Below are 228574 nucleotides of genomic sequence, written 5' to 3'. Positions count from 1 at the left end.
CCGACTGACCGCTTTGGCGCGCTGGTTGACCGGCACCAGCGAGGCGGCCACCAGCGCGGCGACCCCGAAATAGGCCCCGTGGGGCAGGCCGGCAATAAAGCGGAAAACCATCAGTGAGTCATAACCTGGCGCCAGGGCGCTGGCGACGTTCCCCAGCGCGTAAAACGCCATCAGCAGGATCAGCAGATGCCGCCGGAACAGCCGCGCGCCCAGGATGGCGAGCAGCGGTGCGCCCACCACAACGCCCAGTGCATAGGCGCTGATCAGGTGGCCGACTTCCGGTTCGCTGACGCCCAGGTCACTGGACAGGTTGGGCATCAGCCCCATGATGGCGAATTCACCGGTACCGATCCCGAAACCGCCCATGGCGAGTGCCAGTTCGATCAGCAATACCTTGAATTTTGAAAATTCATGCAATGGCGCCTGGGCCGACATGGTATCCCTATTGTGTCTGGAGACCCCGCAGTGATCGCGCGAGTGGGATCGGGGGCAAACATGGAAGTGAGTAGCTTACGTATTATCCGCATTGGGTGACCAAAGCGGTATAAGCGATTCCGCGAATGTAGGATGATCCGGTGCTCGCCGGTTTTTATAGCCATTTGGTCGTTGGTGGGCTCCGGCGCTGGGCTATAGTCAAAAGACACCCGGTTTTTTGCCGTCGGGCGATCCTTTCGGATGCGACAGGGGAGGCGACGGCCATGCGCTGGCGGGGTCGACAGCAGAGCAGTCATGTGGAGGACCGGCGTGGCGAAACCGCCGGGTACTCGGCGGCCGGCGCGGGCGGCATGATGCTATTGCGTTTCCTGCCGGCCCTGTTGCGCAGCAAGGTCGGGCGTACTGTCTTGATTGTTGGCGTCATCGTGTTTGTCGGTGCCCGTTTCATGGGCATCGATCTTCTGCCCATGCTGCTTGGCACCAGTGTGCCCACCACCCAGTCGCCCCGGGAACTGAGTGCCGCCGATCAGGAACTGGTGGAGTTTGTGTCCGTCGTCCTGGCGGATACCGAGCAAACCTGGAACGAGCAATTCGCGGCTCTGGGTGGGCGCTATCCCGAACCGACCCTGGTGCTGTTCTCGGGCCGGGTCAATTCCGCCTGTGGTCTGGCCAGTGCGGCGGTCGGACCGTTCTACTGCCCTGCCGATCAGCAGGTGTATCTGGACCTCTCCTTTTTCCACGATCTGAAAACGCGCTTTGCCGCGCCGGGTGATTTTGCCCAGGCCTACGTGATTGCCCACGAAGTCGGCCATCACGTGCAGACGCTGATGGGCATCAGCGACAAGGTGCGCCAGGCGGGGCAGGGACGCAGTCAGGCGACCGTGAACGCCTTGTCGGTTCGCCAGGAATTACAGGCCGACTGCTTTGCAGGCGTGTGGGGGCATGCCGCTCATACCGAGCGGCAGATGCTGGAAGCGGGCGACCTGGACGAGGCGCTGAACGCGGCCAGCGCCATTGGTGACGACCGCCTGCAGCGCCAGGCCGGCGGGTCAGTCGTGCCGGACAGCTTCACTCACGGCACGTCCGAGCAGCGGGTGCGCTGGTTCCGGCAAGGCTTCGACAGCGGCGAGATCCGCGCCTGCAATACCTTTGACGCGAATCCCCTTTAAAAGCCAGAACTAGGAGGCTGAGGTCTATTGAGCGGCGCTGTTCATGGGCGGTACCGGCGCGGCCGTCCGAATATGGATATCCCGCTGCGGGAAGGGGATTTCCACGCCGGCTTCGCGCAAGGCGCGGGTAATCGAGGAGTGCAGCTCGTGGGACAGGGGCATGAAGTCCATCAGGTCCCGGACAAACGCCCGAATCTCGAAATCGATACTGCTGTCGCCCAGACCCACGCAGAACACCGCCGGCGCCGGATCCTCCACCACCCGCTCGTTATCGAGGGTCACGTGATAGAGCTCGTCACGGACCTTGTCGACGTCCGAACCGTAGGCCACGCGCACCCGGATGATGACCCGGGTAATCGGGTCGGACAGGGTCCAGTTGGTCAGATCCTGGGTGACGAAGGTCTTGTTGGGGATGATCTGCTCTTTGCGGTCCCAGTCCATCAGCGTCGTTGCGCGGATGCGGATACGGGTCACGGTACCGGTGATGCCGTCGATCGTGACCGTATCGCCGACCCGGATGGGGCGCTCGAACAACAGGATAATGCCGGAGACGAAGTTGGCGACGATTTCCTGAAGACCGAAACCGAGCCCCACACCCAGTGCGGCCACCAGCCATTGCAGTTTGGACCATTGCAGCCCCAGCACGGCCAGGGAAATGCTCGCCCCCAGGAAAACGATGACGTACTTGGCGAGCGTCGTGATGGCATAGCCGGAACCCGGTTCCAGGTTCAGCCGGCTGAGGATCATGACTTCCAGGGTACCGGGCAGATTCCTGGCCGCGACCACGGTGCCGGCCACAAACAACAGGGCCACCAGCAGATCCCCGAGGGTGATCGGCATCAGATCCTCTTTCCCACTGCCCGTGCTGATGTTCCAGAGCGTGACGCTGTCGAACAGCTGCAGGGCCGGGATCACGTCTTTCCACATGAACCACAGGCCGGTCACCGCAATGGCCAGTGCCAGAATTCTCAGCAGCGACGTACTCTGTTGGCTGATGTCCTTGAGGTCCATCTCCGGCATGTCCAGGGCCGGTGGAACCCCTTCGCCGGTGGACTCGGCCGCCTCGCGTGCCTCGGCCATCTTGCGCTCGTTGGCCCGCTGTTCGAGCAGGCGCTCCAGGGTCAGACGCCGTTCCCGCACCGACAGGGCACGCAGACCGAGGTAGTAAAAGAGCATGACAAAGGCCAGCCAGCAGATGGAAATAAACAGGCTGCCCTCCAACTGGACGGCCGTATAGTGATAGCCCATCAGGGAGGCCAGGGCCAGGAGCATGGGTGTGGAGACGGCCAACCAATGCAGGAGGCGCAGCGTGCGGTTGTTTAAGCGGCGGTGGCGAACGGCCATCATGGTGCGATGCGCAAACGTCGCCAGGGCCGCCGACGCCACCAGGAACAGGATGCGCCCCAGGCTGTCCCGGTAGACCGATCCGTCAGGGGTCTCCAGCGTCGGCATGACGATGGTGATGGGAATCAGCACGGCCATCAGGATGGGGATTTCCCGGCGGATGCCCTGGAGGGTCTTCGGATTCCACTTGAAGTGGCGTTCCCCGAGGCCGGCTTGACGGGCCACCTTATGCACAAGATTCAGTAGCAACATGATGAAGGCGGCCGCGCCGAACCCTTTGGAAATGGCGCCGAAGAATTCGTTGCCCTCCTTGACCAGCAGCGTGCCCAGTGACAACAGCAGCACGCCGGGAAGGCACAGCAGCAGGCTGTAGAGCAGGGCCATCAGCGTCATGGGGAAGGCATCGTGTCCCACGTTGCCGACATATTCGCCGCTGTCGATCAACGCCTTACGGATCGCCCGACGCTTGACCAGCAGAGCCGCCAGCGCCAGCAACAGCAACGCCATGCGGAACCCCCGCTCGCCGATGGAGGCGCTGATCGCTGATTTGACCGAGGACCATTTGAAGGAAGACGCGAACCAGGCCAGCCCCTGGTAAAGCTGGTTAAAGGTGTCCTTGCTGACCACTTCGGCGCTGGGCAGCCAGAACAAACGCTGTTGCAGCAGCTCCTGGTAGGCATCGACCCGATCCCGCAGCTGGGTCACCGTGCCGTAGTACTCGTTGAGCACTTCGATGTGATCGGTCACGGCCTTGTGGAGCTGGCGCAGCAGGTCGGCCCGTTTCTGCCGCATTTGCCCCTGGGCGTTGTTGTCCGGGTTCATGACGGCTTCGTATTCTTCCAGCCGCAGCTGCTCTTCCCGGGCAGCGGAAAGCTGATCGCGAATGCCTTCGGTAAGCCCTTCGGCAATGGTCTGGCGGCGCAGGCGGTCAAGCCGCTGGCGCAGCAGGCGGGCATAGTCGTCCGTCAGGTTCAGGCCCGCTTTTTCCAGTCGCAGCTCGAAGCTCTTGTATTCGTCATCCAGGCGCTTGAGCAGGCTGTCGGCATAGGCCAGTCGCTCGCGGCTGTTCTCCAGCGCCACCAGGCGTTCATCCAGGGAGTTGCGCAGGGACTGGATCTGCTGGCGGATATCCGCCGTCCGTGCAGAAGGCAACTGGCTTTGCAGCGGTTTGCCGACGTTGTCGTCGATCGCCGGCTGTACCGGGTTGGGCGACGGCTTCGGCGGTGGCTGCTTGTCTTTGTCCTGTTTCTCTCCGGCCTTGTTCTCATTGTCGCTGGCTTGGCCTGATTCCCGGGACGACTCGGACTGGTCTTTCTGTTTGTCAGCGGACTGTTCGTCGGTACCGCCGTCCTGCTGATTCTGGTTTTCTGCGGCTGCTTTTTTTTCCTGCCCGGGGTGGGGCAGCAGGTCCATCAGCGACGATTGTGCGTGGGCGTTGGTGCCCCACAGGCACGTCATCAGGAGCAGGCAAAGCAGTACCCATATGGCTGGCGAAATCTGTCGGCGAGAGAGTCGGGGGTGTCTTAACGTCATGAATTGGAAGCGTCCTGTGCCCGGTTAGCCCCCATTAGTGTAACCACAAAGGCCGTCAGATGAGAGCCAGTACCGATGAACAGGTTGTCACGGACGACGTTTTTCAGTGTGACGTTAGCCAACCGATGCAATTTCATGACGGCTCAGTTGGCGGCATTCACCGGGAGCCAGAGACGGGTCCAGCTGTATTTCACCCATGCTTTCCCGGTGCAGGGCAACCACCCGGTTGCCGACCGCCGTAAACATCCGCTTCACCTGATGGTAGCGCCCTTCGTAGATCGTCAGGCGTGCTTCACAACGGCCCAGCTGTTCGAGCTGGGCGGGCGAGGTGGTCAGGCCTTCGTAGGGGAAGTAGATGCCTTCGGCAAAACGGACCGCCGTTTCCGGCGTGATCGGCTGCAGCGTGCGCACGTGATAGACCTTGGGATGCTTTTCCCGGGGCTCTGTGAGCCGTCGTGACCAGTGGCCGTCGTTGGTCAGGATCAGCAGGCCGGACGTGGCTCGGTCGAGCCGACCGCCAATGTGGAGTTGTGGCCGCAGAACCGGATCCACCAGGTCGAGCACCGTCGGGTGCGTTGGATCGCGGGTGGCGCTGAGGTAGCCGGCGGGCTTGTGCAGCATCAGGTAATGCGCCTCACGGGACTGCAGTACTGATTCATCCAGCGTGACCGTATGGAAACGGCCGACGGTGACGGTCGGGTTGCGTTCCGTGACGCCGTCCATCTCGACGCGACCGCCGGCAATGGCCTGGCGTGCGGCTTTCTGGCTGCTGCGGGTGTGTTTGCTGATGAACCGGTCGAGTCTCATGGCGGCCATTATGCCACGGGCAGGTGTCGGGGCCGCTGTCATTGTGTGAACGATACATCTTTTCACAAAAACAAGGGCTGTATTGGACTAGTATTCAACGCGATGCGCCGGCCGGAGTCGGTGCTGTGCTGGATTTAAAAAAGAAAACAAAGCATTCGAGGGATCGTTCAATGGATTTGGTTTACAAGCATGAGAAGCCGCTGTTCGTGATGGCGGCCGTCCTGTCCGGCCTGTTCTGGCTGGCGTTGGTGGTGGGCACGCTTGGCATCGCGCTGCTTTACCTGTTGCTGGGTTACCTGGTGTTCCTGTTCGCCCATTCGGCGTTTATTTCCCATCTCAAGGGTTCGGGCGTTCGCATCAGCGAGGAACAATACCCGGACCTGCACCGCAAGTTGGTGGCCAGCTGCGAGAAAGTCGGGCTCAAGAAGGTGCCCGAGGCCTATCTGCTGCGTGCTGATTTCTTCAACGCGCTGGCAACGAAGTTCCTGGGACGGCACTTCGTGGTGCTGTTCACCGACGTGGTGGACGCGCTGGACAGTCAGCCCGGTGCCATCGACTTCTACATCGGCCACGAGCTGGGTCACATTCATCGCAAGCACCTGTCCTGGCGTTCCTTCGTCATGCCGGCGTCGATCCTGCCGGTGCTGGGGCCAGCCCTGCGGCGTGCCGAGGAATACACCTGTGATCGCTACGGCGTGGCCTGCTGCGAATCTGAGGACGACATCAAGGCGGCGATTGCGGCCATAGCCGCCGGCGATACCCGCTGGAAAACCCTGAACGTGGACGCCTACCTGAACCAGGTGCAGGCCACCAACGGCTTCTGGATGTCCTTCAACGAGCTGACTGGCGACTACCCCTGGCTGAGCAAGCGCATGGCGGCCGCCATTGCCCTGCATCGTGGTGAAACCGTGCGCCAGCCGCGCCGTCATGGGTTTGCCTGGTTCCTGTCGCTGTTCGTACCACGGGTGGGCGGCGGTGCTGGTGGCTTTGCTTCACTACTCATCACCGTGGCGATCGTCGGTGTATTGGCCGCCGTGGCCATTCCCGCCTACCAGGACTACGTGGAACGGGCGCGGTACCAGGACGCCTACAGCCAGATGCAGCAGATCCAGGGTGACGTGAATCGCTACGTCCAGGCCAACAACCAGTGGCCGGCATCGCTGCAGGCGGTGGGCTACCCCAGCGAGATGGTCACCGGCAACCACTACGAAGTCGGTATCTACGACGACGGCATTCTCGCAGCCAACATGGGCACCGACAGCTTCGGCGAGCCCCAGTACCTGGTGCTGGAACCGGCCGCCACCGACAGAGGCCTGCAATGGAGCTGCTACGGGCAGAACGCCGAGGGCAAGTTCCTGCCACCGGCCTGCCGATAAGCCGCGACCAGTCGGGGTGTCTGGACGCCCCGGCTGGCTCTTACGACGGGTACGCTTCGACCGGCAACACCGCCGTGGCTTCCACCTCGAACAACATAGCGTCCAGGGCCAGGCGAGGGACTGGAATCAGGGTTTGTACCGGGGTCGGGTCAGATCCCCAGGCCTGCCGGATTTCCTCGGCCAATACGGCAAGTTTGTCTTCGTCATGATCGACCACCAGTGTCGTCAGCTTGGCGATGTCCGACAGTTCCCCGCCGGCGGCATTGATCGCCACTTTAAGATTGGCCAGCGCCCAGCGCACCTGCAGGTGAAAATCGCCCGGGAGTTCGCCGCTGGCGTTCTCACCACCCTGGCCGGCAACCAGGACCAGCCGGTTGCCCGGAGAAATCACGGCGAGATGTGAGTACCCGTTTTCCGTTGGATCGTAGAGTCCTTCCGGGTTGGACAGTTGCATCGGTACATCATTCTGGTGACTCATGCGGGAACCTCCCGTTATCGCTTTTCGAAGCGTTCATCAACGATTCTGGTACGAGATGCGCCAGGTGATCCAGCTTATTTGGATTGCGGATCACATAAATGTTGGTAATCCGACCGTCATGCAGGGCCACAGAGGTGGCCTGAAGCATTCCATCGGCCTCCAGCGTCAGGAACCCAGGCAGGCCGTTGATGGTGACCGGGCGGGACCAGCGGGGTGGTTGGCCTTTCTTGCGTGCCAGGCCTGCAAAGAAGCGGCTGATCCGGTCCGCTCCATAAATCAGTCTCAGGGCGGCCGAGCGGATACCGCCGCCATCGGTGTGCAGCACCACATGCTCGGCTAACACCGCTAACAGGGTTTGGGTGTCACCGGAGCGGGACGCGTTGAAAAAGGCCTCTGCCAGGCGCGCCCCCTGGTCCGGGTCGGCCGCGAAACGTGGACGGGCGGCTTGAACGTGGTGGCGTGCCCGTTTGGCCAGTTGGCGGCAGGCCGATTCGCTGCGATCCAGTGTCAGGGCCACTTCCCGAAAGTCCATGTCAAAGACGTCGTGCAGCAGGAACGCCGCCCGCTCCAATGGCGAGAGGCGTTCCAGGGCCAGCATCAGGGCGAAGGACACGTCATGAGCCAGATCGCTGATCGCATCCGGTCCATTGTTGTCTTGCACAACCGGCTCCGGCAACCACGGACCGACGTAGGTCTCCCGCTGGTGCCGGGCCTCTTTCCAGCGGTCCAGGCAGAGGCGGCTGACAACCGTCGAGAGGTAGGCCCGCGGGTTGTCGATATCGTCGGTGTCCATGCCGTGCCAGCGCAGGTAGGCCTCCTGCACCACATCCTCGGCGTCCGAAACGGTGCCGAGCATGCGGTAGGCCAGGCCTCGCAGGGCCGGACGATGGGGTTCGAAGTCAGCCGCAGATCCCTGGCTCATGAGATGATCCCTTGCTTACGCCGTTGCCTGGGACCGAACCGGCCCCTTGGGTGTGCGGGCGCCGCCGGTGGCGTGGACCCGACGGAAGCCGACGGCGATCCGGTTCCAGGTATTGATGGCGCCGATCAGTACCGTCAGCTTGACCAGCTCCGCTTCGCTGAACTGGGCGTTGGCCTGCTCAAAGTCTGCGTCCGGGGCGCCGGTGTCGGCGATTCGGGTCAGCGATTCCGTCCAGGCCAGGGCCGCCCGCTCGCGATCGCTGAACAGGGGCGATTCACGCCAGGCGGTCAGCAGGTGGAGGCGTTCTTCGGTTTCGCCGGCGTCCCGCGCATCCCGGGTATGCATGTGTAGGCAATAGCCGCAGCCATTGATCTGGGAGGCGCGAATCCGCACCAGTTCCACCAGAGAGTACTCCAGTCCGCAATCGTGGAGGTAGCTTTCCAGGTGAACCATCGCCTGTATGGCTTCCGGTGAAGCGGTAAAGGGGTTGAGTCGGGATTGCATAAGTGTGGCTCCTGTATGGTTGGATTCACCCATAAGACGAAACAGCCGGACTGAATGTGACATCGATAGACAAAAAACTTGATCGGGATGCCTTTTCTCCGGATGGCGGGCGCGTTAGCGTTAAGGCTGCTGTTCAATTTCTGCCAACCGGGAGAGGCCCATGAAACTCGATGGATCCTGTCATTGTGTTGCCGTTCGCTTTGCCGTGGAATCCGCGCATCCGTACCCGTTCAATCTCTGTTACTGCACAATTTGTCGCAAGACCGGCGGGGGCGGTGGCTATGCCATCAACCTGGGGGCCGACTACAACACACTGCGGGTCTGGGGCGAGGACAACATTACGGTTTACCACGCCCGGATGGCGGACGCCGAGACGGGCACCATCAAGGAAAGCTCCGGCCAGCGCCATTTCTGTAAAGTCTGTGGCAGTGCCCTGTGGCTATACGATCCGACCTGGCCGGACCTGGTGCACCCCCTGGCATCCGCGATCGATACCGAGTTGCCGGAGGCGCCGGAGCGCACCCATCTGATGGTGGCTTTCAAGCCCGAGTGGGTGCCGCTTAACCCCGGTCCGCGGGACAAGGTCTATGATGAATATCCGGAGGAATCCCTGGCCGAGTGGCACCAGCGACTCGGGCTGGAGGATCGCTGAACACCGGCAGCGCCGGCGTGAGGATGACGGGAGCATTACCGCTGTGTTGGATCTCTTGTCCCGCCGGTTGAAATGGGAAACGATCTACGGAGCCTCGGAAGCGAATCACAGGCTTTCCGAAGACCCATGGACACAAGGAGGGTTTCACCATGTCGAGTAGCGCTGAGCTGCAAAAAACCATTGAAGACATGATCGACGCCGAGCGCGGTATTCTCGCCGCCGATGAAAGCACCGGCACCATGAGCAAGCGGCTGGCCGCGGTCGGTGTTGAATCCACCGAAGAGAACCGGCGCTGGTACCGCACCATGTTGCTGTCCACGCCCGATGTCGGAAAGTACATCAGCGGCGTCATTTTCTATGAGGAAACCCTGGGCCAGAAGGACGACAACGGCACGCCGCTGGCGGAGCTGGCCGCCTCCCAGGGTATCGTGCCGGGTATCAAGGTCGATCAGGGCAAGGGCGATCTGCCCGGCGCCCCCGGTGACATGATCACCTACGGCCTGGACGGTCTTGCCGAGCGCCTGGACGGCTATAAGGCCCAGGGCGCGCGCTTCGCCAAGTGGCGCGAGGTGTATCCCATCACCGATCACAATCCCACGGCACTGGGGCTGACTGCCAACGCGGAAATGCTGGCGCGCTACGCCGCGGTCTGCCAGGCCGCCGGCATTGTGCCGATCGTCGAGCCGGAGGTGCTGATCGACGGCAATCACAGCATGGCGCGGGCTGCCGAGGTGAACGAGCAGGTCTGGCACGCGGTGTTCCATGCGCTGCACCAGCATGGTGTGGTCCTGGAACACATGATTCTCAAGCCCAGTATGGTGACGCCGGGCAAGGAACAGGGGCCGGCTGCGCCGGAAGACGTAGCGGAGATGACGCTGCGTATCCTGCGGCGCACCGTGCCGGCGGCGGTGCCCAGCATCAACTTCCTGTCCGGTGGGCAGACCTCGGAACAGGCCACCGCCAACCTGAATGCGCTCAATCAGTTGCGCGACCAGGCGCCCTGGCAGTTGAGCATGTCTTACGGCCGGGCGTTACAGGAGCATGCGATGAAGGCGTGGGGCGGCGATCCGGCCAACCGCGAGAAAGCGCAGCAGGCGTTCTTCAAGCGAGCCCGCCTGAACAGTCTGGCGCGTCAGGGGCAGTATCAGGCCCAGCAGGAACAGGCGGCCTGAGCCTACCGGTCAGACCGGTTTGGTCAGCAAAAACACCTTGCCCGTGTAGGGATAGCACGGGTGAGGCACCACGTCCCGCGACTCCACAATCTGGTAGCCCAGACGCTGATACAGGCGCAGGGCGCCAGGGTTCTGTTCGAACACTTCCACGCTGGCCAGTTCACAGCCGGCATCACGGGCCCATTCCGGCACCCGGTCCATCAGCGCCGTGCCAATGCCCTGACCCCGAAACGCGGGATAGGTGGCCAGCATGTTGATGTAGTAGGACGCCGGCACCTGCTGCTCCAGCGCCACCAGAGGGCGGATGAAATCCGGCAGGGTATCCAGGTCGTCGGCCTCTTCGGCTTCGGGGAGGCGATAGCCCAGCAGCATGCCGGTTACACGGTCCTGGTCGACAGCCAGATGGGCGTTTTTGAACGAGAAGTTCTGGTCTGCACTGGCCGCCCTCTCAGCCCCATACTCAAGGCTGCTCTGGTCAGGGCGCCGCGCCATCTCCCAGAAATAATCGGGAATGCCTTCACCGGCCATCAGGGCCAGTTCGGCAATGGCGAAACCGTGGTCGGGGGTTGCGTTGATAATGTCCATATCGGCCGATCCTGCGCCGTGCACTTTCTTCTGTTATAGCTCGGCCCACGCCAGCAGGCCAATCGAACGTGCTGGTGCTCGTGCCGGTATCAGCGAACGTTGTCCAGTGCGGCGTTTGGGGAGGTCTCGGGCGCATTTCGCCACAACGGATAGGGCAGACCGGCCAGCCGGTTGAGGGTAAAGGCTTGCAGCAGGAGCATGGTGACGCCCGCCATTAGCACCGGCAGCTGATCCAGGCCCGGCATCAGCCCTAGCGACACAATCAGGGCCGTGGCACCGGCCGGCGGATGCGGCACCCGCAGCCACACCATGGCAGAACCGGTTGCGCCCAGCGACACCGCGGCCGCGCCCACGCGCGCCGGATCCACGCCGGTCGCCATGGCCGATGGCGCGTCGGCGATTCCGAACAGGTGCAAGCTGGCGTAGCCCATCAGCGCGCCGATCAGGTGACCGCACAGGGTGTTGCGGGGGGAGGCCGGGGCGGCCATTGGCACGTGGAAGAGAATAAAGGCGGTGGCTCCGAGCGATGGGAAAATGAACGCCTGTTGGGTCAGTAGCGCGACAAACGCGATCAGGGCGATGCTGACGGTGCCGTTCAGAAAACTGAACGCCGTCATCACCGAGCGGTGACTGTAGCGCGCGGTCAGGCGCTCCAGGTGCAGGGCGCGGAGCACGCCTGACACCAGTTGCCAGCGCAGTCGTTCGTTTTTGATCCCCATTGATCAAGACCGGTTGGAAAAAGGTCGGCAACCATATGGCCTGATTTGGTGCAAAATCAAGAGGGCATTCGTGTGTCAGATGACAGACGTCATGTTAGAGCCCCTGATTGACTCCCGAGCACGCAGAGACGATTCAGGCGTTAATCAGAGGGGGCTTGGGCGTCGGGCCGATCCGGGATCAGGGCCAGCGGACCTGCTCCGTCAGGGGCGGCTCGTCTGCTGCTTCCGGGTGGGTATGGGGGAAGAGCAGTTCCCGGAAGCGGCAGGGCCGGTGCAGACCAAAACCCTGCAGGAAGTCGACACCCACGTCTTTCAGCAGGTCAGCGGCTGCGCCGTCCTCGACGCACTCGGCCACTGTCACCTTGTCCAGAGTACGGCTGATGTCGTGGATCGCCTGGACCATGGCCAGGTCGTTTCGATCCCGCGTGATGTTGCGGACAAAGGAACCGTCGATCTTGAGGCAGTCCACGGGCAGTTGGCGCAGATAGCCGAAGGAAGACAGGCCGGTTCCGAAATCGTCCAGCGCAAAGGTGCAGCCCAGTTTCTGCAGGCGTGTCATAAAGGATTTCACGTCCAACAGGTTATGCACCGCCGCGGTTTCCGTGATTTCGAAACAGAGCTTGCTGCCCGGAATGTTATGGGCGTTGAGTTCGCCGACAATGAAGTCCGCCAGATCCGGCTGGTCGAACGATCGCCCCGACAGGTTGATGTGGCAGGCATCGAGGGTTTCCAGGTGCTGGCGGGCCCGGGCCAGTTGACTGACCACCTCGCTGATGACCCAGCGATCGATTTTGTGGACGATGCCAAACCGTTCGGCGGCCGGCAGGAATTCGGCGGGTGACACCCGCTCGCCCTGTTCGTTGGTCAGGCGGACCAGGACTTCGTAGCGCAGGCCTTTCTTGTCATCCCGGGCCGGCAGGATGCGCTGGGCGTCCAGGTAGAAGCGGTTTTCCGTGAGCGCGGCCTGAATCCGGTTGAGCCAAGCCATCTCGCCGCGTTGCAGGTGCAGCTGGCGGTCGTCCGGGGTCGACACGTAAACCCGGTTGCGTCCGCCGTCCTTGGCCATGTAGCAGGCGATATCCACCGACCGCAGCAGGTCGCTGATATCCGGAGCCTCAGCGTATATCGGCACGACGCCGATACTGGCGCCGATGCTGTGGGATTGTTCCTCCCAGGTGAAGACTATGGATTCCAGCGCCTGCCGGAGCTTTTCTGTCACGTTGGCCGCCGTATCCAGGTTGCAGTTCTGCAGGATCAGGCCGAATTCGTCCCCGCCCAGCCGGGCCAGCACATCGCCTTCGCGCAGACGCGATTCCGCCAGCCGCGCGATTTCCCGCAACAGCTGGTCGCCGGCGGCATGGCCGGACGTGTCGTTGACGATCTTGAACTGGTCCAGATCGATAAAGCACAGGGCGTGTTCGGAGTGCTCGGATCGGGCCCGACCCAGCATCATCGCCAGGCGATGTTCAAACTCGCGTCGGTTGAGCAGACCGGTGAGGGCATCGTGAGTGGCCTGGTAACTCAGCTCTGAAGCCAATCGACGGGACTCGGAGATGTCTTCGAGCATGACGACGAAATAGGCGGCCTGCCCGGAGCGCCGATTGACCATGGAGACGGTCAGTCGGGCCCACAGGTGGTCTCCGCTGCCTTTTTGCAGGCGCTGTTCCAGCGTATAGCTGTCCATTCGGCCCCTCAGAAGGGCTTTATGAGGGCCGCTGCCCAGAGGCAGATCGTCCGGATGGATGCGCTCCATGACCGGCGAGTTGAGCAGTTGATCGTCCGGGGTGTCGAGGATCTGGCAAGCAGCCTGGTTGGCATCGATCACAATGCCCCGAGTGTCCACCTGGATAATGCCCACGGCACTCTGCTCGAAAATGGAGCGGAATTTCTGTTCACTGCTGCGCTGGATCTGCACCAGTCGGTTACCCAGCCGCCAGGCCACCAGGGCCAGCAGGATCAAAAACACCGCACTCACTACGGACAGGGCCGTCGAGGTCCAGCGCGCGGCTTCGCCCATGGCGGTGCGGAATCGCCGAGCATACACCTGCAACTGCTGATTGACCGCGTCCAGTCGCGCCCGGACCGCCTCGATCTGGGCCGGGTCTGGTCGGGATGTGGGCCAGGCTTCGGTAAGTGACTGGGTGATGCGGTTCAGTTCAAGCAGGTAGGGATCGGTGTCCCGCCAGGCCTCTACGGCTTTGCGGAACACGCCCACGTTGGAAAAGTAACGGTACAGCCAGATCATCCCGGCCAGGTCGTCGGGATGGTTGTCACCTCGCAGCATCCCCTGGCGAGCGGCCTCGTAGTCCATAGGACGTTGTTCCATCGCCAGCCGGGCGTCCATATCGCCGAGGGGGATGTCCAGCCACTGGCGGGCCAGGCGCAGATCCTCTGGATGCCCCTGGGCAGCGTAGTCGTCCAGGTGGGAAACAGCCGTCAGTTGCGCACGCGACCAGATGCCATTACCGCCGACGTAGCCTGTGATGGCCGACTGGATCTGGACCACGGATACGGTAAACGCCACCGCTGCAATTAACAGAATTATCAGGCTAATCACCAGTCCCGCGGTTTTCAGCCGATGGGGCCGTCTGCCGGGGACAGTCGTCGATGCCATTCAGGCCTCCTTGCATCAAGCGAGTGCTGCCACGTGTTGACCTGTCCAGCCAGCGCAGCACACCTATCAGTAAAACTGTAGTCGCTGATGGCAAGGTTTGCGGCGTTGTTGACACAAATTGACAGTTGGCCGAATGCGTTATGATAAAACGTCAGTCAGTTAACCGGGAGGTATATCATGGCCGGAGGATGGAGTCGGGATGGTGCCGTTCAGGACCAGATCGACAGCACGGTGGAAGATGCGCTGGAGCGGGCGCGCAGCCGGCTGCCCGCGGGTGAGAGCCTGACCCACTGCGAAGAGTGTGACGCGGAGATACCGAAGGCGCGACGAGAGGCACTGCCGGGTGTGCGGCTTTGCGTGAAGTGTCAGGAAGAACGGGACCGTGAAGAAGGCCCCGTTGCCGGCTACAACCGGCGTGGGAGCAAGGACAGTCAGCTGCGCTAACAGGCCTGGGGCAGCGGCTTCTCAAGGCCGGCCGCCGCCAGGTAGTCGCTGCCGGTTTGCATGCCCTGGCGATAGCCCTTATCCAGTTTGTCCGCGTCCGTAGTCAGCCGTCCGACCGGGAAATCCTCGGGCGGTGCTATCACCCGGACCCGACAGTCCTCGGGCGGATTATCGATAAAATCCAACGTGTCGTTGTACCGGTCGGGCCGGGTCCTGACGGCCTCGTAAAGCGCGGGATGCTTGCCGATCAAGGGGCGGATCAGTCCGGGAAAACGGCCGGGCTTCTTGCGGAAACCCTGGGGCTTGGACAGAACCACCGTGATATCCCGGGCTCCCTGTTCATAGGCCCAGCGGACGGGGATGGAGTCGGCAATACCTCCGTCGGTCATTGGCTCGCCTTCGATCTGAGGAAAGTCGCGGAAGGCGATCGGGATCGAACAGGACGCGGTAAACACATCGTGCAGGTTATTCCGGTCGATCTGGTAGTAGCGGGGCTCGCCGCTGTTGATGGCGGTGGTCGCGACCCACAACGGGATCGCCTGCTGGTGAAAACGCTCGAGATTGAGCCAGACGTCGGCGAAGGACTGCTGCCACAGCCAGCGCACATCACAGAGATGGCCACCGCGGAGGAACCGTCGCCAGTTGATGAATTCCGGCCGGCAGGCGTGATCGGTGATGACCCGGTAATTGCGACCAAAGTCCCCGGCCAGATAGCCAATCAGGTTGGTTGAGCCCGCCGAAACGCCGACAGTGAAATCCCAGGGCAGGTAATCGTTGGCCAGGAAGGCATCGAGCACGCCCGCCGCAAAAATGCCGCGCATGGCACCCCCTTCGACCACCAACGCCTGTTTCGACGTCGTTTCTCCAGATACCGCGTTGTCAGCCATGAGCATCTCCTTGCCTGGGTCTCGATAGCTATCATGCTAACGATTCGAGGCGGCCCGTGAAAATCGGCATTCGCTATGGCTGTGATGGATTTTTCCCCCGACAGATGACCGAGATCAACGGTCCCGGTCGTCAGAGAATGTCACTCGGGCGGGCGTCGATTCAGCAGAAGACGGCGGTGATTGGGCGGCGCTTTCAATTGATAAAACCTCGGGAGAGGCGCAATCTTTAATGGTGAAGACCGTCAGGCGAAAGCGCCCGGTCAGTGACGAACCTCCGAGGAGGTGAGCATCATGAACCGATCCAAACAACCCACCATAAAGACGACCAAGTCGACGACACGACAGGTGCCGGAATTTTACATGCCGGCCATGCCACCGGTGGCTTTGACCGAAGGTATGGATCACTGGTATCGCCTGTGGCGTAAGCGGCGCCAGTTACGGCACCTGCTGGTGCTGGACGATGCGGCTCTGGAAGCACTGGGACTCAAGCGGGATGACCTTGAGTGGGCGACGCACCGCCCCTGGCGGGAAGATGCATTTGCGGCTCTGCGTGAGCGCCGGGAGCACGCCTGACAGCGCGCCCCGGCATGAAGCGACCGGCCTCAGGGGCCGGGAAAGACCGCTGACGACTTACTCGAAGTGACCGTGAACGGCGTTCACGATGTCCGAGAAGGACCGTGCCCGGGCGCTGCTATCAAGGGCGATATGCAGCCGGCGGGCGACCAGGCTGGCGGAGATCAGGCCGCACAGGCAGGTGTTGCCAGGGTTTTCGGCGTCGTCCTCGAACACCAGGAAGTGGTCGGATTTGGTCCGGTTGAAGGTCTCCACCACATCGCCGATCCGCATGTCGTGCAGGTTGCGGATATGGATGCTCGGGAATTCGTTGGCCGGATGCATGATGTCACGCACCTGGACTTCTTCCACACCGACACCCATGCCGTGGGCCTTGGACATCGCCTTCTTGCCCAGGATGTCTTTCAGGGAAATGATCCCGATAAACTCGCCCACACGATTAACAACCAGCTTCAGGGGGACATCCGCCGTTTTCATCAGCACACGCGCTTCAGGAATATGAAGATCGGCGCTGATGGTGGCTGGACGCTTCTTGCGGAAATCCCGCATCACGGACGTGGCCGGGTCATCCGGCGTCAGTTCCGGGGACAGGTTGGGCTCTACAATACGCTGGCTGCCAATGACTTCACTGGTGGGTAATGCACGGTAATTCATCATAAAAACAATCACTCTCAATTCGATGTCGTTGGAGTCCGGCAGACGCCATCGGGACGTCACAGAACCGGAACGGGCATTCACGGAATCAGAATTGAGAGGGTGGGCCCTGGGGCTGGACCGGGTAATAGACTTCTTTGGAGCGTTTGGCGGGCTGTGGCGTACTGCCTGCCAGTTGCTGCAAGCCGACCAGTGCGATGACACCGGTGGTCAGGAAGAAAATGAAAAAATCGCCCGGAGACGGGCCATCGTCAGCAAGATCACCGCTCATGTCCATGCTGTACCCGCTCACGACAGCCTGATCCACCGCCAGATTGGACGGATGGGACAGCGTACTGCCGACGACGAAAAGCGAAATCGCCAGTACGATCAGTATGCGGCTGAGCGCGGTGTTCTGCATGGCGTCTCCCTGGATGGGTTGACTGCAACGGTGACCTGAGAAAAGGAAAACTTTCTTCAGGGTCTACTTCAAGTATAGGGGCGAACCCCCGGTTTTAAACAACGTAGATTCACTTATCTTTTGATAGCTCATGCCTATGAAAGCAATCCAACGACCCCTGCGGGTGCAGGATTGCCAAAATGGCACTATGGATGTGCGTCCGGATGGGCCATTCTTGCGATTTTCCGTTTTTATTGTGCAGGTTGCACAATAAATGCCGGTTCCGTAAAGCGGGATACCGACAACAGGGTGGGTCTGGCACAGCCATTGCCGACGACAGACATGACGGGACTCTCCATTGAGCGTCGAACGCTTGGCGATCCTAAAAATTAAGGAGACATAACATGGCCCCACAAACAACGGCCATCACCAACGCCCGGTTGCAAGGGCAGACCGGTCTGTTCCGATTGCCGATCCGCGATGGCCGGTTTGCTTCGCCGCAGGCACTGGAGGATCTCGCCCCGGTGGCCGACGGGGAGCTGGATGCCGGTGGTAATCTGGTAACGCCGCCGTTTGTCGAGCCCCACATCCACCTGGACGCCGCCCTCACGGCCGGGGAGCCCCGCTGGAATCGCAGCGGCACGTTGTTCGAAGGCATCGAGTGCTGGGCCGAGCGCAAGCCGATGCTGTCGCGGGATGACGTGATCCAGCGTGCCGAAGACACCCTGCGCCTGTTCGCTGCCCACGGCATCCAGTATGTGCGCACCCATGTGGATGTCACCGATCCGTCACTGGTCGCGCTGGAGGCCATGGTGGAGGTGCGCGAGCGGGTCAGCGACTTCGTCGACCTGCAGATTGTGGCGTTTCCCCAGGAGGGCATCCTGTCGTTTCCCGGTGGGCGCGACCTGATGGGCAAAGCCCTGGAGATCGGTGCGGACGTGGTGGGCGGTATTCCGCACTTTGAGCATACCCGGGACTATGGCGCCGAGTCGGTGCGTTTCCTGATGGACCTGGCGGAGCGCCACGACCGATTGGTGGACGTCCACTGCGACGAAATTGACGATCCGGCCTCGCGCTTCCTGGAGGTCCTTGCCGCTGAGGCCCTGGCCCGGGATTACGGACGTCGGGTGAGTGCCAGCCACACCTGCGCCATGCACTCCTATGACGATGCTTATTGCAGCCGTCTGTTCCGCCTGCTGACCAAGGCTGACCTCCGCTTTGTCGCCCTGCCGACCGAAAACCTCCACCTGCAGGGACGTTTTGACGGCTATCCCAAGCGCCGAGGCATTACCCGCGTGCCGGAACTGCTGGATGCCGGACTCAAGGTGGCGATGGGGCAGGACTCGATCCGCGACCCCTGGTACCCGATGGGCAATGGCAACCTGCTGCGCACGCTGGATGTCGGGCTGCACGCTTGCCACATGTTGGGCATGGAACGTATTGAAACCGCGCTGGAGCTGATCACCGACAACGGCGCTGCCGTTCTCAACCTGTCGGAATACGGCATCGGGACCGGCCTCCCGGCGCGTTGTGTCGTGCTGAACGGCGCCACCCCCTACGATGTCCTGCGCAACCAGTCGCCAGTGCTGGCTTCGGTCCGGGATGGTCGCGTCCTGGTGGAGCGAGTCCCGACACCGCTGGCGGTCAACGGCTGGACTGCCTGACCCCCTTTGCAAAGTGACCCGGTCGGGTTGTCATATCCGGCCATTGTGAACAAAGCGTGACCGGTTGGCAGAAAACCACCGCGTCACGCTTCCTATACTCCGCTCATCTCCTCGCGGTCTGTGCCGGTCGAAAGAAGGCCTGTGCAGTGGAGATGTACTTCTGGGCGACACGGACATCGCCGGCAGTCAGAGGCTCAATAACAACAATCCTCTACATTACTGACTCATGGATGACACGCGATGCAATCGTCCAACCGCATGGCTTACAACGTGCCTATCGTTTCGGTGCGCTATGCGCGCCGTTTCGTTCGCTTTATGGAAGGCAAGGGCATCGGGCGCCGGGCGCTCCTGAAGGAATCCGGTGTCGATGTGGATCAGTTGGCCAACCCCGAGGCTTTCCTGTCGATGAATCAGGTCATCGGCATCATCCACCAGGCCGAGTGGCTGATGCAGGACGAGCGAACGCCCTTCGAATTCGGTCAGCAACTGGATTTTCCGGCCCACGGACTGCTCGGATACGCACTGCTGGGTCAGCAGGAGCAGGATCGGCGCAAGCTGGTCAGCATGATCGTCCAGTATCTGCGGGTGTGTCTGCCGGTCATGGACATGGAATTGAGTTCGACCGGCTCCAGCGTCAGCATCCGCTTGCGGGACAACTGGGATCTGGGCGAGCTGCGCGCCTTCATGGCCAAAATCTACATGGGGAGCATTCACGCGCTGGCGTCGCAGGTCTGCAGTCATTTTCGCTTCGAGTTCGACTTCCAGAGCAGCGTGGACCCCCGGCACTGGGAGAAGTTGGCCCGGGGTTCGGAAATGCACTTTGGCTGTCCTTTCAATCAGGTCACCATGCCGCTGACCGGCGGGCCGACGAAGGATTCCGAGCAGGATCTGGCCTATTCCCTGGCGCGCGCCCGCTCTCGGGAGGAAATGGAGCCGGAATCCGTCCGCGAGATCGTTACCCGGGTGCGTGAACGTTTGATGAATCACCCGGGGCGGGGCGGGGACCTGGACACCGTCGCCGCCGGCCTGGACATGAGCCCCCGCTCGCTGCGTCATCACCTGGCGCAAGCGGACACCTCGTTCCGCGACATCCGCAACGACATTCGGCGCACCTTCGCCACGCGCTACCTGACCGAGACGGACCTGCCGCTGGATGTGATTGCCGACAGGATGGGATTCAGTGACCAGGCCAGCTTCACCCGGGCTTTCCGCAGCTGGACCGGTCAAACACCGGGTGAAGTGCGTCGTCAGGGCCGCTGATCCTTGATGGCTGATCGGGCCAGACTGCGAGACATTCCAGAAATTTGACCCGTTTCACGATTCCCGTGAATAGCCGCTCCGCTTTCCGTTTTTGTCAAAACCCTTGCCGTTTCTGGCAATGACCGTCTTGCCTCCCAACCCGCTTAATAACAGTGACGCACTGTGCCCGAGTCGGCCGGTGCGAGCGGCCCTGCCTGCTTTCAGAGGGCCCTGGCAGTTATCTGTCATGACGAATGCAGATGACAAGGAGACGCCGCAAGATCGGACCTCATCGATGCAGTCTGCGAGCCCTACAAAAACAGTAAATACGCTCACTTAGAGGACGAATCATGAATTCGACGACTGTACGCAGGAAAACGCGCCTGTTGCCGTCCGCCATTGGCGCCGCGGCCCTGATGGCGGCCAGTGGCGCTGCGACCGCCGAACCTGTATCCCTGACCCTTCAATACACCTGTCCGTTCCCGCTGATCGGGGAACAGCCCATCGTGGCCGAGATCTCATCGGACATCCCGTCCGAGGCGACGGTGGGTGAAGCCGTTGGTCCGTTCCAGATCGAAGCAATCACCACCGTCAACGAGACCTCGCGCACCGGCCTGAAGCTGGTGGGCTCGGCGACGATCGAGGGCACCGCCACATCCACCAACATCATCAGTACGGTCACCGGTGACCAGGAAATCGTGGTACCGCTGACGATTCCGCAATCGGACATCCCCGATACCAGCGGGTCGTTCACCATTCCGGCCTCCGGCGAAGCGGCCGCCCAGACCTTTACCGCCGACCAGGTGGGCGAGGGCACCATCAACGTGGGCGGCCTGGTGCTGGAAATGACTGCGCGCACCGCCGACGGCAGCATCGCGCCGGATCCCATCGGTCAGTTCACCGCGGACTGTACCCAGCTCGCGGATCAGGACACGGTCCTGCAGACCTTCCAGATCGTGAGCGGCGAGCCGGACCCCGAGCCGTCCATCGCCGTGGCGCCTGAGGAAGTGGACTTCGGTGATGTGCAGTCCGGCTTGACCGGCGAACAGTCGGTCACGGTCTCCAACGAAGGCGGTGCGGCCCTGGGCGTCAACGGCATTACCCTGGGTGGTGCCAACGCCGATGCCTTCATGCAGACCAACAACTGTACGACGGTGGCGCCGGGTGAAAGCTGCAGCGTCGACCTGACCTACTACGCCACCGGCGAGGGCGACCAGACCGCCACGCTGACCATCCAGTCCGGCGATCCGGAGAACCCGACCGTTGAGATACCGCTGACCGGCACCAGCTACATGCAGGCGTTGCCGGAAATCAGTGTCGACCCGGCCAGTGTCGACTTCGGCACCATCCAGGTGGGCACCAGCAGCGAGAAGACGGTGACCGTCAACAACACCGGTTCGGCGGCCCTGAACGTCACGGCGATCTCCCTGAGTGGCGCTAATGCCGGAGACTTCATGCAGACCAGCGACTGCGCCACCGTGGCGGCGGACGAAAGCTGCACGGTCACCGTGACCTACACCGCCAACACGGCGGCTGCGAGTGCCGCCACCCTGACCATCGAGTCGGACGACGCCGAGAACCCGGCGGTGGATGTGACCCTGACTGGCGAAGGCGACGATGGCAGTTCCGGCACCGTCGACTTCCTGCTGGACCTGGAAGGCAATACCCACATCAAGGCCTCCGATTCCAGCCTGCCACTCAACGGGACCATCGATGCCGTATTGAACCTGGCGACTGGCATGTACACCGCTGACCTCAACATCGAACCGACCAGCGGCTCTTTCCAGGTGCTGAAGCTGTTCAAGCGCCTGAAAGCCACCGCGAACGTCGAGTTTGAACCGGTTGATGAAACCACCGGCACCCTGATCGACGGCACCCTGACGGCCAAGTCCGTGCTGTATGTGAACGTGCCCAAGGTCACGGTCAACCTGTTCGGCTTCAAGTTGCCGATCGGTGGCGGTGACGAGTGCCGCACCGTCGAGCCGGTCACCATCAACATGCAGACGCCGGACGGCGAAACCTTCGCACCGCTGGAAGGTGGCAACCTGACTGGCACCTATGCGCTGCCGCCTCTGGAACATTGTGGGGGGCTGACCGACATCCTGAACCTGTTCCTGGCCGGTGACGGCAACACCATTGATCTGGCACTGACGCCCAACCTGTAAGGCATGGCCGGGCGCCCCCTGGGGGCGTCCGGATGCTCGCAGTAGGGGGCCAAGGCGGCCCCGATAACAACAAGCAACAAAGGGAACATCACTATGAAAAGCCTGAGACTCACAGCCCTGGCGCTGGCTGTATCCGGACTGCCCCTGGCGGCGCAGGCCGAACTGAAGGCGCTCGACGACTCCGCAATGGGCGGCATTACCGGCCAGGCCGGTGTCACCATTGAACTGGAAACCCAGGTCAACATCGGCGAGGTCCGTTACACCGACGAGGGCACGCTGGCGGTCAGCGACGTCTTTATCGGCGGTGCCAACCGGGACGACATGTTCTCGGAGCTGGGCTTTGCCATCCCCAATGAGGCCACCGATCTGATCGATAACATCAAGATCAACATCGACGTGTTGGAGGACGGCGATGCGGCGATTGACGTCTTCCCGCTCTACGGCTCGCCGATCGACTTCGCGGTGCGCACCGGCGCCTGGGAACTGCGTGGCGATACCGACAGCACGGTGATTATGGACAACCTGTCGATCGAAGGCCTCGCCACCGAGCTGAAAATCCGCGTGGACACGGCCACCGACAAGCTGAACCTGAAAACCCGCTTCGCCATCGACGACATGGATGTGGACGTGCCCTTCATGGCCGTGGGCATTCGCGACCTGGAGCTGACCGGTGCCGGCTACGACGACTCGCCGAACATCGTGACCCTGGGTGCGATTGCCGATATCGACGTTTACAAGGCACCCAACGGCGCGGGGAACGACAGCCTGGCGGTGGACCTCAACACGTTCGATGCGGATATGAACATCGGCGGCGTCCTGGTGGGGGGCACCTCCATCGGGTCGGTGGCGTTTGACGATCTGTCCATACAGAACACGCAGATGCGCATCTACGGCCACTGAGCCGCTGCAGGCCTTATACCCCCGACGCCTGTCGTCGGGGGTGCTTTTCTCCTGGTCGGACATCACCGGCTTTGCCGACGGCCACCGTCGATCTTGCCCCTTACGTGAACTTCCAACAGCGCAACCCCGGCGATGTGATTGGGCACGCACGCATGAGCAAATGTCGCTGGCATATTACTGCCGGGTTCGAAATAATGAACTATCGTTAATATAAAGGCGGATGCAGGGACGTCTTAACTATTTTCGGCAAGTGGTTCGACGGGAGGTCCGGCCGCTGTCCCAGGCAAGAGCACACGGGTTTGACGGCGATTCCATTTCGCATTCTGCTGTGGGTGTTGTTATTGCAGTCCGGTTGGTGCTGGTCAGACGAGGCCGCGTCGACCGACACTGACGAGCCGGGTCGGGTACTGGTTGCCGCCCTGGCCGAAGTGGATTATCCCCCCTTTTACTACACCGAGGCGGGGCATCTGACCGGCATTTCCGTCGATGTCCTCAACTACCTGGCTGATCAGCTCAAACTCCGTATCACTTATAAACGCTTATCCTGGCCGCGGGTCCTGCAATCGCTGGAGCGTGGCCGCGTGGATATCGTTACGACCTATTCCTACACGCCGGAGCGGGCCCGGGATGTGATCTATGTCCAGGAGCCGCACGCCACGGAAATCAATGTGTTCTTCACCCGAGCCGACTCGGATGTGTCATTTGATGGCGATCTCCATGCGCTGTCGGGCCAGATGATCGGCATGATCCGCGGGTACAACTACGGGCTGGCGTTCGACGACGCGGATTTTATACGCAAGGACAGCGTGCTGGATGAGAGAACCCTGGTGCGGATGGTGGCTGGCGAGCGCTTTAATGTCGCGATCGGCAATCCTTTCGCGATTCGGCTGGAGGCCAAGCGGCAAGGGGTGGAGGACGAGATCCGGTTGCTCAGTCCACCGGTGGACATGAGCCCGATCTACATGGCAATCAGTCGTCAGTATCCGGATGCGGAAGGGTTGGCCGATGCTTTTGGTGACGCCATACGTCATCTGAAAGCATCGCCACTCTACGAAGACTGGCTCGAGCGCTATGGCATGAACGACTTCTCGGATGAATGATCCTGACGCCGGCACCCATCGGGAGCCGGCGCCACAATGCATTAATCGACGCGGGTCAGTGTGACGTCGATGTTGTTGCGGGTGGCGTTGGAGTAAGGGCAGACCTGGTGGGCCCGGTCGATCAGGGTCTGGGCCTGTTCATCGTCCATACCCGGCAGGCTGATGCGCAGTTCTACCTCAATGCCGAATCCGTTGTTGAGCGGTCCAATCCCGACCACACCTTCAATCGATGCATCCTTGGGCATGGACAGCTTGTCCCGACCAGCGACGAACTGCATCGCACCGATGAAACAGGCGGAATAGCCCGCGGCAAACAGCTGTTCCGGGTTGGTGCCTTCGCCGCCGGCGCCACCCATTTCCTTGGGCACCGTCAGGGAGACATCCAGCACGCCGTCGGATGAAACCGCACGACCGTCACGGCCCCCAGTGGCTTCTGCATAGGCGCGATAGGCAACACTTTCAAGAGACATAGATTTACTCCTCAATTGTTCAGGCCCTGATGGGCTTTAGCGGGTTGCCGGAATTAACCTCGTCCCGGCGGTTGCAGAGGCGCGCTGTCACGTCATGGCCTCGCTGTGATTATTAAATTAGCGCACAAATATATTGTGCGCAAGTTAAATGGGTGAATAAATCGTCATGCGCCCGGGCCAGGCGCCGTCAGAGCGCGTCCTGCAGGCTCTTGCGCAGTTTCAGAAGGTCCTCTTTCAGGGCCACGAGGCTATCGACGTCCCGGTCACTGGCTTTGACGATGCAGGCGGGAATGTCCCGGGCGCGGTCGCGCATGGCTCGGCCGGCCTCGGTCAGGTGCAGTTCTACCACCCGTTCGTCGGCCTGGCGGCGTACGCGCTTGAGCAGGCCGTCGGCTTCCAGTCGCTTGAGCAGCGGGGTGAGTGATCCGGAATCGGTCAACAGGCGTTTGCTCATCTCGCCGACGGTGATGCCATTCGACTCCCACAGCACCAGCATTGCCAGGTATTGCGGGTACGTCAGGCCCAATTCTTTAAGGAAGGGTTTGTAAACCTTGGTCATCAGCAGCGATGTGGAATGCAGGGCAAAACACAGCTGGTTTTCCAGCAGCAGTTCGCGACAGTGGTCCTGTTCGGCCATGGGGGACTCCTTGGGTATCTGCGGGTAATTTAACGCGCCAGATAATGGTCTGCCAAATAGTGGTACCGCGAAACGCTCAACCCTTGGCGACGGCAGCCCGTGTCTCTAAAGTAGAAGCATCGAAAGAGAGTGCTGTAAACGTTTCAGGAGTGTAGGTTGGGCTGACGCAGGAAGCCCAACAATAAGGGGGCACCGGACGTCTCCGTTATCGCGTACAGGATTGGACCATGAATTTTCAAGAACCGGCTGGTTAGAGAAGATTGGCCGCACACTCTGTGTGTTGGGCTTCCTGCGTCAGCCCAACCTACGCGTCGCTCGCAACGTTCTCGACTGTATTGGAGCTCATCTATGACCACCGACCCTGCCCCCGAAGTCAATGAACACTCCCGGCAGGCGGGCGAGCAGCTGTCTGCTTTTATCCAGCATCATCCCAATCTGTTGATCCTGACCGGTGCCGGCGTCAGCACCGATTCGGGCATTCCCGATTATCGCGACGGAAAGGGCGCCTGGAAACGCAAGCAGCCGGTGCAGCATCAATCCTTCATGGCCGAGGACAAGGTGCGTCGGCGCTATTGGGGGCGCAGCCTGATCGGCTGGCCGGTCATCCGCAACGCCCAGCCCAACCCGGCCCATTTCCTGGTGGCTGAACTGGAACGGCGGGCCCATACCCGGCTGGTGGTCACCCAGAACGTGGATCGTTTGCACCAGCGGGCCGGCAGCCAGTCGGTGCTCGACCTGCACGGTCGGGCCGACGAGGTGATCTGCATGGATTGCGGGTATCGCTGCAACCGCGACGAGGTTCACGAACGCTGCAGCGACATGAACCCGGATTTTCGGCACTTCAGCGCCGCTACGGCCCCGGACGGGGACGCGGACCTGGACGTGGACTTCAGCGATTTCCAGGTCGCCGACTGCCCCCATTGTGGCGGCATCCTGAAGCCGGATGTGGTGTTTTTCGGGGATTTCGTGCCCAAGCCGCGTGTGACGCGAGCTTTGGATGTCCTGCGGGAAAGTGACGGCCTGCTGGTGATCGGCTCGTCATTGATGGTGTATTCAGGATTTCGTTTCTGCCGTTATGCCCGGGAGTGGGGCAAACCCATGGCGACGCTGAACCTGGGACACACCCGGGCGGATGATATGTCCACCCTCAAGCTCGACGCTCGCATCGGCGAGACGCTGCAGGCCGCGCTGGACAGCCTGCCCGCCTGATGCCGTGACTCTGCCTTACTGGGCCACACTCTTTTGGGTGGCCGCCAGGTAATCGTCCATTTCCTGTTCGCTGGCGAATATGTTGAGGGCGGCGTCGAGTTCCGGTGCGGTCTGGCTGTCGAGCGAACCGGCCAGGGACACCTTCAGCGCAGTGGTGCCGGACGATCGGATATCGATTGACAGAGTTACGGCGTTATCCCTTTCTGGGACGGGGTTTGAAGTAACGGGTCAGTTCAAGAACGTTGTGTTGATCGGCGCGCCGGTAGTGTTGCTCGTCCGTCAGTTCGCGCATCAGCAAGAGCCCCGGACCACCGACCGGACGTTCCTCAAAGGGGCCAAAGCCCGTATCCAGAGGTGAGTACAGGGGGTCGAACGGTTCGCCGTTATCAATGAAACGCAGTACCACGTGGCCCGGCTCAATTTCCAGTTCCACGGACAGCTTGACGCGCTGGTTATCCGCGTTGCCATGGTCGAGGACATTCGCCACCTGTTCGTCCAACACCACCTTCAGTTCAGCGCTGACCGTCTCGTCGGCGCCGGCTTCGGCAAAGTGGCCGTCCAGCCAGGCCAGGGCATTGGGCAGCTCAAGGCTGTTGGTCAGTTGCAGGCTCAGGGTTGTGGTCGTCATGTGCGCTTGAGGGTCAGTACGGTCATGTCATCGGACTGCGGAGCATCGCCGGCGAATTCGGCGACCGCCTCAAGGCGTGTTGCCATGAGTGCCATACCCGCATGTGGGGCGGAATCGGCGACAGTGAGCAGGCGGTCCTCGCCGAATTCATCATGATTCCCTTTGAAAGCTTCCGTCACCCATCAGTGTAGTGGATCAATGCCGATCCGGCATCCAGATGTAATGGCGTAGCGGGGCGTTATGGCCGGCCGACGCCATTTCGATTTCGCCGGATCGGGTGTCGATCACCAGGCGCAGCAGGGTCACGAACATGCAGCTGTCGTTGTCCTGGTTCTGCCCGCCCATCAGGCGGGGCACCGGTCCGCCTCAGTCGAGGGCGAGGCGGACGATGTAGATGCTGCGCGGCTGTTTGAGGTGGGTGGTGAAAATGACCAGTCGGCGGATTTCGTCCATGTCCATGGTGCGTGTCTTGGGCGCATTCCGGATGTCCGACATGGGAATGTGGAAGCGATTGAGGCCGGGTTTGACGTGCAGGCGCTTGTTGAAACGGTCGCTGTAGACCCCGTGGCCACGGTCGTGGACGATGTCGTTGACGCGAATGGTCATGTCCAGCGGCGTGCTGTCCGGGTTATACAGCACCACATCCAGCGCCTCATAACCGCGCCAGTCCTCCGGCAGGTTGTCCAGCGAGGCGCCGGAGTAGAGATTGATGCCCAGCAGATCCATGCGCAGGCTGTGATGGAAGCCATCGGCATCGCTGGCGTTGTCCTTCGTTCGATGAACGCGACCGCGCCAGTAGTGCAGGGGATGGGGATCATCGAAGTTGTACAGGGTCGGGAGCTGGTTGGCGATCCGGTACTGTTGCTCCGCCACCGCCGCCACGGTCTGGAGCTCCATCATCAGCAGCACGACGGCCGTGAGACGCAGCACCCAGTTGAGAGCCCGGCGCCAGGTAATGGCCGGTGGGCGATAGCCCCAGGCCAGCACCAGCCAGGTGCCGATCAGGTTGCGGAAGATGTCGTGCCAGTCGCTGTCCCGCCCGACATTGCCCTGGATCAGTTCAATGATGACGCCGACGCCGGTCACGAACGCCGTACAGGCCAGCCACAGCCAGACGCCGCTGAGCCAGCGGCGTGGGCGAACGGCCAGCGTGAACAGGGTGAAGAAGATGATATGGCCGAGGTTCCAGGCCGCCTTGAACAGCGGGCCGGATGACCAGTCGGGGCCTCCCACGAAAAAGAACGGCAGGAGGACGATTGCGGCGACGGACGCCAGCCAGTGGTAGTTGGTGCGGGCTAACATGGAATGCGATCGTACTGTAAAGCAGGGCCCGCTGTCCCGTACCTGTCTAAACTTTAAATTGCCCGAAAAGCGGGCGCAGGGTGTTGTCCGACCGCGCCAGCGCCTGGCTGGTTTCGTTCGCCTGGGTTGCGCCGTGAATGACGCCGACAGGGCTTGATCCGGATCAACTAACAGCCTTTTACAGGGCCATTTCATCACGCCCGAGGCCACTCAAGGGCCCGATGAACATGATATGTTGATCCATATAGCCACAAACTGGCTGAGTGATAAAAACGATCTAATTCTAAATCCCGATAGCGGGACGTTACTTTCAAGGGGGTATTTCGACGAGTCGTCCGACACCAGCCGGACATCGGCAGCAGGAGTGACGCGTTATGGATATGGCTACCCAGCCAAAGTCGCCGTACCTGTCCGAGAACAAGTCCGTTCATCGCCTGATGGTGGATCTGATGGCGCAGGCGGGCATCGAGATTGGCGGCGAGCAGCCCTGGGACATGCAGCTCAATGCAGAAGGTGTCCCTGAGCGGGTAATTGCCCGAGGCAGCCTCGGTCTCGGCGAAAGCTACATGGATGGCGAGTGGGACGTCGAGCAACTCGACGAATTCTTCCACCGGGTGGTGCGGGCCCACCTTGAAGAGAAAGTCCGTCCTTCCACTGCCATCTGGCAGGCCCTCAAAAGCCGGCTGGTCAATCGCCAGACGCGGCGCCGGGCGCGCCAGGTGGGCGAACAGCATTACGACCTGGGTAACGACTTCTACGAGGCGATGCTGGATCGTCGTATGACGTATACCTGTGGCTACTGGAAAGACGCCACCACCCTGGATGACGCGCAGGAAGCCAAGCTCGACCTGATCTGCCGCAAACTCCAGCTGGAGCCCGGCATGCGCGTGCTGGACATCGGCTGCGGTTGGGGAAGCTTCATGGCCTATGCCGCTGAACACTACGGGGTGGAATGCGTTGGCCTTACCATCTCCGAGGAGCAGGTGCACTGGGCCAGGCAGCACTACCCCGACTTGCCGCTGGAATTCCGGTTGCAGGATTACCGCGAGGTCGACGAAACGTTTGACCGCGTAGTGAGTGTCGGCATGTTCGAGCACGTCGGCGACAAGAACTACCGCACCTTTATGGAAGTGGCGCACCGCTGCCTGAAAGAGGGCGGTCTGTTCCTGCTGCACACCATCGGCAAAAACGAACGCAAACCCTACTCGGACCCCTGGATCGACCGCTATATTTTCCCCAATGGCGAGCTGCCGTCCGTTGGCCAGATCGGCGATGCAGCGGACAACCTGTTCGTGGTGGAGGACCTGCACAACTTCGGGCCCGACTACGACCGCACCCTGATGGCCTGGTACGCCAATTTCGAGGCCGCCTGGCCACGGTTCGCCGACAAGCTGGGAGAGCGGTTCTACCGAATGTGGCGCTATTACCTGATGTCCTGCGCCGGCATTTTCCGGGCCCGGGATATCCAGCTCTGGCAGTGGGTGTTGTCCAAAGGCGGCACCGCCGACGTTTATCCTCGCTACAGCTGACGTCGCTCCGTGCCCATCAGTGCCAACAGAGGGCGGTCACTGCCGTACACATCCGGTCGGTAGGTGATCTGCCCGTTGGCGTCGGCCTCGGCTGTCCAGTAGGCCATCAGGATATACACGCCGTGGGGCAGGTGGACGTTGTGGGATTCGCCGGAGGCCAGAGCGGCGTTGAATTCATCCTTGAGCATGGGGCTGGCATCCCGGAACAGCAGGTGAGTCAGCGTCATCGCGCCCTGGACCCGTACGCAGCCGGAACTGTAGAAACGGTTCGGTGAGTTGAACAGGCCGGCGGCGGGCGTATCGTGCAGGTACACCGCATACGGGTTGGAGAAGCGAATCACCACCCGGCCCAGCGCGTTGCCCGGCCCCGGATCCTGGCGGAACGTCAGGTATCGCGGGTCGCTCCAGTCCACCTCATCCTGCTGCCATTCCTGACCCGAGCGGTCGAAAATGCGGATGTGGCGATCGCTGAGATAGGATGGATCGCGCCGGATGGCGGGCAGGGCATCCTTCAGGAAAATGCTGCGGGGCATGGTCCAGTGGGGATTGACGGTGACATGGGTGATCACGGATTTCAGCTCCGGCGTGGCCCGCTTCGGGCGCCCGACCTGGGCCTTGCCGGACCAGACCCGCTCGCCGTCCTGGTAGAAATCGATCCGGGCGGCGGCGATGTCCACCAGCAGCAGGGTCTTTTCCATATCCCGGGCCAGCCAGCGCAAACGCTCCAGGTTGGCCCGGATCTGCTCCAGCCGCTCCTGCGGGCTGACGTTCAGCTGCTGCAGCGTCCGCGGACCGATTTTGCCATCCACGGCCAGGCTGTGACGGGCCTGGAAGTGTTCCACCGCCAGCGCCAGTTCGTCGTCGAAGACCCGGCTCATGACATCCGGTCGCGGTGGTAAAGGCAGGTAGCCCTGGGTCAGCAGCCGTCGACGCACCAGCGCAACGCGCTCGTCGTAGTCGCCGTGCTCCAGGGTTGGCCCTTCCGGAAGCTGGACCCAGTGATCCGGCAGGGTTTTGCGGGCCTGGGCATAGCCCTTGCGCAGGTTGCGATAACGTTCGGTATGGGGGCGGGCGTTGGCAAAGGCGCCGCCCATATCGTGCAGGCCTGATACCGCCTGATCCACCAGGACAGCCGGGTCGTCATTCCGGGCGACGTTGGGGGAATACCAGATCGGCGGCGGTTGCTTCTGGAAAGCCCTGCCGTAGCGCAGATCCGACAGGGCGCGCAGGTAGGCATCCGTCGCCAGGCGCTTGTCGCAGTCCGGCAACTCGCCCCAGGTGGTCAGGTGATCCAGCGCCTTCTGCAGCTCCGGCGCCCAATAGTCCGCCGGCACCAGACCGTCGTCCGAGAGCGTGTTCAGTTGAGCCAGGAGGCTGCGCAGTTGGGCCGGATCGGTCCAGAGCGTGTGGTGATCGGTTTGTGCCGCGAAGCGGGCCATGGCTTCCAGATGGAAGTCCGACGTGTCCGGAAGGGGCTCGCACTGGTCGGGATTAAGGCGATGTAATGCCAGGGCCTGGGTGGCAAAAAGGCAGAGGCAAAAGGCAGTTACAACGTATCGCGTCTGCATCCGTACGTTCCGAAGTGTATGATTTTTGTACAGCTGGATTTGCATCGCAGAAAACCTTGATAGAATGCCTCATCCTTTCGGGGCATCGCATGATTTCGGCTCCGGAAGCCGCCATTGGCGCAGCCCATGCGGATTCGAATGCACCCGAGGGGGAAACTATGATCGACAGACGCTTACAACGCGTTCTGGCAGTCGTTCTGGGCGTACTGTTTTCAAACTGTCTGGCCTTACAAAGCCACGCAGCGGCCTTTGACAAGGCCCTGTACAACAAACTCAGCAAGGCCGCTCCCAACCTGAGTCACAAGGTCCTGCAACGGGCGCTTCAGGCTTCCGAATGCGCGGTTAGCCACGGCATTCACGCGCCCAGGCGACTGGCTGTGATCGACTTCTCCCTGCCGTCCTCCACCAAGCGCCTCTGGTTGTTGGACCTGGAAACCGGGTCGCTGGTTCTCCGCGGACTGGTTGCCCACGGCAAGAATTCCGGAATGACCGACGCCACCACCTTCTCCAACGTCGAGGGCAGCTACCAGTCCAGCATCGGTCTGTTTCAGGCCGGTGAAACCTACCGCGGCCGCCACGGCTACGCACTACGCCTGGACGGTCTGGAAAAAGGCGTCAACGACCTGGCGCGGCAACGGGCCATCGTGATTCACGGCGCAGACTACGTGGCCCAGTCCTGGGTCCAGCGCTATGGCCGAATCGGCCGCAGCCATGGCTGCCCCGCGGTGAGCAACAAGGTGATCCGCGAGGTGGTGGACAATCTCAAGGGCGGTCAGTTGGTATTCACCTACTATCCCGACCAGCAATGGCTGCAATCGTCCAGTTACCTGCACTGTGGTGCCACCCGAATGGCCGGTGCCGACAGCCAGGGTGACGACGGCAACATCTGACGCGTGACAGCGGGTTGCTCCGGCGACCCGCGCGAGTCTGCGACCGTCTGCCTATTCCCTTCGCCGTGAATTCCTGAAATCCTCCTGTCTGAACGCCCGGACGGCCGATTGCGGCCTCTCCCTCAACCATAGTCAATACGGCCGGCCATTGGCCACGGTTGCAGTGTGCAATGCACATTAAATCTGCCTCCGAGTGGATTGGCCGACCCGATGAACAGGATGACCATGAACCCATCGACAACCGCTTTTCAGGACCAGATCCCGGACAACCACTGCTATGGCTGCGGCCCCCTCAATGACCACGGCCTGCAGATCAAGAGCTACTGGACCGGCCCGGATACCGCCGAATGCCGCTATACGCCCGCACCGCATCATTGTGCCGGTCCGACGCACTTCCTGAACGGCGGCATCATTTCCACCCTTATCGATTGCCACTGTATTTGCACCGCGATGGCCAAGGCGTATCAGATGGCTGGCCGACCGATCGGGGAAGGCGAGCGCCTGTGGTTTGCCACCGGCGACTTGCAGGTGCGCTTCAAGCGCCCGGTGCCGATGGGGGAGGAGATCCTGTTGGAAGCGACGGTGGAAGACGTCAGCGAGAAAAAGATTCGGGTCAGTTGCACGCTGACGGCCGGCGGCAAGGTGTGCGTCGAGAGCGATGTATTGGCCGTGCGGGTGCCTGCGGGCTGGTTCGAGTAAAGCGATCCCGGCGGGAAGGGGCTTCCCGCCGGGATGAATCCGGGCCGGTCAGGTTTTCAGGTAGCGTGACAGGTCCAGGTTGAAGTAGCGGTAGAGAATGCTCTTCTGCTCTTTCTCGGACTGGCGCCAGCCGTAGATCTCCGGCCGCTGGGTCTCGATGGCCAGGGTATCGAACACCAACCAGTCATACAGGGCCAGCGAGCCGCAGACGTTCCTGGCGGAATTGCGGCCGCGCGCATGGTGGTGATGGTGTTGGGTGGGGAAGGTGATCACATGGGCCAGCGCCCACATGGTTTTCCGTACCCAGGCCCACTTGTGGTTGTGGAAATACAGGTCGTAGTTCCACGCGGTGTGGGTGTGCGCGGCCCAAAGCCCCTTGATCGCGGTGCCCCAGAGGAAAACTTCCGTCAGCCCCAGGTACAGGCACAGCAGGCTGAACCAGTAGTTGGGCATGATCAGCCACCAGAGGAAGCCGTTGGTGAACGTCTGGGTGGCGGTCAGTTTCCCGCGATCGTCGTCCCCGCTGAAATGGTGGGGGCGATGGGAGTGCTTGTACACCGCTTGCACCTTCTGGGCCCAGCGCCAGCGCGGTCGACGGCAATGAGCAAAGTAGTGACCGGCGCCGTGGATAAACTCTTCCAGACAGAAATACACCACCAGGGTGATCCAGAAATGCTCGTGCTCCAGCCAGGCCAGTGAGCCCGCGCTGCCGGGCAGGGCCAGGGTCATCAGGTAGCCGATCAGGAACAGCACCAGCGGACGCTGGATACCCACCATCATCGCGGTCGTCAGACCGGCAATCTTCCAGTCCCGGGCGGTGCGGGCGCCGTTGGCACTGCGTCCACTGAGCCGCTCGAACAGGGCAGCCATCAGGACCAGGAAGAGGACGGACAGTCCGATGAGATTATTTTCGTTCATTGTTGTTCTCCGATAATTCACCTCAGGCTTTATCGTCGCCCGTTCCACTCTTTTTTGGCTAATCAATATCCTGTATATGTAATATCCATGAAGCTGAATTTTAGGTCTGTCGATCTGAACCTTTTGCCGGTCTTTGCCGCGGTGGTGGAGGAAGGGCAGTTGTCGCGCGCTGCTGGTCGTCTGGGTATGAGCCAGCCGGCGGTGAGCGCGGCCCTCCAGCGCCTTCGACTGACGGTGGGGGATCCGCTGTTTACCCGCAGTCGCAGCGGCCTGAACCCGACGCCGCGGGCGCGGGAGCTTTACGAGCAGGTCAGCAACGGGCTGGCGGCGCTGGCGGATGCGCTGGAACCCGGGCAGGCGTTCGATCCTTCCCAGTCGGCCCGGACGTTCCGGATTGTTGCCATCGACTACTTCGAGTCCCTGATGCTGGGACCGTTGATCAGCGCATTGCGCGAACACAGTGCCGGCATGGGCATCCAGATTCTGCCGCAACTGGAGAACTGGTCGGCGCTACTGACCAGTGCCGAAGCGGATCTGGCATTCGACACCCGGCGCCCCACCGACGAGCGCTTGACTGCCGACCAGGTGGCGGAGGAGTCACTGGTGGTGGTGGCCCGGCAGGATCATCCGCACATCCGGGGCGAATTGTCGCTGGACGACTATCTGTCCGCAGAGCACGTGGTGCTGCCCGAACGTGAACAGCGGACCCTGCCGCTGGACCTGATCCTGGGGCGCCCCGGATGGCAGCGGCGCATCGGGGCACGGGTGGTCCAATACAGCAATCCGCTCTGGGTGGCCGCGTCCAGTGATCTGATTGCAACGGTGCCGTTGCGCCTGGCCGAGCGTCTGGCAGACACCCTGCAATTACAGATCCTGCCGTTCCCCACGGAAACGCCGACGGTTCCCATCTTTCTCATCTGGCCTGTGGCGTTGGACAAGGACCGGGCGCACCAGTGGTTTCGCTGGTTTCTCAGGGACAATCTGCCGTTCTGAAGAATGACAGCGACCGCGGGTCTGCGTCGCAGTTGCTATCCCGTTCCGTTAAACTCGGGCCTGATCCCAATGACATTTGCCAGCCAGGAACCTCTACACATGGCTTCGAACTCTTCACTGCTTCCCGAAGTGGTCCGCATTGCCGAAGCGGCCAGCGCCAAGGTGCTCGACATCTACGAGACGGACTTTTCCGTCGATCACAAGGCGGACAAATCGCCGATCACCGAAGCGGACATCGCTTCCCACCACGTGATTGTCGAGGGGCTGCAGTCGCTGACCCCGGAGATTCCTATCCTGTCGGAAGAGTCTGCCAACGCGCCCTGGGACGAGCGCAAACACTGGACGCGTTTCTGGCTGGTCGACCCGATCGACGGCACCAAGGATTTCGTCAATCGCAGCGGCGAGTTCACCGTCAATATTGCGCTGATCGAGAATGGTGAGCCGGTGATGGGCGTGGTGACCGCACCCGCATTGGACGAGGTTTATTGGGGGCTGAAAGGCGAGGGCGCCTGGAAGCGCAATGGCGCCGGTGAGACGCGCCAGCTCAGCGTGGTCGAGCCGCCGCAAAGCAAACGGGTCGTCGCCAGCAAGAACCACCTGAACGACGACACCCGGGCCTTCATCGAGGCGCTGGGGGAGCACTGCCTGGTCCAGGCTGGCAGCTCGCTGAAATTCTGCCGGATCGCCGAGGGCGAAGCGGACATCTACCCACGTCTGGGGCCGACCTGCGAATGGGACACCGGCGCGGCTCAGGCGGTGCTCGAAGCCGCCGGCGGCAAGGTGCGCAAGCTGGACGGCTCGCCCATCGAGTATGGCAAGGAAGACGTGCTCAATCCGTTCTTTGTGGCGTCCGGCAGTTGGTACAGTCACGACTGATTGATCGAAAAGCCGGAGCCCGGTCCGGGCTCCGTCGTTCATTCGATCAGCCGTTAAAAAGTCGCCGCGCAGCCTCCCGGTGCCGGGCCATCAGTGCCTGGGTGTCGCCACCGAGCCACTGTCGATCCCGCACCTTCCATTCCCCGCCAATCATGACCGCATCGGCCTGACTGGCGCCGCAAAGCACCAGGGCGGCCAGCGGATCATGGGCGCCGCTGAAGCGTGGTTCGTCCAGTTTGAACAGGGCCAGATCGGCCCGTTTGCCCACCGCCAGTTCGCCGATATCATCCCGCCGCAAAACGTCAGCCGACCCCTTCGTGGCCAGTGACAGGGCATCGGTGTGCGTAAACTCGTCCGCCTCATAACGCAGCCGCTGGATCAGCAGCGCCTGCCGAATTTCCTGCATCAGGTTGCTGTGGTCGTTGGAGGCGCTGCCGTCCACGCCCAGCCCGACCGGCGCGCCAGCCGCCTTGAGCTCGTTGATGCGGCAGATGCCCGAAGCCAGCACCATGTTGGAGGACGGGCAGTGGCAGATGCCGGTACCTGCCTCGCCGAGCCGGGCAATCTCCTCGTCGTTGAAGTGAATGCCGTGGGCCAGCCAGGTCCGGTTGTGCAGCCAGCCGACGCTGTCCAGGTAGTCCAGCGGCCGCTGGCCAAAGGTTTTCAGGCAGAAGTCGTTTTCGTCCCGGGTCTCCGCCAGGTGCGTGTGCAGGCTGACGCTATATTGGGCAGCCAGCTCGGCACTCGCCCGCATGAGGTCCGGCGTCACGGAAAAGGGTGAGCAGGGCGCCAGGGCCACTTCCAACAGGCCACCCGCGTCCTGCTTGTGGTACTGGCGGATCAGGCGTTCGCTGTCTTCGAGAATGGTCGCCTCATCCTGCACCACACGGGGTGGTGGCAGGCCACCGTCATCGGTGCTCAGGCTCATGGAGCCGCGCGTCAGCGTGGCTCGCATGCCCAGCCGGGTCGCGGTTTCCGCCTGGATGTCGATGGCGTTCTCGAGTCCGTCCGGGAACAGGTAGTGGTGATCGGCCACGGTGGTGCAGCCGGACAACAGCAACTCGACCATCGCCAGTTCGGTGGCTGCAGCCAGGGCATCGGGCGTCAGGCCGGCCCAGATCGGGTAGAGGGTTTGCAGCCAGGGAAACAGTTTCTTGTTGAGCGCCGGCGGACAGGCCCTAGTCAGCGTCTGGTAGAAATGATGGTGGGTATTGACCAGGCCGGGCAGGAGGACGTGTTCGCTGGCGTCCCAGTTGAGATCGACCGGTTGGCTCGGATAGGTCCCGGACGCGACAAGCTCGGTGATCACGCCGTTCTCGACGACGATGCCGTTACCGGCGTCCTGGTCGTTGGCCGTCCAGGCGGCCATCGGGTGGCGTATCCAAAGTGCACTCATTGCAATGCTCCGTATGCCGTGAGCATGGCTTCACGCAGACACCATGCACACTGAGGGTCAGGTACATGGCAGTGACTTGGGGAGCTTCTGGTGAACTCCGGCGTGTTAATCTGCCAACCGCGTCGATGGTACCACGTTCCCTCCTGCTGGAAAGGCCCATCCAGACCGCTGGGGGGCGAATGTGCATAAACGGTGCGATGTGCTACCCAAAGGCACTGTTCTGGTACGTATTTTCACGTACCGGCACAATTTTTGTTCATTTGTTGTCCAGTCGATTATTTTTAATTTGCTGAAATTTAAGGATTAATAATAAAAGCTAACCGGTTGGTCAGGTTGTTGCTTGCAGTTTGCACGACAAATGCAGACGACTTTTGCTGAACCATCAACCGGAGACCCGCTCATGGCCTCAAACGCCGACACACCCCCGGAACTACTCTACGGACTGAACGACCGTCCGCCGCTGCCTGCCACCCTGCTGGCCGCGGTCCAGCACATGCTGGCGAGTTTTATCGGCATCATCACGCCGACGTTAATCATTGGGGGGGTGCTCGGGCTGGGCAGTGAGGTGCCCTATCTGATCAGCATGGCGTTGATCGTCTCCGGTGTGGGGACCTTTATCCAGGCGCGTCGCATCGGGCCGATCGGTTCAGGGTTGGTGGCGTTGCAGGGCACCAGCTTTGCGTTCCTGAGCTCGATTCTGGCGGCCGGCTTTATTGCCAAGGCGAAGGGCGGCGGACCGGATGAGATTCTCAGCCTGATCTTTGGGGTGTGTTTCTTTGGCGCCTTTATCGAGATCGTACTGAGCCAGTTCCTGCACAAGCTGAAGACGTTCATCAACCCGCTGGTGACCGGCATTGTCATCACCACCATCGGGCTGTCGCTGATCAAGGTGGGCATCACCGACCTGGCCGGCGGCTTCAAGGCCCCGGATTTCGGCAGTCTGACCAATCTGGCACTGGGTGGCGGCGTGTTGCTGCTGATCATCATCATGAACCAGAGTCGCAATCTTTATCTGCGTTCCGGCGCGATTTTCTTTGGTCTGGTGATTGGCTTTGTCGTGGCCATGGGGCTCGGCAAGGTGGATTTCTCCGGGCTGTCCAAGCTGGATTGGTTCGTCCTGCCGGTGCCGTTCAAGTACGGTATTTCCTTCGACTTCGGGGCGTTTCTGCCGGTCGCCCTGATCTATCTGATTACCGCTATCGAGTCTTCCGGCGACCTCACCGCCACGTCGATGATCTCCAAGGAACCCATCCGTGGCGATGTCTATCGCAAGCGCATCCGGGCCGGGGTTCTGGGTGACGGTGTCAATTCGATGCTGGCGGCCATCTTCAACACGTTTCCCAACACCACGTTCAGCCAGAACAACGGTGTGATCCAGCTGACCGGCATTGCCAGTCGCTACGTGGCGTATTGGGTGGCGGGCATCCTGGTGTTGCTGGGTCTGTTCCCGATGATCGGCGGGGTATTCCAGCAACTGCCCAAGCCGGTTCTGGGCGGCGCCACGCTGGTGATGTTCGGCACGGTGGCTGCGGCGGGTATCCGCATCCTCGCGACCGTGAATCTCGATCGGCGCAGCATGCTGATCATGGCCGTCTCGTTCGGTCTTGGTCTGGGTGTGGCGGCCGTGCCGGACCTGTTCCAGCACTTTCCCAAGATGGCCCAGAATGTTCTGGGATCAGCCGTGACCATGGGTGGCCTGACGGCGATCACCCTGAACACCGTACTGCCAGGCCGGGCTGTGGAGGATGCCGAGCCGGAAGCCGACAGGGCCTCGCTTGCGACATCGGTCTGATGCCGGAACCAGGCGGACCGCCGGGGCCGCCATCGTCACTCCTTTCGCAGTTGGCGCTCCCTCCTGCCGATGATGTAGAACATCAGGGCGCCAACCCCGATCAGGATCAGGAGCCAGCCGACGTCTTCGGCCATATCGGTGTGTCCCGAACCTGGCGACAGCAGCGCCACGATGCCAATCACGATGCTGAACACCGCCCCGAGAAAGAGAACAATCAGACTCTTCCTGGGTTCCCCGGTCACGACTTTCCTGGGACTGTCCATATTGACCTCCATCCGCTGTTGGCCGAATTGCGGCCTCCAGCGATACTGAGAGCGACAGATGGCAATCGACTGCCGGATCGATCCCTGACCCCTCTGCCATCGGCGGCTCCTGCTAGTCATTGTTGTATCGACGGCGCGTTATTCAAGGGTTCCTGCGGCACCGCCTGGAGCTACCATACCGCGGTGCCGGGCCCTTGAGGGCAGGGATGACGTAACCGAAATGTTGTTACCGGTCGTTAAGCAGTACCGTGTGTCGTTATATCTGACGGAAAGATAAGCAGTTAGCCGGAAGCCCAAGCCGGTCGCTGCCAATCGAGGGTGGATAAATGGACACGAAGGCCGAAACACGCCGTGCGGAGGAGGCTGGGGCGGAGGGTAAAGAAGCGCCAGCCCTGATGGATGCGATCAACATCCGCAGCACGGCTTTACTGATCCTGACCAGTATTGCTGCCCTGTACTTCATTGACTGGGCCCAGCCCATTCTACTGCCGCTGGTGGTCAGTGTACTGATCAGCTATGCGCTGGATCCACTGGTGTCCCTGCTGGACGCGATTCGCATCCCGCGGCCGGTCGGTGCCGCAGTGGTGCTGGTGGCGATGATCGGGGTACTTGCCGGCGCCAGCGTGCCGTTGCAGCAGGAAGCCACCGCCATCCTCGACAAGGTGCCTGCGGCGGTCCAGAAGCTGCGCCACGATGGCGATGCCCGCGACAGCGAAGAGGGCATGATGGAAAAGGCCCAGAAGGCCGCCAAGCAAATTGAGGAAACCGCCAGCCAACAGTCTGCCCGGACGGCCAACGTGCCCGCTGGCGTGACGCCGGTGCAGATCATCAACAAACCCCTGGATATACAGGCCTACCTGCTGCAGGGCTCGCCGGCTGCGCTGGTCCTGATTACCCAGTGTTTCTCGGTACTGTTGCTGGTGTATTTCCTGCTGGCGGTGGGCTCGCTCTACAAACGCAAGGTGGTGCGGATTTCCGGGCCGTCCTTCGGCCGGATGCGCAAGGCGACTCGCATCATGAACGAGTTTCATCACCAGGTGCGCCGGTTCCTGTTCGTGATGCTGCTGGGGGCTATCTTTGTCGGCGTGTTGACGTGGTTGGCGTTCCTGATGATCGGCATGGAACAGGCGGCTTTCTGGGGCGTGTTGGCGGGGGTTGCCAGTGCGATTCCCTACCTGGGGCCGTTCCTGGTTCTGATTGGTTGCAGCATCGCGGCGTTCATCCAGTTCGGCGGCATGGACATGGCGGTCATTGTCGGCGGCACATCGCTGATCATCACCAGCATCCAGGGTTATCTGCTGACGCCCTGGCTCACCAGTCAGGTGTCCAGCCTGAATGCGGTGGCGATCTTCATCGGGCTGTTGGTGTGGGGCTGGCTGTGGGGGCCGGTGGGGCTGATTATCGCCACGCCGCTGCTGATGATCGTGAAGACGCTGTGCGACCACGTGATCAATCTCAGGCCCTTTGGCGAACTGCTGGGGAAATAGGGAAGGGGAAAGACCGGGACCCGGACGGGTCCCGGTGAAACCGGCTTACACCAGGTTGTAGATAAAGACGATGGCAACGGCCACCGGCGTCAGGAACCGGATGGTGTTGTACCACAGGTTGAAGCCGGAAGTCGGCAGGTTCAGCTCATTCTCCAGCGCCTGGCGGGACATGAACCAGCCGGTGAAGACCGCCACCAGCAGGCCACCCAGAGGCAGCAGGATGTTGGCTGTCAGGAAGTCCAGCAGATCGAAGATGGTCTTGCCTTCGAACATGGTGAACATGCCCAGCGGATGCACGTCGGACCACAGGTTCAGGGACAGGATGGAGGCAATGCCCAGCGCCCAGCAGGCGATGCCGGCACCCAGGGTGCTGACGGTGCGGTTCATGCCTTTCTGCTCTTCCAACCACTCCACCAGCGGCTCCAGCAGGGAGATGCCCGAGGTCCAGGCGGCGAAGATCAGCAGGATGAAGAACAGCGTGCCGAAGAAGCTGCCCATCGGCATCTGGCCGAAGGCGAACGGCAGGGTCTGGAAAATCAGGCCTGGACCGGCGCCCGGTTCGAGGCCGTTGGCGAAGACCACCGGGAAGATGGCCAGACCGGCCAGCAGCGCCACAACGGCATCAATGATGGACACCGTAATGGACGTCTTGGCAATGGAAATGCCCTTCGGCAGATAGGAGCCGTAGGCCATCATGACCGCCATGCCCAGGCTCAGGGTGAAGAACGCGTGGCCGAGGGCAATCAGGACGCCCTTGGTGGTCAGCTTGGAAAAGTCAGGCTCGAACAGGAACGCCACGGCATCGCCGAAATGACCGGACGTCATCGCGTAGCCAACGGTGATCAGCAGGAGCACGAACAGGGCCGGCATCAGGATGCTGACGGCTTTCTCCAGGCCGGCGCTGACGCCGCGGGCCACAACCACCATGACCAGCGCCATGAACACCGTGTGCCACAGCAACAGGGTGCCGGGATCGCTCACCAGGCCTGAGAAGATGGCGCCGATGGCGTCCGCGTCCTTGCCCGCCAGTTGGCCCGTGGCCGCGGTGCCCACGTAGGACACGGCCCAGCCGCCGATGACGGAGTAGAACGAGAGGATCAGGAAGGCGGCCAGCACGCCGACGGCGCCGACAAGCGGCCAGGCTTTGGACAGGCTGTCACGCTCGGCAATCGCGCGCAGGCTGTTGACCGGGCTGTGCCCACCGCGGCGACCGATCATGACTTCCGCCATCATGATGGGAATGCCGATAGCGGCGATACAGACCAGATACACCATAACGAAGGCGCCGCCCCCGTTCTCACCGGTGATGTAGGGGAACTTCCAGATGTTCCCGAGACCGACCGCGGACCCCGTAGCGGCCAGGATAAAGGCAAGACGTGACGACCAGTGGCCGCGTTTCTCTGCGTTGGCTTCCATGACGCCCTCTGCGTTGCCGGAAGAAGTGGTAGACATAAGCATAGTCTCCTGCGAATGCATTGTTGTTGTAGGTCATCCCCGGAAGTTGCGGGCAAACGGTGGGCAAAACCGCCCGGTCAGTGGCACGACAACTTCCTGCTCTGTGCGCTCCTGCTGCGAGGGAAGCACCCTAGAGGGCTTCCGGGTCCAGTGTCTGTCAGGGATTCCCAGGGGACTCAGCGTTCCGTCCGGTTAACCCGTCGCCCGACGGCGCGGCGAACGCCCAGTCGGGCGACGGGTTGGTCTTGAGGAACACCAAGCCGGGTGTAGCCCCGGCCTCATCAACGGCTAACTCAATGATTTCAGCTCACTTTGGACAAGGTCTCCTTGGTGTGCCGAGGTTGAGCGGGGGTGTGGCGGAAGCGCTCCTCCGCCAGAAGGTTCGCGATGGTACCCGTTGGCAGGCCCTCGCGGCTAGAGCGTCGGAAAATTTCGTCCAGGGTGTCGCCAATGGATTCCACGTGGGCACGGACCTGGTTGTGGTCATGGTCGGTGCGTTCGTGGAAAACATCGATGATACCGCCGGCGTTGATGACGAAATCCGGCGCGTACAGGATGCCACGCTTGAGCAGCGCCGCATCGTGTTCCGGGTGTTCGAGCTGGTTGTTGGCGGCACCGGCGACCACCTTGGCCTGCAGCTTCGGAATACTGCGGTCGTTCAGGACGGCGCCCATCGCGCAGGGCGCCACCACATCCACCGGCAGGGTCAGGATTTCTTCAGCGGACACCGGCGTCGCGCCCAGTTCATCGACCGCGCGCTGCATCTGGTCCTGGTGAATGTCATAGACCCACAGTTTGGCGCCGGCGTCCTTGAGATGGCGCGCCAGACGGAAGCCCACGTTGCCGATGCCCTGGACCGCAACCTTCAGGCCTTCCAGGTCGCTGCGGCCCAAGCCGTGCTGCACGGCCATGCGCAGCCCCACGTAGGTGCCGTAGGCGGTAGCCGGTGAGGGATCGCCGTTACTGGGCAGACCGTCAAAGCCAATGTGTTCCTTGATGCCGGCTACATGGCTCGTGTGGCGGCCCATAACCTTCAGGTCGGGCACGCTGGTGCCGGAGTCCTCGGCGGCGATGTATTGGCCGCCCAGTTGTTCGAGAAACTTACCCATGGACTCGAGCAGGGCTTCGCTCTTGTGCTTGCGCGGATCGCCGATGATGACGGACTTACCGCCGCCCAGGTCCAGGTTGGCCAGCGCGGACTTGTAGGTCATGCCGCGGGACAGGCGCAGCACGTCACGCAGCGCCTCTTCGTCGCTGGCGTAGGGGAACATCCGGCAACCGCCCAGGGCCGGACCGCGGGAGGTGTTGTGGATGGCGACGATGGCTTTGAGGCCGGTTTCCGGATCGCAGAAAAAGGACAGGTGTTCGTGGTTGTCGAACTCGGGATGGCTGAATACGTTCATGGCGTTTCACCTTACTTCCGGGGCCCTCTGTACCCTTGTGGGGCTGACAGGAGGCTGGTGGTTTAACGAGCGGCAGTGGGATTGCCATCTGCCGCCTGCTTTTAAGTTTAGTCCGCGTGAGCTGCTCAGGGTTCAGGCGGCCGCGCTGGCTTTGTGGCGATGTCGCTGGCTATTCGGGCCGGGCAATGCAGAACATCGGTAGCGACGGGCGCGGAGACACGACCGGTCGTTGCCGGGTGTGTCGATACAAAAATCGGGCGCATCAACTGCTGGAGGTGATGTCCGCGCGTTGATCCGGTGTCATTCGCGATGAGGCGATAAGCGGTAGAGCATCGTTCAGGGGTAATCGGCGAGCGATCAGGGGCATACGGGGTGCGGTAGAGAGTGCGGTAGAGCGTGCTGTGGAAAGCGCCCTGGCCAGGCACAGTCCCATCAGGGGTGCGGTCAATTGACTCATTGTTGAAATCCTTTCCACGTCGCCGGATCTCGGCTGCCGTGGTCGTGTTGTTTTTGTAGACCCGCTCGTGGCCGGGTGTTCGATTTCAGGGGCCGGCTTGATGCCCTTGTGGGGCGCCGGCCAGCCAACAACCTAGAGGGTTCGGCAGTCGGCGTCAATGCCCAAAAACTGACCAGTCTGTAACGCATCGTGACGGTGTCGCCGGGTTCATGGGAATAGTTTCAGTGAATACAGATGGTTAGAAAAATGAACGACTCGTCGGCGCTTTTCCGGGCCGCACCAGATTGGACCAAAGGCGAATAGGGCCGCGGCAGGTCGGCAGGCATCGGGCAAGTGGTTTCGGGATAGTTGCCGATGTGAATATCAATCACCGGCAACCGCCGATACACTGCATTGTTTTCATTGGGGTTGTCGGCGCCGGGGTGTTATGTCTGATCTTACCGCAGTCCAGTATGTCCTGATTGGTCTGATCTTTGTCTGGAGTGGGTTCGTGCGCTCCGGGCTGGGGTTCGGCGGGGCGGTCCTGTCGTTGCCGTTCCTGCTGCTGGTCCACGACAACCCGCTGGCTTTCCTGCCGATCATCGCTATTCAGCTGTTGGTGTTTTCCGGCCTGACCATCGTCATGAACAACCGCAAGAGCCAGGCGGCCAGGCAGCCGGACGGTGGAACCGTGGACTGGCGCTATCTGGGCCGCATCCTGGCCATCATGATCGTCCCCAAGCTGATCGGCGTGTTCGGGCTGGTGACGCTTCCGCCGACCGTCATGAGCACGATCATCTTCGGCATCGTGACCGTGTATTCGATTTCCTACCTGCTGGACCGCCCCTTCCGCAGCAAGAACAAGGTGGTGGATGTCGTCTTCCTGATGCTCGGCGGCTACGTCAGCGGCACGTCGCTGATCGGCGCGCCCCTGGTGATTGCCGTGGTGGCCCAGCACCTGCCCAAGGAAAAGCTGCGGGATACACTGTTTGCCCTCTGGTTCATCCTGGTCACCATCAAGATGGCGGCGTTTATCGCGGTTGGGGTCGATCTTGAATTGGAACAACAACTCTGGCTCTTGCCCTGTGCCGCGGTCGGCCATGTGATCGGCCTGCGGTTCCACGACTACATGCTCAAAGCTGAGACGCCGGTCTTCTTCCGGGTGCTGGGCGGTGTTTTACTGGTGGTCAGCTGCATTGGTCTGTGGAAAGGGCTGGGCTGACCCGTCCAGTGTGCGAATGCCGTTTTCGGGTCATCCGGATCCGTCGGCGATTCGGGATCCATTTTCAGGACCCTGAAGCGGGTCTTCCTGTCTAAAATTCAGTCAGGCGCTCCACCACTCCTGATCGGATAGCGTGGTTTCAGGGTGCCCTATTATTGATCGTTAAATCAATGTGTTGTGATGTTTTTGGGCGGCTTCATTTGGATGAAATCTGTCCCTGAATCTTTATATTCATTTTGGGAATATAGTAATTCTAAAAAATGATTTGACACATTGAAAAATGCAATTTTACGTGTTATTCATAATTCATCTAAGCTTATAACATCGAAGCAAGCGTTGGCCCCCGGCCAGCAAGGTGAATAGCCATGACGACACAGAAACCTCAAGTACAGATGTTTTTCGACGAGCCAACCAACACGTTCAGCTACGTCGTACGCGATCCCGACAGCCGCGCCTGCGCCATTGTCGATTCGGTCCTGGATTTCGATTACGCCGCAGGCCGGACGGACGTGCAGTCGGCGGATGCGATCATCGACTACATTCGCACCAATGACCTCTCCGTTGAATGGATCCTCGAGACTCACGTGCATGCGGATCACCTGTCCGCCTCGCCCTACCTGCATGAAAAGCTGGGTGGGCAGACCGGCATTGGGGCGCACATCATCGAGGTCCAGGACATTTTCGGGAAAGCCTTCAACGCCGGCACCGAGTTCGCCCGGGACGGCAGTCAGTTCGACCACCTGTTCCGCGAGGGCGATACGTTCCGGATCGGCGGTCTGGAAGGTCGGGTCCTGCACACGCCCGGTCACACACCGGCCTGCCTGACCTACGTGATCGGTGACGCGGCTTTCGTGGGCGACACGCTGTTCATGCCCGATTACGGTACTGCGCGCTGCGATTTCCCGGGCGGCGATGCGCGCACGCTGTACCACTCGATCCAGAAAGTGCTGTCCCTGCCACCGGAAACCCGCCTGTTCCTCTGTCACGACTACAAGGCGCCCGGGCGGGAAGAGTATGTCTGCGAGACCACCGTCGCTGAGCAGAAAGCCAGCAACGTCCATGTGCACGATGGCATTTCCGAAGACGATTTTGTGAGCATGCGTCGGGAGCGCGACGCCACCCTGGGCATGCCGCGCCTGATCCTGCCGTCAGTCCAGGTCAACATGCGGGCCGGTCACATGCCCCCCGCCGAAGACAATGGGCAGGTGTACCTGAAGGTGCCGCTCAACCTGTTCTGAACCAGCCTTGTCCCCATCGACCTGAAGCGGGCCCGGTCAGCGATCGGGCCCGACCTCACAACAACAAGGAACCCTCATCATGAACACAGCACAGCGGCGACACGATGTTGTCATCATCGGCGGTGGATCGGCGGGCATCTCCATGGCCGCGAGCCTTCATCGACGGCGTCACAGTCTCGATATCGCCATCATCGAGCCCTCCGAGCGCCACTGCTATCAACCGGGTTGGACGATGGTCGGCGGCGGGGTATTCAGCCTCGCTGAAACCATCAAACCGATGACGTCAGTGATGCCGGAGCACGTCACCTGGTACCGCGCCGAGGCCCGGGCCTTCCGGCCGGACGAGGACCAGGTGGAGCTGTCGGATGGCACGATACTGGGATACCAGAGGCTGGTTGTGGCCCCGGGCCTGGAGCTCAACTGGGACGCCGTTGAAGGGCTGTCAGAAACCCTGGGAACCAACGGGGTGACTTCCAACTACCACCCGGATACCGCGCCCTACACCTGGCAACTGATCCAGAACCTGAAGTCCGGGACAGCGCTGTTCAGCCAGCCGCCGATGCCCATCAAATGCGCCGGAGCGCCGCAAAAAGCCATGTACCTGGCCTGTGATCACTGGATGCGTCAGGGAGTGCTGGGCAGTATGGACGTGCATTTCAAGAACGCCGGCGGCGTGATGTTCGGGGTGCCGGACTATGTTCCCGCCCTGGAGCGTTATGTCGAGCGCTACCACATTCACAAGGACTTCCAGCAAAACCTGATAGCGGTCAACGGGCCGGCGAAAAAGGCGACCTTCCGTGACCTGTCGGTTGAGGGCGAGGAGCGTTTCATAGAGTGCCGCTTCGACATGCTGCACGCGGTACCGCCCCAACGGGCGCCGGCGTTTGTCAGGGAATCCGTTCTGGCCAATGAGGCCGGCTGGCTCGATCTCGACAGCGAAACGCTCCAGCATCCCCGCTACCCGAGGATCTTTGGGCTGGGGGATGTGAGCGGCACCGCCAACGCAAAAACCGCGGCCGCCGTGCGCAAGCAGGTGCCGGTGGTGGCGGACAATCTGTTGGCCAGCCTGGATAACCAGCCCCTGACGGCAGCGTACTACGGTTACGGATCCTGTCCGCTGACCGTCGAGCGTGGGCGCATCGTGCTGGCCGAATTCGGCTACGGTGGTCAGCTCCAGCCGACGTTCCCGAAGTGGATTAATGACGGCACTCAGCCCACCAGGCTGGCCTGGATGCTGAAGGCGAGATATTTGCCCTACATATACTGGCACGGCATGCTCAAGGGCCACGAATGGCTGGTGAAGCCCGGCCGGCGCAACGCCGCGTAATGCCATGAAAGTGGCGCGCTATCTTCCGTTCCTGCAGTGGCTGCCTGAATACAACCGCTCGGTGTGCGTCAGCGATGCGCTGGCGGCGGTGATCGTCACCATTATGCTGATTCCGCAGTCGCTGGCGTACGCGCTGCTGGCCGGCCTGCCACCGCAGGTCGGGCTGTATGCCTCGATCCTGCCGCTGATCCTGTACGCCCTCTTCGGTACCAGCCGCACGCTGTCGGTGGGGCCGGTGGCCGTGATTGCGCTGATGACGGCGGCGGCCCTGGACGGTATCGCCGTACCGGGGAGTCCGGAGTACCTGGTCGGCGCGATTCTGCTGGCGGTGATGTCGGGACTGATTCTGGTGGTGATGGGATTGCTGCGCTTGGGCTTCCTGGCCAATTTCCTCAGCCACCCGGTGATCTCCGGGTTCATCACGGCGTCGGGTATTGTCATCGCGGCCAGCCAGCTCAAGCACATCCTCGGGGTCGACGCGGACGGTCATAACCTGATCGAGCTTGGTCGCGGCCTGTTTGGACAACGCCATGCCATCCACTGGCCCACCGTGCTGATGGGTGTGGGCACCCTGGCGTTCCTGATGCTGTGCCGCAAGCGGCTGAAGCCCTTGCTCAAGCGTTTTGGAGCCGGAGAACGGCTGGCCGATATCGTGTCCAAGTCGGCGCCGATCCTGGCGGTGATGGTAACGACGCTGGTTACCTGGGGGTTGGGATTGGCTCAGCAGGGGGTGAAAGTGGTCGGGCATGTGCCGGCGGGATTGCCGGATCTGAGCCTGCCCTCAATGGATCCGGGGTTGTGGCGGGAGCTGTTCGTCGGTGCGCTGCTGATCAGTATCGTTGGCTTTGTGGAATCCGTTTCCGTGGGCCAGACCCTGGCTGCAAAGCGTCGGCAGCATATCGACCCGGACCAGGAGTTGATTGGTCTGGGTATGGCCAACCTGGGGGCGGGGACCTCCGGCGGCATGCCGGTAACCGGTGGTTTCTCGCGTTCCGTGGTCAACTTCGATGCCGGTGCCGAAACGCCGGCTGCCGGCGCGTTCACAGCCGTCGGCATTGCCCTGGCGACCGTCACCCTGACGCCGGCCATCGCCTTCCTGCCCAAAGCCACGCTGGCCGCCGCGATCATCGTCGCGGTGTCGACCCTGATCGACCTGAAAGCCCTGGTGCGCACCTGGCGGTACTCGGCGGTGGATTTTGTGGCCATGCTGGCGACCATCGTGCTGACACTGACCTACAGTGTTGAGGCGGGCATCCTGGCGGGTGTGGGGTTGTCCGTCGGGTTGTTCATGTACCGCACCTCCCGCCCGCACAGCGCGGTGGTCGGCCGTGTGCCCGGCACGGAGCACTTCCGGAATGTGCAGCGCCATCAGGTTGAGACCCACCCCCGCGTGGCCATGCTGCGGGTGGATGAGAGCCTGTATTTTGCCAATGCGCGATTCCTGGAGGAGTGCGTGATGGATCTGGTGAGCCGGCAGCCGGCATTGCAGGACGTGGTGCTGGTGTGCGCGGCGGTTAACCTGATCGATGCGTCGGCTCTGGAAAGTCTGGAAGCGATCAACGAACGCTTGCGGGACAGCGGCGTGCGCTTGCACCTGACAGAAGTGAAGGGACCGGTTATGGATCGGCTTGGGAAAACCGACCTTCTCAAGGACCTCAGTGGCCGGGTGTTCCTGAGTGCCTATGAGGCGTGGGAGGCGTTGACGCATGAGACGCTGGTTAAGGCTGAATCCAAGAGTGTGCCGTTAGCGGTGGGCCCATAAGGCGCTGGAGATTCGTAGGTTGGGCTGACGCAGGAAGCCCAACATCGAGTGGCCCAATCCCAGGCTGGACGGCTCTCGACGCGACTTGTGTGGCTAAATCCAGGATGGAATCAGGTAGCCCGTTATTGTTGGGCTTCCTGCGTCAGCCCAACCTACGCGCTACATGTTGAGGAGACCTCGAGGCCGGTTTTCGGCAGCCTTGCAGGCTGCTCCGAAGCTAAAGCGTCGGCTACATTTTGAGAAAACCTCGAGCGCGTAGCAGACGCTTTAGCTTCTGAGGCGCCGAAGGTGCCCCTTAAAGACACGCCGTGGATAACATCGATACCAAAAGAAAAGCGGGTGCCCATCCTAAATGGTGCACCCGCTTTCTGTTTGCGAGGACGGGGTCGGCTTATTCCGCCGGTTCGTCGTCCGCTTTCTTGGCCATTGATGAGGCCGTTGCCGTATCGGCGGCCGGTTTATCATCTTTGGCGGCCACCAACAGCGTGTCCGGTAACGCCGCTTTCACCAGCGTTTGCCCCAGAGCGGCCGTGATCCGGAATGTCCGGTCCTGATCGGACACGGACAGGAACCAAGGCTCAGGCTTCGGCGCCTTGCCGGGCTTGGCCTTTGCCTTGGCGTCGTCCGCGGAGTCTGGCTTCGACTCTGCCTTGGCAAACGTGTAGGTCACCGTTTTACCGTCTGACTTGTCGAGCTGGATCGTCAGCGTCGGGTCGGCCAGGGCCTGTTTGGCCGCATCGGCATCCGCCAGGGACTGGATTCGCAGACCGGACAGCTGCCCCGCGAGGGTCGCCGCTGCCTTGGTGTCCAGCGCCTTGCCGGCGGGCAGGTTATCCACGTGCCATGGCGCCGGTGCTTTGCCTTTATCGGTGCTGTCGCTGTCTGACTTGTCCGCCGGCTTCTTGGTGGTTTGCGTCAGCTTCAGGTCATCGACTTCCACCGCGGCGATCTTGTCGATCGGCGTGGTCAGGATCTCCTTGTCCAGCCAGCTGTCGCTGTCCACCGGCGCCTGGTAGGCGGCCAGCTTTACCCGGTAGATGTTGCTGTCACCCTTGAGGCGGGCATAGGACTGGTCGGTTCCCGGCGAACTACCCAGGTAGACCGTGGCCACATCCTTGCCGTCGCGCCGCAGCACCAGACGACGCTTGAAGTCGTCCTTGGCCACCTTGAACCGGCTTTGGGCGCTGGGCGAGGTGGCCACCGGGATGCCCTGTTTGGCAGCGACCAGTGCATCCACCAGTTGGTGAGCCTGGTTATTGCTGGCCGGGAAACCATCCAGGGAGGGCAGTTGCCATTGGTCGCCCTCACGCTTGAGGATCAGGGAGGACGTTGGCCCGTCGGCGATGACCATCTCGTCCAGGTTATCCAGCGACGCGTTCAGCAGGGGCTGATCCGGTGTGACGTCGCTGATGTCTTTATGGGACATGTTCAGGCCGAAGGCCAGCAAGACCTGGACCCCCAGCAGAACGGCGAGTATTCGAACTGTTTTCGCCATCACTTAAACCTCCGCAAGAATCCGTTGATAGCGACGACGGTCGCCGGCACGCACGCTACGACGCCACAGCCAGACCAGCAGCAGGGCGAGGGCCGCCAGGCCGTAGTTCAGGTACTCCCAGAAACGCTGGGTGTTGTTGTCCATCGGCACCAGGGTGCGGGCAAACTGGGTCTGGCCACGCAGGGCGAGCAGGCCCGGGTCTTCCAGCGACCAGTCAATGGCGTTCTGCACCATGTCGATGGGCTTGGTGTAGACCGTGCCGAGTTCCTGCGACACCAGGTTCACCATGGTGTCGGACGCAAAGGCGTTGCTGGCGATCAGCACCAGCCGCGACGAATCCGGCGACTGCTTGATCACGCTGGTGAAGGTCGGCTTGTCGGCCTGCTTCTTGCCCTGGGCGTTTTTCGCGTTCTTGTTGCCTTTGTCATCCGCAGACTGGGCCAGCGGCGACTGGCGGTCGGCGTAGTAGGACTGGAATTGCCCCTTGATCGCCACGGCCAGCGTCTGCGCTTTGGGCTCGCCGTGGGTGGCGAAGCCAAGCTGCGGGTACTGGTTCATGTTGGGGATGGCCTGGGTGCTGTCGGTGGTCCAGGTCTGTGGCGAGCTTTCCAGCAGCCGGGTGACGTTGCGATCGCCCATCGCTTTCTGGTCGATGGTGATCGGTGACGCCCAGCCGAGGGTCATCTGGTCCAGCGAACGGGTCACCGGATGCTTCGGATTCAGCTCGTCGCCGCGCAGATCCGGGAAGGGCGCGTAGGGCACCATCTGGATCTCGCGAAAATTCATGCCGCCCACATTGCGGGTGACGGGTACCGGCAGCGAGGAACTTTGGGCATCCAGCACCATCTTCGGCTGGATGGTCACGCCCATCCTGGCGAGCCAGTCTTCCAGGCCGGACTTGGTTTTCTCCATGCTCAGGGAGCGGCCCGCGCTCACCTTGAACGGGGAGGTGGCCATCACGATCCGACCGCCGCGCATCAGGAACTGGTCGATGGCAAAGCGCTGCTTGTCGTCCAGGTTCTGCGGGGCGAGTACCAGCAGCAGGTCGGTTTCCGCCGGGACCTTGCCGTCAGCCAGTTGGCTCTGCTTGACGCGGACATTGTCCTTCAGTGCCGTCATCAGCTTCTGGTACTGGGACTGCGGCGGCATACCCCGCATCTGGCGCATGCGGGCCATCGGGTCCTGCGGTGCCACCACGGTCACCGTTTTCAGCACGCCCGGTGTGAGACGCTGCAACGCGGACTTGATAGACCGCTTCATGGCGGCCTTGTCCAGCGTGTCGGGCAGGGGCACCGGCACCACGTTGTCACCGCTCTGCAGGGTCATGTTGAACCAGAACGGCTGCGGGTCGGTGAGGCTGGCGATGCGCGGCTGGTAACCGTACTGCTCGGTGAGCTGATCGCCGAGCTTGCCGCCGTTGGCGTCCGGATCCTCAATCTGGACCGAGAGCTTGTCCTCGTGGCCCTTGGCCATGTCCTTAAGGATGTCGGTCACGTTGCCTTTCAGCTGAACCAGTTCCTTCGGCAGTTTCTGCTCCGACGAGAAATAGCCGTGGAAGGTGACCGGCTGGTCGATCGACGCGAAGGCGTTATCGCCGGCCCGGTAGGTACTGACCAGTTTGTGGATGGTGCGGGTCAGTTCGTATTCCGGGCTCTTCAGGGCGACGTCGAGCTTGTTATCGCTCTGGGATTTCACGTCGATCAGGTCGCGGAAACCGAGCACCTGGTACTGGTCGCCGTAGGACACCACCACGTTGAAGTAGGCGTTGACCACCGACGACTGGTAGCGGCTGGCGGTCTGGAACGGCACCGGCTTGATGCCGTACTGGGACGCGGCCTGCTCTTCGACGTCGTGATCCTTGGTGGGATCGAGGAACTGCACCTGGACGTTCTTGCCGCCGGCAATGGCGTATTCCTGCAGCAGGTCGCGGATGCGCGGCACCAGCGGCGCCAACAAGGGATGCGTCTTGTCCGAGAAGTAACCGCGAATCACCAGCGGTTCGTGCAGCTGGTTCAGCTCATGGTAAGTGGCGTCGGACAGGGAATACATCTGGCTCTGAGTGATGTCGGCGCGGGCGCTGCTGACCGGCGTCAGCCAGGCGTTGGCGACGACGAAGTTGGCGATGGCCAACGCACAGACCCAGGTCCAGCCCCGGTGACGGCGATTCGGCGGGTTGCCGGCCCAGCGCATGCGCTCCAGGCTCAGGCGGTTCAGCACCAGGAACACGCCGGTGATGGAAACGTAGTAGTACAGGTCACGCAGATCGATCACGCCGCGGGTGATGGAATCGAAGCGGCTGCCGGTGCCGATTTCCTCCAGGAAATGCGCGACCTGGTGACCGAACAGGTTGGTCAGCAGGCTGGAGCCCAGCAGGTAGAAAATGCCGCAGACCAGCGTGGTCAGGATCAGCGACACGATCGGGTTGTCGGTGCGGCTGCTCATGAACAGGCCGATCGACAGGTAGGCCGCGCCCAGGAACAGGGTGGCCACGTAGCCGCCGATGACCGGGCCCCAGTCCAGCGGGCCGATGAAGGACACGGTGATGGGCAGCGGCAGCGTCATGGCCAGCGCCAGGGCCAGCAGGCCCATACCGGCCAGGAATTTGCCGCCAATCAGGGGCAGGGGGCCGACCGGCGAAGTCAGCAGACTTTCCACGGTGCCGGATCGGCGCTCCTCGGACCAGCTGCGCATGGTCAGCGCGCCAATCAGGAAGATCAGCAGGACGGGCATCCACTCGAAGAGGGGACGTACATCGGCGATGTTGCGGGCAAAGAAAGCCTCGCCCCAGAACACCACGAACAGGGTGACCGCCAGGAAAACGCCCAGGAACAGGAAGGCGGCCGGCGAGGCAAAGAAGCCCCGGAATTCCTTGCGGGCGATCGTCATCAGATCATGCATGAGCGGTCTCCTCGTTCACCTCGGCAAAGACTTTCTCCAGGTCGCGGCGCTGGGGCTCCAGCGCGTGCAGCGGAATGCCGGCACGGGTCAGGATTTCGACCACTTTGGGGGCGCAGTCCAGCGGGGCATCCAGATGGTAACGGCCGGGCTGGTCGTCCACCGCTGTCAGCGCCCGGATCTCGTCCAGGGACTTCAGGTGCGGGCGGGGATCGCCTTCGACACTGAGCAGCAAACCGCCGGATTGCTGCAACTCTTCGAGCTTGGCATCGACCACCAGTTCGCCAGCGCGCATGATCAGCACCCGCTCACAGACCGCCTGGACTTCCTGCAGGATGTGGGTGGAGACGATGACCGTGGCGTGCCTGGCCAGATCCCGGATCAGGTCCCGCATCTGGCGGATCTGGGTGGGGTCGAGGCCATTGGTGGGTTCGTCGAGGATCAGGATGTCCGGCGAATGCAGCAGCGCCTGGGCCACGCCGACACGCTGGCGGTACCCGCGCGACAGGGTCTGGATGCTGGCGGTGGCCTTGGCCTTGAGATCGGCCCGGCGGATGGCGTTGGCAATGGCCTTGTCGCGCTTGTCTTCCGGCACGTCGTGCAGGGCGGCCTGGAAGGCCAGATAGTCGATGACCGTCATCTCCGGCCAGACCGGGCAGTTCTCCGGCAGGTAGCCGATGCGCTTCTGCATCATGCGGGTGTCGGGGCCGAGCACGAGATCGTCGATCTTCACGGTGCCGGCCGTGGGTTCGAGATAGCCGGTCAGCATCTTCATGATCGTGGTCTTGCCGGCGCCGTTGTGGCCCAGCAGGCCGACCACCTCACCGTGACCGATCCGGAAGCTGACATCCCTGACCGCGGTCAGGTCGCCGTAGCGGCGTGTCAGGTTTTCCACCTGAATCATGTTGGTTTCTCCGTTGATTCCTGGAATGGGGTTGCGTTTCGCCCTGCCAGCGCAGGGTGGCGGTCAGATGGGCGGTGGAGGATGGTGGTTGAGGAAGCAACGGTTTACCGGATGAACGGTCGATCTCGCATCAGTCATTGCAGATTCCGTATGTCCTGTTGTTTGAATGGGATGGCTCGAAAAAGTCCCGACGCGGTTCCGGGAACGGTCCGGTTTGGAAGGACTGACGCGTGTCACTGAAGTTCCGACCGGCAATTGAGCAAGATCAACTGTCGTCGGATGCGGGCCACATCGGTCGAACCCACTTAAAAATGAGAATTATTTGCGGTAAATTGTGACGCTCGGATCAGAGGCTGATAGGGCCGTTGTGACTGGCGAGGCATCTCTCATGAATTCTGCGAACAGTGCGATTGCAGCGCGTTCTTTCCGGGTTCGGGATTTTCTCGATTTCGGGAAGCAGTACGGTATGGATTATTGCTTCGATGGCCTGCCTTCAGGTGGGGACCATGTCGATACCGGGGCGGGAGAGACTGTCGTGGCCCGGGGGCGGATTCGGGAGCTGGCCCTGCCATCGGGGTTCCGGTTTACCGGATCGGAGCTGGAGGTGTTCCACCGCTACCGTTCGATCTCGTTGGGGCATGCGCCTCTGCTGATCGTCGTCGTCCTGGAAGGACGCATCGATCTGTCCGTAGGTGCTGTGCGTCGTTCGCTGCACGCTGGCGAGGCCGTCAGTCTGCAACTGCGTCCGGAGCACGCGCTGGAAGCCTCCCAACCAGCGGGGCAGACATTGAAGACGCTGACCCTGGCTTTCGATCCGGCGTGCCTGCATCGGGCCAGTCCCGAAAGCAGCACTCTCACGTCCTTGCTGCAGGGCATCCGGCGTCCGGTGTTGGGCTGGCGGGTTTCGTCAGCCTTGCTCTCCCAGTTGGAGCATGGTCTGGATATGGCCGTACCGGCGCTTCAGAAAAACCTGATCCTCGAGGGACTTGCGCTGCAGTTGGTCGGCCACGGTTTGCCGGAAGAGGGCGAATTTCCGGACCGCGACCAAAACGGAAGCGCCCGCGAACGCCAGCGACTGGAAGCCGTCCGGCAATTGCTGGAGTTTGCGCCGACGGAGGAATATACCCTGGAGGGGCTGGCCCAGCACGCCGCCATGAGTGCCAGCAGTCTGCGCAGCAAGTTCCGGGCGACTTACGGTGTCTCGGTGTTCGACTACCTTCGCCAATGCCGCCTGGAACTGGGTAAACGCTATCTGGAGCAGGGCTACAGCGTCCAGCAAGCCGCCCATCGCGCCGGCTACCGGCACGCCACCAACTTTGCCACGGCCTTCCGCCGTGTATTCGGTGTGTCTCCCCGCGCACTGCACTGACCAGGGGCTTCTCGAGCCCATTTTGTCATCACGCATACAAACCCTGTCATTCCGCATACCTATCTCAGATAAAAAAGAGAATAATTCGCATTAACGTTTTTTCATTGAAAATGAGGTATGCATGTTCCGACCTTCCAGTTTGTCCCTTGCCGTCGCAGTTGCTCTATCCGGTATGACCGGTGCGACTGCTGTTCTTGCCGCCGGGAATCAGGACGATTCCGTTGCGTTGGATGCATTGGAAGTGACCGCCACCCGCGGGGCGACCAAAACGGAAACCCCGTTTGTTGAAACCCCGCAATCCATCTCCGTCATCACCGACGACCAGATCAAAGAGCAGGGCTCCAAGAGTGTCCAGGAAGCCACCCGTTACACCGCCGGTGTCTTTACCGAACAGTATGGCGCGACCGCCAGCCGTTACGACGCCATCAAGCTGCGGGGTTTCGGCAGCGACAGCATCGACAACCAGTACCTGGATGGCCTGAAGCTGCTGAACGACAAGGGCACCTACAGCATCATGCAGATCGATCCGTACTTCCTGGAGCGGATCGAGGTGGTGAAGGGGCCGTCGTCCGTCCTGTACGGTCGTGCGGCGCCGGGCGGCATCGTGGCCCTGACCAGCAAGAAGCCCCTGTTCGAATCTCACTATCAGGTCCAGGCGGGCGTGGGGACGCAGGGGGAGGCCAGTCTCGGCTTCGATATTGGCAGTGAAGTCGGGGACTCGGGCAATGCGGCCTATCGACTGGTGGGGCGCGTCTATCACTCGGACACCCAGTGGGACAAGGTCCAGGAAGAGCACTACACGCTGGCGCCGTCACTGACGCTGGATCTCAGTGATGCCACCACCCTGACGCTGATGGCCTACCTGCAGAAAGACCCGGAAGGCGGCTTTTATGGCGGCTTCCCGGCGGATGGCACCCTCTACAGTCATAACGGCCAGAAGATCCCGACCGATTTCTACGACGGCGAACCGGCCTACGAAGAGTTTGATCGCGAACAGGCGATGATCGGCTATCAGCTCGAACACCGTTTCAACGACGTCTGGTCCGCTCGTCAGAATTTTCGCTATCTGAACAGCAAGGTGGATTATGGACAGGTCTACAACTCAGGCGTCTGGTCCGGCGATGAGCTGCCCCGGACCTATTTTGGCGCCGACGAAGAGCTCAATGCCCTGGCCATCGATAACCAGTTGATCGCGGAGTTCGGGTGGGGCGCAACCGATCATACCGTCCTCACCGGGCTGGACTACCAGAAGCGCGACACCGATGCCGACTGGTCCTACGGTTCCGGATTCGCCGCCATCAATCCATTTGACCCGGTCTATGGCAGTTCCGGCACCGTCGTACCCTATCAGGACAACGATCGGGAGCTGGAGCAGACCGGCGTCTACCTGCAGGATCAGGTTGCCCTGGATCATTGGCGTGTGACACTGGGCGGTCGCTACGACTGGGTGGACATCGACAACACGAGTGACTACCTCCTGACCGGTTCATCCACGCGCCAGAGCAAGGACGACGAGCAATTCAGTGGCCGTGCGGCCCTGATGTACCTGTTCGATAACGGTGTTGCCCCGTACGTCAGCTACTCCGAATCGTTCAGCCCGAGCGCGAATCTGGATGAGAACGGTGACCTGCTCGACGCGACCGAAGCGGAGCAGTATGAGCTTGGCCTCAAGTACCAACCGGTCGGTACGGCGGATCGTTACAGCGTTGCCGTGTTCCAGATTGACCAGGACAATGTGGCCAACCTGATCCAGACCGAAGGCAACAACCCCAGCTATTACCGTCCGATCGGCAAGGTTCGGTCACAAGGACTGGAGCTGGAGGCCGCGACACGGGTTACCCAAAACGTCACGCTTCAGGCCAGCTACACCTACACCGACGTGGAAGTGCAGAAATCCACGACGGGCACGGAAGGCAAGACCCCGGTGGCTACGCCGGAACACATGGCCTCAGCCTGGGGTTCCTATGAATTCCTGGATGGCGTGCTGAACAGTCTCAGGACCGGACTGGGTGTCCGTTACATCGGCACCAGCTGGGCCAACGAGTCCAACACCCTGAAAGTGCCGCAATACACGGTGGTGGATGCCAGCATCAAGTATGATCTGGCGAACGTTGGACTCAAGGGCGTAACGGCGCAACTGAACGCCAATAACCTGTTCGACAAGGACTATGTGGGGGCCTGCTACAGCGAGTATCGCTGCTATTACGGCGCCGAGCGCAGCGTCAAAGCCACCGTAACCTACGATTTCTAATTCCTTCCAACTCAGGGCTGGGCAACGGACTGTCCGGCCAGCCGATCCCGCTGCCAACCGGCTTGCAATTTCCCCGCAAAAACCCAACGCTGTACTCAGGGACAAACGATATCCACTTATAAACCTGTCGAGCCCTCCCCGCTTGGGAGCAAGGAGTTCAGCATGGTTGGTTCCAGCGATTCGGCATTGCTTCTGGTCGATATCCAGAACGATTTCTGCTCCGGCGGCAGTCTGGCGGTTCCCGGTAGCCAGGAGATCTTTCCCGTCGTCAACGCGGCCATTACCGACGCCCAGGATAAGCACTGGTCCATCATCGCCTCCCGCGACTGGCATCCGGTGGACCATTGCAGCTTCAATCACCGCGGCGGCCCCTGGCCGGTGCACTGCGTGCAGGACACTCACGGTGCGGCCTTCCACCACGAGCTGGATTTGCCGGCCACGGCCATTCGCGTCAGCAAGGGCACGGCTTTCGAGACCGACGCCTACTCCGCCTTCGATGGCACCCAGCTTGAGCAGTTTCTGGCACGGCGTGGCATCAAGCACCTGCAGGTGATGGGTCTGGCATTGGACGTTTGTGTACGGGCGACCGTGCAGGATGCGCTGCGGCTGGGGTTTGGCGTGGAGTTGCTGGCGGCAGGCACCCGCGCGGTGGAATCCGGCCAGACCGACGATGTCCTGGATCAGTTGGCGGAGGCCGGAGCCAGCGTGCGCCGCTGATTCGCTTCCGACACCCCATCCAATCGACAAAGCGACTGACAGACACACCCGATACCGGACCCGGAGGAACACGTTTATGGTCGAAGAGAAAGACCTGGCATTGCTGGTTGACCTGTACGAGTTGACCATGGCCCAGGCCTACTGGGCGGAATCCATGAACGACACCGCCGTTTTCAGCCTCTTCTTCCGTAAGCTGCCGCCGCATCGCAATTTCATGCTGGCCTGTGGGCAGCAGCACATCGCCCACGTCATCGAGTCCCTGCGTTTCTCACAGGAACACATCGACCGCCTGCGCCGTCTGGATCGTTTCGACAACGACTTCCTGGACTGGCTGCGCCGGTTCCGTTTCACCGGTTCGATCCATGCCTTGCCGGAGGGAACGCCGGTGTTTCCACAGGAGCCGCTGCTGGAAATCGAGGCGCCCATTGCCGAGGCCCAGTTACTGGAAACCCTGATAATGAACTACGTGCATCTGGAAACGGTGCTCGCCTCCAAGGCCGCTCGCCTGACCCTCGCCGCCAATGGCAAGCCGGTGATCGATTTCGGCACCCGCCGTATGCACGGCACAGATGCCGCTTACCGGGGCATCCGCGCGTTCCGGATGGGAGGCCTGTCCGGCACCAGCAACGTGCTGGCCGGCCTGGATTTCGACCTGCCCATCCGCGGCACCATGGCGCACAGTTTCGTGCAGGCCTGTGGTGACGAGATGGCGGCCTTTCGCACCTACGCCCGCTTGTATCCGGGGACCACGCTGCTGGTGGACACCTACGACACAGAAAGGGCCGTCGCCGACATTATCGACTGGCTGAAAGCCGAGCCGGATGTGGACATCGGCGCCATCCGGCTGGATTCCGGCGACATGGCGGAGATGGCCATTCGCTGTCGCCGGATGCTGGACGACGCCGGGCTGACGCCGATCCGCATCCTGGCCAGCGGCGGGCTGGATGAGTACAAGATCGATGACTATCGCCGCCACGATGTGCCCCTGGATGGCTTCGGGGTTGGCACCGCCGTAGGCGTGTCCAACGACGCCCCGACGCTGGAGCTGGCCTACAAACTGACCGAATACGCCGGCAAGCCGCGCATGAAGAACTCGCCGGGCAAGCAATCCTACCCCGGGCGCAAGCAGGTCTATCGTCGCCAGGACGCTGACGGCCGGTATCTCGGAGACCACATTACCCACCGTGAGGAAGCGTCTGACGGCACACCGTTGCTCGTTCCCACCATGCGAGCCGGCCGCGCCATCGTGGACGCGATCCGGCCGCTGGCAGAGGCCGCCGAATACTGTCGCGATGCGGTTGCGGCCCTGCCGCCGGCCCAGCATGCGCTGGAGGACGCCGAGCCCTATCCGGTGGTCATCAGCGACCGCCTCAGGGATCTTCAGGCCCATACCCTGCAACAGGTGCGGCCGCACCCGCCGGCCTCCGATCAGTGACCCGGAATTGATGGGGCGTCAGGCGCTCTGGCGGATGCCCGTCAGGGCCTGCTCCGGGCTTCGCAGGGAACACACCGTGTGCAGCTTCTCGATCTGGCGCCGGAGCATGTCGATGGAGCGCTGACCGCTGAGCACCATGTCGATGGCCAGACCTTCGGCGTCGGTGCGTACCTGCATTTCCTCGATCCGGAAGCCGCGAATGCGGGCCACCTGGCACAGTCGCTCCAGCGCCGCCGGTTCCGGCTGCATACGGCAGGAGAGGGTATGGGTCGTGTGATTGGTTGAAGCGGTCATGCTGCACTTTCCTTGTTCTTCGCGGTGGTTGAGGTTGGGCGCTGGCTCTCGTCCAGCATGTCCCGGTTGGAGGCGCCGGGTTTGACGATGGGCCAGACGTTTTCCGAGCGATCGATGCTGACATGCAGGAGCATCGGCCCGTCGTAGGCCAGGATGGTCTGGATGCCCCGGCGAACTTGATCGGTGCGCTGGATGGCCAGGGTCGGGATATCGAAGGCCCGGGCCAGGGCCAGGAAGTCCGGGTTGTCGTCCAGGTTGATCTGGCTTTCCCGGTTCTCGTAGAACAGTTCCTGCTGTTGGCGGACCATGCCCAGGCACTGGTTGTCCATGATGATCAGCTTGATGGGCAGGCGATGGCGGCGGATGGTGGCCAGTTCCTGGGCGTTCATCATGAAGGACCCGTCGCCGGTGACGTTGATGACCGGCCGGTCCGGGAACGCAAACTGGGCGCCGATGGCGGCCGGCAGCCCGAAACCCATGGTGCCGAGACCGCCACTGCTCAAGTGGTTGCGGGGGTGATCGAAACGACAGTACTGCGCCACCCACATCTGGTGCTGGCCCACATCGCAGGCGACGATCGCATCCCGCGGGGCAATATCGGTCAACTGGCGCATGAATTCGGGACCGGAAATCGGCGCATGCGGGTCTTCGTTGATGGCCGCCTGGAAGCCCTGGGTCTTGCGCCAGGTGGCGCACTGCTGGCGCCAGTTCTCGATGGTCAGAGGCTGGCGGACCAACGCGTCGGCCATGCCGTTCAGGATGGCGCCCAGCTTGCCGCGAATGGCCAGGTCCGCGGCCCGGAGCTTGCCGAATTCGGCCGCGTCCGTATCGATGTGGATGACCTTGGCGTTGGGCGCGAAGGTCGATACCGCACCCGTGGCCCGGTCATCCAGCCGGGCCCCGACGACCATCAGCAGGTCGCAGGTGTCGACGGCCATGTTGGCCGCCTTCGAACCGTGCAGGCCGAGCATGCCCATCTGGTCCGCGTTGTCGTAGCCCGGGTTGCCGATACCCTTGAGTGTGACGACGTTGGGCAGGCGCGACGCTTTCGCAAACCGTCGAAAGGCCGATTCGGCATGGGCCAGGCTGACGCCGCCACCGCTGTAGAGCAGCGGCATGTTAGCCTCGCGCAGCATGGCGAGTGCTTCGTCGATCTCCGCCGTCGGGTCCGGCAGTGGGGTGACGTTGGTCGGCGCCGGGGCTGTCGGCTCGCCGATATCGGTCAGCAGGATGTCCTTGGGAATATCGATCCAGACCGGACCCGGCCGACCGGACTCGGCCAGTTGCAGGGCTTCTTCCATGATCGCCGGCAGGTCGGACGCCTCGGTCACCAGGTAGCTGTGCTTGACGATGCCCAGCGTCATGCCGAGCACGTCCGTCTCCTGGAACGCATCGGTGCCGATCAGGCCGGAGGGCACCTGGCCGGTGATGACCAGCATCGGGATCGAATCCCGATGGGCGTTGGCCACACCGGTGATCAGGTTGGTGGCGCCGGGGCCGGAGGTGGCAATGCACACGCCGGTGCGGCCGCTGGCCCGGGCGTAGCCGTCGGCGGCCAGGGCACAGGCCTGTTCATGCCGGCAGAGCACATGCTCGACACCCACATCCTCGGCGACCAGTGCGTCGTACAGCGGCATGATGCAGCCGCCGGGATAGCCGAATACGGTGTCGATCTGGTGACGCTGGAGCGCGTCGAGTATGTGCTGTGCGGCGTTCACGTTCGTCTTCCTTCTTTCAGTTTTTCGAAGCCAAAAAAAAGCCCCCGGGACCTTTTGGTGCCGGGGGCTTTCGGTGTTCTGACTGGTTGTGGTTTAGCTCATCCTGTCATCCACGCAAAAGCCCCCGGTTGGCACCACGACCACCAGGACTAGCTTTACGATGACGACGACAGCGTTGAAATTCATGGAATCAGTCTTTTGACCACAACAGTTTTGATGGTCGAAACATAACCTGATGTTCTTGGTGGGGGCAACCCTTTTTTCCATGGAATGGGAAATTTGCGATGCAATGCCGGTCACATCAGGCTTTTTCAGCCCTTGGATTCTTAGGGTAGTAACGGTCCGGCAGGCGCTCGATGTGGGGGAAGAAGCGCGTGTCCTTGTAGGGCATCTTCATGAAGCCGGACACGCCCAGCCCGGTGATCTGGTCGACGGCGGACAGAATATCGTCCAGATACCGGCGGAATTCCGCCTCCCGGTCGGGATCCAGCAGCCGGTAGTGGCTGTGGATCTTCAGGTGGCGAGGCAGGGCCTCGAAGATGATCATGCCGGTGTGGTGGATCGTGTTCAGGGCTTCCAGGGCCTGGATGATGGTGTCCGGCAGGACCAGGAACTCCTCCGGGTCCGGGCCGTCCTCGAAGTAGGAATGCACTCTCGAGTCGTCCTCGATCTCCGGGGCGGCGCTGACCTCGTAGGGCAACTGCATCTCCGGTGCGATCCGGAAGGGCTGCTCGGGATTGTCCCGGTCGACGTGCAGGGTGTCCCGGGCGTTGAACAGGCAGCTCTTGAAGATCCCCTGCCGGTAGATGGCCTGGGCCAGACTGACCATGTTGTTCACCGCCGTGACGAACGCGTCCCGCAGCGACGGATCGTGCAGGTTCAGGGACGTATCGACGTAGATACCCTCGGTTTCCCAGCGAATCGCCAGGCCGCCTTCCACCGGGTACTGACCCAGCCGGCTCACCGCGGCGAGGAACGCCTTTTCGGTTTCCCCCATGCCCTGCATGAAGTTCTTGTAGTAGCGGTCCAGCTGCACATCGTTGACGTCGCTCAGGGTTTCCGGCGCACCTTCCTCACGCAGGAAGGCCTTGCGCGAACTGTAGACGACCGTGTCGATTTCCCGGTCTGAGTGGCGGGTCCAGACGGGCACCATCGGGTTGGGCGGCGAATCTGGCAGGTCGATCATGACGGTGCGCGCCATCCGCGGCATTTCCCGCAGGTAGTAGTCGCCGGCTTTGCGGCGTATGTCCGGATCCGGGTCGAGCAGGCCGTCGAGCATGCGCGCAAACTCCATCGGCAACCCCAGTGACGTAGCCGGGATCGCCCGGTGGCCGAAGCGGCAGGACTGCCCGGAGGCCAGGGCGTAGAGCGTCCCGGCGGCGCCCTGTTCGTCGAAGCGTGGGGACGACAGCCCGCCGTAGAGCTGTTCCTCGCCGATGAAGTAGACGTCTCCCAGGCGCGCGTTGGTCTGCTGCAGGTTGTCGGACATCAGCTCCATCACGTTGGCGGTGACGAACTGCTGGTTGGCGTCCAGCTGTGCGTACACGGCAGACCCCCAGTCGATCAGGGCGATGTTCTCGGTCTCGGCGTCGAAGACGAGATTGGAAGGCTTGATGTCGCCATGGACGATGGGGCGGCCGGCGGGGCCGGACTCCAGGCGCAGGTTGCGCAGGATATCGGCCAGTTGGTCGGCGATGCGCATCACCAGGCGGGGGCGAAGACGGCCCTCGCGCAGGGATACCTCCTCCAGGTTGATGCCGGGCGCCCGCTCCATCACCAGGATGGGCTGGTTACGGGCCCGCTGGAAGGCAATCAGGCGCGGCACGCGGGGGTGCTCGACCTGTTCGAGGATATAGGCTTCATCCTCGAGCCGGTCCTGCAGGTGCCGGGGCAGGTTGACGCGCGTGAACTTGAAGACGTGCTCCAGGTCACGCGCGCCTTCCAGGGCGAGTCGTCCGGAGAAGACAAACCCGTAGGCGCCCTTGCCGATCATTTCGATGTCGCGATAGCCCAACTGGCGGAGCTGGTCGGTACACAGCTCGACCCAGTCCTTCAGCTTTTTGGCATCGTCCTGGCTGAGCAGGTAGATCGACTGCTCTTCCGGGATGTAGAACTGTTGCAGTTGGGCCTGTTGCGACATTCGGGGCTTCTCCAGCGCCCCGGCTCAGTGGCCGGGGCAACACACCATCAGCGGTTATCAGGCCTCATCAGCCGAGATGAAGCAACATGGTTTGCGGTGACTCCAGGTAGCTCTTCCAGAGGTTGCTGAAGCGGGCCATGGTGCCGCCGTCGATGATGCGGTGATCACCGCCCCAACTGGTGGTCATGATCGCCCGTTCCACCACCTGGCCATGGGCGTCGAATCGCGGCAGCTTCTGCGTCCGGCCCAGGGCGACAATGGCCACTTCCGGCGCGTTGATGATGGGTGCGGCGTAGGTGCCGCCCAGCGCACCGATGTTGGAGATGGTGATGGTGCCTCCCTTCATGTCCTCCTGGCTGACGCGCCCGGATCGGGCGGCCTCGGTCAGGCGCGCGACTTCATCCGCAATCTCCAGTAGGGTCAGCTGCTCGCAGCCTTTGACGTTGGGGACGATCAGGCCGACTTTGCTGTCCACGGCCATGCCGATGTTGCACTGCGGCTGGTAGTGGATTTCGGTGACCTCCTCGTTGATGCGGCTGTTGAGGATCGGGTAATCCTGCAGCGCCAGCGCCATGGCTTTCATGATGAATGGCATCAGCGTCAGGCGGCTGCCGCGGGCCTCGGCCTCCGGCTTGAGCTGTTGGCGCAGGGCTAGCAGATCGGTGACGTCGATGTCCTCGCTGAAGTTGAAGTGGGGAATGGTCGACGCCGATTCCACCATGCGCTTGGCCATGACCGCTTGCATGCCCCGGATCGGTTCGACGCGCACCTCTTTTGAAGCGGTGCCGGCGCGACGGGCCTGGGACTTGTCTTCCGTGGCTGCTGCAGTGGCGGCCTCGCGAGCAGAAGGCTGGGGATTTTCCAGGTGGTTCAGCACGTCGGCCTTGAGCACGCGGCCGTCCTTGCCGGTTCCCGGAATGTCGGCCAGCGTCAGCTCGTGTTCCCGGACCAGGCGGCGGACGGCCGGACTGGCCGGGGTGCGCTGGCGTTCGCCGGATTTTGCGGGAGCGGGCGTCTTGCTCTCTTGTGTTGGTTCAGTGGCCTGGGGTCGCGACTCGGCTTGAGGCGTCTCGCCATCGTCGTCGCGGTCGCGGGGTACGAACGCGAACAGCGGGGAGTGGACCCGGGCCAGCTCGCCCGCCTGGTAATACAGCTGGGTGACGCGGCCGGCCTTGGGAGCGGTGATTTCCACCATGGCCTTGTCGGTGGTGACGTCCACCACCGGTTGGTCCTCTTCGATGTCGTCACCCTCGGCGACGCGCCATTCCACCACCTCGCACTCGACGATGCCTTCGCCGATGTCCGGCAGGATAAAGTCTTCGGTGTCGCCATCGGCGGAGGGTGCTGTTTCGCCCTGGTGGTCGGCGTCGGCGGCTGGTTCGGTCGTTTCTTTCGCCGAAGCCTTTTCCGGCTCAGCGGCGCTGTCGCCGTCCACTTCCACCAGCTCAAACAGTGGCGCGTGGACCTTGGCGATGTCGCCTTCCTGATGATACAGGCGCGTCACGCGCCCCTTGTATGGGGCGGGGATTTCCACCAGCGCCTTGTCGGTCATGACCTCGGCGACCGGCTGGTCCTCTTCGATGATATCGCCTTCGCTGACCAGCCATTTGACCAGCTCGCACTCCACGATACCTTCGCCGATATCGGGCAGTATAAAATCACTCATGGTTGCTCTCCTGTGCTGGCAACGATCTAGAATTCAACGCTTTCCCGGATGGCCTCGTAGACCTTCAGGTGATTGGGCAGGTGCTCTTTTTCCAGCACCAGCGGGAAGGGGGTGTCCATCCCGGTGACCCGTGCGATGGGTGATTCCAGATACAGGAAGCAGCGTTCCTGGATGGTTGCGGCGATTTCGCCGGCAAAGCCGCCGGTCAGCGGCGCTTCATGAGTGACCACCAGGCGACCGGTCTTCAGGACCGATTGCGCGACGGTTTCCACGTCCCAGGGGAGAATGGTGCGCAGGTCGATGACTTCGCAGGAGATGCCTTCTTTCTCGGCCTGTTCGACCGCCTGCTCGATCACTTCCATTTGCGCGCCCCAGCCCAGGACCGTGATGTCGGTGCCTTCCTTGACGATCTCGGCCTCGCTCAGCGGAAGCTCGTATTCCCCTTCCGGAACCTCGCCGACCGACGCCCGGTACAGGCGTTTGGGCTCGAAAAAGAGGGTCGGGTTGGGATCGTGGATCGACGCCAGCAACAGCCCCTTGGCCTGGTGCGGGTTACGGGGCACGACAATCTTCAGGCCGGGGGTGTGGGCAAAGTAGGCTTCCGGCGACTGGGAGTGATACAGACCGCCGGCGATGCCGCCGCCATAGGGCGCCCGAATCGTCAAACCGCCCACGTTGAACAGGTTGCCGGAGCGGTAGCGGTACTTGGCCGACTCGTTCACGATCTGGTCGAAAGCCGGGAAGATGTAGTCCGCAAACTGGATTTCGGCCACCGGCGTGGCGCCCTGGGCCGCCAGGCCGTTGGCGAACCCGATGATGCCCTGTTCCACCAGCGGCGTGTTGAAACAGCGGTCCTTGCCGTACTTCTGTTGCAGGTGGCTGGTGGCCCGGAAGACACCGCCGAAAACACCGACGTCCTCACCAAAACACAGCACCCGGTCATTGGCCGCCATCGCGATGTCGAGGGCATCGTTGATGGCCTGCAGCATGTTCATCTTGGCCATGTTATGCCCCTCCTTTTTTGGTCTCTGATACCGCGCCGGCGCTCTTCGGATAGGCGTCCGGATACTTGCGGATATGCGCCTTCAGCTTCTCGAACTGACGGTTCAGGGACGGAGGGACCTCGTCATACACGTCGGTGACGAGGGATTCGAGCGGGGGTGGCGGGCGCTTCTGGGCGCGCTTCATGGTTTCCAGGACTTCCTTGCGGAGGCTTTCCTGAAGCTGCTTTTCTTCGTCCTCGCTCCACCACTTGTGCTTCATCAGCCAGCGTTGCATGCGCAGGATCGGATCTTTCTCGCGCCAGACGGCTTCCTCATCCTTGCTGCGGTAGCCGGACGGGTCGTCCGAGGAGGAGTGAGCGGCCAGGCGATAGGTCATGGTCTCGACCAACACCGGCCGATTTTCCTCAACGGCCAGCTTGCGGGCGGCCTTGGTGGCCTCATGGACGGCCAGGATGTCGTTACCGTCGACCCGGATCACGTCCATTTTGTAGCCGTAGGCACGCGGGGCCACCCCGTCAGCGGCGAACTGCTCGGTGGCCGGTGTGGAGATCGCGTAGCCGTTGTTCCGGCACAGGAAAATGACCGGCACCCGATGGACGGCGGCCATGTTCAGCGCGGCGTGGAAGTCGCCTTCGGAGGCGGCGCCTTCGCCGAAGTAGGTGATGGTGCAATGGCCGTCGCCGGCCAGCTTCTGCCCGTAGGCATAGCCGGTGGCCTGGGGAATCTGGGTGGCCAGCGGGGAGGAGATGGTCATGTAGTTGAGCTTGCTCGACCCGTAGTGAACCGGCATCTGACGGCCCTTGCCGTAGTCCAGTTCATTGCCGAACAGCTGGTTCATGAACTCATCGATGGTAAAGCCACGATAGGCCAGGGCGCCCTGTTCCCGGTACTGCGCCATGATCATGTCGGCGTCGTCCAGGGCGGCAGCACTGCCGATCACGGCCGCTTCCTCACCCGTACACTGCATGTAAAAGCTCAGGCGGCCCTGGCGCTGGGCGGCGAGCATGCGCTCGTCCAGTACGCGGGTCATCACCATCGCCTTGTAGATGCGAAGGGCTTTGTCCTTGTCGAGGTCCGGCTTCTTGCCGCCCTTGTAGAGCGTGCCGTCCTGTTTCAGGAGCTTGAAGGTGGGAATCCGGAATTCCGCACCGTCGGTAAACACCGGAGAGTAAACAACCTTGGATTTTGTTGTTGTCATAGTCCTCTTCCTGGGGTAATGGCTTGAGGAACAAAATGCCCCTTGTGAGGGCATCGTTGTCAGTCGAGCGTTCACTGAACGATCAGCGCGTCCGGGCCATACAACACCCTCACACCCTGACCATCAGGATAGCTCTTTTACGTCCACTCATCGGGTTTGGGTAAAACCGTCAGGTCGAGCGCAGAGTTGACCTTAACGTAAACTGCGAGATTTGCACAGACTTTGATCGTGACAAAATTCAGGGTGCTTCTGATGGGCGCTCCAGGGGGGCGGACTAACCTTCCTGCCGGTAAGGCAGCGCTTCCAGCGCCGCATCCCGATACCGTTCGATGTCCTCAGCTTCCTCGGCACAAAAATCCGCAATCGCGTCGGCAAAGCCGGGGTGGGCGACCCAGTGCCAGGAATGGGTCAGCTGCGGTTCGAAGCCGCGAACCAGTTTGTGTTCGCCCTGGGCGCCGGCATCGAAACAGCGCAGGCCGCGATCGATGGCCAGTTCGATGCCCTGGTAGTAGCAGGTCTCGAAGTGCAGGTGCTGGTATTCCTCCAGGCAGCCCCAGTAACGACCATAGAGTGTGTCTTCTCCGATCAGGAACAGGGCACCGGCAATCATTTCGCCGTCTTTCAACGCCATGATCACGTGCATCTGCCCGGGCTGCTGCTCGCGCAGCATCCGGAAGAAATCGCGGTTGAGGTAGGGCCGCTGCCCACGCTTGAGGTACGTGGCCTGATAAAACACAAAGAAGGCATCCAGCACATGATCGGGCAGGTCGCTGCCGGGGAACTGCGCGAACTCAATGCCTTGTTCCGACACCTGCCGGCGTTCCTTGCGGATGGACTTGCGCTTGCGGGACGTCAGCTGGCCGAGGAAATCGTCGAAGTCGGCGTAGTCGCGATTGAACCAGTGGAACTGGCAGCCCTGGCGATGAAGGCGGTCCGGCGCACCCAGCAGGGCCTGGTCACTGGCATTGGGAAACAGCAGGTGCCAGGAATGGCAGCCCAGTCCAGCAGCGGCCTGATCCAGCAGTTTGTGCAGAGCATCGGGTGTCAGACTTTCGCGCAGTTCGGCATCGAACAACAGGCGGCGCCCCTGGGATGGGGTGAACGGCACCGCCATCAGAAGCTTCGGGTAGTAATCCAGGCCGTAGCGGGCATAGGCATCGGCCCAGCCCCAGTCAAACACGTACTCGCCCATGGAATGGGATTTGCGGAAGGCCGGAATGATGCCGGCCAGCCGGTCGCCCTGGAAGAACATCAGGTGGGCCGGTGCCCAACCGGTGTCGGCCGTCGTGCAGCCGCTGTGTTCCAGGGCGGCAAAGAACGCATGGCGCAGGAAGGGGTTGCCTGTGCCGCTCAGTCGATCCCAGTCTTCTGCCTGGATGTCATCGATGGAACCGGCTGACTCCAGGCGAAAGGCAGGGACGTCACTGACAGAGGTTGAAGAGTCGGTCATGCGTGGTCAGGGAGCTCATTTTAGTGAGAAACGCTCCCCAACCATACGCTATTTCCTGACGTCCGATCACGCTCCGTCGCGATCATCCGGACCGTGGGGGCCTTTCGGGCCCGGGCCGTGATGCTCCGGGCCGCCGAAGAGCTCGCGTTCTTCCTGCATGTTGGCCCAGGCCTGGCGTTGTTCATCGTTCAGGACTTTGTAAATGGCCTGATATTGCTCGGCGCGGGCTTCGACACGCTGACGGGCCACGTCAGCGGCCTGTTTGGCGGCGGCTTCCACGCGATCCTTGTACTCATCGCTGGTGGGATCGCCGCTGTTCAGCATCGGGCGATCCTGGTCACGCATGGCTTCGAACTGCGCCTTGCGCTCCTCCCTGGACTTCTTGAAGATGTCGAGGACCTGGCCGCGCTGTGCCTCGGTGAGCTTCAGGCGCTCCGCCATCTCGTCGAAGCGGTGCTTCATCATCTCACCGCGATCGCCGCGATGGTCCCGGTCGCCATGGTGCTGTGGAGGCATGTCGCCGGGGCCGCAGTCCCGGTGTTCACCGGACCAGACCAGCGGACTGGCGACGAGGGCGGCGGCGAGGGCGGCCGGAACGAGCAAACGATGTTTTATGGCTCTCATGGATGTGCTCCTTGATTGCTGGGTGGGCAAGCGGGTGCTGCCCGGTGACCCATTCCATGCTACGCCGCGCTGTGTCAGTTTCTGTCAGGCCCGTGTAAAGGTTGGGTAAAGCTGCCGGGGCGCTCTGCCTGCGTGCTAGACTGCGTGGCGAGTATGGTCCGGGACGGCCGGCCACGCTGGATTTCCGCTTCCTGAGGAGATGGTTGGGCGATGCAGAACCGGATTCTGCTGGTTGAAGACGATGAAGAGTTGCGCACCCTGCTGTCGCGCTACCTGAGTGGACAGGGCTTTACCGTTCGCGAAGCGGCCAACGGCAACGACGGCCTGGCACTGGCCCAGGAGGAGATGGCCGAACTGGTGGTTCTCGATATTATGCTGCCGGACATCAACGGTCTCGACGTGCTGCGCAAACTTCGGGCCCGCACCCGACTGCCGGTGATCCTTCTCACCGCCCGCGGCGAAGAAACCGATCGCATCGTGGGTTTCGAGGTCGGCGCCGACGATTACATCCCCAAACCCTGCAACCCCCGGGAGCTGGTGGCCCGTATCCAGGCGACACTGCGCCGCGTGGCCTGGGATCAAGAGGGCCAACTGGACCAGAAGCGCCGTATTGGCGATCTGCGCATTGAGCCGGACCAGCGCCGGGTGTACCAGAACGACAAGCCGGTGGAACTCACCGCCACCGAATACGAGATCCTCCAGGTCCTGCTCAGCCGCGCCGGCTCGGTGGTGCGCAAGACCGATCTGATGCAGTGGGCGCTGGGCCGTCGCCTGACGCCCCACGACCGCACCCTCGACATGCACGTCAGTAACCTGCGCCGCAAACTCGATCCCGAGGGCGAAACCCGCATCGAGACCATTCGCGGGCTCGGTTACAGCTATCGGAGCCCGCAATGAAGTGGCGTTTCTACTGGCCGCTGTCCTGGCGGATTTTTTTCCTGGTGTGGTTCGCCATGGCCATGGCGGTGGTGTTGAGCAATGTGGCGATTCAGGAGCTGGCTCGCCAGGAACGCCAGCAGTTGGAGCAGCGTGCGGATCTGGTGAAGTTGGCCGAGCGAGCCGTCATGATCCGGGAGTCCGGCCATCCCCGCGAAGCCTTCCGACTGTTGCGCGAACAGGGCGAACGTCATCATCTGAGGTTATTGCTGGTGGAAGGCGATAACCTGCGCCGGGAGCCGGATCGGGGCCGAGACCGGGAAATGCCACCGCCGCACCGACACGGTGATTTCCTCGACCGTCAGCCTTTCCAGCCCGCCGTGATTGAGGCGCCCGATGGCTATCGCCTGATCGTCTGGCCCCAGGCCGGCGGCGATGGCTGGCTGGATCCACGCCTGTTCCGCTCGTTCGAGTTGGCTCTGACGTTCCTGCTGATTACCCTGGCCTGCTGGTGGATTGCCCGTCGGATCAGTCGACCGCTGCGGGATGTGGAGGCGACGGCGCGGTCGATTGCCGCCGGTGACGGCTCGCTGAGGGTCAAGGATAAAATCGCGAATCGCCGGGACGAGATCGGCGCGCTGGCCCGGGCCTTTAACGCCATGACGGACCGGCTCTGCGCGCTGCTTGATCGTCAGCAGCAGCTCCTGCGGGATATCTCCCACGACTTGCGCACGCCTCTGGCGCGCCAGAGGGTGGCCATCGAGCTGGCGCGGGACAACAGCGTGGGCGACCCGGAGATCCTCGATTCCATCCAGCGCCAGAATGAGCGCCTGGAAGCGATGACCGCCCAGATCCTGACGCTGCACCGGGTAGGGCAGCAGGGGCAGTCCATGGCCCAGGAGCCGGTCAACATGACCCGGGTGCTCAACGAGGTGTTGCAGGGCGCCACGGATTACGCCGAACAGCAGCGTGTCGACTGTCACCTGGAAATTGCCGACGAGGCCCGCAATGCCACCGTGTTAGGGGATGAGGCCCTGATTCACCGGGCGCTGGATAACGTGCTGCAGAATGCGCTGGATCACACGCCACCGGATCGCGCCGTGAACATTCACCTGATGCTGACGGATCGCTGGCTGACCTGCGAGATCGCCGACCAGGGCCCCGGCGTTTCGGAAAAGGACCTGCCCAATCTCTTCGAACCCTTCTTCCGCTCCGACCAGGCCCGCGGCGGTCAGGGCTGGGGTCTGGGGCTGGCGGTCAGCCACGACATCATGCAGGCCCACGATGGCCGGATTTCGGCCAGCAATGGCCTGTCAGGTGGTTTGGTCGTCCGGCTCGACTGGCCGGTCTTCACCTGAGTCGTCGGCCGAGGGACGCAGGCGCTCAACGCCTTCGAAAGCGATTCCCTCGGCCAACTCCTCCTCATCGAAACGAATGCCGCAACCGGCCTTGACGGTCCGCGCCGCCGGTGCCGTGCCGGGCGCGGTACTCTCAAAATCGTCACTTTTTTCATCGTTTTGGCGCATGTCGATTCCCCGGTCACACTGTTACTATCCGGTGATACGGTCTGTTCCGGTTGAACGGACCTGCTGAACAAACACAACAGGTCGCATGTCCAAAGATTATCCCATTCCCGCCGAATCGATCGAGCGGGAAATCGACATCAAGAAAAGCCGCTTCATCGCCCGGGTGGCGCCGGTCAACAGCCGGGAAGAGGCCATGGCGTTCCTGGAACGGGCGCGGGCGGATTTTCCCGATGCCCGCCACCATTGCTGGGCTTACCAGATCGGTCGACCCGGCGCCGCGACGCAGGCGGCTATGAACGACGACGGCGAACCTTCGGGCACGGCCGGCAAGCCCATCCTGAATGTGATCCAACACAAGGATATGGGCGATATCATGGTGGTGGTGATCCGCTATTTCGGCGGCATCAAACTGGGAGCCGGCGGTCTGGTCCGGGCCTATGCCGGCGCGACCGAGGCGGTACTGTCGGAGGTGACGCGGCGCACCCAGGTTCCGGTGCGCCGGCTGGCGATCACACTGGATTTTGCATTGGAACAGCCGGTCCGACACTGGTGCGACCAGCATGAGGCGCACGTCGAGGACGTAGACTATGGTGAAGGTGTATCCATGCAGGTTGCGGTCCCGGAGGCTTCTGTTCAGGCGTTTGTCGCCTTCTGTCGGGCCGAGGGGGTGACGCTGCCGGTGACCGAAGAAGATGACTCCGAATAGCGAAGAGTCACGTATGCGCTTGGTCACGTATGCGCTTGAGAGTGACGTGCTGAGAGGGACTGCGTTTCCAGACTGATACGACGGAGGAAACTATGCGCTACCTGGTCTTGGTGATGTGTCTGGGCTTGCTGTCGGGCTGTGCCAGCATCGTGTCGACCGACTACGATGCCGGGGCCACGTTCAGCCAGTACCAGACCTGGGCGTTCGCCCCGGATAAAGGGCAAGGCAACTACCTGAGCCTGGACGGTGCTCGGGTGGAAACCGCGCTGGAGCGCGAACTGCAGGGCGAATCCCTGAAAAAGGCGGACCTGGCCACGGCCGACCTGCTGGTCACGTACCGCGTGGAAGAAGCCGAGAAACTGGAAAGCAGCGGCTTCACCTACGGCCTGGGCTTCGGTCGCAGCAACTGGGGCTGGGGTGTGGCCACCGCGCCGGATGTGCGCCAGGTAAAGCAGGGCAAGCTGGTGGTGGAACTGGTGGATCGCTCCACCCAGAAAGTGGTGTGGCGAGGCGTCAGCCGCCGTTACCTGGACGAGCGCCAGTCACCGGAAGACCGGGTCGAACTGATCGACGAGGTGGTGACGGCCATGTTTGAACGCTACCCGCCGGCCTGACCGGCAGGTGACCATGAGCTGGGTCACAGTCGCCCGTTATTCGCTGCCTTTCGAGGCCCATATGGCGCGGGCGCGCCTGGACTCCGAGGGCATCGAGTCGATGGTGGTGGACGAGCACACCATCGGCATGCAGTGGCTATTCTCCGACGCCATGGGTGGTGTTCGCCTGCAGGTGGACGAGGCGTTGGAGGATCGGGCTCGGGCCATTCTGGACGAAGACCGTTCCGACCTGGTTGACGAGTCCCTTGCTCCAGGCCAGGCCTCGCGGGATTGCGGGGACATTCCACCCCTGTCGAGACTGGCCGACACCCGCCGCCGCAAAGGCTTTTTTCTGGCGTTCCTGTTCTGGTTTATCGGCTCGTGAGGTAGGGTTTGCCCGGTCATACTCTATTTGCTGTTGGAGATCGTATTTTGAAGAAGAACGCATCAGGGGGGCTGGTCTTTTCAACGGATCAGGGCCGAATGTGCCCGGATTGCCGGCAGCCGCTGTCGGACTGTACCTGCGGAGAACCCCAGGCACCGGCCGGTGACGGCGTTGTCCGTGTCAGTCGCGAGACCAAGGGCCGCAAGGGCAAGGGCGTGACGCTGATCACCGGTATCCCGCTGACGGGCAAGGCACTGAAAGATTACGCCAAGGTTCTCAAGGCGCGCTGCGGCACCGGCGGAACGGTCAAGGACGGCGTGGTGGAAATCCAGGGGGATCATCGCGACCTGCTGGTGCCCCTGTTGAAGGAAAAAGGCTGGACCGTCAAAAAGGCTGGCGGCTGAGTTCGCCCAACAGGAACGGAACGCTTATGGCCAAACCCGTGCTTTATCAGTTCCCGGTCTCCCACTATTGCGAGAAAGTCCGCTGGGCCCTGGATCACAAGAAAGTGGATTACGAGGCGCGCAACCTGCTGCCGCTGTTCCACATGCCCGTCATCTTCCGTCGCACCCGTCAGAACAAGGTGCCGGTGCTCAAGCTGGATGGACGCTACATCGCCGATTCAGCCACCATCATCCAGACGTTGGAGGAGCGTTTCCCCTCGGCACCGGCCCTGTTTCCGAAAGACGAGGCCGAACGGGAAGAGGCGCTGGAATGGGCGGCGTTTGCCGATCGTGAGATTGGCCCGCACATGCGCCGGACCGCCTATTATTTCCTGCTCGATCATCCGCACCTGATGTTCGAGATCCTGACAGAAGGGCAGAATACGGTGGGCCGCATGGCCTTTCGCACCAGTCAGCGGATGGTGATTCGTGCGATGAAAGAAGGCATGGGGATCACCGAGCGCGGCTACACGCGCAGTCGGGACCGCCTGATAGCGGCGCTGGATCGTCTGGACAATGCCCTGGCGGACCGGACGTATCTGGTGGGCGAGCGCTTCAGCGTGGCGGACCTGACGGTGGCAGCGTTGCTCTCGCCCCTGGCCTTGCCGCCGGAGGCACCGTTCCAGTTTCCCGGAGAGATCCCGCCGGAGTTGCGGCAGTTCCTGGACGAGTTTGCCGAGCGTCCCACCGTGGACTGGATCCGGCGGATGTACCGGGAGCACCGCGGACGACCGGCCAAAAGCTGACCCGACACTATCAATACGGTTATCCTGAGTGCCCCTGCCGGAAGCGGGGGCATTGTTGTTTGTTCAAGGAATCATTCATGCACATGATTGTTCTCGGCGCGGGTGTGGTCGGCACGACCACCGCTTGGTACCTGCGCCAGGCCGGGCACGATGTGACGGTCGTGGACCGTCAGCCCCGGGCCGGACTGGAAACCAGCTACGCCAACGGCGGCCAGATTTCCGTCTGTCATGCCGAACCCTGGGCCAACCCCGCCACACCGGCAAAAATCCTGCGCTGGTTGAATCGCCCGGATGCCCCCTTGCGGTTCAAGCCCCGTCTCGACCCGCACCAGTGGCGGTGGGCCCTGTCGTTCCTGCGTGAGTGTCTGCCGTCCCGGACCGAGTACAACCTGCGTCAGATCGTCAATCTGGGCCTGTACAGCCGGGCTCAGTTGCAGACGTTGCGGGCCTCCCTGAACCTGGATTACGACCATCTCACCCGCGGCATCCTGCATCTCTACACCGATCAGGCCGAGTTGGAGCAGGCGCGGGAACCCGCCTGTCGAATGCGGGAGCTGGGTTGCCAGCGGGAGGTGATCGACCTGGAGCGGGTGCTGGAACTCGAACCGGCCCTGGCGTCGGCGCGTGACCAACTGGTGGGAGCCACCTACACGGCGGAAGACGAATCCGGTGACGCCCATCGCTTTACCCGGGCCCTGGCGGAGCGGGCCGAGGCGGCCGGCGTGCGCTTCCTGTACAGCACGGAAATTGTCGGGATCGATGCGGAACACGGCGATATCCAGGGTGTGCGCGTTATCCAGGACGGCCACCACGACCGGCTGGCGGCAGACGGTTACGTGCTGAGTCTGGGCAGCTTCAGCGCCTGGCTGGGGCGGTCTGTCGGCCTGCGGCTTCCGATCTATCCTGCCAAGGGGTACTCGATCACCGTGCCGGTCCGCTCCCGTGAGGCGGCCTATTCGGTGAGCCTGATCGACGATGAATACAAGCTGGTGTACTCACGCCTGGGGGACCGACTGCGGATCGCCGGGACGGCGGAGTTGAACGGGTATGAACGGCATCTCGATACGATGCGCTGTCAGGCCATCGTGAAACGGGCGGCGTCGTTGATGCCGGACGCCGGCTATTGGGACAAGGCGGAATTCTGGAGCGGACTGCGACCGCTGACACCGTCCAACGTCCCGTATATTGGCCGCACGCGCTACCGTAATCTCTACCTGAACACCGGACATGGCTCCCTGGGATGGACCCATGCCTGTGGCTCGGCCTCGGCATTGGCGGATATCGTCGGCGGACGCAAACCAGAAGTGGATTTTGCCTTTGCCGCCGAATAGGGCCCTAAAGTTCAATACCAAAAGCGGCCCGGGCTGATAGCGTCACAGTGTGTTTCGGACTAAAAATAAAAAGCAACCAAAAGGAGAGGGTATGGCGTCCCCGGGTTCATTGCGAATTGTCGTGCTGACGGTCCTGGCCATGCTGGCGTTCGCCGCCAACTCGGTACTCGGCCGTCTGGCGCTGGATTCCGGAACCATTGATGCCGCCTCCTTCACCTTCATCCGATTGCTGTCCGGTACCTTGATGCTGGCCCTGCTGGTGCGTCTGCGCAAAGCATCCGGCAACGACAACAGCCGCGGCAGCTGGCTGTCCGGCGCCATGCTCTTCCTCTATGCCATCTGCTTTTCCTACGCCTACCTGTCGCTGAATACCGGGATTGGTGCGTTGATCCTGTTCGGCATGGTACAGCTCACCATGATCGGCTGGGGGCTGGTGCGTGGGGAGCGCCCATCGATGATGCAATGGACCGGCTCGGTGATGGCCGTCGCCGGACTGGTCTATCTGCTGTCGCCCGGCGTCACCGCGCCGTCGCTGGTCGGGGCCCTGCTGATGGCGCTGGCCGGAGTGGGGTGGGGCGTGTATTCGCTGCGCGGCCGCGGGGTAAGTCAGCCCCTGCGGGTGTCCGCCGACAATTTCCTGCGCGCGGCGCCCATGGCGCTGGTCGCCCTGTTGTTTGCCATGCCGTCCTGGGAGGTGGATCTGCACGGCGCCGTGCTGGCGATCCTGTCCGGAGCCGGCGCTTCCGCCATTGGCTACGCCATCTGGTATACCGTGCTGCCCTCGTTGAGCGCCACCCTGGCCGCCAGTGTCCAGCTTTCGGTACCGGTGATTGCTGCGGCGTTCGGGGTCATCCTGATGGCCGAGCCGGTCACACTGCGTCTGGTCGTATCCACGGTGGTGATCCTTGGTGGCATCGGTCTGGTGATCCTGTCGAAGCGTCCGTCGACGCCCCGGTGATCCACAACCGGTCACGGATCGAATAACGGACGGTCGAAACGCGGCTCCAGATTCCGTAAATTGTCTCAGCGAGTTGCTTACTTACCCTGCAGGGAGGCTGAATGCTCACCGTCCACCACCTGAACAACTCCCGTTCCCAACGGGTTCTCTGGATGCTCGAGGAAATCGGGCAGCCCTACGAGATCAAGCGTTACCAACGCGATCCCAAGACCATGCTGGCTCCGGCCAGCCTCAAGGAGGTCCACCCGCTGGGCAAGTCGCCGGTGATCACCGACGGTGACCTGACCATTGCTGAATCCGGCGCCATTATCGATTACCTGGCCCATCGCTATGATACGTCGCTGTTGCCGGAGCCGGGCACGCAACAATGGATCGACTACACCTACTGGCTGCATTACGCCGAAGGTTCGCTGATGCCGCCGCTGCTGTTGCGGCTGGTGTTCGAGAAAGTGAAGACCAATCCCATGCCGTTCTTCGTGCGACCGGTGGCCAAGGGCATTGCAGACAAGACCAACGAGATCTTCATCTCGCCGCAGATTCGCAACCACATGGACTTCGTCGAGAACCATCTTTCCAGGAACGAGTGGTTCCTCGGTGATACGCTGAGTGCAGCCGATATCCAGATGAGCTTCCCGCTGGAAGCATCCCTGGCGCGCGGTATTGTCGGTCGCAACCGGCCGGCGATCCGCAACTACGTAAAACGGTTCCAGGCCCGGCCGGCCTACCAGCGGGCCCTGGAGAAAGGAGGCACTTATGATTTTGCGTGAATCCGGTGTACGAACTGCGGCGCTGATATCGTCCGTCCTGCTGCTCGGGGGTTGCGCCGCCATGCAGCCGGACCTGACCGACAAACAGCGCGCCAAACTGCAGGGCAGCCTGCAGAGTCAGTTTGGGGCATACCAGGACTGCATGGTGGCCCAGGCCGATCCCTATGTGACGGTGACATCGGCGCCGCCTTCGGATATTGCCGAGGCGGCCCAGGGGGCTTGTGATGGCGCCTATCAGGCTTATGAAAAGGCGGTCGTCCGTTACTTTACATCGGTCGTGTCCGGATCCGGGCAGGATGCGGCTCGTCAGCGGGCGCATGAGCATGCCGCCGAAGCCGGCTTGCAGACCCGGCGCCAGATCATCAAGCGGGTTCTGGATCAGCGTCCCGAGTAGTGGGGCGTTGTCTGTTGACAGGGGCCGCCAACGGCAGCCCCGGTCGTCAGGCCGATGACGACGGCATCCACAGGGAGCTGAGGTTGCCCAGCATCTCTGTGCCTACGCCCTGACCTTTGAGGAAATCGAGCACCAACGGTGCGAACTGGTCAATGGCGCTGGATTGCAGCCCCAGCGCGCTGAAGGCCTTCTCCACGCCGTCCATCGACGAGATGTTCGACAAGGCGGAACTCAGCAGATTGTTGGACTGATCTCCGGAACCGCCCAGCAGGCTACCCAAGCCCGATACCCTGTCATTGATATTGTCGAACGAGGATGCGCCGAGCTGGCTCTTGGCCAGTTGCAGCAGGGCGCCCGCACCGCCGGCTGCCTGGGTCTCTGTAACGCCCAGTTGATCCTGGATGTTGTTGACCAGCGTACTGGCCTCACCGGTGACTTTGACCGCATCTTCGGGCATCAGCCCGCCAGCCGACTCCAGTTTGTTACCCAGGTCCAGAGCACCGACGGATGGCGCCAGCAGGTAAAGGCTCGAGACAATCAGAAAGCGTTTGAGAATGGTGTTCATGGTGGCTCCGGCATGTCCATTGTGGGAGAGGAGGGGAAGACGCGGGACACACTGCAGGCTCCGTCTTCGCAACGCATAGTCAGTCTTATATATAAGGACTGTGTCGCTGGAATGAAAGTTCCTGCAGGTTACGGAAACGCAAGAATAGGACGGAGTTGCCGACACCCGCAGCGGGGTGCCGGCGGCGGGTCAGGCCAGCTCGTCGCGGATCAGTTTCTTGTTGATCTTGCCAACGCTGGTCTTGGGGATGTCGTCCACAAAATCGATCTGCCGCGGGATGGCCCACTTGTTGATCTCGCCGCTGTCGACGAACTGCTGCAGGTGCTGCTGGATGTCTTCCAGGCTTGCCTGCTGGCCCGGGATCAGCACGATCAGTGCGTGTGGGCGCTCGCCCCACTTGTCGTCCGGCACGCCGACCACGGCCGCAGCCGCGACAGCCGGATGTTGGCTGATCAGGTTTTCCAGGTCGAGTGACGACAGCCACTCGCCGCCGGTCTTGATCACGTCCTTGATGCGGTCACGAATCATCAGTGTGCCGTCCGGATCGATGGTGCCAACGTCACCGGTATGGAGCCAGCCGCCTTCCCACAGGGCCTCGCCTTTCTCCGGCTCCTTGAAGTAGCCCTGGGTCAGCCAGGGCGTGCGGGCCACGACTTCACCTTTGGACACCCCGTCATGAGGCTGTGGCTGGCCGTTGGCATCGATGACTTCCAGATCCACCATCGGGTTGGCGATGCCGGTTTTCACCCGTTTACTGATCTGCTCGTCCAGCGGCAGCCTGGCGTCTTCCTCGGTGAGGTAGGTCGTGCTCAGCAGCGGGCAGGTTTCCGACATGCCGTAGCCGGTATACAGGTGGATGCCCAGTTTCGAACCGGCCCGGCACAGGCCCTCGGTCATGGCACTGCCGCCAATCAGCACATGCCAGTTGCTCAGGTCGGCGGTCTTGATGGACTCGGTGTCCAGCATCATCTGCAGGATGGTGGGCACGCAGTGGGAGAAGGTGACCTTGTGCTTCTTGAGCAGGTCCACCAACAGTTCCGGCTCATAACGGCCCGGATACACCTGCTTCACGCCCATCATGGTGGCGGCGTAGGGGACGCCCCAGGCGTGCACGTGGAACATCGGCGTGACCGGCATGTAGACGCTGTTGGAACGCAGCAGCGGCATCTGCTCATTGAAGCCCAGGGTGCCGGTCTGGGTCAGGGTGTGCAGGACCAGTTGGCGGTGGGTGAAGTAGACGCCCTTGGGGTTGCCGGTGGTGCCGGTGGTGTAGAAGGTTGTGGCGACGCTGTTCTCGTCGAAATCCGGGAAGTCGAAGTGGTCGTCGGCCTGCGCCAGCAGGGCTTCGTATTCCCCCTTCACGTTGTCGAGGGCCGTGCTTTTCGCTGAATCGTTGTCGGTGAGCTGGATATAGCCCTTCACGGTTTCCAGGTTGTCGCTGACCTGTTCCAGCAGCGGCACGAAATCGTCATGGACCAGCACCAGGTCGTCCTCGGCGTGGTTCATGGTGTAGACCACCTGGTCCGGCGACAGGCGGATGTTCACCGTGTGCAGGATGGCGCCGATCATCGGAATGGCGAAGAAGCACTCCAGGTACCGGGGCGTGTCCCAGTCGAGCACCGCGACGGTGTCGCCTGCCTGGACGCCAGCGGCGGTCAGTGCGTTGGCCAGCTTGTGGATGCGGGTCACCAGGTCGCTGTACGTGTATTCGCTGCGGTCTGCGTAGACAATCTTCTGGTCGGGGGCGTAGCGTGGTCCGGAAAGCAGTAACCGTTTGATCAAAAGCGGGTAGTTATAGGCATTGCTGACCGGTGGAATTATTTTTGTCTGCGCCATCGTGAAACAACCTCTTCATTATTCGGAAGTGAGTTTTATTTTGGTTGTAGAGGTAATCTGACACAGTTCACGAAAAAGGCAAGGCTGGAAAAGAGAGGGCGAGGCAGGATCGGGAGGGGAGTCGGCGGCACCCAGGGCGCCGCCGCAGAAAACCGTTACTCGTAGGTGCAGAGATACGCCGTGTCGACGTCAGCCTTGGCCTTGAAGCTGGCCTGGCCGGCCACTTCAAAGGTTTCGCCCGCACCGTAGGTCATCCACTTGTCCATTCCGGGAAGGAGGACCTCCAGGGCACCACTGATCACCGTCATGACTTCTTTCTTGGTGGTGCCGAACTCATACTCACCCGGGCTGATCACGCCCACGGTGGCCGGCAGGTCCGCCGTCTGGAAGGCAATGGACTTCGCGTTGCCATCGAAGTATTCGTTCACTTTCAACATAGAGATGTCTCCTGAAAATCGGATCGCCTACTATACGGGAAATTTATGGCTCTTGGATGAAAAAATATGGTTGATCACAGGCCGCCGAATACCCCGCCAGACCCCCAGGAACGGGAGAAGCTGGAGAGCGCGCTGACCCGCCTGGAAAGCTCGGCCCGGCTTCTGGACAGCCAGTTCCGGATTCCGTTCACCCGCATCCGTTTCGGACTGGATCCGTTGATGGGGTTGCTGCCCGGCATCGGCGATGCCGCGGGGCTGGTCCTCTCGTTGTACCTGATGGTCGAGGCCGTTCGCCTGGGCGCCGGCACCCGCCAGGTGATGCGGATGGCGGGCAATGTCCTGCTGGAGTTTGTCATCGGCATCGTGCCGATCGTCGGGGATCTGTTCGATTTCGCCTGGAAGGCCAACGACCGCAATGCCGCCCTGTTGCGCCGTCACATTGAAAAGCGGCTGGATCCCGGTCCCCGGCGTCGACCCTGGATCCAGTACACGCTCATCGCCGTTTTCGGGGCGTTGTTGCTGTTCCTGCTGGTGATGATCTGGCGGGCATTGTTTGTCGCCAGCGGGGCATAGCCGACCGGCGTTCGCTTACTGGTCCCAGGGGTGTCCCTTGGTGCCTTCCATACGACCCACCTTCAGGTGCATCGCTGCCTTGGCCAGCATGTTGGCGCTGATCGGTGCCGTCAGGAACAGGAACATCATGATCAGGATTTCCTCCACCTCCAGCGATTTGTCACCGAACGAGAAAAAGATCATGGAACTGAACACGATGCCGCCGACGCCGAGCGTGGTGGCCTTGGTCGGGGCGTGCAGCCGGGTATAGAAGTCCGGCAGAGACAGCAGGCCGATGGCTCCGGCCAGAGCAAACAGGCCGCCGGTGATCAGCAGCACGACAATCAGTATTTCCAGGGCAATGTGCATGGGGCCTCCGTCGTTGCCTATTCGATCACGCTGCCGCGCTTGAGGTGTTTGGCCAGCGCGATGGTGCCGACAAACCCCATCACCGCGATCAACAAGGCCGACTGAATATACAGCCGGGAGTGGATCAGCATGCTGAGCAGCACGATCAGCGCGATGGCGTTAATGTAGAGACTGTCCAGGGCGAGAATGCGATCCGGGGCATCCGGCCCCTTGAACAGCCGGATCACGTTCAGGATCACCGCCAGGGTGACCATCGCCAGGGTGATTTCCAGTGCGATCGTAATCATTTGAATATCTCCCGCAGCGGGCGTTCGTAGTGTTTCTTGATGGTTTCCACCAGATCGGCTTCGTCTTCCATATCCAGCACGTGGATCAGCAGCAGCGTGTTGTCGTCGCTGATGTCGGCGCTGACGGTGCCCGGGGTGAGCGAGATGGTGCCGGCGAGGGTGGAAATCGCCAGCGGATGCTCCAGCTCCAGCGGGAAGGCCACAAACGCCGGCCGTGGTTTGCGCGTCGGATTAAGGACCAGCAGCGCCACACTGATGCTGGCCACGACAATGTCCCACAGGACCCGCACGATGTAGGTCAGGAAGCGGAATGGCCGTCGGATCGCCGGGTTGTTGGGCCAGAAGTTCCGCGTGAACAGGGGCAGCAGCCAGGCCAGGATCAGTCCCAGTACGATGCTGCCACCGCTGATGCCGTTGCTGAGCGCCTGCCAGATCAGGAACAGGGTGACGCTCAGCATCGGGTGCGGCAGGCCGAAGCGTCCATTCAGTGCCTTCATAGTGAATCCCCCCGACTGACCACCGGCGTCTGTAAAATCTCGATGTAGGCTGACGGCGTGTGCAGCTGCTCGGCGGTGGCATCGGCATACCGGCTGATGGGGCCGGCGAGGGCGACAATGACCAGGCTCAGGCTGATCAGCGCACCCGCCGACACGGTCACCGGCAGCGTCAGGTGCCCCGGATCCTTGACGTGGCCTTCCACGTTGCGCCAGAACACGATGCTGCCCGCCCGGCTATAGGCCACCACGCTCAGGAAGCCGCCAACCAGGATGACACTCCACAGCCAACCCATTTCAGCGCTGGGTTTGACCGACTCCAGGATCAGCACCTTGGCGAAGAAACCGCTCAGTGGCGGCAGTCCGGCAGCGGCGGTCGCGCCGATCAGGAACAGCACGCTGAGCAGGGTCCGGCTGCGCATGCGCGGCGCGGTAACAATCCGGTCTGAGGCGCTGCCCCGCTGACGGGCGATCAGGTCGGTCACCAGGAACAGGCCACCCACCACCCAGGTGGTGTTCAGCAGGTAGAACAGCGCGGCGGAGGTGCTGGCCTCCGAGTGCAGGCTGATGGCGGCAAGCAGCGTGCCGACGGAAATGATCACCTGCCAGGCCACCAGCTTGCGCAGACCGTCAGCACCCAGCGCGCCGATAACGCCGAACGCGAGGGTGATCAGCGCCAGCGGGAACAGCCAGTCCATGCCCAGGTTGGCCAGCGGACCGGCCTGGTCGCCGAAGATCAGCGAGTAAACCCGCAGGATGGCGTAAATGCCCACCTTGGTCATCACCGCAAACAGGGCGGCCACCGGCGCCGTGGCATTGGCGTAGGCCTTGGGCAGCCAGAAGCACAGCGGCAGCAGGGCGGCCTTGAGTGCGAACACCACCAGCAACATCATCCCGGCAGCCTGCACCAACGGCAGGTCTTCCGGCGCCACCTGGGGCACTTTGACCGCCAGGTCCGCCATGTTGAGCGTGCCCACCACGCTGTAGAGCAGCCCCACGCTGATCAGGAACAGGGACGAGCCGATCAGGTTGAGCACCACGTAATGCAGCCCGGGGACCGTGCGGGCCGTTCCACCGCCATGCATCAGCAGACCATAGGAGGCGATCAACAGGACCTCGAAGGCAACGAACAGGTTGAACAGGTCGCCGGTCAGGAAGGCGATGTTCAGACCCATGAGCTGGAACAGGAACAGCGCGTGGAAGTGCCGGCCCTGGGCATCGGTGCCGCGGGTCGAGTAGATGTGGCAGAACAGGGCCAGCAGCGCCGTCATGAACAGCATCAGCGCGGACAGGCGGTCCAGCACCAGCACGATGCCGAACGGCGGCGCCCAGTTACCCAGCGCATAAACCCGGTAGGTGCCGTCATCCGCCAGCAACAGCAGGCTGATGGACACCACCAGGATCAGGGTGGTCGTGGCCAGGCCCAGTGTCCGGCGCAGGCCCAGCGGGGCGAAACTCAGGAAGATCTGGAGGATCCCTCCCAGCAACGGCAACAGGATGGGGGCGGTCAACCAGTGATTCATCGAGTCTCCTCCGGAGCTTTGTCGGCGCCGGGTTCGGGCCAGAGGGCTTCTTTCTGACCGTCCACATGGTCGTCACCGGTGTCGGCGCGACTGCGCAGAGCCAGAACCACGACGAAAGCGGTCATGGCAAAGCCGATGACGATCGCCGTCAGGACCAGGGCCTGGGGCAGGGGATCGGTGTAGTTTTCGGTGCTGCCAATAATGGGCTGGCCGGCGGTGACCAGTCGCCCGGTGGAGAACAGGAACAGGTTCACGGCGTAGGACAGCATGGTCAGCCCCACCACGACCGGAAAGGTCCGGGCGCGCAGGATCAGGTAAACACCGGAAGCGGTCAGCGTGCCGATGATGAGGGCAAACAGAATTTCCATTACGAGTCCTCCGGCATGGCATCGGATTTGATGGACAGGCGTCCCAGGCTCGCCAGGATGGTGAGCGTGGCGCCGACAACGGCCAGGTACACACCAATATCGAAGGCCATGGCCGAGGCCAGCTCGAAGTCGCCGACCACCGGCCAGTGAATGTGGCTGAACGTGGACGTCAGGAACGGGAAGCCGAAGGCGAAACTCGCCATACCGGTCACCGTGGCGGCCAGCAGCCCCAGTCCGATGGGCGTACGCAGGCTGAATGGCATGCGCCGGTGGCTCCAGCGCATGCCGCTGGCAATGTACTGGACGATCAGCGCCACCGAAGTGACCAGGCCGGCAATAAAGCCGCCGCCGGGCAGGTTGTGCCCGCGCAGGAAGATGTAGACCGACACCATCAGGGCGAGTGGCAGCAGCGGCCGGGAAATCTGCTGCAGCATGGTCGGGTGGGCGTCCGTGGACCAGGGGTGCCCCTGGCCGTCCGTCGGCGGCGCCGTCAATTTGGTGTCACGCAGCATGGCGAAGATCCCCAGCGCGGCAATGCCCAGCACGGTGATCTCGCCCAGGGTATCGAAGCCCCGGAAATCCACCAGGATCACGTTGACCACGTTGGAGCCGCCCCCACCGGACACGCTGTTCTCCAGGAAGTAGCTGGAGATGGAGTCGAACGGTCGGGTCAGCATGGCCAGGGTGACCAGGAACATGCCTGCGCCGGCCAGCAGCGCGATCACGATATCCCGCCAGCGCCGGAAGCGGCTGGCTTCCATTGGCGTCCAGGAGGGCAGGTAATACAGCGCCAGCATCAGCAACACAATGGTGACCACCTCGACGGACAGCTGGGTCATGGCCAGGTCCGGTGCCGAGAAGCGGGCAAAGCCGAGCGCCACCATCAGCCCCACGACGCTCAGCAGAATCAATGCATACAATCGTTCCCGATGCATGGCGGCTGTTCCGAGCGCGCAGACGATCAGGATCACACCGCCCACGGCGGTGGGGGCATCGACGGGTGAAACGCCCATCGAACCGATCGACACGCCCAGGTCGACCACCGGGTAGAGCGCGACCGCGATGGCCGCCCCGATCAGCAGCAGGGCATAGCGTTGCAGTGAGCCGTTTTCGATCCGGGCCGTCAACGCCCGGGCCTTTTCGGAAATTCGGGCAACAATCGCCTCGAACACGGCTTTCTCGTCGATCTCCCTGAAACGAGCGTGAAAGTCGAAGAATTTCTGGCGCTGGGTGTACATCAGCAGCCCGCCGAAAAAGGCGATGAAGCTCATCATCAGCGGCAGGTTGAACCCGTGGATCACCGCCAACTGGTAGTCGGGTACGTCGCCGGCGAGAGTGGCGGCCGACGCGGCATTGAGCAGCGGCCCCACAGAAATGGCCGGGAACACCCCGACCATCACACACGCGAATACCAGGATCTCCACCGGAATCTTCATGTAGCGCGGCGGCTCGTGAGGCGGGTAGATCGGCAGGTCCACCGGTTTGCCGTTGAAGAACACGTCGTGGATAAAACGGGCTGAGTAAGCCACCGCAAAAATCCCCGCCAGGGTGGCGATCACCGGCGGCAGGTAGGCCCACAGTCCCGGCAGGTTCAGTTCCAGCGACTCGGCAAAGAACATCTCCTTGGAGAGGAAGCCGTTCAGCAGCGGTACCCCGGCCATGGAGGCCGCGGCCACCATCGACAGCGTGGCGGTGTAGGGCATGAACTGCCACAGCCCATTGATACGACGCATGTCCCGGGTGCCGGTCTCGTGGTCGATAATGCCGGTGGCCATGAACAGCGACGCCTTGAAGGTGGCGTGGTTGATGACGTGGAATACGGCGGCCACGGCAGCCAGCTTGGTCCCCATGCCGAACAGCAGGGTAATCAGGCCCAGGTGGCTGACGGTGGAGTGGGCCAGCAGGCCTTTCATGTCGTGTTTGAACAGGGCCACGTAGGCGCCCAACAGCAACGTCACCATGCCGGTGAAGCTCACCAGGTAGAACCACTCCGGTGTGCCGGCCAATACGGGATAGAGCCGCGCCATCAGGAAAATGCCGGCCTTGACCATGGTGGCCGAGTGTAGATAGGCGGACACCGGCGTGGGGGCCTGCATGGCGTGAGGCAGCCAGAAGTGGAAGGGGAACTGGGCGGATTTGGTGAAGGCCCCCAGTAGCACCAGTACCAGGATCACCGGATAGAGCGCGTGGGCCTTGATCAGGTCCGCCGCGGCCAGGACGTTGTCCAGCTCGTAACTGCCGACCACCTGACCAATCAACAGCACGCCGGCCAGCAGGGCCAATCCGCCGCCGCCGGTGACCGCCAACGCCATGCGGGCGCCGCGCCGGGCATCCTGTTTATCGTTCCAGAAACTGATCAACAGGAAAGACACCAGGCTGGTCAGCTCCCAGAAAATCAGCATCAAGATCAGGTTGCTGGACAGCACGATACCCAGCATCGACCCCATAAAGGTCAGCAGCAGGGAATAGAACTTGCCGACATTTTCGTGCTTTTTCAGGTAATAGCGCGAATACAGGATGATCAGCAGGCCGATGATCAGGATCAGCAACGCAAACAGCAGGGACAGGCCATCCAGCCGGAAACTGAGGGACAGGCCGATGTCCGGCAGCCAGCTGTGGGTCTGCACCAGAACGTGACCGGCTTCCAGCGCCGGCCAGAGCGGATAGAGGGCCGCCAGGGCGATGACCGGCGGCACCGACGAGGCAATGGCAATCGTTGTGCGCCCGGCCTGGGCAAATAACGGCGCCACAATAGCGCCCAGAAAAGGCAGTAAAACGACCAGCGCGAGGGTCATTGAAACCTCATTCTTCTTGATTCGTGGATGCTGACGCTCATCGACAGGAGCAGCCTGAGTTTAGCCCTCAGACAAACGCCCTGCACACCATCAGCGCAAACGACTTGAGATCAGCGGGCGCTGGGCGGATCGGGGAAATAGGGAAGGCGGCCGGGACGCAGGGGGATAAAAGCATCCGGCTCGGCATGGGTCATGATCGATGTACGGGGCGGTTCGGACATGAATGCTCCGTTAGGTGAGTCCGGGGATTCGGGCTCATCCTCGTTAATCCTGAGCGATGATGATACGTGGCGTGGCCGGCAGGTCAAGCAATTGCGGCGATTGCGGACGGCTTACAGAGGTTTCATTGGCCAGTGGCGCCGTTGGCGTCTTCAATAGATGCAGGGCTTACGGTGAATCCAGATGACGTGAAAAACCGTAGTCCCCAATAAGCCCGCCGTGGTGTTTCGCGGTCGCGGTGGGGCTGTCGAGGTCGGCTTACACCGGCCAAAAGCGACGAATCATAAAGTGCCACCAAGAGAAGGAGGCGTTATGAAGATCAGGACGATAACGTTCGCTGTCACGGCATCAATGATGATGGCTGCACCGGCCGTCTGGGCGAGCAGCATGAGCAAGGAAGGCTCCAGTCATGCGGATCGCCAGGAGTCGGCGATGAGTCATGGCGAAGGGAAAGCGATGCAAACCATGCACGAAGATTTTGATACCCTGGATGCCAACAACGATGGCGCGATCACCGAAGATGAACTGAACGTCTACGGCAGCACCGCCGCCGGCATGGGCGACACCGAGGCCGAGCGCAACCGCATGATGCTCAAGGCCCGTGATCGGAACCAGGATGGCAAGATCACCCGGGGTGAGTTCCAGAAGGGGGCTGACGCCGAAAAACCCGCGGATATGAAACAGTAAATAGTTCATTCCCTATCGGATTCCGACGATTGAGCCCGGCTTTTGTCCGGGCTTTTTTGATTCGGATATCCGAGCAGCGTCAAGAATCGTGCGAATGATCGTGCTTTGGTGGTTGCCGATTGCACCGGCTTAAACTTCAATAGGAATGACAGCCGCTATAATCCGGTTGGGTTTCAACGACCGCACAAGCGCGCTGTCGAAGACCAGGCCCGGTGGCAGTCGAACCTGGGTGTCTTAAACCCCGATCAAATGCAGTCCAGCCGTTTTGATCTCTGTTGCATGACGTGGAGTCGGTTCACCTCGCTGTGAGGCGGCTTCAGGCAGGAGAATCATTATGAAAATCTGGATGTTCCCCCTTGTCGTTCTGTCGTTCGCTTTTTCTACTCTGACCTACGCCGGGGATGCCGGCGACAAATCGGGCGGCGAAGCCGACCGGATGAGTGAAAAGATGGGGCACGCGCCGACCTTTGAGGAAATGGATAAAAACGGTGATGGCATGATCAGCGAGGATGAGCTGAACGTTTATGGCAGTTCCGCCGCAGGCAAGGCCCATTCCGAAGAAGAAAGCCGGATGATGAAAATGCATGAAATGGATACGGACGGGGATGGCAATATCAGTAATGAAGAATTCGAGAAAGGCATGATGTCCAAGTAATCGCTTACTGGAATGCAGGCACCCGGGCGCCGAGTCCGGGTGCTTCTGCCCGATCCTTCTTAACCACTCTTTGACATCACGGATCAGAAACTTCGCCGATCCGCGTATTCCTTGTCGGGTTGCCCGCTGTTGCGCGCGATCGCAGTGCGTTGGTTGGCGCGGGCAATGATCTTCTTCTGCAGTCGGGTTTCCCAATCCAGGCTGGTCTTGTCATCGGCCTGCCAGGCGCGATTGAACAGCAGCTTGGCCGCGGCGACGGCATCCGGCGATTGCTGCGCCAGGGTGTCGGCGAAAGCATAGGCTTCGGCCACCGGATCGTCGCAGACGCGGGTCACCAGCCCCATCGCCTTGGCTTCTTCACCGTTGAACCGGCGTGCCGTCATGGTCAGTTCCTTGGCCAGATCGATGGGGATCAGCTCGGGCAGGGTGACGGTCAGGCTCATGTCCGGAATCAGTCCCCACTTGGCTTCCATGATGGAGAATTCGCAGTCCGGCGTGGTGTAGCGGAAGTCGGCGCCAAGGGCGATCTGGAAGCCGCCGCCAAAACAGTAGCCGTGGGTCGCCGCAATCACCGGAGCCGGCACCTCACGCCAGAGGTAGCCCACGTCCTGGGCCAGATTGCTGATCCGGCGACCGGGTTTGACCAGCAGTTTGAGAAAGTTGACCGGTTTCTTGCTAACGCCTTTCACATCCAGACCGGAGCAGAACGCCTCGCCGTTGCCCTTGAGCACGATCGCGCGCACCTGCCGTTCCTTGCGAAGTGTGCGGGCAGTGGCTGCAACGGCTTCAAACATGGGCATATCCAGCCCGTTGTACTTGTCCGGCCGATTGAGTGTCACGGTGGCGATACCGCCCTCGATGTCGAGCAGGACCCGATCTGATTGATTGTTGGCCATAAATACCACGCTTCTTATCCATTAGTCGTAGATGGGCATGCTACCATGTCGGCTCCTGATGAGAACGCGATAAAAGGGCACCGAGACATGACAACCGCGTATCCCAATCTTCTCAAGCCCCTCGACCTGGGCTATACCGAACTGAAGAACCGGGTGCTGATGGGCTCCATGCACACCGGCCTGGAAGACCGATTCTGGAACACCCACAAACTGGCCCGCTATTTTGCGGAACGGGCCGAAGGCGGCGTCGGGCTGATGGTGACCGGTGGCTTTTCGCCGAACCTGGTCGGGCAGTTGGCCCCGCTGTCGTCCACCATGAACAACCGGGCCACGGCCTTCCTGCACCGCCAGGTCACCGGCGCGGTCCACGAAGCCGGCGGCAAGATCTGCCTGCAACTGCTGCATGCTGGCCGCTATGGCTACCAGCCGTTGATCGTCTCGGCTTCGGCCACCAAAGCGCCGATCAGTCCGTTCAAGGCGCGGGCACTGTCCACCAAGGGCGTCGAGCGTCAGATCGACGATTTCGTCAACGCCGCCAAACTGGCCAAATTTGCCGGCTACGACGGCGTCGAGGTGATGGGCTCGGAAGGCTACTTCATCAACCAGTTCCTGTGCGAGCGCACCAACAAGCGCACCGACAAGTGGGGTGGCCCCTACGAAAACCGGATGCGCCTGCCGGTGGAGATCGTGCGCCGTATGCGTGAAGCGGTAGGGCCGGAGTTCATCATCATCTACCGGCTCTCCATGCTGGATCTGGTGGAAGGCGGCCAGACCTGGGATCAGATCGTGACCCTGGGTAAAGCCATCGAGCAGGCCGGTGCCACCATCATCAACACCGGCATCGGCTGGCACGAAGCCCGGGTGCCGACCATCGTCACCTCGGTTCCCCGCGGCGGCTTTGCCGATGTAACCGCCAAGTTCTATGGCGAAGTGGACATCCCGGTCTGCACCACGAACCGCATCAACACACCGGAAAAAGGCGAAGAGATCCTGGCGGGCGGCAAGGCGGACATGGTGTCCATGGCCCGGCCGCTGCTGGCGGACAGTGAGTTCGTGCGCAAGGCCGAGCAGGGCCGGTCCGACGAGATCAACACCTGCATCGCCTGCAACCAGGCGTGCCTCGACCACGTATTCCAGGCGAAGAAAGCGTCGTGCCTGGTCAATCCCCGAGCCTGTCATGAAACCGAATTGACGCTGACGGTCGCTCCGGTCCGCAAGCGCGTGGCCGTGGTGGGTGCCGGCCCGGCCGGATTGGCAGCAGCGACTACCGCAGCCAAGCGTGGCCACTGGGTCACCCTGTTCGAAGCAGACGGCGACATCGGCGGGCAGTTCAACTACGCCAAGCGCATTCCCGGCAAGGAAGAGTTCTACGAGACCCTGCGCTACTACCGACGCCAGATCGAGTTGCTGGGCGTCGACCTGCAGCTGAATACCCGGGTGGATGTCGAGGCCCTGAAAGCCCAGGGCTTTGACGAGGTGATCGTCGCCACCGGCGTGCGGCCCCGCACCCCGAAAATCGACGGCATCGACCACCCCAAGGTGCTGGGCTATCTCGACGTGCTGCGCCGCAACAAGCCGGTGGGCAAGACTGTCGCGGTGATCGGGGCCGGCGGTATTGGCTTCGACGTCAGTGAATTCCTGACCCACGATTTCAATCACCAGCCGGAAGGCGAACAGGTCAGCGTGCTGGCGTGGCAAAAGGAGTGGGGGGTAAACCCCGAGTTTGAAGGCCCTGGCGGTCTGGCAGAACGGGAACCCACCTCGTCACCTCGCAAGATCTACCTGATGCAGCGCAAGACCACCAAGGTCGGCAAGGGCCTGGGCAAGACTTCCGGCTGGGTCCACCGCAACAGCCTCAAACACCGTGACGTGGAAATGCTGCGGGGCTGCTCCTACGACCGGATTGACGACGAGGGGCTGCACATCACCGTCACCGAAAAGGACGGCGGACCGGGCGAGAAGCGGGTGCTGGCGGTGGATAACGTGGTGATCTGCGCGGGTCAGGAGTCGTTTCGAGAGCTCTTCGACCAGCTTGCCGGCGTCGGCATCCAGGCCCATCTGATCGGCGGTGCCGATCTGGCGGAAGAACTGGACGCCAAGCGTGCCATCCGTCAGGGCACGGAGGTGGCGGCGGGAATCTAGGCCGTCAATGCCAGTACTGCCAACCGTTCATGTAGTAATCGTGAACGGTTGGATTGTCCAGGGAGCTGACCTGCACATCAGCCTGGGGTTTCAGGTCACGGGCGAACGTCAGGGCTTCCCGGAAGCTGGTCTTGTCCAGGTAACGGGTGTCGACCAACGGCGCCTTTGGCGTCAGCGGTTGAGCGCTGGTCCCGGCAAAGACAAACCCCCATTCCCCGAAGGACGGAACCTGCACATGGTAGGGCGTCACCGTCGTGAAACCCGCCGCCTTCACCGAGTGGTCCACGGACCAGAACGCGTTGGTGGCGAAGTAAGGGCTGGTGGCCTGTGTTGTAAATATCCCGCCGGCGTTGAGGTGCTGACGGACCAGCCTGTAGAACTCCCGGCTATACAGCCGCGCCAGCGAGACGTTGTTGGGGTCGGGCAGGTCCGCAAGGATGACGTCGTATTTGCTGTCAGTATCCCTGAGGTAGACCATCGCGTCGCTCGAGATCGTCTTGACGCGAGGATCGTTAAGGCTGTTCCGGTTTAGCTCGGTCAGGCGCGAGTCATGGCGGGCCAGGTTCACCACGGCCGGATCCAGGTCCACCAGGGTGATGTGCCTGATGCTGTCGTACTTGAGCAGCTCACGCGCGGCCATGCCGTCGCCGGCGCCCAGCAGCAGGACGTTCTCCGGATCCGGATGCTGTGACAGCGGAATATGGACCAGGGCGTCGTGGTAGCGGTATTCGTCCACCGACGAGAACTGGAGATTGCCGTTGAGAAACAGCCGCAGGTCGTCCTTGTACTGAGTGAGCACAATGGTCTGGTAGGGCGTCTGCTTGCGATAGACGACTCGGTCGCTGTACAGGCTGTTGCTCCAGTCTGCCACCAGCCATTGGGAAATGCTGAGCAGGACCACCAGAAATCCGGTGACCATCGTGCCTGAAAGTGTGAGCAATCGCTTTCGGCTGAGATCGAGTTGGGGCGCGAAGTACCACAGGTTCAGCAGACCCAGGGCGATGTTGATCAGGCCAAACACCAGGGACGACTGGAACACGCCCAGCCAGGGCAACACCGCAAACGGGAAGGCGATGGTTGCCACCAGCGCGCCCAGGTAATCCAGCGACAGGACGTTCGACAGGTTTTTGGCCAGGATGTCCTGGTTTTCCAGCAACCGGGTGAGCAGCGGCACCTCGAGCCCCGTCAGTACCCCCACGCCCAGGATCAGCAGGATCATGATCGGCTGGACCAGGTCCGTATAGGCGTAGGCGAGATACAGCAGCGGCACGCAGAGCCCGCCCAGGAGCCCCAGTACCAGCTCCACGGCGATGAACGCGAACAGCAGGTTGCCATTGATCCACCGGGACAGCCAGGACCCCAGCCCCATCGCCGCCATATAGACGCCGATGGTGATGGAGAACTGGCGAATGCTGTCGCCCAGGAAGTAGGACGCGGTGGTGCTGATCAGCAGTTCGTAGATGATCGAGCACAGTCCGGCGATCAGAATCGAGCCAATCAGCACCCGCTTCTGACGGTTTGCTCTGTTGTCGGATACGTCGGTTGTCATGACTTATTTACCGTAATGGATGCCTGCGCCACGATCCCCCGGGCCGCCGAGACTGCCGTTACGCAGGCTGCGGTTGGGATAGTAGCTCGGGCCGCCGAAGTACCAGAAGGACGGGCCGTGGCTGTACCCGTTGTAGCCGGTGTAGCCGTACCCATCGTTACTGAATGAGAAGAGCGCAAGATAGATCACGCCAAGCAGGGCCAGCGTGACGCCTGTTCCGAGTCGCATGTGGGAATTCCTTTCCAATCAGTGTTCGCGAAGCGCCGCCAGGGGACTGGTTCCGCCGCCGATGAAGCCAAGGACGAACCAGGCGATGATGGCGATGATGCCGGCGGCCAGGTGCGGGATGGGGCTGAAGGACGCCGTCTTCACGCTGACGGCAATGTTGCCGGTGCGCTTTTGCCCGCTGCTCAGATTGCTTTCCGGCTTGACCTTCAGGTAGTAGTCGCCGGCCTTGGGGACCGTGACGCGGGCCTTGTAGGTGCCTTCGGATTCCCGCCAGTAGTAGCCGTCGGAGTCGTAGCCGTCCTCAGACCAGAACTCGTCGCCGAAACCGGTGAGGTAGCGTTTCTGATCGTCCAGCAACTCCAGGGTAACGTAGCTCCAGTGGTTGAGCGGCAGGTTCTGCCGGACGCGGACACGCAGGATGGTATTGGGCTCATCGATGTGGATGGGGCCAAGGGTGCCGCCCGCTGCAAGGACGGTGTCGCTGACTTTCGGCTGTCCGCCGGCGAGGTTGATCACCAGGGATGTGAAGAGCGACAGCGCCGCGAACAGGAAAAGCAGTCGACGAATGATGGCTTTCTGGGATTTGGTCTCGGTCATGGTTCACCCGATCATGAAATACAGGACGGCGGCAAAACTGATGGCAATGGCGAACTCCAGGAGTCCCGCGCCGGTATTGCGGTCTTGCGCGATTTCGCGATTGAGGTCATCCCGGCTGATCAGGACCTTGTCAAAGAACAGCCGGGCGCCGATCAGGTAGATGAACACGCCCAGGATGTTGATGCCGAGCCAGGACAGGTTGGCCGTCCAGCTGACGAAGTCGTCGTTCGTGGCGGCCATGATGACCAGGCTGATGGCGACCATGCTGCCGCCAAAACCCAGGCCCGCGGCGAGATTCGCGCCCGCGATCTCATCCTGGATACGGTAGGGGGTCAGCCACTCGTAAAGACGACTGAACAGCAGCAGCGCTACCTGGCCGATGGCGTAGAAGACCAGGGCCGTGATAACGCCGCCGCCTTCTCCGTGAATCGCCCCGGCGACGACAAACGCCGACGCCAGATAGTTGGCCCCCTGGACGACGCCGGCCGCCTTGTTGTGATCGTCGCGGATGGCCGCCGCGATGGAGAATTCGTGCAGGATGAAGCGGTCATTAAGGTAACGGGAGACCGTGAGCAGGACCAGGCCAAGGCCGGTATAGCCGGCCACCACCGCCAGGTCCATCAGCCAGCCCTGGCTAGGCCCCAGATAGGCGCCGCAGAACAGCACGGTGAAGCCCGCGTAGTAGCCGGCGAGGCCGCACGCCTGGGCGACGTTGTCGTTGCCGGTCAATTCACGGTCGATGTCGTAGGGCGTCAGCCAGCGCTTCAGGCCCTTGGCGACAACAAACAGGACAAGGAAAAGGGCCAGCATGCTGGCCCCCCGTCCCAGGTGTTGAAAGTCCATCTCCAACAGATTCACGTTGTTCCTCCGAGACTGTAAATTCTGATCCGTTCAGGGTTGATGCGTTCGGTGAGGTAGGCGCGGCAATCGTCGCCCCAGCGCTCGATACCCAGGTCGTGGCGATCGTCGTCGCCTTCGTAATCCCAGAACGTGACGTCCTCGGCCTGGTCCGGATCGCTCTCACGCAGGAAGCGGGCACGACCCTGTTCCGAGAAACGGAAGGTGATGCCATCAACCACCAGGGTTTTCGCCGGCGCCTGATGGCCCGACAGCGAAGACGGCGTGAGGCCGAGCTCTTCCAGCGACAGGCGTTTCAGTGTGACGCTCGCTTCCAGTTCATCGTCGCGCTCGACATCCACCCAAACGGTGCCATGGCCCGCCTCACATTCCAGCTCGAACCAGGCGTAGTCATCCTGACGGTAGGTGTGCCGGGCCCTCACCCGGACATCCTGTTCTTCGCGGTTCGGACCATGGGGTGGCAACTGCAGGACGCCGCCCGGGCCGGCCTGTTCAATCGTTCCCGACCCCGGAGAGACCGGGGCTTCCGGGCCGGTCCGGGGTGTCCGGTCCGCTTGCCAGGTCCGGTAGCCAATCACGCCGAGGGCAATGAACCCGATCACCAGTAGCAGGTTAACCACGACGACTCCTTAGGCTTTATCCGACCGGTTGCCGTCGCCGTTCAGACCCATTTCCTGTTTCAGCGCGTCCAGCGAGGCGGAACCGCCGGACGAACCCAGCGCCTGATCGATCTCGTCATCCAGGCTGTGGGTGGGTTTGGCCATGTCGCCGTAGGACTCGGCCAGCGCTTCCTCTTCCTCAACGCGGGTCCGCATTTTCTCAAGCGTGGCAATGGTCGAGGACGAGTCGATCTGTGCCATCTGCCGGTTGATCTTCTTGGTGGCGCTGCTGACCTTGGCGCGGGCCTTGAGCGTCTTCAGCTCGTTCTCCCATTGGGTGATCTGGCTGCGCAGGTCCTGGATCCGGTACTCCAGGTCGGCCGCCATGCGATCGTACTTGTCGCGTTCGCCCCTGGCGCGCTCTGCATTCGACTGGGCCTGTGTCTGCTGTTCCAGTGCGCGGCTGGCCAGTCGGTCGGCTTCTTCCTGTTCCAGCTCTCCCGAAGAGGCGCGCTGCAACAGACGCATGGCCTTGTGTTTGTAGTCGTCGGCCTCGGCGCCGGCCTGTTCGGTTTCGCGCCGGCTGCGGATGGCGATGACTTTGACCTCGGCCAGACTTTGCAGGCTGTTGTCCAGGTCCCCCTTGAGATCCCGGATGGCCTGCTCACTCATCTTGATGGGGTCTTCCATCTTGTCGATGGCGGCGTGCGCCTCGGCAGAGCCGAACTTGAAAAGACGTTTGAACAGGTTCATGCGACGTCACCTCCTTGGCGGGCGTAAGTAATCAACTGGTCAGCGTGTTCGGCCAGCATCAGGCTCAGGGCATTGATGGAGCCTTCCAGTTCGTTGAGGTCAATGTTTTCCAGCTGCAGCGTGTCCCGGAAAATCAGAGTGCGACCGGTTTCATCCAGGCACAGGGCGCCGTGGACGGTTTCCCGGTTGATCTGCAGCAGGGTCCGCAGACAGTCGGCGTCCGGCTGCGCAAGCTTTGCGATGACCTGCTCGATGACGAGGATGTCGTCCTCGCAGTCGAGCACCAGGTTATGGATGCCGCTTGTCGGCGCCTCGACGATCAGCATCTGCTCGTCGGCGTGTTCTTCCAGCACGGTCAGCGGCAACTGCTGGACCAGCGATTTAAGGGTGTCGAATGAATGGCTCATATCGGGGCTCCTGATGATTGGATCCTGTGGCAGCGTATTGGCTCAGTCGGTCGCGCCGAGTGCTTCGCGAACCTCGTACTCGGTGGGAATGCGATCCTCATGCACCATCATGATGAGGGCGCAGGCATCAAACCGGTGATCGGCGGCCGGGTGGCATTGCACGTGTCCGAGATCGTCCACGTACGCCAGCAGCGTTCCGAGTCCTTTTTCCATCAGCCGGCAGACGCTCGTTGACCAGGTCGCGTCGCTCAGGGGGATGTCAAAGCGGAGCGTGTGGTCGTCCTGGTGGGTAAACAGGTTCTCCAGGATTTTCTCGGCGCCGGGGGCGACGATGGAACGGACCAGAATTTCGGGATAGGCCCGCACCGGACGGATGGTGGTGTTGGCGCCGGCCCGTTCGAGGCGGGGCCGATTCCGCTCCTGGACACACTCGGCCACAGTGTAGGGCGGGTGGCCCTCGCACATTTCGGATAGCTGCAACAGGACGTCCAGCGTGATGCTATCCGACGCGCGCTTGTATTCATCGCCCGCCAGCACGATGATCGCTTTGGCGGCAGCGGGCGTCGTTGCGGCCAGCGCCTGTTGTTCGGAAGGGCTGCCGTGGTAATGGACAACGCCCATCTCCCTCAGTTGCGTGGGCAGTCCGTTCGGGAAAGCATCGGTCAGTAGCTGCACCGGCGCTTCCGAAAAGCCGTCCGCGGCCCGGATCTGGCCCACCAGCCGTTCAAAGTACAGTGCCGCGTTGGCCTTTGGACTGTTGATGATAAGAATGTGATCGGACATGTCCCACCTCCACAAGCCTTTGATCATGTGATCTTTTCGTTTGATTCGAAAATCGATGTAGTCGCTCGCCAGCTCCGCCAGCAGTGTAATGCCAGCGATGTACAGCAGGAGTGTGGTGCAAAGGCGCCCCATGGCAGTAGACGCCGAAAGGTCGCCATAGCCGACGGTCGTCAGTGTGGTAACGGTCAGCCAGAGGGCATCGCCGATAGTGAGTTGCTCGAAATAGAGCATCGCCAGGACATGCAGGCTGGACAGCAGCGCCAGCCAACCGGCTGCACGTAATAAACGTGTCCGCATGTCATTCTGGAGGCGGCGGGTGAAGCGGGTGTAAACGCGTCTTCGCTGGAGCAGACGTAAAAACATAAGCGGTGCTGGCCCTTCCTGAGCCGGGAACTCCTGTCACTGCACGCAAGAAAGTCCGGATGTGGGGCCGGCGTGGCTGGCCGACGACACCCTGACTGGATTAAGGCGATCGCGACGCATACTACCCATTCTTGCGGGCGGGCGCCATACAAACCGGATGGTTCCGGGCTTGTGTGGCCCTTATGACAGGGCGGAAATGGCCAGGTTTATGCCGTACCCTGCGACCACCAGAAAGCCAAACAGCAGACCGCCCAATAACAGCGGCCGTACCCCCGCCTGACGCACCGCCCCGATGTGGGTGCGCAGTCCCAGAGCGGTCATGGCCATGGTCAGCAGTACCGTATCCAGCGCAACCAAACCATTGACGAGCTCTGCCGGCACCACGTGGATTGAGTTGAGAGCGCTGACGGCCAGGAAAATGACCGCAAACCAGGGAATGCCCAGACCGGCTCTGGTTTGATCGCCGTGTTGCTGGTGCCGCCGCAACCACTGGCCCAGCAACATCAGGAACGGCGCCAGCATCATCACCCGCAACATCTTTTCGATCACCGCGGTATTGCCGGCGGCCGGGCTGATGGCGTTGCCTGCCGCGACCACCTGCGCCACTTCATGGACGGTGGAACCCACATAAAGGCCGTACGCGTGCTCGGACAGGCCCAGCCACGGGTAGATCGCCGGGTAGAGGAACATTCCCAGGGTTCCGAAGACGACGACCGTTGCCACGGCCATCGAGACCTTGTGCGATTGGGCGCGGACCACCGGCTCGGCCGCCATAATGGCCGCGGCCCCGCAGATCGAGCTGCCGGCACCGATCAGGACAGCGGTTTCCCGATCCAGCCCCAGCAGGTGGCGTCCCAGGAACAGGGCGAGCATGAACGTGAGCGTCAGCGTTGCTACATCGGTCAGAATCCCACTCCAGCCCACCGCGACAATCGCCTGAAACGTGATGCGGAAGCCGTAGAGAATAATCCCGAGTCGAAGCAGGCTATTCTTGGAAAAGTCCACGCCGGCTGCGGTTTCGTGGGCGATGCGGGGAAAGACGGTGTTGCCCAGGACAATCCCGAGGACGACCCCGATCGTCAGCGGGCTGAGACCATGGGCCGCCACCCAGGGCTTATGAGCCAGCCACAGGCTGATCACAGCCACCGCCAGAACCAGGGTCACGCCCAGCCGGAACTCGCGATGGCGAAGTCGGGGCAGGGGGTTGTGGGGTGTCGTCAGCAGGGCGTGCGTCAATCGACCCATCATGGCCGTGTCCTCCGAAGTGGTTTTGATGCTAAGGACACGGTAGGGTTTGCTTATAAGTAAAACGAATATATTGTTTTCATTTTGGAATAACCTTAGGTTATGGCCATGAATCTGCACCTGTTACGCATCTTCTTCAATGTGGCCCGTGAAGGCAGTTTTTCACGAGCCGCGGAAGCGCTGCACATCAGCCAGCCGGCCGTCTCCAAGGGCGTACGGGAGTTGGAACATCAGCTGGATGTGGCCCTGGTTGAGCGCGCACAGCGCCAGAGTGGCGCAAAATCCCGGGTAATGCTGACGCCGATCGGCGAGGTATTGTTCGAACATGCCCGGGGCATTTTTGCCCTGGAGAAAGCGGCCATTGATGACATCCACGCCCGGGTTGGCCTGCGCAAGGGCGCGCTGGTGGTAGGGGCCAGCACGACGATTGCCGGTTACTGGCTGGGCCCTTATCTGGCGCTGTTTGCAGATGCCTGGCCGGACATCGCCATCGAAGTGCGAGCGGGCAATACCGAGTCGGTCAGTCGCTGGCTGATTGACTGCGAAGTGGATGTGGCCCTGGTGGAGGGCGCGGTCGCCGACGAACGCCTGGAGAGCCGTCACTGGGAGGACGATGCCCTGGTCATTATCGGGCCGCCGGACTGGGAGCAGAGCCTGCCCGGATCGTCGTTGGACGCGTTGAACGGCGAACGCTGGGTCCTGCGCGAACCCGGATCCGGAACCCGGGAAGTGACCCGGCAGATGATGGCAGATCTGAAGATCGCACCGGCGTCCCTGATGGAAGCCGGCAGCAACGAAGCGATTGCCCGGTCGGTCGCCTGTGGCGCTGGGTTGGCGATTGTGCCACGGGTCGTGGCCGCCGACCTTCTGGAGCTCGGTCGCGTCACGTTGATCGAGCCGCCGGCGATGCCGGCCCTGTCCCGGCCCCTGTATCAACTGTTCCACCGGGACCGTCGCCTATCGCCCGCTGCGGGACGTTTCGTGGATTTCCTGGAAGGCTCAACGGCCGAGTCGTGACCGGTACGCATTGGGGGACAGCCCGGTGCTGTCCTTGAACAGCCGGGAAAAAGAACTGACGTCCTCATAGCCCACCGCCTGGGTAATTTGCTCCACCGAACGGGCGGTGGTTTCCAGAAGATGGCGGGCGGATTCGACTCGTAACAGCTGCAAATAGCGATGGGGTGTTTCGCCGGTCGCCGCCTTGAACCGGCGCAGCAGCGAGCGGCTGCTCAGTCCCGACTGATGCGCCATATCCTCCATGCTCAGCGGATGGGTGAAGCGGCCATCGAGCCAGTCCTGCAGCGCCAGGATGGTGTCGTCCTGGTGATAACGCCGGGTCTGCAGAGCCGCATACGGCGCCTGGCTGCGTCGGCCCGCATCCACCACAAACGCCTTGGCCAGTTCGCGGGCAACCTGTGCGCCGGCATAACGCTCGATCAGCAGGATACCCAGATCCCACCAGGCGGTTCCGCCCCCGGCGCAGGCAATCGGGCCATCCACTGTGACCAGCTGTTCCGGCACGCAATCCACGTTGGGGTAGCGTTGCCGGAACAGCGGGCTGAATCCCCAGTGAGTGGTGGCTTTGCGCCCATCCAGCAGACCCGCTTCGGCCAGCAGGAAGGCGCCGGTACAGTTGCTGGCGATCGATTTGCCCTGATCGGCCTGCTGTCGCAGCCAGTCGAGCAGGGGGGCAGCCTGTTCCAGCGTCTCCTCGATCGGGCCGCCGATGGTCGGCACCAGGATCAGATCCCCCGGGTCGGCATCGGCCAGGCTGCCGTGGGCCAGTAGCGCGATACCGTTCAGGCACTGGCAGGGGCCGCCGTCACTGGTCAGCAGGCGGACTTCAAAACGGCGTTCCGGACGTTCGCCCTGAATCCGCGCCCAGGTGACGCCGGCCAACTGGAACAGGTCGATCATGCCGGTGATGGTGCTGGCAAGGGCGCCGGGAAAACCGACGATGGAGACACGCTGCATGTGGCTTGAGTCGCTCTCGGATAGGATTGGCGATTTTCGCCAAGATTGTGTCAGAAATGACGGTTTTCACCAATGCCGGGGTGTGACACCCTTTGCGCTATTTCCCAACAAAGGCAACAACCACCATGACCGATACGCTGATTAACCGACGCGATCTGGACTTCCTGCTGTACGACGTGATGGATACGGCGTCCCTGAGTGAGCGGGAACGGTTCAATGAGCATTCCCGCGAGACCTTTGACGCGGTCATCGAAACCGCCGATCGCATGGCCCGGGAAAAATTCGCGCCGCACAACAGCCAGGCGGACAAGGACGAGCCCCGGTTCGTGAACGGGCAGGTGGAGATGTTGCCGGAAGTGAAAGAGGCGTTTAAGGCCTACGCCGAAGCCGGCTTCATTGCCGGACGTTTCGACTACGACCTGGGCGGGATGCAGCTGCCGGAGTCGGTGATGGCCGCTTGCAACGGCTTCTTTACGGCCGCCAATCCGGGCACCGCGGGTTACCCCTTCTTGACCACCGCCGCCGCCAACCTGATCAAGGTGTTTGGCTCGGAGGAACAGAGGGCGAAATACCTGCCGCCGATGCTGGACGGCCGCTACACCGGCACCATGGCGCTGACCGAGCCTCACGCGGGCTCGTCCCTGAGCGATATCCGCACCACCGCATCACCGACCGACGACGGCCACTACCTGATCAAGGGCGCCAAGATCTACATCTCCGGCGGTGAGCAGTCCATCAGCGACAACATCGTTCACCTGGTGCTCGCCAAGATCAAGGGCGCGCCTCCGGGCGTCAAGGGCATCTCGCTGTTCATCGTGCCCAAATTCCTGACCGACGATCAGGGTGACGTGACCGGTCGCAACGGCGTGGCGCTGGCGGGTCTGATTCACAAGCTGGGTTATCGCGGGACCACGTCTACCGCGCTGAGCTTTGGCGACGATGCGCCCTGTCACGGCTATCTGGTGGGCGAGGCGCACCAGGGCCTGAAGTACATGTTCCAGATGATGAACGAAGCCCGGCTGGGTGTGGGCTTTGGGGCGGCGGTGATCGGCTATCGTGGCTACCTGCACAGCCTGGAGTACGCGAAGGATCGGCTGCAGGGCCGCAAACCGTCCGATCCCGATCCCACCAAACCGCCGGTGCCGATCATCGAACACGCCGACGTGCGCCGCATGCTGCTGGCCCAGAAAGCCTATGTCGAGGGCGGGCTGGCACTGTGCCTGTATGGCGCGCGCCTGGTGGATGACCAGAACTCCCACCCGGATGCCACGGCTCGCGAGGAAGCCGGCAAGTTGCTCGACCTGCTGACCCCGGTGATGAAGGCCTGGCCGTCGGAATACGGGCCCAAGGCCAATGACCTGGCGATCCAGGTCTACGGCGGCGCCGGCTACACCCGGGAGTACCCGGTCGAGCAGTGCTGGCGGGATAACCGTCTCAACCCGATCCATGAGGGCACCAACGGCATCCAGGCGCTGGATCTGCTTGGCCGCAAGATCTGGCAGGATCGCAGCCACGGACTGCAGCTGATGATGCAGCGCCTCCAGGTGGACCTGGAAGCGGCCACCACCTCGCGCTGCCAGCAGTGGGCGCTGTCGCTGAGCGAGACCCTGCAGCGGGCGGTGAAAGTGACCCAGGATCTGGGCGCGGCCCTGCAAAAGGAAAGTCCGGATCGCGTGCTGGCCAACGCGTCCTGTTACCTGCACCTGTTCGGCCATATCTCCGTGGCCTGGATGTGGCTGCGTCAGGCCAATGTGGCGGAAGCCCGTCTGTCAGACACTGGCATCGCCGAAGCGGACCGCAACTTCCTGGAAGGGAAGCTGCAGGCGGCCCAGTACTTCTTCCACTGGGAGTTGCCAACCGTCGCCCAGGACATCGTGTTGCTGCAGAATCGCGACGATACCTGCCTGGAAATGCGCGGGGAATGGTTCTGAGCATCGGGTGATCCCGCGCCGCCGACCGCCCGGTTGGCTAAAAGTGCCATCCTGAACCAGACTGAAAGGTGTCCATTTGGACATCTTTCAGCACGTTCCCCGAGTCCTGGTCTGGATGAGAATGCTCCATGAGCCATGCCTACAAACCGATCGATTGTGCCTTCCACGATGCCTTGCTTGAGGCGGCCACCCTGCGCCGTCTGGTCGAGATTGTGTTCCGGGATGAAGCCGGGCAGATACAAACCTTCCATGACCGTATCCGGGATGTCTTTACCCGGGCGGGAGAAGAGTTCCTGGTGCTTGAGCGCGGTCAGATGATCCGGCTTGATCACTTGCTCCTTGTGGATGGACGCCCCGCCAACGGCGTCTGAAACCGCGACGTTTCCCCCTTGAATTTTCGGGCGCCGTTCGGCGTTCTCGGAGGGTCTCCGTAACGGCCGATCGGGGCGTCATATCTTTCCTAACGTTTTGTCATAGTTAAAAAAAGCGTAATCGTCCGTTTATTGTGCTGACGTGCCGCTGGCCCCTACACTGCACGGGCAGTCAAACGATCGTTTGGAATCCAAATTTTTGCTGAGGGAAAGCAATATGAAGAAGCTGATCGCAGGTACGTTTGCCGTCATCATGGGCCTGACACTGGCCGGTTGCAGTGATGATGATTCGGCCGCTGAGAACATGCAGGAATCCGCAGAACAGGCTGCCGATAACGCTGGCGATATGATGGACGATGCCGGCGATTCCATGGAAGAAACCTATGAAGACGCGACTGGACAGAGCGACAGTGCGTGGGAAAACACCAAGGAAGGTGCTGAGGAAGCCGGTGAAGCCGTTGAAAACGCAGCTGAAGACACCGCGGACGCTGCTGAAGAAGGCTACGACGACACCAAGGATGCCATGAGCAACTGATCCGGTCGTGTCGCTTGCGGGATGGTCTCCCCGGTGCTTTGATGGCAGCAATGCCAAAAGGAGATGCACCATGGCGACCATCCCGGTTGTTTTGCGCAGACGATCAGTCACAACCGATCGTCTGCCAGGAATCCTGCTGGCGCTCGTCCTGACTGCGCTGGCGGGCTGTTCCCTCCAACCTTTACCCCCCATGGCTCTGGATAAGGGCGCCCAACCGGTCCCAGAAACGGCACGGACGTTTGCAACCGAAACCCGACCGGCTCCCGGCCGCAGTCGTCTGCTGGATCGTGTCGAAAGTGAGGTCCTGCGACAAATGCAGGCACTGGGATACCGACCGGCCGACAAAGTGCCGGACTTGCGGGTGGGGATTCGCATCGATCGCACCGATGTCATCATACCGGTCATGGACACCGTCGAATCCGGGCGCCTGACCCTGGTGCTTTACAGCGGAGACGAGGTGCTTCGCACCGGCCGCTCCCCCAATCTCAACAGCATTGACCTGGACTTCATGAGCGACGACGAGATCGCCGCGCGCGTCAGCCTTTTCCTGGCCGGGATACAATCTGTTGCACCGGTCCCTGCAAAAAACAACTAAAGTACAAGTGACCTCCTGTGCCGTGTTGGTAGGCTTGGGGCAACGTCAAGAACAATAAACTGGATCGCAATCTGAGAGCGATTCGCTGTATTCAGAGGCTGGGGTTCCATGAAACTGATTGGTCGTCCGGCGGTGGTTCTCGCACTGCTCGCTGTTGTCTTGCTGGCGCTTGCCGGCTATTTCACAGGGCTGGATCTGACGGCGTTGCTGATCGGCCTGATCCTGGGATTGTCGGTCGCTACGCTGATCATCGTGGTGCGGGTGCTGGACCCGCTGGAACAGGGCCTCGCTCGCCTGGAAGCCGGCGAAACACCGGCGCCGCAGAACCCGGTTGCGCGGCTTTGCCCCTCGCTGATGGGGCGCGGGAGTGGCGGTGAGCTGATTCGTTCGTTGACCGCCGGTGCCGATGCCAATGCCATCTCCGCGGCGGAAGTGTCCTTTGCCGCCGACCATCTGAAGGCCCGCCTCGACCGTCAGGTGGAGGAAACCGGCCAGATGGCGGATTACGCCGGCCAGATCACCGCCACCGTCAAGCAATCTGCCGAGCAGGCCTCCCAGGCCGCGAGCATGTCCCGCCAGGTCAGTGACCTGAGCGCTCGTGGGCGTGAGGCGTTGTCCGGCGCCATCGACGAGGTGCGTCGGGTGCACGAACAGTCCGCCGAAACCCTGCGCCAGATCCAGGAACTGAATGACAAATCGGAAAAGATCCAGGGTGTGACCAGCGTGATTCAGGGGATCGCCGAGCAGACCAACCTCCTCGCCCTGAACGCGGCCATAGAAGCGGCCCGGGCCGGCGATCAGGGCCGCGGCTTCGCTGTGGTGGCGGACGAAGTCCGTCAGCTGGCTGGCCGCACGTCACAGGCCACGGATGAGGTGGCCGAAACTCTGCAGGCCATCCGTGTCGACACCGGGTTGATCGTGCAACAGATCGAGAACCTGGCACAAAGTATCGAGAACGGACTGGAATCGGTCGAGAACGTTGGTGAACGTCTCAATGAAATCCGCGCCCAGACCGAGCAGGTGGAACAGCAGGTAGCCAGCATTGCCGAAGGCGATCAGCACAACGAAGAAAGCCTGCAGCAGATGTTCCAGGCCATCGAAACGCTACGGGACGAGATGACCGAAAGCGATACAGCGGTACAGGGGCTGGCGCAGCAGGCGTCACGGCTGATGGACATCGCTGAGAACGCCAACGCTGCGTTTGCCCTGAACAGCGATGAGAGTTATCACCGCCCATTCTACGAAAAGGCCCGTGAAGGTGCCGATCGAATCGGCGCGTTGTTCGAGCAGGCCCTGAAAGACGGTTCGCTGACCGAATCCCAGTTATTCGACAGCCGGCGGGAGCCCATCCCCAACACCGATCCCCAGAAATACCACAGCGGGTTCGATCGCTTTACCGATCGTCACCTTCACGCCATTCAGGAGCCGGTCAAACAGGCCCATGAGGCGCTGGTGTTTGCCATCGCTACGGCTCCGGATGGTTACGTGCCCACGCATAACCGCGATTTCGCCCACGAACCGACCGGAAAACCCAGCGTCGACCTGGTGAAGAGTCGCAGCAAACGCCTGTTCAACGACCGGACCGGCGCCCGTTGCGGCAGCCACACCCAGGACATGCTGTTGCAGACTTACCGGCGCGATACCGGAGAGATCATGCACGATCTCTCCGTTCCTGTTTACGTGAAGGGTCGCCACTGGGGCGGTTTCCGGTTGGGCTACCGGCCTCGCGAACAACACTAACGATGATGGCCTGGTTGCAACAGGCGCTGTGCGGCCATCTCGATGCGACGGGTCAGACGTCCCATGAAATCTCCGCCGTGGCGCCAGTAGTGCCAATAAAGGGGCACCGTCACGGTCGTGCCGGGTGAGAGGTCCACCAGCGCGCCTTCCGGGACTTTCAGCGTCGTGTCGTGGTTGCTCATCATGTTGTCGGGGATCATCCCGTAGCCCATGCCGGCCATGGCGAGACGAATAAAGCCTTCCGAAGACGGGCACAGGTGATAGGGGAAGCGGCCGTGGTAGCCGCACTCGGCCAGGAAACGGTGCTGCAGTTGATCGTGGGGCCCGAAGACGATGGCCGGCGCTTCCTTGAAGGCGGCGGCAGTGAGGCCGTCCGGGAAGTAGCGGCGCACATAGTCTTCCCGCGCCCAGGCCCGATAGGGCACGTCGCCCAGGGCAATGCAGCGCCCGCCGGCCACCGGCTGGTCGCTGCTGCACAAACAGGCGGCCACATCCCCCTCGCGCATTCGGCGCAAACCTACATCCTGGTCTTCCACCACCATGTCGAGCAGCAGCCCCTCCTCCTGACAGAAGGCGCCGACGGCCTCTCCCCACCAGGTGGCCAGGCTGTCGGCGTTCAGGGCAATGCGCAGGCGGGTGCGATCCTCCGACAGTTCCGGAATCTGGCGACGCAGGTCGCGTTCGAGTAACTGCACCTGCTGGGCATGGTTGAGCAGGCGCCGGCCGGCGGGCGTGGCCTGCAGGTGAGGGTGGCGGGTCAGTACCGGCTGGCCCAGACGGGATTCGAGCAGCTTGATGCGCTGGGACACCGCCGACTGGGAGAGTCCCAGGGCAATGCCGGCCCGTTCAAAACCGCCGGTTTCAACCACGGTAATCAGTGCTTCCAGGAGTTTGTAGTCGAGCATAAGAAAAAATGATGCAGTATTAGCAATATGATTTTTTAGTATAGCGGCATTCGATTAGCCTTGCTCTGCAACTCAAGGAGAATGTCCCATGTTACAGAGCTACCTCACCGGCCTCGTCGTCTGCGGCGGCATCATCATCGCCATCGGTGCCCAGAATGCCTATTTGTTGGGGCAGGCGTTCCGACGTGAGCATCACTGGTCGGCGGCAGCCCTTTGCATGGGGTCGGATGTGGCCTTGTTCACCCTCGGCATGTTGGGCGTCAGTGCGGCGCTGATCGCCTTTCCGTCGGCGCTGGATATCATGCGCTGGGCGGGCGTGGCCTTCCTGCTGTGGCTGTCGTTCACCGCATTTGTCCGGGCGGTGCAGGGACGTGGCGGACTGACCGCCGAGGAAACCCGGCGCCGCAGTCTCGGCGCGGTGTTGATGACCACGCTGGCGGTGACCCTGCTGAACCCGCAGGTCTATCTGGATACGCTGCTGCTGATTCCTTCAGTGGGCGCCCAGCAACCGGAACCGGTAGGCTTTGTGGCGGGCGCCTCCAGTGCCTCGATTCTGTGGTTTGCACTGCTGGCGTGGGGTGGTTCGGCGCTGGCGCCGGTGCTGGCCCGGCCGATGGCCTGGCGGGTGATCGACAGTGTGATTTCGCTGATGATGCTCGCCATTGCGCTGCACCTGATTTTCAACGGCATCGAACTGCCGGCGACGGGGTCAACTGTCTGACGGATTCCTCTATACTGCGTGGAAAACGGAACCACCTGAGGTAGCGAACTTGACCGACTCCGATTTCCGACCCGCCGACTCAGATCCCATTGTCCGCCGTGGCGACTCCGGCCGGAATCTGGCGGTGACTGTCTACATCCTCCAGGCCCTGTCGTTCTTCGTGGGCGGCATCAGCGGCCTGGTGGGCGTCATCATCAACTACGTAAAGATGGACGATGTCGCCCAGACCTGGGTGGAGCCGCACTTCCGCTGGCAGATCAAAACGTTCTGGATCGGGCTGGCCGGGAGCGTCATTGGGCTGATTACCCTGCCAATCATCATCGGCTGGTTCATCCTGTTGGGGATTTCCATCTGGGTCATCTACCGGATCGTCAAAGGGGCCCTGGCCTTGAACGACGGCAAGGCACCGTGACGCATCTTACCGATGGTTGCCCAGCGCGCGATCGGAGCACCTAGGCTCCGATCTGCAGGGTCTGGGACAGGATGTGAGCCTCCATGCAAATCGCACAGTTCTGCTTGTCGCAGCTTTCGGGGTCATGGATGTCCATGCCGTGACTCTGGGTGCCGTGATCGCGTCGCAGGACGCCCTGGAACTGTCGGATATGGCGGTTTAAAGCCGCGGATGCATCGTCCCGGTTGGTGAACGGGCCCAGATCGATATTCTCCCGGGTGCGGACATACCAGCCGAGGAGCGTGTGCAGGAAACGTTCGCTGCGCAGGGGGGTAATAACCTGTTCGTTAACCGACATGCCGACCTCGCTTTGCTGATCCATTTGTTATCGTCTTATTCCCGGGCACCTGATGTCGGAGGGGCCGTCTGGCTACATTACCGATCCTTCCTGTCAGGAACGTCGCTGATTCGCTGATCGCTTCCCTGAAATGGCAGGCGCCTTACCTATCATCAACAACGCCGTGTTTTATGAATTGGCAGGTGTGACAAACGTCACATTTTTCTCGGTCAATTTACAATTCGACGTTGCTGGTTACGTTCCTTCAGATCCCCCAGTTACATTTCTCCCGGCTTTTTTCTCCCTGAATCTGCATCCAAAGCGACGGCCTAGCCGCAATGTTAGCGAATAAAGCGATTTATTTACCGGGTTTAGGGCCGCGACTTCAGGTTAAGTCCGGCAATCCTGAAAATTTAACAATATTTTGCGCTTTAAGTTTTTGGTAATTTTGTACCAAAAAGTTACATTTTGTCAGGCAATTAGACATTCCTGCACGGGGAGCCTGACTTTGATGCCGGCGCAGGTGGTCACATTTGTCATGGCGAATCCGTGCAGACGTTCACTATTTTGCACAACAAGTGCTCACGGATAACCGCTCTCACCGGGGCAGAACCCGTGAACACGAAGAGGCCAGCAGTTGCCTCTTTCACAAGAAGACAGGCGATGGCTTTCGGCCACCGCCACAAGCGGTCGGCAGAACGGACTCTCAGAAACGTGCTCCCACGACGGGGTTTGGTCAGTGAGGGGCACCCGACAACAAAAGGGATGAGCCGATGAGACGTCGAATAACTGAAGTACTTGCATGTAGCGCATTGTGTTCTCTGTTGCCCGGTGGCGCCTTATTGGCTGCGCCGGCGTCCTCTGACGATGGCCATCGTCAGGAATTTTCCATCCAGGGTGTCTATGTCATCGCCGATGACGACCGGACCGACGAGTACGGCTCGGGCGTGCGTGCGACCTACGGTTTCCAGTTGGACAAACAGCTCTGGCTCGAGCCGCATCTGTTCGCCAACGTGATCGAGACCGGCGATGAGGTGGGGGTCGATGCCTATCAGCAGGGTTTGGGAGCGGACGTGTCCTACCGCTTCCTGACCGACAGCGATCTGGATCCGTTTGTTTTTGCCGGCGGTGGTCTTTCCCGTAACGACGTGGATGGCAACTCCGCCAGTGAGTTTGGTGGCTTCGCCAACGTCGGGGTGGGGGTGCTCAGCCCGGCCTTCACCGATAGCGGACTGCGGGTAAGGGCAGACGCCCGCTATCTGTACGACACCTACGATGACGGTTTCCAGGATATTCACCTGTCGCTGGGGATCACCATTCCCATTGGCGCCGTCCGCGAGCGCGTTGTCGAGAAAACCGTGGTGGTGGAAAAGACCCGTGTGAAAGAACTGGCCGATTCCGACGGTGACGGCGTTGTCGATGGCGTCGACCAGTGCCCGAACACCCTGAGCGGTCTCGATGTGAATGCCGTGGGGTGTGTGGACTCGGGTCAGACCCAGACCGTCGTGCTCAAGGGCGTGACCTTCGAATTCAATTCTGACCGTTTGACCGCCAATGCCCGGGACATCCTCCAGCGCGCTGCCAGCGCCCTCAAAGGACAGCCGGACCTGCGCGTCGAGCTGGCGGGGCACACCGATAACGTGGGCGCTGCTGCCTACAATCAATCGCTTTCCCAGAACCGCGCCGAGGCCGTCCGGGACTACCTGATCGATCAGGGTGTCCAGGCCGACCAGGTGAGGGCGAAGGGCTATGGCGAATCACGACCGTTGATGTCGAACGACACCGAAGAAGGCCGGGAGCGTAACCGCCGGGTCGAGTTCAACGTGATTTCCGGAACTCAGCAGGGCGACGGGGAGATGTCATCATGAAATACGGAAAAATGGGATTATTCATTACATGTTTGTTCAGTCTGCTGATGCTGGTCGGGTGTAACTCCGACAGCAGCAGCGGTGATTCCAACTCCGCCGTGGGCGGCGTTGTCGAGCAGAACCCGGGCGACGGGGACGGTGTTGCCGATGACGACGACAACTGCCCGACGATCTTCAACCCGTTGCAGTCCGACGCCGACGGCGATGGCATCGGCGACGCCTGCGATGTGGATTCCGACAACGACGGGCTGAATGATGCCGCCGACAACTGCCCGCTGGTTTCCAATGCCGGACAGACGGACGCAGACAACGACGGCATCGGCGATGCCTGCGATAACAACGACGACGGCGACGGTGATGGCATCGAGGACGTGCTGGATAACTGTCCGGCGATTGCCAATCCGGATCAGGAAAATGCAGACCGGGACTCAAAGGGCGATGCCTGTGACGAGGACCAGGACGGCGATGGCGTCAAGAACGGTCCGGACAACTGTCCGCTGATCGCCAATGCCAGCCAGGCCGACTTTGATGACGACGGCATCGGCAACGCCTGTGACACCGACGACGACGGTGACGGCTTCAACGACGAATCCGACAACTGCCCCCTGGTGCGCAACGCGGACCAGACGGATAGCGACGGCGACGGCTTCGGCGATGCCTGTCAGGACGACACCGACGAGGACGGCTTGCCGGACGATGCCGACAACTGCCCGGCCATCGCCAATCCCGACCAGGCGGACCTCGACGGCGACGGCATTGGCGACGCCTGCGATGACGATACCGACGGTGACGGCATCAACGACGAGAACGCGCTGGGTCAGCCCAACGACAACTGCCCGCTGGTACCGAACGCGGACCAGGCCGATACGGATGGTGACGGGATCGGCGACGCCTGCGACCTGATCGACAACGCCGATTACGCCTGCGCCATTTCCGGCGAACAGTTCTCGCCGCTGTTGGCGGAAAACGACGTCACCGCTTCCGCGGACGATTCGGGGTGCCTGCTGGGCGGCCTGTTGGGCGGTTCGACCTGTGGCGTCAACAATGCGGATTACGTGATCGACAGTGATCTGGGTAATTCGGCCACGGTCTACAACACCAACCTGTTGGGCCTGTCGGAAGCCGTGCTGCGGGTATCGGATAATTCCGGCTTCGTCTACCCGGGACAGAACGTGCTGGGTGTTTCCATTGCCGAGAGCGCGCAGCTGGTGCAGCTGGACCTGCTGGCGAACAGCTCACTGATCGTTCGCACATTGCTGGACGGTCAGGTGCAGGAGAGCTCCAACGGCGACCTGGGGGTTGACCTGGATCTGCTGGGTGTTTCCGGCACGCTGGGCGGCAACGAACAGGGCTTCCTGATCTTCCAGACCTCAAAGCCTTTCAACGAGGTGGAAGTGATTAACGGCGGCTTTGGCCTGTTGTCCGCGCTGGACGAATTCAATGTCTTCAGCGTCTGTGCCAGTCGCACGGAGGTTTCTAAGTAGTCAGGCGATCACGCCGCGAGTCGTGTTATCCATGATGTGACGCGCCATTGGGCCGGCCCTGCGCCGGCCCTTTTTTGTGGGGGCTGATTCTACTCCACTTCCCGTAGCCGTACGGCGCTGACAGTGCCGGCCAAACCCATCAGCCCCAGCAGCACAATCACCGCGGTGGGTGAAATCAGCGACGCCAGCGCGCTGATCCCGCCGGTGACCAGCAGCAGGAGTCCGATCACGGTATTGCTCACCGAGGTATAGTCGGTGCGCTTGTTGCCGCCGGCCATGTCCACCAGGTAGGTCTTGCGGCCCAGTCGCACGCCGGCATGGGCGATGCTGAGAATAAAGAAGGCGAGGGGATAGAACCAGGCGCTGCGCAGGTCGCCATCGGACAGCAGGTTCCAGAACCCGATCACCAGACAGACTGCGCTGGCCAGGGCGGCACCGCGGATCATCACTTGGCGGCTGGACTTGTCGGCCATCCAGCCCCAGACCGTGGCGCTCACTGAGCTGGCCAGGCTGCTGGCCAGCAGGAACCCGCCCAGCAGCCAGCCGTTGTTGCCCTGCTTCTGGGCCAGCAGCACAAAGTAGGGCGATGCCAGGGCCGAACACAGCAGCAGGGCGCGGGTGATGACGAAATGCCGGAATGGCGCATCGTCACGCAACAGCGACAAATTCCGGAACGCTTCCTTCAGCGCATGGCCACCGCCACTGGTTTCGCCCGGTTCCTCGTCCACGCCTGCAAACAGCACGCTGGCAACGACCCAGAGCACCGCAGCCAGCACCAACAGGGTGACATAGAAGGTGATGCTCGGATCCGACTGGTTCCAGAACAGCGCGACGGTCAGGGCAACCGTGGCCGAACCGCCGATGGTCGTGGCCAGACCGCCCAGTCGGCCGCGGCGGGTTTTTGGGATGCATTTGCCCTGGACATCCTTCATGGCGACGGAGCAGAATCCCCGGGCCAGGGAAAACAGAATCAGGCAACCCACCACGCCCAGTCCGGCCAGGGTGTCGTCCAGAAAGGCAACGCTGGCGGCCATGCCCGCGACGCTGAGGGCCTGGCCCAGACTGCCGCCGACCCAGAACCACTTGCGCACCGGCCGGCGCCGTACCCAGGCGCCAATCACCATCTGCGGGATCAGCGAGCCGGATTCCCGGATCGGCACCAGCCAGGCCACCAGTCCCGATGCGCCGACGGCCCCCAGGAGCCAGGCCAGGACCGTCTTGGGGCTGATCAGCAGATCCCCCAGTTTGGTCAGCACCAGGCTGCCCAAGATCAGGAAGAAATTGCGGGGCACCTCACGGCAGGCATCGTCCGAGATGTCCTTGCAGACGCGGGCATCCTCTTCGTTGGCAATCAGGCTGTAGAGCTTTTCGGTGGTATCTCGCTGCAATTCGGCCAAGATCGACTCCGTTCCCGGTTCAAAGGAACGGAATCATAGCAGCCACCCGGCTCACCCGACAGGTCGGCGTCCTTCCGTCGGGGGTTCAGCCGAAGAAGGTGAGGTGGTTGTCCCAGTGGATGTCGAGAGCCGCGAAGGATCGGGCGGACTGGCCGTCTGCCGCGATGCGGTGAAGTGAGCCGTTACCGGAGGACACGACGAATCCGCCGTCTGGTAGCGCCAGCGCACCGGCCACATCCGGCACTTCGTGATCACCGACCCGCTCGCTGGTTCGATGGTTGATGACCACGACCCGGTCCCCCCGGGGCGCCGTCACCAGGCTGAGCGGACTGACCGGGCTGACCGCCACGCTCGCCACATAGTTGTGGAGGCTGCGTTGCAGTGACTTGGGCAGCGCGATTTCGCTGTAGGTGTCGGTGTTGGAATCGTAGCGGGCAATCAGCGGCCGGGATTCCCAGGTGGGGCCCTGGTATTGATAGCCGGCGATCACAATCCCCTCGGGGCTGATGCCCAGGTGCCGGCAGCTCAGTTGATGATGCGATGGCTTGAACCGTTGGCGGACGTCTCCGGAGTGGCGATCCATCAGCAGCAGGGCCGGTTCCATGGTGTCCGGGTTGAGCTTGATGCGGTCGTAGTCCGGGTGCGTCTTGATGCCGCCCAGGGCCACGACCAGGGTGTTGCCATCCGGGTGGAGCAGCAGTTCATGGGGGCCGATGCCGCCCACCGGCATGTCCCGGACGGCAGCGTAATTTCGCTCGGCATCGTACACCCGGACGATGCCTTCCCCGGTGTCGTACTGATTCACGGTGACGTACAGGTAGCGGCTGTCGTGACTGAAGGTGCCGTGCCCATAGAAGTGATAGCCGTCGCCCGCCGCGATGGTGTGGGCGATCTCGCCCCGCCGGGTATCCACCACGTAGAAGTGGCGACCGGGACGGCGGGCAAAGAGGATGGCCTGCAATGTGCCGGGGCGTTCACAACCGCCGTGACAGCGATCCCCGACGGGCAGCTGGAAATGCGTCTGGCCCTGCAGGTCGACCCCTGCAATTCGATGATGGCCCGCTTCGTCGTCCACCGCGCTGAGAAGGAGCGGCCCCTGATCCTGGCCGGCAACGGCGAGTCGGCTGCTCAGGCTCCCTGCGACCAGGGTGGCCAAGCTGGCCTGGAGGAACTGGCGTCGGTTCAGCATGACTCAGTCGCCGTCGCTGGAGTTGAAACCGCGAGTGATGCCCAGCGCCGGGGCGATCCGATCCTCGACCACCTGTTCCAGCTGGATCACGTCGATAAACAGCGATTGCAGCTTGCGATACCCCTCATCGGTTTTCAGGAACGGGGCCATGGCATCCGGCAGGTCGTTGGCCTTCGCCAGGGTGCTGTCGGTCTGTTCCACCAGCTTGTCCGCCAGTTCCGGATGGCCCGCGTCGTTCAGGAGCTGGGTCAGCCCGGGCACCATATATTGCTTGAAACCGGCAATGGAAGCGCGCATGGCGGCGACGGAATTTTCGCTGCGCCAGGCGTCTCCCAGGTATTTATTGCGCTTGTGCGGCGGGCGTACGCCCATGGGCGCGGCGAGGCGCTTGTCCTGCAGGATCTCCAGGCCGTTGATGGCGGCGGCGACGGTTTTCTCGGTGTATTCGTCCATCGACACGTAGTAGTCGCCGAAGGCCTGCCAGTCGCTGGCGAGTGCATCCGCCGTTCCCGCCAGATGGGTGCTGATGGTGTCGAGCAGATGGCAGGTGTCGGCGGCCGGCAGGGCCCGCTCTCCCTGTTGCATGTCGGCGTCGTACAGCAGGTATTCGATCGCCGGGAAGCCCTGCAGCGCAACGCCGGCCTGGTCGACGAACGCGGCATCCACCGGTTTGTCCTGCTTCAGGGCATAGCTCACCTTGCGGGCGACGAGATTTTTATGGTCGGGCCAGAACTGCAGTTGCCAGGCACGGCTGTTTTGCTCGATGGGGCCGAAATCAACAAAGCGGACCGCCTGCCAGTCGAGGAAAGCGGTTTTCCAGGCGGCTTCGAGCTGCTGCCGGGTATCCGCCGACGGGCTGTCACAGTAATGGCTAGCGGTCTGTTCCAGAACGTGAGCCGAGCTGGCCAGTTGCTGGTAACCCTGGCCGATATCCGTTTTCCATTGCTGGCGGGGCGTGGTGGCCGCCGAGGCCGTCGCGGTAGCCAGGCCCAGGGCGAATGGAATCAGATAGCGTACGGAACGGGTCAGGGAAAGCATGAACCAGCGTCTCCTGTCAGAGCGAATGAAGGAACTGGAGCAGGGCATCGCGCCTGTCTGCGTCCAGTGAACGGTATTGGTCGGTCGCTGCCTCGGCCTCGCCACCGTGCCAGAGTATGGCTTCCTGGATGGTACGGGCGCGCCCGTCGTGCAGGAAGCCGGCCAGAGGGTTGACGGTCTGGGTCAGACCAATACCCCACAGCGGCTGGGTACGCCACTCGGTGCCACTGGCCAGGAATTCCCCGCGATGGTCGGCCAGCGCCGGGCCCATATCGTGCAGCAACAGATCGGTGTAGGGCCAGATGGTCTGCTGGCTCAGATCGGGCCGGTCAGCCACCGTCCCGGTGGTGTGTTTGGGAGTATGGCAGCCGGCGCAGCCGATGTCGTTGAACACCCGGGCGCCTTGCTGCACCGCCGGTTTGTCCATGTCCCGCCGTTCCGGTACCGCCAGACTGGCCGCGTAGAAACCGATGAAACGGGCAATCTTGTCGCTCACTTCCGGCTCGCCACCGTTGGCAAAGCGGTCGCATTGCTGCGCCGGTGAGCAGTCGGTGGCGGGCATAAGGGTGGAGGTCAGCCCCATATCACCCGCAAAGGCGCCCATGGCCTGTTGCACCAGCGTCGGTTCGCCGGCTTTCCAGCCGAAGCGGCCCATGACGGTCTCTTCTTTCTCTATATCCCAGACCCGGTTGGGGCGACCGGAAATGCCGTCACCGTCCGCGTCCTCCGGATCGGCGTAGGCCATTAGCTGCGCTTCCGGCACCGCCGACAGCAAGCCCAGGCCGATCATGGGCGGAGCGACTCGGGGCGAGGTCAGCAGATCCTTCGGCAGCGGGCCATAGTTCGGGTTCTTGATGTGATACACCGGGCGCTGCAGGGTGACCGTCGAGCCGTCGGCCAGCGTCTGGGTGATGGGCTCCCAGGTGATGTCGAGATCCGCTTCCGGCTTCTGGCCGGAGATGGCCGCGGTCTGCAGTTGGCCGCCGTAGACCGGGGCCGGCTTCAAACCGATCTTTTTGATGATCTCCGCATCCTTTTTCGGATCCGTTGGCACGGACAATCGCAGGAAGAGCGACACGGGAGTCTCACCCTCGGCCGGCGGATTGCCTCGCCCGTCCTTTAGGTGGCAGCCCTGGCAGGAGTTCGTGTTGAACAACGGCCCCAGTCCATCGCGGGCCGCGGTGCTCGAGGGCGCCTCGACCCAGGGGTTACGGAAGAAACTGTTGCCGACGCTGAAGTCCAGGCGCTTGGTCATGGACAGGTTGCCCTGGGGCATTGAATAGGCGTTGTGGTCGAACTGCTTGACCGAACCGGCGCCACCGCTCAGCGGCGTGTCCTGGATGGGCGGTTCGTCGACAGCGAGGGCGGTGCCCGACAGGAACAGACTGGTCAATAAGGCAAAACGGCGCGGGGTTGTCATGAAGCGGATACTGTTGTCGTTAAAACGGCAAAAGCCCGGTGTTCGGCCGCCGGGCTTTTCGGTGCAGGGAGTCTACCAGAGCCAATGCGAAAGTCATCTATTTGGCAATGATTCGCATCAGCTTTGGCTGCCCCGTAATGAAGCTGGTGCCCGTCAGAAGGTATGGCCTGCATCGTCCGGCTTCATCGACTGAATGCCCAGCGTTTCGGAGACCTTCTCGATCTCGCCGGTTTGGGTGACCAGTGCGGCGATGGCGTTGTTGATGATCTCCGCACCTTGGGTGTTGCCCGGGGCAATCATCATGTCAAAGGGCATCGGGTGGGTTTTGTCCTCGGCGGCATCCTTCATGGCCTGCACGGCATCCATGGTGGCGGCCAGTTCGTTGGTCAGCTTGTCATCCAGCGCCGGATCCCGTTGGGCGACCAGGTCAGACAGGGACGGACCGGCCACAACGCTGCCGTCGATCCGCGTGTAGCGACCCAGGTAGACGTTCTGGATGCCCTTGGCGTCGTAATAGTGCGAGTTGTGGGTGTTGTCGCTGAAGCAGTCGTGCTCGTCTTCGAAGGAGTTGGCTTCCAGGGCCACTTTCATGCGCTCGCCGGCGAGCTCGCCCAGGGACAGGGAGCCCATGCCGAACAGCATTTTCTGGATCACGGCCTGCGGTTCCATGGCCAGCAGTTCGGCGCGGTAATTGTCGCTCTTGCCCGGTGCCCACTGGGCGGTCATCCACTCCAGGTCGGACACCAGCAGATCGGTGACGGCATCCAGATACGCGGCACGGCGGTCGCAATGGCCGTGGCTGCAGCCATCACCCTGGATATAGTCGGAGTAGGGGCGATCACCGTTGCCGGCGTCGAAGCCGTGCAGGTCCTGCCCCCACAGCAGGAATTCAATGGCGTGGTAGCCCGTGGCGACGTTGGCTTCGGAGCCGCCGATCTCATTCAGGTCGGCCAGCAGTCCCGGTGTCAGGGTGGAGACGTCGATGGTCTCGCCACCGATGGTGATGTTCTGGCTGGCGATGATGTTGACGGTGGCGCCGGCATTGCCCAGCTCGTGCTGGTAGTCGCTGGTGTCGACGTAGTCGATCAGGCCTTCATCCAGCGGCCAGGCGTTGAGTTGGCCTTCCCAGTCGTCGACGATGGCATTGCCGAAGCGGAAGACTTCGGATTGCTGGTAAGGTACGCGGGAGGCGAGCCAGGCCTGTTTGGCGGCGGCCAGGGTGTCTTCGCTGGGGTTGGCAATGAGGGCATCGGTGGCCTCATCCAGTGCCCGGGCGCTGATCAGCGCGTCTTCATAGGTGGCGTGGGCGATGTCGGCGTAGTTGGCGACGACATTGGCCGGTGTGGCCGGTTCCGAAGCCTCGGACGGGCCTTGCAGCGCACTGCAGGCGGCGAGTGCAGCGGGTGCCGTAATGGCAACGGTCAGCGCCTTGAAAGGAAAGCGAGCCCCCATGAAATTCTCCCTGTCAACGATTCAAAGGTAAATGTTATTAATGAGATTAATTTGTATTTGCGATTATAGGGGGCTGGATGCGAAATGCAATCGTTTACGTCAGGTTGTTGCCCCGTTCCGGGCGTTGCGGCTTAATGGCCCTTTCTGACCCGGAGCACAGCGATTTATGCTGAGTTACCTTCACGCCTTCCACGCCGGCAATTTTGCCGACGTGCAGAAGCACCTGGGGCTCTTCCTCGCCCTGAAAATGATGCAGGCCAAGCCGTCCGGCATTGCCTGTTTCGATACCCATGCGGGCAGCGCCCGTTACGATCTGGCCAGCGAGCGACCCCGCAAGACCGGCGAGGCCGATTCCGGCATCCAGAGTCTGTGGCAGCATCGCAACCGTCTGCAGGATGCCGAATGGTCGGCTTTCTGGGACACTCTGGGGCTCGCAGGTGACGAGAAGCGCGTTCGTTTCTATCCCGGTTCGCCGGCGTGGCTCGACGCGCTGGCCCGGGAACAGGACTCGGTGACGGCCTTTGAACTGCACAGCGGTGAGAGCAGTCTGTTGCAGGACTGGGCCCGGGAGCATCAGGCCCGGGTGATCGCCGGTGACGGTTTCCGGGGGCTGTTGGCCGCCCTGCCACCGCAGGCGCCCCGCCTGTTCACCCTGATCGACCCGCCCTACGAAGTGAAGGACGACTACATGACCACCGCGGAGACGGTCATCAAGGCCTGGAAGCGGTGTCGTCACGGCGTCTATCTTGTATGGTATCCCCTGTTACCCGAAGCGCGGCACGAGGCGATGATCCGCCGTTTGCAGGACAGCCCTGTACAGAAAGTGCTGCAGTGCCACTATGAACTGGATGAACGGCCGGCGCGGGGCATGTACGGCTCCGGACTGCTGATGGTGAATCCACCGTGGGGGTGGGGTGACCGCCTGCAATCCATGTTGGAGGAGGTGGCGGCCTCAGGTGCCATTGCCGCAAGACAACGGGTGACCTGGGCCGTCCCTGAAAAGGCCTGATAGTTTCCGTTTCAAGTGACCTTCGAAAAGGAGTGTTTGATGTCATCAATTAACCCATCCCGATCGCGACTTGAATCACTGGTCAAACAGTTTGCGCCGGATGAGCCGGTCGTGATGCTGAACCTGCTTCGATTCCGTGAGGACGCGGAGTATGCCGATGAGGATAACGAGTCGCCCTGCAGCGGTCGCGAAGCCTACGCCCGTTACAGCAAGCTGGCTCTGAACCAGTTGGCCAAGGTGGAAGCCAGGCCGGAGTGGGTAGGCGAGGCCACGGTGCCGGTGATCGCCCCGGACGATGAGGACTGGGATGAGGTCCTGCTGGTGCGCTATCCCTCGGCGCAGGCGTTCCTGTCGATGGTGTCCGACCCGGAATATCAGGCGATCGTCCATCACCGCACGGCGGCCCTGGCGGATTCCCGGCTGATTGCCATGCGCCCGAAGAAGACCTGATATGACAGCGGCCGAGGCCACATCCTCACCGCTGCGGGAACTGGTCAGCAAGGACCAGTGGGCGCTGCCTTCGGCGACGGTGAACCGCACCTTGCAGGACGGTCTCAAGGCGTTTGTCGAGCGCGTACGCCAGCCCAACTGGTTGCAGGATCAGCCGGCTGGCGGGCAAGACGAGCTGCAGCCGTTGTCCCGCAGGCAGCTCGAGCGCTGGGCACCGGAACCGCAATGGCGTTCGAATCTGTCCGGTTTTGTCGATGCGCTGGACCACTGGTGCACGCGCTGGTCGGCCATCCAGCCTGTCGGATTCGTGGTGGCCCCGCCGTTTACCGGGCTGGCCGAATCGTTGGAGCAGGTGGCCGCTGATCGCGACTGGCGGCTGATAGCGCCGCCGGATCTGGATCGCATTCACCGCGGGCAGGCCTTGCAGGACTGGTGGTCCCAATTCGAGGGTGACACGCCCTGGGTGCTGCCGGAGCTGGGTCATTGCTGGTTGCGCACACCCGCCGGCCTGACACTGGTGCGTCACCTGTTGGGTGCTATCGCGGCCGGTGAATTGGGGCGGGGACTGGTTGGTTGCAACAGCTGGAGCTGGACCTTCTGGACCCACCTGTTGCCGGAATTGCGATTCTCCACGTTGACCCTGCAGGCGCTCGATCATCAGCGTCTGGGGCAGTGGCTGCAGGGCCTGGCGGGCACCGGACAGTTCCGGTTGACGACCAACGGCAGCTGGGTGGTCCCGCCGAAAGACGAGCCGGCCCGCAACGGCGCCAGGACCAGCGCCTTCCTGCGCGACCTGGCGGCCTGGTCGCGGGGTATCCCGGAAGTGGCCTGGGCCATCTGGCGCGATTCGCTGCGAGCCCGGCCCGAAGCCGAGGTTGAAGAGCCGCCGGATGCCGAACCGACACAGTCAACCTGTTGGGTGATTCCCTGGTCCCAGGTGAGCGTGCCAACCATGCCGCCTGGCGAGTCGCGGCCGCTGGCGTTTGTCCTGCATGCGCTGCTGTTGCACCAGGGGCTGGATGAGACGTCTCTGCAGCAGACCACCGGACTGGCGCCGGACGACGTCCATATCGCCCTGCATTCGTTACATCGGGCTGAGCTGATCGGCCCGCATCCACGGGGCTGGTTCGTAACGCCGCGAGGTTATCCCGCCGTCCGCCGCTACCTGCATGCGGAAGGTTTTGCCGTGGATGGATTCTGAATCGTTAACGGGGAACATGGCATGGATGAATCGGGCCTGAAATCCGCCCTGGAGGCCATCACATCAACCGCGGTGCTGGATGCCGTGCTGCTGATCGTGGTGGCCTGGGTCATCATCGTTCTGGTGCAAACCCTGGTGCCGCGGATTGCCGGTCGATTCTCGGGCAAAACCCGTCTGTATATCCTGGCCTCTGCGCCCCTGCTGCGGCTGTTGGTGATCCTGGCGACCATCCTGCTGATTGTCCCCATCCTGATCGAGCCGACCTTTGAGAACCTGATCGCGATTTTTGGCGCCCTGGCGCTGGCCTTGGGGTTTGCCTTCAAGGACTACGCCACCAGCCTGATCGCCGGCATCGTCACGCTCTACGAAATGCCGTACCGGCCGGGCGACTGGATCGAAGTGGACGGTTATTACGGCGAGGTCCGTTCCATCGGCACCCGTGCGGTGACCATCGTCACACCCGACGACACAGCCGTCGTCATCCCGCATGGCAAGCTGTGGGACTCGCTGATCGCCAATGGCAACGCCGGCAGCAGCAACCTGATGTGCGTAGCGGAGTTCTATCTGGCGCCGGACCACGATGCCGGAGAAGTCCGAGCCCGACTGCGGGAAATGGCGTTCACCAGTCCCTGGATCAAGGCCTATCAGCCGGTGCTGGTGGTGTTGTCGGAAAAGCCCTGGGGGACCTGCTATCGGGTGAAAGCCTACCCGGTGGATCCCCGCGACCAGTTCCAATTTATTTCCGATCTCACGGTTCGTGGCAAGGCGGTCCTGCGCCAGATGAATGTCCGCCAGGTCACCGCGCCCGTGGTAGCCGACTGAGATCGTCGATCGACCAAAGGATAGTGTCCATGAAACAACGTCCCCTGATGACCGCGGTGGTCGCGGCCACCCTGCTGGCCGGCTGCGCCAGCACTCCCGAGCCCGAGGCATCCGAATCGAAGGGCCCGCCGGCGTTGACGCCCGGTCGCTACGTCAGCGCCGATGACAGCCAGACCTGGGTGTTCTGGGGCAACGGCATGTACGAACGTCGCGTGGCCAGCGAGGATGCGCCGCCGCGTTACGATCACGGTCAGTGGTGGCGGGTAACGGGCAGTGGAGCGGTCGTGGCGCATGGCGGAGGCGACGCGCCCACCATGTTGCAGATTGCCGATGACGACACGCTGCGTCTGCAGGGCATCGGTCAGGGCGCGGCGACAGAGCTGACCCTGGATGATGACGAGCCCGAGCCATTGGCCGATGATCGTCCGATGGCGCTCTGCTTCATGACCCAGGCCGACGCGCCGCTGGCCTACGACCCGCGGACCATGCGCAACTGGCCGGTGACCATGACTCAGGCGTTTCCCCAACTGGAATCGGCCTATCGGCAGTCTGGCTTTCAGCCTCCCAGGCGCTTGCCAATGATCGTGCAGGGCCATTGGGTCGAAGGCGAGGCGCCGGATGGGGGGGGTGCCCAGCTTTTCCTGGAAGCCAGCGGCCTGCAGCGGGTGATGGATCTGGGCGAGAACCGCTGCCCGTCAGCATCACTGCAGGATAACAACTGGTACCTGACCCACCTGAACGGGCACCCGGTCCAGGTAGAACCCGGTCAACAGCCGATTTTCATTCGCTTTGACGGTGAGCGGCGGGTGGCTGGTCTGGCCGGCTGCAATCGGTTTTCCGGGCCCTTCGAGCGCCGTCGTGACGATCTGACGCTGGGGCCACTGGCCACAACGCGCATGATGTGCCCGCGCCGGGCCGAGACCGAACAGGCCTTCCTGAAGGTCTTGGATGAAACCGAGCGCTTTGCGATTGAGGGCGAGACCCTGTTCCTGATGAAGCAGGCCGGGCAGGTGTTGGCTGTTTTGCAGATGCGCCCGGCCAAAGTGGAACCGTAAACATCCCATGGGGGCTCCGGTGAGCGCCCACAAAAAAGGCGTGGCCGGAGCCACGCCTTTCGAACAGGAAACCGGAGTGGGGATTACTCTCCCTGCTCCATTTGTCCTTCTTTCTCTTTCACCATGGACGTGATGGTGTCGAGAATCTTCTTGCCGCGGTCGCCCGCTTCTTTAATGTAGATATCACGGACCGGCATGCTTGCCTTGCGGAAGGCTTCACGCTCTTCGTCGGTCAGCGTCACGATCTTGATATCGCTGCTTTCCTTGATCTTGTCCAGACGCTTCTGGTTGAACTCTTCCTGCTTCTTGTAGATGTAGTCCACCAGGTTGTCGCGCGCGTCGTCCAGGATCTTGCGCTGGTCGTCCGGCAGGCCGTCATACCAGTCCTTGCCGGCAATCACAGTGGCGATGAACTGGGCGTGGTGCGCGATGGTCATCACGTCCTGTACTTCGTAGAAGCTCATTTCCTCGATGGCGAAGATCGGGTTGACCTGACCGTCGATCTGCTTCAGCTGCAGGCCGCTGTAGACTTCGGAGTAGGGCATTGGCGTCGGGTTGGCACCGTAGGCCTTGTAGGACTCGGTCAGGATCGGCGACGTCATGGTCCGCATCTTGAAGTCTTCGAAGTCCGCCGGGGTCTTCAGCGCCTTGGTACCGGTCCAGGTCATCCAGCCTTCCGGCACGATGCTCAGCAGCTCCAGGCCCTGGGCGTTGTAGCGGTCGGCGAACAGGTCATGCACCTTGTCGCTGGACAGCACTTCCTTGTTGACGTCGTTGTCGTCAGACAGGACGAAGTGCAGGGTGAACACGCCCACTTCCGGGATGACGGAAGCCAGGTGGCCCGGCGAAGCAAACGCCAGCTCGACGGCGCCCTGCTGGACCAGCTCGGTCAGCTGGGATGAGGTGCCCAGGGAACCGTAAGGGTAGATATCGATCTTGATACTACCGTCGGAGGCCTTCTCAACCTCTTTCTTGAATTCTTTCGCGTAGGCGTCCTGGACACTGCCTTCGATTTCTTCCAGGGCAAAACGCCATGTCACGGTGTCGCTGCTCTTGGCAGCCGAGTCGGAGGATGAGCTTGAGGACTCCTGTTGTGTGTTGGCTTCCTTGTTCGCGCTGTCGTCACCTGAATCTGAACATCCGACCAGGATGAATGACATCAGAATGGTCAGGCTTCCAAGCCAGCGAATGAGTGTTCTCATGTTCTTATCTCCTTTGAGTTCTAACCAATGTGCCCACGATAACACACTATCAAATAGACATATTTCTTGAAGTCTGCCATCTATTACAACGTATACTGTATTTACCGGAAAAGAAAATGGAGCGAAACCATGGCAGAACCCAGGGGCGCGTCCGATGGCCCAAAGCAGGGAAAGGGAAAAAAGAAAGGGCCCTTTCATATGATCGATACCGGTCTCAATGTGATTGAGCAGGGTATCCTCATCGTCGGTATTCTCTTGATGGCCCTCGCGGCCATTGTCGGTGTGTTTGCCCGCAATATGGGGCACAGCCTGTCTTTCGTTGACGAACTGGCGCAATTGCTGGTCGTTATCGTCACGTTTGTTGGTGTCGGACACGGGGTGCGCAATGCGCGCCATATCCGGGTGTCGGCCGTCCACGACCTTCTGCCGCCGTTGGGGCAGAAAATCCTGCTGACGTTTGTCAGTTTTTTTTCGTGTGCACTGCTCGCCCTGCTGGCGGTCTACTCCATCGACTACATCCAGAGCCTGTATAAATCGGGGCGGGTGATGCCGTCGATGCAGTTTCCCCTCTGGATTCCCTACCTGATCGTTCCCATCGGTTTGTTCGTCGGTTCAGTCCAGTTCTTCCTGGCGGGCGTGCGCAACCTGATCAGCGATGGCGCGTGGTTGTCGTGGCATCACCGGGACGAGTACGAAGAGGAACTGGCCGTCGAAGGAGGCCTGTCGACAGAGGAGCAGGACTACTACGAAGAACAGGTGACGGCCGCCGAGAAGAAACACGCCGGCGAAGGAGGTCAATCCAATGGATAACGTGATGGCTGCATTGGGTTTGGCCGGCATGTCGACCGCTTCCATGGCGATTGTCGTGGCTGTGGTCATGATTGTGCTGCTGCTGATGGGGTTCCCCATGATGGTGCCACTGCTGGTGGGCGCCATGGTGTTGTTGTTTTCCCAGTTCCCGTTCCTTGAAGGGTCGGTCATTATCCAGCAGATGATTGGGGGCATCTCCCAGTCGGTGCTGGTCGCGGTGCCCATGTTCATATTGGCCGCCGATATCATGATCAAGGGGCACACCGCGGATCGCCTGCTGGATCTGGTGCAGAAATTCGTCGGGCACCTGCGCGGCGGTCTGCCGATGACCACCGCGATGTCCTGCACGCTGTTCGGGGCGGTGTCCGGTTCCACCCAGGCGACGGTTGTCGCGATGGGTCAGCCGCTGCGCCCCAAGCTGATTGAGGCGGGCTACTCGGACAAGTTCGCCATCGCGTTGATCATCAATGCCAGTGACATTGCGCTGCTAATCCCGCCGTCCATCGGCATGATCATTTACGGCGTGGTTTCGGGCACGTCGGTGGGTGACCTGTTCATCGCCGGTATCGGACCGGGGCTGATGATCCTGGCGCTGTTCTCCATCTATTGCTACTACCGGTCAGTGCGGCTCAAGATTCCCGTGATGCCGAAGGCCAGTTGGTCCGAGCGCGTGACCGCCTTGAAGAAAGCCGCGCTGCCCATGGGCTTTCCGGTCATCATCATCGGCGGCATCTATTCCGGGATGTTCAGTCCCACCGAAGCGGCTGCCATGTCTGTGGCCTATGCCCTGTTGCTGGAGATGGTCATCTTCCGTCAGGTGAAAATCAGCGACCTGCCGTCGGTGGCGCTCTCCACGGGTCTGATCACGGCGGTGGTGTTTATCCTGGTGGCCGCCGGTACGGCGTTCTCCTGGGTGATTTCCTTCGCCAAGATCCCGGACCTGCTGCTGGGCGATGTGGTCGCCAACGCCGCTGACAGTCCCTATTTCATCCTTGCGCTGATCTCGATCTCGTACTTCGTCGGCTGCATGTTCGTGGACCCCATCGTGGTGATCCTGATCCTGACGCCGATCTTCTCGCCGGCTGTGGCGGCCGCGGGGATCGACCCGGTGCTGGTGGGGACACTGGTGACACTGCAGGCTGCAATCGGTTCAGCCACGCCGCCGTTCGGCTGCGACATCTTCACCGCCGTGGCGATCTTCAGGCGACCCTACCTGGATGTGATCCGGGGCACGCCGCCGTTTATCGTGCTGCTGTTGCTGTCCACGGTGTTGCTGATCGTGTTCCCGCAGATCGCACTGTTCCTGCCCGGTTTAATGAAATAGGGAAGAACAGACGCCCACAAAAAACCCCGCTCGATGGCGGGGTTTTTTGTGCCTGAAGCAAAAAGCCGGGATTACATCAGCGCTTCGACGCGATGACGGACTTTCGGCTGGCTCTGGTAGGCCTTGGCGATGGCATTATAGGTCGGGATGTCCATGCCTTTGTCCTGGATGGCCGCGACCATCTTGTCGTTCGCTTCGATCTGGAGTTTGCGAACCTTGGACTTGTCGCCTTCCTTCTTGATCTGCGGAATGTATTCCTCGCGGATCGAAGAAATGTCTTTCTGAACCTTGATGAACTGTTTCAGCTCCTTATCGGAGTAATCGGTTTTCTGAGTGCCGGTTGCAGCCGGGTTCTGGTATTCCTGGGATTGTGACTGGGTGTCTGCAGCCAGCGCCGGGCCGGATGCCAGAAGTGCCATGGATACAGCAACGGAAGTCATCAGGGTTTTCATCGGAGTCTCCTTCTGGAGGGTGAAGGACAGCCGCCGGCCCACGCCTTTGACCGGTCAGCAAGCCCGGTTCCCGGACGGAGCGCAAAAACAGGAAGGCCATCCATCCGGATCGGATTGGGCTCACATTGCCACGACCGGAAACCCGTTCAAATTAAGATTTCCACATACTCCGTCCATAAAATCGACAGGCATCCCGCGCGGTGGCGTCATACCGGGGTCTCCGCTATCCTGCGGCGTCTGGACCGTCCTCTGAAACCGAATCCGGAGTTCCATGAAAAACCAAAAACACGCCCTGATGTTTGGCGGTGCGACCGTATTGCTGTGGTCCACGGTGGCGACGGCCTTCAAGTTGTCACTGCGGGAGATGACGCCGGTTCAGTTGATGCTGATCGCCTGCAGTGTGTCCGTGGTCGTGCTGGCCGTGATTCTGGTGACGCAGAAGAAGGTGGGGGAGCTGTTCCGCCTGAACCGGAAGCAGTACCTGGCTTCGCTGGTGTTCGGGCTGATGAATCCGGTGCTCTACTATCTGGTGCTGTTCGGCGCCTTTGCCCGGTTGCCGGCGCAGGAAGCTCAGCCGCTCAACTACACCTGGGCGTTGACGCTGACCTACCTGTCGGTCCCGCTGCTGGGGCAGCGACTGGGGCGCTCGGATTTCCTGGCCGGGTTGCTGTGCTATGGCGGCGTGGTGGTGATTGCCACCCGGGGCGATATCCTGGGCCTGCATTTCTCCGACCCGCTGGGCGTGATCCTCGCCTTGGCCAGCACCGTGATCTGGGCGTTCTACTGGATCGCCAACACCCGGGACACCCGCGATCCGCTGGTGGGCCTGTTCCTCAACTTCCTGTTCGGGCTGCCGTTCATCATTGGCATCTGCCTGGCGACCGACGGGGTGCCCGAAGCGTCCTCCACGGCCATGCTGGCGTCGTTCTACATCGGGGTGTTCGAGATGGGGATTTCGTTCGTATTGTGGATGTTTGCCATGAAGCGGGCGGAGAACACGTCGCAGGTCAGTAACCTGATTTTTATCTCCCCCTTCCTGTCGCTGGTGTTTATTCACTTCATTCTTGGCGAAACCATCTTCAACTCCACCTATGTGGGGCTGGTGCTGATTGTGGCCGGTCTCTGGTACCAGCAGCGTGGCCGCAAAGTCTCTCCGGAGACAACCGCCGCGTGAGCACCTGGCACCTTTACCTGGTAAGGACCCGGAGCGGGGCACTGTATACCGGGATCACCACGGATGTGGAACGGCGCTTTTCCGAACACCAGTCCGGCGGCCCGCGCGCTGCCAGGAGTCTGCGCGGCAAGGGGCCGCTGACCTTGGCGTTCGCCGAAGCCATCGGCGAGCGCACCCGGGCGGCGCAGCTTGAGTATGCGCTCAAGCAGTGGTCGCGCAAGCGCAAGGAGGATCTGGTCGCTGGCCGCCTGCGCTTGCAGGATGTGGACGTGTGATCAGCGCTTGCTGAGCAGACCGATCAGCTGCCGTGTAAAGGCATTGGGCAACCACTTGCTGCCGAACACCAGGGATTTGAACTGCAGGCTCACCGGGTTATGGATCTCATCGCCCTGGTGCGCTTTCCAGACCGCCTCGGCAATGTCCTCGGCCTGCAGGTTCACACCCAGTCGCTCGATGATCGGGGCCTGGAAGGTCTGATCGGTCACCATCTTCGTTTTCACGAAAGGCGGCATCATGTCTTGCACGGTGATGTCGTGTTCCTTCCACTCGATATTGAGCGCTTCCGTCAGCCCGCGAACCGCAAACTTGGACGCCGAGTAGCTGGCGAAGTAGGGCGTGCCGTACAGGGCCGAGGCCGAACTCATGTTGATCACCCGGGATCCCGGCGTTGCTTTCAGCAGTGGGAAAGCCTGTTGGGTGACGTCCATCAGGGCGATGACGTTGATCTCCATAATGCGGCGGTGATCGTCGCCCGGGATGGTCTCGAATTCCCCGATCCGCAGGATGCCGGCGCAGTTGAACAGCAGGTGGAGCTGGCCATGGGCAAATTCACCAAAGGCCGTGAGCGCATCGCCGATGGCCGCGCTGTCGGTGACGTCCACGCCCCGGTGCCAGTGCTGGCCACCGAGTTCCTCGTTCAGGGCTGAAACGGCCGCTTCTTGGATATCCAACAGCCCCAGGCGCCAGCCTTCCCGGGAAAACCGTCGAGCCGTGGCGGCTCCGATGCCGGCGCCCGCGCCGGTAATCAGCATCGTTTTCTGCATCGTCATTCCTTATTGTTTTGACTGAGGAATCGGGCGATCTGCTCGATGGCCCGATTGGCCGCATCCAGTGGGCCCGCGTGGATCTGGAAAACGTGCCAGAGCTTGTCGAATTCCTGCAGGGTGACCGCCGCGCCCGCTTCCCGGGCCTTCTTGGCCAGACGCCGGGCATCGTTCAGCAGGATTTCCTGGCTACCGACCTGGATCAGCATCGGGGGCAGGCCTGACAGGTCGGCGTTGATCGGCGAGATGCGGGGATCGTCCAGGGGCAGATCGCCCCGGTAGTCGTCCGCCGCTGCTTTGATCCAGCCCAGTTGCAGGACCGGTTCCACTTGCGGGGTATGCATCTGGCGATGGGTCAGGTCGAGCCAGGGAGAGAGCATGACGAGCGCGCCCGGCAGGGGCAGCTTGTCCTGTTTCAGGCGCACGGCCAGCGCCAGAGCCAGGCCGCCACCCGCAGAGTCGCCGGCAATGCTGATCCGGTCCGTCAGGTAGCCCTGGCTCAGCAGGTGGCGATACAGGGTCAGGGCATCTTCCAGCGCGGCCGGGTACACGTGCTCCGGCGCCAGCCGGTAATCCGGTGCATAGACCGCTGCACCCGTGGCCTGGGCCAGGTGCCCGGTCAGGCCCCGATGGGTGTCCGCTGAGCCGATGGTGAAAGCGCCGCCGTGCAGGTAGAGCATGGCACTCTCAGTCTCACTGGGGCCGCAGGTGACCCGGTTGTAGGGGACGCCGTCGATCACCGACGCCTCGAATCGGGCCTCTTTCGGTGGCGGCGACAGTCGATAGGCCTGCCGGATCAGGGCCCGCAGCACCGAGACCGGCATCCGGGGCGTCAAAAAGGGTTTGACCAGGGTCTGCAGACTAAGCCGCAGACTGGCCTGCAACGCCGTTTGCAGCATCGCGATCTCCGATTGTTGTTAAGCGCTTCCCGGGAACAGGGTCAGGGAAGCGAGCACGTGTCAGACAGGATGTTGTATATGATTATGCATCCACTCACCAGATCAGTTGGCTGGTTTCTGTTGCAAAGACACCATTTCAGTCAATCCGGCCTTCACGGGTCACTGAACGGAGGCTGTGATGTGCTAATGTAGACGTTTCCGCCTCCGGCGACTGGCCCGACGAGACCGCGCCCGAGATGACAGAGACGTAATACCGGGTTTTCAGCCCTCTACGTAGAATACGCAACCGACGGCGAACCACTGTGTATTGGAAGACAGACAACCTGGATATGCCCGACTGGGAACGGGCGAGCCTGATCGCTCAGCTGCCGGCCTTTGAGGTCAGCAAGCAGAAGGGAGCCTGTCAGGACGGGCTCAGCCAGGAAGTGGCCGCTTACTGCCGCTTCTATGGTCTGGATCTGTGGGTTGAGCATCCGGCCGTGGAATACACCCTGGGTAACCTGGAAGCGGGTAAGCACCGGGTTGCGATCCACTATTATAGGATCCCCAAAGCCCGCGGCACCGTCTTCATCCTGCACGGTTATTTTGACCACGTCGGTCTATACAGCCAGTTGATTGACCGCTGCCTGAGCGCCGGTTTCAACGTGCTGGCGTACGACCAGCCCGGACACGGTCTGTCCAGTGGCACGCCCGCATCCATTGGCAGCTTTGCCGAGTACCAGCAGGTATTGCTGGATATCCTGGAGGCCGTGCGCCACCGGGTGGATGGACCCTGGTTTGCGGTGGGGCAGAGTACCGGTGGCGGTGTGCTGATCGACTACCTGCTTCAAAACGTACCCAGGGGCACGGCCGAGTTCCGGCACGTGGTGCTGTTGGCGCCCCTGGTGCGACCCAACGGCTGGATTGGAGCCAAGATCCTGCACAGCCTGGTGCGACCATTCATGACCAGCTGGCGGCGGATGTTTTCGGAGAACAGCGGGAATTCCCGGTTTCTCCGGTTCCTGCGGGAACACGATCCGCTACAGGCCCGGGCGGTCCATGTGAACTGGGTGACGGCACTGCGCAAGTGGGTGCCGGGGATCGAAGCCGCCAAGCCGGTGCATTATGCCGTGACGGTCATCCAGGGGGAGAAGGACATGACGGTCGACTGGCAACACAACCTGAGAATTATCAGGAACAAATTTTCATCGGTCTCTGAGCGCCGCCTGCCGAACGGGCGCCATCACCTCGTTAACGAGGCGACGGATCTGCAGGCAACGGTGTTCAGCGTGACCATTAACGCCTTCATTGAAGGATGTAGCGGCCTGGCCGAGCCCCAGCGGGCAGCCGGCGCCTGATAGATGTAGAGGAAGGAGCAGTAGGATGAAAAAAACAATCATGGCCCTGTCCGTAGCGGTCGTTACGCTGAACGGGTGTATGACGTACGATCCCTACACGGGCGAAGAGAAAGTCTCCAACGCGACCAAGGGTAGCGTGATCGGTGCGGTCACCGGCGCGGCTATCGGTGCCGCAACGTCCAGCAAGAGCGACCGCGGCAAGGGCGCCCTGATCGGCGCGGCGGCCGGTGGTGCCGCAGGCGGTGGTATCGGCTACTACATGGACCGTCAGGAAGCCGACCTGCGCCACAAGCTGGAAGGCACCGGCGTGCGCGTCCAGCGCAACGGCAACCAGATCCAGCTGATCATGCCGGGCAACATCACGTTTGACGTGGATCAGTCGTCCATCCGGTCATCCTTCACGGACGTGCTGGAATCCGTCTCACTGGTGCTGGAAGAGTACGACGAGACCATCATCCAGATCGACGGTTACACCGACAGCACCGGCTCGGCGTCCTACAACCAGCTGCTGAGCGAACGCCGCGCCTCATCCGTGCGCGACTTCCTGCTCAACCAGGGCATCGCCTCCAACCGTACCCGGGCCACGGGTCACGGCGAGAATAACCCGATTGCCTCCAACAGCACCGAATCCGGCCGGGCCCAGAACCGCCGGGTCGAGCTGACCCTGGTGCCGATGCAGGGTTAATCACCCCGCCGGCCACAAAAAAGCGGAGCCCTCCGGGAGGTCTCCGCTTTTTTTATGCCGAAAGATCCGTGATAGTTTTCGGTTTCCTCGAGCATGTAGCAGATGCTTCAGCTTCTGAGGCGCCGAAGGGGCCTTCTTTACCCTTCGAGGAAACCCGGCAGCCCGATGGGCTGCTCCGAAGCTAAAGCGTCGGCTACATGAGCGGGCGCTGCCTTCGGGTTAGTTCGTATTACTCGGCAACCACTCCTCAACCCGCTTCTTCAGGTCGCTGAGACGATCCTCACCGGCCTCGCGCAGCTCGCCCATTTTCTGACGGGCGCTTTCCACGTTGTCTTCCAGTTCCTGGATGCGCTTGGCGAAGTCTTCCTGAATCTCCGCCTCCGCTTGCTCATCCTTGGCCTTGGCCATCTTCTCTTCCGACTGGGCGCGTAGGCTGTCGATCTGCTTGCTCCAGTACTCGGTCTGGGTTTCCAGTTTCGTCATGAGCGTGTCTTTCAAAGACATGGTCTTCTCCTTGTGACTGCAGAATTTGAGGCGATTTTCCCCAATACAGTGAAAGACTTTAGGCTGATGGTGTGACGAAACAAGGTCAGAACAGGCCTGACGAGATTAAGAAAAGGTAAAGGAGGTAGGTTCAGGGAGGCGACAGGTTGGCGTGCAGGCACAAAAAAGCCGGGCTGGGCCCGGCTTTTCAATCAGCGAAACGCCGACACTCAGAACAGGACGCGGCAGCGGATGGTGCCACGGACCGACTTGAGCTTCTCCAGCGCCAGTTCGCCGTATTCCTTGTCGACATCGATGACCACGTAGCCAATGTCTTCCTGCGTTTGCAGGTACTGGCCACAGATGTTGATGCCGTTGTCCGAGAACACGTGGTTGATTTCGGACATCACGCCCGGGATGTTCTCGTGGATGTGCAGCAGGCGATGCTGGTTCGGGTGTGACGGCAGAGCCACTTCCGGGAAGTTCACGGAGGAGACGGTGGTGCCGTTGTCGCTGTACATGGCCAGCTTCTCGGCCACTTCGCGACCGATGTTTTCCTGCGCTTCGATGGTGGAACCACCGATGTGCGGAGTCAGGATCACGTTGTCGAATTCGCGCAGTGGAGACACGAACTCTTCCTCGTTGGACTTCGGCTCAACCGGGAACACGTCAATGGCCGCGCCCAGCAGCTTGCCGCTCTTCATGGTCTCGGTCAGCGCTTCGATGTCCACCACGGTGCCGCGTGAGGCGTTCATCAGGATGCTGCCCGGCTTCATCTGGGCCAGTTGCTCGGCGCCGAACATGTAGCGAGTGGCCGGCGTTTCCGGAACGTGCAGGCTCACCACGTCGGCAATGTTCAGCAGCTCCTTGAGGGAGTTGACCTGCTTGGCGTTACCGATCGACAGCTTGGAGACCACGTCGTAGAAGTAGACGTCCATGCCCAGCGCCTCGGCCAGCACGCTGAACTGGGTGCCGATGTTGCCGTAGCCGATGATGCCCAGCTTCTTGCCACGGATCTCGTAGCTGTTCTTGGCGGACTTGATCCAGTCGCCACGGTGCGCCTTGGCGTTCTTCTCCGGGATACCGCGCAGCAGCAGGATGGCCTGGGCCAGAACCAGCTCGGCGACGGAACGGGTGTTGGAGAAGGGCGCGTTGAAAACGGCCACGCCACGCTGGGTAGCGGCCTTCAGGTTGACCTGGTTGGTACCGATACAGAAACAGCCCACGGCCACCAGCTTGTTGGCGGCCTCGAAGACCTCCTCGGTGAGCTGGGTGCGGGAACGGATGCCAATAAAGTGCGCATCAGCGATCTTTTCCTTCAGCTCCTCGTCTCCGAGGGAGTGCGTCAGGTACTCGATGTTGGTGTAACCCGCTTCATGCAGTGTATCCAGTGCAGACTGATGAACGCCTTCAAGCAGCAGGATCTTGATCTTGCTTTTGTCGAGGGACGTGTTTGCCATGGGCTTTCCAGACCTTTCGTCGCGTAATGTAAACCGTGCGCCTGCCGGGCTTTTTGACGGCAGGGTCGCAGAACAGGGCGGGTATGATACCATAATCGCCCGTTTGTACATTGTGTTCGGTGACGTCAGTCATCAGGCTGTGAAGCCGCTCGCGCAAGCGCTTTCACCCTGGGCCGCCACCGTCCATTGCCCCCTGTAATCCGACAGTGCGACCGAGAGTGCCATGACGCCCGACCAGATTGTTGACGCCCTCAAATCCCTCGTTGACGACGGTAAGGTCCTGACCGATCCCGCCGATCTCGATACCTACGGCAAGGACTGGACCAAGATCTACGCGCCCAAGCCGGTGGCGATCGTTTTCCCCAAGACCACCGAGCAGGTGCAGGCCATCGTCCGCTTCGCCAACGAGAACCAGGTCGCACTGGTGCCTTCCGGCGGCCGGACCGGCCTGAGTGCCGGTGCCGTGGCCGCCAACGGTGAAGTGGTAGTGGCGTTCGATTACATGAACCAGATCCTCGATTTCAACGCCAGCGACCGGACGGTTCACTGCCAGGCGGGCGTCATCACCGAACAGCTGCAGAATTTCGCCGAAGAGAACGACCTGTATTACCCGGTGGACTTCGCCTCCGCCGGCTCCAGCCAGCTGGGCGGTAACCTCTCCACCAACGCCGGTGGCATCAAGGTCATCCGTTATGGCATGAGCCGCGATTGGGTCGCCGGCCTGACCGTCGTGACCGGCAAGGGCGACATCCTGGAACTGAACAAGGACCTGGAAAAGAACAACACCGGCTACGACCTGCGCCACCTGTTCATCGGCGCCGAGGGCACGCTGGGCTTCATCACCGAAGCCACCATGAAGCTGACCCGCAAGCCGGACAACCTGACCGTACTGGTCCTCGGCCTGAACGACCTGACCAACACCATGGACGTCCTGCAGACGTTCCAGAAGCAGATCGACCTGACCGCCTACGAATTCTTCTCGCACCAGGCCATGCAGCACGTGCTAGCCCATGGCCAGGTGCAGGCCCCGTTCGAGACCGAAGCCCCGTACTACGCGTTGCTCGAGTTTGAAGCCATTTCCGACCAGGTGATGGACGAGGCCATGGGCCTGTTCGAACAGTGTGTCGAGAACGGCTGGGTGCTGGATGGCGCCATCAGCCAGAGCGAGACCCAGGCCAAGAACCTGTGGATGCTGCGTGAAGGCATCTCCGAGTCCATTGCCCCGCGCACGCCCTACAAGAACGACATCTCCGTGATCGTTTCCAAGGTGCCCGGCTTCCTGCAGGAAATCGACGCCGTGGTCACCGAGCACTACCCGGATTTCGAGATCATCTGGTTCGGCCACATCGGCGACGGCAACCTGCACCTGAACATCCTCAAACCCGAGGACATGGCCAAGGAAGACTTCTTCGAGAAGTGCCAGCAGGTCAACAAGTGGGTGTTCGAGATCGTCGAACGCTACAACGGCAGCGTCTCCGCCGAGCACGGCGTGGGCATGACCAAGAAGCCCTACCTGCAATACACCCGCAGTGAAGCGGAGATCGCCTACCTCAAGGGCATCAAGCAGGTGTTCGATCCCAAGGGGATCATCAACCCGGGCAAGATTTTCGACCTGTGACACCGTGGCGGTGGATGGCCAAACCCCACCCGCCGCCTAATTCCTGCAGGATGTCGGTGAGCCTCGCGAACTGCATCACAGTGGCTGCCCACGACTCCACGCCCAGGCCCTCAAGTGCTAAAGTCCCCGGAAAGCCAAGCATTCCGGAGACCTCCATGAAACAACACATCGTCGTCCTCACCGGCGCCGGCATGAGTGCCGAAAGCGGCATCGCCACCTTCCGCGACAACGACGGCCTCTGGGAAAAACACAACGTCCAGGACGTTGCCACGCCCGAGGCGTTTCAGCGCGATCCTGAGCTGGTTCTGCGCTTCTACAACGACCGCCGCCGACAACTCAAAGACGCCCAGCCCAACCCGGCCCATCACGCGCTGGCGGAACTGGAGAAAGACTACCGCGTCACCATCGTCACCCAGAACATCGACGACTTGCACGAACGCGCCGGCTCCACGAGTGTGGTCCACCTCCACGGCCAGCTCACCCAGGCCCGCAGCGTCCACGATGAGAATCGCCTCTACGACATCGGCTACAACGACATCCATATTGGCGACACCTGCGAACGCGGCGGCCAACTCCGCCCCCACGTTGTCTGGTTCGGCGAAGCTGTCCCTATGATCGAAACCGCCGCCGAAGTCGTCAGCACCGCCGACCAGCTTCTGATCGTCGGCACCTCGCTGCAGGTCTACCCGGCTGCCGGGTTGGTCAACTGCGTGGACTTTGATGTGCCCATCACCGTGATCGATCCGGGGGAAGCGAGCGTGTCCCGGGCGAGGGTGATTCGCAAGACGGCGAGTGAAGGGGTGTTGGAGTGGATGGCATCGTTACGGCGTCAGTAGATGGGATATTGGATGCACGAAAATAAGAAGTCACGATATGGCATGGCGGTGAGGCTGGAGACTGGCTAAGCTGTTGTTCAGGTTGGATAAAGAGGAAAGGCTGGGGCCGTCGATCCGGGATGTTATACCGAACGCTCGTCTATTCAATATCAGGGAACGCGGTCTAATCACGGTTATGTACAACCCACACTAGAGGTAACATGAAGAAAGAATTAACTATTGAGCAGCTTGGAAAAGAGGCTGCAAAATTTGCGGAAATTGAGACGAAATATGACGAGCCTACGTTATACGGAGTTACTGACGGAAAGGCGGTTGGAACTTACCTAGAGCACAAATTCACCGCCTACCTTGCTGAGAGCTACTCTTATCAAGAAGGCAACTCTGCATCGGGCATTGATTTGCCTGGGTTGGGCGTGGATATAAAGGTTACAAGCATAAAACAGCCTCAATCGTCGTGCCCTTTCAAGTCGGCTACTCAAAAAGTTTATGGGCTTGGTTATAGTCTACTTGTATTTGTTTACGAGAAGTATGACGATCACGAAAATCGGACTGGCAGGCTAGATATGAAGCACACAATTTTCGTTGAAAAAGAAGCAACCGCTGATTTCCAGACTACCAAAGGACTTGTAGAAATACTGGATAGAGACGGGAATCTTGATGATATCAGCGCATTTTTGGTTGAAAGAAATCTTCCGCTTGACGAGATTAGTGCAAATGAACTGGCAGAGAGAATCCTTAAACACCCGCCTAAGGTTGGGTATTTGACTATATCTAATGCTTTGCAATGGAGGCTTCAATATCGAAGGGTGATCGATAAGGCTGGTGACGTCGATGGCGTTCTAAGGATTAGGTGATATGGCAAAGACGTTAGACAAATGGCAGTTTGGTGATTTTCAAACTCCGAACGAATTAGCCACACAAGTCGTTGAGGTTCTAAAAAGGAATCATCAAATTTCGCCCGACTTGATAATTGAGCCAACTTGCGGAAAAGGCGCATTCGTGCGAGCTGCTTTGAGTGGTTTCACTGAATCTAAAGTCGTAGGGTATGAAGTAAATCCAGAGTACGTATCGGATGCCAGAGCATCCGTTGAGCCAAGTCACGCCGAGCGGGTTTCTATTAACCAAGGTGATTTCTTTTTATTGGACTGGGAAGAGATGCTAAATCGGAATACAGGAAGCCTTCTAGTTCTCGGCAATCCTCCATGGGTAACTAGTAGTGAATTAGGCATTCTCAATAGCGAGAATCTTCCCGAAAAAACTAACTTTCAAGGGCGGCGTGGGATCGAAGCTATAACAGGGTCAGGTAACTTTGATATATCTGAGTGGATGCTACTTCGTCATGTTGAATGGCTTGAAAAACATGATGGCGCGTTGGCGATGCTATGCAAGTATTCAGTCGCGCGTAAGATTATGCGCAAGCTGCGGCAGAGCAAGGAGCACCGTCTATTTGGGCATATCTATTCAATTGATGCGATGAAGCATTTCTCCGCTGCCGTTGACGCATGTTTGTTTGTCCTTACAACCGACATCGGCAATGCGGATTGTGAGGTTTTTGACAGTCTCGAGGCTACTAACCCAGCTTATGTCATTGGCGAAAGGGACGGGTTTGTTGTCAGGGATATTGATACCTATGAAAAATACAGAGGTCTCCGAGGGCAAGATTCAGTCTATGTTTGGCGCTCAGGACTAAAGCATGATTGTTCGAAAGTAATGGAGCTAACCAAGCAGAATGGTGCTTATGAAAATGGTTTCAAAAATAAAGTCGACGTGGAGCCAACATTCGTTTATCCGCTTCTGAAAAGTTCAGATATTGGTAATTCAAGAACAGATATTTGCAGACGTTGGGTAGTGGCGACCCAAAAATTTGTAGGTGAAAACACAGATAGAATAAGGTCTGAAGCTCCTAAAACATACAAATATCTCGAGGATCATGCTGAGCTATTGGATTCTAGAAAGAGTTCGATATACCGTGGAAAGCCAAGGTTTTCCATTTTTGGCGTTGGTGAATACACCTTCCTTCCTTGGAAGGTGGCTATATCAGGACTATACAAAAAGCTAAATTTCTGTCTGGTTGGTCCAATCGATGGAAAGCCTGTCATCTTCGATGATACCGTCAATTTCCTTTCATTTAACACAGAGAGCGAGGCGAAGTTTGTACACTCTCTTCTTGTCTCTGAGCCGGCTAGAAAGTTTTACAACGCGAGTATTTTTTGGGAGGAGAAAAGACCAATTACCGCTGAAATACTAAGGCGCCTTTCCTTGAAAGAAGTAGCCAAATATTTAGGTGTGCTAGATGAATATGTAGCGCATGTAGAAAATAGGGAAACAAAAAACGCTAATGGTCAACTTAGCCTAGGAATTGCTGAAAAGGCCACGAAATACAAGCGTGCAAGCAGTACATAACAAAGCGCTGCACTCGGACAATTTTTCCGCTACGCACCAAAATTTCCGGTGAGCGCGCCGTTATGCGCTCTAGGAGTAGAAAGTACCATGGAACCAGTTAAAAAGGATGAATTGGTAGTTGCACTAGTAAGTGCTGCAATCCCAAGCATTGAAGACTTTTTCAATAAGCATGCTGACGAGAAATTCTTTGGTTTCGCGGTAGAGATACTTGCAGAGGAAGGCTATTTCCACGTAGGGGCAGGCTCTGAAGAATCCTTTCAATCAACCGTAGATTCATATTCTAAGTCCGGAGAATCTATGGAAGAGATAATGGGGGAAGGTATCCGCTGGAATAACCAAGACTGGGAATACTTTGATCTAAATTACAATAGCAAGATTTGGCAAGAGAAATGGCAATCTACGCTAGAGAAGATCAATAAATACAAAAACTACATGCGTAACTTAACTGATTCGGAATGTGGTTCAGCGCAGGAGGAGTTTAGCGCACTATTTCAAAGCGCTGGAGAGGAAGCTTATCGCCAGATTATCGATTCAGGTGTACTAAATGGAGCAAGAAAAACTCAGGATTTTAGAGCTTGGGTTTTCGAACATCACGATGTTTTTTAAAAAAACGCGTAACAAGGTGCTGCAGCTGACGTTGGGCTTCCCTGTCGGGCTGCTTATTTCAGCCATAGAAATCAGGGAGAGATTGAAGTGATTGCTCGAATTTGGAAAGGATGGACCACTCACGAAAATGCCTCGGTCTACGAAGAGCTTTTCAAGAATACTGTTCTCCCAAAAGTTACGCAGGGGGTTGAGGGGTACGTCAGTACCAATCTGCTACGGCGTGAAACAGAGCAAAATGTGGAATTCACAACTGTATTCTGGTTTGAGTCGCTCGAGGCCGTAAAGAACTTTGCTGGCGCAAATTTCGAGCAGGCCGTCGTCCCGGAACAAGTAAAGGCGCTCATGTCGCACTACGAGGAAACAGTCCATCACCATGACGTTGCTTTGTAGGTTTCTAACAATGCCATTAAATACGTTCCGGCCTTCGACCTCCACCGGATGCCCTTGTCAGGGCGCGGTTTGTGGCTGGCGTTAAATACCAGTGACAGCCAAGTCCAGGGCTCCAACAATCTGATCTCTGAAATGCGATAAAGTGCCAACGGGGTTCTTGAGATGCTTTTCTGAGACCGAGGAAATTTGCGGGGTTAACAGTAGAAGTTCCTGGTCGGCAAAGCTGACTTCCGGCGTGAGTCCTTGCATGGCTTCGCCACCAAAGGCAGACCGCTTCCCCAAAGGGATGACGATGCGAGTTGTCAGTTCACTCAACAGGCTGCTTTGAATATCGACAAGATACGGGTAGTGCGTTTTGCTTGTTTTGCTTGGGTTGGGATACACATCGAACTGTGCCATCAAAAGTCCCTGAATTCGTCGCCGAAGCATCCGTGTTGTTCGACGAAATCATTGTAGCTTTTTATCGCCGCGCGATTTGCTTCGACCCACTGGGCTGCCTCGCGTTTGGCAAGCTCTTCCTTCAGGGCTCGCTCCAGGGTAGCGGACAAGTTAACCTTCAGGTCCCGGGCCTTACGCAGCAAATCGCTATTAATTGACAGGTTAGCTGCTTTCTTGGGTGCGGCTGCGTTATAAAGTTCGGCCATCGGAGCCTCCGTGTGGCTGTTTAATGCACCACTTCAGTTTATGCGCACGCAAATGCGCATTCAAGCATTTGACCAGCGGCTGTTGGCGGACGTGGACTCCCCCGCGTCAAGAGGCACACGCCGAGCCAGGCCCGTTTTTCAGAGCGGTGGTTTCGCCGTTAAAGGGCGGTTCAGGGCAGGCACTAGCTCCCCTCGACAGTTTTCATGAGATACGCGAGAACATGATAATTCATTGGAATTTCGATCCTGTTTTGATTGCCGTTGGACCGTTGGTTATCCGGTGGTATGGCCTCCTGTTCGTTGGAGCCTTTCTGGCCGGCCAAGCGCTGCTCACTCGGATGTTCAAGGCCGAAGGGATTCCCCAGGAAAACGCCGAGCGCCTGTTGCTGTATGCACTGCTGGGAACCATTGTGGGCGCGAGATTGGCTCATTGCTTGTTCTACGATCCGCAGTACTACCTTTCACACCCGTTGGCGATTCTTCGTCTATGGGAAGGCGGTCTTGCGAGCCATGGTGGCGCTGCGGGGATGCTGCTCAGCCTTTGGCTTGGTACCCGGGTACTAAGGCCCAGAATGCCATTTCTCTGGCTCGTTGACCGGGTGAGTGTTCCGGCCGCATTAGGGGCTGTGTTTGTACGGGTTGCCAATTTCCTCAACTCGGAAATTGTCGGTATTCCCACCTCCGGGGGATGGGGCGTGGTGTTCGAAGCGGTCGATAAGTTGCCTCGCCATCCCGTACAGCTCTATGAAGCGGTCGCGTATCTGGTCGTATTCTTGATATTGGCCGTCCTATACCGGCGGTTAGGGCAGCGCACACCACACGGTCTCCTGTTTGGTGTATTCCTGATGCTCGTATTCTCTGCGCGCTTCGCACTTGAATTCTATAAGGTTCACCAGGCTGCCTATCCGTCAGGGCAGTTATTGAGTGTCGGCCAATATCTGAGCTTGCCGTTTGTGGTTTTGGGGGCTGTCATGGTGTTGTGGTCAACCGGGTATCTAAAAGGTCGTTCCGTCGGACGCGAAAAAGCAGCGCGCCTGTAGGTTAGACGTCGAGGCCGCAGGAAATCTTTTGGCAAAAGGCTTGACGGTTTTACGGCTGCTTCGTTATCTGTCTGAAGCGGCCGCGGCAATGAATCAGGGAGGTGTTATGAGTGGGTATCTGATTGACCACGACAATTGGCGTACGACCTTTTCGCCGCTTCGCAGATCCAGAATGGCCTAAAATCTTTGCCGGATAAAAGCATGAGATTCCCATGAAAGAGAGTGATTGGAAGAAATTCAAAGTGATCAAGGAGAAAGCCATCGAACGCTTCTGTAGCCAAGCGCTTGAAGAGTTCGAAGAGGTCATATCGAACACGGAAGAGCATGTCCACAATCGCTATCTTCTTCTGTACAAGCTCGTTCGAAATCGAGACAAAGAGATGGCGCTCATATTCGATTATCACAGTCGATCAAAGGCTGCGATGCAATTGACGGCCATGAGGGCTAGAGGGCTCGCCGATGAATCCTTATTGGCTGGGCTGTCAGAGGAATTCCTTGAGCAAACAGACCCTAAACCGTTTGGTTGGAATTAGCGTTGTAGGTTGGCCCGTGTGGGCGAGACTGGAAGCAGGTCAGGATCGTCCGGGAGGCGGCTTGCTTCATCGAACAACAGGCAAACACCATGGACAAATACCACCTCACCAAAGCCGATATCGACCAGTTCGAAGGTATCGAGAAAACCCATTTCCTCAATGACAACGCAAGGCGGACCAACAAGTCCCTCGGCGATCTGACCGGCATTACAGGCTTCGGTTTTCACATCATCGAAGTGCAGCCGGGTCGGGAGTCCACGGAATTTCACCGGCACTATGATGAGGATGAGTGCGTCTACATCCTGGAAGGCACGGCGGAGGCGCGGATTGGCGATGAGACCGTGCAGGTGAGCGCCGGGGATTTTATCGGCTATCGGGCCGGCGGCGAGGCCCATGCGCTGCGGAATAACGGCGACGCGGTGCTAAAGTGCATTGTTGTCGGCGAACGCCGGGACCACGATATGGCCGACTACCCCGACCTCAAGAAGCGTATCTATCGCAGCAAGGCACGGCCCTGGAATCTGGTCGACTTTGATGCGATCGCTGAGCCGAGTGGTGGCAGGAAGGTTTAGGATCTTATTCCACCCGAGTTTTGCACCGATTTACAACCCAAGAGAGCCAATACCATGTTCTACCTGGTCACCACCTTTCGGACTCCGGAATTCGATCCGGGCGTCATCGATGCCCACTATGCTTTCCTCGACGACCTTCGCCAACAGGGCAAACTGGAACTCGCCGGCCCGTTTACCGACAAATCCGGCGGTGCCTACCTGATCCGGGCGGCCAGCAAGGATGAGGCCGAGGCTCTGGCGTTCCGCGATCCGGTGCACACCTCCGGGTCGTCGGTCGTGACCGTCTATGAGTGGAACGCAAAGTAGGACAAGCCACGCGCGTTTTGAACGGGCCATCGTCTGGTTTGAATCCATCGCAGCGGTGAAACAACTTGCCGGCGACCCCGTTGATCAGGCGGCCGTGCCCGAGGACGTCCGGGATATCCTGACTCGGTTTGAGAGCAGCGTTCATCACGACGAGACTGTTCTCTAACCTTCTTTTAACTCGTCATTGCCCGCCGTCGCCGCCAGGATAGGTCCCACCTGACCATCGTCAAAGACTCACATCATGGCATTCACTCCAAGAACGATATGGGCTATTGCGGTCCTCACTCTGATGGCAGGGTGTTCGACCGTCCAATCCGGTGCTGGCGGCAATCGCGTGGGCTATACGGAAACAGGGCAAGCCTCGTATTACGCGGACAGCCTGCAAAACCGAAAGACGGCCAGTGGGGACATCTACAAGCACGAGCGCCTTACCGCAGCCCATAAAACATTGCCGTTCGGCTCGACCGTCAAAGTCACCAACGTCCAAAACGGTAAAAGCGTCGTCGTCGAAATCAACGATCGTGGGCCGTTCGTATCGGGTCGCATCATTGATCTCTCCAAATCCGCGTTCCGTCGCATTGCGAACACGTCGTTGGGGCTGATCAACGTCAAGATTGAGGTGCTTTCGATGTGATCGGGTATCTCGCCAACTTGGCGTTGTCAGGGCACACTGCTCTGGTGGCGTAATACCCGACTGCGCCACTCATCCTTTTGCGTGGAACCAGGAGACACGAGCATGGAACGCCTGATCACGAGCGACAACGCGGAGGCCATCGGCCGACCGATCATTGAACAGATTATCACCGCCCACCTGAATTCAGACTACGACCACCTGCTGGCCCAGGTGCCGACCATCCGGGGCAAGGTGCCGCAGGAAGAGTTCGAAGAGGCCGCGGCCAATCTCGAGCCGTTCGGTAATGTACGCTCGATTGAATACCTCGGCCACTTCGCGAAGGTCAAGGAACATCTTGTGCTGTGGCGCGTGCGTTACGAACGAGCGGATGAGGATATTCTCTGGCACCTCTACTTGTCGGATCTGGAAAGCGAGGTGCAGACCGTCGGGTTGTTTTTCGATCTGTAGTGTTGGGTAGGGCTTCATCGGGAGCGTCGGGAACCGTTACGCTGACGGCAGGGAGCCAATTCATCCGAACACGGAGGGCGGTGAGATGTCGGAGTCTCAGAAACAGGGCCATCAGGCGGCCACCGAGGGCTGGTCCCAGCGGGTCACCGAATCCAGTGATGCCCTGGATCTGGAAGAGGGCGTGTTCACGCTTGAGGACCCGAAGGCCATCGCACAATCCCTGAAACGGTCCGCTGAAAACAGTCAGAAGCGCAAATCGGATCCCTATCGTTCCGCCATGTCGATGCTGACGTTCTATCTGAACCGGGCCGGGAAGAACATGCCCGAGTCGCAGCGTGAGGTTCTTGAAGCGGCGAAGGACGAACTGAGGGCGCTATACGGCCGCCCGCGCAAGGGCACCGTTCGCAAGTAGTCGGGTTGGTATCCGGTTAGCAGAATGACCAGGTTGTGGATTCCGTATTAGAAAGACGGGCGGGTGTGGCCTACGTTTTACGTCAAAGTCACCCATCGATGCTGGAACCGAAACGGGTCGCTGCCATTTTTCCGGAGCCTGTCGAAAAGGCGCGGGGTCATCCGACCAGTGGAGAACAGCATGAGGCTGTTGTCTGATGGATAACCTGGAGAAATTATTATGTCCCGTATGATCTTTGTGAACCTGCCAGTTGCCGACTTGCCCGCGTCCATGGCGTTTTATAGCGCCCTGGGTTTCGAGAATAACCCGCAGTTTACCGACGAGACGGCCGCCTGCATGGTGTGGAGCGAGTCGATTTTTGTCATGCTGCTGACTCACGATAAGTGGCGCACCTTCACCGATCGTCCGATTCCGCCGGCCACGTCCAGCGAAGTGATGCTGGCCCTCGCCTGTGACGGCCGGAAGGAGGTCGATGCGCTGAGCCAGTCGGCCGCGAAAAGCGGTGGCACGGCCGATATCAACCCGAAACAGGATCTGGGATTCATGTACGGCCGCAGCCTGGCCGATCCGGACGGCCACGTCTGGGAGGCCTTCTGGATGGATCCGGCGGCGATGGAAGGCCAGACCCAGGCCGGCTAACCACAATCAGGACACGCGATGGAAGGGTACCGTTTACTGGCGTTGTCAGGCAGTTTGCGTCAGCGCTCCTACAACACGGCAGCGATCAAGGCGCTGCGGGCGCTGGCGCCGGACAATGTGGACATTGTGATTGGCGAAATCGGCCACTTGCCCCTGTTCAATCCGGATCTGGAAGACGACTGGATCCCGGCACTGGACGACCTGAAGGCGCAACTGGCCGAGGCTTCGGGCCTGATCATCGCCAGTCCGGAATACGCCCACGGCATCAGCGCCCCGATGAAAAACGCGCTGGACTGGCTAGTGAGCGGTACCGAGTTTCCCTTCAAGCCGGTGATGCTGATCAACACGTCGCCCCGGGCCGGCCACGCCCAGGCCGCTCTGAAAGAGGTGATTACGACCATGTCAGGAAACCTGGTCGAAGAGGCGCACGTGGCATTGCCGCTGCTGGGCAGCGAGCTGGACCGCCGTGGCATCCAGGCGGATGCCGCGTTGTCGGGGGCGTTGCTGGCAGGGCTGAAGGCCTTCTGTGCGGCCATGGACGCGCAACCTCGTGACGCCTGAAAGGGCGACATCGTCATCGGAAGGAGGACGGTATGCAGGCTGTTTGTCACGTGAGTACCTACATTGCACGGTCTCCGGAGGCTGTCTATGCCTTTGCCTCGGATCCCCGGAATCTGCCGCAATGGGCCGCGGGGCTGGCCCGCTCTGACGTGCGCCCGTCTGGCGAAGATTGGCTGGTCGACGCGCCGTTTGGCCGGGTGACCATCCGCTTTGCCAGAACCAACGAATTCGGCGTGATGGACCACGACGTCACCCTGGATTCCGGCGTGACGGTCCATAACCCGATGCGCGTTGTGCCCAATGGCGAAGGGAGCGAGTTTATCTTCACCCTGTTCCGTCGGGACGACATGACTGAGGATCAGTTTGATGCAGATCGACAGGCCGTGGAGGCGGATCTGGCCTCGTTGAAGGCGCTGTTGGAATCGAAGCCGGAAAGCGGTGCATGAATCCCCACAGCGACGCCAAGATCATCGATTCCTGGCGTAAGAACGCCGAGCCCTGGACGGAGGCCGTTCGGGGCGGGCAGATTGCCAGCCGGGAGCGCGTGACCAACCAGGCCATCGTGGCCGCCGTGTTGCAGCGTTCTCCGCGGTCCGTGTTGGACGTAGGCTGCGGTGAGGGCTGGTTATGCCGGGCGTTGTCGGCCGACGTTGAGCGCGTGGTGGGTGTCGATGCCATACCGGCGCTGGTGGGGCAGGCCCAGGCGGCGGGCGGCGGCGATTTTCGCGTGAAGACCTACGAAGCCCTGGGCGATGGCTCGTTGTCGGAGGCCTTCGACGCCGTCGTTTGCAACTTCTCCCTGCTGGGAGACACGTCGGTCGAAACCGTATTTGCCAGCGTCCCTCAGCTGCTGAGCAATGCAGGGGCATTCATCGTCCAGACCCTGCACCCGGTCGCCGCGTGCGGCGATCAACCCTATGAGGACGGTTGGAGGGACGGCTCCTGGGAGGGCTTCGATCCCTCGTTTGTGGACCCGGCGCCCTGGTATTTCCGGACCCTGGCAAGCTGGGTGGATCTGTTTCTCGACCGTGGTTTGCGTCTGGTCGACATCCGGGAGCCATTGGATCCGGCCACGCACCAACCGGCGTCGATTATCTTTGTCGGTGCCGTCTCGCCATAGTCCATCCACCCAGTGTCAAAGGACTGATCTCATGAAAGTAAAACGCATTGTGCCCAACATCGCGACGGATGATCCCGCCAAGGCGGCGGCCTTCTACGAAACCATTTTTGGGCTGGACATCATCATGGACCACGGCTGGTTACGGACCTACAGCTCTGGCGAGTCCATGACGGTACAACTCGGCGTGGCGTCGGAAGGCGGTTCCGGGACACTGGTGCCGGATCTGTCGATCGAAGTGGATGATCTGGACGAGGTGCTGGAGCGGGTTCATACAGCGAACGTCCCGATCGACTATGGGCCGGTCGAGGAACCCTGGGGTGTCCGGCGCTTTTTCGTGCGCGATCCGTTCGGCAAGATCGTGAACGTGCTGCAGCATCTATAGCGCCGGAAAGCGGCCTTCGCCACGAACGGGAGAAGGCCGTTTCAGTCGGTTCACACCAGCGGCAGGCACACGTCGGTCACCAGTTCGTGCTCCGGCGTATCCTGGAGCAGGTTGTGGTAGTGGAAGAAGAGGGGGAAGTCCCGCAACTCCTCACCACTTTCCGGCAACCATTCCCGGTACAGGTAATAGGCCGGTTCGGTCATCCGGTCGTGGGAACCGAAATGGCGAACCACCGCGCAGCGCCCGGCCGGGATTACCTTGTTGACGATGCCAAATTCGTTCTCCGGTACGGGCTCGGTGACCGATCCGCAGATGTCGAACCGGAACTGGTCCGGCGGCGTGGCGTTGGGATCGTCCCAGGCCAGGCCGATCGACTCGCTGGTGGCCACCGGCGACAGGCCCGTCTGCTTGCGCCATTCGATGAATTGGGCGGCGGACTCGTTGACCAGGGCCGGCGAGCCCCGGTGTTCAAGCACTGCCACACGGGTTTCGGGAAATTCAATAATCTTGACGTCCATAGGTTGTCTCCGCTCTCTTTGGGGCAATTGAAACCGCTCGTTCCACGGCTGCCAGGCCGGGACTTTGCGGAATTGGGAGGGTGTCTGACCAAAGGTGGTCTTGAAGGCCCGGGAAAACGATTCCGGATTCTCGAACCCCGCTTCCAGCGCAATCTCGATGATCGACATGTCCCCCATAAACGCCAGGCGATAGGACGCCCGCCGCAGTCGCATCAGCTGGATGTAACGGGCGACACTCGTACCGGCGTACAGCGAGAACTGCCGGTGGAAATGGTACTTCGAGAAATGCGCGACCCGGCTCAGGCGTTCCAGGGACAGGTCCTCGGACAGGTGTTCGTCGATAAACCGAAACACCGTATTGAAGCGCGCGGCGTAGGCCGATGCCTTTGATCCATTCACTGCCAAATCTCCTCAATCGGGCGCCACTATGCCCGAGCGGTGCCGGCCAATCCTGACTCAGATTGCTCAATCGCGATGCCAGCCTGACGAGCATAGCGAACAGGGCCGCTAAGGGGGCGAATGATTTGGCCTGTATCGAGAGGTTCCATATTTGAGTGAAGGGTCGTAAGGTGAGGCCAGTCTCAAGCCTATGACGGTATTGTAGGAGCGTAGTGAGCGCCGTAGGTTGGGCTGACGCAGGAAGCCCAACAAGCCGGGTTTGCGGCCGATCTCATCCAATTCAAGGGTCGCCAAGCGGGTTGTAAATAGCCGTATTCCAAGCATGTCCGGGATAAGGGGAACGTCTGTTGCCCGCTTATTGTTGGGCTTCCTGCGTCAGCCCAACCTACGCCCCCTGAGCCTTTGCAACAGGTTCTCAAGAGTGCGTCGAAACGGCGCTTAACCGAGAAAGGAGCAACCGATGAAACAGACTCCCACAGATTTTCAGGCGATGAAGGGCGTTGAGCCGATCACCATGCTGACCGCCTACACCTGCCCGGTGGCCCGCGGGATCGAGCAGGCGGGCGTGCCTGTGATCCTGGTCGGCGATACCGTCGGAATGGTGGAGATGGGCTTCGACAGCACCCGGGATGTGACCATCGAGCATATGGAGTATCACATCGGAGCGGTGCGCCGTGGCGCGAAAGACACGCATATTATCGGTGATCTGCCGTACCTGACGGACAAAGACCCGGCCACGGCCCTGATCCACGCCCGGCGGCTGATTGCAGCCGGCGCCGACAGCATCAAGCTGGAGGGGCCGAAACTGGATGTGATTGCCCACCTTGTGGCCCATGACATTGCCGTGGTCGGTCACACCGGCCTGACGCCGCAAACGGCTACCAGCTTCAAGAAGGTCGGCAGCACCAGCGAAGACGCCCAACGCATTGCCGACGAAGCCCGGGATATCCAGGATGCCGGCGCGTTCATGGTGGTGATCGAGCACGTGCCCTACGACCTGAGCACCCGCATTACCGCCGAACTGCGGATCCCCACAATCGGTATCGGCGCCGGCCCGGACTGCGACGGCCAGGTGCTGGTCATCAACGATGCGCTGGGGCTGGGGGATTACTGGCCGCCGTTCTCCAAGCAGTACGCGCACGTCAGCGACACCATCCTGCAGGTGGCGAAAGACTTCCGGGATGAAGTCGCCTCGCGGGAATTTCCCAATAACATCATCCGGTTCACCGGCACCGGTAGCCGCTAGTGGATTAATCCGGGGCCGGTTCCCAGCCCGCCCACACATCGGCTTCACACAAGGAGCAGCGATCACCATGCGCTGGAACCGGGTGGTTGTGGTCTGGTTACTGATTATCGCCGCCGAATCCGTCAGCGGCGCGCTGCGGGAAGTGTTTCTGACGCCCCGTATTGGCCCCGTCATGGCCCATCAGATCGGCGTGGTGGTGGGCTGCGTCGTTATCTTTGCCATCACCTGGTTCCTGCTGCGCTGGATGCAGGTGATCACGATGTCCCGGCAGCTCCTCGCCGGGCTGGTTTGGGTGCTGCTGACGCTTGTTTTTGAATGGGCGCTGGGCCTGGCGCTCGACGTGCCGCCGGAAGCGATCAAGGCCGACTACGATCTGGCCCAGGGCGGACTGATGGGATTGGGGCTGCTGTTTATGCTGTGCGCGCCGGTTCTGGTGGGGCGTCTGCAGGGAATCGGGCGCGACCGTTAGCGTCAGCTCACCGTTTCGGTCGCCGTCGTTTGCGGGACGCTGGCCTCCTGCCATAGCTGCTTGACCAGGGCGATGACAGCCGCAATCGCCGGCTCATCCACCCGATCCCGACGCACCAGCAAGCTCAGGTTGATGCTCAGGCGGGGTTCGGAATAGACCCGCACGCTGCCTCGATCGGCCCAGTGACTGGCCAGTTCATGCTCCACCAGCCCATACCCCAGACCCGCCCGGATCATCGACAGGGTGCTGAGTTCATCAATCGACGAGGAAATGTTGTTGGCCTGCTCCCGGCCGCCGCCGAGGATGTCAGGCAGCATGGTGGCCAACGGGCAGTGGCCGGCGGGCCAGATCCAGGGCAGGGCCCTGCGTTCAGCGAACTCGGTGGGGAAGCGTTCGCGGCTGCCTTCCAGTGGGCCCACCACACTGACGCGAATGGGTGCCAGACGCAGGCCAAGCACCTGGTCGTCGGCGTAATCGCCGTAGGCATAGCCCATGTCGAGCTCACCGGCTTTCACCTGATCACGAATCACGAATGATGAACTGGTGGCCAGTTCCAGTGCGATTTCCGGCAGGTCCCGCGCGACCGAGCGCAGCAGTTGATCCACCTTCAGATATTCCGGCGGTGCGTTGAGGGCGAACGACAGCGGCTCGGGCTGTTCGCAGCGCAGCGCCCGGGCAATCTCGTCCAGTTCCGCCACCTGCATCAGCGCCTGGCGCGCCGGTGCCAGCAGTTTGCGACCGGCGGTCGTCAGGGCCATCCCGCGTGTGTTGCGTTCGAACAGGGCCAGCCCGAAGTGATCCTCCAACTGACGCAGGTGTTCACTGACCGCCGATGGCGTCGTGTGGCGCCGGTTGGCAGCGCGGGTCAGGTTACCTTCGTCGGCCACCAGCACGAATGAACGTAGCTTATCGAGTTTTATGTTCATATTTTACGAACGCCGCTTTTCAGAAAGACTGATAGATACCCCATCTTTATCGCAGTTTAATGGCATTTACCGGCCGGCCTCAATTCATATTTCCTGGAGGTATTTATCATGCAAACTGCGACATCCAGACGCACTGAAACTGTTTTTATTCCTCCTATGGAGGTCGGGAGTTCTGACGTACTCCGCCGGCCGCTGCCGAGGTCTGTTCGAGTGGGGCGTGTGCTGCGGGAATGGTTCCGGCGTTACCGGACGCGTGCCCGGCTGCGCGGGCAGTTGAGGGAGATCGATACCACACGGGCCGAACTGGACGTAGGATTGCCCATCGGGTCGTTGGTCGAGGAAGCCTACAAGCCGTTCTGGAAAGCCTGATGCGTTATGCCGTAAAGGTCGGGTGTTGACCGCCGGACGCCCCTGACCGGGACGCCTGGCGGTGGTTCAGTCAAACGATCAGTTTTCCTTCACGCCCTGTTCAATCCGGGCGCCAACTTCGGCGTCGATCTTCTTCCAGTAGTCCAGAGCGCGGGACAGCACGGGCTCTTTTACTCCGCCCTTGATGTGCCCGACCACGTTGGACACCAAACGGTCCCGGGCCGCCTGGTCCATCACCTGGTTGATCAGGGCATTGGCCTGTCCGAAATCGTCATCGTCTTTGCGCAGCGTGTACGCGGCGCGGACCATATCGCCGCTGGTCTCCCAGGTGGAGTCCGTGGGGTAGCGCTCTCCGTCGGCCACTGGGCCGCCCTTGCTGTTCGGGGCGTAGACCGGATCAGTGGCGTTCTGCATCCGCATCGCGCCGTCCTTGGTGTAGGCATGTACCGGCGCTTTGGGCGAGTTCACCGGTATCTGCTTGTAGTTGACGCCCAAGCGCGCGCGATGGGCGTCGGCATAGGAAAACACCCGGCCCAGCAGCATCTTGTCCGGACTGATGCCGATCCCCGGGACCAGGTTGTTCGGCTCGAACGCGGCCTGCTCGATCTCGGTATGGTAATCCGTCGGATTACGGTTGAGGACCAGCCGGCCCACCTTGGTCAGCGGGTAGTCGTCGTGGGGCCACACCTTGGTCAGGTCGAACGGGTTGAAGCGGTATGTCTCTGCATCCTTGAACGGCATGATCTGCATGTAGAGCGTCCAGCTGGGATGGTCACCGCGCTCGATCGCCTCGTAGAGATCCCGGGTATGGTAGTCCCCGTCTTCACCGGCCAGGCGGTCGGCGTCTTCCTGGGTCAGGCATTGGATGCCCTGGTCGGTCTTGAAGTGGTATTTCACCCAGAATTTCTCGCCCTGGGCGTTGACCCACATGTAGGTGTGGCTGGAGTAGCCGTTCATATGGCGCCAGGTTTTGGGAATGCCCCGGTCGCCCATCAGCCAGGTCACCTGGTGGGCAGACTCCGGTGACAGGCTCCAGAAATCCCACTGCATGTCGTGGTCGCGCAGGTTGGTGTCGGCCCGGCGTTTCTGTGAGCGGATGAAGTGCTGGAATTTCATCGGATCGCGCACGAAGAACACCGGCGTGTTGTTCCCCACCATGTCGTAGTTGCCCTCGCTGGTGTAGAACTTCACCGCAAAACCGCGGGGATCGCGCCAGGTGTCCGGGCTGCCGCGCTCACCGGCCACGCTGGAGAATCGAATCACCAGATCGGTCTTGGTGCCTTTCTGGAACACCGTCGCTTTGGTGTACTGGCTGACATCTTCCGTGGTCTCGAAATAGCCGAAGGCACCGCCACCCTTGGCGTGGGGCTGGCGCTCCGGGATGCGCTCGCGGTTAAAGTTGGCCATCTGCTCGATCAGGTAGTGGTCGTGCAGCACGATCGGGCCGTCCGGGCCAATCGTCAGGGAATGTTCGTCACTGGCGACAGGAATACCGGCATCGGTCGTTGTCGGTTTCTGGTCCTTACTCGTCATCGTGAGGTCTCCTTTTCATCGTGTTGAAGCGGCTTCCGTCACGCAAAGACAGGCCCGGCAAAATAACGCGTCCGCCGGGCGACGGATTGGCGGATCGACCGCTCCTGACCGGGAGGTGTGGCTGGCCATGGTGAAATGGCTCGGTCAGTGTGGACCACACCCCTTACAGCTCGGGCCCATGCTTGCTGGTGCCGCAGGCACGCGTCAAGGTGCATACTTGGGGTGTCATCCTCGCTCTCTCCTTGGACTTTCCCCAACTCGAAAGAGGTCTGCGTGGCAGGCCTTCCGCGACAGTCGATCCGACGTTGTGTCGCCGGGCACGGTAGGCGTTGGATGACAGGAACTTCGGTGATATTTAATAGGATGGATATAAAAATCTCATCATGAAGTCGGACTGGCCGGGTTCGTTCGGCAGCGGACGTGACGAGCGTGGGGCCAGATCCGGTGGTTGGTACAGGAGGAGGTGTCGGTGAGGCATCGTGAAAAGCATCGCAGTGGTCGGATTGGTTGGCTTAGGGCCGCCGTTTTGGGTGCCAATGACGGGATCGTCTCCACTGCGAGCCTGATTCTTGGGTTCGTGGCCGCCGGGGCATCGTCACAACAGATCATGATTGCCGGCGTGGCGGGGCTGGTGGCGGGGGCCATGTCGATGGCGGCGGGCGAGTATGTGTCGGTCAGCTCCCAGGCGGATACTGAACGGGCCGACCTGCGTCGGGAGCGGTATGAGCTGGCCCACCAACCCCAGGAGGAAATCCGCGAGCTGGCGGAGATCTATGAAGGCCGGGGGCTGGCCCCGGAGCTGGCCCGTCAGGTGGCTGTTGAATTGATGCAGCACGATGCCCTTGCGGCCCACGCGCGGGATGAGTTGGGTATTGAGGGCGCCGCCTATACGACCCGCCCGGTGCAGGCGGCGCTGGCTTCAGCCGCGACGTTTGCGGCGGGGGCTTTCCTGCCGCTTTTGGTGGTCTGGCTGATGCCGGTGGCGGGACTCGGCTGGGGGGTGCCGTTGGCGTCGCTGATTTTCCTGGCGCTGCTGGGGTCCTTGTCGGCCCGGGCCGGCGGCGCGTCAATTCGCAAGGCGGCTGCCCGGGTGACCTTCTGGGGTGCGCTGGCTATGGCGGCGACGGCTGCGGTGGGGCTGCTGTTTGGCGTGTCGGCGTAGTCTGAAAGCTCCCGGCCTGCCCGAGAAAGTTTCGCAGGCAGGCCGGTGAGACGGCCTGGATCAGGCAGTGACGGGCGCCTGTTGCCGGCGCTGAAGACGGAACAGGCCGAAAATGCCGGCCCAGAACGCCAGCCACACGACGACGTCGGTCAGTGCCGGATAGGCCCGGTAGCCGGTCAATGCGGATACGACACCGCCAAAGCGGCTGGTATCGTCGAGCACGGCAGAGGTGTCCCACAGCGGGTCGATACCGGTGGGCACCCAACCCAGGCCAATCATGCGATCCACGGCCGACAGCAACAGCGAGCTGGCCAGCAACAGCAGCATGATTTCGGTGAAGCGGAAGAAGTGCTTCCAGGACATCCAGCGACGGCCGGCCTGAAGCAGGTAATAGGTGAAACCGGCCAAAACCAGGGCCACCGCCACGGCACCGGCGAAACCGAGCCAGTCCTGGGCGGTCTGCTGGGCATAGCTCATGCCGTAGAGGAAAATCACCGTTTCCGAGCCTTCACGGCCAATGGCAATGGCCACCAGGATGCTGATGGACCAGAAGGTCCGGTCTTCCAGCGCCCGCTGGGTTTCGTTCTTGAGATGGCTGTGCAGGTGCCGGCCATGCTCCCGCATCCACAGCACCATCTGTACGATCAGCACGGTGGCGACCAGCATCATCAGCAGCATAAAGATTTCCTGGCCGACATCCCCCAGGAATTGCTGGATCCCCAGCAGGGCCGCGGCCAGTGCGATGGCGAACAGGATACCGCCGCCCACGCCGAACCACAGGTAGCGCATCGCCCCGGCCACTTCGGCCTGGCGCAGCCACGCGTAGAGGATACCGACGACCAGCAGGGCCTCGATGCTCTCTCTCCAGACGACAAAGATAATTTGTTCCATGTCGGTTCCTTACTCTGCGATCAGCGTGCCCTGGGCTTCCGGCAGGTTGAACTCGTCAAAGTAGTCGTATTCACCGGCTTTCAGGGGCTTGATCACCACTGCCCAGTTGGCGCCGGGAACCAGGATCTTCTCCTGGCGCAGGCGCTTGCTTTCGAACTCGGCGGGTGCCTGGCCGTTGTTTTGAACCTGCAGCTTGAAGCGCTCGCCCGCCGCTACGTTCAGCGTTTTGGGCGTCAGCTGACCATCCTTGAGCTCGATGTTATAGGTCTTGATGTCCGCAGCAGCAGGCAGGGCAACCAGTGTTGCGAGCAGGATGGCGGCGGCTGAGAGGGTACGGTTCAGCATTCAGTGGTCTCCCGGAAATAACGATAGCGGTTGGTCGGCCCATGACGATGGCTGCTGACTTCCGCGCTCATGTGGCGCGAAGGGCGGCTGCCGGGCCGGCGGCCCCGAATTGTTGCAGAAATGATCATCAATGATAAAGAGAATTGTGCACCATTTCTAAACGAAATTATTCGCATTAAGGTTTTTTGAGGATGATCTGGATCAACTTCTTGTGGGTTGTTGCAGTCGGGGATCGCTTAACGAAGAGGGGGGCAGGCGCTGTCTGGCGGGAAACGTCCGGAATGTCCGTCGGTTGGCGTAAATGCTGCTACGCTTTTTAGGGGGCCTACAAGAGGCTCCGTAAGAACGGCCAGGGGGGGTTGTGGCCGTCGGTCAACCAAGGAAGTTGATTATGCTCGACTATATTGCCCTGTTCCTTCTGTTCTTCGTCGTGATTGTCCTGTTCTACGGCATCATCGCAATTCACGATATCCCCTACGACATTGCCAAGCACCGCAACCACCCGCATCAGGACGCCATACACATTGCGGGCTGGGTCAGCCTGCTGACGCTTCACGTGATCTGGCCGTTCCTCTGGATATGGGCGTCGCTGTACCGGCCCGACCGGGGGTGGGGGTTCAGCGATGGGCGTTCCGATCACAGTCACCTGGCTGATCTTGAGGCCCGTGTGGCCGAGCTCAGCGAGCGTCTGGAACGATTTGAGTCGCAGTCCGGCGACCGGCAGCGGGAGGACTGATCATGGACTTGCTGCTGATTCTGACTTACACCGCCATTTGCGTCTTCATATTCAAGGTTTTCCGGGTGCCGCTGAACAAGTGGACGGTGCCGACCGCGGTGCTGGGTGGCGTCTTGTTGATTGGCGCGATGATCATGTTAATGAACTACAACCATCCCTATTCGGAGCGGGCGCGCAAATATGAACTGACAACGCCGATGATTCCCTCGGTAAGGGGCCGGGTGGTCAGTGTGGACGCCTCCCCGAATGTTCTGCTTGAGAAAGGGGATGTGCTGTTCCGTATCGATCCCACGCCGTTTGAAGCCAAAGTGGCTTCGCTGGAAGCCCAGCTCAAGTCGGCGAAGATGGATCTGGATCGGGCGACCCAGTTGGCGAGGACCGGTGCCGGTCCGAAACGTAACCAGGATCTGGCCAGGGCGCAGGTCGATGACCTGTCCAGTCAACTGGTTGCGGCCCGTTACGATCTCGACGAGACCGTCGTGCGGGCACCCACTCGTGGTTATGTGTCCCAGTTGTTCCTGCGGCCGGGCATGATGGCAGTCAACCTGCCACTGCGGCCCTCGCTGATCTTTGTCCACCAGGAAGCCGACATCTTCACCGGCTGGTTCCGCCAGAACAGTCTGCTTCGGCTGGAAGTCGGGGATGAGGCGGAAGTGGCGTTCGACGGGATTCCCGGCCAGGTGTTTTCTGGCGAGGTGGATACCGTGCTGCCCATACTGGCCGAAGGTCAGCTACAACCTTCCGGAAACCTGCAGACCGACCCGGCCGGCCCGGGCCGGGTCCCGGTTCGCGTGCGTATCACCGACCCGGCCTTCGACAAGTATCGCCAGCACTTGCCCGGCGGCGCCTACGGCCAGATGGCGGTCTACAGCGATCATTTCCATCATGTGGCGATCATGCGCAAGATCCTGTTGCGGATGTCGGCGTGGATGAATTACCTGTTCCCGTTCCACTAGTGCCCCGTCAGGTGAGCAGGGGGCGGTAGACGAAGTCATAGCCAATCGCCCCCGCCACGTAGAGCAACAGCAGGGCCATCACCCGGTTAAACCAGCGAAACACGGCCGGTCGGGTGATGCGCCGTCCAAGAACGCTGCCGGCCAGGGCGTAGCTGCCGGGGGCGCCGATAGCGAGCAGGGCCAGAACGCCCGACCAGATCACCACGCCAACGCCATGGATGCCGGCGCCGGGAAACTGGATGGTGGCGATGGGCAGTGTCGCGACGACGCCCTTGGGGTTGAGCAGCTGGATCACCAGTCCGTCCCGGAAGCCCAGGGCCCGTGCTTCGCCAGCGTTCTCTTCCACGTGCACGCTGGCCCGCAATAGGCGTATGGCCAGGTAGATGATGTACGTGCAACCTGCCAGGCTGATGACCAGCAAGACGTTGCCGCCCACAAACGCCGAGCCGATCCAGCCAAACGTGAGGAACAGGATCAGCATGGCGCTGCCAACCCCCACATAAAAACCGGTGGCCGCGCGGAACTGACCGTTCAGGCCGGCATTGAGGCCCAGCAGATTGACAGGCCCAGGCGTGTACATCACGCCTATGGCATAGGCGAAGATTTCAATCATCAGTGTCCCCTGGATCGAGCTTTTGAGTCTGGGTGGAGGCCCGGGTTTAGCGGCGGATGCTGCTCTGGTACTGCTTCGGCGTCATACCGTAGATCCGCTTGAAGCGGCGGTTGAAATGACTCAGGTCCGAAAATCCGTAGCGGTAGACCACGTCGTTGAGTGGCTCGCCGGTTTCCAGCGCGGTCCGGGCGGCGTTGATGCGGCAGTTGATCACGTACTGGTGAGGCGTGATCCCGAACTGGCGCCGGAACAGCCGCAGGAAGTGGTATTTCGACAGGTTGGCGGCGTCGCTGATGTCCTCCAGGGACAGGTCGGCATCCACGTGGTGGTGGATGAAATCTTTGGCCCGTTGCAGCAAGGCGTCGGCCCGGCGTGTCAGCTCGTCCGGTTCGTAGTGGCCGACCCGCTGCACCACGCGGGAGGCAATGCGCAACAGGGCGTGTTCCTGCTCGATGCGGCTGCCGACGTTATCTGTAATCAGCCGTACCAGCTCCATGATGTGTTGACGCAGGACTGGATCCTGCACCAGGGTTTCGCTCATACGAACGTCGTCGATGCGCTGCACGCCGGCGGCATCGGCAAACAGCGGCTCGATCTGGCGTGGGTGGACGTACAGCATCACGTAGCTCAGCGGTTCTTCGACTCCAGAGTGCCCATCGTGCACCTCTTCCGGCTTGAGGTGGATGATGTTGCCCGGCGGACTTTTGTGGAACTGCCCGTTGCTGAAGAAGTCCTGGCGACCGCTCAGGGTGACGCCGAAGGCATATTCCTCGTGGGCGTGCTTGTCGTAGGTGAACCCGTCCATTTCGGCCTGGAGGGCGGTGACCTCCGGCAAATGGCGGCTCTTGATAAACTGGAATTGGCTGTCCTGTTCCACGGCTGTCTCTCCGGCGTGTGAATCGCCTATGCAGACCACTATATCGTCGCCGGAAAAGCCGTGCTTGGACAATATTGCGCAATGCTGACCAGGAGAGGATCAAGCGTGCTCTGCTTTGCCTATGGTTCCAACATGTCCCGGGCCCGGCTGCTCGAACGCATTCCCGCGGCCCGTTTTGTTACCGTTGCCGCCATCGAGGGCTATCGACTCTGTTTCCACAAGCGCAGTCGCCGCGACGGCTCGGCCAAGTGCGATGCGCTCTGGACCGGCGACCCTGCGGACCGGCTGCATGGCGTGGTCTATGACATTCCCGAGCGTGACAAGCGCCGTCTGGACCGCATCGAAGGCGTCGGCGGAGGTTATGAGGAGGCCGTTGCCACAGCCAGGACGAACGAGGGGCGTGAGCTGGAGGTACGGCTCTACGTGGCCACGGACATCGACCCGTCGCTGCGTCCTTTAGACTGGTATCGCCACCATGTACTCGTGGGCGCTCAGGAGCATGCGCTGCCGGAGTCGTACATTGCGCGGATCGAGGCGATAGCGGTCGACAAGGATGCCGACGACAAACGGCGAGAGCGTGAACTGGCCATCTACTCCGTCAGATAGCGAGGCAGGGCTCCGTTCAGAGGGCTGGTGGCCGGCAAAAACCGCCGGGGATGACGCCAGCGATTGAATCGCAGCAGCTTGCCGCGCATCCGGCGGACGTGGCTGCCTTCCCAATAAACATGCTTGCAGCCCGGGCAGTGACAAAAGACCCGCTTGTCGTCGATCTCCGGCGTATCGTCGGGCAATGGGCCGGGGCGCAGTGGGGTGTTGCAGCGTTTGCAGCGGGAGAAGGGCGCGTGTAACCAGTCCAGGTTCAGCAGCCGGGTCAGTTCCCGGAAGTTGGATTCCATGCCGTTGCTTTCCAGCAACAGCACGTACTGCGGAGCGTTGCGATGCAGCAGCAGCTCCCGGTCCCGCGTGATCAGCCAGCGGTTTTCGTCGACGGCGGTTTCCAGCACGTCGCGATCGCGGGTGCCGCTGGTGGGTGAGGTGGTGTCGTAGCCGGCCACCCGCAGCCATTCGCCAAAGCCCCGCAGCATCTCATCGCACAGGAAACGCGGTGTCTCCAGCGGGCAGAAGGCGCCTTCTATCCACGGTGTTTTCGCAGTTTTCATAATGGACCGTCGATTTCTTTGTCGGTTGTTCCATCCGGTTAACAGCCTGCTGACCCAACCCGATGGCGATTTTTACGGGCGATGGCCCTTAAAACCGAACTCCCCACAACCCAGTATTGCTTCCCGTCTCTCGTTTCGCCAAGCATTTATCGGCAATAGCGGAGGTTATCTCTGTCCTGTCGCGGCGTCGTCGGCGCTGCTTTATGTTGCCAAAAGCGACGTCGAGATTGTTTACATGGTAACCCGTCATGAAGCATTAACTCCTTTCATATCAAGCGGCTGGGGTGTTGGCACCGGATTCGCATACTGGAAGTGCGAATCCCATGTTTCCAGGAAGGAGTGTTTCTATGAAACTGCGTGCACCTCTTGCCGCAGCAGTCGTCTGTTCTGGCCTTCTGGCTGGTCCGGCTTCAGCGGCATACATCAGCGCATCAGATATCGTATCAGGGTCATCTGGTGGTCTGACGTTCTCTTCAAGCGGCGGCTCACTGGGCCTCAAAACGGTTGCTGGCGTTGAAGGTGCTGGTGTCACCTCCGGTGCCGGTGGGAACGAAATTGATATCGGCCAGAGCATTACGGCTGATTCCAGTTCCGGATTTGTTTTGTCGGGCACGACATTGGCGTTTCTATACGACGGCCCGGAGTTCGGGGACTACCAGGAAGTGGCGACCATCACGGCGAACTTCTTCGGTTCTTCAGACACCAGCACAGCGGTGCTCACCAACACCTATACCAGTGCCAATGACACCATCCTGTCGCTGCTGATCGATGGCGTCGATATGACGTCACTCATCCTGGGTGCAAGTGAAGCAACGTCTGCGACAGCCGGTACCGTGGATCTGGGCGCCCTGTTTGGCAATACGCTCTTGTCGTCACTCACCTATACAGCGACCGCAGGCACTTGCGGTACTGGCAGCTGTAACAACCAGAGCGATTATGGCATTGCCAGCATTTCCACAGCTTCCGTACCGGAGCCTGCCACCGTTGCGTTGCTGGGCCTTGGCCTGGCAGGCATTGGCATGTCCCGGCGTCGCAAGGCGTGATGTCCTGACTGGAAATGAAAAGGGGGCCCTCGGGCCCCCTTTTTCGTTGGCGGGATGCTTTTACATGCCGGCGTCGGTGCTTTCGAAAATCTTGTCCGCCGACGCGGCGACAAAGCCGCTGTAGAGCTGACCGTCCGGCCTGGGATAGCGGCGGGCAAACTCGTAGAAGCAACTGGGGATGACCTCGGTGCGATCGCTGAACTGCACCTCAACCCGGTCCGCCATGGTCGAGGACTGTTCCAGCAGCGCTTCCGGAGAGCCTTTTACTTCCCCGCCCGAACTGTTGACGGTGTAGCCCGCGTCCTTCAGCGCCTGGTTGATTTCCTCAACCGTGCGGAACTTCTCCAGCTGGTTCACGTTGACCGTGAAGTGGTTGGCGCGATAACCCCAGGCGGCTACCCATGCCGCGTACTCGCTCTCGGCCAGCAGCTGCTTGTAGGTGGCGTAATCCACCTGCCAGTGGGTACCGGAGTAGAGGAAGTTGTCCGCGGTGACCGCTTCGGGATCCACTTTCTCCACCAGATCCTTCACGACAGCCTGCAGCTCGGGCGAAAATTTCTCCACCAGCAGCTCGGAGATGAACACCTTGGGCGCGGTCGGATCGTCATGCTCGTAGTGTTTGGCGTAAAGCTTCTTGGCTTCGAAGTGGTATTCCTGACCTTCCCGGTAGCCCAGCTTCAGGAAGTGGGCGGCCAGCTTGTCCAGGTTCACTTTTCCCAGGTTGAAGGTCCGCAGCGCGATGTGATCGTTGATGATCTCGCTGCCCTGGGTGCCACCGAGCAGGCGATGGATTTCCTCGGCTGACGGCGTCACCTCGCGGTAGTTGTCCCAGAGATTCTGGAAAAGGGTGTCGCGATCAGAGTGCATATCGAAGCTCCTGTTGAAGTTGGGCCTGCGACGCATTGTCGGTGTCTGTCGCACGTCCGGTTGTCTTGTTGTGGGCACGGCTGGCCAGCGTCACGCAGCGGGCCTTGGCGCCGTCTTCCAGATCAAGGGCGCGGGCCAGGTCGGCCGGCACCTGAAGTAATCCGTGCTGGGGGTGATGGATCGCCCGTTCTGTCAGTGTGGCGCGGAATCCCGCCACTTGCGTATTGGCAATCGACAATAGATCACCGCCGTGCTGCAGGACGGGGGTATCAGACTGAACCACCTGCACCGTGCACTCACTGGACTGGGCGACGCTGCGGATCTGGTCCAGCTCGGCCTCGACTGTGGGGCCGGCGTCGAACAGGTCCACATAGCCCTTGTGGCGGAAGCCTTCCGCTTCCAGCATCTTCAGTGCTGGCCGCGTCTTGTCATGCACCTCGCCGATCACCGCCTGGGCCTCGGGGCTCAGCAGGTGCGTGTAAAGCGGGTACTTGGGCATCAGCTCGGCAATGAATCCGTTGTTGCCGGCGCCCACCAGTTCGGTGACCTGGGCGAATTCTAGATCCACGAAGTGATGGCGCAGCCAGTTCCAGAACGGTGATTCGCCGCTGTCGCTGGAGATGCCGCGCATCTCGGCAATGACGGTCTGGGAAAAACGGGCTGAATGCTGGGCCATGAACAGGAAACGAACCTTGGACAACAACTTGCCAGCATTGGGACGGCGGAACTGCGGGCGCAGGTACAGCGTGCAGATTTCCGAACAGCCGGTGTAGTGGTTGCACATGTTCAGCACGTCGACGCGCTTGAACAGCCCCAGCTCCCGGGAGTGATGGACCACCTGACTCTTGTGGTAGTGATAGAGTGGGCTGTCCAGTCCGACGGACGCTTCAATCCCGGTGGTACCCAGGATATCGCCGGTGTCCGGATCCTCCAGCACGAACAGATAGCCTTCGTCACCGGGTTCAACAACGTCGCGGCTGAAGCTGTCGATCGAATGCTGGATCTTGGCCGTCAGGAAATCGCGGTCGTCCACCAGTGAGGTGAAGCCGGGCCCGGACTCCCGGGCAATCTCAGCCAGGGCGTCCAGATCCGTATGAGCGATTGGGCGAATGATCATGGCGCGTCCTCCGCGTCGGGTCAGCCGGCCTTGGCGACAGAACCAAACAGCGAGTCGATGGCCGCTTCGAAGCGGGCCAGACCTTCCTCGATATCCGCCTCCGGAATCACCAGAGACGGCGTAAAGCGAACCACGTTAGCGCCGGCGACCAGCGACAGCAGACCTTCCTTGAGGCCGGCCTGGAGGATTTCCTTGGCGCGCCCGGCATGCTCGTCGATCAGCTCGGCGCCTATCAGCAGGCCCTTGCCGCGGATGTCCTTGAAGATGCCATAGCGGGCGTTGATGGCTTCCAGACCTTTCTTGAACTGTTCGCTGCGGACACGCACGCCGGCCAGCAGGGTATCGTCGTTGACCGTGTCGAAAGTGGCTTCGGCCACGGCGCAGCCCAGCGGGTTACCGCCGTAGGTGGAGCCGTGGGTGCCCGGCTTCAGGTGGCTGGCGATCTCGGCCGTGGTCAGCATGGCGCCGATCGGGAAGCCGCCACCGAGGGCCTTGGCGGACGTCAGGATGTCCGGGGTGACGCCTGTATCCATATACGCGTACAGATGGCCGGTGCGTCCGACGCCGGTCTGGACCTCGTCAAAGATCAGCAGCGCGTTGTGTTTATCGCACAGCTCGCGCACGCCTTTGATGAACGCCGGATCCGCATCGATGATGCCGCCTTCGCCCTGCAGCGGCTCCATCATGACAGCGCAGGTCTTGTCGGAAATCACGGCTTCCAGGCTGGCCAGGTCGTTGAAAACCGTATGACGAATGGCGCCGGGCTTGGGCCCGAAACCGTCGGAGTAGGCCTTCTGGCCGCCCACGCTGACCGCAAAGAAGGTGCGGCCGTGGAAGCTGCGCTCGAAGGAAATGATTTCGTCCTTGTGCTCGCCGTACTCGTTGAACGCCCAGCGACGGGCCAGCTTGAGGGCCGCTTCGTTGGCTTCGGTGCCGGAGTTGGCGAAGTAGACGCGCTCGGCAAAGGTGGCGTCGGTCAGCTTCCTGGCCAGGCGCAGGGCCGGCTCATTGGTCATCACGTTGGCCAGGTGCCAGACCTTCTCGCTCTGCTCCTGCAGGGCCTTGACCGGGGCCGGGTGGCAATGGCCCAGACAGTTCACGGCAATCCCGCCGGCAAAGTCGATGTACTCGCGGCCTTCCTGGTCCCAGATGCGGGAACCTTGCCCTTTCACCGGAATCACGGCGGGCGGGGCGTAGTTGGGAACCATCACGTCATCGAACAAAGCGCGGGATACTTGCATGTGTAAACCTTTTGCGAATCAGGGCTTTCGGGAGTGGTGTTAAAGACTCCCATGAATCAGTGGCTTCATTATGGATGGGCCCAATGTCATTTTGCAGTTTCAAAACGGGCGAATCAGTGGGAGAATCTGTCAAATTGACGATAAAATGTGGCGAATTGTGAGGGGTGGTGGCGTTGTGATCAGTCCGCAGGACCAGAAACTACTGATGTTGTTGCGCCAGAACGCCCGGACCAGCGTGTCCGATCTGGCCCGGTCACTGGGGCTGTCCCGATCCACGGTGCAGAACCGCATTGCCCGACTGGAGACGAGTGGGGTGATCCAGGGCTATTCGCTGGATGTGGGCCGGGCCTACTCGGAGAACCAGGTGGAGGCGCATGTGTCCATCAAGGTGCGCCAGAAGCTGACGGCGCGGACCAATACGGCGCTGGAGCAGATCCACCACGTCGCCCAGCTGTTCTCCGTGAGCGGCGAATACGACCTGATCGCCATCGTCCAGGCCCAGTCCCTGGAAGAGCTCAGTGCCGTGCTCGATGAAATCGGCAACCTCGAGGGGGTCGAGCGCACCAACTCCGCGGTGGTACTGGAAACGAAGTTCCGTCGTTAGCCCGCGTTGTCCATGCCCTGGATCAGCTTGCCCAGCAGTTCATTGAGCCGCGCCTGCTCCTGTTGGGTCAGCCCTTCCAGCGCGCGTGCCTCATTCTCCACATGCAGGGGCACGATCCGGTTAATCAGCGCCAGACCCTCATCGGTGAGTGTCACAAGCATACCGCGCCGGTCCTCGGGGTTGGGGGAGCGGCGGATCAGTCCTGCCTTTTCCAGCCGGTCGAGCCGGTTGGTCATGCCGCCTGAGGAAATCATCAGGGCCTCAAAAAGCTGCGTGGGTCCCAGTGCGTAGGGTTGGCCGGACCGGCGCAGCGTCGCCAGAACATCAAACTCCCCCTGATGCAGCCCGTGTGATTTGAAGAAGGGCTCCAGGTAATCTCGCGTGATCTGGCGAGCCGCGCTGCCCAGTCGGCCCAACAGCTCCATGGGAAGCAGGTCCAGTTCCGGCATTTCTTTCTGCCACTGCTCGGTGGCGAGTTTTACTCGACTCATTGCGCCTCTTTTTATCTTGGTGCTAAGATAAATTTATCTCGACGTAAAGATACTTTGTTTCGAGATAGTTGATCGTTTTCATCTTGATGGCAAGACACTGGAGGACAATGATGGCCAAGGTGATGCAGTCACACAAGTCGGCTGAGCGGCAGGGGCTGTATGCCTTAGGCTGTCTGTTGCTGGTGGGGACCTTTCTGGCGCTGTCGCTGGTCATGGCCAAACTGGCGGATGATGCCGGGGCGCCACGGTTGACGTTTCTCATGCTGGGTCTGGTTGGCGCGGGTGTGCTGCTCACGGCGCTGACCGCGTTGCAGGGCCAGACGATGCCGGTGAACCGGCGGACCCTGGAGTACGCCGTCGTGACCGGCGTTTTGATGGCCCTGCCGAATGCGTTGGGGTTCCTGGCCGTGCGCCACGTCGGCGCCGGGTTTATTTCGCTGAGTTTCGCGTTTCCGATCCTGATTACCTGGCTTATGGCCGTCCTGCTGGGTATGGAGAGCCTGCGTGTCCAGCGGCTGATTGGCGTCATTCTGGCGCTCGTGGGCGGCGTGATCCTGGCTTTGTCCAAGGCGGGTAGCAGCGCCGGCGACCCGGTGTGGGCCGTACTGATCCTGGCCATGCCGATTGCACTCGCCATTGGCAATATCTACCGGACCCTGCGCTGGCCGGCCGGCACATCGCCCATTTTCCTGGCGGCCATCATGCTTTTCGGTGCGGCGATGGCATTGCTGCCGTTTGCCGTGACTACGGAACCGGGGGCGTTTGACGACCTGTTCCGGTCTTCGACCATGCTGGGTTTGCTGGGCGTGGAAATCCTCGTTTTCGCGATCCTTTATTTCTTTTACTTCGTACTGCAGAAACTGGCCGGTCCCGTCTACCTGAGCCAGATAGGCACGGTTGCCGCGGTGGTGGGCACCCTGATCGCCGTGTTGGCGCTGGGTGAAGCGACGCCGCCCAACCTGGCCCTGGCCGGCGGGCTCGTGGCGGCCGGCACCGTGGTTTTCCATCGCGCCGCGCGCCGGCCGGCCTCTCCTTCGGCCACCGCCAAAGCGGCCGGTTCCTGATCCATAAAGACGGTCCAGACCAAGACAACAGGAGTCATCACCATGTCTTCATTTTACGACGCTCTCAACTGGCGTTACGCCGCCAAACGTATGAACGGCCACACGGTGCCGGCAGACAAGGTGGCGCGCATCCTTGATGCGGCCCATCTGGCGCCGTCGTCCTTCGGGTTACAGCCCTACACGGTGCTGGTGGTGGATGATCCGGCCCTGCAGGCGACTATCCGGGAGAAGGCTGCGGACCAGCCGCAGGTCACCGAGTGCTCCCACCTGCTGGTATTCGCCACCTGGGATCCGGTTGAGGAAGCCCATGTGGATGAGCTGATCGAGCGGATTGCCACCGAGCGGGACGTCGATCCTGCCGAACTCTCTGGCTATCGGGACATGATCAAAGGCACCCTGCAACAGCGCACGCCCGAGCAGCGGGTTGAGTGGGCCGCACGCCAGGCCTACATTGGCCTGGGCACCGTCCTGAGCGCCGCGGCCCTGGAACAGGTCGATGCGTCGCCTATGGAAGGATTCGACCCGGTGGCGCTGGATGCGGTGCTCGGACTCCGCGATCGGGGCCTGCACGGTGTCGTCCTCGTCGCTCTGGGCTACCGGGACACGGAGACGGATTGGCTCGCTGGCCTGAAGAAGGTGCGCTGGCCCCGGGAGCGCACCATCCTGTCGATCAGCTGATTAGGGGGCAGGCCGCCATCAGCGTTTTTTTGAATCTGGTCGGGATTCCGCAATGGAGGTGCGCCAGATCCTGATGGCGGTCTGTCTTCGGCGGGTCTGCACGCTAAATTAAGGCTGTACACGGATTCTATCTGAATGATAGTAAGCATTTTTGTCAATTTATGTCGTTAGCGAATCAATCTATAGTTTGCGAGTGATTATCGTTACCCGCTGAATTGGATGCTGCATGTCGAAGACGGAACCGCACGTTCGCTTTTCACTCATTTTTGCGCTGGCCTCGACCATGATGCTCGGGCCGTTTTCGGTGGATACCTATCTACCTGCGTTTCCCGAGATTGCAGACTCCCTGGGGGTGTCCTCCCAGCAAGTCTCCCTGAGCGTGTCGGTCTACATCTTTTCCCTCGCTTTTGGTCAGTTGATTGGTGGGGCCCTCTCGGATCGCTATGGTCGCAAGGTGGTCCTGATGTCCGGCCTCGCCATCTTTTCGATCGCCAGCCTGTGGCTGGCATTCACCGATGCCCTGGCGGTGTTTCTGGTCGGGCGAGCCGTGCAGGCCATCGGAGCCGGGTGGGTGCTGGTCTCGGTGCCGGCGCTGGTGCGCGATCGGGTGAGCGGTCAGGATGCGGCCAAGCTGTTCTCCATGATTGGTTTGATCATGGTGATCGCACCAGGGATTGCCCCCAGCATCGGCAGCACCCTGCTGGCCATCGGGCCCTGGAACGTGATTTTCATCTTCCTGGCCCTGTACGCTGTGCTCGTGGTGCCGGTTCTGCTCGGGACAGTGTTCCGCGATCCGGTCGCGGTACCCGGCACGGCGGTCAGAATGAGCATCCTGAAGCGGTATGCCTCTGTGCTGTCCAACACCCGGGCCTTGCCCTTCATTTTCTGGCAGATCGGGTCGTTCTCGGTGATGATGCTGTTCATCACCCACGCCTCGTTCATCTACCAGGAGCATTTCGGCCAATCCGAGCAGACCTTTGCGCTGTTGTTCGGCGCCAACATCGTGGCGATGTTCTGCGTGAACCTGACCAATCGTGCGCTGTTGTCCCGCCTGCCGTCGCTGCGTGTCCTGCAAATGGCGAGTGCCTTGCAGGGGCTGGGTGCCCTCCTGCTGGTAGCGGCCGCTGCGCTGAACTGGCCCGTCTATGGGTTCCTTGCTGCGATGATGCTGACGATCGGGGTCATGGGCGCCATTTCGCCCAACATCCAGGCCTGTTTCATGGAGCATTTTCCCACCAGTGGTGGCACCGCAGCGGCATTGCTGGGTGCGGCCCAGTTTGGTGCTGCCGGCACGATAAGCGCGCTCTCGGCGCTGCTGCCACACACGCTGCTGGCCGTTGTGCTGGCCATGGCGGCCTGCGCCGCCGTGTCGTTTGGGTTCATGCTGCGCTCGCTTCGTCATGAGGCGGTGCCGTCGGTCGGGACGACAGGTGTGTCATGAGCCAGGCTCGCATCACATCGCCGGATGCCTCCGCCGAGTATTTCTTCGAGGAAGGCTGTTTCATCCTGGAACTCTCGAACTCGGTGGACGATCCCGCCCTGTCCATCGCCCGGGCCCGTGTGGAACCTGGATGCATCACCCGCCTGCATCGTCTGGCGCATCAGGTCGAGCGCTACGTGATCCTGGACGGCGAAGGCTGGGTCGAAGTGGGGGAGACCGTCGCCGGGCCCGTTAAAGCGGGCGATGTCGTGATCATCCCGGCCGGTGCCAGTCAGCGCATCCGCAATACCGGCGATCGTGATCTGGTGTTTCTCGCCCTCTGCACGCCCCGTTTTGAACCGAAGGATTACGCCGATATCGATCCGGCGCCGATGGACCGCGGCAACCTCGGCGATTGATCCCCGTGATCGTCAATGGTTGCGGGTGCGGCGTCATCGGTTCAGCATGAACTCACAAGACTCGTCGCTGGCCGGCGTATTGGCCGACTCAAAGCGACCCCCTCTCAAGCTCGCCTGTGCATGACCTTGAAAACACCGAACCACCCGAAGGAGGTTGCCATGGAATATCGCCGATTGGGTTCAACCGGTATGAAGGTGTCACCATTGTGTCTGGGGACCATGACCTACGGTACGCCGGAATGGCGTGACTGGGTCCTGGACGAGGAGGCCAGCCGGCCCTTCATCAAGAAGGCGCTGGATGCGGGGATTAACTTCTTCGATACCGCCGACATGTATTCGGTCGGGGAATCCGAGCGGGTCGTGGGCAAGGCGCTGCTGGACTACGCCCGGCGTGACCAGTTCGTGCTGGCCACCAAGGTCTATAACCCGATGGGTGACGGTCCGAATGACCGCGGCCTGTCCCGCAAGCACATCATGGACGCCATCGATGCGTCGCTGGAACGGCTGGGCACCGACTATGTTGACCTCTACCAGATTCACCGCTGGGACTACGACACGCCCATCGAAGAAACCATGGAAGCGCTCCACGATGTGGTGAAGGCCGGCAAGGTCCGCTACATCGGCGCCTCGTCCATGTTCGCCTGGCAGTTCGCCAAGGCCCAGCACGTGGCCGAGCGCAACGGCTGGACGAAATTCGTCACCATGCAGCCGATGTACAACCTGGTCTATCGGGAAGAGGAACGGGAGATGTTCCCGTTATGCGCCGATCAGGGCGTGGGCGTGATTCCCTGGAGCCCGCTGGCTCGTGGCGTTCTCGCCGGCAAGACCACCCAGGGCGAAGGCGGCGAGAGCACCCGCGCCCGCACCGACCAGATGACTCGCAAATGGCACCTGGGCAGCGATATCGACGCGCCGGTGATCGAAGCCCTGCGCAGCGTCGCCGAACAGCGCGGACTGCCCATGGCACAGATTGCGCTGGCCTGGGTGGCGTCCAACCCGGTGGTGTCCGCGCCGATTGTCGGGGCCAGCAAGGAGGCGCATCTGGATGACGCCATCGCCGCCCTGGACATCACCCTGAGCGACGAGGAAAGGACGATCCTGGAAAGCCCCTACGTCCCGCACGCGGTGGCCGGACACCAGTAATCCGTGGCTCAGACCGGCGGCGGACAGCTGTCGTCGCCGGCCAGCAGGCGTTTGGCCTGGGCGCGGATCCGATCGGCCAGGGTGGCGATGTTGGCCTGCTGGGCCAGAACGGTGTCGGTGACGGTCGGGCCGGCCTGGCGCCGGATGCGGGTGGTGCAGTTCAGTTGCTTGAGCTGGGCTTCGGTATCGCGGTTGTCGAGGCGGATGTCCGCATCCAGCCAGGCCTGATCGTTGCGTATGGCCTCAAACCGGGTGATGTTGATCCAGGCATGGATCCGGCTGTCCCTGGCCTGCGGCGGGTTGAGTGAGACCGTCAGGGCGCTCTGGATTTCCTGGGGCAGTGGCGCGCCCCACCAGTCCGATTCCAGCACCTGCAGCTGACTCCGGTCCGACCGCAACACCAGTGCCGTGCGGTCAACCTGCGGCGGCACCGTGACGTTCTCCACCGTAATGCGCGCCTCCTCACCCGTCGCCTCCGCGGCGTCAGCCGGCGGAACCAGCGTATGAAAGCGCACCGGTGGACTGCTGCTGCACCCCGTGAAGGTCAGGACGATTCCCAACAGGGCGCTGGTTGCCAGTACGGCGTTGGGACGGCGTGTAAAAGGTTTCCTCACTGGTCACTCCTTACCGGCTGCGAGCGCCCGCGGATCATGGATTCAGGATGTCGGCGCAAGTAGTCGGACAGCTCCCTCACGGAACGGGACATGCGCTCCACTTCGTCCAGGGCATGGCCGATGCGCGTGCGTTCCGGCGACGACGGGTCCAGGGCGTCTGCTGCCTGGTTTAGCGTCGAGCGCATGTCGGTCATCACCCCATCGATGCTCTTGAGGGTCTGCAGGGCTGAGGGCATGACGTCGCTGTTGATGGAACTCAACGTCTTGCGAAGCTCGGCGAGGCTGCCGTTCATGTTGTTGGCGATGCTTTCAAACGGAATCTTGCTGAACCGGTCCACCAGTCGGGTGAGCTGTTCCTGCAACTTGTCCAGACTGGTCGGACGGGTGGGAATCTGGATGGGATCGAGGGTCACATCAAACTCGACCGGCTGGGCGTCCGGATACAGCTCCAGTGCCACGAAGAGCTGGCCGGTCAGCAGGTTGCTGGTCCGGGCTTCGGCACGCAAACCCTGGTTTACCAGATCTTCAAACAGCCTGGGGACCTCGTCGGCATTGCCGGCCGGCTGGCGGATGTCGGTCAGCAGTTTGCCGTAGGCCTGCCCCATCATCTGGGGATAGATGCGGGCGTCCACAATCACCGGGAACGTCTTGCTGCTGGCGTCGTAATCCAGGGTGACGCGGGTGACCTCACCGATCTCCTTGCCGATCAACTCCACTGGCGAACCTTCCTTTAGGCCGCGCAGGGACTGGTCGAATCGCATCCGGATCCGCTGGGCCGGCCCTTTGCCGGGCGATAGCGCCACGCTTTTCTCCGAGAAGAGCTGGAACTCGGTGCCGGCCCCGGCCGGGGCGCTATCGGACTCCCGCTTCGGTGTGGAAAATGCCACCCCGCCGGTCAGTACGGACAGCAGCGATTCAGAATCCAGTTCCAGCCCATTGGCGCTGACGCCGATATCGATGCCGCTGGCGTTCCAGAATCGGGTGTCTGCAGTGACATATTGATCATTGGGCGCGTTGATGAAGATGTCTACGTCGACACCGTCGCCAGTGTCGTCCAACTCGTAGGAGACCACCTGGCCCACACGCACCTTGCGGTAATAGATGGGTGAGCCGATATCCAGCGAGCCCAGATCGCCGGCCTTGAGGCGGTAGCGCTTGCCCGGTTCGCCGTAGGTGACCGGTGGCGGGTTTTCCAGGCCCTCGAAGCGGGTGACGTGCTGATCGGAATCGCCCGGGTCGGCTGCGATAAAGTCACCGGAGAGCAGGGTATCCAGCCCGGAGACGCCGCCGGTGCCGATGCGGGGGCGCACGACCCAGTAGCGCGAGTCCTTGCGGGCAAAGTCTTTCGCGTCGCGATCCAGATCGATGGTGACGACCACTTTCTTGTGATCCTGGCTGAGACGGATGGCCGACACTTCGCCAATGACCACATTGCGGTATTTCACCTGGGACTGGCCGGGTGTGAGCCCGCCGGCGGTCTCAAAGGTGACCTCCACGGTAGGGCCGGCGTCGTGCCAGGCGCGTATCAGCATCGAGAGTCCGACCAGGGCCGCCACCAGCGGCACCAGCCACACCAGTGACAAGCTCCAGCGACGGGACTTGACGTCTGCCTCGGCGGGCGACTGCGGCGTCGTTCCATTAGTCATCGTGGGTATCCGTGTCCCATATCAATCGTGGATCAAAGCTCAGGGTGGCCAGCATGGTCAGCACGACCACCAGGCCGAAGAAGAGAATACCCGGTCGGGGTTCGATGGTCCCCAGTGCGCCGAACTGGACCAGCGCCGTCAGCAGCGCAGCCACGAATACATCGAGCATAGACCAGTAGCCTATCAGCTCAAGCCCTCGATAGAGGCGGGTTCTGTCCCGGCGTGAGCGCGTATTGCCCTTGTGAACGGTACACAATAGCAGACCGAGGACCAGGAACTTGGTCACCGGTACGCCGACGCTGGCGATAAAAATGATGGTGGCGATGTCCCAGGCACCGTCTCGCCAGAGGGTCACGACACTGCCCAGAATGGTCGCCGTCGAGTCGCCCTTGAAAGACGTCGTGTGCATGATCGGCAGCACGTTGGCGGGGATGTAGAGGATCAGTGCGGTCAGCATCAGCGCCCAGGTGCGGGTGATGGCGTTGCGTTTGCGCTTGTGCAGGTGGGCGCCGCAGCGGGGGCAGGTGTGTGGGCTGGTCTCCAGATCGCAGGCCTGGTGGCAGCGGTGGCACAGGCACAGGCCCAGTTCGGCGGCAACCGGCACGGTCATGGCAGTTCATCCCACAGGCGTTGCACGTCCCGACCGGCCATGCCGATGATCAGCAAGCTCAACCCGCCGAGGGCGAGCAGGCCCATCGTCGGCAATACATCGATCCGGCCACTGATCTTGAACACGGCGACCAGCGCGCCCAGCAGAAAGACTTCCAGCATGCTCCAGGGGCCCAGCGTTGCGAGCCAGCGCATGCAGCCCCGGAATCCCGGCGCCCGCTGGCGGAAATGGGCAAACCCCAGCAGCCAGGTCAGTAGGGCGACCTGGGTGACGGGAACAATGACGATGGAAAAGGCCGCCACCAGGGCCAGCATGTCCGTTGGCCCCTTCGTCAGGGCCCAGACCGCGTCGACCAGGGTGGCCGCATGGGACTGGCCTCCGGTGCGGATGACCAGCACCGGATAGAAGCTGAGGAAGCCGATCAGCATGATGGCGGTCAGGCACAGCGCCAGCAGATGATCGACATGGAAGAGATGAGGGCGCGCCAGCAGGCCGCCGCAGCGCACGCAGTGGGCCTGTTGGTGGCGGGCCAGCGTCGGACGTTGGTAAACCGCATCGCAGTACTCGCAGATGATCAGCTGGTTGTTATCACTCATGCCCTAAGATTAGCTGTGATTTGCCGGGGTGACTGGCACAGGTTACCGGAATTCCAATGGATTCTGACACGTTCCGGCGACTGGCGGGATTAATGTGCGTTCAGCCACTGGTTCCCGACCAATCCGGTTCCGGTCGGTTGCCTTGTAGCGCCCGGTGCTCCAGTTTTTATCAAATTTCCTGCCTGATCTTGTCATGGCCCTGCCGGCGGGGACTGAGCCACACTGTGGGTATCGATTGAATTCAGGCGCCGTCCGGGTGTCTGACCGAAATAGCCAACGAAGAACAAGAGGCGATTATGGAATTCAAAGGTGTACCCGCCATCGTCACCGGTGGCGCTTCCGGGCTGGGTGAGGGCGCCGTTCGCGCACTGGCGGCGGAAGGCTGCAAAGTAGCTATCCTCGACCTGCAGGAAGAGCGCGGTCGCGCCGTGGCCGAAGAGGTTGGCGGTATCTTCGTCAAGTGCGATGTGTCCTCGGCTGAGAGTGCCGAAGCGGCGATCGCCACAGCGCGTGAAGCTCACGGCCCCTGCGGCATCGCGGTGAACTGCGCCGGTATTGCCCCGGCGGCGAAAATTGTCGGCAAGGAAGGCCCGATGCCGCTGGAGGATTTCAGCAAGGTTATCCAGGTCAACCTGATCGGCACCTTCAACATCATGCGGCTCGCCGCGGCGGACATGATGCAGCGTGAGCCCAATGCCGACGGCGAGCGGGGCATCATCATCTCCACGGCCTCGGTTGCGGCCTACGAAGGCCAGATCGGGCAGGTGGCCTACAGCGCCTCCAAGGGCGGCGTGGTGTCCATGACCCTGCAGGCGGCCCGTGAGCTGGCCCGCCAGGGCATCCGCGTCAACACCATCGCGCCGGGTATCTTCATGACGCCGATGATGGCCGGCATGCCGCAGAACGTTCAGGACAACCTGGCGGCGACGCTGCCGTTCCCGCAGCGCCTGGGCAAGCCGGAGGAGTTCGGCATGATGGTCGAGCAGATGGTCAAGAACCCGATCCTCAACGGCGAGGTGGTCCGTCTGGACTGCGCGCTGCGGATGGCGCCGAAATAGGCCGGAGGTCAGCATGAAACCGATTCGTGAACCAGAAGAGCGGGCGATGTTCCGCGACATGGTGGTGAAGGTCCTGGAGAGCCAGGTCCAGCCCCATTACGATGCCTGGGACGAGGAAGGCATCGTACCGCGTGAGCTGTGGCGGACCTTTGGCGAGGCCGGCATGCTGTGTGTCGACGTGCCGGAAGCCTATGGCGGCGTGGGCGTGCCGTTCGACTATTCGATTGTCGTGGGCGCCGAGCTGGCGCGTATGGGCTTCGGCGCGCTGGCCACCAACGTGATGGTGCACTCCGATATCGTCGCGCCGTACCTGACCAACATCGCCTCGGAAGAGCAGAAACAACACTGGTTACCGAAGCTGGTCAGTGGCGAGGTGGTGGGCGCCATCGCCATGACCGAACCCGGTGCCGGCAGCGACCTGCAGGCGATGCGCACCAGCGCCAAGCCGGACGGTGACGGCGGCTACATCCTCAACGGTTCCAAGACCTTCATCACCAACGGCCAGCACGCCGACATGGTGATCGTCGCCGCCAAGACCGATCCGTCGGCCGGCGCCCGCGGTATCAGCCTGTTCCTGGTAGACACCTCGCTGCCCGGCTTCAGCCGTGGCCGCAATCTGAACAAGATTGGCCAGCACTGCGGCGACACCTCGGAGCTGTTCTTCGAGGACCTGCGGGTGCCTGCGTCAGCCCTGCTGGGTGAAGAAGGCAAGGGCTTCGTCTACCTGATGACCGAACTCCCCCGGGAGCGACTGGTGATCGGTGCGCTGGGCTGTGCCGCGGCTCGCGGTGCCCTGGACCTGACCATCGCCTACGCCGACGAGCGGGAACTGTTCGGCCAGAAGCTCAAGCAGCTGCAGAACACCCGCTTCCGCATCGCGGAGATGGAGACCGACTACCGGGTCAACCAGGCCTTTATCAACGAGTGCATCGAGCAGTACAGCGAAGGGGAACTGGATGCCGCCACAGCGTCCATGGCCAAGTACAGCGCCACCGAGATGCAGTGCCGGGTGGCGGATGGCTGCCTGCAGCTGTTCGGCGGCTACGGCTACACCACGGAATATCCGATCTCGCGGGCGTTTACCGATGCCCGTGTGCAACGCATCTATGGCGGCACTTCCGAAGTCATGAAGGAAGTCATCGCCCGCTCCCTGCTGGGCAAGTAACCGGAATTGAGGAATAAGCTATGTCTGATTCAGATGTCGTGATTGTTGGCGCCGCCCGCACCCCGATGGGCGGCATGCTGGGGGCGCTGAGCCCGGTCCGGTCGCCGGAGCTGGGGGCGGTCTCCATCAAGGCGGCCATCGAACGCGCCGGCCTGGTGCCAGCGGACGTGAATGAAGTGGTGATGGGCTGTGTGCTGCCGGCCGGTCTCGGCCAGGCGCCGGCGCGTCAGGCGTCCCGTGCGGCGGGCATCCCGGACAGCTCCGGCTGCACCACCGTCAACAAGATGTGCGGCTCCGGCATGCAGGCGGTCATCATGGCCCATGACCAGATCAAGGCGGGCACGAGCACCATCATGATCGCCGGTGGTATGGAGAACATGAGCCAGGCGCCCTACCTGCTGCCCAAGGCCCGGGAAGGCATGCGCATGGGGCACGGCCAGGTGATCGACTCCATGTTCTTTGACGGCCTGGAAGACGCCTACGAAGGCGGCCTGATGGGCGTGTTCGCCCAGCGCAGTGCGGACGAGTACAAGATCAGCCGGGAAGCCATGGACGAGTTTGCGATCAGCTCGCTGAACCGGTCGCTGGCGGCCATCGAGAACGGCGGGTTCCAGGACGAGATCGTGCCGGTCACCGTACCCGGCCGTGGCGGAGAGACGGTGGTCGACACCGACGAACAGCCGGGCAAGGCCCGCCCCGAGAAGATCCCCACGCTGAAGCCGGCGTTCAAGAAAGACGGTACGGTGACGGCGGCCAACGCCAGTTCCATCAGCGACGGCGCCTCGGCCCTGGTGCTGGCCAGCGAGGCGGAAGCCAGCCAGCGTGGCCTGAAACCGCTGGCCCGCATCGTCGCCCACGCCACCCATGCGCGACTGCCGGCGGAATTTACCCTGGCGCCGATTGGTGCGATCCAGAAGGTGCTGGACAAGGCCGGTTGGTCGAAAGACGACGTGGACCTGTACGAAGTGAACGAAGCGTTCGCCGTGGTGGCGCTGCTGGCCATCAACGAACTGGGGCTGGATGCGGACAAGGTGAACGTCAACGGCGGCGCCTGCGCCCTGGGACATCCGATCGGGTCGTCCGGTTCACGGATCATCGTGACGCTGATCCATGCCCTGAAACGGCGGGGACTGAAGAAAGGCGTGGCGTCGCTGTGTATCGGTGGCGGTGAGGGGACGGCTGTGGCGATTGAGCTGCTGTAATTCGTGGTGGCGTCGAAGCTTCGTTTTGGCGCCTTCCCCCCTCTCCCCAACCCCTCTCCCGCCAGGGGCGAGGGGCTTCTTTTCCGGCTGCCTGGTGCCAATGGTTTTATCTCATTGCTCCATAGTGGCCAAGTTGCCCCGAGCTGGATTTGAAGCCTCTCTCCCCTGGCGGGCCGGGGCGTGGAGCGGAGGTTTGGAGGGAGAGGGGGAGCCGACGCCCATCAAGCTCTAAATGAACACTCTCACTGGTCCTGCTGCCGATAAGCCAGCGGACTCAGCCCCGTCCAGTGCTTGAACGCCCTCGAAAACGCTCCGGGCTCGGCAAACCCCAGCTGCGTCGAAATCTCCGCCACACTCAGGTTCTGTCGCGTCAGCATGATCACCGCCTGATCCCGACGCAGGTTGTCCTTGATCTGCTGATAGGCACTGCCTTCGGACTTGAGCTTGCGGCTGACCGTGTAGGACGTCATGTGCAATTGCTCCGCCACCCAGTCGAGGTTGGGTAGGCGCGAGTCCTCGCAGGTTTCCAGTAACCGGCGCACCCGGGTGCTGAGACTGTCGTCGTCCGCCGTCCAGATCATCAGGTCCCGCGGTGAACTCAGGATGAAGTCGTCCAGTTCCTCCGGCGTACGGACCACCGGCATGGTCAGGTAGTTCTTGCTGAAAAACAGGCTGTTGCGCTTGCGCTCGAAATAGCACTGGCAGGGAAACACGAAGCGGTATTCGTCGAAGTGGCCCGGCAGCGGGTGTTTGAAGGTGGCGTGGCTGAGCACGATCTTGCGGCCGATCAGCCAGCCCACCAGCCGGTGCCAGACCATCAGCAGCCATTCCACCAGGAACTGGTCCGGATCGAGTTCCGGATGATGGTGGGCCAGGCTCAGTTCCGCCTCGTCACCGTCCAGGTTCAGCGAAATCTCGATGTCGTCCGAGAACAGCCGGTAGCAGCGAATGCTCTGGTGCAGCACCTCTTCCAGGTTGGCGCTGTGCACCACCAGCGAACCCATCAGATGAAAATGGCCGACCCGGCAGGGGTGGGTGGTGCGGCCCATGAACTCGTCGTCCAGTTCCTTCCAGGCCAGCCGGAACAGGCGGATGAACTGATCCGTGGGGATGCGGGCGCGGGGTTCACGGACGAGGTCCGGGTCAATGCCACGGCTGCGCAGCAGGGCGTCACAGTTGCCTTTCGCCGCTTCCAGTCCGCGCAGGGCGGCCCGGGCGTAATGGGGCGAGAAGGTCAGGTTGTCCATGGAGGTTGAGTCTGCCGATTTCATGCACGGGGCCCGCGCAAAACTTGTTAAGTTATCTGCCCGATCCTGTCATTCTGTTCCCATCGGGGGTTGCCTAATCTGACGTCATCAGACCAACAAGAACAAGGTGAATCAGTATGGATGCAACCCGCTACGATGTGTTCGCCGAGACGTTTTCGGTGGACCCGATCTTACAGCAGTTCCGGGGCGATTATAACGACGGCCTGAACGTCTGCGAGGAAATCTGCGACCGCCACGCCGACGATCCTGATCGGGTTGGACTGCGCTACGAACGGGCCGACGGCACCTCTGGCGAAATGACCTTTTCCGAGTTGCAGAAGAGCGCGGCCCGGTTTGCCGGTTTCCTCAAATCACAGGGCATTGGCCGCGGTGATCGGGTCGCCTGCCTGTTACCCCGAACGCCGGAATTGCTGATCTGTGTGCTGGGCACCCTGCGGGCCGGTGCGGTCTACCAGCCGCTGTTTACCGCCTTTGGCTCCGGGGCGATCGAATACCGTCTGGAAAAGGCACAATCGAAGCTGATCGTCACCAACCCGGCCCAGTGGCCCAAACTGGCCGACGTGAAAGGACTGCCGAAAACCATGCTCGTTGCCGACAGTCGCGACGCGGTCGACGGCACGCCGGACGTCCTGTTCGGGGAGGAGATGGCCAAGCAGGCGGACACCTTCGAGCCGGTCAAGCTGGGCCCGGAAGAGCCTTTCCTGCAGATGTTTACCTCCGGCACCACCGGCAAGTCCAAAGGGGTGGCGGTACCGGTCCGGGCGTTACCGGCTTTCGACATGTACATGCGCTATGCCGTGGGGCTGCGCCCGTCCGACAACTTCTGGAACGTAGCCGATCCGGGCTGGGCTTACGGCCTGTACTACGCGATCGTCGGGCCGCTGCTTCTGGGCTGTACCACCCATTTCAACGAAGCCGGGTTTACCGCGGAAAACACCTTCGAATTCCTGCGCAAGTACCGCATCACCAACCTGGCGGCGGCGCCAACCGCGTACCGGCTGCTCAAGGCGAACGAGAATCTTCTGAAGGATTACCCGGAAATCGACCTGCGGGTGGCCAGCAGCGCTGGCGAGCCGCTGAACCCGGAAGTCATAACGTGGGTGAAGCGGGCGCTGGACTGCGTCGTCTGCGACCACTACGGTCAGACCGAAACCGGCATGACGTCCGCCAACTTCCACGAACTGGAACACACCCATCGCGATGCCAGCATGGGCTACCAGATTCCCGGATACCGGCTGGTGGCGCTGGATGCCCAGGGGAATGAAGTGGCGCCGGGTGAGACCGGCGAACTGGCGGTGGATCGCGAACAATCTCCGCTGTTCTTCTTCCAGGGCTACACCTGGAACGAGAAGGACCCGTTCCGCGGCAAGTATTACCTGACCGGGGATGTAGTGGTCAGCAACGGTGACGGTTCCCATTCCTACACCGGCCGGGACGACGACATCATTACGTCGGCCGGCTATCGCATCGGTCCGGCCGAAGTGGAGAGCTGCCTGCTGGAGCACGAAGCGGTGGTGGAAAGTGCCGTGGTGGGCAAACCGGACGAGAAACGCGGCGCCATCGTGAAAGCCTACGTGGTCACCCGGCCGGAATTCGACGGCGTGGACGATCTGGCCGAACGGCTACAGCAGCATGTGCGCACGCGGCTGTCGACTCACTCCTACCCACGGGAAATCGAGTTCGTCACCGAGTTGCCGAAGACCTCCAGCGGCAAGATCCAGCGCTTCCTGCTGCGCAAACAGGCCGCCGAGGAAGCATGACGGCTGCCTGATTCGTATTAACCCGGTACCGGCGACGAGGTGCCGGGTTTTAATCCGCTTCCAGCAATCTTATGACATCCCCCGCCTCCATGGCTTTGGCCAGGGACAAGGCGGTATTGCCTTCGGCGTCGACCGCGTCCCGGTCGGCGCCCGCTTCGAGCAGGCGCTCGACCATCTCTGCATTGTTGAACATCGCTGCGTACATCAACGGTGTCTTGGCACCTTCGGGCCGGCTATCCACGCCGGCCCCTTTTTCCAGCAGCAGGTTCACGATCGCCATCTCTCCCTTGAAGACGACGCCGGCCAGCGGGGTCTGCAGACGGTCATTGGGTAGGTCAGGATCGGCGCCTTTCTGCAGGAGCAGACGCGTGGTTTCCAGATGGCCGTGATAGCTGGCCAGCATCAGCAGACTGTCGCCACTGCTGGTCCGGATGTCCGGCGGCACCCCGGCATCCAGAAGCGGCGCGAGCATCTGGGTGCCGCCATTGCGGGCCAGGTCGAAAATGCCTTCGGCAAACGCGATGGCGTCTTCGTCCAGCTCATTGCTGGGCTGTTGCGGCTGACCGGGTTGGTCGTTGCTCATGGAAAGCTCCTGCTCGGGTATCGGTTTAGGGGACTGATTGTCCCGCTTGAAGCGCGGCTTGCCAAGCGGTGTGAGTGTGGCTGGCGTTTCCTAACCGCTTTCCGTCGCCGAGCGTGCTTTACGGCGCTTGGGGTGAAGATAGGCTTCCAACTCGGGCCGGAACGCCGCCTGAACCCCGAGACGCTTCATCATCCAGTAATGGCCGGCAATCATCCGGTCGATGAAGATGCTTTCCACCGGAGGCTTGAAGTAGTCCAGGTACTTGAAAACGGTCGTGGTCTTGGCGGCGACGTCCTTGTGGATCTCGGATTGGGCGAAATCGTAAGGGGCGTTGGTGTCGAAAGGTTTGATCAGGATATCCCGCCACATGGCGTAGTAGTCTTCGTCCACCGCCGGCTGGCTCCCGACGCGGGCGCCCAGGTCGATCAGGTGGCGGTCGAGGGCTTCGTAATCTTCGTTCAGGGCCGCAATCAAGGCCTTGCGATAGGCCTCGACGATGGCCGGCTTGAGCTTCTTGACGCAGCCGAAGTCGTACATGATCAGCGTGCCGTCCGGGCGGAAGGCGAAGTTGCCGGCATGCGGGTCGCCGTGGATGGCGTGGAAGCGGAACAACTGGTCCGCCATGGTGTGGAAGATGCGGGTGCCGATCTCATTGAGGGTGGCCTGGTCGTAGCGGTCGGCCGTGACTTCGCTGATGTGGTCGCCTTCCACCAGTTCGAGGGTCAGGATACGGCGCGTTGAATGGCTGTCGATGACCGCCGGAATGATGACTTTGGCATCGTCGGCGTGGAATTCCCGGAACTGGCGCAGGTTGCGGGCCTCGTTCTCGTAATCCAGTTCTTCCTGCAAACGCTCACGGATCTCGCCGAAGAGCTGGTCCACGCTCTCTTTTGGCATCTTGAGCAATCCGCCGAGGCGCAGGGCCGTGCGCAGCTGGCGCAGGTCGGAATCGCAGGATTCGTCCACGCCGGGGTACTGAACCTTGACGATCACGTCCTCGCCGGACTGCAGCCGGGCCCGGTGCACCTGGCCAATCGAGGCGGCGGCGTAAGGTGTTTCCTGCAGGTATTCGAAGGCTTCGCCGATGGTTTTGTCCAGTTCGTTCTCGATCTGCTCGACGATGACCTCGAACGGCATCGGGGGCGCTTCTTTCTGCAGCTTCTGCAGGGCGTCGGAAAACTCCTTGGGCAGGAAATCCTGGGTCTGGGAGGCAATCTGGCCGACCTTCATGACGGCACCCTTGAGCTCGCCCAGGGTGTCGGCGATCTGGCCCGCCATGCGGGTGTAGTGTTCGCTGCGGGCTGCTTCGTCATCTTCGCGGCCAAACAGGCGGCGCGCTCGTTGGCCGGCGTATTGGCCGGCGACGGACGCGGTCATCCCGGCGAGCTTCACGAAACGTCCGCGGCGTGTGGTGACTGGTTTCCTGGCCATGAGTCTCTGCGCGCTCCCTTTGTCGACCGCTTTGCTGCCGCGGCCACCCGTTGAACAATACGACTGCCGGGGAACCTGAGTCTAACGCGGCCGGCAGGCCCCGGCGAAGGGCCTGCATCACATGGGTGAAGTGTCGCAGGTGTGCTTCAGACGACCTTGGTGTCCACCATCATGCTCTCGCCCAGCGCCAGACTGAGCTTCTGGCCGGGGTAGAGCGGGCCAACGCCTTCCGGCGTGCCGGTCAGGATAACGTCACCGGGCATCAGGGTGAAATGCTCGCTCATGTGGGCGATCAGCGGCACGATCGGGAACAGCATGTCGGCGGTGGTGCCGGTCTGCTGGCGATGATCGTCGATGTCCAGGGTAAAGCGGATCGGCTCGCCGTGGTCCACGGCGTCGGCCGGAACGAACGGCGACAGGGGGCAGGCGCCGTCGAACGCTTTGGCGCGTTCCCAGGGCTGGCCTTTCGCCTTGAGTTGGCTTTGGACATCGCGCAGGGTCAGATCCAGTGCCAGGCCATAGCCGACAATGGCATCGCGGACGTCGGCTTCGGTGGCGTTCGTCAGGGGCTTGTCGATCAGGACCGCCAGCTCGGTTTCGAAATGCACGTCGCCCCGGCCTTGCGGCAGGCGCACGGGCTGCTCCAGGGCGGTGGCCGCGGTGGCCGGTTTCATGAACAGCAGGGGGGTATCAGGGACCGGATTGTTCAGTTCCCTGGCGTGGGCGGCGTAGTTGCGGCCGACGCAAACGATCTTGCCCAGGGGCAGTTCAATCGGGTTACCGGTGTGCCAGAGATGCTGGTAGGGATGCATGGCAGTGCTGTCCTTCAAACACAATGGAGGACAGCACAGTGCCACTACCGGGAATGGGAATCAATTGTCTGAAATCAATCTCCGGCGAATTCGCAGACGGTGTAGACCTGCAGTCCCTCGTCGCGCAATTTGGCCGAGCCGCCCAGGTCCGGCAGATCGATCATCGCCGCCGCTTCGAAGATCTCGGCGCCAATGCGTCGGATCAGGCGGGCTGCGGCCAGCATGGTACCGCCGGTGGCGATCAGGTCGTCGACCAGTACGACCTTGTCGCCCGGATTGAACGCGTCCTTGTGGATCTCCACAGACGCCGTGCCGTACTCCAGCTCGTAATCTTCCACCAGCGTATCGAACGGCAGTTTGCCCTTCTTGCGCACCAGCACCAGGCTGGCGTTGAGCTCGTAGGCGAGGGCGGAACCGATGATGAAGCCGCGGGCGTCCACGGCGGCAATCGCGTCGATGTCCTGGCTGTGATAGCGGTGGACAAAGGCGTCGATCAGCTTGCGGAATGCCGTGCGATCCTGCAGCACCGTGGTGATGTCACGGAACTGGACGCCGGGCTTGGGCCAGTCCGGTACGGTGCGGATCGCCTGTTTGATGCTTTCGGAAAAATAATCCATTGGATTGCCTTTTGGGGCGAGCGCCGGAAACCTCCGGCGCCCGCCTTGCTTAACCGTTCAGGAAGATGAATTTAAAGATGAACACCAGGGCGATGATCACAACGCTGGCGTTGAGGTGCGACCAGCGGCCGCTCAGGATCTTCAGCAGGGCATAGGTGATAAAGCCCATGGCGATGCCGTTGGCGATGGAGAAGGTCAGCGGCATCATCAGCGCCGTGACTACGGCCGGCGCGGCGTCGGTCACGTCGTCCCAGTCGATCAGCTTGAGACCGCTGGTCATCAGCACGGCCACGTAAAGCAGGGCCGGTGCGGTGGCGTAGGGAGGAATAATGCTGGCGATCGGCGACAGCAGCAGGCAGGCCAGGAACAGCAGCGCCACAACCACAGCCGTCAGACCCGTGCGGCCGCCGGCGGTGATGCCCGCGGTGGATTCGATGTAGCTGGTGGTGGTCGAGGTACCCAGGGCGGCGCCGGACATGGTGGCGATAGAGTCGGACATCAGTGCCCGGCCCAGGCGCGGTAGTTTGCCGTCCTTGTCCAGCAGGCCGCCACGCTGTGCAGCGCCAATCAGCGTGCCGGACGTGTCAAACAGATCCACGAACAGGAACGCGAAGACGATGCTGACCAGCCCCACATTGAGGGCGCCGGCAATATCGAGCTGTCCCAGCGTAGGCGTGATGCTGGGCGGTGCCGAGACAAAGCCGTCGTATTCCACCTGACCGAGGACCATGGCCGCCACAGTCACGGCGATGATGCCGATCATGACCGCGCCGGTGACCTGGCGGTAGGACAGGGCGCAGATCAGCAGGAAGCCGGCGAAGAACAGCAGGCTGTGCAGGCTTTCCAGGTCGCCCAGCCCGACCAGCGTGGCCGGATTATCGACGACGATTCCGGCATTCTTGAAGGCGATCAGCGCCAGGAAGAAGCCGATACCGGCGGAAATGCCGAAGCGCAGCGACATCGGGATGCTGTTGATGATCCATTCCCGGATGCGGAACACGCTCAGCAGGAAGAAGATGAAGCCGGACAGGAACACCGCGCCCAGCGCCACCTGCCAGCTGTAGCCCATGCTGCCGACGACGGTAAAGGAGAAAAAGGCGTTCAGGCCCATGCCCGGTGCCAGGGCGATCGGGTAATTGGCCCAGAGCCCCATGATCAGGGTGCCGATGGCGGCAGCCAGACAGGTGGCTACGAAAACCGCGCCGAAATCCATGCCGGTCGCGGACAGGATGCTGGGGTTGACGACAATGATGTAGGCCATCGTCAGGAAGGTGGTGATACCGGCGATGACCTCACGACGCACATCAGTGCCATGGGCCTTGAGCTGGAACAGTTTTTCGAGCATGGGTCAGCCTTGGGATGGTGAATGAAATCAGTATTGTCAGGCCGATTGGGCCTCTGGTTCAGGACGTCCCTGCCCCGGAAAAACCGCGCATCTTAGCGGTCGTAACGGTGTTGGCCAAGTGCGCGGTCATCCATGGGCTTCGGCATCGCGTTGCAGCCGGATGTCAAAGTGTACGGCCAGCAGACGGATCGCCACGATAAACAGCAGGCCGATGGCCAGCGCGAGCGTGTCGTTCGCCAATGCCCATCGGCACACGAAGTATAGCCAGCATCCCGCAAATGAAATGGAGGCGTAAATCTGGTCTTTGCGGAAAATAAAAGGCACTTCGTTGCACAGGGTGTCGCGCAGGGCGCCGCCAAACGTGCCGGTGATCACGCCGAGCAGCGAGGCAATGAACCAGGAGTGGCCCTGGTCGAGCGCAAACTGGGCGCCCAGAATGGAAAACACGCCAAGGCCAATGGCATCCGGCAGCACGATATTGGATTCGCGGAGGCGTGACAAAGGGCGGAAGCAGGTGAACAGCAGGGTCATCACCAGGATCAGGACGGGCATTTCCTGGTGATTGATCCAGTAAAGCGGGTGATTATCGAGAATCAGGTCCCGCAGAGTGCCGCCGCCAAGGGCCGTCACGAAAGCGATGGCAAATATACCGACCGGATCCATGTTGGCCTTGCGGGCCACGATCATCCCGGACAGGGCAAAGGCGACGATGCCAATGGTTTCGAGGCAATAGAGAATATCGGGCGAATGCATTTCAACAGCCGGTCAAAGACGTCGGACGTGCCGGTTATCGGCCCGACCTGTTCAGTTACTGATCAGAAGGGCGCGAAGGATACCGGAAAAGCAGTGTTGCTTCATCCCGTATGGGTAGCCGTTTTCCGCAATCATGTGATCCAAATCCCATAGAGGCCTGTAAAACCTCAGGTTAATGATTTTCCGATCCAACCTGATGCAGGAGTTCAGGCATGGCATTGATCCGTCTGGCCTACGCCAGCAGGGCCAACTTTAATCCGCGTCCGGAAAACCAGGGTGTGGAGCCTCACGTGGCGCGTATTCTGATGAGTTCCCGCCGGAACAACCCCAAGCAGGGCCTGGTGGGTGGGCTCTATTTTGGCGACGGCTTCTTTTTCCAGTGCCTGGAAGGGGAATCGGAAGCGGTTCACGACCTGTTCAACCGCCTGCGGGATGACGAGCATCATCGAGATGTGACGCTGCTTCTGGAAGAGCCGATCCAGAAGCGTTCGTTCCCGGACTGGTCCATGAAATACGTGCCGATTGAAGCGGATGTGAAGGCGCTGCTGCGGGATTCGGGGATGGAACGATTCAACCCGTTCGTCTTCGACGGCGCCCTGACGCAGGCGATGATCAACTGCCTGCGTCGCGGCCCCGAAGGCTTTGATGGCACTCAGAAACGCGGCAGTCAGGACCGGTTCGAAAAGGCCGCCCTGCTCATTGCCGGTGCTGTCGTCATCATCGGGCTGGCCGCGGTCGGCGCTATCCTGTTGTAAGGTCGGGAGTCTGGCGCTGCATCTGCCGGTCATGCACCCGGGACAGGATCAACAGCGCGATGATGGCTCCGCTTAAGCACCAAAGCATGTCGGATTGGGTGTCCCACACATAGCCCTGGGTGCCCAGGAACGCCTCGGCACCCTGACCGCTGGCCAATGCCACCCACCATTCGATCAGTTCATAGAAGGCGCTCAGCGCCAGACAGAAGCAAACCACGAAGAAGCTGGTCCAGGCGCCGGGGCGTATCACTTCGCGCCGCACAACGATTTCCCGCGCGATCATCGCCGGCACGAAGCCCTGGGCAAAATGGCCCAGCTTGTCGTAGTTGTTGCGTTCCCAGCCAAACGCATCGCCCAGCCAGTCGAACAGCGGTACTTGGGCATAGGTGTAATGCCCGCCGACCATCAGGATGATGCAGTGGATCAGGATCAGGCCGTAGAGCAGGGGCGTCAGCGGGAACCGGTTGCGGGTGACGGCCAGGGCCACGGCGCCGATCACCGCCGGAAGCACTTCCAGGACCCAGGTCATGCGGTCGGTCGGCTGAATGCCAGACCAGGTCAACACCGCCGCAAAAATCGCCGTCCACGCGTACATCATGTGTCGTCACTCTCCCTGTTTATAAATGCCATTGATGGAGTAGCATAACCGATATTGATTTGCCTCATCCTGTCAATCGCATTAGCTTGACCGCATCCATTCCTTGAAGCAATCACAACAAGAGAGGGCATCATGCGCGCCATTCTGTGTAAGGAATATGGCCCGGCTGACACGCTGGTCATCGAAGATGTGACATCCCCCGAAGCCAAGGGCAGTGGCGTCAAGATTCGTGTGAAGGCGGCCGGCCTCAACTTCCCGGACACCCTGATCATCGAAGGCAAGTACCAGCTCAAGCCCAACATGCCGTTCTCACCGGGCGGTGAGATGGCCGGGGAAGTGATGGACGTCGGTGAAAAGGTCACTCGCTTCAAGCCCGGCGACCGCGTGATGGGGCTGACCGGGTTCGGTGCCTTCGCCGAGGAAATCGTAGCCGCCGAAGCCAACCTGCTGCCCGTTCCCGATGGCATGAGCGATGAAGAAGCCGCCGCCTTTACCATGGTGTACGGCACCTCCTATCACGCCCTCAAGCAGCGCGCCAACATCCAGCCGGGCGAGACCCTGCTGGTCCTGGGCGCCAGCGGCGGCGTGGGCCTGGCGACGGTGGAGCTGGGCAAGGCCATGGGCGCCCACGTGATCGCCGCGGCCAGCAGCGCCGAGAAGCTGTCCATCGCCAAAGAGGCGGGTGCTGACGAACTGATCAACTATTCCGAAGAGCCGCTGAAAGAGACGGTCAAGAAGCTGACCAACAACAAGGGCGTGGACGTGATCTACGACCCGGTGGGCGGTGATTTCACCGAACAGGCCCTGCGTGCCATGGCCTGGAACGGTCGTCACCTGGTCATCGGCTTCGCTGCGGGCGACATTCCGAAAGTGCCCGCGAACCTGACCCTGCTGAAAGGCTGCGCGTTGATCGGCGTCTTCTGGGGTAACTTCACCCGGATGGAGCCGGAGGTCAGCGCCCAGAACATGATGGATCTGCTGAAGCTCTATGGCGAAGGCAAGATCAAGCCGAAGATCAGCGAGACGTTTGCGTTCGAGGATTATGTGGGTGCGCTGAACGCGCTGACCGGGCGCAAGGCGACGGGTAAGGTGGTTCTCAAAGTCGGCTGACCTGTGAGGTCGCGATCGTATCGCTCGGCCTGCGGTCACGATCTTTAATGTAGCCGACGCTTCAGCTTCGGAGGGCCCGCCAGGGCCCGGGTCTATCGGGCAGGCCTGCGGCCTGCTTGGAAGCTGAAGCGTCCGCTACATTGTTTGGTGAGCTCCAGGGCGGGTACCGGGCTTTCCCATTATCGCGGACATGCCTGACCATGGAATCTCAGAAACCGGTCTGGCGCCCTCTGGATTGAATGAAATGGGCCGTAAACCCGGCTTGTTGGGCTTCCTGCGTCAGCCCAACCTACGATACTTGCGGTTACCATCTTTAATGTAGCCGACGCTTCAGCTTCGGAGGGCCCGTCAGGGCCCCGGGTCTATCGGGCAGGCCTGCGGCCTGCTCGGAAGCTGAAGCGTCCGCTACATTGTTTGGCGAACTCCCGTGTTGTCGCCTTTTAAAAAGGGACTTCCCCACCATCAATCCGCTTCACCAGCGCTTCGTCGACCAGCGTGTACCCTTTCTCTCTCGGCAACCAGGCATACACCCGCTCGCCCGGTCGATCCACGGAATACCCGGCTTTCTTCAAATCCACTTTCTTGTATTTGAACGTGCCGGTCTTCTCGATGGCAGAGGTCACGCGGACAAATACCGGAATCGCATAGGGCGGCAGATTGTCCTGCAGGTAGCGGAACAGTCGGTCGATGTCGAAGCTCTCGACGCTGCTGTCCTGCGGAACCAGTGTCACCATACCCGCCTTGCCGTTGGTCCCAGGAATTTCCACGCCATAGACGATGGCCTCCTCGGCCAGTCCGGATTCGTCAATGATGTTTTCCACTTCGGTGGTGGAGACGTTCTCGCCCTTCCAGCGGAAGGTGTCGCCCATGCGATCGACGAACTGCAGGTGGCGGCAGCCGATTTCCTTGAGGACGTCGCCGGTGTTGAACCAGGCGTCCCCCTTCTTGAAGACATCCCGCAGTATGGATTTTTCCGTGGCTTCCTTCTGGGTGTAGCCCTCGAACGACCACTTGGCGGTGATTTCACCCAGCAGCAGTCCGGGCTCACCGGACTTGACCTTCTCCATGCGGCCCTTGGCGTTGCGGATCGGGTCGCGGGTGCCCTCATGGTATTTCACCAGGGCGTAAGGCGCCGTCGAGAAGCCAACGGTGTTTTCCATGTTGAAGAAGTTGCTGAAACCGATGTTGCCCTCGCTGGAGGCATAGAGTTCCGCTACCGTCTCGATACCAAAGCGCTCCTTGAAGGGCTTCCAGATCGATGGCCGCAGGCCATTGCCAATCATCTTGGTCAGCGTGTGATTACGGTCGTTCGGACTGGCCGGCTGGTTCAGCAGGTAGCGGCAGAGTTCCCCTACATAGCCGAACGTGGTGGCGCCGTAGCGACGGATGTCGTCCCAGAACGCGCTGGCGGAGAACTTGCGGCGCACGGCGATGGCGGAACCGCCGGACAGGACCGAGCCCCAGCAAACCAGCAGCGCAGTGGCGTGATACAGCGGCAGGGTGCAATACAGCACGTCCTGCGGCCCCATGTTCAGGGTCATCAGTCCGAAACCGCCGTAGGCCTTGATGAACTTGCGGTGGGACCCCGGGGCCGCCTTGGGCAGGCCGGTGGTGCCGGAGGTGTAGATGTAGACGGCGGTATCACCGAGTCTGGGACGATCCTTCACCGTCAGGTTGTCGCCCCGGTAAGCACTCACTTGCTCGGCAAGGTTGATGTAGCCCTGTGGCGTGGTGCCGAAGTCTTTCAGCGAGTCCGTATCGGGCATAAACAGGTATGGGTGGTCGTGACCCAGGGCCACCTCCTCGCGCACGCCTTCAAAGGTATCGACCAGCTCTTCACCCACCACAATCATCCGGGGCGAGATCAGGTTGATGCTGTGGGCCAGTACCTTGCCTTTCTGGGAGGTGTTCAGCATCGCGCAGGCCACGCCGATCTTGGCGGCGCCGGCCACCATGGCCAACAGTTCCGGCCGGTTCTCGAGGAAGATGGCAATGCTGTCGCCCCGGGTCAGGCCCGCCGCGCGCAGGTAGTGTGCGATGCGATTGGCCCAGGCGTTGAACTCGGTGTAGGTCAGGCGCCGGTCGTCGTACAGGACCGCCGGACGGGTCCCGTACTTTTCGGCGTTGTGCTCGATCAGGGTGCCGAGGGTCAGCTCCTTCTGGTCATTCTTGATGGAGTAGTAGTAGAGCCCCTTGGCGATGGCCGGTGCCCGGCGGACCACGCCGGGCAGTTGTCGGGCAATGTCACGTACTGAGATGGTGTCTTGGCTCATGCGTCGTTCCGTGCGTCTTATTATGAAAAACGGACTCCGGACCGACAGCCCGAAGTTCTAATCGAGAAACAGATCCGGCAGCAGCGGCTTGTCGCCGGGCGCGTATCGATAACCTTCAAAGTCCGAGACCCCGGCCCGGCGCAGCACGTCTTCGTCGATCAGCGCCTGGCCGGTCAGCGTATCGGCGCTGTGGCCCAGGATCGTCACCGCTGCATCGGCCATGATGTCCGGCTTGCGCCCCTGCGCCATCATTGCGGCGCCGCCCACTTCAAACTCGATAGCCGCCGTCGAGATCAGGGTCTTCGGCCACAGGGCATTTACCGCAATGCCATAGGGCCGGAATTCTTCGGCCATGCCGAGCGTCAGCATGGTCATGGCGTATTTTGTGGTCGTGTAGGCGCCGTATTGTGCGAACCATTTCGGTGCCAGGTTAATCGGCGGCGACAGACTCAGAATATGCCCGCTCCCGGATTGCTTGAGCCAGGGCAGGGCAGCCTGGGAACAGGTAAAGACGGCCCTGGCGTTGACCTCGTGCATCAGGTCGTAGCGCCGCACCGGCAGTTTTTCGACGCCCTGCAGGCGAATGGCACCGGCGTTGTTGACCAGGGCATCAATGCCCCCAAAATGTTTACCCGCCTCGTCGATCCGTTCCCGGACCAGCGTCTCATCGCGGACATCCAGCACCAGCGGCAGTGCCCGGCCGCCGGCCGCCTCGATTTCCCCGGCGACGGTATGAATCGTCCCCGGCAGTTTCGGGTGCGGTTTGTCCGACTTGGCGCCGATCACCACGTTGGTGCCCTCTCTGGCGCAGGCCAGGGCAATCGCCCGGCCGATGCCCCGGCTGCCGCCGGTAATGAATACGGTTTTGCCTTGCATGCTCATGCCGTGGCTCCTTCGTTGGATGCGTCGTCGCTGGTGAGTTTGACCAGCAGCTGGCGACGTTTGACCTGGCTGCCGGCGCTGACGTGGACTTCGGCAATCTCGCCGTCCCGTTCTGCCACCAGCGGGTGCTCCATTTTCATGGCTTCCAGCACTACCAGCGTATCACCCCGTTTCACCGTCTGGCCGGCCTCGGCGCGGACGTCGATGATGGCGCCGTCCATCGAGGCCAGCACCCGGTCCGACGCACTGCCCTCAAGGGCAGAGGCGGGCGCGTGGGTCACGTCGCAGACGTGCAGACTCCGGCTGAGCTGCTGCAAATATAGGTGATCGCCGTCAGAGTGATATTGGCAACGCTGACGAACGCCATTGTCGATATAGTCCAGCTCTGTCCCGTTTATCGCCACAACCGCCAGTGAAACCCGAGCCTCTCCCTGAATCACATCCACCGTTCCGCCACTGTGCCACTGCAGGGCCAGTTCGTGGTGAGTGTCGCCCGTTGCCAGGCGAAACGGCAGAGGGGTGGGCAGGCTGTTGCTCCAGCGGCCTCCGGTCTCGCCGGCCCGTTGGGCGAAGATGACCGCAGCCAGGCCCAGCTCGTTGAGAGAGGGAGCCGCTGCTTTCAGACTCGGGTCATCCGCGAACTCCTTTTCCAGGAAGGCCGTCGTGGCTTCCCCGGCAGCAAAACCAGGGTGACCGAGGATGTGACTCAGGAACGAGCGGTTGGTGGTTACGCCCATCACGCGGGTGTCTTCCAGGGCCCGTCGCAGCCGACGAATGGCGTCGGTGCGGGTACTACCGTAGGCGATCACCTTGGCCAGCATGGGGTCGTAGAAGGGCGTGATGGTATCGCCGGTCTGCACGCCGCTGTCGTAGCGAACGCCGTCGACCGGGGCGGGCGAGTAGTCGGCCAGTGTCCCGGTCTGCGGCATGAACTGATCGGCGGGATCTTCCGCGTACAGACGCACCTCGACGGCGTGGCCGGTCAGCATGACGTCGTCTTGTCGTAGGGGGAGTTCGGCGCCTTCAGCTACCAGGAGCTGCCAGTGCACCAGGTCCTGGCCGGTGACGAACTCGGTCACCGGATGTTCCACCTGAAGCCGCGTGTTCATCTCCAGGAAGTAGAAATGGCGATCCTGGTCCACGAGGAACTCGACGGTACCGGCGCCTACGTAGTGGCACGCTTTCGCGGCCTTGACCGCCGCCTCGCCCATGGCGGCCCGCAGCTCCGGCGTCATGAACGGAGAAGGCGCTTCTTCAACCACCTTCTGGTGGCGGCGTTGGATGGAGCAGTCCCGCTCGCCGAGATGGATGACGTTGCCGTGGGTGTCGGCGAAAACCTGGATCTCGATGTGGCGCGGCTCGATCACCGCCTTTTCCAGAATCAGCTCATCGTCGCCGAAGGCGTTCTTGGCCTCCGAGCGGGCACGCTGGATCTGGTCGGCCAGGTCGCCCGGTTCCCGGACCAGGCGCATGCCTCGCCCGCCGCCGCCGGCGGAGGCCTTGATCATCACCGGAAAACCGACGGATTCGGCCGCCTGACGGAGCACGTCGTCACTGGCGCCGGCTTCCTCAAAGCCGGGCACCACGGGCACACCGGCCTCCTGCATCGCCACCTTGGAGCGGCGTTTGCTGCCCATCAGCTCAATGGCGGATGCGGGCGGACCGATAAAGATCACACCGGCGTCGGCACAGGCATCGGCAAAGCCGGCGTTTTCCGAAAGAAAACCGTACCCCGGGTGGACGGCGTCGGCGCCGGTGCGCCGGGCAGCCTCCAGGATGGCCTCGGCGTTGAGGTAGGACGCATTGACGGCCGCCGGTCCGATGCGAACAGCCTCGTCAGCGAGGCGGACGTGCAGGGCGTGGGCGTCGGCGTCGCTGTAGACCGCGACCGTACGGTATCCTTGGGCTTTGGCGGTACGCAGGACCCGCACGGCAATTTCGCCCCGGTTGGCGATCAGGATCTTGTGGATCATGGCCGGATTCCTCATGGCGTGTCGTCGGTTGTCGCCCAGGCGGGCGGCCGTTTCTGCATGAAGGCCATCGTGCCTTCGGCGCCTTCCTCGCCCCGGACCGCATCGGCAAATTGCTGTGCGGCGTCGTCGAGCAGACTCGGCATGGGTTCGTGACCGACCCGATGCAGCAGCGCCTTGGTTGCCGCTGTTGCGCGCGGAGCGCAGCGAATCAGGCTGGCAATGGCGTCGTCGAGCGCACGATCCAGGGCGTCGTCGCTCTCAACCACGCTGTGCACCAGACCCAGACGGCAAGCCTCGTGGCCATCGACTTTCAACCCCAGTAAGGCAAGGCGACGAGCCTGGGTGAGGCCGATGCGTTCCACCACGAACGGTGCAATCTGGGCCGGAATAATGCCCAAGCTGGTTTCGGGCATGGCGAACTTTGCCGTATCCCGGGCCAGCGCCAGATCACTGACGCAGGCCAGCCCGAAGCCGCCGCCCATAACCGCGCCCTCAAGAATGGCAATCACCACTTGCGGGGCGGTGTTGACGGTTTCGATCAGTCGGCCGAAGGCGCGATTCAGATCGCGGAAGGGATCGGCGTCGCCGGTGGCCTTCTGGGACCGTGCCGCCGCCATGTCGCGGATGTCGCCACCGGCGCAGAAATGGCCACCGGCGCCACGCAGAACCACACACCGGATGTCGGCGTCGGTCGCGATGGATTCAAAGACGGCGGCCATTTCCCTGACCATCGCCAGACTCATGGCGTTGCGGGCGTCCGGACGGTTCAACGTCAGGTGAAGCACCGGCCCCCTTTGTTCCAGAGCCAGCGTGTTGCAATCGGGCAGTGTCGTCATGGGATCAGTCCTTGCGCTTGCCGGGCAGGATGCCCATCAGCTTGCAGATGATGCCCAGCATGATCTCGTCGGCACCGCCGCCGATGGACACCAGGCGGACATCGCGGAAGGCGCGGGACAGCGGGTTGTCCCACATGTAGCCCATGCCGCCCCAGTACTGCAGGCAGCTGTCGGTGACTTCCCGGCCCAGCCGGCCGGCCTTGAGCTTGGCCATGGACGCCAGGCGGGTCACATCCTTGCCCTGGATGTGCAGTTCGCAGGCCTGGTAGGTGAGGGCGCGCAGCGCTTCCACTTCGGTCTGCAGTTCGGCGAGGCGGAAGTGGATGGACTGGTTGTCGATCAGCGGCTGGCCGAAGGTCTGGCGCTCGCGGCAGTAATCGATGGTGACGTTGATGCAGTGCTCCAGCGCCTTGATGACGTTGGCCGCGCCCCACATGCGCTCTTCCTGGAACTGCACCATCTGCATCATGAAGCCGGTGCCTTCGGCGCCGATACGGTTGCACTGGGGCACCCGCACGTCATCGAAGAAGACCTGGGCCGTTTCGGAAGAGCGCATGCCCAGTTTGTTCAGGTGGGGGGAGAAGGAAATGCCCGGCGTGTTCATGGGCACCATGATCAACGACTTGTTCTTGTGGGGCTTGTCGTCCGAGGTGTTGGCCAACAGGCAGATGAAGTCGGCGCTGGGTGAGTTGGTGATCCACATCTTGGCGCCGTTGATGACATAGTCGTCGCCGTCCTTGCGGGCCGTGGTTTTCATGCCTGCCACGTCGGACCCGGCACCCACCTCGCTGACGCCAATGCAGCCGACCATTTCGCCGGTGATGGCTGGGGCCAGGAATTCACGCTTGAGTTCGTCGGAGCCGAACCGGGCCAGTGCCGGAGTGCACATGTCAGTCTGCACACCCACGGCCAGCGGCACGCCGCCACAGAACGCGGTGCCCAGTTCTTCCGCGACCACCAGGTTGTAGCTGTAGTCCAGTCCCATCCCGCCGTATTCTTCCGGCTTGTGAACGCCCAGCAGCCCCAGTTTGCCCAGCTTGCCGAACAGGTCATGGATGGGGAATTTGCCCGCGTCTTCCCATTCGTCGCAGTGGGGGTTGATTTCCTTCTCGACGACATCCCGGACGGTCTTGCGCAGGGCTTCGTGTTCTTCGGTGAATAGCATGTGGATCCCCTTTATTTGTTGTGTGCCTGTGGTGGCTGTTGTTCTTTGTGTTTTTCTGCTGTGGTTCTTTTGTAACCTATGCTCCCGGTTTTAGGTGTTACCTGAGTTGCCGGTTTGCACACACAAACTCCCTCTCCCCTTGAGGGAGAGGGCTGGGGAGAGGGGTGGGCGCCGAAGGCGCCCAAGAATTCGGTGGCGATTCACCGCGAGGCTCTCGCCTCGTCCCCCTCTCTCCAAACCTCTCTCCCTCCAGGGGAGAGAGGCTTAGTAGCGCAAGCCCGTGCTAAAGCATCGGCTACATTGTTCGTGCTGTCCTATTACAACCGCGCCACGCCGAAGCTGTTCGGGCGCAGTTCGCGCTGTTCCGCCTCGCGACAGACTGACAGCACCATCGCCAGCACCGTGCGGGTGTCGCGCGGGTCGATCAGGCCATCGTCCCAGAGCCGGGCGGTGCCAAAGAGGGCGGTGGAGCCGTCCTCCAGCTTCTTGGCCGTGGCCTGCTCCAGGAAATCGAGGGTCTTTTCCTCGGGCTCCAGGCCACTGCGCCGCTGCTTGTCTTTGGCCACGATCCGCATCACCTTGCCGGCCTGGGCCGGGCCCATGACGGCGGTGCGGCTGTTGGGCCAGGCGAAAATAAAGCGCGGATCCAGCCCGCGACCGCACATGGCGTAGTTGCCAGCGCCGTAGGAACCGCCCACGACGACCGCCAGTTTCGGCACCCGACAATTGGCCACCGCCTGGATCATCTTGGAACCGTGCTTGATGATGCCGTTCTGTTCAGCGTGGGTGCCCACCATGAAACCGGTGGTGTTGTGCAGGAACAGGATGGGCGTGCCCACCTGGTCGCAAAGCTGGATAAACTGCGCCGCCTTGGTCGCACCTTCTGGTGTGATCGGGCCGTTGTTGCCGATGATGCCGACGCGATGCCCGCAGATGCGGATGGTGCCGCAGACGGTCTGGTCATCGTAGCCGGCCTTGAAGTCCTGGAAGCGGGAGCCGTCGGCAATGCGCGCCAGGATCTCGCGAACGTCGTAGGGTTTCTTGGGGTCAGCCGGGATGACGCCAGGGAGTTCGTCTGGCGAATAAAGCGGTTCCTCCCATTCCGGTGCCCGGGTTGGAGGCAGGTGCTCGTTCCAGGCCAGGGCGTCCATCACCTCGCGGGCATGGCGGATGCCATCGGCATCGTTCTCGGCCAGGTATTCGGCGGTGCCGGCGATCTCGGCGTGCATTTCCGCACCGCCCAGCGCCTCATCCGTGGCGACTTCGCCGGTGGCGGCTTTAAGCAGCGGCGGTCCGGCGAGGAACATCTTGGCTTTATTGCGCACCACGATCACGTAGTCGGACAGGCCGGGCTGGTAGGCGCCGCCCGCGGTGGCGTTGCCGTGAACCACAGTCACCTGCGGAATGCCGGCGGCCGACATCCGCGCCTGGTTGGCAAAGCCCCGGGCCCCGAGCACGAAGATGTCGGTGGCGTAGTTCAGGTTGGCGCCGCCGCTTTCCGACAGGGACACCACCGGCAGCTTGTTCTCCATGGCGATCTGCTGGAGGCGCAGTGTCTTGTCCAGACCGGCGGGCGTAATCGTTCCGCCCTTGATGGCGCAGTTGCTGGCGACCACCAGGCAGCGGATACCGCTGACGGTTCCGATTCCGGCGATGATACCGCCCCCGGCCATGCTGCCATCCTTGTCGTCGTACATTTTGTAGCCGGCCAGGGAGCACAGTTCGAGGAACGGAGTGCCTCGGTCCAGCAGTCGGTTGATGCGGTCGCGGGGCAGTAACTTATCCCTCTTGGTGAACTTCTCCCGAGCGGACTCGGCCAGGGCGAGGACCTGTTTTTCCACCTCACGGAAGGCGTCGATGTGCGTCTGCATGGCTGTGGCGTTTTCCGCAAAGGCCTCGGACTGGGGGTCGATGGCGGATTCGAGGATCTGCATAAACGGCTCCCTCAGTCTTCACTGAAAATCTTGGGTTTGACGGCGCGATGGAAGCCGTTGAAGACCTCCACGTTCTTCGCCTTGGGCAACGGCCACACACGGGTGCCCTGGGACGCCCCGCCGTCGATGCGCAGGGTGTCGCCACTGATAAAGGCCGCGCCCGGGCTCAGCAGGAAGCAGATCGCGGCGCTCACTTCCGACTCCGTGCCAATACGCTTGCCCGGTACGGCATCGGCGAGGCCGCGGATCCAGGCCTTCATTTGCTCGGGATAGGTGTCCATGCCGCTGGAGGCGATCCAGCCCGGCGCCACGGCGTTGACCCGCACGCCCGTTGCGCCCCATTCGATGGCGGCCGTCTGGGTGAAGTTGACCATGCCCGCGCGGGCCGCGCCGGAGTGCCCCATGCCGGGCATGCCGCCCCACATGTCCGCCACGATATTGACGATGGCGCCGCCGGTCTTGCTCAGGGACTGGTTGTACAGCTCCCGGGCCATCAGGAAACCGCCGGTCAGGTTGGTGCGCACCACCGTTTCCCAGCCCTTCTGGTTGATGCCGACCAGGGGGGCGGGAAACTGCCCTCCGGCGTTGTTGACCAGGCCCTTGACCGGGCCATGCTCGGCCAGGATCTGTTTAATGGTGGCGGCAACGATCTCTTCGTCCCGGATATCACAGGGATGGGCGGAGGCACTGCCGCCGTCCTCGATAATCTCGCCCCGGACGGTGTCCAGCTTTTCCGGCTTGCGCCCGACCAGTGCGACGTGGGCCCCCAGGGAGGCCAGTTCGTGGGCCGTGCAGCGGCCGATGCCGGAACCGCCGCCGGTCACGATAATGGTTTGGCCTTCAAACAGGCCGGGGCGGAGCACGGATTGATAAATCATGATCGGGTTCCTTTCAGCACGGCTTGGGAGACGGGAATCGGCATGTCCAGTAGTTGCTGGGCAAACGCCTTGCCCTGGGGGTCGATGCGCAGGCTGGCAACACCGCCGCCACCGAGGCTGTGTTCCAGCAAAAAGTTAAACGCATTGAGGCCGGGCAGGGCCCAGCGTGTTACGCGTCCGCTCTGTGGATTCAGAGTGTGGCCCATCCACTTGGCAACGGCGTTTTCCGTCAGGGCCGCGGCGAGATAGGGCACGTAATCCGGATGACGGGCGATCACGCCAATGTTGCTGTGGTCGCCCTTGTCGCCACTGCGAGCCCAGGCCAGTTCGATCAGCGGGACAGTGGTGTCCGTGTCACCGATCGCCGGGAAAGTCGTGGCGTCCTCGCCATTCTCAATGCGGGCCGCACCGCCGGTTTCGATGGCCACGGGCGTTTGCTCGCCGGCCACTTCCACGCTGACCTCGACCTGATCCTTCGGCACCAGGCAGGAGAACAGCCGGATCTTGGGCCACACCGTGGGGCGTCCGCCAACAATGCCGGTCAGGCCCGGCGCCATACCCGTAGCGGCCTGGGCGATTTCCCGCGAGAACAGCACCAGCGCTTCCTTCTTGGGGTGGGCCGCGCTGATTTTCACCACGACTTCCCGGGATTGACCGGCCCGGCTGTGTGGGCCGTAGGTGGCCTCCGTGCCCAGCAGTTCGACGCTGGTTTCGGAATAGGGCGGCAGGCCGCGGTCCTCGAACAGTCGGCCGGTCTTTTCGAGAATGGCATCGGCGACGCTTTGCGCTTTTTTCGGGGCGTCGATGCCGCCGATCAGGAAGGTCACCGTGCATTTATGGCCATCGGGCCACGTGCCGGACACCTTGTAGCGGTCGGTCGGCGCGCGACCGGTGGCGCCGGATACGGCAACGCGGTCCTGGCCAAGGTCTTCCAGGTGAACCCGGGTAAAATCGCAGGCCACGTCCGGCAGCAGATAGGCGCGGGGGTCGCCGATTTCGTAGAGGAGCTGCTCGGCGACGGTGCCGACGCTGACCCGACCGCCGGTGTCTTCCGGCTTGGTGATCGCGAAGTCGCCGCTGGCTTCCACTTCAACGATGGGGAAGCCCATATCCGCGTATCCATCCGCCACGGTCTCCCAGTCGGTAAAGTTGCCACCCGTCGCCTGCGCGCCGCACTCGATCAGATGACCGGCCAGGCTGCCCTGGGCCAGCTTGTTGTAGTCGTCCCACGCCCAGCCGAATTCGTGCACCAGGGGCGCCAGGACCAGGGCACTGTCGGTCACGCGACCGGTGATGACGATGTCGGCACCGGCTTCCAGTGCGGCGACGATGCCGGGAGCGCCCAGGTAGGCGTTCATGCTGACCATCATCGGTGGCATCGGGTCGCCGGTGGTCATTTCGCGGATGCCCTGTTCGTCGAGCTGCTTCTTTTGCGGCAGCAGGTTGTCACCCAGCACCAGTGCGATTTTCAGATCAACGCCCTGTTCCTCGCACAGGACCTGGAGGGCATCCCGGCAGGATTCGGGATTCACGCCACCGGCATTGCTGATCACCCGAATGCCCTGATCTTTAATGTCTTTCAAAAGCGGGCCCATCACCGTCTGCACGAAGTCCCGGGCGTAGCCGGCTTTCGGGTCATTCATGCGCTGACCGGCCATGATGGACATCGTGATTTCAGCCAGGTAATCGGAAACCAGGTAATCCAGGTTGCCTTTCTCGACCAGCTGGCGCGCAGCAGTTTCGGTGTCACCCCAGAAGGCCGCGGAGCAGCCGATGCGCAGGGTTCGGGAGGGCGATGTCATGTGGTGTCCTTTCCGAAGAAGCGGTTGTGGGTCGGTTGTTATGATGCGTCCAAAAACAATACCAAGCAAGCGCTTGGTTTGTAAATGTGATGCTTCAGGGTAAACTGCCTTCATGCGTATACTGGGCCGCTTGGGCGGCGCGGACCGCACTTCAAAGACATCGACCGTTCAAAGACCATAGGAAGTAAGCTTTGACACCACAATCCATCCTGGCCGAGCTGGTTGAGGAAAGTCGTATTTCCGACCCGACCGGCGCCCGGGGGCGACTGCTGCGCGCAGCGGCGCGGCTGTTCCGGGAGAAAGGCTACGAGCGGACGACGGTCCGTGATCTCGCCGCTGCCATCGGCATCCAGTCCGGCAGCCTGTTCCATCATTTCCGTTCCAAGGAAGACATCCTCAAGGCGGTGATGGAGGAGACGATCGTCCTCAACACCGAGCTGATGCGTCATGCCCTGCGTCAGGCCAGCACACCGGTTGAACGCATGTGGGCGCTGATCCGCAGTGAGTTGGAGTCCATCAACGGGCAGACCGGCGAGGCCATGGCCGTGCTCGTCTTCGAATGGCGCTCGCTGTCCGGCGATGCCCAGCGAGACATCCTGAAACTGCGGGATGTCTACGAAGCCATGTGGCTGGAGGTGCTGGGTGAATTGAAGTCGGCAGGCAAGATGTCGGCGGATCCCTTCCTGACCCGGCGAATGTTGACGGGCGCATTGAGCTGGACGGTGACCTGGTATCGACCGGATGGCCCGAGAAACCTGGATGACATGACCGATGAAGTGATGGCCATGCTTGGTCTGGGTGAGCACTAAGGCTTTATTTTTCAGCGGCTTGGTGTGTGTTCGATGGGGGCGTGTCGTTATCCGGATTGGCCTGATCGGCCAAAATAGGCGGCAATCCGGTCATTCACTAAATGCGACCCAGGTCGCATCCTTCTCTCAGTTTTAGACGTAACAGGCGGTGTTTGGTCTGGAACAGGAGCCAGACAGGTCTGAAGTCTTCTGCTGCACAACAATAATCAGAGAAAGGATCTGCAATGTACTCTTCCATCATCCCTCGCCTGTGGACGGCAGGCATCTATCGCCGATTCCTACTCACGTTCGGTGTCATCGCCCTTCTCAGTGGCTGTGGTTACAACCCGGTCTACCAGACCACCGGCTCGGTGATTACCGGTTATGCCGAGTCTGAGGCCACCCCGTATGTGCTGCAGATGTCCGACGCGGACATGGCCTGCAACCTCGGGCAGTCGCTGGACCCACTGGTCTATTCCTTCTCCCGGGTGACGGACAAGCCCGACACCACCGGTTCGTTACTTCAATTGCTGGCGGCCAACTGCTCCGAAGAGCAGGCCTGGGAAGAAGAACTCCGCTACGAGCGGGCCATGTTTTCCGACGACGTGGCTGAGGCCAAGGATGCGCGCAACGCCGCCAAACGCTGGCACGCCATCACCGCCAAGCGCCGTCTGGAAGCCTTCCATCGCGCCATGCGCGCCTACGAATACGATCCTGCCGATCCGGATGCAGAGTGCCCCTTCCTCTATGAGGACCAGGACGAGCTGACGTTCCTGCTGGGGCTGCTGACCGGCCTGCAGTCGATCATCAACGACACCAATTCCGGCGGCGCTGCCGGTGTGCCCAAGGACATCGCGCCGCAGGCCGAGCGCGCCGCACAGTGCCTGGACAACGAAAAGTGGGGCGGTATTCCCAATGCGATCCGTGCCAACGTCTGGCTGCTGCTGCCGGATACGCGTCCGGTGATGTCCCCGGACCCCTGGCGGCTGCTCAAGAACAGCTCCGAGCTGGGTGTCCAGGCCGGGTTCCGGGCCTCCATGGCGCTGGAAGCCGTCGCGGCTGAAACCGCCGGGCGTCAGGACGTGATCAAGGATGTCATCGCTCGTTTCGCTGCATCGCAGAAAAACTTCAAGGTCAATGACGACTACAAGCTGGTGGACGAAGTCGGACGCAGCGTCATCCTGCATACGTCCGACAAGCAATGGACCCGCAAGTACGGTTACCGCACGCCGCGGACCTACTTCGGTCGCCTGAGTCCGGAAAGCACCAGCGACACCGAAACCATGGATCTGGACGATCTTCTCTAAAACAAGACAGACAGCGGATGGCATCGGCCGGAGAGGGGAACAGGTTGTCCCGGCCGGCCATCCCGGACCACAGACCGATTAACAATCACAAGAAGTCACTTGGGAGGTTCCAAGATGTTCCGCAAAACCACCGCAGCAATGCTCATGGCCCTGGCCGTTGCACCGATGGCTCAGGCGAAGTCAGCCAGCATGTGCGTGTTCGACGTCATCGGCGCGAACGGCGATGTGTACAACCTGATGAAAGACTATGCCCTGGATATGAAAGGGCATGGCATCGACATCCAACTCAAGCCTTATACCGATGAAGGGGTGGCTCTGGGCGACTTCCAGTCCGGCCAGTGCGACATCCTGGCGGCCACGGACCTGCGCACCCGTCGGTTCAATCGCTTTACCGGTACTATCAGTGCGGTGGGCGCCATTCCGACCTACGACAACCTCAAGACCGTTTTGGCCACGCTGGCCCAGCCCAAGGCGGCCAAGTTCATGAAGCAGGGCGATTACGAGGTCCTGGGGATTGCGCCGGCCGGTGCGGGCTACCTGTTCGTCGACGATCGTTCCATTGATACCGCCGGCGAACTGGCGGGCAAGCGCATGGCCACGCTGGATTACCAAAAGGACGCCATCCACATGGTGAACTTCGTCAAGGCGACCGTGGTGCCGTCCGACATCACCAACTTCGCCGGCAAGTTCAACAACGGCTCCGTGGACACCGCCTATGCCCCGGCCTTTGCCTACAAAGCGCTGGAACTCTACAAGGGTGTGGGCGACAAGGGCGGCATCGTGGACTATCCCCTGGCCCAGCTGACTGTGCAGATGATTGCCAAGGATGACCTGCTGACCGACGAAGAGGCCCAGACCTCCCGCGAAGTGGCCTGGCACATGTACCCGCAGGCCATGGCCCTGGTGAAGAAGAGCGAAGAAGGCATCCCGGATGACCAGTGGATCCACATTTCCGACGAGGACGTCCAGGGTTACCAGGAAATGTTCCGCGAGAACCGGCTCGAGATGCGGGACGGCAAGAACGGAGCGCCGGACGTTTACGATCCCAAGATGCTGCACCTGCTGAGCAAAGTGCGCTGCGCCAGCAACCCGGGCGCTTCGGAATGCACCGCGGCCAACCGCGAATAAGGGGCAGGTAACGCATTATGAACTGGCGCGCGCTTTCGGCCAGCCGGGTGACCACCCTGTACCCCGTGCATCGACTGCACGGGGTCATTCTGCTGGCCCTGTTGGTGTTTACCCTGCTGCTGGGCATGGGCAGTTCGCTGCATTCGCGGATGCTGTGGATTGGCGAACAGACCTGGCCCAACTATTACCTGCTGGACCCGTGGGCGACCGAGCCCAGCTGCGACGTCGATATGGACGTCGAGTCGGCGGTCCAGAAACGGATGCAGGCCTATAAACCCGACCCGGATGAGTTGTTCTCCTCGCCACCCGATCCGGACAAGCTGCGCGAGAGTTTCCGCAAGAACCTGGAGCTGTGTCAGAAGAAGCACGCGATGTTCGCGGCCAACCAGGCGCATGTCACTACAGCGCTGACGGTCTTCAAGACGGTCGAGCAGGGCATGGCGCACTGGTTGCTGGATAACATCGACCTGACCAAGTTCCTCTTCCTGGGCCTGTTTGCCATGGCGGCCCTGATTGCGGCGTTCGATACCGATCACATTGCCCTGCGACTGCCGCGCAACCGGGCGGAGTGGCGTCTGTCCCAGACCACGCAACTATTCGTCAACGGGCTGATGGGCTACTCGCTGCTGTCCTACGCCGAGCGGCTGGGGATGTCGCCGTCGTCGGATACGCTGCTCGAATTGCAATATGCGTGGGCTGTGGTGTTCGGCATCTTCATGGCGATCAACCTGTACCGGCTGGTGAACGTGCCCGAACGGGTGCGGGCCGGCGGGCTGACGCCGTCGTCTTTCCTGGTGATTCCGCTGTATTGCCAGATGGGCGTGATCGCCATGGCCTACTTCTTCTTCGTGGACGGCTACAGTTCCGGGCTGGCGATCTACTTCGGACAGCTGACCAACCTGGCGTCCATGTTCATCAACATCGGCCTGTATGTGCTGGTGGGGATGATCCTCAAACAGACCCGACTGCCGGATCTCCTGTTGAATGTGATCCAGCCGTTCCACCTGCCGGCACCGGCCCTGGCGTCGCTGATGATCTTCGCGACGGCCTTCCCGACGGCCTTCACCGGTGCCTCGGGTATTTTCATCCTGGCTGTGGGCGGTGTGATCTACGACGAGCTGCGTAAATCCGGCGCGGGTCGGCAGCTGTCACTGGCGACCACGGCCATGTCCGGCAGCATGGGCGTCGTGCTCAACCCCTGCCTGCTGATCGTTGTGGTGGCCGCACTCAACAAGGAAGTGACCACCGACGAAATGTACGGCTGGGGCTTCTGGATCTTCCTGATGTCAGCCAGCATCTTCAGCTTCGTGGTGTGCAAGACCCAGGGTAACTGGCGGCCTCGTCCGCAGGCGGGCGCGTTCGCCGAAGCCGGTCGCCGGTTGATGCCACTGGTTCCTTACGCCGTTACGGCGGTTGTGGTGATTGGGCTGATCTGGTTCCTGCTGGGGCTGACGTTCAACGAGTACAGCGCGCCGCTGATCCTGCCGCTGGTGATGCTGGCGCTGGTGTGGCTGGATTCTGGCAAGGACAACCGGGACGATCAGGAGTCCCGCTGCGTGGCCTTCTTCAGTCGCAGCACCGCGGCGGCCAGCGACTCAGCTGTCCATATCGGCGCGCTGCTGGCGCTGATGGGGTTCTCGGTGTGCCTTGGGGGGATTCTGGAACGCTCCGACGTGGTTCACGCCATCTTCCCGGAAAGCCTGACCAACCCCTGGCTGGTCATGGCGGTGATCGTGGTGATGCTGACCTTTATCGGCATGATCATGGATCCGTTTGGGGCCGTCATCCTGGTGTCGGCGACCATTGCCCAGGCGGCCTTCAATCTGGGCATCGACCCGCTGCACTTCTGGCTGGTCTGTCTGGTGGCCTTTGAGCTCGGCTATCTGAGTCCGCCGGTGGCGTTGAACCACCTGCTAACGCGACAGGTGGTCGGGGAAACCGAAGTGTTGGCCGCCGAACGCACCGGCAGTTTCTGGCACCGTTACGAGCGCCTGCTGCTGCCGCTGGCCGTGATGGGCACCACGTTGCTGATCGTCGCCTTCGTGCCGATGTTCTTCTACAGCTAAGACCAATACTCCGCACGGGAGCCGCCGACTCGGGAGGGACGGCGGCTTTTTTGTGTCAGCGACTGTGAAATTTTTGGGGCAGTCAGCGTATTTCAGGCATCGGCTGTTATGCTTGGGTCGTACTGAGGTATAGCGGCACCTGAGATGATCCGGGTGGACGGCAGGAGGGATGATTTTTGCGGCAGTTCGACGGTAACCGAAATAAGCGCCTGGTCGTTTGGCGGGAAAAGGAGGTATGGACTGGATGCTATGGCCGTTGGCGAGGCCGTGTCGCTGCGGTGTTGACATCCACCCTCATACTGACGGCTTGCGGCGGTGGCGGCGGCAGTAGCAGTGACGATGGGCAGCCCGCCGTGCCCCAGGCTGATATCAGCGGTGTCATCCAGATTGAGGCGCGGACCCGTTCGGACAGTGATACAGCAGCCGATTTTCTGTTTCGTGAGGCGGATGACAATACCGGCGCTCCTCAGGACCTTCCCAGTCCATCCCTGCTCGGGGGCTACCTCAGCACGGGGGCCGGGAGCTATTCTCAGAATTTCTCTTACTATACCGATCGCAATGACCATTACCGGCTTTCCCTTGAAGAAGGCCAGAGTGTGTATGTCCAGAGCTTTGCGCCGGAAAACAGTGGTTTTGCTGCGACACCCACTGCCACCGTCACGCTATCGCTGAACGGCAGCAAAATCCGCCAGGTTCCATTGACGCCTACGACAGCTGCCAGCGTTTCGCCCAACGCCGGTGCCTCCCGGCAGATTTATGACCTGAATATCGATGCGGTGGCGGGCGGGCCGTTTCGCTATGTGGTGAGCGTTTCCTCGGCATCAGCAGCTGTGGCGTCTCCCCGCTTCACTTATCCCACTTCAGAATTTACGCCGGATGAAGCGGTCATCACGATGGCGGCGCCGGCCCAGGTCAGTGCCCTGGCCAGTGTTTTACCGGCCTCAACGTCTGCCCGTTCGGTCGGAGGCGGGGTCTGGCTGGTCAGACGTGATGCTCAATCCGCCCAATCCGCGTCGACCGAATCGTCGATTCGGACCCAGACCCTAGAGTGGATAAGGAGTCTGCGTTCTACCCCGGGCGTCGTAGCCGCCGAGCCCAATTATCATTACCACGCGATGGCTATCAGCCCTGATACCAACCCGCTGTATTCTCAGCAATGGAATTACCCGCTGATCAATCTTCCAAATGCATGGCAGGCGGTGGGAAACCCGGGGCAGAATGTTCGAGTCGCGGTGCTCGATACCGGGCTGTTCAGTTCTTCGCCGTCGACGCCGTCGGACTGGCACCCCGATATCGATGATGGAAACGCAAACGGCACCAACGTGGCCCTGCCCGGTACCGGGTATTCCGATTTCGTGACTGGGGATATCGATATCGATGGCGTTCCGGGTCGGGACTACAACCCGGCGAACCCGGGCAACGGCCGTTCTGACGCCACGGCATTTCACGGCACCCACGTGGCCGGTATTGTGGCGGCGCTGGATAACAACCTTGGCGGCATCGGTGTGGCACCTATGGCAACCGTTATGCCCATTCGCGTGCTGGGGCGGGATGGTGTGGGATCGCTGAGCGATATTATTGCGGCCATTGATGCCATGACGGCGTTGGACACAGCCAGCCGGCCGGACGTCATCAACCTCAGTCTGGGTTCCGATGCCAACAGCGACCAATTGAAGGCAGCCATCCAGCGAGCGATCGACAGTGACATAATCGTTGTTGCAGCGGCGGGCAATCAGGGAACGAGTGAGCCTGTTTATCCGGCTGCCTTCCCCAATATGATTGCTGTGGGCGCCGTGGACGCTGGACGCCAAAGGGCCAGCTATTCCAGTTTCGGTACCTGGCTTGATCTGGTGGCGCCGGGCGGCGACGCGTCCCGGGACGGTAACAACGACGGGCAGGGCGATGTGATTATCAGTACCTGGGGGTCGGATTCCGGTGGCGTATTCACGCCCGCTTATGCCGGCATCCAGGGGACCTCCATGGCAGCACCCCATGTTTCCGGGGTGCTGGCATTGATGCGTCAGCAGAACTCGGGATTGAGGCAGCGCGACATTCTGGCGCGGCTGCAAAATGGCGACCTGACCGATCCGCTGGGGAACTCGGAGGAGTACGGTGCCGGGCTGATCAATGCTCTGAAGGCTGTGGATAATGCTGCCAACGGCAGCATCAGTTCCTTCGTGACAGCATCGCCTGCGGCGCTCCAGTTCAGTGGTTCCGTCACCTCGCAGCAGGTGGATCTTGCGGTGGTGCCGTCTCAGGATACCGATACCGTGCTGCCCTCGATCACCTCGGGCACGGCCCCGTCCTGGCTCGATGTCAGTATCGCGTCCCGCAGCGGTGACAAGCGGACCCTGACCGCCACGATTACCGACGAAAACGCGGCCAAGCAGGCTGAAATTTCAATTGACTATGTGGATGCCGACAGCAATGCCAAAACGCTGCTCATTCCGGTCAACGTGCAACTGGGTGATGAACCGGCGTTGCGCAATGCGGGCCGGCATTTCGTCCTGCTCGTGACGCCCGACGACAAGCGTGAGACGGTAGCGCAGGCGTCCATGGTGGCTCAGAATGGCCAATATACCTTTGCCTTTGATGACGTACCCCAGGGCGAGTACTTCCTGGTGGCGGGCACGGATATGGATAACGATGGTTTCATCTGTCAGTCCGGCGAAGCCTGTGCGGAATATCCGACCAATGGATTGCCTCAGCCGATCACCAAAGGTGACGAGCCTATTTCCGGCATCAGCCTGACGACCAGCTTTGCGCGTTCATCGGCAGCCGGTGCGTCTCTTTCCGACGTGCCGCCGGGCGGTTACAGTCGCCAGCCGACAGTCTCGGAGCGTTCGCTCCGTGAGGATGGGCGTCCATGAATGGCTTGAAGGCGTCAGCGATTTTAGTGCTTGGTCTGTCTGGCCTGGCCGGATGCGCGGCGATGGCGGATTCCGACGTCGATGCCAGCCAGGAAGTTGGAGTTCTGATGTCATCTCAATACTGTGGATTCACCGCTCCGGGGCTGGTTCTGGCGACGGATCGGTCGCAGTGGGCGCAATTGTCATCGGCATCAGGAGGATCGTTACCGCCGTGGCCGGAAGAAGCCGGTCAGTGGCTTCTGGTCGCGAATTTGGGGCAAAAGCCCACCGGAGGCCACCGCATCGACTTTAAGTCGGCATCTCGGACCGATCGGAATCTGTCGATTGAGGTGGCTGTGAGGCAACCTGCAGCCGATGCGATGGTGACACAGGCATTGACAACGCCGTGCCTGGTCATGGTGCTGCCCGCTGGCGGGTGGGATACGGTGACCGTCGAGGGCGCCGAGCCCTTTCCTGTAACCCGTCAACATCCCTGACCGATTCCTGTGTCGACAACAAAAGAACCGTTGATCTTTGCCCCTGAATCCCTAAGCTATGGGCGGTATTTCGCGAATGTCCGGGCATTGTCCGACGCCTGGCGCATTCGCTGATCGTCCTGACAGTCGTTGAGTGAGAGCAACAGACACCCTATGAGCCAGAAAGATTACAACGCCGACGCGATTGAAGTCCTCAGTGGTCTGGATCCGGTCCGAAAGCGGCCGGGGATGTACACCGACACCTCGCGTCCCAACCATCTGGCTCAGGAAGTCATCGATAACAGCGTGGATGAGGCCCTGGCCGGGTTTGCCAAGCGAATCGATGTGGTCCTTTATTCGGACGGCTCGCTGAGCGTCGAAGACGATGGCCGGGGCATGCCGGTGGATGTCCATAAAGAGCACGGGGTTCCCGGTGTCGAGCTGATCCTCACGCGCCTGCACGCCGGCGGCAAGTTCTCCAAGGGCAACTACAACTTCTCCGGCGGTCTGCACGGGGTGGGGGTTTCGGTCGTCAACGCCCTGTCCAAGCACCTGGAAGTCTCTATCAAGCGGGACGGTCAGCTGCATCGCATGACCTTTGCCGACGGCGAGAAGACCAGTGATCTGAGCGTGGTCGATACCGTTGGCAAGCGGAACACCGGTACCCGCCTGTTGTTCACGCCCGACGTCAGTTACTTCGACAGCCCGAAATTTTCCGTCAGCCGACTGCGTCATAACCTGCGCGCCAAAGCCGTGCTGTGTCCCGGTCTGACCGTCACTTTCCTGCAGGAGTCGACGGGCGAGAAGGACGAGTGGTTCTACGAGGACGGGTTGCGTGACTACCTGCGTTCCGCGCTGGCGGATATCGAGTTACTGCCCACCGAGCCGTTCACCGGCCGGATGACCGGCAACAGCGAGGAAGTGGACTGGGCTGTCCAGTGGTTACCGGAAGACGGCGAAGCGGTCATGGAAAGCTACGTCAACCTGATTCCCACGGCTCAGGGCGGAACGCACGTTAACGGTCTGCGTACCGGGTTGCTGGAAGCCATGCGTGAATTTTGTGAGTTTCGCAGCCTGCTGCCGCGAGGCGTGCGCCTGTCACCGGAGGATATCTGGGATCGCTGCGCCTACGTGCTGTCGTTCAAGATGCAGGAGCCGCAGTTTTCCGGCCAGACCAAGGAACGCTTGTCTTCCCGCGAAGCCGCGGCGTTTATCTCCGGCGTGGTCAAGGATGCGTTCAGTCTCTGGCTGAACCAGCACACCGACATCGCCGAAGCCCTGGCGGAGTTGTTTATCAGCAATGCCCAGCGGCGTCTCAAGGCCAGTCGCAAGGTGGCGCGCAAGAAGGTTACCCAGGGGCCGGCATTGCCGGGCAAGCTGGCGGACTGTTCCGGTGCGGATGCCAATCGGTCCGAGCTGTTCCTGGTGGAAGGGGACTCGGCGGGCGGTTCTGCCAAGCAGGCCCGTGACCGGGAATTCCAGGCCGTCATGCCGCTGCGGGGCAAGATCCTGAACACCTGGGAGGTGGACTCTGGTGAGATCCTGGCGTCCCAGGAGGTCCACGATATTGCTGTGGCGATCGGCGTAGACCCCGGTTCGGATCGCCTCGAAGGGCTGCGTTACGACAAAATCTGCATCCTGGCGGACGCGGACTCTGACGGTCTGCACATTGCCACGTTGCTGTGCGCGCTGTTCGTCAAACACTTCCGTCCGCTGGTCGCCGCTGGCCACGTGTTTGTGGCCATGCCGCCGCTCTATCGGGTCGACCTGGGCAAGGAAACCTTCTATGCCCTGGACGAACACGAGAAGCAGGGTATTCTGGACCGGATCGAAGCGGAAAAACGTCGGGGCAAGATTTCGGTCACCCGCTTCAAGGGTCTGGGTGAGATGAATCCGCTCCAGCTGCGCGAGACCACCATGGCGCCGGATACCCGTCGGCTGGTGATGCTGACACTGGATGACAACGACGGCACCGACGAGCGCATGGACATGCTGTTGGGCAAGAAACGGGCGTCCGATCGCCGTTCCTGGCTAGAAGCCTACGGGAATATGGCGGACGTTCCGGTCTGATCCTCTCTGAAGGGGGTGTATTCAGGGTGTCCCGACGCTTGAAGCGTTGGCGTAGGTTGGGCTGACGCAGGAAGCCCAACAACAGGTAACACCGGACGTTCCCGTTATCGAGGACATGCGGGATGCATTGGACCTCAAAAACCTGCTTGGCCACCACTGGATGAGTTTGGTCGTGAACCCGGCTTGTTGGGCTTCCTGTGTCAGCCCAACCTACAGGTTTTGTGCATCGAAAGGGCACCCCTGTGGGCTGCGCCGAAGGTGCCCATGACGTCCTACCCTGGATATCCCTTCAACTCGAATCAACTACCGCGAAATAATATCGCAGCACAGCACCTTGGTTGTGCCATCGTGCTGGAAGGCCTGGGACAGGGTGACGCACATATAGGCGCCGGTGACGGAGAGGTAGGGGCGGGTGACCTGAAGGCGATTGGGCTGGTTCAGGGCCTGTCTGAGGTAATGCTGGCGGAACCAGTCGGCGTTGTGGGTGTTTTCCAGCGGGCGGAAACGCGGGTCAAAGCACTCGATCATGTTGTCCGAGCGCAGGGTGTCTTCCGTCTGCACGCCCTTGTCGTCGATCAGGTAGCAGCGGGACACGGTATGGTGCCGGGTCAGTGGTCGGCAGGCGCTGGCAAATGTGATCCCGGCGCGAATCGATTCGGTGGCTTGCTGGAAACGATCCCGGAAGTAGCGGCTGAGTTCGTAGGTCGGGTCGAGTTCTGTTTCGCTGTTCTTCTTGTAGTCATTCAGCAGGGCATCCAGGTCGGACGCCGTGCGAGTAACGTCAGCCAGCTCGAGACCCGGGCGTCGAAAATAGAATCCCTGTACGAAATCCACGCCGCCGTCGATGGCGATCATTGCCTGCTCCCGGGTTTCCACGCCTTCCAGAAGCACCAGGCAACCGGATTGGTGGAGCAGGGATACTATACCGTTGAGGATCTGGCGGGCGCGCTTGTCATTGGTGGCCCGGGTCAGGATCTGGCGGTCGAGTTTGACGATATCCGGCGCCAGGTTCCAGATACGCTCGAAGTTGGAATGGCCTGCGCCAAAATCGTCGATGGCGGTCAAACAGCCCAGCTGTTTGTAGTAATTCACCGTATCGCGGAGCTGGTCAGCATCGTCCGTGGGTTGTTCCACGATTTCCACCACGATGCGGTGGGAGGGGAAGCCAATGCGGGACAGCAGTTGTCCGAAAAAGGAATCGTGCCGCTTGCCCGTGGCAACGACTCGAGGCGACACGTTCAGGAACAGCCAGTTCACATCGTCATCAAGTGTGGCGAAATTCTGGACGTGCAGGTAGCGGCAGAGCCGGTCCAGCAGGACGTCTTCGGGGTCGCTGGTCGGGAGCTGGAACAAGTGCAGTGGCAGCACGCTGGCGTTGTCAGTATCGAACGCACGAATCAGGGCTTCGTAGCCGATGATGCGCTTGTGGGAAATACTGAAGATCGGTTGCAGCGCTGTGCGTAGCTTGAGGCCCTGGAAACTGGCCGTCCAGCCCGCATCGGCGTGATCGAGCATGGGAGTGAGGAGATCCAGCTCGGGTTCGCTGCTTTGATTGACAACGCTTTTTGACATCGAGACTACTGCGCGCGCGTTAAAGCTGACCCGTGCATTGTCGGCTGAACCGATCGAGTTATTTCATTTTTCGCAACGGGCGTTCGCTGAACGGTAAGAATGACCGTTTGTTCAGTTGCGAGCAGAATGCCAAAGATTACAAAAGGAAGCCAGTGGGAAACGCAAAATGGTTAAAAACCAGACGGCGTTCGCCGGGGAGAAGAGAGGGTGGCCGCCGTGGAAGGCGGCATCACCGGTACACGGCCGGACTGGCAATCCATCCTGCCGGCTATGCTGGAATACGGGATCAGTTGTTGCTCGGGATAACAACGTCTTCGTCGAATTCGACTTCCATTGTTGTAGCTCCTGTGTCGCTGCTGGGCTTAATTCCGCTCGGCGGAATCAGACGATGTTCATTAACTATGATGTTAATAAGCATAGGCAACAATCAGTAAAACCCGTATTCGACCAAGGTGGCGTGTCGCCAGAAGTCGCCGTTTAAGGCGTTTTTCGGCCCTTCACCACATCAGAATTGCTTGCATCCATCAGTATTTTTGAACGAAGCCAACAAAACATTTTGATTGGCCGCTGGCCGTTGCCTTTCTAAGATGGACCTATTGGTGGGACAAACATCGTGATCCGATAAATCACGAAGGGCAGCGGAGGCTGAATCCATATGGCGCTTCAAACGATGAATACCCGGCAGCAATTCGGCTGGGTCATGATCCTGATTCACTGGCTGGTCGCCATTGCGGTGTTCGGGCTTTTTGGTCTGGGCCTGTACATGGTGGATCTGACCTACTATGACGCCTGGTACAACGAAGCTCCCCATATTCACGAGAGCATTGGCATCCTGGTGTTGCTGGTGATGCTGTTCCGGGTTGTCTGGCGCCTGGCGTCTCCTCCTCCTGATGCGCTGCCTTCCCACAAGACCTGGGAGAAAGCCGGCGCCCACCTGACCCACCTGGGCATGTACCTGTTGTTGTTTGTCGTGCTGATTTCCGGTTATTTGATTCCGACGGCGGACGGTTCCGGCGTTGAAGTCTTCAACTGGTTCACCGTGCCCTCGGTGACCGGTCAGCAAAAGGGGATGGAGAGCATTGCCGGTGATGTTCACTACTGGGCGGTCTGGGCACTGGTTGTGCTGGCCGTGATTCACGCCATTGGCGCCATCAAGCACCATGTGGTGGATAAAGATGAGACGTTGCGCCGCATGGTTGGATTGAAAGGGCGCCCGGGACACTAGATTCGATGTAAACCAGTAAGGCCCTGATGGGGCCTAAACCATTAAGGAGAGCAATGATGTTGAGGAAACTGGCTATCTCATCCGCGGTATCCATGGCGGTGCTGGCAAGCTGTGCCCAGGCGGCAGACGGGGACGGCACTTACGCGTTCGATACCAAGGGCGACCATCAATTCATCATGTTCAAGATTTCGCACCTGGGCTACAGCTATATTTATGGCCGCTTCAATGAGTTCGATGGCCAGTTCACCTATAACGCCGAGGACCCGTCAAAGAACTCGGTTCAGGTGACGATCGATACGGGCAGTGTCGATTCAAATCATGCCGAACGTGACAAGCATCTGCGCAGCGATGATTTCCTGGCAGTGGATGAGTTTCCGCAGGCTACCTTCAAGAGTAAGAAGGTCATCTTCGATGACGATGACAAGAACGAGGCCGAGATTGTCGGGGATCTGACCCTGCGCGGTGTCACCAAGGAAATCACACTGGATGCGGACATGGTTGGCCATGGCAAGGATCCCTGGGGAGGCTACCGCATGGGCTTCGAGGCCGAAACGGACCTGCGCCTGAAGGACTTTGGCATTCCCATGGATCTGGGGCCGCAATCCGAAACGGTGGAGATGATCATCACCGTCGAAGGCGTGCGTCAGTAAGCCGAGTGATCCCGTAAAAATGGGGTAGATGACAAAACACCGCCTAGTTTACTATGGCGGTGTTTTTCGTTTTCAGGACTGTTTTATGGAGCGCGTCAGGCGCAACCGATCCCTTCGCTTCGTGACCTTGAGTATGACGCTGGTGCTGCTGGCACTGGTAGTTGCGAACGCCTCTGGTCTGTCGGCCTGAGAGTCCAGGGTATCAGGGTCAGTCCTGAGCCCCTGGGGTACCAGGACTGACCAACCTCTCCTACACCCGATAGCGGCCAACCTGAGTGGTCAGCGTCTGCGCATGTCCAGCCAGCAGTTGGCTGATCTGGTCGATCTCGACGGAACGGGCGTCGCTGTTCTGGGCAAGATCGTTGATCCGGGTAATGCTTCTGTTGATCTCGTCTACCACCTGAGTCTGTTCCTCGGTCGCTGATGCCACGCTGGCGTTGACGTCGCTGATGCTGTTCATGGCGTTCAGGATTTCCGTCAGCTCCCGTTCGGCTTCGCCGGAGAGTTTGACCGTCTGTTCCGCCTGCTCGTTACCGGTTTCCATGACCGAAACGATATCGGAGACCCCGGTCTGCAGGGTGGTGATCATCGACTGGATGTCCGATGTGGATTCCTGTGTGCGCTGGGCCAGGGTGCGGACTTCGTCCGCCACCACAGCAAAGCCGCGGCCCTGCTCGCCGGCCCGGGCGGCCTCGATGGCCGCGTTCAGAGCCAGCAGGTTGGTCTGTTCGGCAATGCCGCGAATGACGTCCAGTACGGAGGTGATGTTGCTGGAATCTTCCGACAGCTTCCGGATCACGCCCACCGCCTTCTCGATCTGATCGGAGAGTCGGTTCACTTCTTCCGAGGCGTTGTGAATGATGCGGGCGCCCGATTCGGTATTGGCCTGGGCGCTGCTGGTCACATCGGCGGCGGTGCCGGCATTGGCGGCCACTTCCTCGATTGCGCTTTGCATCTGGTTGATGGCCGTGGCGACCTGGGTGATGGCGTCAGTTTGTTGGCTGATGCCCTCCCGGTTATCCGCGGCGGCGCGGTCGAGTTTTTCGGCGCCGTCCTTGAGCTCCGTCGACAGGTCCTTGATTTCCCGCACCATACTTTGAAGGTTGCCGATCACGGCATTGAAGCTTGTGGCCAGGCGCCCAAGGTCGTCATTGGATTCCACGGGAACGCGGCTGCTCAGGTCACCTTCGCCTTCGGCAATATCATCCAGGCGGGTGCGCAGTTCGTTGATGGACTGGATGATCAGTCGCGTGGCAACAAAGAATATCAGGCCGCTGATAGCCAGCACGATGATGGTAACCACAACGGTGGTGGTCATGCTCTGATGGCCAGCCGCGGCGGCATCTTCAGAGGTTGCAAGGGCATTCTTGTCGGCGAATGCACCGGCCACGTCATAATATTCACGCAGCGAGGAAAACAGCGGCAGGACTGTTTCGCCGATGGCTTGTCGCGCCTCTTCGACATTGCCGTTGCCAACCATGGTATTCACCTTGTCGGCGGCGGCTTTCCATGTCTGGTAGGCGCCTTCGAAGCCATTCAACTCCTGATCCACGCCGTCTTCTGCCAACAGGGTTCGGACCGTCTCCATACGGTCGATGGCCTGTTTGGCGTTCTCATCGAAGTCGGCCTGAAAGCCAGCGGTGTCTTCTCCCCCCTGGGCTGCCAGGATCATGTTCTGTTGCGCGGTATAGGCTTGGTAAAGGTCGCGATCCGCGTTGAGGGCGGCGCTCACTGCGGGTACGTAATTGTGGGAAACGCGATCGGTGTCGCTGATCAGACCCTGGGTCGTAATCAGGTTGACGATACCCAGCGCGATGATAGCCAGCGCGGTGAGTGCAAAAGGCAGCACAATCTTGGTCTTGAGACCCAGCTTGCGGATGACATTCATTGTTATTCTCCCCCGACATCAACAGGTAGCAGGCTTATGTCAGAATAGCAGGGAAGAAAAAGTAAGGTGTAGATAAAGTGATCCGGCGTACCGGATCAGGACTGGTGGTGCTCCGCCCGCTCACATTGGCAGAGACGATACTGGCGGAACATCTGTCCGCTGAAGACCACGATCCAGATCAGCAGGCCGGCATAAAGGTAGGCGTTGGCCAGGTGCAGCCCACCGCTGATGGCAAATTCGACGAGCAGCATCAAAACCAGGGCCAGTCCGGCGTTGATGGTCGCAGCGGCGATGGCGCGGCCACAGGCTTTAAAAGACAGTTTCAGCGTTTGTGTCTGCATAGGGACAACGAAATACCTTATCTGTAGACGACGCGTCCGCTGCGCCTGATGTAGTCGGGGGAGATCGCACCGTTGGTGTGATCTCCGCACGCTGGATGTGTCCATCCGGCGACATCACAAAATCGAGAATAAAGAGCAGCCACGGGGGGCTCCATTCGTGGATTCCGCTATTCCATCTTTGGGTTTTCACCTGGAAAAGCGTGCTAAAGCCAGTGATTACGCCGTCTGTGGCGCGATCCCCCACATCCGGCTTGGAAGGGCGTATTGCGGATAATCTGTATGCGTTTTGAACAATATGGGCGTTCTTGGGGCGTTTTTGAACGCTTGATTTCAACGGATGCGCCTTAGGGTTGGTGTGTTTGCGACGGCCTTTCTATAATGGCCGCTTGCTGTGTGATCGGGGCAGCTGTACCCGACCGAACTTTGTCCAGGAGAAGGGGCCACTATGGCTGAATTTCAGACGACCGACGAAGGCTTTGAGCGCGTATCGCTGCGTGACTATACGGAGAAGGCGTATCTCGATTACTCCATGTACGTCATTCTGGATCGCGCGCTGCCCCACGTGGGCGACGGTCTGAAGCCGGTACAGCGGCGCATCATCTACGCCATGAGCGAACTGGGACTCAAGGCGACCGCCAAGTACAAGAAATCGGCCCGTACCGTGGGGGATGTGCTGGGTAAATTCCACCCTCATGGCGACAGCGCCTGTTACGAAGCCATGGTGCTCATGGCCCAGCCGTTCTCATACCGCTACCCGTTGATCGACGGGCAGGGCAACTGGGGCTCGCCGGATGATCCCAAGTCCTTTGCCGCGATGCGTTATACCGAATCCAGGCTGGCGCCGTTCTCGGAAGTCCTGCTCAGTGAGTTGGGGCAGGGCACGGTCGACTGGGTGCCGAACTTCGACGGCACCATGGACGAGCCCTCGAGTCTGCCAGCCCGTTTGCCCCACGTCTTGCTGAACGGCACCACCGGCATCGCGGTGGGGATGGCGACCGATATTCCGCCGCACAACGTCCGTGAAGTGACGTCGGCCTGTATTCGTCTGCTTGATGCGCCGGAAACGACGGTCGAACAGCTGTGTGAACACATCAAGGGCCCCGATTTCCCGACCCGCGCTGAAATCATTACGCCGCGCAAGGACCTGCGCCAGATGTACGAGACTGGCCGCGGCTCCCTGCGTATGCGTGCCAAATGGTCGCAGGAAAATGGTGAGATCGTGGTGACCGAACTGCCGCATCAGGTGTCTGGAGCCCGGGTGCTGGAGCAGATCGCCCAGCAGATGCAGGGCAAGAAACTGCCGATGGTGGCGGACCTGCGGGACGAGTCGGATCACGAAAACCCGACACGACTGGTGATCGTGCCCCGCTCCAATCGGGTGGATATGGACGGTCTGATGACCCACCTGTTCGCCAGCACGGATCTGGAGAAGACCTACCGGGTGAACCTGAACGTCATTGGCATCGATGGCCGCCCCCAGGTCAAGGATCTGCGGACCATGCTGACCGAGTGGCTCAGCTACCGCACCACCACCGTTCGCCGTCGACTGCAGTTCCGCCTCGACAAGGTGCTCTCGCGCCTGCATATCCTCGAGGGTTTGCTGGTTGCCTTCCTCAATATCGACGAAGTGATCGAGATCATTCGCTACGAGGACAAGCCCAAGGACGAACTGATTCGCCGCTTTAACCTGAGCGCTGATCAGGCCGAAGCCATCCTCGAGCTGAAATTGCGCCACCTGGCCAAGCTTGAGGAAATGAAGATCAAGGGCGAGCAGGCCGAGCTGTCCGAAGAGCGCGACCACCTGCAATCCATTCTGGGCTCTGAGTCCAGGCTGCGGGACCTGATCAAGTCCGAGCTGGAAGCCGATGCCGAGACCTTCGGGGACGAGCGCCGCTCGCCGATTGTCGAACGGGAAGAGGCGCGTGCCTTCAGTGAAGTGGACTTGGTCTCCAACGACCCGGTGACTGTGGTTCTGTCCGAGAAGGGTTGGGTGCGAGCGGCCAAAGGCCACGATATCGATCCGGAAGGCCTCAGCTACAAGGCCGGTGACCGCTTTGCCCTGTCCGCCCGGGGGCGTAACAACCAGCAGGCCATTTTCCTGGATTCCACTGGCCGGGCCTATGCCCTGATGGCGCACTCGCTGCCGTCTGCGCGTGGACAGGGTGAGCCGCTGACCGGTCGGATCAATCCGCCGTCCGGAGCCGGCTTTGCCGGGGTGCTGATGGGCGAGCAGAGCCAGCGGGTGCTCCTGGTCACCGATGGCGGCTACGGCTTCGTCACCAACCTGGAGAACATGATCAGCAAGAACCGAAACGGCAAGGCGGTGGTCAGCGTTCCCAAAGGGGCGCGCATCATGGCGCCGGTGACCGTGCCCAAAGGCGACGATCAGCATGTGGCGGCCATCACCAATGAAGGTCGAATGCTGGTGTTCCCGCTGGAAGAATTGCCGGAACTGGCGAAAGGTAAAGGCAACAAGATCATCAGTATTCCATCAGCCCGGGTCCAGAACCGGGAGGAATTCGTGGTGGCAATCGGCGTGTTCAGTGCAGCCGACCAGCTGCAGATTCAGGCCGGCAAGCGCAAGATGACGCTCCAGTTCAGTGATCTGGAGCACTACATCGGCGAACGTGGCCGGCGTGGACATAAGTTGCCCCGGGGGCTGCAGCGTGTCGACTCCCTGGAGATCGTTGCCGCCACACCGGTGCAACCGGAAGAGGGAGCCGACGAGAGTGAGTGAGCTGGTTCTGATCAACGTGTCCGGGCGCGATAAGCCTGGCCTCACCTCGGAAATTACCGGGATCATGGGGCGCTATGATGTGCGCATCCTGGACATCGGCCAGGCGGTGATCCACGACCATCTGACCTGGGGCATCCTGGCGGAAATCCCGGATGAATCGAACGCGCCGCACGTGATCCGGGATGTGATGTTTCGCCTGCATGCCCTGGATCTCCAGGTGCACTTCGCGCCGATCACGGAGGCGGAGTACCAGCAGTGGGCCGCCGGCCGTAACCGGGCCTGTTACATCGTGACGTTGCTGGCGCGTGACATCAAAGCCGAGCACATTGCCCGGGTGTCGGAGATTACCGCACGTCACGGCCTGAACATCGACAACATCACCCGGCTGTCTGCCCGCCCGTCGCTGAATCCGGCGGACAACCGCATTGCCTGCATCGAGTTTTCCGTACGGGGCACTCCGGACGATCTGGAAACGCTGCGCACGGATTTCCTCAAAATCGCCGGTGACCTGAATGTGGACATTGCTTTCCAGGAAGATTCCATCTTCCGGCGCAATCGCCGCCTCGTGGTGTTCGATATGGACTCCACGCTGATCGAGGCGGAAGTCATTGATGAGCTGGCCCGGGAGGCGGGCGTGGGCGATCAGGTGGCGGAGATTACCGAGAGAGCCATGCAGGGCGAGCTGGACTTCAGCGAGAGTTTTGCCGAGCGTCTGGCCCTGCTGAAGGGGCTGGATGAGGCGGTCCTGCAGTCGATTGCCGGGCGTTTGAAAATGACCGAAGGCGCCGAGCACTTGATTCGCACCCTGAAGGCACTGGGCTATCGTACCGCGATCCTGTCCGGTGGCTTTACCTACTTTGCCCGCTATCTGCAGGAGCGACTGGGGATTGATTTCGTGCACGCCAACGAGCTGGCGATCGAGGATGGCAAGGTCACCGGAGCGGTGTCCGGGCGTATCGTCGACGGTCAGCGCAAGGCCGAGTTACTGCTCGAAATTGCGGCGCGGGAAGGTGTGTCCCCGGAGCAGGTCATCGCGGTGGGTGACGGTGCAAACGATCTGCCGATGCTGAGTCAGGCGGGGCTGGGTGTGGCGTTCCGCGCGAAGCCGCTGGTCAAGGAATCGGCACGCCACTCCATTTCGACCCTGGGGCTGGATGCCATTTTGTACCTGATTGGGTTCCGCGAGAGTGATGCGGCCCATACGGTTAAGGCGACACAGTCCTAGAGTTCTGTCTGATCTTACGATCGAATGAGATGGGGAACGGCGGCGAGTGATGGTGGCTGAAGCCAATGAATACCATCGCTTCCGCCGCCCTAGAGGGCCATCCCTGGCCCGCTATTGCGGTCAAGGACATCCATGTCCTTTTCTCCAGCGATGGTATTCATTGGCTTCGATCAAGCCCGGAGGGTTAACGGGGCCCTGACGGGCCCATACCACCTGAACTTCAATTGGGGGCGAGAGTGGTCGTTGCGTGGGGACCGCTTACTGGTCCCCGAAGTCGTAATCCATCTCCGGCACCGGCGCCTGCAGGTAGTAACCCTGGATGTAGTTGACACCGGCTTGCCACAGGGTGGCGAGCACAGAGGCGTTTTCCACCAGCGGGATAATGGTCAGCTTGCCGTTGTTCTGCAGCGACGCCACCATTTCCTTCACCTCTTCCTTCACTTCGTCGCTCTTCTGGATTTCCTCGGTGAAGGAACCGTCGATCTTCACGTAATCCACATCCACATGCTTGAGCGTGTTGAAGGGGTTCAGGGCGCAGCCGAACTGGCAGATGGAGACCTTGCAGTGCAGCTCACGCAGGGTTTTGGCGAACTCCCGGGCCTGCTTCATGTAGTTGTTGGCATCGTCTTCGCGAAGCTGGAAAATCAGCGAATCACCCGGCAGGCGGGCGGCCTTGAGCGCCACGCTGAGCCAGGGTGTGAAGGTCTTGTCCTGGATTGTTTCGGCGGTGACGTTGAGGAACAGCCGTGTGTCATGACCCTTGGAGCGATGGCTGGCCAGGTGTTTGATCGTTTGCAGGATCACCCAGCGGTCGATCTTGGCTGCCATGTCCGACGGCCCGGTGGGCGGCAGGAAGTCATACGGTGAGACTTCCTCGCTGTCCTTGTCCAGCATGCGGACGAAGGCTTCGTAGTGTTCCTCGCCTTCGCCACGCAGGTTGATGATCGGCTGGAACAGCAGGCGGAAACGATCCTCGTCCAGGGCCTTCTGGATGGCCTCGACGGAGTTGTTGTCGTTAAGGCTCTCGTAGGTGGCCGGATTGTAGACCAATACGCCATTGCCGTTTTCGTGGCCTTCCAGCTTGCGCACTTCGGAAGACGCGGTGTGGGCACGGCCCAGCAGATCAGGTGCCTTGGGTGCATTCTCGGTGATGGCGGCGATACCGATGCTGACCGAGATCTGGACCGTCTTGCCGGAAATCTCGAACAGATGGTCTTCGATGCTCTTGCGGATCGACTCGCAGATGTCCGCCATGCGGTTTTCCTGGCAGGGCAGGGCGAGCAGGCAGAAGGCATCGTCGCTCAGGCGGGCCAGGGTCATGTTGTCGTCGACCGTGTCGCGCAGAATGTTGGCCACATCCCCCAGCATCAGGTCGGCGCCGGCGATGCCGACCTGGCCGCGGACCTGCATGAAGTTGTCCAGGGCGATGTAGGCGAGGCCGCCGGTTTCCTTGGATTCACCGGCCCTGACGATCACACGGCCCAACTCGTCCATCAGGTGCTGGCGGTTGTAGAGACCCGTCAGCAGATCCTGGGTGCTGATCTGTTTGAGTTTCTCTTCCAGCTCCGCGTTGTCCTGCTCCGGTTGCACCACAATCTGGGTGCAGGGCTCACCGTCGTAGGTGGCGGCCGACACGCGCATGACGATGTTCAGCTCGTTGCCGTCGCTGCGTTTGGCGACGCAGTTGAGGGCCATGCCGTCTTCCTTGTGCTCGGCAAAGGCCTTCATGAAGATCTTGTAGTCCTCATGGCTGGACGGGGCGAGCGTGTCGAGGATCGGGATGCAGATCATCTCGTCGATGTCGTCGTAGCCGAAGAAGTCCATGTAGGACTGGTTGGCGTAGATGTGCATCCCGTCGTTGATGTAGGCGATGGCGTCCTTGGAGCTTTCCAGCAGCAGCTGGCAGCGTTGCTCCGATTCACGCAGGTGCGATTCCAGGATGCGACGCTGGTTGCGCGCTTCCAGGCTGGCCAGTTCCCGGTTGACGGTCAGCATCACCAGATCTTTCTGGCCATCGGGGACCGCCGCCTTGGCACCCAGCTTCATCACCTGAATGGCGCGATCCGTGTTGAACTCCGGCGTGATCAGGATGAAGGGGATGTCTTTGTCCAGCCGCTTGATGAGCGACAGTGCAGCATCCGGGGACACTTCCTGATCCAGGTCCCGTGCCAGCATCAGGTCCCAGTTCGATGTCCGCAAGGCTTCTTCAAGATCTTCCTCGGAGGTGACCCGGTGTGCCCGGGTGGCCCGGCCGGAGTTCCTGAGGAGGCTGACCAGGGTTTCGGCATCGTTTTGGGAAGGGTCGAGGATCAGCAGATGAACCGTCGTATTCTTCTTCTGCATTCGTTAACCATCTCGCACAGCCCGTTCTTCCTCGATCCTTGGGAAAGAACGGTGATTTATTCGGGTGTCTCAGCGCTCAAGGCGAGCCTGTAGCAGAACGACGGCAACGATCCTGTGACGTCGGGCGATAACACTCAGGTTAGCACTCGACCGGCCCGATCGCGCCTGCGATTGTGTTCCCGACCGTAACCGGACGTTGTCGAAGGTGTTACGGCACCCGGACTGCGCCGTTCTGGCCGTGAGCCCGCACCGGCCAACGTAAGTCGATAAGGCCGATCTTGGGCAAGCTCGCCGACTGTGCAGCTTACAGGGAAGGCCAGAGAGAGTCGAATTCGTCTTCGCTGGTGTTGGGCCCCGGGCCTTCTGAGCTCTCACTGCTGGGGCTGCTGCTTTGCAGGCGCAGTTCGAATTGGCTGATGCTGCCGGTTGCCGATAGCCGCTTGGACAATTGACCGTTGTCTTCACGGTCGCCCTGGCGCAGCACGATCCGGCTGCCCTGTTGGAAGGGCAGGCGCGGCGTGATCAGGGTTGCGGGCTGACCGATCACAGACACCTCCGGTAACAGCAGGCCGCGCAGGAATTCGCTGCTGTTGCCGACTTTCTGGATCAGGCGCACACCGCACGGGGTGGCACTCGGTGCCAGTAATTCAACGCCGATCTGGGTGCCTTGTTGGCGCAGCTGACGGATCCAGCGGACGACAGCCACGCTCCAGGGATGAGAGGATTGCTCGCGAACGGCCAGCACTTCACCAGCTTGCAGAGACGGGGGCATCTCGCTGGTCCAGGACACGCAATAGCCCCCGGGACTGGTATTCACCAGGGGCGTCTTGTAGGTCTTCGGCCGGCTGCCGCCTTCATCGCGGGTGCCGGCGCTGGTCTTGAAGTTGATGGGAGTGTCCGCCGAGGACATGAAGTCGCCGGTCGGCGCCGCGTCGTGGGCGCCGGCCCAGGCGTCGTTATTGCGCTTGGCCCGGGCGATGAAATAGTTCTCCTCGTCGTCCGTGGTTGCGCCGCTCTCGATGAATGCCTTGAAGGACTTTTCGCCGGCGATGTAGTAGTGCGCGGCCGAGAGGCCCACGGCGACCTGCAACTCGCCCTGAGTGGTGATGCGCTTGAAGTTGCGCTTGGTCAGGACGCCGAAGGCCTGGGATAGATGCGCCAGCAGGTTTTCCGAGACGTTGGCCGGCATCGGCAGGGAATGACCGGCCTGCTTGTCCTTCTCGTTGCGGCGGTTCTGGTAATCGGCGATGTCCGCGGACAGCTCTACCGTGTTAAAGCCAAAACTGTCGCCATTCCGTTCTTCCGGGCCCAGCAGGCTGCTGTAGATCGGGGCCGCATCGCGCTCCATGTTCACCAGGAACAGCGACTCTTCGCCGACTTCCTGGGAACAGGTCACCCGGTCGGTCCAGCACTCAAACAGCTCATACGCTTGCACCAGCTCATTCTGGCGCAGCTGGTTCGGTCTCGCGCACCCCAGTAGCAAGAGGCGCTTGTAGGCATCTGCAATGGTGTTGCTCTGGCGGTGCATCAGGTTTTCGTCTTCGACCTGAGCGTCATACAGTTTGTTGCGCAGCGCAAAACGGTAGACACGGTGGCATTCCAGCCAGCTTCGGGTCGGGCTCGGGCAGTAAAGCTGATGCGCGCGCAGGATGGTCTGCCCCAGGTCGGTCACGATGCGGTGGCACGCCATGGCAATGGTCTTGCGGTTCTTGTCGATGGCGCCGCTGTCGAGCAATTCAATCAGCGTGGTTTTGTAGCCATTGGCCAGGTGCAGCTGCAGGGCCTGGGACAGGTTGGCAATCTTACGCTGTTTGTCGGGCAGGGCGATCGCCAGTCCCAGATAATGCCGGGACAGCTCCTTGCACACGAAGTTGATGCGGTGGCGGATCAGCTCAAGCAGGGCCAGGCGTTGCTGCGGCGCGATAATCAGCTGGTTGAGTTCAATAATCGCGTGGTACAGCTGACGGGAAGTCTCACCAATATTGGCCACAGGCAAAGCGCCGACCCACCGGCCAAAGGCTTTGGGTGTCGCATCGCAGAAAGACAGGTTTGCTATCTTCTGTTCCGGTAGCGTGAGCTCAGGTTTTAAAGTCATACCGTCCGTATGCCCCTCTGCCTTGGGCGAATTGGCGCTTACACCGTCCCTTGATGCGTCGCTTTTGTTGGCGCGTCTCAGCTTTGATGAGCGGCGAGAAAAAGACCGGAAATACATATCTTTATATACCTCACCACGACTTTAAAATAGCAAAGACCATTCACAAAGCCAGAAACCTGCAAGTTGACATTGTTTGACAAAAAAGCCGATGCACCCGCCCGAACGCCCCATTCTCAAGGCTTTTGCGACGCTTTTGAAGACACTCCGAGGCGGTTTTACGGTCAACCGATTGTCGAATTCTGGACCTGGGTCACAGGTTGAGCGGTGTCTTGCTGGCTTCTCCCGGCACTTCCCGCACCAGTCGCGGCACCAGGAAGCCAGGCAGGCGTGTCAGTAAGTCGCGAACCAACTGCCGGGCCTGATCGTCGCTGACGTCGAAATGCGCTGCCCCGGCCACCGGATCGAAGGCATGCAGGTAATAGGGGAGAATGCGGGCGGCAAACAGTGATTCGCTGAGTTCCGCCAGGGTGTCGGCGTCATCGTTGACGCCGCGCAGGATGACGCTCTGGTTGAGGAGGGTGGCGCCCGCCTCCTGCAAGCGGCGCATGGCCGCCCGGACGGCGTCATCGATTTCCCGGGGATGATTGATGTGGACGACGATGACCTTTTGCATCGGCAGGCCTTCAAACCAGGCCAGCATGGCGTCATTGACGCGCTGGGGGATGACCACCGGCAGGCGGGTGTGAATGCGCAAGCGGGTGAGGTGCGGAATGGCGGCCAGATCGGCGGCCCAGTCGGCCAGCCGGTTGTCGTTCACGGCCAGAGGGTCGCCGCCGCTGAAGATGACCTCATTGATCTCAGGGCTGGCATGGAGTGTGGCGAGGGCCTCGGTTCTGGCATCGGGCGAGAGCCGGTTGTCGGCATAGGGGAAATGACGACGGAAGCAGTAGCGGCAATTAATGGCGCAGGTGCCGGTAACCATCAGCAGGGCGCGACTGCGATACTTACGGATCAGCCCCTGTTGCAGTGTGTGCTCGGCCTCTTCCAGCGGATCGGTGACGTAACCGGGCGCCGGCTGGCCCTCCGCATCCAGCGGCAGGACCTGACGCAGCAGCGGGTCGTCCGGGTCGCCAGGGGTCATGCGTTGGAGAAACGGCCGGGGAACCCGGATGCTGAACAGCCGGTCACCGGCACGAGCGCCGGCCAGCAGATGATCCGGCAGGCCCAGCTCCCGAAGCAGCTGCTCCGGATTGTTGATGGCGCGAGCCAGCTCCTGCTGCCAGGTGAGTTCGGAATCGGTAACGTCCCGGGCTTCTACCGGGGTGGGGGTTCGCTGTATCATGAGCCCCTTTGAATTTCCAACAGCGATTTTTCAGGTGAGATTTTCATGGCTTCGTATTCTACCAATGAATTCCGCGGTGGTCTTAAGGTTTTGCTGGACGGCGACCCGTGTGTGATCCTCGAGAACGAATTCGTCAAGCCCGGCAAGGGCCAGGCGTTCAACCGCGTCAAGCTGCGCAACCTGATGAGCAACCGGGTCTGGGAGCGCACCTTCAAGTCCGGCGAGAGCCTGGAAGCGGCAGACGTCATGGACCAGGAGATGGAATATCTCTACACCGACGGCGAATTCTGGCACTTCATGGCCACCGACGGTTCCTTCGAACAGCACCCGGCCGACGAGAAGGCGGTGGGCGACACCATGAAGTGGCTCAAGGAGCAGGACGTCTACACCGTCACGCTCTATAACGGTACCCCACTGTCGGTGACACCCCCCAACTTTGTCGAACTGGAAGTGGTCGACGCCGATCCGGGCATGAAAGGTGACACCGCCCAGGGTGGCTCCAAACCGGCGACCCTGTCCACCGGCGCGGTGGTCAACGTGCCGCTGTTCATCGTCATTGGTGAAGTGTTGAAAGTAGACACCCGTTCCGGCGAATACGTGAGCCGGGTCAAAACCAACTGATCCGGATATGTCCCGGGAATCGGACTGGCAGCCAACAGCGTCCTGGACCGCCCTGCGCGAGCGGGCCGGGCTGTTGTCCTACCTGAGGCAGTTCTTTGCCGCCCGTGATGTGCTGGAAGTGGAAACCCCGCTGCTGGCCCGTCACGGCGTCTCTGATCTCCATCTCGACTGTATTACGGCCCATCCGGGCCCGGCGTCCGATTTTCCGGGCGGTACGGTCTATCTGCAGACCTCCCCTGAATACCACATGAAACGCCTACTGGCTGCGGGCAGTGGTGCCATCTATCAGGTGTTTCGGGCGTTCCGCGATGGCGAGCGCGGCGTGCGCCACAATCCGGAATTCTCGCTGCTGGAATGGTATCGGCCGGATTTTGACGATCGGGCCCTGATGGATGAAGTCGGTGAGCTGGTGTGTGGCTGGCTGGGTATTGATGCGCCCGCACGGCTCACGTACCGCGAGGTGTTCCTGCAGCACGTCGGTCTCGATCCCTTTACGCTACCGCTGGATGAGCTGCGCGATGCGGTGTCCGGACGGGCCGGCAATCCGGTGTTTGCAGACAATTTCGATCGCGATACCTGCCTCGACTTTCTGATGACTCATGCGGTTGAGCCCGCACTCGTGGGCGAGGGTGCGGTGTTTATTCATGACTATCCCGCCAGCCAGGCCGCGCTGGCGCGTACCCGGGACGCTGGCGGATGCGCCGTGGCCCACCGCTTTGAGCTGTATCTCGATGGGTTGGAGCTGTGCAACGGCTATTGGGAGCTGACGGACGCGGCGGAACAGGCGCGCCGCTTCGAGGCGGATAACGCCTTGCGGCGGGCGCACGGCAAGCCCGAAATGGCTGCGGACGACTATTTGCTGGAGGCGCTCCGGCATGGCTTGCCCGCGTGTTCGGGCGTGGCCCTGGGGCTGGACCGTTTGTTGATGTGCAAGCTGGGAACACGAGACATCCGGGATGTCGTCGCGTTCCCCATCGAGCGGTCTTAGACCACTTTCGAGCCGATCCGCTGGCCCATACGCAGCACCGATTCAGGACCCAGTTCATCCGACCACTGCATCACATCCTTCGGGAACAGCAGGATGACGGTTGAAC

225 protein-coding genes and 1 pseudogene (2 of these 226 running past the window's edge) are annotated in these 228574 nt (G+C 61.3%); 115 read left to right on the top strand and 111 right to left on the bottom strand.

All coding sequences use genetic code 11. The features are described from left to right. A protein-coding gene (locus EB809_RS01655; protein ID WP_123632885.1) for an MFS transporter crosses the window boundary here: on the bottom strand, positions 1-435 show its 5' portion. 771 nt of this gene lie to the left of the window's left edge; the window shows 435 of its 1206 coding nt (coding positions 1-435); the start codon lies at positions 433-435; its stop codon lies off the left edge, out of view. 263 nt (positions 436-698) lie between these two features. Between EB809_RS01655 and EB809_RS01650 the strand changes: the two genes are divergently transcribed. Beyond that, a complete protein-coding gene (locus EB809_RS01650; RefSeq protein WP_123632883.1) occupies positions 699-1604 on the top strand; it encodes a neutral zinc metallopeptidase in 906 nt (301 codons plus the stop codon). 24 nt (positions 1605-1628) lie between these two features. Here EB809_RS01650 and EB809_RS01645 read toward each other — a convergent pair whose 3' ends face one another. Continuing rightward, on the bottom strand, positions 1629-4481 hold the full coding sequence (locus EB809_RS01645) for a mechanosensitive ion channel domain-containing protein (protein ID WP_223807761.1): 2853 nt from the start codon (positions 4479-4481) through the stop codon (positions 1629-1631). Positions 4482-4595: 114 nt separating this feature from the next. Next, positions 4596-5288: a pseudouridine synthase gene (locus tag EB809_RS01640; protein WP_123633042.1), complete on the bottom strand. Its 693-nt coding sequence runs from the start codon at positions 5286-5288 to the stop codon at positions 4596-4598. A gap of 170 nt (positions 5289-5458) precedes the next feature. Between EB809_RS01640 and EB809_RS01635 the strand changes: the two genes are divergently transcribed. Further along, a complete protein-coding gene (locus tag EB809_RS01635) occupies positions 5459-6664 on the top strand; it encodes a M48 family metalloprotease (protein WP_123632882.1) in 1206 nt (401 codons plus the stop codon). A gap of 40 nt (positions 6665-6704) precedes the next feature. On the opposite strand, the gene EB809_RS01630 is transcribed toward EB809_RS01635, so the two are convergent. From EB809_RS01630 to EB809_RS01620, 3 genes are read right to left on the bottom strand one after another with little or no spacing between them, the layout of a single operon-like run. Beyond that, positions 6705-7142, bottom strand: a complete 438-nt coding sequence (locus tag EB809_RS01630; protein WP_123632880.1) for a RidA family protein — start codon at positions 7140-7142, stop codon at positions 6705-6707. After that, on the bottom strand, positions 7126-8064 hold the full coding sequence (locus EB809_RS01625; RefSeq protein WP_123632878.1) for a sigma-70 family RNA polymerase sigma factor: 939 nt from the start codon (positions 8062-8064) through the stop codon (positions 7126-7128). Before EB809_RS01625 ends, EB809_RS01630 begins: the two co-directional genes overlap by 17 nt. A gap of 15 nt (positions 8065-8079) precedes the next feature. Then, complete coding sequence (locus EB809_RS01620; protein ID WP_123632876.1) at positions 8080-8568, bottom strand: carboxymuconolactone decarboxylase family protein; 489 nt, start codon at positions 8566-8568, stop codon at positions 8080-8082. A 160-nt stretch (positions 8569-8728) separates the two neighbouring features. Here EB809_RS01620 and EB809_RS01615 point away from each other — a divergent pair, with 160 nt between their 5' ends. Beyond that, a complete protein-coding gene (locus EB809_RS01615) occupies positions 8729-9220 on the top strand; it encodes a GFA family protein (protein ID WP_123632874.1) in 492 nt (163 codons plus the stop codon). 149 nt (positions 9221-9369) lie between these two features. Next, a complete protein-coding gene (locus EB809_RS01610; RefSeq protein WP_123632872.1) occupies positions 9370-10392 on the top strand; it encodes a class I fructose-bisphosphate aldolase in 1023 nt (340 codons plus the stop codon). A gap of 9 nt (positions 10393-10401) precedes the next feature. On the opposite strand, the gene EB809_RS01605 is transcribed toward EB809_RS01610, so the two are convergent. The 3 genes from EB809_RS01605 to EB809_RS01595 form a co-directional block, all read right to left on the bottom strand. Next, on the bottom strand, positions 10402-10977 hold the full coding sequence (locus tag EB809_RS01605; RefSeq protein WP_123632870.1) for a GNAT family N-acetyltransferase: 576 nt from the start codon (positions 10975-10977) through the stop codon (positions 10402-10404). An 89-nt stretch (positions 10978-11066) separates the two neighbouring features. Beyond that, positions 11067-11696 carry an HPP family protein gene (locus EB809_RS01600; protein WP_123632868.1) on the bottom strand — a complete coding sequence of 210 codons (630 nt, stop codon included), beginning with the start codon at positions 11694-11696 and terminating at the stop codon, positions 11067-11069. A gap of 178 nt (positions 11697-11874) precedes the next feature. Further along, positions 11875-14310 (bottom strand): putative bifunctional diguanylate cyclase/phosphodiesterase, encoded by a 2436-nt coding sequence (locus EB809_RS01595; protein WP_123632866.1) that lies wholly within the window; start codon positions 14308-14310, stop codon positions 11875-11877. A 177-nt stretch (positions 14311-14487) separates the two neighbouring features. Here EB809_RS01595 and EB809_RS01590 point away from each other — a divergent pair, with 177 nt between their 5' ends. Beyond that, complete coding sequence (locus EB809_RS01590) at positions 14488-14754, top strand: DksA/TraR family C4-type zinc finger protein (RefSeq protein WP_123632864.1); 267 nt, start codon at positions 14488-14490, stop codon at positions 14752-14754. Here EB809_RS01590 and EB809_RS01585 read toward each other — a convergent pair. Next, on the bottom strand, positions 14751-15641 hold the full coding sequence (locus tag EB809_RS01585; RefSeq protein ID WP_123632862.1) for a patatin family protein: 891 nt from the start codon (positions 15639-15641) through the stop codon (positions 14751-14753). The genes EB809_RS01590 and EB809_RS01585 overlap by 4 nt on opposite strands. A gap of 291 nt (positions 15642-15932) precedes the next feature. Between EB809_RS01585 and EB809_RS01580 the strand changes: the two genes are divergently transcribed. Then, on the top strand, positions 15933-16214 hold the full coding sequence (locus EB809_RS01580) for a hypothetical protein (protein ID WP_123632860.1): 282 nt from the start codon (positions 15933-15935) through the stop codon (positions 16212-16214). Positions 16215-16271: 57 nt separating this feature from the next. Here EB809_RS01580 and EB809_RS01575 read toward each other — a convergent pair whose 3' ends face one another. Further along, a complete protein-coding gene (locus EB809_RS01575) occupies positions 16272-16871 on the bottom strand; it encodes a CBS domain-containing protein (RefSeq protein ID WP_123632858.1) in 600 nt (199 codons plus the stop codon). An 85-nt stretch (positions 16872-16956) separates the two neighbouring features. Beyond that, a complete protein-coding gene (locus tag EB809_RS01570; RefSeq protein ID WP_123632856.1) occupies positions 16957-17268 on the bottom strand; it encodes a hypothetical protein in 312 nt (103 codons plus the stop codon). Between the two features lie 383 nt (positions 17269-17651). Between EB809_RS01570 and codA the strand changes: the two genes are divergently transcribed. From codA to EB809_RS01545, 5 genes are all read left to right on the top strand, one after another. Beyond that, a complete protein-coding gene (gene codA / locus EB809_RS01565) occupies positions 17652-18911 on the top strand; it encodes a cytosine deaminase (protein ID WP_123632854.1) in 1260 nt (419 codons plus the stop codon). A 240-nt stretch (positions 18912-19151) separates the two neighbouring features. Continuing rightward, positions 19152-20171, top strand: coding sequence for an AraC family transcriptional regulator (locus EB809_RS01560; protein WP_123632852.1), 1020 nt, complete (start codon positions 19152-19154; stop codon positions 20169-20171). A gap of 329 nt (positions 20172-20500) precedes the next feature. Continuing rightward, entirely contained in the window at positions 20501-22315 is a 1815-nt protein-coding gene (locus EB809_RS01555) for a choice-of-anchor D domain-containing protein (RefSeq protein WP_223807760.1), read from the top strand. Between the two features lie 93 nt (positions 22316-22408). Next, positions 22409-23215 carry a DUF6160 family protein gene (locus EB809_RS01550; RefSeq protein ID WP_123632850.1) on the top strand — a complete coding sequence of 269 codons (807 nt, stop codon included), beginning with the start codon at positions 22409-22411 and terminating at the stop codon, positions 23213-23215. Between the two features lie 299 nt (positions 23216-23514). Further along, positions 23515-24315 (top strand): substrate-binding periplasmic protein, encoded by an 801-nt coding sequence (locus EB809_RS01545; RefSeq protein WP_190294800.1) that lies wholly within the window; start codon positions 23515-23517, stop codon positions 24313-24315. Positions 24316-24356: 41 nt separating this feature from the next. On the opposite strand, the gene EB809_RS01540 is transcribed toward EB809_RS01545, so the two are convergent. Further along, complete coding sequence (locus EB809_RS01540; protein WP_123632847.1) at positions 24357-24785, bottom strand: organic hydroperoxide resistance protein; 429 nt, start codon at positions 24783-24785, stop codon at positions 24357-24359. A 187-nt stretch (positions 24786-24972) separates the two neighbouring features. Next, positions 24973-25422: a MarR family winged helix-turn-helix transcriptional regulator gene (locus EB809_RS01535; RefSeq protein ID WP_123632845.1), complete on the bottom strand. Its 450-nt coding sequence runs from the start codon at positions 25420-25422 to the stop codon at positions 24973-24975. A gap of 348 nt (positions 25423-25770) precedes the next feature. Between EB809_RS01535 and EB809_RS01530 the strand changes: the two genes are divergently transcribed. Next, positions 25771-26631: an NAD-dependent protein deacetylase gene (locus EB809_RS01530; RefSeq protein WP_123632842.1), complete on the top strand. Its 861-nt coding sequence runs from the start codon at positions 25771-25773 to the stop codon at positions 26629-26631. A 15-nt stretch (positions 26632-26646) separates the two neighbouring features. On the opposite strand, the gene EB809_RS21150 is transcribed toward EB809_RS01530, so the two are convergent. The 5 genes from EB809_RS21150 to EB809_RS01510 are packed head-to-tail and all read right to left on the bottom strand — an operon-like array spanning position 26647 to position 28561. Continuing rightward, the gene (locus tag EB809_RS21150; protein WP_263316954.1) at positions 26647-26772 is read right to left on the bottom strand and encodes a hypothetical protein; all 126 of its coding nucleotides are present in this window, start codon (positions 26770-26772) and stop codon (positions 26647-26649) included. Between the two features lie 52 nt (positions 26773-26824). Next, positions 26825-27259 (bottom strand): ATP-binding protein, encoded by a 435-nt coding sequence (locus EB809_RS01525; protein WP_123632840.1) that lies wholly within the window; start codon positions 27257-27259, stop codon positions 26825-26827. Further along, entirely contained in the window at positions 27256-27438 is a 183-nt protein-coding gene (locus EB809_RS21265; RefSeq protein WP_123632839.1) for a SpoIIE family protein phosphatase, read from the bottom strand. Before EB809_RS21265 ends, EB809_RS01525 begins: the two co-directional genes overlap by 4 nt. Before the next feature lie 16 nt (positions 27439-27454). Then, positions 27455-27616, bottom strand: coding sequence for a SpoIIE family protein phosphatase (locus EB809_RS21140; RefSeq protein ID WP_123632837.1), 162 nt, complete (start codon positions 27614-27616; stop codon positions 27455-27457). 9 nt (positions 27617-27625) lie between these two features. Further along, complete coding sequence (locus EB809_RS01510) at positions 27626-28561, bottom strand: succinyl-CoA synthetase subunit beta (RefSeq protein WP_123632835.1); 936 nt, start codon at positions 28559-28561, stop codon at positions 27626-27628. A gap of 380 nt (positions 28562-28941) precedes the next feature. Between EB809_RS01510 and cfa the strand changes: the two genes are divergently transcribed. Further along, complete coding sequence (gene cfa, locus EB809_RS01505) at positions 28942-30090, top strand: cyclopropane fatty acyl phospholipid synthase (RefSeq protein WP_223807773.1); 1149 nt, start codon at positions 28942-28944, stop codon at positions 30088-30090. Here the strand turns inward: cfa and EB809_RS01500 are convergent. Then, positions 30081-31658, bottom strand: coding sequence for a murein L,D-transpeptidase (locus tag EB809_RS01500; RefSeq protein WP_190294799.1), 1578 nt, complete (start codon positions 31656-31658; stop codon positions 30081-30083). The two genes, cfa and EB809_RS01500, sit on opposite strands and share 10 nt — an antisense overlap. Before the next feature lie 158 nt (positions 31659-31816). Between EB809_RS01500 and EB809_RS01495 the strand changes: the two genes are divergently transcribed. Together EB809_RS01495 and EB809_RS01490 are read left to right on the top strand one after the other, a co-directional pair. Continuing rightward, entirely contained in the window at positions 31817-32548 is a 732-nt protein-coding gene (locus tag EB809_RS01495) for a murein L,D-transpeptidase catalytic domain family protein (RefSeq protein ID WP_123632828.1), read from the top strand. 225 nt (positions 32549-32773) lie between these two features. Then, a complete protein-coding gene (locus tag EB809_RS01490; RefSeq protein WP_123632826.1) occupies positions 32774-33247 on the top strand; it encodes a PaaI family thioesterase in 474 nt (157 codons plus the stop codon). Positions 33248-33295: 48 nt separating this feature from the next. On the opposite strand, the gene EB809_RS01485 is transcribed toward EB809_RS01490, so the two are convergent. Beyond that, entirely contained in the window at positions 33296-34165 is an 870-nt protein-coding gene (locus tag EB809_RS01485; RefSeq protein ID WP_123632824.1) for a sterol desaturase family protein, read from the bottom strand. Between the two features lie 87 nt (positions 34166-34252). On the opposite strand from EB809_RS01485, the gene EB809_RS01480 reads away from it, so the two are divergent. Both EB809_RS01480 and cysQ read left to right on the top strand, forming a co-directional pair. Further along, the gene (locus tag EB809_RS01480; protein WP_123632822.1) at positions 34253-35158 is read left to right on the top strand and encodes a LysR family transcriptional regulator; all 906 of its coding nucleotides are present in this window, start codon (positions 34253-34255) and stop codon (positions 35156-35158) included. A gap of 99 nt (positions 35159-35257) precedes the next feature. Next, positions 35258-36034, top strand: coding sequence for a 3'(2'),5'-bisphosphate nucleotidase CysQ (gene cysQ, locus EB809_RS01475; RefSeq protein WP_123632820.1), 777 nt, complete (start codon positions 35258-35260; stop codon positions 36032-36034). A 46-nt stretch (positions 36035-36080) separates the two neighbouring features. Here the strand turns inward: cysQ and EB809_RS01470 are convergent, their stop codons facing one another. After that, positions 36081-37430: an 8-oxoguanine deaminase gene (locus EB809_RS01470; RefSeq protein ID WP_123632818.1), complete on the bottom strand. Its 1350-nt coding sequence runs from the start codon at positions 37428-37430 to the stop codon at positions 36081-36083. Positions 37431-37830: 400 nt separating this feature from the next. On the opposite strand from EB809_RS01470, the gene EB809_RS01465 reads away from it, so the two are divergent. Then, positions 37831-39222: a uracil-xanthine permease family protein gene (locus EB809_RS01465; protein WP_123632816.1), complete on the top strand. Its 1392-nt coding sequence runs from the start codon at positions 37831-37833 to the stop codon at positions 39220-39222. Between the two features lie 35 nt (positions 39223-39257). Here EB809_RS01465 and EB809_RS01460 read toward each other — a convergent pair whose 3' ends face one another. Then, complete coding sequence (locus EB809_RS01460; RefSeq protein ID WP_123632813.1) at positions 39258-39485, bottom strand: hypothetical protein; 228 nt, start codon at positions 39483-39485, stop codon at positions 39258-39260. A gap of 326 nt (positions 39486-39811) precedes the next feature. On the opposite strand from EB809_RS01460, the gene EB809_RS01455 reads away from it, so the two are divergent. Next, positions 39812-40972: an AI-2E family transporter gene (locus EB809_RS01455; protein ID WP_123632811.1), complete on the top strand. Its 1161-nt coding sequence runs from the start codon at positions 39812-39814 to the stop codon at positions 40970-40972. A gap of 45 nt (positions 40973-41017) precedes the next feature. Here EB809_RS01455 and EB809_RS01450 read toward each other — a convergent pair whose 3' ends face one another. Next, positions 41018-42424: a sodium-dependent transporter gene (locus EB809_RS01450; RefSeq protein WP_123632809.1), complete on the bottom strand. Its 1407-nt coding sequence runs from the start codon at positions 42422-42424 to the stop codon at positions 41018-41020. A gap of 305 nt (positions 42425-42729) precedes the next feature. Then, entirely contained in the window at positions 42730-43830 is a 1101-nt protein-coding gene (locus tag EB809_RS01445; RefSeq protein WP_123632807.1) for a Glu/Leu/Phe/Val family dehydrogenase, read from the bottom strand. Between the two features lie 884 nt (positions 43831-44714). Here EB809_RS01445 and EB809_RS01440 point away from each other — a divergent pair. The 4 genes from EB809_RS01440 to EB809_RS01425 all read left to right on the top strand — a co-directional run bounded on the left by EB809_RS01440 (position 44715) and on the right by EB809_RS01425 (position 49815). After that, positions 44715-45488: a sulfite exporter TauE/SafE family protein gene (locus EB809_RS01440; RefSeq protein ID WP_123632805.1), complete on the top strand. Its 774-nt coding sequence runs from the start codon at positions 44715-44717 to the stop codon at positions 45486-45488. Between the two features lie 365 nt (positions 45489-45853). Then, a complete protein-coding gene (locus tag EB809_RS01435; protein ID WP_123632803.1) occupies positions 45854-46726 on the top strand; it encodes an MBL fold metallo-hydrolase in 873 nt (290 codons plus the stop codon). A 79-nt stretch (positions 46727-46805) separates the two neighbouring features. Further along, positions 46806-48053, top strand: a complete 1248-nt coding sequence (locus EB809_RS01430; protein WP_123632801.1) for an FAD/NAD(P)-binding oxidoreductase — start codon at positions 46806-46808, stop codon at positions 48051-48053. Positions 48054-48057: 4 nt separating this feature from the next. Next, positions 48058-49815: a SulP family inorganic anion transporter gene (locus EB809_RS01425; RefSeq protein ID WP_123632799.1), complete on the top strand. Its 1758-nt coding sequence runs from the start codon at positions 48058-48060 to the stop codon at positions 49813-49815. 391 nt (positions 49816-50206) lie between these two features. On the opposite strand, the gene EB809_RS01420 is transcribed toward EB809_RS01425, so the two are convergent. The 3 genes from EB809_RS01420 to EB809_RS01410 are packed head-to-tail and all read right to left on the bottom strand — an operon-like array spanning position 50207 to position 55109. Continuing rightward, positions 50207-51310: a DUF4340 domain-containing protein gene (locus EB809_RS01420; RefSeq protein WP_123632797.1), complete on the bottom strand. Its 1104-nt coding sequence runs from the start codon at positions 51308-51310 to the stop codon at positions 50207-50209. Between the two features lie 3 nt (positions 51311-51313). Then, entirely contained in the window at positions 51314-54208 is a 2895-nt protein-coding gene (locus EB809_RS01415; protein ID WP_123632795.1) for a Gldg family protein, read from the bottom strand. Further along, positions 54201-55109, bottom strand: a complete 909-nt coding sequence (locus tag EB809_RS01410) for an ABC transporter ATP-binding protein (protein WP_123632792.1) — start codon at positions 55107-55109, stop codon at positions 54201-54203. The genes EB809_RS01415 and EB809_RS01410 overlap by 8 nt, the downstream gene beginning before the upstream one ends. A gap of 388 nt (positions 55110-55497) precedes the next feature. Here EB809_RS01410 and EB809_RS01405 point away from each other — a divergent pair, with 388 nt between their 5' ends. From EB809_RS01405 to EB809_RS01390, 4 genes are all read left to right on the top strand, one after another. Then, positions 55498-56478, top strand: coding sequence for a helix-turn-helix transcriptional regulator (locus tag EB809_RS01405; RefSeq protein WP_123632790.1), 981 nt, complete (start codon positions 55498-55500; stop codon positions 56476-56478). A 226-nt stretch (positions 56479-56704) separates the two neighbouring features. Further along, positions 56705-58729, top strand: a complete 2025-nt coding sequence (locus EB809_RS01400; RefSeq protein WP_223807759.1) for a TonB-dependent siderophore receptor — start codon at positions 56705-56707, stop codon at positions 58727-58729. A 162-nt stretch (positions 58730-58891) separates the two neighbouring features. Further along, positions 58892-59446 (top strand): isochorismatase family protein, encoded by a 555-nt coding sequence (locus tag EB809_RS01395; RefSeq protein ID WP_123632786.1) that lies wholly within the window; start codon positions 58892-58894, stop codon positions 59444-59446. 76 nt (positions 59447-59522) lie between these two features. After that, complete coding sequence (locus EB809_RS01390; protein WP_123632784.1) at positions 59523-60881, top strand: nicotinate phosphoribosyltransferase; 1359 nt, start codon at positions 59523-59525, stop codon at positions 60879-60881. Between the two features lie 18 nt (positions 60882-60899). Here EB809_RS01390 and EB809_RS01385 read toward each other — a convergent pair whose 3' ends face one another. From EB809_RS01385 to EB809_RS01350, 8 genes are all read right to left on the bottom strand, one after another. After that, positions 60900-61175, bottom strand: a complete 276-nt coding sequence (locus EB809_RS01385; RefSeq protein ID WP_190294798.1) for an ACT domain-containing protein — start codon at positions 61173-61175, stop codon at positions 60900-60902. Further along, positions 61172-62893 carry an acetolactate synthase 2 catalytic subunit gene (gene ilvG / locus EB809_RS01380; protein ID WP_123632782.1) on the bottom strand — a complete coding sequence of 574 codons (1722 nt, stop codon included), beginning with the start codon at positions 62891-62893 and terminating at the stop codon, positions 61172-61174. Before ilvG ends, EB809_RS01385 begins: the two co-directional genes overlap by 4 nt. A 301-nt stretch (positions 62894-63194) precedes the next feature. After that, complete coding sequence (locus EB809_RS01375) at positions 63195-65033, bottom strand: protein kinase domain-containing protein (protein ID WP_123632780.1); 1839 nt, start codon at positions 65031-65033, stop codon at positions 63195-63197. Positions 65034-65100: 67 nt separating this feature from the next. Then, positions 65101-66699 carry a dihydrolipoyllysine-residue acetyltransferase gene (locus EB809_RS01370; RefSeq protein ID WP_123632778.1) on the bottom strand — a complete coding sequence of 533 codons (1599 nt, stop codon included), beginning with the start codon at positions 66697-66699 and terminating at the stop codon, positions 65101-65103. A 26-nt stretch (positions 66700-66725) separates the two neighbouring features. Then, the gene (locus EB809_RS01365; RefSeq protein ID WP_123632776.1) at positions 66726-67703 is read right to left on the bottom strand and encodes an alpha-ketoacid dehydrogenase subunit beta; all 978 of its coding nucleotides are present in this window, start codon (positions 67701-67703) and stop codon (positions 66726-66728) included. 1 nt (position 67704) lies between these two features. Beyond that, positions 67705-68901 carry a thiamine pyrophosphate-dependent dehydrogenase E1 component subunit alpha gene (locus EB809_RS01360; protein ID WP_123632775.1) on the bottom strand — a complete coding sequence of 399 codons (1197 nt, stop codon included), beginning with the start codon at positions 68899-68901 and terminating at the stop codon, positions 67705-67707. Positions 68902-69175: 274 nt separating this feature from the next. Next, the gene (locus tag EB809_RS01355; RefSeq protein WP_123632774.1) at positions 69176-70351 is read right to left on the bottom strand and encodes a GNAT family N-acetyltransferase; all 1176 of its coding nucleotides are present in this window, start codon (positions 70349-70351) and stop codon (positions 69176-69178) included. 66 nt (positions 70352-70417) lie between these two features. Continuing rightward, a complete protein-coding gene (locus EB809_RS01350) occupies positions 70418-70975 on the bottom strand; it encodes a Spy/CpxP family protein refolding chaperone (protein WP_123632773.1) in 558 nt (185 codons plus the stop codon). Between the two features lie 210 nt (positions 70976-71185). Here EB809_RS01350 and EB809_RS01345 point away from each other — a divergent pair, with 210 nt between their 5' ends. Continuing rightward, positions 71186-71872 (top strand): response regulator transcription factor, encoded by a 687-nt coding sequence (locus tag EB809_RS01345; RefSeq protein WP_123632772.1) that lies wholly within the window; start codon positions 71186-71188, stop codon positions 71870-71872. Then, positions 71869-73209 (top strand): sensor histidine kinase, encoded by a 1341-nt coding sequence (locus EB809_RS01340; protein ID WP_123632771.1) that lies wholly within the window; start codon positions 71869-71871, stop codon positions 73207-73209. Before EB809_RS01345 ends, EB809_RS01340 begins: the two co-directional genes overlap by 4 nt. On the opposite strand, the gene EB809_RS01335 is transcribed toward EB809_RS01340, so the two are convergent. Further along, positions 73165-73377 (bottom strand): hypothetical protein, encoded by a 213-nt coding sequence (locus tag EB809_RS01335; RefSeq protein ID WP_123632770.1) that lies wholly within the window; start codon positions 73375-73377, stop codon positions 73165-73167. The two genes, EB809_RS01340 and EB809_RS01335, sit on opposite strands and share 45 nt — an antisense overlap. An 85-nt stretch (positions 73378-73462) precedes the next feature. Between EB809_RS01335 and EB809_RS01330 the strand changes: the two genes are divergently transcribed. The 9 genes from EB809_RS01330 (at position 73463) to EB809_RS01290 (ending at position 79700) form a co-directional block, all read left to right on the top strand. Then, positions 73463-74083 (top strand): YigZ family protein, encoded by a 621-nt coding sequence (locus EB809_RS01330; protein ID WP_123632769.1) that lies wholly within the window; start codon positions 73463-73465, stop codon positions 74081-74083. A 92-nt stretch (positions 74084-74175) separates the two neighbouring features. Continuing rightward, positions 74176-74697 (top strand): DUF4136 domain-containing protein, encoded by a 522-nt coding sequence (locus EB809_RS01325; RefSeq protein ID WP_123632768.1) that lies wholly within the window; start codon positions 74176-74178, stop codon positions 74695-74697. A gap of 13 nt (positions 74698-74710) precedes the next feature. Further along, the gene (locus EB809_RS01320; RefSeq protein WP_123632767.1) at positions 74711-75061 is read left to right on the top strand and encodes a DUF2007 domain-containing protein; all 351 of its coding nucleotides are present in this window, start codon (positions 74711-74713) and stop codon (positions 75059-75061) included. A gap of 44 nt (positions 75062-75105) precedes the next feature. Then, complete coding sequence (locus EB809_RS01315; protein WP_263316960.1) at positions 75106-75465, top strand: translation initiation factor Sui1; 360 nt, start codon at positions 75106-75108, stop codon at positions 75463-75465. A gap of 26 nt (positions 75466-75491) precedes the next feature. Beyond that, positions 75492-76250, top strand: a complete 759-nt coding sequence (locus EB809_RS01310; protein ID WP_123632765.1) for a glutathione S-transferase family protein — start codon at positions 75492-75494, stop codon at positions 76248-76250. Positions 76251-76327: 77 nt separating this feature from the next. Continuing rightward, the gene (locus EB809_RS01305) at positions 76328-77581 is read left to right on the top strand and encodes a D-amino acid dehydrogenase (RefSeq protein ID WP_123632764.1); all 1254 of its coding nucleotides are present in this window, start codon (positions 76328-76330) and stop codon (positions 77579-77581) included. 91 nt (positions 77582-77672) lie between these two features. Next, complete coding sequence (locus EB809_RS01300) at positions 77673-78539, top strand: DMT family transporter (protein ID WP_123632763.1); 867 nt, start codon at positions 77673-77675, stop codon at positions 78537-78539. Positions 78540-78640: 101 nt separating this feature from the next. Continuing rightward, on the top strand, positions 78641-79306 hold the full coding sequence (locus EB809_RS01295) for a glutathione S-transferase (RefSeq protein ID WP_123632762.1): 666 nt from the start codon (positions 78641-78643) through the stop codon (positions 79304-79306). After that, a complete protein-coding gene (locus EB809_RS01290; protein ID WP_123632761.1) occupies positions 79293-79700 on the top strand; it encodes a hypothetical protein in 408 nt (135 codons plus the stop codon). Before EB809_RS01295 ends, EB809_RS01290 begins: the two co-directional genes overlap by 14 nt. Before the next feature lie 46 nt (positions 79701-79746). Here EB809_RS01290 and EB809_RS01285 read toward each other — a convergent pair whose 3' ends face one another. From EB809_RS01285 to EB809_RS01275, 3 genes are all read right to left on the bottom strand, one after another. Then, positions 79747-80265, bottom strand: coding sequence for a DUF2780 domain-containing protein (locus tag EB809_RS01285; protein WP_123632760.1), 519 nt, complete (start codon positions 80263-80265; stop codon positions 79747-79749). Between the two features lie 189 nt (positions 80266-80454). After that, positions 80455-82101, bottom strand: a complete 1647-nt coding sequence (locus EB809_RS01280) for a fatty acid--CoA ligase (RefSeq protein ID WP_123632759.1) — start codon at positions 82099-82101, stop codon at positions 80455-80457. 155 nt (positions 82102-82256) lie between these two features. After that, positions 82257-82538 carry a pyrimidine/purine nucleoside phosphorylase gene (locus EB809_RS01275; RefSeq protein WP_123632758.1) on the bottom strand — a complete coding sequence of 94 codons (282 nt, stop codon included), beginning with the start codon at positions 82536-82538 and terminating at the stop codon, positions 82257-82259. 66 nt (positions 82539-82604) lie between these two features. On the opposite strand from EB809_RS01275, the gene EB809_RS01270 reads away from it, so the two are divergent. Then, positions 82605-83111 carry a DUF4112 domain-containing protein gene (locus EB809_RS01270; protein WP_123632757.1) on the top strand — a complete coding sequence of 169 codons (507 nt, stop codon included), beginning with the start codon at positions 82605-82607 and terminating at the stop codon, positions 83109-83111. 15 nt (positions 83112-83126) lie between these two features. On the opposite strand, the gene EB809_RS01265 is transcribed toward EB809_RS01270, so the two are convergent. From EB809_RS01265 to EB809_RS01240, 6 genes are read right to left on the bottom strand one after another with little or no spacing between them, the layout of a single operon-like run. Beyond that, positions 83127-83459, bottom strand: a complete 333-nt coding sequence (locus EB809_RS01265) for a Na+/H+ antiporter subunit G (RefSeq protein ID WP_123632756.1) — start codon at positions 83457-83459, stop codon at positions 83127-83129. Between the two features lie 17 nt (positions 83460-83476). Continuing rightward, complete coding sequence (locus EB809_RS01260; RefSeq protein WP_123632755.1) at positions 83477-83746, bottom strand: K+/H+ antiporter subunit F; 270 nt, start codon at positions 83744-83746, stop codon at positions 83477-83479. Continuing rightward, a complete protein-coding gene (locus EB809_RS01255) occupies positions 83743-84234 on the bottom strand; it encodes a Na+/H+ antiporter subunit E (RefSeq protein WP_407944051.1) in 492 nt (163 codons plus the stop codon). Before EB809_RS01255 ends, EB809_RS01260 begins: the two co-directional genes overlap by 4 nt. Positions 84235-84239: 5 nt before the next feature. Beyond that, positions 84240-85763 carry a monovalent cation/H+ antiporter subunit D gene (locus EB809_RS01250; RefSeq protein ID WP_123632753.1) on the bottom strand — a complete coding sequence of 508 codons (1524 nt, stop codon included), beginning with the start codon at positions 85761-85763 and terminating at the stop codon, positions 84240-84242. Further along, positions 85760-86131, bottom strand: coding sequence for a Na+/H+ antiporter subunit C (locus tag EB809_RS01245; protein ID WP_123632752.1), 372 nt, complete (start codon positions 86129-86131; stop codon positions 85760-85762). The genes EB809_RS01250 and EB809_RS01245 overlap by 4 nt, the downstream gene beginning before the upstream one ends. After that, positions 86131-88926: a monovalent cation/H+ antiporter subunit A gene (locus EB809_RS01240; RefSeq protein WP_123632751.1), complete on the bottom strand. Its 2796-nt coding sequence runs from the start codon at positions 88924-88926 to the stop codon at positions 86131-86133. The genes EB809_RS01245 and EB809_RS01240 overlap by 1 nt, the downstream gene beginning before the upstream one ends. Positions 88927-89457: 531 nt before the next feature. Here EB809_RS01240 and EB809_RS01235 point away from each other — a divergent pair. Both EB809_RS01235 and EB809_RS01230 read left to right on the top strand, forming a co-directional pair. After that, positions 89458-89832, top strand: a complete 375-nt coding sequence (locus tag EB809_RS01235) for an EF-hand domain-containing protein (RefSeq protein ID WP_123632750.1) — start codon at positions 89458-89460, stop codon at positions 89830-89832. A gap of 334 nt (positions 89833-90166) precedes the next feature. Next, the gene (locus EB809_RS01230) at positions 90167-90487 is read left to right on the top strand and encodes an EF-hand domain-containing protein (RefSeq protein ID WP_123632749.1); all 321 of its coding nucleotides are present in this window, start codon (positions 90167-90169) and stop codon (positions 90485-90487) included. An 83-nt stretch (positions 90488-90570) separates the two neighbouring features. Here EB809_RS01230 and EB809_RS01225 read toward each other — a convergent pair whose 3' ends face one another. Further along, positions 90571-91383 (bottom strand): crotonase/enoyl-CoA hydratase family protein, encoded by an 813-nt coding sequence (locus EB809_RS01225; RefSeq protein WP_123632748.1) that lies wholly within the window; start codon positions 91381-91383, stop codon positions 90571-90573. A gap of 87 nt (positions 91384-91470) precedes the next feature. Between EB809_RS01225 and EB809_RS01220 the strand changes: the two genes are divergently transcribed. After that, positions 91471-93525, top strand: coding sequence for an NADPH-dependent 2,4-dienoyl-CoA reductase (locus tag EB809_RS01220; RefSeq protein WP_123632747.1), 2055 nt, complete (start codon positions 91471-91473; stop codon positions 93523-93525). A 4-nt stretch (positions 93526-93529) separates the two neighbouring features. On the opposite strand, the gene EB809_RS01215 is transcribed toward EB809_RS01220, so the two are convergent. The 9 genes from EB809_RS01215 to EB809_RS01175 form a co-directional block, all read right to left on the bottom strand. Then, entirely contained in the window at positions 93530-95074 is a 1545-nt protein-coding gene (locus EB809_RS01215) for a polyamine aminopropyltransferase (protein WP_123632746.1), read from the bottom strand. 3 nt (positions 95075-95077) lie between these two features. Then, positions 95078-95302: a hypothetical protein gene (locus EB809_RS01210; protein ID WP_123632745.1), complete on the bottom strand. Its 225-nt coding sequence runs from the start codon at positions 95300-95302 to the stop codon at positions 95078-95080. An 18-nt stretch (positions 95303-95320) separates the two neighbouring features. Further along, positions 95321-95899, bottom strand: coding sequence for a hypothetical protein (locus EB809_RS01205; protein ID WP_123632744.1), 579 nt, complete (start codon positions 95897-95899; stop codon positions 95321-95323). Between the two features lie 3 nt (positions 95900-95902). Next, the gene (locus tag EB809_RS01200; RefSeq protein WP_223807758.1) at positions 95903-96757 is read right to left on the bottom strand and encodes a DUF350 domain-containing protein; all 855 of its coding nucleotides are present in this window, start codon (positions 96755-96757) and stop codon (positions 95903-95905) included. Beyond that, positions 96754-97377, bottom strand: a complete 624-nt coding sequence (locus EB809_RS01195) for a DUF4178 domain-containing protein (RefSeq protein WP_123632743.1) — start codon at positions 97375-97377, stop codon at positions 96754-96756. Before EB809_RS01195 ends, EB809_RS01200 begins: the two co-directional genes overlap by 4 nt. Positions 97378-97386: 9 nt before the next feature. Then, complete coding sequence (locus EB809_RS01190) at positions 97387-98109, bottom strand: PspA/IM30 family protein (protein ID WP_123632742.1); 723 nt, start codon at positions 98107-98109, stop codon at positions 97387-97389. Continuing rightward, complete coding sequence (locus EB809_RS01185; protein ID WP_123632741.1) at positions 98106-98516, bottom strand: YbjN domain-containing protein; 411 nt, start codon at positions 98514-98516, stop codon at positions 98106-98108. The genes EB809_RS01190 and EB809_RS01185 overlap by 4 nt, the downstream gene beginning before the upstream one ends. A 42-nt stretch (positions 98517-98558) precedes the next feature. Next, positions 98559-99596: a potassium channel family protein gene (locus tag EB809_RS01180; protein WP_223807757.1), complete on the bottom strand. Its 1038-nt coding sequence runs from the start codon at positions 99594-99596 to the stop codon at positions 98559-98561. A 246-nt stretch (positions 99597-99842) separates the two neighbouring features. After that, positions 99843-100910, bottom strand: a complete 1068-nt coding sequence (locus tag EB809_RS01175) for a YeiH family protein (RefSeq protein ID WP_123632739.1) — start codon at positions 100908-100910, stop codon at positions 99843-99845. Between the two features lie 105 nt (positions 100911-101015). On the opposite strand from EB809_RS01175, the gene EB809_RS01170 reads away from it, so the two are divergent. Next, the gene (locus tag EB809_RS01170) at positions 101016-101924 is read left to right on the top strand and encodes a LysR family transcriptional regulator (RefSeq protein WP_123632738.1); all 909 of its coding nucleotides are present in this window, start codon (positions 101016-101018) and stop codon (positions 101922-101924) included. On the opposite strand, the gene EB809_RS01165 is transcribed toward EB809_RS01170, so the two are convergent. After that, complete coding sequence (locus tag EB809_RS01165) at positions 101907-102881, bottom strand: GlxA family transcriptional regulator (protein WP_123632737.1); 975 nt, start codon at positions 102879-102881, stop codon at positions 101907-101909. The two genes, EB809_RS01170 and EB809_RS01165, sit on opposite strands and share 18 nt — an antisense overlap. A gap of 125 nt (positions 102882-103006) precedes the next feature. Here EB809_RS01165 and EB809_RS01160 point away from each other — a divergent pair, with 125 nt between their 5' ends. The 5 genes from EB809_RS01160 to EB809_RS01140 all read left to right on the top strand — a co-directional run bounded on the left by EB809_RS01160 (position 103007) and on the right by EB809_RS01140 (position 108053). After that, complete coding sequence (locus EB809_RS01160; RefSeq protein ID WP_123632736.1) at positions 103007-104812, top strand: acyl-CoA dehydrogenase; 1806 nt, start codon at positions 103007-103009, stop codon at positions 104810-104812. A 128-nt stretch (positions 104813-104940) separates the two neighbouring features. Beyond that, the gene (locus EB809_RS01155) at positions 104941-105183 is read left to right on the top strand and encodes a hypothetical protein (protein ID WP_123632735.1); all 243 of its coding nucleotides are present in this window, start codon (positions 104941-104943) and stop codon (positions 105181-105183) included. Positions 105184-105400: 217 nt separating this feature from the next. Then, positions 105401-105718 carry a hypothetical protein gene (locus EB809_RS01150; protein WP_123632734.1) on the top strand — a complete coding sequence of 106 codons (318 nt, stop codon included), beginning with the start codon at positions 105401-105403 and terminating at the stop codon, positions 105716-105718. Between the two features lie 70 nt (positions 105719-105788). Then, entirely contained in the window at positions 105789-106313 is a 525-nt protein-coding gene (locus EB809_RS01145) for a DUF4136 domain-containing protein (RefSeq protein WP_123632733.1), read from the top strand. A 108-nt stretch (positions 106314-106421) separates the two neighbouring features. Next, positions 106422-108053, top strand: coding sequence for a methyl-accepting chemotaxis protein (locus EB809_RS01140; RefSeq protein WP_123632732.1), 1632 nt, complete (start codon positions 106422-106424; stop codon positions 108051-108053). On the opposite strand, the gene EB809_RS01135 is transcribed toward EB809_RS01140, so the two are convergent. Then, positions 108050-108958: a LysR family transcriptional regulator ArgP gene (locus tag EB809_RS01135; RefSeq protein WP_123632731.1), complete on the bottom strand. Its 909-nt coding sequence runs from the start codon at positions 108956-108958 to the stop codon at positions 108050-108052. The two genes, EB809_RS01140 and EB809_RS01135, sit on opposite strands and share 4 nt — an antisense overlap. A gap of 88 nt (positions 108959-109046) precedes the next feature. On the opposite strand from EB809_RS01135, the gene EB809_RS01130 reads away from it, so the two are divergent. Both EB809_RS01130 and EB809_RS01125 read left to right on the top strand, forming a co-directional pair. Beyond that, the gene (locus EB809_RS01130) at positions 109047-109679 is read left to right on the top strand and encodes a LysE/ArgO family amino acid transporter (RefSeq protein ID WP_123632730.1); all 633 of its coding nucleotides are present in this window, start codon (positions 109047-109049) and stop codon (positions 109677-109679) included. A 49-nt stretch (positions 109680-109728) separates the two neighbouring features. Continuing rightward, on the top strand, positions 109729-110091 hold the full coding sequence (locus EB809_RS01125) for a DUF4870 family protein (protein WP_123632729.1): 363 nt from the start codon (positions 109729-109731) through the stop codon (positions 110089-110091). Positions 110092-110131: 40 nt separating this feature from the next. Here the strand turns inward: EB809_RS01125 and EB809_RS01120 are convergent, their stop codons facing one another. After that, positions 110132-110452, bottom strand: coding sequence for a DUF6316 family protein (locus tag EB809_RS01120; protein ID WP_123632728.1), 321 nt, complete (start codon positions 110450-110452; stop codon positions 110132-110134). A 728-nt stretch (positions 110453-111180) separates the two neighbouring features. Here EB809_RS01120 and EB809_RS01115 point away from each other — a divergent pair. The 3 genes and pseudogenes from EB809_RS01115 (at position 111181) to EB809_RS01110 (ending at position 113759) form a co-directional block, all read left to right on the top strand. After that, a complete protein-coding gene (locus EB809_RS01115; RefSeq protein WP_123632727.1) occupies positions 111181-112275 on the top strand; it encodes an OmpA family protein in 1095 nt (364 codons plus the stop codon). Then, positions 112272-112889 (top strand): annotated as a pseudogene (locus tag EB809_RS21260) (thrombospondin type 3 repeat-containing protein); the annotation flags it as partial. The gene EB809_RS01115 and the pseudogene EB809_RS21260, both read left to right, overlap by 4 nt. After that, positions 112884-113759, top strand: a complete 876-nt coding sequence (locus EB809_RS01110) for a thrombospondin type 3 repeat-containing protein (RefSeq protein WP_411711035.1) — start codon at positions 112884-112886, stop codon at positions 113757-113759. The pseudogene EB809_RS21260 and the gene EB809_RS01110, both read left to right, overlap by 6 nt. An 89-nt stretch (positions 113760-113848) precedes the next feature. Here EB809_RS01110 and EB809_RS01105 read toward each other — a convergent pair whose 3' ends face one another. The 5 genes from EB809_RS01105 to EB809_RS01085 form a co-directional block, all read right to left on the bottom strand. Further along, on the bottom strand, positions 113849-115156 hold the full coding sequence (locus tag EB809_RS01105; RefSeq protein ID WP_123632725.1) for an MFS transporter: 1308 nt from the start codon (positions 115154-115156) through the stop codon (positions 113849-113851). Between the two features lie 85 nt (positions 115157-115241). After that, the gene (locus tag EB809_RS01100) at positions 115242-116345 is read right to left on the bottom strand and encodes a DUF1513 domain-containing protein (RefSeq protein WP_190294796.1); all 1104 of its coding nucleotides are present in this window, start codon (positions 116343-116345) and stop codon (positions 115242-115244) included. A 3-nt stretch (positions 116346-116348) separates the two neighbouring features. After that, positions 116349-117383 carry an imelysin family protein gene (locus EB809_RS01095; RefSeq protein ID WP_190294795.1) on the bottom strand — a complete coding sequence of 345 codons (1035 nt, stop codon included), beginning with the start codon at positions 117381-117383 and terminating at the stop codon, positions 116349-116351. A 16-nt stretch (positions 117384-117399) separates the two neighbouring features. Then, positions 117400-118803: a di-heme oxidoredictase family protein gene (locus tag EB809_RS01090; RefSeq protein WP_123632723.1), complete on the bottom strand. Its 1404-nt coding sequence runs from the start codon at positions 118801-118803 to the stop codon at positions 117400-117402. A gap of 153 nt (positions 118804-118956) precedes the next feature. After that, positions 118957-120255 carry an imelysin family protein gene (locus tag EB809_RS01085; RefSeq protein WP_123632722.1) on the bottom strand — a complete coding sequence of 433 codons (1299 nt, stop codon included), beginning with the start codon at positions 120253-120255 and terminating at the stop codon, positions 118957-118959. 166 nt (positions 120256-120421) lie between these two features. Here EB809_RS01085 and EB809_RS01080 point away from each other — a divergent pair, with 166 nt between their 5' ends. The 5 genes from EB809_RS01080 to EB809_RS01060 are packed head-to-tail and all read left to right on the top strand — an operon-like array spanning position 120422 to position 124792. After that, a complete protein-coding gene (locus EB809_RS01080; RefSeq protein WP_123632721.1) occupies positions 120422-121264 on the top strand; it encodes a 23S rRNA (adenine(2030)-N(6))-methyltransferase RlmJ in 843 nt (280 codons plus the stop codon). Positions 121265-121303: 39 nt separating this feature from the next. Next, positions 121304-121714: a DUF1330 domain-containing protein gene (locus tag EB809_RS01075; protein ID WP_123632720.1), complete on the top strand. Its 411-nt coding sequence runs from the start codon at positions 121304-121306 to the stop codon at positions 121712-121714. 1 nt (position 121715) lies between these two features. Then, positions 121716-122915 (top strand): hypothetical protein, encoded by a 1200-nt coding sequence (locus EB809_RS01070; RefSeq protein ID WP_123632719.1) that lies wholly within the window; start codon positions 121716-121718, stop codon positions 122913-122915. Between the two features lie 21 nt (positions 122916-122936). Next, a complete protein-coding gene (locus tag EB809_RS01065) occupies positions 122937-123737 on the top strand; it encodes a mechanosensitive ion channel family protein (protein WP_123632718.1) in 801 nt (266 codons plus the stop codon). 29 nt (positions 123738-123766) lie between these two features. Further along, positions 123767-124792, top strand: a complete 1026-nt coding sequence (locus tag EB809_RS01060; protein ID WP_123632717.1) for an META domain-containing protein — start codon at positions 123767-123769, stop codon at positions 124790-124792. A gap of 83 nt (positions 124793-124875) precedes the next feature. Here EB809_RS01060 and dctP read toward each other — a convergent pair whose 3' ends face one another. Beyond that, positions 124876-125994 (bottom strand): TRAP transporter substrate-binding protein DctP, encoded by a 1119-nt coding sequence (dctP, locus tag EB809_RS01055; protein WP_123632716.1) that lies wholly within the window; start codon positions 125992-125994, stop codon positions 124876-124878. Between the two features lie 129 nt (positions 125995-126123). On the opposite strand from dctP, the gene EB809_RS01050 reads away from it, so the two are divergent. Beyond that, on the top strand, positions 126124-126804 hold the full coding sequence (locus EB809_RS01050) for a TRAP transporter small permease (protein WP_123632715.1): 681 nt from the start codon (positions 126124-126126) through the stop codon (positions 126802-126804). Positions 126805-126847: 43 nt separating this feature from the next. Further along, the gene (locus tag EB809_RS01045) at positions 126848-128128 is read left to right on the top strand and encodes a TRAP transporter large permease (RefSeq protein WP_123633032.1); all 1281 of its coding nucleotides are present in this window, start codon (positions 126848-126850) and stop codon (positions 128126-128128) included. A 71-nt stretch (positions 128129-128199) separates the two neighbouring features. Here EB809_RS01045 and EB809_RS01040 read toward each other — a convergent pair whose 3' ends face one another. Beyond that, positions 128200-128580, bottom strand: coding sequence for a DUF4168 domain-containing protein (locus tag EB809_RS01040; protein ID WP_123632714.1), 381 nt, complete (start codon positions 128578-128580; stop codon positions 128200-128202). Between the two features lie 271 nt (positions 128581-128851). On the opposite strand from EB809_RS01040, the gene EB809_RS01035 reads away from it, so the two are divergent. Together EB809_RS01035 and EB809_RS01030 are read left to right on the top strand one after the other, a co-directional pair. Beyond that, a complete protein-coding gene (locus EB809_RS01035) occupies positions 128852-129754 on the top strand; it encodes a DMT family transporter (RefSeq protein ID WP_123632713.1) in 903 nt (300 codons plus the stop codon). Then, positions 129751-130029, top strand: coding sequence for a GIY-YIG nuclease family protein (locus EB809_RS01030; protein WP_123632712.1), 279 nt, complete (start codon positions 129751-129753; stop codon positions 130027-130029). The genes EB809_RS01035 and EB809_RS01030 overlap by 4 nt, the downstream gene beginning before the upstream one ends. Here EB809_RS01030 and EB809_RS01025 read toward each other — a convergent pair whose 3' ends face one another. Together EB809_RS01025 and EB809_RS01020 are read right to left on the bottom strand one after the other, a co-directional pair. Beyond that, positions 130030-130797: an SDR family oxidoreductase gene (locus tag EB809_RS01025; RefSeq protein WP_223807756.1), complete on the bottom strand. Its 768-nt coding sequence runs from the start codon at positions 130795-130797 to the stop codon at positions 130030-130032. It abuts the gene before it with no gap. Positions 130798-130799: 2 nt separating this feature from the next. After that, positions 130800-131696 (bottom strand): alpha/beta hydrolase, encoded by an 897-nt coding sequence (locus tag EB809_RS01020; protein WP_123632711.1) that lies wholly within the window; start codon positions 131694-131696, stop codon positions 130800-130802. 302 nt (positions 131697-131998) lie between these two features. Here EB809_RS01020 and EB809_RS01015 point away from each other — a divergent pair, with 302 nt between their 5' ends. Continuing rightward, positions 131999-133033, top strand: coding sequence for an alpha/beta hydrolase (locus EB809_RS01015; protein ID WP_123632710.1), 1035 nt, complete (start codon positions 131999-132001; stop codon positions 133031-133033). 25 nt (positions 133034-133058) lie between these two features. Continuing rightward, positions 133059-133718, top strand: a complete 660-nt coding sequence (locus EB809_RS01010; protein ID WP_123632709.1) for an OmpA family protein — start codon at positions 133059-133061, stop codon at positions 133716-133718. A 219-nt stretch (positions 133719-133937) separates the two neighbouring features. On the opposite strand, the gene EB809_RS01005 is transcribed toward EB809_RS01010, so the two are convergent. Continuing rightward, positions 133938-134222, bottom strand: coding sequence for a hypothetical protein (locus EB809_RS01005; RefSeq protein ID WP_123632708.1), 285 nt, complete (start codon positions 134220-134222; stop codon positions 133938-133940). 209 nt (positions 134223-134431) lie between these two features. Next, positions 134432-135661, bottom strand: coding sequence for a phosphoglycerate dehydrogenase (gene serA / locus EB809_RS01000; protein WP_123632707.1), 1230 nt, complete (start codon positions 135659-135661; stop codon positions 134432-134434). 223 nt (positions 135662-135884) lie between these two features. On the opposite strand from serA, the gene EB809_RS00995 reads away from it, so the two are divergent. From EB809_RS00995 to EB809_RS00970, 6 genes are all read left to right on the top strand, one after another. After that, positions 135885-137279 (top strand): FAD-binding oxidoreductase, encoded by a 1395-nt coding sequence (locus tag EB809_RS00995; RefSeq protein ID WP_123632706.1) that lies wholly within the window; start codon positions 135885-135887, stop codon positions 137277-137279. A 155-nt stretch (positions 137280-137434) separates the two neighbouring features. Beyond that, complete coding sequence (locus tag EB809_RS00990) at positions 137435-138115, top strand: SIR2 family NAD-dependent protein deacylase (RefSeq protein WP_123632705.1); 681 nt, start codon at positions 137435-137437, stop codon at positions 138113-138115. A 200-nt stretch (positions 138116-138315) separates the two neighbouring features. After that, positions 138316-138969, top strand: a complete 654-nt coding sequence (locus tag EB809_RS00985) for a restriction endonuclease (protein ID WP_123632704.1) — start codon at positions 138316-138318, stop codon at positions 138967-138969. 1 nt (position 138970) lies between these two features. Further along, positions 138971-140518: a class I SAM-dependent methyltransferase gene (locus tag EB809_RS00980; RefSeq protein ID WP_123632703.1), complete on the top strand. Its 1548-nt coding sequence runs from the start codon at positions 138971-138973 to the stop codon at positions 140516-140518. An 87-nt stretch (positions 140519-140605) separates the two neighbouring features. Beyond that, entirely contained in the window at positions 140606-141124 is a 519-nt protein-coding gene (locus EB809_RS00975) for a DUF4303 domain-containing protein (protein WP_123632702.1), read from the top strand. A gap of 87 nt (positions 141125-141211) precedes the next feature. Next, on the top strand, positions 141212-141514 hold the full coding sequence (locus EB809_RS00970; RefSeq protein WP_123632701.1) for an antibiotic biosynthesis monooxygenase: 303 nt from the start codon (positions 141212-141214) through the stop codon (positions 141512-141514). An 81-nt stretch (positions 141515-141595) separates the two neighbouring features. Here the strand turns inward: EB809_RS00970 and EB809_RS00965 are convergent, their stop codons facing one another. Then, positions 141596-141913 (bottom strand): CcdB family protein, encoded by a 318-nt coding sequence (locus tag EB809_RS00965; protein ID WP_123632700.1) that lies wholly within the window; start codon positions 141911-141913, stop codon positions 141596-141598. After that, complete coding sequence (locus EB809_RS00960; protein WP_123632699.1) at positions 141913-142158, bottom strand: type II toxin-antitoxin system CcdA family antitoxin; 246 nt, start codon at positions 142156-142158, stop codon at positions 141913-141915. The genes EB809_RS00965 and EB809_RS00960 overlap by 1 nt, the downstream gene beginning before the upstream one ends. A 221-nt stretch (positions 142159-142379) precedes the next feature. Between EB809_RS00960 and lgt the strand changes: the two genes are divergently transcribed. From lgt to EB809_RS00900, 12 genes are all read left to right on the top strand, one after another. Continuing rightward, positions 142380-143198: a prolipoprotein diacylglyceryl transferase gene (gene lgt, locus EB809_RS00955; RefSeq protein ID WP_123632698.1), complete on the top strand. Its 819-nt coding sequence runs from the start codon at positions 142380-142382 to the stop codon at positions 143196-143198. Positions 143199-143410: 212 nt separating this feature from the next. After that, on the top strand, positions 143411-143731 hold the full coding sequence (locus EB809_RS00950) for a hypothetical protein (RefSeq protein ID WP_123632697.1): 321 nt from the start codon (positions 143411-143413) through the stop codon (positions 143729-143731). A gap of 89 nt (positions 143732-143820) precedes the next feature. After that, the gene (locus EB809_RS00945) at positions 143821-144303 is read left to right on the top strand and encodes a cupin domain-containing protein (RefSeq protein WP_123632696.1); all 483 of its coding nucleotides are present in this window, start codon (positions 143821-143823) and stop codon (positions 144301-144303) included. 54 nt (positions 144304-144357) lie between these two features. After that, on the top strand, positions 144358-144609 hold the full coding sequence (locus EB809_RS00940; RefSeq protein ID WP_123632695.1) for a YciI family protein: 252 nt from the start codon (positions 144358-144360) through the stop codon (positions 144607-144609). Between the two features lie 241 nt (positions 144610-144850). After that, positions 144851-145243 (top strand): septal ring lytic transglycosylase RlpA family protein, encoded by a 393-nt coding sequence (locus tag EB809_RS00935; RefSeq protein ID WP_123632694.1) that lies wholly within the window; start codon positions 144851-144853, stop codon positions 145241-145243. Between the two features lie 102 nt (positions 145244-145345). Continuing rightward, complete coding sequence (locus tag EB809_RS00930) at positions 145346-145690, top strand: hypothetical protein (protein WP_123632693.1); 345 nt, start codon at positions 145346-145348, stop codon at positions 145688-145690. 85 nt (positions 145691-145775) lie between these two features. After that, entirely contained in the window at positions 145776-146102 is a 327-nt protein-coding gene (locus EB809_RS00925; protein WP_123632692.1) for a DUF3175 domain-containing protein, read from the top strand. Between the two features lie 219 nt (positions 146103-146321). Beyond that, the gene (locus tag EB809_RS00920) at positions 146322-146741 is read left to right on the top strand and encodes a VOC family protein (RefSeq protein WP_123632691.1); all 420 of its coding nucleotides are present in this window, start codon (positions 146322-146324) and stop codon (positions 146739-146741) included. A gap of 18 nt (positions 146742-146759) precedes the next feature. Continuing rightward, the gene (locus tag EB809_RS00915) at positions 146760-147302 is read left to right on the top strand and encodes an NADPH-dependent FMN reductase (RefSeq protein WP_123632690.1); all 543 of its coding nucleotides are present in this window, start codon (positions 146760-146762) and stop codon (positions 147300-147302) included. 32 nt (positions 147303-147334) lie between these two features. Further along, the gene (locus EB809_RS00910; protein WP_123632689.1) at positions 147335-147748 is read left to right on the top strand and encodes an SRPBCC family protein; all 414 of its coding nucleotides are present in this window, start codon (positions 147335-147337) and stop codon (positions 147746-147748) included. Further along, complete coding sequence (locus EB809_RS00905; RefSeq protein ID WP_123632688.1) at positions 147745-148422, top strand: class I SAM-dependent DNA methyltransferase; 678 nt, start codon at positions 147745-147747, stop codon at positions 148420-148422. Before EB809_RS00910 ends, EB809_RS00905 begins: the two co-directional genes overlap by 4 nt. Positions 148423-148453: 31 nt before the next feature. After that, positions 148454-148804, top strand: a complete 351-nt coding sequence (locus tag EB809_RS00900) for a VOC family protein (RefSeq protein WP_123632687.1) — start codon at positions 148454-148456, stop codon at positions 148802-148804. A gap of 50 nt (positions 148805-148854) precedes the next feature. On the opposite strand, the gene EB809_RS00895 is transcribed toward EB809_RS00900, so the two are convergent. Beyond that, positions 148855-149721 carry a GyrI-like domain-containing protein gene (locus EB809_RS00895; RefSeq protein ID WP_123632686.1) on the bottom strand — a complete coding sequence of 289 codons (867 nt, stop codon included), beginning with the start codon at positions 149719-149721 and terminating at the stop codon, positions 148855-148857. 460 nt (positions 149722-150181) lie between these two features. On the opposite strand from EB809_RS00895, the gene panB reads away from it, so the two are divergent. Continuing rightward, entirely contained in the window at positions 150182-150967 is a 786-nt protein-coding gene (gene panB, locus EB809_RS00890) for a 3-methyl-2-oxobutanoate hydroxymethyltransferase (RefSeq protein ID WP_123632685.1), read from the top strand. Positions 150968-151034: 67 nt separating this feature from the next. Beyond that, entirely contained in the window at positions 151035-151436 is a 402-nt protein-coding gene (locus EB809_RS00885) for a hypothetical protein (protein WP_123632684.1), read from the top strand. A 2-nt stretch (positions 151437-151438) separates the two neighbouring features. Here the strand turns inward: EB809_RS00885 and EB809_RS00880 are convergent, their stop codons facing one another. Further along, a complete protein-coding gene (locus EB809_RS00880; protein WP_123632683.1) occupies positions 151439-152362 on the bottom strand; it encodes a LysR family transcriptional regulator in 924 nt (307 codons plus the stop codon). Between the two features lie 210 nt (positions 152363-152572). On the opposite strand from EB809_RS00880, the gene EB809_RS20900 reads away from it, so the two are divergent. Continuing rightward, positions 152573-152731, top strand: coding sequence for a hypothetical protein (locus EB809_RS20900; RefSeq protein WP_190294794.1), 159 nt, complete (start codon positions 152573-152575; stop codon positions 152729-152731). A 78-nt stretch (positions 152732-152809) separates the two neighbouring features. On the opposite strand, the gene EB809_RS00875 is transcribed toward EB809_RS20900, so the two are convergent. Next, complete coding sequence (locus EB809_RS00875) at positions 152810-154264, bottom strand: catalase (protein WP_123632682.1); 1455 nt, start codon at positions 154262-154264, stop codon at positions 152810-152812. Between the two features lie 469 nt (positions 154265-154733). On the opposite strand from EB809_RS00875, the gene EB809_RS00870 reads away from it, so the two are divergent. After that, complete coding sequence (locus tag EB809_RS00870; protein ID WP_190294793.1) at positions 154734-155426, top strand: VIT family protein; 693 nt, start codon at positions 154734-154736, stop codon at positions 155424-155426. Between the two features lie 60 nt (positions 155427-155486). Here the strand turns inward: EB809_RS00870 and EB809_RS00865 are convergent, their stop codons facing one another. Both EB809_RS00865 and EB809_RS00860 read right to left on the bottom strand, forming a co-directional pair. Continuing rightward, positions 155487-156317: an FTR1 family protein gene (locus tag EB809_RS00865; RefSeq protein WP_123632680.1), complete on the bottom strand. Its 831-nt coding sequence runs from the start codon at positions 156315-156317 to the stop codon at positions 155487-155489. 9 nt (positions 156318-156326) lie between these two features. Further along, positions 156327-156662, bottom strand: a complete 336-nt coding sequence (locus EB809_RS00860) for a cupredoxin domain-containing protein (protein ID WP_123632679.1) — start codon at positions 156660-156662, stop codon at positions 156327-156329. A gap of 391 nt (positions 156663-157053) precedes the next feature. Here EB809_RS00860 and EB809_RS00855 point away from each other — a divergent pair, with 391 nt between their 5' ends. Together EB809_RS00855 and EB809_RS00850 are read left to right on the top strand one after the other, a co-directional pair. Then, the gene (locus tag EB809_RS00855; RefSeq protein ID WP_123632678.1) at positions 157054-157398 is read left to right on the top strand and encodes a DUF3302 domain-containing protein; all 345 of its coding nucleotides are present in this window, start codon (positions 157054-157056) and stop codon (positions 157396-157398) included. A gap of 2 nt (positions 157399-157400) precedes the next feature. Further along, positions 157401-158354 carry an HlyD family secretion protein gene (locus tag EB809_RS00850; protein WP_123632677.1) on the top strand — a complete coding sequence of 318 codons (954 nt, stop codon included), beginning with the start codon at positions 157401-157403 and terminating at the stop codon, positions 158352-158354. 7 nt (positions 158355-158361) lie between these two features. Here EB809_RS00850 and EB809_RS00845 read toward each other — a convergent pair whose 3' ends face one another. Together EB809_RS00845 and EB809_RS00840 are read right to left on the bottom strand one after the other, a co-directional pair. Beyond that, positions 158362-158967: a LysE family translocator gene (locus tag EB809_RS00845; RefSeq protein ID WP_123632676.1), complete on the bottom strand. Its 606-nt coding sequence runs from the start codon at positions 158965-158967 to the stop codon at positions 158362-158364. Positions 158968-159013: 46 nt separating this feature from the next. Then, positions 159014-159844, bottom strand: coding sequence for an AraC family transcriptional regulator (locus EB809_RS00840; RefSeq protein WP_123632675.1), 831 nt, complete (start codon positions 159842-159844; stop codon positions 159014-159016). Positions 159845-159949: 105 nt separating this feature from the next. Here EB809_RS00840 and EB809_RS00835 point away from each other — a divergent pair, with 105 nt between their 5' ends. Further along, positions 159950-160450, top strand: coding sequence for a gamma-glutamylcyclotransferase family protein (locus EB809_RS00835; protein WP_123632674.1), 501 nt, complete (start codon positions 159950-159952; stop codon positions 160448-160450). Here EB809_RS00835 and EB809_RS00830 read toward each other — a convergent pair. Next, complete coding sequence (locus EB809_RS00830) at positions 160435-161004, bottom strand: DUF5615 family PIN-like protein (RefSeq protein WP_123632673.1); 570 nt, start codon at positions 161002-161004, stop codon at positions 160435-160437. The two genes, EB809_RS00835 and EB809_RS00830, sit on opposite strands and share 16 nt — an antisense overlap. 347 nt (positions 161005-161351) lie before the next feature. On the opposite strand from EB809_RS00830, the gene EB809_RS00825 reads away from it, so the two are divergent. Beyond that, on the top strand, positions 161352-162047 hold the full coding sequence (locus EB809_RS00825; RefSeq protein ID WP_190294792.1) for a PEP-CTERM sorting domain-containing protein: 696 nt from the start codon (positions 161352-161354) through the stop codon (positions 162045-162047). 60 nt (positions 162048-162107) lie between these two features. On the opposite strand, the gene EB809_RS00820 is transcribed toward EB809_RS00825, so the two are convergent. The 3 genes from EB809_RS00820 to EB809_RS00810 are packed head-to-tail and all read right to left on the bottom strand — an operon-like array spanning position 162108 to position 165272. Further along, the gene (locus EB809_RS00820; protein ID WP_123632671.1) at positions 162108-162914 is read right to left on the bottom strand and encodes a DUF1338 domain-containing protein; all 807 of its coding nucleotides are present in this window, start codon (positions 162912-162914) and stop codon (positions 162108-162110) included. Next, entirely contained in the window at positions 162904-164031 is a 1128-nt protein-coding gene (gene astA, locus EB809_RS00815) for an arginine N-succinyltransferase (protein WP_123632670.1), read from the bottom strand. Before astA ends, EB809_RS00820 begins: the two co-directional genes overlap by 11 nt. 20 nt (positions 164032-164051) lie before the next feature. Next, the gene (locus EB809_RS00810; RefSeq protein WP_123632669.1) at positions 164052-165272 is read right to left on the bottom strand and encodes an aspartate aminotransferase family protein; all 1221 of its coding nucleotides are present in this window, start codon (positions 165270-165272) and stop codon (positions 164052-164054) included. Between the two features lie 175 nt (positions 165273-165447). Between EB809_RS00810 and EB809_RS00805 the strand changes: the two genes are divergently transcribed. Then, positions 165448-165876, top strand: a complete 429-nt coding sequence (locus tag EB809_RS00805; RefSeq protein WP_123632668.1) for an Lrp/AsnC family transcriptional regulator — start codon at positions 165448-165450, stop codon at positions 165874-165876. Here the strand turns inward: EB809_RS00805 and EB809_RS00800 are convergent. Then, positions 165873-166367 carry a MarR family winged helix-turn-helix transcriptional regulator gene (locus EB809_RS00800; protein WP_123632667.1) on the bottom strand — a complete coding sequence of 165 codons (495 nt, stop codon included), beginning with the start codon at positions 166365-166367 and terminating at the stop codon, positions 165873-165875. The genes EB809_RS00805 and EB809_RS00800 overlap by 4 nt on opposite strands. A gap of 107 nt (positions 166368-166474) precedes the next feature. On the opposite strand from EB809_RS00800, the gene EB809_RS00795 reads away from it, so the two are divergent. From EB809_RS00795 to EB809_RS00775, 5 genes are all read left to right on the top strand, one after another. Further along, positions 166475-167431, top strand: coding sequence for a DMT family transporter (locus EB809_RS00795; protein WP_223807755.1), 957 nt, complete (start codon positions 166475-166477; stop codon positions 167429-167431). 42 nt (positions 167432-167473) lie between these two features. Next, a complete protein-coding gene (locus EB809_RS00790; protein ID WP_123632666.1) occupies positions 167474-168109 on the top strand; it encodes an NAD(P)H-dependent oxidoreductase in 636 nt (211 codons plus the stop codon). Positions 168110-168335: 226 nt separating this feature from the next. Continuing rightward, complete coding sequence (locus EB809_RS00785; protein ID WP_123632665.1) at positions 168336-169550, top strand: Bcr/CflA family efflux MFS transporter; 1215 nt, start codon at positions 168336-168338, stop codon at positions 169548-169550. After that, positions 169547-169948 (top strand): cupin domain-containing protein, encoded by a 402-nt coding sequence (locus EB809_RS00780; protein WP_123632664.1) that lies wholly within the window; start codon positions 169547-169549, stop codon positions 169946-169948. The genes EB809_RS00785 and EB809_RS00780 overlap by 4 nt, the downstream gene beginning before the upstream one ends. A 159-nt stretch (positions 169949-170107) precedes the next feature. Continuing rightward, entirely contained in the window at positions 170108-171091 is a 984-nt protein-coding gene (locus tag EB809_RS00775) for an aldo/keto reductase (RefSeq protein ID WP_123632663.1), read from the top strand. Positions 171092-171099: 8 nt separating this feature from the next. On the opposite strand, the gene EB809_RS00770 is transcribed toward EB809_RS00775, so the two are convergent. The 4 genes from EB809_RS00770 to EB809_RS00755 are packed head-to-tail and all read right to left on the bottom strand — an operon-like array spanning position 171100 to position 174557. Beyond that, positions 171100-171705, bottom strand: a complete 606-nt coding sequence (locus EB809_RS00770; protein ID WP_123632662.1) for a membrane integrity-associated transporter subunit PqiC — start codon at positions 171703-171705, stop codon at positions 171100-171102. Next, positions 171702-173351 (bottom strand): intermembrane transport protein PqiB, encoded by a 1650-nt coding sequence (locus EB809_RS00765; protein ID WP_123632661.1) that lies wholly within the window; start codon positions 173349-173351, stop codon positions 171702-171704. The genes EB809_RS00770 and EB809_RS00765 overlap by 4 nt, the downstream gene beginning before the upstream one ends. Continuing rightward, positions 173344-173961, bottom strand: a complete 618-nt coding sequence (locus EB809_RS00760; RefSeq protein ID WP_123632660.1) for a paraquat-inducible protein A — start codon at positions 173959-173961, stop codon at positions 173344-173346. Before EB809_RS00760 ends, EB809_RS00765 begins: the two co-directional genes overlap by 8 nt. Next, positions 173958-174557 (bottom strand): paraquat-inducible protein A, encoded by a 600-nt coding sequence (locus EB809_RS00755; protein WP_123632659.1) that lies wholly within the window; start codon positions 174555-174557, stop codon positions 173958-173960. The genes EB809_RS00760 and EB809_RS00755 overlap by 4 nt, the downstream gene beginning before the upstream one ends. A gap of 296 nt (positions 174558-174853) precedes the next feature. Here EB809_RS00755 and EB809_RS00750 point away from each other — a divergent pair, with 296 nt between their 5' ends. Genes EB809_RS00750 through EB809_RS00740 form a run of 3 tightly spaced genes read left to right on the top strand, consistent with a single transcriptional unit; the run spans position 174854 to position 177982 of the window. Then, on the top strand, positions 174854-175615 hold the full coding sequence (locus tag EB809_RS00750; protein ID WP_123632658.1) for an SDR family NAD(P)-dependent oxidoreductase: 762 nt from the start codon (positions 174854-174856) through the stop codon (positions 175613-175615). Between the two features lie 13 nt (positions 175616-175628). Next, entirely contained in the window at positions 175629-176780 is a 1152-nt protein-coding gene (locus EB809_RS00745) for an acyl-CoA dehydrogenase family protein (RefSeq protein WP_123632657.1), read from the top strand. Between the two features lie 20 nt (positions 176781-176800). Continuing rightward, on the top strand, positions 176801-177982 hold the full coding sequence (locus EB809_RS00740) for a thiolase family protein (RefSeq protein ID WP_123632656.1): 1182 nt from the start codon (positions 176801-176803) through the stop codon (positions 177980-177982). Positions 177983-178224: 242 nt separating this feature from the next. Here the strand turns inward: EB809_RS00740 and EB809_RS00735 are convergent, their stop codons facing one another. Further along, a complete protein-coding gene (locus EB809_RS00735; RefSeq protein WP_223807754.1) occupies positions 178225-179253 on the bottom strand; it encodes an AraC family transcriptional regulator in 1029 nt (342 codons plus the stop codon). A gap of 113 nt (positions 179254-179366) precedes the next feature. On the opposite strand from EB809_RS00735, the gene EB809_RS00730 reads away from it, so the two are divergent. Continuing rightward, positions 179367-181010: an AMP-binding protein gene (locus EB809_RS00730; RefSeq protein WP_123632654.1), complete on the top strand. Its 1644-nt coding sequence runs from the start codon at positions 179367-179369 to the stop codon at positions 181008-181010. Positions 181011-181059: 49 nt separating this feature from the next. On the opposite strand, the gene EB809_RS00725 is transcribed toward EB809_RS00730, so the two are convergent. The 6 genes from EB809_RS00725 to EB809_RS00700 all read right to left on the bottom strand — a co-directional run bounded on the left by EB809_RS00725 (position 181060) and on the right by EB809_RS00700 (position 186551). Further along, complete coding sequence (locus EB809_RS00725; protein WP_123632653.1) at positions 181060-181593, bottom strand: ankyrin repeat domain-containing protein; 534 nt, start codon at positions 181591-181593, stop codon at positions 181060-181062. 90 nt (positions 181594-181683) lie between these two features. Continuing rightward, entirely contained in the window at positions 181684-183024 is a 1341-nt protein-coding gene (locus EB809_RS00720) for an ABC1 kinase family protein (protein ID WP_123632652.1), read from the bottom strand. A 146-nt stretch (positions 183025-183170) separates the two neighbouring features. Next, positions 183171-183836 (bottom strand): fumarylacetoacetate hydrolase family protein, encoded by a 666-nt coding sequence (locus tag EB809_RS00715; protein WP_123632651.1) that lies wholly within the window; start codon positions 183834-183836, stop codon positions 183171-183173. Between the two features lie 74 nt (positions 183837-183910). After that, on the bottom strand, positions 183911-184453 hold the full coding sequence (locus tag EB809_RS00710; protein ID WP_123632650.1) for an adenine phosphoribosyltransferase: 543 nt from the start codon (positions 184451-184453) through the stop codon (positions 183911-183913). A 49-nt stretch (positions 184454-184502) separates the two neighbouring features. Further along, positions 184503-185798: an NCS2 family permease gene (locus EB809_RS00705; protein ID WP_123632649.1), complete on the bottom strand. Its 1296-nt coding sequence runs from the start codon at positions 185796-185798 to the stop codon at positions 184503-184505. A 126-nt stretch (positions 185799-185924) separates the two neighbouring features. Continuing rightward, positions 185925-186551: a trimeric intracellular cation channel family protein gene (locus EB809_RS00700; protein WP_123632648.1), complete on the bottom strand. Its 627-nt coding sequence runs from the start codon at positions 186549-186551 to the stop codon at positions 185925-185927. A gap of 212 nt (positions 186552-186763) precedes the next feature. On the opposite strand from EB809_RS00700, the gene EB809_RS00695 reads away from it, so the two are divergent. Then, positions 186764-187306 (top strand): BLUF domain-containing protein, encoded by a 543-nt coding sequence (locus EB809_RS00695; RefSeq protein WP_123632647.1) that lies wholly within the window; start codon positions 186764-186766, stop codon positions 187304-187306. Here EB809_RS00695 and EB809_RS00690 read toward each other — a convergent pair. Beyond that, a complete protein-coding gene (locus EB809_RS00690) occupies positions 187293-187904 on the bottom strand; it encodes a DUF2238 domain-containing protein (protein ID WP_123632646.1) in 612 nt (203 codons plus the stop codon). The two genes, EB809_RS00695 and EB809_RS00690, sit on opposite strands and share 14 nt — an antisense overlap. A 132-nt stretch (positions 187905-188036) precedes the next feature. On the opposite strand from EB809_RS00690, the gene EB809_RS00685 reads away from it, so the two are divergent. Next, the gene (locus EB809_RS00685; protein ID WP_123632645.1) at positions 188037-189014 is read left to right on the top strand and encodes an NADPH:quinone oxidoreductase family protein; all 978 of its coding nucleotides are present in this window, start codon (positions 188037-188039) and stop codon (positions 189012-189014) included. A gap of 440 nt (positions 189015-189454) precedes the next feature. On the opposite strand, the gene EB809_RS00680 is transcribed toward EB809_RS00685, so the two are convergent. The 8 genes from EB809_RS00680 to EB809_RS00645 all read right to left on the bottom strand — a co-directional run bounded on the left by EB809_RS00680 (position 189455) and on the right by EB809_RS00645 (position 200757). Continuing rightward, positions 189455-191287: a long-chain-acyl-CoA synthetase gene (locus tag EB809_RS00680; RefSeq protein ID WP_123632644.1), complete on the bottom strand. Its 1833-nt coding sequence runs from the start codon at positions 191285-191287 to the stop codon at positions 189455-189457. A gap of 57 nt (positions 191288-191344) precedes the next feature. After that, positions 191345-192169: an SDR family oxidoreductase gene (locus EB809_RS00675; RefSeq protein ID WP_123632643.1), complete on the bottom strand. Its 825-nt coding sequence runs from the start codon at positions 192167-192169 to the stop codon at positions 191345-191347. Beyond that, positions 192166-194142 (bottom strand): acetyl/propionyl/methylcrotonyl-CoA carboxylase subunit alpha, encoded by a 1977-nt coding sequence (locus tag EB809_RS00670; protein WP_123632642.1) that lies wholly within the window; start codon positions 194140-194142, stop codon positions 192166-192168. Before EB809_RS00670 ends, EB809_RS00675 begins: the two co-directional genes overlap by 4 nt. 11 nt (positions 194143-194153) lie before the next feature. Next, positions 194154-194978 carry an enoyl-CoA hydratase/isomerase family protein gene (locus EB809_RS00665; protein ID WP_123632641.1) on the bottom strand — a complete coding sequence of 275 codons (825 nt, stop codon included), beginning with the start codon at positions 194976-194978 and terminating at the stop codon, positions 194154-194156. Positions 194979-194982: 4 nt separating this feature from the next. After that, positions 194983-196143 (bottom strand): citronellyl-CoA dehydrogenase, encoded by a 1161-nt coding sequence (gene atuD / locus EB809_RS00660; RefSeq protein ID WP_123632640.1) that lies wholly within the window; start codon positions 196141-196143, stop codon positions 194983-194985. Between the two features lie 317 nt (positions 196144-196460). Next, positions 196461-198077 (bottom strand): acyl-CoA carboxylase subunit beta, encoded by a 1617-nt coding sequence (locus tag EB809_RS00655; RefSeq protein WP_123632639.1) that lies wholly within the window; start codon positions 198075-198077, stop codon positions 196461-196463. Positions 198078-198088: 11 nt separating this feature from the next. After that, positions 198089-198955, bottom strand: coding sequence for an SDR family oxidoreductase (locus EB809_RS00650; protein ID WP_123632638.1), 867 nt, complete (start codon positions 198953-198955; stop codon positions 198089-198091). Continuing rightward, the gene (locus EB809_RS00645) at positions 198952-200757 is read right to left on the bottom strand and encodes an acyclic terpene utilization AtuA family protein (RefSeq protein ID WP_123632637.1); all 1806 of its coding nucleotides are present in this window, start codon (positions 200755-200757) and stop codon (positions 198952-198954) included. The genes EB809_RS00650 and EB809_RS00645 overlap by 4 nt, the downstream gene beginning before the upstream one ends. A gap of 191 nt (positions 200758-200948) precedes the next feature. Here EB809_RS00645 and EB809_RS00640 point away from each other — a divergent pair, with 191 nt between their 5' ends. From EB809_RS00640 to parE, 7 genes are all read left to right on the top strand, one after another. Then, positions 200949-201566, top strand: a complete 618-nt coding sequence (locus tag EB809_RS00640; protein ID WP_123632636.1) for a TetR/AcrR family transcriptional regulator — start codon at positions 200949-200951, stop codon at positions 201564-201566. Positions 201567-201790: 224 nt separating this feature from the next. Further along, entirely contained in the window at positions 201791-202852 is a 1062-nt protein-coding gene (locus EB809_RS00635; RefSeq protein ID WP_123632635.1) for a hypothetical protein, read from the top strand. A 114-nt stretch (positions 202853-202966) separates the two neighbouring features. Then, positions 202967-203980, top strand: coding sequence for a putative solute-binding protein (locus EB809_RS00630; protein WP_123632634.1), 1014 nt, complete (start codon positions 202967-202969; stop codon positions 203978-203980). Positions 203981-203997: 17 nt separating this feature from the next. Next, positions 203998-206046: a TRAP transporter large permease subunit gene (locus tag EB809_RS00625; RefSeq protein ID WP_123632633.1), complete on the top strand. Its 2049-nt coding sequence runs from the start codon at positions 203998-204000 to the stop codon at positions 206044-206046. A 176-nt stretch (positions 206047-206222) separates the two neighbouring features. Further along, positions 206223-208916, top strand: coding sequence for a S8 family serine peptidase (locus tag EB809_RS00620; RefSeq protein ID WP_123632632.1), 2694 nt, complete (start codon positions 206223-206225; stop codon positions 208914-208916). Next, positions 208913-209392, top strand: a complete 480-nt coding sequence (locus EB809_RS00615; protein ID WP_123632631.1) for a protease complex subunit PrcB family protein — start codon at positions 208913-208915, stop codon at positions 209390-209392. Before EB809_RS00620 ends, EB809_RS00615 begins: the two co-directional genes overlap by 4 nt. Positions 209393-209545: 153 nt before the next feature. Beyond that, entirely contained in the window at positions 209546-211441 is a 1896-nt protein-coding gene (parE, locus tag EB809_RS00610) for a DNA topoisomerase IV subunit B (protein ID WP_123632630.1), read from the top strand. A 303-nt stretch (positions 211442-211744) separates the two neighbouring features. Here the strand turns inward: parE and EB809_RS00605 are convergent, their stop codons facing one another. Continuing rightward, entirely contained in the window at positions 211745-213013 is a 1269-nt protein-coding gene (locus EB809_RS00605; RefSeq protein WP_123632629.1) for an EAL domain-containing protein, read from the bottom strand. Positions 213014-213668: 655 nt separating this feature from the next. Here EB809_RS00605 and EB809_RS00600 point away from each other — a divergent pair. Together EB809_RS00600 and EB809_RS00595 are read left to right on the top strand one after the other, a co-directional pair. Continuing rightward, positions 213669-214238: a cytochrome b gene (locus EB809_RS00600; protein ID WP_190294791.1), complete on the top strand. Its 570-nt coding sequence runs from the start codon at positions 213669-213671 to the stop codon at positions 214236-214238. A gap of 56 nt (positions 214239-214294) precedes the next feature. Beyond that, positions 214295-214888, top strand: a complete 594-nt coding sequence (locus EB809_RS00595) for a YceI family protein (protein WP_263316959.1) — start codon at positions 214295-214297, stop codon at positions 214886-214888. 250 nt (positions 214889-215138) lie between these two features. Here the strand turns inward: EB809_RS00595 and EB809_RS00590 are convergent, their stop codons facing one another. After that, entirely contained in the window at positions 215139-216776 is a 1638-nt protein-coding gene (locus tag EB809_RS00590) for a methyl-accepting chemotaxis protein (protein ID WP_123632628.1), read from the bottom strand. 95 nt (positions 216777-216871) lie between these two features. Continuing rightward, positions 216872-217117, bottom strand: a complete 246-nt coding sequence (locus tag EB809_RS00585) for a hypothetical protein (protein WP_223807753.1) — start codon at positions 217115-217117, stop codon at positions 216872-216874. A 445-nt stretch (positions 217118-217562) separates the two neighbouring features. On the opposite strand from EB809_RS00585, the gene parC reads away from it, so the two are divergent. Continuing rightward, entirely contained in the window at positions 217563-219854 is a 2292-nt protein-coding gene (gene parC, locus EB809_RS00580) for a DNA topoisomerase IV subunit A (protein WP_123632627.1), read from the top strand. Further along, positions 219847-221079, top strand: a complete 1233-nt coding sequence (gene serB / locus EB809_RS00575) for a phosphoserine phosphatase SerB (protein ID WP_123632626.1) — start codon at positions 219847-219849, stop codon at positions 221077-221079. Before parC ends, serB begins: the two co-directional genes overlap by 8 nt. Positions 221080-221337: 258 nt before the next feature. On the opposite strand, the gene EB809_RS00570 is transcribed toward serB, so the two are convergent. The 3 genes from EB809_RS00570 to epmB all read right to left on the bottom strand — a co-directional run bounded on the left by EB809_RS00570 (position 221338) and on the right by epmB (position 226859). After that, positions 221338-223422: an EAL domain-containing protein gene (locus tag EB809_RS00570; protein ID WP_123632625.1), complete on the bottom strand. Its 2085-nt coding sequence runs from the start codon at positions 223420-223422 to the stop codon at positions 221338-221340. Positions 223423-223726: 304 nt separating this feature from the next. Continuing rightward, positions 223727-225517: a GTPase gene (locus EB809_RS00565; RefSeq protein WP_123632624.1), complete on the bottom strand. Its 1791-nt coding sequence runs from the start codon at positions 225515-225517 to the stop codon at positions 223727-223729. A gap of 310 nt (positions 225518-225827) precedes the next feature. Continuing rightward, positions 225828-226859, bottom strand: a complete 1032-nt coding sequence (gene epmB, locus EB809_RS00560; RefSeq protein WP_123632623.1) for an EF-P beta-lysylation protein EpmB — start codon at positions 226857-226859, stop codon at positions 225828-225830. A 45-nt stretch (positions 226860-226904) separates the two neighbouring features. On the opposite strand from epmB, the gene efp reads away from it, so the two are divergent. Then, a complete protein-coding gene (efp, locus tag EB809_RS00555; protein ID WP_123632622.1) occupies positions 226905-227480 on the top strand; it encodes an elongation factor P in 576 nt (191 codons plus the stop codon). A gap of 7 nt (positions 227481-227487) precedes the next feature. Beyond that, positions 227488-228468 (top strand): EF-P lysine aminoacylase EpmA, encoded by a 981-nt coding sequence (epmA, locus tag EB809_RS00550; protein ID WP_123632621.1) that lies wholly within the window; start codon positions 227488-227490, stop codon positions 228466-228468. On the opposite strand, the gene asd is transcribed toward epmA, so the two are convergent. Continuing rightward, positions 228465-228574: the final stretch of an archaetidylserine decarboxylase gene (asd, locus tag EB809_RS00545; protein ID WP_123632620.1), read on the bottom strand. Its footprint extends 748 nt past the window's final position; 110 of the gene's 858 nt are visible here — the last part of the coding sequence; its start codon lies beyond the right edge, outside the window; it ends in the stop codon at positions 228465-228467. The genes epmA and asd overlap by 4 nt on opposite strands.

The organism is Marinobacter sp. R17 (genome assembly GCF_003789045.1).
In the GTDB taxonomy this organism is placed as follows: domain Bacteria; phylum Pseudomonadota; class Gammaproteobacteria; order Pseudomonadales; family Oleiphilaceae; genus Marinobacter_A; species Marinobacter_A mangrovi.
Note: the sequence above shows the minus strand (reverse complement) of the source record. Positions and strands in the feature narration are given on the sequence as shown.

Coding starts and splice junctions, on each gene's coding strand:
- EB809_RS01650 (WP_123632883.1), top strand. CDS start 699: ATGCGCTGGCGGGGTCGACAGCAGAGCAGTCATGTGGAGGACCGGCGT.
- EB809_RS01645 (WP_223807761.1), bottom strand. CDS start 4,481: ATGACGTTAAGACACCCCCGACTCTCTCGCCGACAGATTTCGCCAGCC.
- EB809_RS01640 (WP_123633042.1), bottom strand. CDS start 5,288: ATGAGACTCGACCGGTTCATCAGCAAACACACCCGCAGCAGCCAGAAA.
- EB809_RS01635 (WP_123632882.1), top strand. CDS start 5,459: ATGGATTTGGTTTACAAGCATGAGAAGCCGCTGTTCGTGATGGCGGCC.
- EB809_RS01630 (WP_123632880.1), bottom strand. CDS start 7,142: ATGAGTCACCAGAATGATGTACCGATGCAACTGTCCAACCCGGAAGGA.
- EB809_RS01625 (WP_123632878.1), bottom strand. CDS start 8,064: ATGAGCCAGGGATCTGCGGCTGACTTCGAACCCCATCGTCCGGCCCTG.
- EB809_RS01620 (WP_123632876.1), bottom strand. CDS start 8,568: ATGCAATCCCGACTCAACCCCTTTACCGCTTCACCGGAAGCCATACAG.
- EB809_RS01615 (WP_123632874.1), top strand. CDS start 8,729: ATGAAACTCGATGGATCCTGTCATTGTGTTGCCGTTCGCTTTGCCGTG.
- EB809_RS01610 (WP_123632872.1), top strand. CDS start 9,370: ATGTCGAGTAGCGCTGAGCTGCAAAAAACCATTGAAGACATGATCGAC.
- EB809_RS01605 (WP_123632870.1), bottom strand. CDS start 10,977: ATGGACATTATCAACGCAACCCCCGACCACGGTTTCGCCATTGCCGAA.
- EB809_RS01600 (WP_123632868.1), bottom strand. CDS start 11,696: ATGGGGATCAAAAACGAACGACTGCGCTGGCAACTGGTGTCAGGCGTG.
- EB809_RS01595 (WP_123632866.1), bottom strand. CDS start 14,310: ATGGCATCGACGACTGTCCCCGGCAGACGGCCCCATCGGCTGAAAACC.
- EB809_RS01590 (WP_123632864.1), top strand. CDS start 14,488: ATGGCCGGAGGATGGAGTCGGGATGGTGCCGTTCAGGACCAGATCGAC.
- EB809_RS01585 (WP_123632862.1), bottom strand. CDS start 15,641: ATGGCTGACAACGCGGTATCTGGAGAAACGACGTCGAAACAGGCGTTG.
- EB809_RS01580 (WP_123632860.1), top strand. CDS start 15,933: ATGAACCGATCCAAACAACCCACCATAAAGACGACCAAGTCGACGACA.
- EB809_RS01575 (WP_123632858.1), bottom strand. CDS start 16,871: ATGATGAATTACCGTGCATTACCCACCAGTGAAGTCATTGGCAGCCAG.
- EB809_RS01570 (WP_123632856.1), bottom strand. CDS start 17,268: ATGCAGAACACCGCGCTCAGCCGCATACTGATCGTACTGGCGATTTCG.
- codA (WP_123632854.1), top strand. CDS start 17,652: ATGGCCCCACAAACAACGGCCATCACCAACGCCCGGTTGCAAGGGCAG.
- EB809_RS01560 (WP_123632852.1), top strand. CDS start 19,152: ATGCAATCGTCCAACCGCATGGCTTACAACGTGCCTATCGTTTCGGTG.
- EB809_RS01555 (WP_223807760.1), top strand. CDS start 20,501: ATGAATTCGACGACTGTACGCAGGAAAACGCGCCTGTTGCCGTCCGCC.
- EB809_RS01550 (WP_123632850.1), top strand. CDS start 22,409: ATGAAAAGCCTGAGACTCACAGCCCTGGCGCTGGCTGTATCCGGACTG.
- EB809_RS01540 (WP_123632847.1), bottom strand. CDS start 24,785: ATGTCTCTTGAAAGTGTTGCCTATCGCGCCTATGCAGAAGCCACTGGG.
- EB809_RS01535 (WP_123632845.1), bottom strand. CDS start 25,422: ATGGCCGAACAGGACCACTGTCGCGAACTGCTGCTGGAAAACCAGCTG.
- EB809_RS01530 (WP_123632842.1), top strand. CDS start 25,771: ATGACCACCGACCCTGCCCCCGAAGTCAATGAACACTCCCGGCAGGCG.
- EB809_RS01525 (WP_123632840.1), bottom strand. CDS start 27,259: ATGACGACCACAACCCTGAGCCTGCAACTGACCAACAGCCTTGAGCTG.
- EB809_RS01510 (WP_123632835.1), bottom strand. CDS start 28,561: ATGTTAGCCCGCACCAACTACCACTGGCTGGCGTCCGTCGCCGCAATC.
- cfa (WP_223807773.1), top strand. CDS start 28,942: ATGGCTACCCAGCCAAAGTCGCCGTACCTGTCCGAGAACAAGTCCGTT.
- EB809_RS01500 (WP_190294799.1), bottom strand. CDS start 31,658: ATGCAGACGCGATACGTTGTAACTGCCTTTTGCCTCTGCCTTTTTGCC.
- EB809_RS01495 (WP_123632828.1), top strand. CDS start 31,817: ATGATCGACAGACGCTTACAACGCGTTCTGGCAGTCGTTCTGGGCGTA.
- EB809_RS01490 (WP_123632826.1), top strand. CDS start 32,774: ATGAACCCATCGACAACCGCTTTTCAGGACCAGATCCCGGACAACCAC.
- EB809_RS01485 (WP_123632824.1), bottom strand. CDS start 34,165: ATGAACGAAAATAATCTCATCGGACTGTCCGTCCTCTTCCTGGTCCTG.
- EB809_RS01480 (WP_123632822.1), top strand. CDS start 34,253: ATGAAGCTGAATTTTAGGTCTGTCGATCTGAACCTTTTGCCGGTCTTT.
- cysQ (WP_123632820.1), top strand. CDS start 35,258: ATGGCTTCGAACTCTTCACTGCTTCCCGAAGTGGTCCGCATTGCCGAA.
- EB809_RS01470 (WP_123632818.1), bottom strand. CDS start 37,430: ATGAGTGCACTTTGGATACGCCACCCGATGGCCGCCTGGACGGCCAAC.
- EB809_RS01465 (WP_123632816.1), top strand. CDS start 37,831: ATGGCCTCAAACGCCGACACACCCCCGGAACTACTCTACGGACTGAAC.
- EB809_RS01460 (WP_123632813.1), bottom strand. CDS start 39,485: ATGGACAGTCCCAGGAAAGTCGTGACCGGGGAACCCAGGAAGAGTCTG.
- EB809_RS01455 (WP_123632811.1), top strand. CDS start 39,812: ATGGACACGAAGGCCGAAACACGCCGTGCGGAGGAGGCTGGGGCGGAG.
- EB809_RS01450 (WP_123632809.1), bottom strand. CDS start 42,424: ATGTCTACCACTTCTTCCGGCAACGCAGAGGGCGTCATGGAAGCCAAC.
- EB809_RS01445 (WP_123632807.1), bottom strand. CDS start 43,830: ATGAACGTATTCAGCCATCCCGAGTTCGACAACCACGAACACCTGTCC.
- EB809_RS01440 (WP_123632805.1), top strand. CDS start 44,715: ATGTCTGATCTTACCGCAGTCCAGTATGTCCTGATTGGTCTGATCTTT.
- EB809_RS01435 (WP_123632803.1), top strand. CDS start 45,854: ATGACGACACAGAAACCTCAAGTACAGATGTTTTTCGACGAGCCAACC.
- EB809_RS01430 (WP_123632801.1), top strand. CDS start 46,806: ATGAACACAGCACAGCGGCGACACGATGTTGTCATCATCGGCGGTGGA.
- EB809_RS01425 (WP_123632799.1), top strand. CDS start 48,058: ATGAAAGTGGCGCGCTATCTTCCGTTCCTGCAGTGGCTGCCTGAATAC.
- EB809_RS01420 (WP_123632797.1), bottom strand. CDS start 51,310: ATGGCGAAAACAGTTCGAATACTCGCCGTTCTGCTGGGGGTCCAGGTC.
- EB809_RS01415 (WP_123632795.1), bottom strand. CDS start 54,208: ATGCATGATCTGATGACGATCGCCCGCAAGGAATTCCGGGGCTTCTTT.
- EB809_RS01410 (WP_123632792.1), bottom strand. CDS start 55,109: ATGATTCAGGTGGAAAACCTGACACGCCGCTACGGCGACCTGACCGCG.
- EB809_RS01405 (WP_123632790.1), top strand. CDS start 55,498: ATGAATTCTGCGAACAGTGCGATTGCAGCGCGTTCTTTCCGGGTTCGG.
- EB809_RS01395 (WP_123632786.1), top strand. CDS start 58,892: ATGGTTGGTTCCAGCGATTCGGCATTGCTTCTGGTCGATATCCAGAAC.
- EB809_RS01390 (WP_123632784.1), top strand. CDS start 59,523: ATGGTCGAAGAGAAAGACCTGGCATTGCTGGTTGACCTGTACGAGTTG.
- EB809_RS01385 (WP_190294798.1), bottom strand. CDS start 61,175: ATGACCGCTTCAACCAATCACACGACCCATACCCTCTCCTGCCGTATG.
- EB809_RS01375 (WP_123632780.1), bottom strand. CDS start 65,033: ATGTCGCAACAGGCCCAACTGCAACAGTTCTACATCCCGGAAGAGCAG.
- EB809_RS01370 (WP_123632778.1), bottom strand. CDS start 66,699: ATGAGTGATTTTATACTGCCCGATATCGGCGAAGGTATCGTGGAGTGC.
- EB809_RS01365 (WP_123632776.1), bottom strand. CDS start 67,703: ATGGCCAAGATGAACATGCTGCAGGCCATCAACGATGCCCTCGACATC.
- EB809_RS01360 (WP_123632775.1), bottom strand. CDS start 68,901: ATGACAACAACAAAATCCAAGGTTGTTTACTCTCCGGTGTTTACCGAC.
- EB809_RS01355 (WP_123632774.1), bottom strand. CDS start 70,351: ATGACCGACTCTTCAACCTCTGTCAGTGACGTCCCTGCCTTTCGCCTG.
- EB809_RS01350 (WP_123632773.1), bottom strand. CDS start 70,975: ATGAGAGCCATAAAACATCGTTTGCTCGTTCCGGCCGCCCTCGCCGCC.
- EB809_RS01345 (WP_123632772.1), top strand. CDS start 71,186: ATGCAGAACCGGATTCTGCTGGTTGAAGACGATGAAGAGTTGCGCACC.
- EB809_RS01340 (WP_123632771.1), top strand. CDS start 71,869: ATGAAGTGGCGTTTCTACTGGCCGCTGTCCTGGCGGATTTTTTTCCTG.
- EB809_RS01335 (WP_123632770.1), bottom strand. CDS start 73,377: ATGCGCCAAAACGATGAAAAAAGTGACGATTTTGAGAGTACCGCGCCC.
- EB809_RS01330 (WP_123632769.1), top strand. CDS start 73,463: ATGTCCAAAGATTATCCCATTCCCGCCGAATCGATCGAGCGGGAAATC.
- EB809_RS01325 (WP_123632768.1), top strand. CDS start 74,176: ATGCGCTACCTGGTCTTGGTGATGTGTCTGGGCTTGCTGTCGGGCTGT.
- EB809_RS01320 (WP_123632767.1), top strand. CDS start 74,711: ATGAGCTGGGTCACAGTCGCCCGTTATTCGCTGCCTTTCGAGGCCCAT.
- EB809_RS01310 (WP_123632765.1), top strand. CDS start 75,492: ATGGCCAAACCCGTGCTTTATCAGTTCCCGGTCTCCCACTATTGCGAG.
- EB809_RS01305 (WP_123632764.1), top strand. CDS start 76,328: ATGCACATGATTGTTCTCGGCGCGGGTGTGGTCGGCACGACCACCGCT.
- EB809_RS01300 (WP_123632763.1), top strand. CDS start 77,673: ATGGCGTCCCCGGGTTCATTGCGAATTGTCGTGCTGACGGTCCTGGCC.
- EB809_RS01295 (WP_123632762.1), top strand. CDS start 78,641: ATGCTCACCGTCCACCACCTGAACAACTCCCGTTCCCAACGGGTTCTC.
- EB809_RS01290 (WP_123632761.1), top strand. CDS start 79,293: ATGATTTTGCGTGAATCCGGTGTACGAACTGCGGCGCTGATATCGTCC.
- EB809_RS01285 (WP_123632760.1), bottom strand. CDS start 80,265: ATGAACACCATTCTCAAACGCTTTCTGATTGTCTCGAGCCTTTACCTG.
- EB809_RS01280 (WP_123632759.1), bottom strand. CDS start 82,101: ATGGCGCAGACAAAAATAATTCCACCGGTCAGCAATGCCTATAACTAC.
- EB809_RS01275 (WP_123632758.1), bottom strand. CDS start 82,538: ATGTTGAAAGTGAACGAATACTTCGATGGCAACGCGAAGTCCATTGCC.
- EB809_RS01270 (WP_123632757.1), top strand. CDS start 82,605: ATGGTTGATCACAGGCCGCCGAATACCCCGCCAGACCCCCAGGAACGG.
- EB809_RS01265 (WP_123632756.1), bottom strand. CDS start 83,459: ATGCACATTGCCCTGGAAATACTGATTGTCGTGCTGCTGATCACCGGC.
- EB809_RS01260 (WP_123632755.1), bottom strand. CDS start 83,746: ATGATTACGATCGCACTGGAAATCACCCTGGCGATGGTCACCCTGGCG.
- EB809_RS01250 (WP_123632753.1), bottom strand. CDS start 85,763: ATGAATCACTGGTTGACCGCCCCCATCCTGTTGCCGTTGCTGGGAGGG.
- EB809_RS01245 (WP_123632752.1), bottom strand. CDS start 86,131: ATGGAAATTCTGTTTGCCCTCATCATCGGCACGCTGACCGCTTCCGGT.
- EB809_RS01240 (WP_123632751.1), bottom strand. CDS start 88,926: ATGACCCTCGCGCTGGTCGTTTTACTGCCTTTTCTGGGCGCTATTGTG.
- EB809_RS01235 (WP_123632750.1), top strand. CDS start 89,458: ATGAAGATCAGGACGATAACGTTCGCTGTCACGGCATCAATGATGATG.
- EB809_RS01230 (WP_123632749.1), top strand. CDS start 90,167: ATGAAAATCTGGATGTTCCCCCTTGTCGTTCTGTCGTTCGCTTTTTCT.
- EB809_RS01225 (WP_123632748.1), bottom strand. CDS start 91,383: ATGGCCAACAATCAATCAGATCGGGTCCTGCTCGACATCGAGGGCGGT.
- EB809_RS01220 (WP_123632747.1), top strand. CDS start 91,471: ATGACAACCGCGTATCCCAATCTTCTCAAGCCCCTCGACCTGGGCTAT.
- EB809_RS01215 (WP_123632746.1), bottom strand. CDS start 95,074: ATGACAACCGACGTATCCGACAACAGAGCAAACCGTCAGAAGCGGGTG.
- EB809_RS01210 (WP_123632745.1), bottom strand. CDS start 95,302: ATGCGACTCGGAACAGGCGTCACGCTGGCCCTGCTTGGCGTGATCTAT.
- EB809_RS01205 (WP_123632744.1), bottom strand. CDS start 95,899: ATGACCGAGACCAAATCCCAGAAAGCCATCATTCGTCGACTGCTTTTC.
- EB809_RS01190 (WP_123632742.1), bottom strand. CDS start 98,109: ATGAACCTGTTCAAACGTCTTTTCAAGTTCGGCTCTGCCGAGGCGCAC.
- EB809_RS01185 (WP_123632741.1), bottom strand. CDS start 98,516: ATGAGCCATTCATTCGACACCCTTAAATCGCTGGTCCAGCAGTTGCCG.
- EB809_RS01180 (WP_223807757.1), bottom strand. CDS start 99,596: ATGCGGACACGTTTATTACGTGCAGCCGGTTGGCTGGCGCTGCTGTCC.
- EB809_RS01175 (WP_123632739.1), bottom strand. CDS start 100,910: ATGATGGGTCGATTGACGCACGCCCTGCTGACGACACCCCACAACCCC.
- EB809_RS01170 (WP_123632738.1), top strand. CDS start 101,016: ATGAATCTGCACCTGTTACGCATCTTCTTCAATGTGGCCCGTGAAGGC.
- EB809_RS01165 (WP_123632737.1), bottom strand. CDS start 102,881: ATGCAGCGTGTCTCCATCGTCGGTTTTCCCGGCGCCCTTGCCAGCACC.
- EB809_RS01160 (WP_123632736.1), top strand. CDS start 103,007: ATGACCGATACGCTGATTAACCGACGCGATCTGGACTTCCTGCTGTAC.
- EB809_RS01155 (WP_123632735.1), top strand. CDS start 104,941: ATGAGCCATGCCTACAAACCGATCGATTGTGCCTTCCACGATGCCTTG.
- EB809_RS01150 (WP_123632734.1), top strand. CDS start 105,401: ATGAAGAAGCTGATCGCAGGTACGTTTGCCGTCATCATGGGCCTGACA.
- EB809_RS01145 (WP_123632733.1), top strand. CDS start 105,789: ATGGCGACCATCCCGGTTGTTTTGCGCAGACGATCAGTCACAACCGAT.
- EB809_RS01140 (WP_123632732.1), top strand. CDS start 106,422: ATGAAACTGATTGGTCGTCCGGCGGTGGTTCTCGCACTGCTCGCTGTT.
- EB809_RS01135 (WP_123632731.1), bottom strand. CDS start 108,958: ATGCTCGACTACAAACTCCTGGAAGCACTGATTACCGTGGTTGAAACC.
- EB809_RS01130 (WP_123632730.1), top strand. CDS start 109,047: ATGTTACAGAGCTACCTCACCGGCCTCGTCGTCTGCGGCGGCATCATC.
- EB809_RS01120 (WP_123632728.1), bottom strand. CDS start 110,452: ATGGATCAGCAAAGCGAGGTCGGCATGTCGGTTAACGAACAGGTTATT.
- EB809_RS01115 (WP_123632727.1), top strand. CDS start 111,181: ATGAGACGTCGAATAACTGAAGTACTTGCATGTAGCGCATTGTGTTCT.
- EB809_RS01100 (WP_190294796.1), bottom strand. CDS start 116,345: ATGCTGAACCGACGCCAGTTCCTCCAGGCCAGCTTGGCCACCCTGGTC.
- EB809_RS01095 (WP_190294795.1), bottom strand. CDS start 117,383: ATGCTTTCCCTGACCCGTTCCGTACGCTATCTGATTCCATTCGCCCTG.
- EB809_RS01090 (WP_123632723.1), bottom strand. CDS start 118,803: ATGACAACCCCGCGCCGTTTTGCCTTATTGACCAGTCTGTTCCTGTCG.
- EB809_RS01085 (WP_123632722.1), bottom strand. CDS start 120,255: ATGGGGGCTCGCTTTCCTTTCAAGGCGCTGACCGTTGCCATTACGGCA.
- EB809_RS01080 (WP_123632721.1), top strand. CDS start 120,422: ATGCTGAGTTACCTTCACGCCTTCCACGCCGGCAATTTTGCCGACGTG.
- EB809_RS01075 (WP_123632720.1), top strand. CDS start 121,304: ATGTCATCAATTAACCCATCCCGATCGCGACTTGAATCACTGGTCAAA.
- EB809_RS01070 (WP_123632719.1), top strand. CDS start 121,716: ATGACAGCGGCCGAGGCCACATCCTCACCGCTGCGGGAACTGGTCAGC.
- EB809_RS01065 (WP_123632718.1), top strand. CDS start 122,937: ATGGATGAATCGGGCCTGAAATCCGCCCTGGAGGCCATCACATCAACC.
- EB809_RS01060 (WP_123632717.1), top strand. CDS start 123,767: ATGAAACAACGTCCCCTGATGACCGCGGTGGTCGCGGCCACCCTGCTG.
- dctP (WP_123632716.1), bottom strand. CDS start 125,994: ATGAGAACACTCATTCGCTGGCTTGGAAGCCTGACCATTCTGATGTCA.
- EB809_RS01050 (WP_123632715.1), top strand. CDS start 126,124: ATGGCAGAACCCAGGGGCGCGTCCGATGGCCCAAAGCAGGGAAAGGGA.
- EB809_RS01045 (WP_123633032.1), top strand. CDS start 126,848: ATGGCGATTGTCGTGGCTGTGGTCATGATTGTGCTGCTGCTGATGGGG.
- EB809_RS01040 (WP_123632714.1), bottom strand. CDS start 128,580: ATGAAAACCCTGATGACTTCCGTTGCTGTATCCATGGCACTTCTGGCA.
- EB809_RS01035 (WP_123632713.1), top strand. CDS start 128,852: ATGAAAAACCAAAAACACGCCCTGATGTTTGGCGGTGCGACCGTATTG.
- EB809_RS01025 (WP_223807756.1), bottom strand. CDS start 130,797: ATGCAGAAAACGATGCTGATTACCGGCGCGGGCGCCGGCATCGGAGCC.
- EB809_RS01020 (WP_123632711.1), bottom strand. CDS start 131,696: ATGCTGCAAACGGCGTTGCAGGCCAGTCTGCGGCTTAGTCTGCAGACC.
- EB809_RS01010 (WP_123632709.1), top strand. CDS start 133,059: ATGAAAAAAACAATCATGGCCCTGTCCGTAGCGGTCGTTACGCTGAAC.
- EB809_RS01005 (WP_123632708.1), bottom strand. CDS start 134,222: ATGTCTTTGAAAGACACGCTCATGACGAAACTGGAAACCCAGACCGAG.
- serA (WP_123632707.1), bottom strand. CDS start 135,661: ATGGCAAACACGTCCCTCGACAAAAGCAAGATCAAGATCCTGCTGCTT.
- EB809_RS00995 (WP_123632706.1), top strand. CDS start 135,885: ATGACGCCCGACCAGATTGTTGACGCCCTCAAATCCCTCGTTGACGAC.
- EB809_RS00990 (WP_123632705.1), top strand. CDS start 137,435: ATGAAACAACACATCGTCGTCCTCACCGGCGCCGGCATGAGTGCCGAA.
- EB809_RS00985 (WP_123632704.1), top strand. CDS start 138,316: ATGAAGAAAGAATTAACTATTGAGCAGCTTGGAAAAGAGGCTGCAAAA.
- EB809_RS00980 (WP_123632703.1), top strand. CDS start 138,971: ATGGCAAAGACGTTAGACAAATGGCAGTTTGGTGATTTTCAAACTCCG.
- EB809_RS00975 (WP_123632702.1), top strand. CDS start 140,606: ATGGAACCAGTTAAAAAGGATGAATTGGTAGTTGCACTAGTAAGTGCT.
- EB809_RS00965 (WP_123632700.1), bottom strand. CDS start 141,913: ATGGCACAGTTCGATGTGTATCCCAACCCAAGCAAAACAAGCAAAACG.
- EB809_RS00960 (WP_123632699.1), bottom strand. CDS start 142,158: ATGGCCGAACTTTATAACGCAGCCGCACCCAAGAAAGCAGCTAACCTG.
- lgt (WP_123632698.1), top strand. CDS start 142,380: ATGATAATTCATTGGAATTTCGATCCTGTTTTGATTGCCGTTGGACCG.
- EB809_RS00950 (WP_123632697.1), top strand. CDS start 143,411: ATGAAAGAGAGTGATTGGAAGAAATTCAAAGTGATCAAGGAGAAAGCC.
- EB809_RS00945 (WP_123632696.1), top strand. CDS start 143,821: ATGGACAAATACCACCTCACCAAAGCCGATATCGACCAGTTCGAAGGT.
- EB809_RS00940 (WP_123632695.1), top strand. CDS start 144,358: ATGTTCTACCTGGTCACCACCTTTCGGACTCCGGAATTCGATCCGGGC.
- EB809_RS00935 (WP_123632694.1), top strand. CDS start 144,851: ATGGCATTCACTCCAAGAACGATATGGGCTATTGCGGTCCTCACTCTG.
- EB809_RS00930 (WP_123632693.1), top strand. CDS start 145,346: ATGGAACGCCTGATCACGAGCGACAACGCGGAGGCCATCGGCCGACCG.
- EB809_RS00925 (WP_123632692.1), top strand. CDS start 145,776: ATGTCGGAGTCTCAGAAACAGGGCCATCAGGCGGCCACCGAGGGCTGG.
- EB809_RS00920 (WP_123632691.1), top strand. CDS start 146,322: ATGTCCCGTATGATCTTTGTGAACCTGCCAGTTGCCGACTTGCCCGCG.
- EB809_RS00915 (WP_123632690.1), top strand. CDS start 146,760: ATGGAAGGGTACCGTTTACTGGCGTTGTCAGGCAGTTTGCGTCAGCGC.
- EB809_RS00910 (WP_123632689.1), top strand. CDS start 147,335: ATGCAGGCTGTTTGTCACGTGAGTACCTACATTGCACGGTCTCCGGAG.
- EB809_RS00905 (WP_123632688.1), top strand. CDS start 147,745: ATGAATCCCCACAGCGACGCCAAGATCATCGATTCCTGGCGTAAGAAC.
- EB809_RS00900 (WP_123632687.1), top strand. CDS start 148,454: ATGAAAGTAAAACGCATTGTGCCCAACATCGCGACGGATGATCCCGCC.
- panB (WP_123632685.1), top strand. CDS start 150,182: ATGAAACAGACTCCCACAGATTTTCAGGCGATGAAGGGCGTTGAGCCG.
- EB809_RS00885 (WP_123632684.1), top strand. CDS start 151,035: ATGCGCTGGAACCGGGTGGTTGTGGTCTGGTTACTGATTATCGCCGCC.
- EB809_RS00880 (WP_123632683.1), bottom strand. CDS start 152,362: ATGAACATAAAACTCGATAAGCTACGTTCATTCGTGCTGGTGGCCGAC.
- EB809_RS00875 (WP_123632682.1), bottom strand. CDS start 154,264: ATGACGAGTAAGGACCAGAAACCGACAACGACCGATGCCGGTATTCCT.
- EB809_RS00865 (WP_123632680.1), bottom strand. CDS start 156,317: ATGGAACAAATTATCTTTGTCGTCTGGAGAGAGAGCATCGAGGCCCTG.
- EB809_RS00860 (WP_123632679.1), bottom strand. CDS start 156,662: ATGCTGAACCGTACCCTCTCAGCCGCCGCCATCCTGCTCGCAACACTG.
- EB809_RS00855 (WP_123632678.1), top strand. CDS start 157,054: ATGCTCGACTATATTGCCCTGTTCCTTCTGTTCTTCGTCGTGATTGTC.
- EB809_RS00850 (WP_123632677.1), top strand. CDS start 157,401: ATGGACTTGCTGCTGATTCTGACTTACACCGCCATTTGCGTCTTCATA.
- EB809_RS00845 (WP_123632676.1), bottom strand. CDS start 158,967: ATGATTGAAATCTTCGCCTATGCCATAGGCGTGATGTACACGCCTGGG.
- EB809_RS00830 (WP_123632673.1), bottom strand. CDS start 161,004: ATGAAAACTGCGAAAACACCGTGGATAGAAGGCGCCTTCTGCCCGCTG.
- EB809_RS00825 (WP_190294792.1), top strand. CDS start 161,352: ATGAAACTGCGTGCACCTCTTGCCGCAGCAGTCGTCTGTTCTGGCCTT.
- EB809_RS00820 (WP_123632671.1), bottom strand. CDS start 162,914: ATGCACTCTGATCGCGACACCCTTTTCCAGAATCTCTGGGACAACTAC.
- astA (WP_123632670.1), bottom strand. CDS start 164,031: ATGATCATTCGCCCAATCGCTCATACGGATCTGGACGCCCTGGCTGAG.
- EB809_RS00810 (WP_123632669.1), bottom strand. CDS start 165,272: ATGCAAGTATCCCGCGCTTTGTTCGATGACGTGATGGTTCCCAACTAC.
- EB809_RS00800 (WP_123632667.1), bottom strand. CDS start 166,367: ATGAGTCGAGTAAAACTCGCCACCGAGCAGTGGCAGAAAGAAATGCCG.
- EB809_RS00795 (WP_223807755.1), top strand. CDS start 166,475: ATGATGGCCAAGGTGATGCAGTCACACAAGTCGGCTGAGCGGCAGGGG.
- EB809_RS00790 (WP_123632666.1), top strand. CDS start 167,474: ATGTCTTCATTTTACGACGCTCTCAACTGGCGTTACGCCGCCAAACGT.
- EB809_RS00785 (WP_123632665.1), top strand. CDS start 168,336: ATGTCGAAGACGGAACCGCACGTTCGCTTTTCACTCATTTTTGCGCTG.
- EB809_RS00780 (WP_123632664.1), top strand. CDS start 169,547: ATGAGCCAGGCTCGCATCACATCGCCGGATGCCTCCGCCGAGTATTTC.
- EB809_RS00775 (WP_123632663.1), top strand. CDS start 170,108: ATGGAATATCGCCGATTGGGTTCAACCGGTATGAAGGTGTCACCATTG.
- EB809_RS00765 (WP_123632661.1), bottom strand. CDS start 173,351: ATGACTAATGGAACGACGCCGCAGTCGCCCGCCGAGGCAGACGTCAAG.
- EB809_RS00760 (WP_123632660.1), bottom strand. CDS start 173,961: ATGACCGTGCCGGTTGCCGCCGAACTGGGCCTGTGCCTGTGCCACCGC.
- EB809_RS00755 (WP_123632659.1), bottom strand. CDS start 174,557: ATGAGTGATAACAACCAGCTGATCATCTGCGAGTACTGCGATGCGGTT.
- EB809_RS00750 (WP_123632658.1), top strand. CDS start 174,854: ATGGAATTCAAAGGTGTACCCGCCATCGTCACCGGTGGCGCTTCCGGG.
- EB809_RS00745 (WP_123632657.1), top strand. CDS start 175,629: ATGAAACCGATTCGTGAACCAGAAGAGCGGGCGATGTTCCGCGACATG.
- EB809_RS00740 (WP_123632656.1), top strand. CDS start 176,801: ATGTCTGATTCAGATGTCGTGATTGTTGGCGCCGCCCGCACCCCGATG.
- EB809_RS00735 (WP_223807754.1), bottom strand. CDS start 179,253: ATGAAATCGGCAGACTCAACCTCCATGGACAACCTGACCTTCTCGCCC.
- EB809_RS00730 (WP_123632654.1), top strand. CDS start 179,367: ATGGATGCAACCCGCTACGATGTGTTCGCCGAGACGTTTTCGGTGGAC.
- EB809_RS00725 (WP_123632653.1), bottom strand. CDS start 181,593: ATGAGCAACGACCAACCCGGTCAGCCGCAACAGCCCAGCAATGAGCTG.
- EB809_RS00720 (WP_123632652.1), bottom strand. CDS start 183,024: ATGGCCAGGAAACCAGTCACCACACGCCGCGGACGTTTCGTGAAGCTC.
- EB809_RS00715 (WP_123632651.1), bottom strand. CDS start 183,836: ATGCATCCCTACCAGCATCTCTGGCACACCGGTAACCCGATTGAACTG.
- EB809_RS00710 (WP_123632650.1), bottom strand. CDS start 184,453: ATGGATTATTTTTCCGAAAGCATCAAACAGGCGATCCGCACCGTACCG.
- EB809_RS00705 (WP_123632649.1), bottom strand. CDS start 185,798: ATGCTCGAAAAACTGTTCCAGCTCAAGGCCCATGGCACTGATGTGCGT.
- EB809_RS00700 (WP_123632648.1), bottom strand. CDS start 186,551: ATGCATTCGCCCGATATTCTCTATTGCCTCGAAACCATTGGCATCGTC.
- EB809_RS00695 (WP_123632647.1), top strand. CDS start 186,764: ATGGCATTGATCCGTCTGGCCTACGCCAGCAGGGCCAACTTTAATCCG.
- EB809_RS00690 (WP_123632646.1), bottom strand. CDS start 187,904: ATGATGTACGCGTGGACGGCGATTTTTGCGGCGGTGTTGACCTGGTCT.
- EB809_RS00685 (WP_123632645.1), top strand. CDS start 188,037: ATGCGCGCCATTCTGTGTAAGGAATATGGCCCGGCTGACACGCTGGTC.
- EB809_RS00680 (WP_123632644.1), bottom strand. CDS start 191,287: ATGAGCCAAGACACCATCTCAGTACGTGACATTGCCCGACAACTGCCC.
- EB809_RS00675 (WP_123632643.1), bottom strand. CDS start 192,169: ATGAGCATGCAAGGCAAAACCGTATTCATTACCGGCGGCAGCCGGGGC.
- EB809_RS00670 (WP_123632642.1), bottom strand. CDS start 194,142: ATGATCCACAAGATCCTGATCGCCAACCGGGGCGAAATTGCCGTGCGG.
- EB809_RS00665 (WP_123632641.1), bottom strand. CDS start 194,978: ATGACGACACTGCCCGATTGCAACACGCTGGCTCTGGAACAAAGGGGG.
- atuD (WP_123632640.1), bottom strand. CDS start 196,143: ATGCTATTCACCGAAGAACACGAAGCCCTGCGCAAGACCGTCCGGGAT.
- EB809_RS00655 (WP_123632639.1), bottom strand. CDS start 198,077: ATGCAGATCCTCGAATCCGCCATCGACCCCCAGTCCGAGGCCTTTGCG.
- EB809_RS00650 (WP_123632638.1), bottom strand. CDS start 198,955: ATGATTTATCAATCCGTGCTCCGCCCCGGCCTGTTTGAAGGCCAAACC.
- EB809_RS00645 (WP_123632637.1), bottom strand. CDS start 200,757: ATGACATCGCCCTCCCGAACCCTGCGCATCGGCTGCTCCGCGGCCTTC.
- EB809_RS00635 (WP_123632635.1), top strand. CDS start 201,791: ATGTACTCTTCCATCATCCCTCGCCTGTGGACGGCAGGCATCTATCGC.
- EB809_RS00630 (WP_123632634.1), top strand. CDS start 202,967: ATGTTCCGCAAAACCACCGCAGCAATGCTCATGGCCCTGGCCGTTGCA.
- EB809_RS00625 (WP_123632633.1), top strand. CDS start 203,998: ATGAACTGGCGCGCGCTTTCGGCCAGCCGGGTGACCACCCTGTACCCC.
- EB809_RS00615 (WP_123632631.1), top strand. CDS start 208,913: ATGAATGGCTTGAAGGCGTCAGCGATTTTAGTGCTTGGTCTGTCTGGC.
- parE (WP_123632630.1), top strand. CDS start 209,546: ATGAGCCAGAAAGATTACAACGCCGACGCGATTGAAGTCCTCAGTGGT.
- EB809_RS00605 (WP_123632629.1), bottom strand. CDS start 213,013: ATGTCAAAAAGCGTTGTCAATCAAAGCAGCGAACCCGAGCTGGATCTC.
- EB809_RS00600 (WP_190294791.1), top strand. CDS start 213,669: ATGGCGCTTCAAACGATGAATACCCGGCAGCAATTCGGCTGGGTCATG.
- EB809_RS00595 (WP_263316959.1), top strand. CDS start 214,295: ATGTTGAGGAAACTGGCTATCTCATCCGCGGTATCCATGGCGGTGCTG.
- EB809_RS00590 (WP_123632628.1), bottom strand. CDS start 216,776: ATGAATGTCATCCGCAAGCTGGGTCTCAAGACCAAGATTGTGCTGCCT.
- EB809_RS00585 (WP_223807753.1), bottom strand. CDS start 217,117: ATGCAGACACAAACGCTGAAACTGTCTTTTAAAGCCTGTGGCCGCGCC.
- parC (WP_123632627.1), top strand. CDS start 217,563: ATGGCTGAATTTCAGACGACCGACGAAGGCTTTGAGCGCGTATCGCTG.
- EB809_RS00570 (WP_123632625.1), bottom strand. CDS start 223,422: ATGCAGAAGAAGAATACGACGGTTCATCTGCTGATCCTCGACCCTTCC.
- EB809_RS00565 (WP_123632624.1), bottom strand. CDS start 225,517: ATGACTTTAAAACCTGAGCTCACGCTACCGGAACAGAAGATAGCAAAC.
- epmB (WP_123632623.1), bottom strand. CDS start 226,859: ATGATACAGCGAACCCCCACCCCGGTAGAAGCCCGGGACGTTACCGAT.
- efp (WP_123632622.1), top strand. CDS start 226,905: ATGGCTTCGTATTCTACCAATGAATTCCGCGGTGGTCTTAAGGTTTTG.
- epmA (WP_123632621.1), top strand. CDS start 227,488: ATGTCCCGGGAATCGGACTGGCAGCCAACAGCGTCCTGGACCGCCCTG.